The 230,686-nt window shown below is 45.7% G+C and carries 208 protein-coding genes and 4 pseudogenes (1 of these 212 cut by a window edge); 142 read left to right on the top strand and 70 right to left on the bottom strand.

Features of this window, described 5'->3' with window-relative positions:
- Positions 1 to 1,238: 1,238 nt before the first annotated feature.
- The 16 genes from IX91_RS15165 to IX91_RS15240 all read left to right on the top strand — a co-directional run bounded on the left by IX91_RS15165 (position 1,239) and on the right by IX91_RS15240 (position 19,754).
- Positions 1,239 to 2,456, top strand: coding sequence for a ParA family protein (locus IX91_RS15165; protein ID WP_004746316.1), 1,218 nt, complete (start codon positions 1,239 to 1,241; stop codon positions 2,454 to 2,456).
- A 7-nt stretch (positions 2,457 to 2,463) separates the two neighbouring features.
- A complete protein-coding gene (locus IX91_RS15170) occupies positions 2,464 to 3,435 on the top strand; it encodes a ParB/RepB/Spo0J family partition protein (RefSeq protein ID WP_004746317.1) in 972 nt (323 codons plus the stop codon).
- Between the two features lie 88 nt (positions 3,436 to 3,523).
- Complete coding sequence (locus IX91_RS15175; protein ID WP_004746319.1) at positions 3,524 to 5,521, top strand: tRNA(Met) cytidine acetyltransferase TmcA; 1,998 nt, start codon at positions 3,524 to 3,526, stop codon at positions 5,519 to 5,521.
- A 359-nt stretch (positions 5,522 to 5,880) separates the two neighbouring features.
- Positions 5,881 to 6,165, top strand: a complete 285-nt coding sequence (locus IX91_RS15180) for an STAS domain-containing protein (protein WP_004746321.1) — start codon at positions 5,881 to 5,883, stop codon at positions 6,163 to 6,165.
- Between the two features lie 2 nt (positions 6,166 to 6,167).
- Positions 6,168 to 6,527: a response regulator gene (locus IX91_RS15185; RefSeq protein WP_004746322.1), complete on the top strand. Its 360-nt coding sequence runs from the start codon at positions 6,168 to 6,170 to the stop codon at positions 6,525 to 6,527.
- Positions 6,528 to 6,569: 42 nt separating this feature from the next.
- Positions 6,570 to 8,654, top strand: coding sequence for a chemotaxis protein CheA (locus IX91_RS15190; RefSeq protein ID WP_004746324.1), 2,085 nt, complete (start codon positions 6,570 to 6,572; stop codon positions 8,652 to 8,654).
- Between the two features lie 9 nt (positions 8,655 to 8,663).
- Entirely contained in the window at positions 8,664 to 9,224 is a 561-nt protein-coding gene (locus IX91_RS15195; protein WP_004746326.1) for a chemotaxis protein CheW, read from the top strand.
- Positions 9,224 to 9,694, top strand: coding sequence for a chemotaxis protein CheW (locus IX91_RS15200; RefSeq protein WP_004746327.1), 471 nt, complete (start codon positions 9,224 to 9,226; stop codon positions 9,692 to 9,694). The genes IX91_RS15195 and IX91_RS15200 overlap by 1 nt, the downstream gene beginning before the upstream one ends.
- A gap of 70 nt (positions 9,695 to 9,764) precedes the next feature.
- A complete protein-coding gene (gene aer2, locus IX91_RS15205) occupies positions 9,765 to 12,164 on the top strand; it encodes an aerotaxis transducer Aer2 (protein WP_004746328.1) in 2,400 nt (799 codons plus the stop codon).
- Positions 12,149 to 13,006 carry a CheR family methyltransferase gene (locus IX91_RS15210; RefSeq protein ID WP_004746330.1) on the top strand — a complete coding sequence of 286 codons (858 nt, stop codon included), beginning with the start codon at positions 12,149 to 12,151 and terminating at the stop codon, positions 13,004 to 13,006. The genes aer2 and IX91_RS15210 overlap by 16 nt, the downstream gene beginning before the upstream one ends.
- A 9-nt stretch (positions 13,007 to 13,015) precedes the next feature.
- The gene (locus IX91_RS15215) at positions 13,016 to 13,663 is read left to right on the top strand and encodes a chemotaxis protein CheD (RefSeq protein WP_004746331.1); all 648 of its coding nucleotides are present in this window, start codon (positions 13,016 to 13,018) and stop codon (positions 13,661 to 13,663) included.
- The gene (locus IX91_RS15220) at positions 13,663 to 14,703 is read left to right on the top strand and encodes a protein-glutamate methylesterase/protein-glutamine glutaminase (protein WP_004746333.1); all 1,041 of its coding nucleotides are present in this window, start codon (positions 13,663 to 13,665) and stop codon (positions 14,701 to 14,703) included. The genes IX91_RS15215 and IX91_RS15220 overlap by 1 nt, the downstream gene beginning before the upstream one ends.
- 30 nt (positions 14,704 to 14,733) lie before the next feature.
- Positions 14,734 to 15,897: a methyl-accepting chemotaxis protein gene (locus IX91_RS15225; RefSeq protein WP_004746335.1), complete on the top strand. Its 1,164-nt coding sequence runs from the start codon at positions 14,734 to 14,736 to the stop codon at positions 15,895 to 15,897.
- 42 nt (positions 15,898 to 15,939) lie between these two features.
- Positions 15,940 to 16,239 (top strand): STAS domain-containing protein, encoded by a 300-nt coding sequence (locus tag IX91_RS15230; RefSeq protein WP_004746336.1) that lies wholly within the window; start codon positions 15,940 to 15,942, stop codon positions 16,237 to 16,239.
- A 17-nt stretch (positions 16,240 to 16,256) separates the two neighbouring features.
- The gene (locus IX91_RS15235) at positions 16,257 to 17,954 is read left to right on the top strand and encodes an ATP-binding SpoIIE family protein phosphatase (protein ID WP_004746337.1); all 1,698 of its coding nucleotides are present in this window, start codon (positions 16,257 to 16,259) and stop codon (positions 17,952 to 17,954) included.
- 120 nt (positions 17,955 to 18,074) lie between these two features.
- A complete protein-coding gene (locus IX91_RS15240; RefSeq protein WP_004746338.1) occupies positions 18,075 to 19,754 on the top strand; it encodes a DUF342 domain-containing protein in 1,680 nt (559 codons plus the stop codon).
- On the opposite strand, the gene IX91_RS15245 is transcribed toward IX91_RS15240, so the two are convergent.
- The 6 genes from IX91_RS15245 to IX91_RS15270 form a co-directional block, all read right to left on the bottom strand.
- Positions 19,755 to 20,030, bottom strand: a complete 276-nt coding sequence (locus IX91_RS15245; protein WP_004746340.1) for a nitrogenase-stabilizing/protective protein NifW — start codon at positions 20,028 to 20,030, stop codon at positions 19,755 to 19,757.
- Positions 20,031 to 20,035: 5 nt separating this feature from the next.
- On the bottom strand, positions 20,036 to 20,647 hold the full coding sequence (locus IX91_RS15250; protein WP_004746342.1) for a 3'-5' exonuclease: 612 nt from the start codon (positions 20,645 to 20,647) through the stop codon (positions 20,036 to 20,038).
- A gap of 150 nt (positions 20,648 to 20,797) precedes the next feature.
- The gene (locus IX91_RS15255) at positions 20,798 to 21,697 is read right to left on the bottom strand and encodes a homocysteine S-methyltransferase family protein (protein WP_038197470.1); all 900 of its coding nucleotides are present in this window, start codon (positions 21,695 to 21,697) and stop codon (positions 20,798 to 20,800) included.
- Between the two features lie 132 nt (positions 21,698 to 21,829).
- Positions 21,830 to 22,984, bottom strand: a complete 1,155-nt coding sequence (locus IX91_RS15260) for a winged helix-turn-helix domain-containing protein (protein WP_004746345.1) — start codon at positions 22,982 to 22,984, stop codon at positions 21,830 to 21,832.
- A complete protein-coding gene (locus IX91_RS15265) occupies positions 22,981 to 24,186 on the bottom strand; it encodes a multidrug effflux MFS transporter (RefSeq protein ID WP_004746348.1) in 1,206 nt (401 codons plus the stop codon). The genes IX91_RS15260 and IX91_RS15265 overlap by 4 nt, the downstream gene beginning before the upstream one ends.
- Positions 24,186 to 24,827 carry a recombinase family protein gene (locus IX91_RS15270; RefSeq protein WP_174329867.1) on the bottom strand — a complete coding sequence of 214 codons (642 nt, stop codon included), beginning with the start codon at positions 24,825 to 24,827 and terminating at the stop codon, positions 24,186 to 24,188. Before IX91_RS15270 ends, IX91_RS15265 begins: the two co-directional genes overlap by 1 nt.
- A 260-nt stretch (positions 24,828 to 25,087) precedes the next feature.
- On the opposite strand from IX91_RS15270, the gene IX91_RS15275 reads away from it, so the two are divergent.
- The 7 genes from IX91_RS15275 to IX91_RS15305 are packed head-to-tail and all read left to right on the top strand — an operon-like array spanning position 25,088 to position 30,776.
- Positions 25,088 to 25,690, top strand: coding sequence for a DedA family protein (locus IX91_RS15275; RefSeq protein WP_004746352.1), 603 nt, complete (start codon positions 25,088 to 25,090; stop codon positions 25,688 to 25,690).
- Entirely contained in the window at positions 25,674 to 26,804 is a 1,131-nt protein-coding gene (locus IX91_RS15280; protein WP_004746354.1) for a hypothetical protein, read from the top strand. The genes IX91_RS15275 and IX91_RS15280 overlap by 17 nt, the downstream gene beginning before the upstream one ends.
- 35 nt (positions 26,805 to 26,839) lie before the next feature.
- Positions 26,840 to 27,376 carry a protein kinase family protein gene (locus tag IX91_RS15285; protein ID WP_171381186.1) on the top strand — a complete coding sequence of 179 codons (537 nt, stop codon included), beginning with the start codon at positions 26,840 to 26,842 and terminating at the stop codon, positions 27,374 to 27,376.
- Between the two features lie 2 nt (positions 27,377 to 27,378).
- The gene (locus tag IX91_RS15290) at positions 27,379 to 28,125 is read left to right on the top strand and encodes an NRDE family protein (RefSeq protein WP_004746357.1); all 747 of its coding nucleotides are present in this window, start codon (positions 27,379 to 27,381) and stop codon (positions 28,123 to 28,125) included.
- On the top strand, positions 28,122 to 28,559 hold the full coding sequence (locus tag IX91_RS15295) for a YHS domain-containing (seleno)protein (protein WP_004746359.1): 438 nt from the start codon (positions 28,122 to 28,124) through the stop codon (positions 28,557 to 28,559). Before IX91_RS15290 ends, IX91_RS15295 begins: the two co-directional genes overlap by 4 nt.
- Before the next feature lie 11 nt (positions 28,560 to 28,570).
- On the top strand, positions 28,571 to 29,023 hold the full coding sequence (locus IX91_RS15300; protein ID WP_004746360.1) for a hypothetical protein: 453 nt from the start codon (positions 28,571 to 28,573) through the stop codon (positions 29,021 to 29,023).
- A gap of 1 nt (position 29,024) precedes the next feature.
- Positions 29,025 to 30,776 (top strand): lysophospholipid acyltransferase family protein, encoded by a 1,752-nt coding sequence (locus IX91_RS15305; protein WP_004746361.1) that lies wholly within the window; start codon positions 29,025 to 29,027, stop codon positions 30,774 to 30,776.
- On the opposite strand, the gene IX91_RS15310 is transcribed toward IX91_RS15305, so the two are convergent.
- Both IX91_RS15310 and IX91_RS15315 read right to left on the bottom strand, forming a co-directional pair.
- Complete coding sequence (locus tag IX91_RS15310; RefSeq protein WP_004746363.1) at positions 30,749 to 32,560, bottom strand: sensor domain-containing diguanylate cyclase; 1,812 nt, start codon at positions 32,558 to 32,560, stop codon at positions 30,749 to 30,751. The two genes, IX91_RS15305 and IX91_RS15310, sit on opposite strands and share 28 nt — an antisense overlap.
- A complete protein-coding gene (locus IX91_RS15315) occupies positions 32,557 to 33,708 on the bottom strand; it encodes a substrate-binding protein (RefSeq protein ID WP_004746364.1) in 1,152 nt (383 codons plus the stop codon). Before IX91_RS15315 ends, IX91_RS15310 begins: the two co-directional genes overlap by 4 nt.
- A gap of 323 nt (positions 33,709 to 34,031) precedes the next feature.
- On the opposite strand from IX91_RS15315, the gene IX91_RS15320 reads away from it, so the two are divergent.
- Together IX91_RS15320 and IX91_RS15325 are read left to right on the top strand one after the other, a co-directional pair.
- Positions 34,032 to 35,207 (top strand): lytic polysaccharide monooxygenase, encoded by a 1,176-nt coding sequence (locus IX91_RS15320; protein ID WP_004746366.1) that lies wholly within the window; start codon positions 34,032 to 34,034, stop codon positions 35,205 to 35,207.
- Positions 35,208 to 35,369: 162 nt separating this feature from the next.
- Positions 35,370 to 35,984 carry a TetR/AcrR family transcriptional regulator gene (locus IX91_RS15325; protein WP_004746367.1) on the top strand — a complete coding sequence of 205 codons (615 nt, stop codon included), beginning with the start codon at positions 35,370 to 35,372 and terminating at the stop codon, positions 35,982 to 35,984.
- 4 nt (positions 35,985 to 35,988) lie between these two features.
- Here the strand turns inward: IX91_RS15325 and IX91_RS15330 are convergent, their stop codons facing one another.
- Positions 35,989 to 36,684, bottom strand: coding sequence for a hypothetical protein (locus tag IX91_RS15330; protein WP_236642936.1), 696 nt, complete (start codon positions 36,682 to 36,684; stop codon positions 35,989 to 35,991).
- A gap of 33 nt (positions 36,685 to 36,717) precedes the next feature.
- Positions 36,718 to 36,948, bottom strand: a complete 231-nt coding sequence (locus IX91_RS15335; RefSeq protein ID WP_004746370.1) for a hypothetical protein — start codon at positions 36,946 to 36,948, stop codon at positions 36,718 to 36,720.
- 258 nt (positions 36,949 to 37,206) lie between these two features.
- Here IX91_RS15335 and IX91_RS15340 point away from each other — a divergent pair, with 258 nt between their 5' ends.
- On the top strand, positions 37,207 to 38,913 hold the full coding sequence (locus IX91_RS15340; RefSeq protein WP_004746371.1) for a S8 family peptidase: 1,707 nt from the start codon (positions 37,207 to 37,209) through the stop codon (positions 38,911 to 38,913).
- Positions 38,914 to 38,965: 52 nt separating this feature from the next.
- Here the strand turns inward: IX91_RS15340 and IX91_RS15345 are convergent, their stop codons facing one another.
- The 4 genes from IX91_RS15345 to IX91_RS15360 form a co-directional block, all read right to left on the bottom strand.
- The gene (locus IX91_RS15345; RefSeq protein ID WP_004746372.1) at positions 38,966 to 40,132 is read right to left on the bottom strand and encodes a MalY/PatB family protein; all 1,167 of its coding nucleotides are present in this window, start codon (positions 40,130 to 40,132) and stop codon (positions 38,966 to 38,968) included.
- 12 nt (positions 40,133 to 40,144) lie between these two features.
- Positions 40,145 to 41,620, bottom strand: a complete 1,476-nt coding sequence (nhaC, locus tag IX91_RS15350; protein WP_004746374.1) for a Na+/H+ antiporter NhaC — start codon at positions 41,618 to 41,620, stop codon at positions 40,145 to 40,147.
- A 137-nt stretch (positions 41,621 to 41,757) separates the two neighbouring features.
- Complete coding sequence (locus IX91_RS15355; protein WP_004749351.1) at positions 41,758 to 42,768, bottom strand: LacI family DNA-binding transcriptional regulator; 1,011 nt, start codon at positions 42,766 to 42,768, stop codon at positions 41,758 to 41,760.
- Positions 42,769 to 42,978: 210 nt separating this feature from the next.
- A complete protein-coding gene (locus IX91_RS15360) occupies positions 42,979 to 43,671 on the bottom strand; it encodes an MOSC domain-containing protein (RefSeq protein ID WP_004746377.1) in 693 nt (230 codons plus the stop codon).
- 88 nt (positions 43,672 to 43,759) lie between these two features.
- Here IX91_RS15360 and IX91_RS15365 point away from each other — a divergent pair, with 88 nt between their 5' ends.
- On the top strand, positions 43,760 to 44,566 hold the full coding sequence (locus IX91_RS15365; protein WP_004746378.1) for an AraC family transcriptional regulator: 807 nt from the start codon (positions 43,760 to 43,762) through the stop codon (positions 44,564 to 44,566).
- Here the strand turns inward: IX91_RS15365 and IX91_RS15370 are convergent.
- Positions 44,563 to 45,045 (bottom strand): Lrp/AsnC family transcriptional regulator, encoded by a 483-nt coding sequence (locus tag IX91_RS15370; protein ID WP_004749350.1) that lies wholly within the window; start codon positions 45,043 to 45,045, stop codon positions 44,563 to 44,565. The two genes, IX91_RS15365 and IX91_RS15370, sit on opposite strands and share 4 nt — an antisense overlap.
- 121 nt (positions 45,046 to 45,166) lie before the next feature.
- On the opposite strand from IX91_RS15370, the gene IX91_RS15375 reads away from it, so the two are divergent.
- Positions 45,167 to 45,769, top strand: a complete 603-nt coding sequence (locus tag IX91_RS15375; protein ID WP_004746380.1) for a LysE family translocator — start codon at positions 45,167 to 45,169, stop codon at positions 45,767 to 45,769.
- A 109-nt stretch (positions 45,770 to 45,878) separates the two neighbouring features.
- Here the strand turns inward: IX91_RS15375 and IX91_RS26995 are convergent, their stop codons facing one another.
- Complete coding sequence (locus IX91_RS26995) at positions 45,879 to 46,598, bottom strand: helix-turn-helix transcriptional regulator (protein ID WP_038197467.1); 720 nt, start codon at positions 46,596 to 46,598, stop codon at positions 45,879 to 45,881.
- Positions 46,599 to 46,780: 182 nt separating this feature from the next.
- Here IX91_RS26995 and IX91_RS15385 point away from each other — a divergent pair, with 182 nt between their 5' ends.
- From IX91_RS15385 to IX91_RS15425, 10 genes are all read left to right on the top strand, one after another.
- On the top strand, positions 46,781 to 47,728 hold the full coding sequence (locus IX91_RS15385) for an alpha/beta fold hydrolase (protein ID WP_004746383.1): 948 nt from the start codon (positions 46,781 to 46,783) through the stop codon (positions 47,726 to 47,728).
- A 143-nt stretch (positions 47,729 to 47,871) separates the two neighbouring features.
- Complete coding sequence (locus tag IX91_RS15390) at positions 47,872 to 48,759, top strand: S41 family peptidase (protein ID WP_004749348.1); 888 nt, start codon at positions 47,872 to 47,874, stop codon at positions 48,757 to 48,759.
- A 198-nt stretch (positions 48,760 to 48,957) separates the two neighbouring features.
- A complete protein-coding gene (locus tag IX91_RS15395; RefSeq protein WP_004746386.1) occupies positions 48,958 to 49,785 on the top strand; it encodes an AraC family transcriptional regulator in 828 nt (275 codons plus the stop codon).
- A 33-nt stretch (positions 49,786 to 49,818) separates the two neighbouring features.
- Positions 49,819 to 50,427 (top strand): LysE family translocator, encoded by a 609-nt coding sequence (locus IX91_RS15400; RefSeq protein WP_004746388.1) that lies wholly within the window; start codon positions 49,819 to 49,821, stop codon positions 50,425 to 50,427.
- Between the two features lie 617 nt (positions 50,428 to 51,044).
- Entirely contained in the window at positions 51,045 to 51,590 is a 546-nt protein-coding gene (gene ectA / locus IX91_RS15405) for a diaminobutyrate acetyltransferase (protein WP_038197480.1), read from the top strand.
- A gap of 11 nt (positions 51,591 to 51,601) precedes the next feature.
- Positions 51,602 to 52,870, top strand: coding sequence for a diaminobutyrate--2-oxoglutarate transaminase (ectB, locus tag IX91_RS15410; protein WP_004746391.1), 1,269 nt, complete (start codon positions 51,602 to 51,604; stop codon positions 52,868 to 52,870).
- Between the two features lie 13 nt (positions 52,871 to 52,883).
- Entirely contained in the window at positions 52,884 to 53,270 is a 387-nt protein-coding gene (locus IX91_RS15415; RefSeq protein ID WP_004746393.1) for an ectoine synthase, read from the top strand.
- A gap of 71 nt (positions 53,271 to 53,341) precedes the next feature.
- Positions 53,342 to 54,769, top strand: a complete 1,428-nt coding sequence (locus tag IX91_RS15420; protein WP_004746396.1) for an aspartate kinase — start codon at positions 53,342 to 53,344, stop codon at positions 54,767 to 54,769.
- 126 nt (positions 54,770 to 54,895) lie between these two features.
- On the top strand, positions 54,896 to 54,988 hold the full coding sequence (locus IX91_RS25890; RefSeq protein WP_081469106.1) for an AraC family transcriptional regulator: 93 nt from the start codon (positions 54,896 to 54,898) through the stop codon (positions 54,986 to 54,988).
- Between the two features lie 167 nt (positions 54,989 to 55,155).
- Positions 55,156 to 55,914, top strand: coding sequence for an isocitrate lyase/PEP mutase family protein (locus IX91_RS15425; RefSeq protein ID WP_004746397.1), 759 nt, complete (start codon positions 55,156 to 55,158; stop codon positions 55,912 to 55,914).
- 192 nt (positions 55,915 to 56,106) lie between these two features.
- Here the strand turns inward: IX91_RS15425 and dpaL are convergent, their stop codons facing one another.
- Positions 56,107 to 57,270, bottom strand: a complete 1,164-nt coding sequence (gene dpaL, locus IX91_RS15430; protein WP_004746399.1) for a diaminopropionate ammonia-lyase — start codon at positions 57,268 to 57,270, stop codon at positions 56,107 to 56,109.
- 70 nt (positions 57,271 to 57,340) lie between these two features.
- Complete coding sequence (locus tag IX91_RS15435) at positions 57,341 to 57,727, bottom strand: RidA family protein (RefSeq protein WP_004746400.1); 387 nt, start codon at positions 57,725 to 57,727, stop codon at positions 57,341 to 57,343.
- Positions 57,728 to 58,116: 389 nt separating this feature from the next.
- On the opposite strand from IX91_RS15435, the gene IX91_RS15440 reads away from it, so the two are divergent.
- The 4 genes from IX91_RS15440 to IX91_RS15455 all read left to right on the top strand — a co-directional run bounded on the left by IX91_RS15440 (position 58,117) and on the right by IX91_RS15455 (position 62,044).
- Positions 58,117 to 59,283, top strand: coding sequence for a M24 family metallopeptidase (locus IX91_RS15440; RefSeq protein ID WP_004746402.1), 1,167 nt, complete (start codon positions 58,117 to 58,119; stop codon positions 59,281 to 59,283).
- Between the two features lie 62 nt (positions 59,284 to 59,345).
- On the top strand, positions 59,346 to 60,116 hold the full coding sequence (locus IX91_RS15445) for a maleate cis-trans isomerase family protein (protein WP_004746404.1): 771 nt from the start codon (positions 59,346 to 59,348) through the stop codon (positions 60,114 to 60,116).
- Positions 60,117 to 60,125: 9 nt separating this feature from the next.
- The gene (locus IX91_RS15450; protein WP_004746407.1) at positions 60,126 to 61,085 is read left to right on the top strand and encodes a DMT family transporter; all 960 of its coding nucleotides are present in this window, start codon (positions 60,126 to 60,128) and stop codon (positions 61,083 to 61,085) included.
- Positions 61,086 to 61,087: 2 nt separating this feature from the next.
- Positions 61,088 to 62,044 carry a DMT family transporter gene (locus IX91_RS15455; RefSeq protein WP_004746409.1) on the top strand — a complete coding sequence of 319 codons (957 nt, stop codon included), beginning with the start codon at positions 61,088 to 61,090 and terminating at the stop codon, positions 62,042 to 62,044.
- 52 nt (positions 62,045 to 62,096) lie between these two features.
- On the opposite strand, the gene IX91_RS15460 is transcribed toward IX91_RS15455, so the two are convergent.
- A complete protein-coding gene (locus tag IX91_RS15460; RefSeq protein ID WP_004746410.1) occupies positions 62,097 to 62,774 on the bottom strand; it encodes a helix-turn-helix transcriptional regulator in 678 nt (225 codons plus the stop codon).
- 329 nt (positions 62,775 to 63,103) lie between these two features.
- Here IX91_RS15460 and IX91_RS15465 point away from each other — a divergent pair, with 329 nt between their 5' ends.
- The 3 genes from IX91_RS15465 to IX91_RS15475 all read left to right on the top strand — a co-directional run bounded on the left by IX91_RS15465 (position 63,104) and on the right by IX91_RS15475 (position 66,539).
- Positions 63,104 to 64,270 (top strand): M24 family metallopeptidase, encoded by a 1,167-nt coding sequence (locus IX91_RS15465; RefSeq protein WP_004746411.1) that lies wholly within the window; start codon positions 63,104 to 63,106, stop codon positions 64,268 to 64,270.
- Between the two features lie 75 nt (positions 64,271 to 64,345).
- The gene (locus IX91_RS15470) at positions 64,346 to 65,323 is read left to right on the top strand and encodes a DMT family transporter (RefSeq protein ID WP_004746413.1); all 978 of its coding nucleotides are present in this window, start codon (positions 64,346 to 64,348) and stop codon (positions 65,321 to 65,323) included.
- A 64-nt stretch (positions 65,324 to 65,387) separates the two neighbouring features.
- A complete protein-coding gene (locus tag IX91_RS15475) occupies positions 65,388 to 66,539 on the top strand; it encodes a M20 aminoacylase family protein (protein WP_004746414.1) in 1,152 nt (383 codons plus the stop codon).
- A 315-nt stretch (positions 66,540 to 66,854) separates the two neighbouring features.
- Here IX91_RS15475 and IX91_RS15480 read toward each other — a convergent pair whose 3' ends face one another.
- Complete coding sequence (locus tag IX91_RS15480) at positions 66,855 to 67,754, bottom strand: LysR family transcriptional regulator (RefSeq protein ID WP_038197682.1); 900 nt, start codon at positions 67,752 to 67,754, stop codon at positions 66,855 to 66,857.
- A 102-nt stretch (positions 67,755 to 67,856) separates the two neighbouring features.
- Here IX91_RS15480 and IX91_RS15485 point away from each other — a divergent pair, with 102 nt between their 5' ends.
- From IX91_RS15485 to IX91_RS15495, 3 genes are read left to right on the top strand one after another with little or no spacing between them, the layout of a single operon-like run.
- Positions 67,857 to 68,723, top strand: a complete 867-nt coding sequence (locus IX91_RS15485; RefSeq protein WP_004746417.1) for an MBL fold metallo-hydrolase — start codon at positions 67,857 to 67,859, stop codon at positions 68,721 to 68,723.
- Between the two features lie 10 nt (positions 68,724 to 68,733).
- Positions 68,734 to 69,408, top strand: a complete 675-nt coding sequence (gene grxB, locus IX91_RS15490) for a glutaredoxin 2 (RefSeq protein ID WP_236642938.1) — start codon at positions 68,734 to 68,736, stop codon at positions 69,406 to 69,408.
- An 11-nt stretch (positions 69,409 to 69,419) separates the two neighbouring features.
- Positions 69,420 to 70,601, top strand: coding sequence for a multidrug effflux MFS transporter (locus tag IX91_RS15495; protein ID WP_004746420.1), 1,182 nt, complete (start codon positions 69,420 to 69,422; stop codon positions 70,599 to 70,601).
- A 380-nt stretch (positions 70,602 to 70,981) separates the two neighbouring features.
- On the opposite strand, the gene IX91_RS15500 is transcribed toward IX91_RS15495, so the two are convergent.
- Both IX91_RS15500 and IX91_RS15505 read right to left on the bottom strand, forming a co-directional pair.
- Positions 70,982 to 72,079: a YdcF family protein gene (locus tag IX91_RS15500; RefSeq protein WP_004746421.1), complete on the bottom strand. Its 1,098-nt coding sequence runs from the start codon at positions 72,077 to 72,079 to the stop codon at positions 70,982 to 70,984.
- 239 nt (positions 72,080 to 72,318) lie between these two features.
- Positions 72,319 to 73,218, bottom strand: coding sequence for an AraC family transcriptional regulator (locus IX91_RS15505; RefSeq protein ID WP_004746422.1), 900 nt, complete (start codon positions 73,216 to 73,218; stop codon positions 72,319 to 72,321).
- A gap of 145 nt (positions 73,219 to 73,363) precedes the next feature.
- On the opposite strand from IX91_RS15505, the gene IX91_RS15510 reads away from it, so the two are divergent.
- Entirely contained in the window at positions 73,364 to 74,215 is an 852-nt protein-coding gene (locus IX91_RS15510; protein ID WP_004746423.1) for a helix-turn-helix domain-containing protein, read from the top strand.
- A gap of 95 nt (positions 74,216 to 74,310) precedes the next feature.
- Positions 74,311 to 74,919, top strand: a complete 609-nt coding sequence (locus IX91_RS15515) for a GNAT family N-acetyltransferase (RefSeq protein WP_004749546.1) — start codon at positions 74,311 to 74,313, stop codon at positions 74,917 to 74,919.
- Between the two features lie 71 nt (positions 74,920 to 74,990).
- Here IX91_RS15515 and IX91_RS15520 read toward each other — a convergent pair whose 3' ends face one another.
- The 7 genes from IX91_RS15520 to IX91_RS15550 form a co-directional block, all read right to left on the bottom strand.
- The gene (locus tag IX91_RS15520; RefSeq protein WP_004746427.1) at positions 74,991 to 75,257 is read right to left on the bottom strand and encodes a DUF2999 family protein; all 267 of its coding nucleotides are present in this window, start codon (positions 75,255 to 75,257) and stop codon (positions 74,991 to 74,993) included.
- Between the two features lie 104 nt (positions 75,258 to 75,361).
- Positions 75,362 to 76,471 (bottom strand): lipocalin-like domain-containing protein, encoded by a 1,110-nt coding sequence (locus IX91_RS15525; RefSeq protein ID WP_004746429.1) that lies wholly within the window; start codon positions 76,469 to 76,471, stop codon positions 75,362 to 75,364.
- Positions 76,471 to 78,999, bottom strand: a complete 2,529-nt coding sequence (locus IX91_RS15530) for an ABC transporter permease (protein WP_004746431.1) — start codon at positions 78,997 to 78,999, stop codon at positions 76,471 to 76,473. The genes IX91_RS15525 and IX91_RS15530 overlap by 1 nt, the downstream gene beginning before the upstream one ends.
- 4 nt (positions 79,000 to 79,003) lie before the next feature.
- A complete protein-coding gene (locus IX91_RS15535) occupies positions 79,004 to 79,723 on the bottom strand; it encodes an ABC transporter ATP-binding protein (protein WP_004746433.1) in 720 nt (239 codons plus the stop codon).
- Between the two features lie 20 nt (positions 79,724 to 79,743).
- Positions 79,744 to 80,181 carry a GNAT family N-acetyltransferase gene (locus tag IX91_RS15540; RefSeq protein WP_004746436.1) on the bottom strand — a complete coding sequence of 146 codons (438 nt, stop codon included), beginning with the start codon at positions 80,179 to 80,181 and terminating at the stop codon, positions 79,744 to 79,746.
- Between the two features lie 141 nt (positions 80,182 to 80,322).
- Positions 80,323 to 80,568, bottom strand: coding sequence for a DUF3297 family protein (locus tag IX91_RS15545; protein WP_004746437.1), 246 nt, complete (start codon positions 80,566 to 80,568; stop codon positions 80,323 to 80,325).
- A gap of 107 nt (positions 80,569 to 80,675) precedes the next feature.
- Entirely contained in the window at positions 80,676 to 82,667 is a 1,992-nt protein-coding gene (locus IX91_RS15550) for a peptidase U32 family protein (protein WP_004746439.1), read from the bottom strand.
- Positions 82,668 to 82,869: 202 nt separating this feature from the next.
- Here IX91_RS15550 and IX91_RS15555 point away from each other — a divergent pair, with 202 nt between their 5' ends.
- The 3 genes from IX91_RS15555 to IX91_RS15565 are packed head-to-tail and all read left to right on the top strand — an operon-like array spanning position 82,870 to position 84,937.
- Entirely contained in the window at positions 82,870 to 83,241 is a 372-nt protein-coding gene (locus IX91_RS15555; protein WP_004746441.1) for a GntR family transcriptional regulator, read from the top strand.
- Positions 83,238 to 84,107 (top strand): ABC transporter ATP-binding protein, encoded by an 870-nt coding sequence (locus IX91_RS15560; protein ID WP_004746443.1) that lies wholly within the window; start codon positions 83,238 to 83,240, stop codon positions 84,105 to 84,107. Before IX91_RS15555 ends, IX91_RS15560 begins: the two co-directional genes overlap by 4 nt.
- Positions 84,107 to 84,937 carry a hypothetical protein gene (locus IX91_RS15565; RefSeq protein WP_004746444.1) on the top strand — a complete coding sequence of 277 codons (831 nt, stop codon included), beginning with the start codon at positions 84,107 to 84,109 and terminating at the stop codon, positions 84,935 to 84,937. Before IX91_RS15560 ends, IX91_RS15565 begins: the two co-directional genes overlap by 1 nt.
- A gap of 75 nt (positions 84,938 to 85,012) precedes the next feature.
- Here IX91_RS15565 and IX91_RS15570 read toward each other — a convergent pair whose 3' ends face one another.
- Positions 85,013 to 85,876: a MurR/RpiR family transcriptional regulator gene (locus tag IX91_RS15570; protein WP_004746447.1), complete on the bottom strand. Its 864-nt coding sequence runs from the start codon at positions 85,874 to 85,876 to the stop codon at positions 85,013 to 85,015.
- A 97-nt stretch (positions 85,877 to 85,973) separates the two neighbouring features.
- The gene (locus tag IX91_RS15575; protein ID WP_004746448.1) at positions 85,974 to 87,245 is read right to left on the bottom strand and encodes an amino acid deaminase; all 1,272 of its coding nucleotides are present in this window, start codon (positions 87,243 to 87,245) and stop codon (positions 85,974 to 85,976) included.
- Between the two features lie 179 nt (positions 87,246 to 87,424).
- Here IX91_RS15575 and IX91_RS15580 point away from each other — a divergent pair, with 179 nt between their 5' ends.
- The 8 genes and pseudogenes from IX91_RS15580 (at position 87,425) to IX91_RS15615 (ending at position 96,697) form a co-directional block, all read left to right on the top strand.
- Positions 87,425 to 88,864 carry an N-acyl-D-amino-acid deacylase family protein gene (locus tag IX91_RS15580; protein WP_004746450.1) on the top strand — a complete coding sequence of 480 codons (1,440 nt, stop codon included), beginning with the start codon at positions 87,425 to 87,427 and terminating at the stop codon, positions 88,862 to 88,864.
- Positions 88,865 to 88,922: 58 nt separating this feature from the next.
- Complete coding sequence (locus IX91_RS15585) at positions 88,923 to 89,315, top strand: RidA family protein (protein WP_004746453.1); 393 nt, start codon at positions 88,923 to 88,925, stop codon at positions 89,313 to 89,315.
- 224 nt (positions 89,316 to 89,539) lie between these two features.
- Positions 89,540 to 91,054 (top strand): sodium:solute symporter family protein, encoded by a 1,515-nt coding sequence (locus IX91_RS15590; protein WP_004746455.1) that lies wholly within the window; start codon positions 89,540 to 89,542, stop codon positions 91,052 to 91,054.
- Positions 91,055 to 91,123: 69 nt separating this feature from the next.
- Positions 91,124 to 92,086: a sugar kinase gene (locus IX91_RS15595; RefSeq protein WP_004746457.1), complete on the top strand. Its 963-nt coding sequence runs from the start codon at positions 91,124 to 91,126 to the stop codon at positions 92,084 to 92,086.
- 14 nt (positions 92,087 to 92,100) lie between these two features.
- Positions 92,101 to 92,745 (top strand): bifunctional 4-hydroxy-2-oxoglutarate aldolase/2-dehydro-3-deoxy-phosphogluconate aldolase, encoded by a 645-nt coding sequence (locus IX91_RS15600; protein WP_004746459.1) that lies wholly within the window; start codon positions 92,101 to 92,103, stop codon positions 92,743 to 92,745.
- Positions 92,746 to 92,780: 35 nt separating this feature from the next.
- A complete protein-coding gene (locus tag IX91_RS15605; RefSeq protein ID WP_004746460.1) occupies positions 92,781 to 95,231 on the top strand; it encodes a beta-N-acetylhexosaminidase in 2,451 nt (816 codons plus the stop codon).
- A gap of 64 nt (positions 95,232 to 95,295) precedes the next feature.
- Entirely contained in the window at positions 95,296 to 96,327 is a 1,032-nt protein-coding gene (locus IX91_RS15610) for a lactonase family protein (protein ID WP_004746462.1), read from the top strand.
- A 7-nt stretch (positions 96,328 to 96,334) separates the two neighbouring features.
- A pseudogene (locus IX91_RS15615) lies at positions 96,335 to 96,697 on the top strand (RidA family protein).
- Positions 96,698 to 96,766: 69 nt separating this feature from the next.
- Here the strand turns inward: IX91_RS15615 and IX91_RS26665 are convergent.
- The 3 genes from IX91_RS26665 to def (IX91_RS15625) all read right to left on the bottom strand — a co-directional run bounded on the left by IX91_RS26665 (position 96,767) and on the right by def (IX91_RS15625) (position 99,402).
- A complete protein-coding gene (locus tag IX91_RS26665) occupies positions 96,767 to 96,919 on the bottom strand; it encodes a hypothetical protein (RefSeq protein WP_004746464.1) in 153 nt (50 codons plus the stop codon).
- Between the two features lie 142 nt (positions 96,920 to 97,061).
- Complete coding sequence (locus tag IX91_RS15620; protein ID WP_004746465.1) at positions 97,062 to 98,654, bottom strand: bacteriohemerythrin; 1,593 nt, start codon at positions 98,652 to 98,654, stop codon at positions 97,062 to 97,064.
- A gap of 235 nt (positions 98,655 to 98,889) precedes the next feature.
- Entirely contained in the window at positions 98,890 to 99,402 is a 513-nt protein-coding gene (def, locus tag IX91_RS15625; protein WP_004746466.1) for a peptide deformylase, read from the bottom strand.
- Positions 99,403 to 99,630: 228 nt separating this feature from the next.
- Here def (IX91_RS15625) and IX91_RS15630 point away from each other — a divergent pair, with 228 nt between their 5' ends.
- The 7 genes from IX91_RS15630 (at position 99,631) to phnE (IX91_RS15660) (ending at position 108,123) form a co-directional block, all read left to right on the top strand.
- Positions 99,631 to 101,574, top strand: coding sequence for an ATP-binding protein (locus IX91_RS15630; RefSeq protein ID WP_236642996.1), 1,944 nt, complete (start codon positions 99,631 to 99,633; stop codon positions 101,572 to 101,574).
- Entirely contained in the window at positions 101,571 to 102,923 is a 1,353-nt protein-coding gene (locus IX91_RS15635; protein ID WP_004746469.1) for a sigma-54-dependent transcriptional regulator, read from the top strand. Before IX91_RS15630 ends, IX91_RS15635 begins: the two co-directional genes overlap by 4 nt.
- A 211-nt stretch (positions 102,924 to 103,134) precedes the next feature.
- The gene (locus IX91_RS15640; RefSeq protein ID WP_004746471.1) at positions 103,135 to 104,346 is read left to right on the top strand and encodes a glycerophosphodiester phosphodiesterase family protein; all 1,212 of its coding nucleotides are present in this window, start codon (positions 103,135 to 103,137) and stop codon (positions 104,344 to 104,346) included.
- A 253-nt stretch (positions 104,347 to 104,599) separates the two neighbouring features.
- Positions 104,600 to 105,640, top strand: a complete 1,041-nt coding sequence (gene phnD, locus IX91_RS15645; protein WP_004746472.1) for a phosphate/phosphite/phosphonate ABC transporter substrate-binding protein — start codon at positions 104,600 to 104,602, stop codon at positions 105,638 to 105,640.
- Between the two features lie 106 nt (positions 105,641 to 105,746).
- Positions 105,747 to 106,532, top strand: coding sequence for a phosphonate ABC transporter ATP-binding protein (phnC, locus tag IX91_RS15650; RefSeq protein ID WP_004746473.1), 786 nt, complete (start codon positions 105,747 to 105,749; stop codon positions 106,530 to 106,532).
- A complete protein-coding gene (gene phnE / locus IX91_RS15655; RefSeq protein ID WP_004746475.1) occupies positions 106,520 to 107,320 on the top strand; it encodes a phosphonate ABC transporter, permease protein PhnE in 801 nt (266 codons plus the stop codon). Before phnC ends, phnE (IX91_RS15655) begins: the two co-directional genes overlap by 13 nt.
- Positions 107,320 to 108,123, top strand: a complete 804-nt coding sequence (phnE, locus tag IX91_RS15660; protein WP_004746477.1) for a phosphonate ABC transporter, permease protein PhnE — start codon at positions 107,320 to 107,322, stop codon at positions 108,121 to 108,123. The genes phnE (IX91_RS15655) and phnE (IX91_RS15660) overlap by 1 nt, the downstream gene beginning before the upstream one ends.
- A gap of 49 nt (positions 108,124 to 108,172) precedes the next feature.
- Here the strand turns inward: phnE (IX91_RS15660) and IX91_RS15665 are convergent, their stop codons facing one another.
- Both IX91_RS15665 and IX91_RS26670 read right to left on the bottom strand, forming a co-directional pair.
- Positions 108,173 to 108,706, bottom strand: coding sequence for a hypothetical protein (locus IX91_RS15665; protein ID WP_004746478.1), 534 nt, complete (start codon positions 108,704 to 108,706; stop codon positions 108,173 to 108,175).
- 19 nt (positions 108,707 to 108,725) lie between these two features.
- On the bottom strand, positions 108,726 to 108,899 hold the full coding sequence (locus tag IX91_RS26670) for a hypothetical protein (protein WP_004746480.1): 174 nt from the start codon (positions 108,897 to 108,899) through the stop codon (positions 108,726 to 108,728).
- A 169-nt stretch (positions 108,900 to 109,068) separates the two neighbouring features.
- Between IX91_RS26670 and IX91_RS15670 the strand changes: the two genes are divergently transcribed.
- Together IX91_RS15670 and IX91_RS15675 are read left to right on the top strand one after the other, a co-directional pair.
- Positions 109,069 to 109,257 (top strand): hypothetical protein, encoded by a 189-nt coding sequence (locus IX91_RS15670; protein ID WP_004746482.1) that lies wholly within the window; start codon positions 109,069 to 109,071, stop codon positions 109,255 to 109,257.
- A gap of 179 nt (positions 109,258 to 109,436) precedes the next feature.
- Entirely contained in the window at positions 109,437 to 109,631 is a 195-nt protein-coding gene (locus IX91_RS15675) for a hypothetical protein (protein WP_004746483.1), read from the top strand.
- Between the two features lie 30 nt (positions 109,632 to 109,661).
- Here IX91_RS15675 and IX91_RS15680 read toward each other — a convergent pair whose 3' ends face one another.
- Positions 109,662 to 110,447, bottom strand: coding sequence for an HAD-IIB family hydrolase (locus tag IX91_RS15680; RefSeq protein WP_004746485.1), 786 nt, complete (start codon positions 110,445 to 110,447; stop codon positions 109,662 to 109,664).
- Between the two features lie 220 nt (positions 110,448 to 110,667).
- On the opposite strand from IX91_RS15680, the gene IX91_RS15685 reads away from it, so the two are divergent.
- Together IX91_RS15685 and yidZ are read left to right on the top strand one after the other, a co-directional pair.
- Positions 110,668 to 111,861, top strand: coding sequence for an MFS transporter (locus IX91_RS15685; RefSeq protein WP_004746486.1), 1,194 nt, complete (start codon positions 110,668 to 110,670; stop codon positions 111,859 to 111,861).
- Complete coding sequence (yidZ, locus tag IX91_RS15690) at positions 111,836 to 112,789, top strand: HTH-type transcriptional regulator YidZ (RefSeq protein ID WP_004746488.1); 954 nt, start codon at positions 111,836 to 111,838, stop codon at positions 112,787 to 112,789. The genes IX91_RS15685 and yidZ overlap by 26 nt, the downstream gene beginning before the upstream one ends.
- A gap of 10 nt (positions 112,790 to 112,799) precedes the next feature.
- Here yidZ and IX91_RS15695 read toward each other — a convergent pair whose 3' ends face one another.
- Positions 112,800 to 113,714: a LysR family transcriptional regulator gene (locus tag IX91_RS15695; protein WP_004746490.1), complete on the bottom strand. Its 915-nt coding sequence runs from the start codon at positions 113,712 to 113,714 to the stop codon at positions 112,800 to 112,802.
- 156 nt (positions 113,715 to 113,870) lie between these two features.
- On the opposite strand from IX91_RS15695, the gene IX91_RS15700 reads away from it, so the two are divergent.
- Both IX91_RS15700 and IX91_RS15705 read left to right on the top strand, forming a co-directional pair.
- Positions 113,871 to 114,563 carry a short chain dehydrogenase gene (locus tag IX91_RS15700; protein WP_004746491.1) on the top strand — a complete coding sequence of 231 codons (693 nt, stop codon included), beginning with the start codon at positions 113,871 to 113,873 and terminating at the stop codon, positions 114,561 to 114,563.
- A 69-nt stretch (positions 114,564 to 114,632) separates the two neighbouring features.
- On the top strand, positions 114,633 to 114,950 hold the full coding sequence (locus IX91_RS15705) for a cupin domain-containing protein (RefSeq protein WP_004746493.1): 318 nt from the start codon (positions 114,633 to 114,635) through the stop codon (positions 114,948 to 114,950).
- On the opposite strand, the gene IX91_RS15710 is transcribed toward IX91_RS15705, so the two are convergent.
- A complete protein-coding gene (locus tag IX91_RS15710; protein WP_236642998.1) occupies positions 114,947 to 115,549 on the bottom strand; it encodes an HD domain-containing protein in 603 nt (200 codons plus the stop codon). The genes IX91_RS15705 and IX91_RS15710 overlap by 4 nt on opposite strands.
- 284 nt (positions 115,550 to 115,833) lie before the next feature.
- Here IX91_RS15710 and IX91_RS15715 point away from each other — a divergent pair, with 284 nt between their 5' ends.
- The 4 genes from IX91_RS15715 (at position 115,834) to IX91_RS15730 (ending at position 118,446) form a co-directional block, all read left to right on the top strand.
- Positions 115,834 to 116,649: a DMT family transporter gene (locus IX91_RS15715; RefSeq protein ID WP_004749559.1), complete on the top strand. Its 816-nt coding sequence runs from the start codon at positions 115,834 to 115,836 to the stop codon at positions 116,647 to 116,649.
- 74 nt (positions 116,650 to 116,723) lie between these two features.
- Positions 116,724 to 116,945 (top strand): DUF6500 family protein, encoded by a 222-nt coding sequence (locus IX91_RS15720; RefSeq protein ID WP_004746574.1) that lies wholly within the window; start codon positions 116,724 to 116,726, stop codon positions 116,943 to 116,945.
- An 86-nt stretch (positions 116,946 to 117,031) separates the two neighbouring features.
- Complete coding sequence (locus IX91_RS15725) at positions 117,032 to 117,766, top strand: RNA methyltransferase (RefSeq protein WP_004746576.1); 735 nt, start codon at positions 117,032 to 117,034, stop codon at positions 117,764 to 117,766.
- A 248-nt stretch (positions 117,767 to 118,014) separates the two neighbouring features.
- Positions 118,015 to 118,446 carry a GNAT family N-acetyltransferase gene (locus tag IX91_RS15730; protein WP_004746577.1) on the top strand — a complete coding sequence of 144 codons (432 nt, stop codon included), beginning with the start codon at positions 118,015 to 118,017 and terminating at the stop codon, positions 118,444 to 118,446.
- Positions 118,447 to 118,940: 494 nt separating this feature from the next.
- On the opposite strand, the gene IX91_RS15735 is transcribed toward IX91_RS15730, so the two are convergent.
- Genes IX91_RS15735 through IX91_RS15755 form a run of 5 tightly spaced genes read right to left on the bottom strand, consistent with a single transcriptional unit; the run spans position 118,941 to position 133,735 of the window.
- Positions 118,941 to 119,765, bottom strand: coding sequence for a class I SAM-dependent methyltransferase (locus IX91_RS15735; RefSeq protein WP_004746578.1), 825 nt, complete (start codon positions 119,763 to 119,765; stop codon positions 118,941 to 118,943).
- Positions 119,766 to 119,776: 11 nt separating this feature from the next.
- On the bottom strand, positions 119,777 to 120,289 hold the full coding sequence (gene def, locus IX91_RS15740) for a peptide deformylase (RefSeq protein WP_004746580.1): 513 nt from the start codon (positions 120,287 to 120,289) through the stop codon (positions 119,777 to 119,779).
- 17 nt (positions 120,290 to 120,306) lie between these two features.
- Entirely contained in the window at positions 120,307 to 126,462 is a 6,156-nt protein-coding gene (locus IX91_RS15745) for a non-ribosomal peptide synthetase (protein WP_004746582.1), read from the bottom strand.
- Positions 126,449 to 131,998, bottom strand: coding sequence for a type I polyketide synthase (locus tag IX91_RS15750; RefSeq protein ID WP_004746584.1), 5,550 nt, complete (start codon positions 131,996 to 131,998; stop codon positions 126,449 to 126,451). Before IX91_RS15750 ends, IX91_RS15745 begins: the two co-directional genes overlap by 14 nt.
- A 60-nt stretch (positions 131,999 to 132,058) precedes the next feature.
- Positions 132,059 to 133,735, bottom strand: a complete 1,677-nt coding sequence (locus IX91_RS15755; protein WP_004746586.1) for a non-ribosomal peptide synthetase — start codon at positions 133,733 to 133,735, stop codon at positions 132,059 to 132,061.
- Between the two features lie 380 nt (positions 133,736 to 134,115).
- On the opposite strand from IX91_RS15755, the gene IX91_RS15760 reads away from it, so the two are divergent.
- Positions 134,116 to 134,862: a 4'-phosphopantetheinyl transferase family protein gene (locus IX91_RS15760; protein WP_158217698.1), complete on the top strand. Its 747-nt coding sequence runs from the start codon at positions 134,116 to 134,118 to the stop codon at positions 134,860 to 134,862.
- Positions 134,863 to 135,537: 675 nt separating this feature from the next.
- Here IX91_RS15760 and IX91_RS15765 read toward each other — a convergent pair.
- Entirely contained in the window at positions 135,538 to 136,503 is a 966-nt protein-coding gene (locus IX91_RS15765; RefSeq protein ID WP_004746590.1) for an alpha/beta hydrolase, read from the bottom strand.
- A gap of 147 nt (positions 136,504 to 136,650) precedes the next feature.
- On the opposite strand from IX91_RS15765, the gene IX91_RS15770 reads away from it, so the two are divergent.
- Positions 136,651 to 137,565, top strand: a complete 915-nt coding sequence (locus IX91_RS15770) for a LysR family transcriptional regulator (protein WP_004746591.1) — start codon at positions 136,651 to 136,653, stop codon at positions 137,563 to 137,565.
- Positions 137,566 to 137,611: 46 nt separating this feature from the next.
- Here the strand turns inward: IX91_RS15770 and IX91_RS15775 are convergent, their stop codons facing one another.
- Both IX91_RS15775 and IX91_RS15780 read right to left on the bottom strand, forming a co-directional pair.
- On the bottom strand, positions 137,612 to 140,743 hold the full coding sequence (locus IX91_RS15775) for an efflux RND transporter permease subunit (protein ID WP_004746592.1): 3,132 nt from the start codon (positions 140,741 to 140,743) through the stop codon (positions 137,612 to 137,614).
- A 5-nt stretch (positions 140,744 to 140,748) separates the two neighbouring features.
- Positions 140,749 to 141,834 (bottom strand): efflux RND transporter periplasmic adaptor subunit, encoded by a 1,086-nt coding sequence (locus IX91_RS15780; RefSeq protein WP_004746595.1) that lies wholly within the window; start codon positions 141,832 to 141,834, stop codon positions 140,749 to 140,751.
- Between the two features lie 235 nt (positions 141,835 to 142,069).
- On the opposite strand from IX91_RS15780, the gene IX91_RS15785 reads away from it, so the two are divergent.
- The 4 genes from IX91_RS15785 (at position 142,070) to IX91_RS15800 (ending at position 146,530) form a co-directional block, all read left to right on the top strand.
- The gene (locus IX91_RS15785) at positions 142,070 to 143,218 is read left to right on the top strand and encodes a carbohydrate porin (RefSeq protein ID WP_004746596.1); all 1,149 of its coding nucleotides are present in this window, start codon (positions 142,070 to 142,072) and stop codon (positions 143,216 to 143,218) included.
- A 49-nt stretch (positions 143,219 to 143,267) separates the two neighbouring features.
- Positions 143,268 to 144,575, top strand: coding sequence for a serine hydrolase domain-containing protein (locus tag IX91_RS15790; protein WP_004749568.1), 1,308 nt, complete (start codon positions 143,268 to 143,270; stop codon positions 144,573 to 144,575).
- 116 nt (positions 144,576 to 144,691) lie between these two features.
- Positions 144,692 to 145,582: a LysR family transcriptional regulator gene (locus tag IX91_RS15795; protein WP_004746600.1), complete on the top strand. Its 891-nt coding sequence runs from the start codon at positions 144,692 to 144,694 to the stop codon at positions 145,580 to 145,582.
- 189 nt (positions 145,583 to 145,771) lie between these two features.
- A complete protein-coding gene (locus tag IX91_RS15800; protein WP_004746602.1) occupies positions 145,772 to 146,530 on the top strand; it encodes a hypothetical protein in 759 nt (252 codons plus the stop codon).
- Positions 146,531 to 146,533: 3 nt separating this feature from the next.
- Here the strand turns inward: IX91_RS15800 and IX91_RS15805 are convergent, their stop codons facing one another.
- Entirely contained in the window at positions 146,534 to 147,433 is a 900-nt protein-coding gene (locus IX91_RS15805) for a LysR family transcriptional regulator (RefSeq protein WP_004746603.1), read from the bottom strand.
- Between the two features lie 112 nt (positions 147,434 to 147,545).
- Between IX91_RS15805 and IX91_RS15810 the strand changes: the two genes are divergently transcribed.
- Positions 147,546 to 148,856, top strand: a complete 1,311-nt coding sequence (locus IX91_RS15810) for a serine hydrolase domain-containing protein (RefSeq protein WP_004746604.1) — start codon at positions 147,546 to 147,548, stop codon at positions 148,854 to 148,856.
- 187 nt (positions 148,857 to 149,043) lie between these two features.
- Positions 149,044 to 149,289, top strand: coding sequence for a hypothetical protein (locus IX91_RS26410; RefSeq protein ID WP_144441810.1), 246 nt, complete (start codon positions 149,044 to 149,046; stop codon positions 149,287 to 149,289).
- Here IX91_RS26410 and fdxA read toward each other — a convergent pair.
- Positions 149,278 to 149,601: a ferredoxin FdxA gene (gene fdxA / locus IX91_RS15815; protein WP_004746605.1), complete on the bottom strand. Its 324-nt coding sequence runs from the start codon at positions 149,599 to 149,601 to the stop codon at positions 149,278 to 149,280. The two genes, IX91_RS26410 and fdxA, sit on opposite strands and share 12 nt — an antisense overlap.
- Before the next feature lie 181 nt (positions 149,602 to 149,782).
- Here fdxA and IX91_RS15820 point away from each other — a divergent pair, with 181 nt between their 5' ends.
- A complete protein-coding gene (locus IX91_RS15820) occupies positions 149,783 to 151,399 on the top strand; it encodes an NAD(P)/FAD-dependent oxidoreductase (protein WP_004746607.1) in 1,617 nt (538 codons plus the stop codon).
- A 154-nt stretch (positions 151,400 to 151,553) separates the two neighbouring features.
- Here IX91_RS15820 and IX91_RS15825 read toward each other — a convergent pair whose 3' ends face one another.
- Positions 151,554 to 151,895, bottom strand: a complete 342-nt coding sequence (locus IX91_RS15825; protein WP_004749571.1) for a hypothetical protein — start codon at positions 151,893 to 151,895, stop codon at positions 151,554 to 151,556.
- Positions 151,896 to 152,059: 164 nt separating this feature from the next.
- On the opposite strand from IX91_RS15825, the gene IX91_RS15830 reads away from it, so the two are divergent.
- From IX91_RS15830 to IX91_RS15850, 5 genes are all read left to right on the top strand, one after another.
- Positions 152,060 to 152,587 (top strand): DUF2975 domain-containing protein, encoded by a 528-nt coding sequence (locus IX91_RS15830; protein WP_004744138.1) that lies wholly within the window; start codon positions 152,060 to 152,062, stop codon positions 152,585 to 152,587.
- A gap of 10 nt (positions 152,588 to 152,597) precedes the next feature.
- Complete coding sequence (locus IX91_RS15835) at positions 152,598 to 152,816, top strand: helix-turn-helix domain-containing protein (protein ID WP_004744137.1); 219 nt, start codon at positions 152,598 to 152,600, stop codon at positions 152,814 to 152,816.
- Between the two features lie 172 nt (positions 152,817 to 152,988).
- Positions 152,989 to 153,444, top strand: a complete 456-nt coding sequence (locus IX91_RS15840) for a BLUF domain-containing protein (protein ID WP_004744136.1) — start codon at positions 152,989 to 152,991, stop codon at positions 153,442 to 153,444.
- Between the two features lie 155 nt (positions 153,445 to 153,599).
- On the top strand, positions 153,600 to 154,394 hold the full coding sequence (locus IX91_RS15845) for an MBL fold metallo-hydrolase (protein ID WP_004744135.1): 795 nt from the start codon (positions 153,600 to 153,602) through the stop codon (positions 154,392 to 154,394).
- Positions 154,395 to 154,509: 115 nt separating this feature from the next.
- The gene (locus IX91_RS15850) at positions 154,510 to 155,214 is read left to right on the top strand and encodes a substrate-binding periplasmic protein (RefSeq protein ID WP_236642940.1); all 705 of its coding nucleotides are present in this window, start codon (positions 154,510 to 154,512) and stop codon (positions 155,212 to 155,214) included.
- Between the two features lie 33 nt (positions 155,215 to 155,247).
- On the opposite strand, the gene IX91_RS15855 is transcribed toward IX91_RS15850, so the two are convergent.
- A complete protein-coding gene (locus IX91_RS15855; protein ID WP_004744133.1) occupies positions 155,248 to 156,975 on the bottom strand; it encodes an ABC-F family ATP-binding cassette domain-containing protein in 1,728 nt (575 codons plus the stop codon).
- A 452-nt stretch (positions 156,976 to 157,427) separates the two neighbouring features.
- Here IX91_RS15855 and IX91_RS15860 point away from each other — a divergent pair, with 452 nt between their 5' ends.
- Positions 157,428 to 158,513: a protein kinase family protein gene (locus IX91_RS15860; RefSeq protein ID WP_004744132.1), complete on the top strand. Its 1,086-nt coding sequence runs from the start codon at positions 157,428 to 157,430 to the stop codon at positions 158,511 to 158,513.
- Between the two features lie 26 nt (positions 158,514 to 158,539).
- Here IX91_RS15860 and IX91_RS15865 read toward each other — a convergent pair whose 3' ends face one another.
- On the bottom strand, positions 158,540 to 158,884 hold the full coding sequence (locus IX91_RS15865; RefSeq protein ID WP_038197698.1) for a rhodanese-like domain-containing protein: 345 nt from the start codon (positions 158,882 to 158,884) through the stop codon (positions 158,540 to 158,542).
- A gap of 275 nt (positions 158,885 to 159,159) precedes the next feature.
- On the opposite strand from IX91_RS15865, the gene IX91_RS15870 reads away from it, so the two are divergent.
- A complete protein-coding gene (locus IX91_RS15870; RefSeq protein ID WP_004744130.1) occupies positions 159,160 to 159,903 on the top strand; it encodes an oligogalacturonate-specific porin KdgM family protein in 744 nt (247 codons plus the stop codon).
- A gap of 157 nt (positions 159,904 to 160,060) precedes the next feature.
- The gene (locus IX91_RS15875; protein WP_004744129.1) at positions 160,061 to 160,906 is read left to right on the top strand and encodes a DMT family transporter; all 846 of its coding nucleotides are present in this window, start codon (positions 160,061 to 160,063) and stop codon (positions 160,904 to 160,906) included.
- Here the strand turns inward: IX91_RS15875 and IX91_RS15880 are convergent.
- Positions 160,903 to 161,550, bottom strand: a complete 648-nt coding sequence (locus IX91_RS15880; RefSeq protein WP_004744128.1) for a MurR/RpiR family transcriptional regulator — start codon at positions 161,548 to 161,550, stop codon at positions 160,903 to 160,905. The two genes, IX91_RS15875 and IX91_RS15880, sit on opposite strands and share 4 nt — an antisense overlap.
- 176 nt (positions 161,551 to 161,726) lie before the next feature.
- Here IX91_RS15880 and IX91_RS15885 point away from each other — a divergent pair, with 176 nt between their 5' ends.
- From IX91_RS15885 to manA, 5 genes are read left to right on the top strand one after another with little or no spacing between them, the layout of a single operon-like run.
- Positions 161,727 to 163,130 (top strand): PTS fructose transporter subunit IIC, encoded by a 1,404-nt coding sequence (locus IX91_RS15885; RefSeq protein ID WP_004744127.1) that lies wholly within the window; start codon positions 161,727 to 161,729, stop codon positions 163,128 to 163,130.
- A gap of 60 nt (positions 163,131 to 163,190) precedes the next feature.
- Entirely contained in the window at positions 163,191 to 165,812 is a 2,622-nt protein-coding gene (locus tag IX91_RS15890) for a glycoside hydrolase family 38 N-terminal domain-containing protein (protein ID WP_004744126.1), read from the top strand.
- An 11-nt stretch (positions 165,813 to 165,823) separates the two neighbouring features.
- The gene (locus IX91_RS15895; protein ID WP_004744125.1) at positions 165,824 to 167,527 is read left to right on the top strand and encodes an alpha-amylase family glycosyl hydrolase; all 1,704 of its coding nucleotides are present in this window, start codon (positions 165,824 to 165,826) and stop codon (positions 167,525 to 167,527) included.
- A gap of 12 nt (positions 167,528 to 167,539) precedes the next feature.
- The gene (locus IX91_RS15900; protein WP_004744124.1) at positions 167,540 to 168,148 is read left to right on the top strand and encodes a fructose PTS transporter subunit IIA; all 609 of its coding nucleotides are present in this window, start codon (positions 167,540 to 167,542) and stop codon (positions 168,146 to 168,148) included.
- Positions 168,149 to 168,157: 9 nt separating this feature from the next.
- On the top strand, positions 168,158 to 169,345 hold the full coding sequence (manA, locus tag IX91_RS15905; RefSeq protein ID WP_004744123.1) for a mannose-6-phosphate isomerase, class I: 1,188 nt from the start codon (positions 168,158 to 168,160) through the stop codon (positions 169,343 to 169,345).
- 50 nt (positions 169,346 to 169,395) lie between these two features.
- Here manA and IX91_RS15910 read toward each other — a convergent pair whose 3' ends face one another.
- Together IX91_RS15910 and IX91_RS15915 are read right to left on the bottom strand one after the other, a co-directional pair.
- The gene (locus tag IX91_RS15910; RefSeq protein ID WP_004744122.1) at positions 169,396 to 169,890 is read right to left on the bottom strand and encodes a peptidylprolyl isomerase; all 495 of its coding nucleotides are present in this window, start codon (positions 169,888 to 169,890) and stop codon (positions 169,396 to 169,398) included.
- A gap of 112 nt (positions 169,891 to 170,002) precedes the next feature.
- The gene (locus IX91_RS15915; RefSeq protein WP_004744121.1) at positions 170,003 to 170,878 is read right to left on the bottom strand and encodes a LysR family transcriptional regulator; all 876 of its coding nucleotides are present in this window, start codon (positions 170,876 to 170,878) and stop codon (positions 170,003 to 170,005) included.
- Between the two features lie 155 nt (positions 170,879 to 171,033).
- Here IX91_RS15915 and IX91_RS15920 point away from each other — a divergent pair, with 155 nt between their 5' ends.
- The 6 genes from IX91_RS15920 (at position 171,034) to IX91_RS15945 (ending at position 178,285) form a co-directional block, all read left to right on the top strand.
- Positions 171,034 to 171,432, top strand: a complete 399-nt coding sequence (locus IX91_RS15920; protein ID WP_004744120.1) for a RidA family protein — start codon at positions 171,034 to 171,036, stop codon at positions 171,430 to 171,432.
- 58 nt (positions 171,433 to 171,490) lie between these two features.
- Entirely contained in the window at positions 171,491 to 172,951 is a 1,461-nt protein-coding gene (locus IX91_RS15925; protein WP_004744119.1) for an aldehyde dehydrogenase family protein, read from the top strand.
- A 70-nt stretch (positions 172,952 to 173,021) separates the two neighbouring features.
- Positions 173,022 to 174,017: a membrane dipeptidase gene (locus IX91_RS15930; RefSeq protein ID WP_004744118.1), complete on the top strand. Its 996-nt coding sequence runs from the start codon at positions 173,022 to 173,024 to the stop codon at positions 174,015 to 174,017.
- 103 nt (positions 174,018 to 174,120) lie between these two features.
- Positions 174,121 to 175,725 (top strand): BCCT family transporter, encoded by a 1,605-nt coding sequence (locus IX91_RS15935; protein WP_004744117.1) that lies wholly within the window; start codon positions 174,121 to 174,123, stop codon positions 175,723 to 175,725.
- Between the two features lie 95 nt (positions 175,726 to 175,820).
- Positions 175,821 to 177,557, top strand: a complete 1,737-nt coding sequence (locus IX91_RS15940; protein WP_004744116.1) for a hypothetical protein — start codon at positions 175,821 to 175,823, stop codon at positions 177,555 to 177,557.
- On the top strand, positions 177,554 to 178,285 hold the full coding sequence (locus tag IX91_RS15945; RefSeq protein WP_004744115.1) for a DUF3726 domain-containing protein: 732 nt from the start codon (positions 177,554 to 177,556) through the stop codon (positions 178,283 to 178,285). Before IX91_RS15940 ends, IX91_RS15945 begins: the two co-directional genes overlap by 4 nt.
- Before the next feature lie 46 nt (positions 178,286 to 178,331).
- Here the strand turns inward: IX91_RS15945 and IX91_RS15950 are convergent, their stop codons facing one another.
- Positions 178,332 to 178,943: a LysE family translocator gene (locus tag IX91_RS15950; protein WP_004744114.1), complete on the bottom strand. Its 612-nt coding sequence runs from the start codon at positions 178,941 to 178,943 to the stop codon at positions 178,332 to 178,334.
- A gap of 101 nt (positions 178,944 to 179,044) precedes the next feature.
- Here IX91_RS15950 and IX91_RS15955 point away from each other — a divergent pair, with 101 nt between their 5' ends.
- Positions 179,045 to 179,905, top strand: a complete 861-nt coding sequence (locus tag IX91_RS15955) for a LysR family transcriptional regulator (protein WP_004744113.1) — start codon at positions 179,045 to 179,047, stop codon at positions 179,903 to 179,905.
- 49 nt (positions 179,906 to 179,954) lie between these two features.
- Here IX91_RS15955 and IX91_RS15960 read toward each other — a convergent pair whose 3' ends face one another.
- Entirely contained in the window at positions 179,955 to 180,983 is a 1,029-nt protein-coding gene (locus tag IX91_RS15960; protein ID WP_004744112.1) for a LacI family DNA-binding transcriptional regulator, read from the bottom strand.
- Between the two features lie 249 nt (positions 180,984 to 181,232).
- On the opposite strand from IX91_RS15960, the gene IX91_RS15965 reads away from it, so the two are divergent.
- Genes IX91_RS15965 through IX91_RS15975 form a run of 3 tightly spaced genes read left to right on the top strand, consistent with a single transcriptional unit; the run spans position 181,233 to position 183,286 of the window.
- Positions 181,233 to 181,676, top strand: a complete 444-nt coding sequence (locus IX91_RS15965; RefSeq protein ID WP_004744111.1) for a PTS sugar transporter subunit IIA — start codon at positions 181,233 to 181,235, stop codon at positions 181,674 to 181,676.
- A 56-nt stretch (positions 181,677 to 181,732) separates the two neighbouring features.
- The gene (locus IX91_RS15970; RefSeq protein ID WP_004744110.1) at positions 181,733 to 182,020 is read left to right on the top strand and encodes a PTS sugar transporter subunit IIB; all 288 of its coding nucleotides are present in this window, start codon (positions 181,733 to 181,735) and stop codon (positions 182,018 to 182,020) included.
- 9 nt (positions 182,021 to 182,029) lie between these two features.
- Positions 182,030 to 183,286 carry a PTS ascorbate transporter subunit IIC gene (locus IX91_RS15975; RefSeq protein ID WP_004744109.1) on the top strand — a complete coding sequence of 419 codons (1,257 nt, stop codon included), beginning with the start codon at positions 182,030 to 182,032 and terminating at the stop codon, positions 183,284 to 183,286.
- A 54-nt stretch (positions 183,287 to 183,340) separates the two neighbouring features.
- Here the strand turns inward: IX91_RS15975 and IX91_RS15980 are convergent, their stop codons facing one another.
- Positions 183,341 to 183,679, bottom strand: coding sequence for a hypothetical protein (locus tag IX91_RS15980; protein WP_038197699.1), 339 nt, complete (start codon positions 183,677 to 183,679; stop codon positions 183,341 to 183,343).
- Positions 183,680 to 183,953: 274 nt separating this feature from the next.
- On the opposite strand from IX91_RS15980, the gene IX91_RS15985 reads away from it, so the two are divergent.
- Together IX91_RS15985 and IX91_RS15990 are read left to right on the top strand one after the other, a co-directional pair.
- Positions 183,954 to 184,433 carry a PaaI family thioesterase gene (locus IX91_RS15985; RefSeq protein WP_004744107.1) on the top strand — a complete coding sequence of 160 codons (480 nt, stop codon included), beginning with the start codon at positions 183,954 to 183,956 and terminating at the stop codon, positions 184,431 to 184,433.
- Positions 184,434 to 184,596: 163 nt separating this feature from the next.
- Positions 184,597 to 185,238 carry a sugar O-acetyltransferase gene (locus tag IX91_RS15990; protein WP_004744106.1) on the top strand — a complete coding sequence of 214 codons (642 nt, stop codon included), beginning with the start codon at positions 184,597 to 184,599 and terminating at the stop codon, positions 185,236 to 185,238.
- A 12-nt stretch (positions 185,239 to 185,250) separates the two neighbouring features.
- On the opposite strand, the gene IX91_RS15995 is transcribed toward IX91_RS15990, so the two are convergent.
- Complete coding sequence (locus tag IX91_RS15995) at positions 185,251 to 186,126, bottom strand: LysR family transcriptional regulator (RefSeq protein WP_004744105.1); 876 nt, start codon at positions 186,124 to 186,126, stop codon at positions 185,251 to 185,253.
- Positions 186,127 to 186,283: 157 nt separating this feature from the next.
- On the opposite strand from IX91_RS15995, the gene IX91_RS16000 reads away from it, so the two are divergent.
- The 5 genes from IX91_RS16000 to IX91_RS16020 all read left to right on the top strand — a co-directional run bounded on the left by IX91_RS16000 (position 186,284) and on the right by IX91_RS16020 (position 190,985).
- Positions 186,284 to 187,558 carry a serine hydrolase domain-containing protein gene (locus tag IX91_RS16000; RefSeq protein WP_004744104.1) on the top strand — a complete coding sequence of 425 codons (1,275 nt, stop codon included), beginning with the start codon at positions 186,284 to 186,286 and terminating at the stop codon, positions 187,556 to 187,558.
- Positions 187,559 to 187,790: 232 nt separating this feature from the next.
- Positions 187,791 to 188,486 (top strand): VC0807 family protein, encoded by a 696-nt coding sequence (locus IX91_RS16005; protein ID WP_004744103.1) that lies wholly within the window; start codon positions 187,791 to 187,793, stop codon positions 188,484 to 188,486.
- A gap of 249 nt (positions 188,487 to 188,735) precedes the next feature.
- A complete protein-coding gene (locus tag IX91_RS16010; protein WP_004744102.1) occupies positions 188,736 to 189,656 on the top strand; it encodes a patatin-like phospholipase family protein in 921 nt (306 codons plus the stop codon).
- A 12-nt stretch (positions 189,657 to 189,668) separates the two neighbouring features.
- Entirely contained in the window at positions 189,669 to 190,136 is a 468-nt protein-coding gene (locus IX91_RS16015) for a hypothetical protein (protein WP_004744101.1), read from the top strand.
- A 48-nt stretch (positions 190,137 to 190,184) separates the two neighbouring features.
- On the top strand, positions 190,185 to 190,985 hold the full coding sequence (locus tag IX91_RS16020; RefSeq protein ID WP_004744100.1) for a hypothetical protein: 801 nt from the start codon (positions 190,185 to 190,187) through the stop codon (positions 190,983 to 190,985).
- A gap of 41 nt (positions 190,986 to 191,026) precedes the next feature.
- On the opposite strand, the gene IX91_RS16025 is transcribed toward IX91_RS16020, so the two are convergent.
- From IX91_RS16025 to uraH, 6 genes and pseudogenes are all read right to left on the bottom strand, one after another.
- Positions 191,027 to 191,686, bottom strand: coding sequence for a glutathione S-transferase N-terminal domain-containing protein (locus IX91_RS16025; protein ID WP_004744099.1), 660 nt, complete (start codon positions 191,684 to 191,686; stop codon positions 191,027 to 191,029).
- Between the two features lie 9 nt (positions 191,687 to 191,695).
- Positions 191,696 to 192,922: a YbfB/YjiJ family MFS transporter gene (locus IX91_RS16030; RefSeq protein ID WP_174329849.1), complete on the bottom strand. Its 1,227-nt coding sequence runs from the start codon at positions 192,920 to 192,922 to the stop codon at positions 191,696 to 191,698.
- Between the two features lie 393 nt (positions 192,923 to 193,315).
- Positions 193,316 to 194,677: an 8-oxoguanine deaminase gene (locus IX91_RS16035; protein ID WP_004744097.1), complete on the bottom strand. Its 1,362-nt coding sequence runs from the start codon at positions 194,675 to 194,677 to the stop codon at positions 193,316 to 193,318.
- A 163-nt stretch (positions 194,678 to 194,840) separates the two neighbouring features.
- Positions 194,841 to 196,247 (bottom strand): nucleobase:cation symporter-2 family protein, encoded by a 1,407-nt coding sequence (locus IX91_RS16040; RefSeq protein WP_004744096.1) that lies wholly within the window; start codon positions 196,245 to 196,247, stop codon positions 194,841 to 194,843.
- Positions 196,248 to 196,405: 158 nt separating this feature from the next.
- Positions 196,406 to 197,748 (bottom strand): annotated as a pseudogene (locus IX91_RS16045) (NCS2 family permease).
- A gap of 136 nt (positions 197,749 to 197,884) precedes the next feature.
- Positions 197,885 to 198,238, bottom strand: coding sequence for a hydroxyisourate hydrolase (gene uraH, locus IX91_RS16050; RefSeq protein WP_038197691.1), 354 nt, complete (start codon positions 198,236 to 198,238; stop codon positions 197,885 to 197,887).
- A gap of 352 nt (positions 198,239 to 198,590) precedes the next feature.
- On the opposite strand from uraH, the gene puuE reads away from it, so the two are divergent.
- The 7 genes and pseudogenes from puuE to IX91_RS16080 all read left to right on the top strand — a co-directional run bounded on the left by puuE (position 198,591) and on the right by IX91_RS16080 (position 205,090).
- The gene (puuE, locus tag IX91_RS16055) at positions 198,591 to 199,514 is read left to right on the top strand and encodes an allantoinase PuuE (RefSeq protein ID WP_004744093.1); all 924 of its coding nucleotides are present in this window, start codon (positions 198,591 to 198,593) and stop codon (positions 199,512 to 199,514) included.
- Position 199,515: 1 nt separating this feature from the next.
- Complete coding sequence (gene uraD, locus IX91_RS16060) at positions 199,516 to 200,031, top strand: 2-oxo-4-hydroxy-4-carboxy-5-ureidoimidazoline decarboxylase (protein WP_004744092.1); 516 nt, start codon at positions 199,516 to 199,518, stop codon at positions 200,029 to 200,031.
- 121 nt (positions 200,032 to 200,152) lie between these two features.
- On the top strand, positions 200,153 to 201,139 hold the full coding sequence (gene alc, locus IX91_RS16065; protein WP_004744091.1) for an allantoicase: 987 nt from the start codon (positions 200,153 to 200,155) through the stop codon (positions 201,137 to 201,139).
- A 14-nt stretch (positions 201,140 to 201,153) separates the two neighbouring features.
- Positions 201,154 to 201,717, top strand: a complete 564-nt coding sequence (locus IX91_RS16070) for an ureidoglycolate lyase (RefSeq protein ID WP_004744090.1) — start codon at positions 201,154 to 201,156, stop codon at positions 201,715 to 201,717.
- An 11-nt stretch (positions 201,718 to 201,728) separates the two neighbouring features.
- A pseudogene (locus IX91_RS16075) lies at positions 201,729 to 202,671 on the top strand (urate hydroxylase PuuD); the annotation flags it as partial.
- Positions 202,672 to 202,760: 89 nt separating this feature from the next.
- Positions 202,761 to 203,030, top strand: a pseudogene (locus IX91_RS27035) (urate hydroxylase PuuD); the annotation flags it as partial.
- A gap of 140 nt (positions 203,031 to 203,170) precedes the next feature.
- The gene (locus IX91_RS16080) at positions 203,171 to 205,090 is read left to right on the top strand and encodes a methyl-accepting chemotaxis protein (RefSeq protein WP_004744088.1); all 1,920 of its coding nucleotides are present in this window, start codon (positions 203,171 to 203,173) and stop codon (positions 205,088 to 205,090) included.
- A 69-nt stretch (positions 205,091 to 205,159) separates the two neighbouring features.
- Here IX91_RS16080 and IX91_RS16085 read toward each other — a convergent pair whose 3' ends face one another.
- Positions 205,160 to 206,326: a hypothetical protein gene (locus tag IX91_RS16085; RefSeq protein ID WP_004744087.1), complete on the bottom strand. Its 1,167-nt coding sequence runs from the start codon at positions 206,324 to 206,326 to the stop codon at positions 205,160 to 205,162.
- A gap of 196 nt (positions 206,327 to 206,522) precedes the next feature.
- Positions 206,523 to 208,106 carry a S8 family peptidase gene (locus IX91_RS16090; protein WP_004749585.1) on the bottom strand — a complete coding sequence of 528 codons (1,584 nt, stop codon included), beginning with the start codon at positions 208,104 to 208,106 and terminating at the stop codon, positions 206,523 to 206,525.
- 584 nt (positions 208,107 to 208,690) lie between these two features.
- On the opposite strand from IX91_RS16090, the gene urtA reads away from it, so the two are divergent.
- The 18 genes from urtA to IX91_RS16180 all read left to right on the top strand — a co-directional run bounded on the left by urtA (position 208,691) and on the right by IX91_RS16180 (position 226,261).
- Positions 208,691 to 209,974, top strand: a complete 1,284-nt coding sequence (urtA, locus tag IX91_RS16095; RefSeq protein ID WP_004744086.1) for an urea ABC transporter substrate-binding protein — start codon at positions 208,691 to 208,693, stop codon at positions 209,972 to 209,974.
- A gap of 99 nt (positions 209,975 to 210,073) precedes the next feature.
- Positions 210,074 to 211,699, top strand: a complete 1,626-nt coding sequence (urtB, locus tag IX91_RS16100) for an urea ABC transporter permease subunit UrtB (RefSeq protein ID WP_004744085.1) — start codon at positions 210,074 to 210,076, stop codon at positions 211,697 to 211,699.
- Between the two features lie 9 nt (positions 211,700 to 211,708).
- Positions 211,709 to 212,902, top strand: coding sequence for an urea ABC transporter permease subunit UrtC (gene urtC / locus IX91_RS16105; protein WP_004744084.1), 1,194 nt, complete (start codon positions 211,709 to 211,711; stop codon positions 212,900 to 212,902).
- A complete protein-coding gene (gene urtD / locus IX91_RS16110) occupies positions 212,899 to 213,750 on the top strand; it encodes an urea ABC transporter ATP-binding protein UrtD (RefSeq protein WP_004744083.1) in 852 nt (283 codons plus the stop codon). The genes urtC and urtD overlap by 4 nt, the downstream gene beginning before the upstream one ends.
- Position 213,751: 1 nt before the next feature.
- Positions 213,752 to 214,447, top strand: coding sequence for an urea ABC transporter ATP-binding subunit UrtE (gene urtE / locus IX91_RS16115; RefSeq protein ID WP_004744082.1), 696 nt, complete (start codon positions 213,752 to 213,754; stop codon positions 214,445 to 214,447).
- On the top strand, positions 214,444 to 215,352 hold the full coding sequence (locus tag IX91_RS16120; RefSeq protein WP_004744081.1) for an urease accessory protein UreD: 909 nt from the start codon (positions 214,444 to 214,446) through the stop codon (positions 215,350 to 215,352). Before urtE ends, IX91_RS16120 begins: the two co-directional genes overlap by 4 nt.
- A 57-nt stretch (positions 215,353 to 215,409) precedes the next feature.
- A complete protein-coding gene (ureA, locus tag IX91_RS16125; RefSeq protein ID WP_004744080.1) occupies positions 215,410 to 215,712 on the top strand; it encodes an urease subunit gamma in 303 nt (100 codons plus the stop codon).
- Positions 215,713 to 215,720: 8 nt separating this feature from the next.
- On the top strand, positions 215,721 to 216,062 hold the full coding sequence (locus IX91_RS16130; RefSeq protein ID WP_004744079.1) for an urease subunit beta: 342 nt from the start codon (positions 215,721 to 215,723) through the stop codon (positions 216,060 to 216,062).
- Between the two features lie 22 nt (positions 216,063 to 216,084).
- Positions 216,085 to 217,788, top strand: coding sequence for an urease subunit alpha (ureC, locus tag IX91_RS16135; RefSeq protein WP_004744078.1), 1,704 nt, complete (start codon positions 216,085 to 216,087; stop codon positions 217,786 to 217,788).
- Positions 217,789 to 217,856: 68 nt separating this feature from the next.
- Complete coding sequence (gene ureE / locus IX91_RS16140) at positions 217,857 to 218,309, top strand: urease accessory protein UreE (protein WP_004744077.1); 453 nt, start codon at positions 217,857 to 217,859, stop codon at positions 218,307 to 218,309.
- 39 nt (positions 218,310 to 218,348) lie between these two features.
- On the top strand, positions 218,349 to 218,912 hold the full coding sequence (locus IX91_RS16145; RefSeq protein WP_004744076.1) for a HupE/UreJ family protein: 564 nt from the start codon (positions 218,349 to 218,351) through the stop codon (positions 218,910 to 218,912).
- Between the two features lie 10 nt (positions 218,913 to 218,922).
- Positions 218,923 to 219,612, top strand: coding sequence for an urease accessory protein UreF (locus IX91_RS16150; RefSeq protein WP_004744075.1), 690 nt, complete (start codon positions 218,923 to 218,925; stop codon positions 219,610 to 219,612).
- Positions 219,613 to 219,647: 35 nt separating this feature from the next.
- Entirely contained in the window at positions 219,648 to 220,271 is a 624-nt protein-coding gene (gene ureG / locus IX91_RS16155) for an urease accessory protein UreG (protein ID WP_004744074.1), read from the top strand.
- Between the two features lie 145 nt (positions 220,272 to 220,416).
- Positions 220,417 to 220,890, top strand: coding sequence for a hypothetical protein (locus IX91_RS16160; RefSeq protein ID WP_004744072.1), 474 nt, complete (start codon positions 220,417 to 220,419; stop codon positions 220,888 to 220,890).
- A 267-nt stretch (positions 220,891 to 221,157) separates the two neighbouring features.
- Positions 221,158 to 221,658 carry a hypothetical protein gene (locus tag IX91_RS16165; RefSeq protein WP_004744071.1) on the top strand — a complete coding sequence of 167 codons (501 nt, stop codon included), beginning with the start codon at positions 221,158 to 221,160 and terminating at the stop codon, positions 221,656 to 221,658.
- Between the two features lie 4 nt (positions 221,659 to 221,662).
- Complete coding sequence (locus IX91_RS16170) at positions 221,663 to 223,774, top strand: ATP-binding protein (protein WP_004744070.1); 2,112 nt, start codon at positions 221,663 to 221,665, stop codon at positions 223,772 to 223,774.
- A 201-nt stretch (positions 223,775 to 223,975) separates the two neighbouring features.
- Positions 223,976 to 225,511: a methyl-accepting chemotaxis protein gene (locus tag IX91_RS16175; protein WP_004749591.1), complete on the top strand. Its 1,536-nt coding sequence runs from the start codon at positions 223,976 to 223,978 to the stop codon at positions 225,509 to 225,511.
- A gap of 21 nt (positions 225,512 to 225,532) precedes the next feature.
- Entirely contained in the window at positions 225,533 to 226,261 is a 729-nt protein-coding gene (locus IX91_RS16180; RefSeq protein WP_004743677.1) for a transporter substrate-binding domain-containing protein, read from the top strand.
- 70 nt (positions 226,262 to 226,331) lie between these two features.
- Here IX91_RS16180 and guaD read toward each other — a convergent pair whose 3' ends face one another.
- The 3 genes from guaD to xdhB all read right to left on the bottom strand — a co-directional run.
- Positions 226,332 to 227,669: a guanine deaminase gene (gene guaD / locus IX91_RS16185; protein ID WP_004743678.1), complete on the bottom strand. Its 1,338-nt coding sequence runs from the start codon at positions 227,667 to 227,669 to the stop codon at positions 226,332 to 226,334.
- 41 nt (positions 227,670 to 227,710) lie between these two features.
- Positions 227,711 to 228,562 (bottom strand): xanthine dehydrogenase accessory protein XdhC, encoded by an 852-nt coding sequence (xdhC, locus tag IX91_RS16190; protein ID WP_004743679.1) that lies wholly within the window; start codon positions 228,560 to 228,562, stop codon positions 227,711 to 227,713.
- Positions 228,563 to 228,731: 169 nt separating this feature from the next.
- Positions 228,732 to 230,686, bottom strand: the 3' portion of a protein-coding gene (gene xdhB, locus IX91_RS16195; RefSeq protein WP_004749593.1) for a xanthine dehydrogenase molybdopterin binding subunit. 430 nt of this gene lie beyond the right edge of the window; only the last 1,955 of its 2,385 coding nucleotides appear in the window; its start codon lies beyond the right edge, outside the window — the gene reads right to left on this strand; its stop codon occupies positions 228,732 to 228,734.

The following is a 230,686-nucleotide window of genomic DNA, read 5'->3' on the forward strand; positions in this document are numbered from 1 at the left end:
TATTAGATCCGTGTCACACTAGCCGTAATATCGCTATAGTTCCGAAAGAATAAAGAAAAAAAGATCATAAATAAAGAAAAAATTATTGCTTTTAAATAACTGATCTTTTTGATTAATCTGATCTTAATTGATTATATGATCTATTGATCCGAGCGTTACCAGGCTTGTAAGTGCATGTAGATAAAAGGATTTTTTTTTAACGCTTGGAAAGCATGATCATGAAAACCCCGAAAGCATGATCAATAAGTCTTTGAAAGCATGATCAAATATTACTAGAACGATGATCATCATTGATTCGAATCTATGATCAACGTGTCTATGAAAGCATGATCATCAGCCCTACACACTTTATCCACAAGACGAAGGATAACTGTTTGGGATGGACGGTGAAAGCTTGTCTTTTTCCTGTTCTCGTTTGCGAAAGAATGATCAAGGAAGAGGATGTAATTGCGGATATTGATTACTCTCTGAACAATATCTTTAGTTGAACGACAAGTTGCCTATTTTGTTGTGCCTTATTCGCTAGTCTTTATTGTTCCGAAAGCATGATCAAGTAAATGACATCGTTCCTGCATTGATTAAGCTGTCATTCAACAATTCGTTCTCTTAATGCCTTATCGGCTCTTATCTCTTAGTCCATCTGCATTCGTCCGTAATTCGATGGTATTTTTTCATGCTTCCGGTAGATAGTGTTACTTGATCATTGTTCCGATCTTTGATCATTTGTTTAGGATCTAGAATCCCTTTGTTTCTGAGCTGAAAATTCCTTGATCATCGTTCCCTAAACATCAAAACTTGCCGAAAGCATGATCACCATGCCTTCCTTGATCATTGTTCCAATAAAGTTCTAGCGCGGTGTATTTCTAGCATGAACGAGTTTGGCTACTTGGTTGGAGGCTTTTTCATTTTGCTGCGCGACTTAAGTCAAAATTGCACCAACCGTAAAATAGAGCTAATTCTTAATCGTTCCGGAGAGGTAGCTGATTAGATGCATTTACTATTATTTTTACATTGTAAATAAGTGATGCTGTAACACTTTTATTGTTGTCAGACTTTAAGGTTGTTATAAAGAACTTTTTAACAATGATTTGACCTGTTTTTGCTCTTTGACTTTAAAATACATGTCGTATTTCTATTTAATGTGATTAATATCTATAATTGCATGTTCACCTTTTTATTGTGTGTTGTGCAAAGTGCTGTACAATAATCATCAGGTCACTACTAACGGAATTTGGCAAATGAAACGAGAACATACGATTGAGAGTCTCATTCAGCTAGCAGAAAAAACAGCTCAGGTTCAAGCTGATCGTATCGAAATAGTTTTGGAAGAACGCAGCGATGAGCATTTTCCTCCAATGTCGAAAGCGTTGATGGAAACGCGTTCAGGCTTAACTCGACGTAAATTGGATGATGCAATTAGCAAGCTTGAAGAGTCTGGCCACCAATTCACTAAGAATAATGCCAACCATTATTCAATCTCTTTGCAAGAAGCGCATATGTTGATGGATGCGGCGGGCATCCCTAAGTTTCATGAACGTAAGAAGAATGGTGACAATAAGCCATGGATCATCAACGTACAAAACCAAAAGGGTGGTACAGGTAAGTCGATGACAGCGGTACACCTTGCGGCTTGCTTAGCGCTGAATTTAGATAAGCGTTACCGTATTTGTCTTATCGATTTAGATCCTCAAGGGTCACTACGTCTATTCTTAAACCCACAAATTAGTCTGACCGACCACGACAACATCTATTCAGCCGTTGATATCATGTTGGATAATGTGCCAGAAGGGGTGGAAGTCGATAACGAGTTCCTACATAAAAATGTCCTGCTGCCCACACAGTATCCAAACTTAAAGACGGTTTCTGCTTTCCCTGAAGATGCGATGTTTAACGCTGAAGCGTGGCAACACTTATCGCAGAATCAGTCTTTGGATATCGTGAAGCTGCTGAAGGAAAAACTGATCGATCAGATTGCTGACGACTTCGATGTCATCATGATTGATACTGGCCCACACGTCGATCCACTGGTATGGAACGCTATGTACGCCTCAAACGCGCTACTGATTCCGTGTGCTGCGAAGCGTTTGGACTGGGCATCAACGGTTAACTTCTTCCAGCATTTGCCAACCGTTTACGAAATGTTCCCAGAAGATTGGCAGGGTCTTGAGTTTGTTCGTCTAATGCCGACTATGTTTGAAGATGACAACAAAAAGCAGGTCGCAGTATTAACCGAAATGAATTATTTATTAGGTGACCAAGTAACGATGGCGACTATTCCTCGTAGCCGCGCTTTTGAAACATGTGCTGATACCTACAGCACGGTATTTGACTTGACGACAGGCGACTTTGAAGGGGGTAAGAAAACCCTAGCGACTGCGCAAGATGCGGTGCAAAAAAGTGCATTAGAACTTGAACGAGTTCTGCATAGTCATTGGTCATCATTAAATCAGGGGTAATTAGAAAATGGCAATTAAAACTTCAGATTTAAACGCGAGATTATTTGGCAAGGCGAATAAGCGTCATGTCACTACACCGCAAGAAGCGCAACAAGCGGCGAAAGAACAAGCTCAGGTGATTGAACTTGCCGTTGCTGGTGAAGAGAAAGTTCAATTCGAATTAGTGCGTATTCCTGCTGAAAAAATAGGTGAGTCAACGGTTGTATTTGCAGAAAACGCTCGTGAGCAGTCGTTCTTAAACGAACATGCGTTATCAGATGTGTTGGTTACGTTAAAAGAGCGTGGTCAGCAATATCCAGCAGTCGGTCGTCGACGTGAAGATGGCAAGATTGAAGTCCTCGATGGTAGTCGCCGTCGCATGTCTTGTATTCTTGCAGACAAAGAGTTCATGATTTATGTCGGAGAGAATATTAGCACTGAACACGCTAAGTTCTTGTCTGACGTCGCGAACGCTCATAAACCTTTGTCTTTGTATGAGAAAGGTCGCGAGATGCTAGCTAAACTGGAAAGTGGGGAAGCTGAAGACCAAAAAGCTTTAGCCAAGATGTTCCAGTGCAGTGAAGCACTAGTGAGTGGCGCACTCAAAGCTGCTGATCTTCCGCTTGAACTTCTACAAGCTTACCCAAATGTGGCTGAGCTAGGCCGCCCAACAATCGTTAAACTGCATAAGCAATTTAATGCTTTGGAGTCAGATAAGCAGAGCAAACTTCTCAATAAGTGCAGCTCAGATGAAGGTTTTGTTTGGCAGCGTACTCAATCTCAAGGGGTGGCTCGAATCACTAAAGAAGTGACAGAAACCATCGAAGCTTGGATTGAAGAGCTATCACCAACTAAGAAATCCGCCGTGGCTAAAACAGAGTTAGTGAAGGGTCGCGCTAGCTATACCCGCAAAGGGAGCAACTTGACGTTAAACTTGAAAAAGGTTGATGACGCTTTGATGCAAGAGTTACTAGACCTAGTTGCGAAGAAGCTACACTAAGTCATCACACTCATTTATTAAGCCGCTATTTGCGGCTTTTTTTATGCCATAATATCGCTAATTCCAATCTTATCGCGCTTATGAGTTCATGACTGCAATCAAAGACTATTTTTCCAATTTACTCGCGTTATCCGCTAAGTCTAATCATCGTTATGGTGTCGTCTTACAAGGTAGTGAACATTGGCAGATGCAATGCCTCGATACGCTCTTTTCTTTGGTTGCGAGTAAGAATGTTTTCTTCCTAGGAGGTGACAGTAAACATGAAGTTGAAAAGCATGTCAGTTACAAGAAAGGCCAACAACTCTTAGGGCAGGAATGCCTATTGTTGTGCTGTGATTTCCGAGATGGGTTTGACGCCAATAGTTTCACTGCCGCAACAGGCTGTGTAAGAGGCGGCGGACTGGTGATTATTCTACCAGAGCAAGTTAGCAATCCAACGCTCGCTCACAGATGGCTAGATAACGCTTTTCACAATCTCATTTTGGTTGAAGAGGGCAGCGAGCTATCAATACCTCAGTGCGGTGGAAATCAAGCGCATGATAAGTTCAAGCAGCAAAACCAAGCCATTGAGAAGATCCTCAAAGTCGTTGAAGGGCATCGTAAGCGTCCTCTTGTGATGACTGCCGATCGTGGTAGAGGAAAAAGCAGTGCGTTGGGTATTGCTGCCGCGAAACTCATGCAAGAACGGTCTATCCATATTGTGGTGACTGCGCCGAGTTTAGCGACCGTTCAGCCAGTTTTTGAGCATGCCCAAAGGCTACTATCTCAAGCTACTGCGGATAAAGGTCGGCTTCAATTTCAGCAATCAGTGCTAGAGTTTGTCGCCCCCGATGAATTGCTTCGCAGCCAGCAAGCGTGTGATTGTTTGTTTGTCGATGAAGCATCTGCTATCCCAATCCCGATGTTGAAAACCATGGTTGAGCAGCATCATCGCGCTGTCTTTTCTACCACGATTCATGGTTATGAAGGATGTGGCCGAGGCTTTACGGTTAAGTTCCAAACTTGGCTCAAGCAACAGCGCCCAGGCGCACAGTTTTTCCATCTAGATGCGCCAATCCGCTGGAGTGTGGGAGATCCGCTTGAGCAGTGGCTTTTTGATGCGTTCTTATTAGATGCTGATTTGTCCGATGTGAAACAGCAAGCTTCGTTGAATCAACTTATTCAGCTCGATAAGCAGATGCTCGTCGATCAGCCTTCGATTCTTAGAAGGTGTTTTGCTTTGTTGGTGAATGCTCATTATCAGACCTCACCCAATGACTTAATGTTGTTGCTAGAAGATGATGCGATACAGTTGCACGCGATATTGGATGATGACCAATGCCTTGGTTGCATGCTCACCGTCGAGGAAGGGAAATTGACCCCAGAACTTGTTGAGCAAGTTCAATTAGGTAAGCGTCGTCCCCGTGGGCAACTAGTTCCTAGTCTATTAGCCAATCAACTGGGCATGACTGAGGCCGCTCTGCAGTCGAGCCAAAGAATCATGCGTATCGCTGTTCACCCTAGTATGCAGAGAGCAGGCATCGGCAAGGCAATGATCAAGCAACTTATCCAGAGTGGAGGTTACGATTTTTATTCCACCAGCTTTGGTGCTACTGCGGAATTGGTCGATTTTTGGCGTAGCTGTGGGTTTACTTCGGCTAAGCTAGGCAGTCAAAGAGAGCAGGCGAGTGGTACATATTCACTCGTCATGGTGAATGGTGGTCTAGATTGGCGTCATCAAATAGAGGATTACTTTGACCTCTCTTTTCAATATGCCGTGAGTGAAACTTACCGTGAACTTGAGATTGAACTTGTCCGTAGTTTACTCACAAAAGATAATGCTTCCGTTGAAAAGCCTAACTTGAATAGCCTAGTAAAACATTATTGTCACGGCGGAGCGAGCTTCGATAGCGTCGTGCCACTACTTGATTCATGGTGGAAGAGCTCTCCTCATATCCTCGGTAACATGAGTGACTTGTTCATTCGAAAAGTGGTTCAGCGAAGAGACTGGCAATGGTGTGCAAAGGAGTTTGGTTTTGCGGGGAGTAAGCAAATCGAACAAGAGTTTAGAGCCCAACTTCTCTCTTCAATCACTAGTGGCAACTAGGTTAGTGGTTTCGTCTCTCCAATTTACACTGTAAAAGGGTATCGCCTTCGCAACTAGAGTTGAGAATTTACAGTGTAAACAACGACTTTTTTACACTGTAAATTGAAATCATGCTTCACAAAGTTCCTCAAAATTGATTCATCTATCGAAAAAAGTCATATTTTTTTGAAACGATGCAACTTAATGTAATTATCTAAAAAGTATAGATAAACTCCGATAGCTTTAATTCTATCAACAAAGACTCATCCATATTCCGTATATAAGCAACTTGCGAATTAATGATTCCTTCCTACACTCATTCTTAAGCAACATGCTTAATATCGGCTAGGAATAATAACAAAGTAGTTAAGGTTGAAAACATGGAATGTTTGTTACCTGAGTCATTAGATATCTCTATGGTACTCGACTCCGCGACCCAATACAAAACTTGGCTTGCTCAAGACAATCAACTCAATGTAGATGCGTCACATGTCAGCCGCGTTGATGCTGCTGGTATTCAGGCGTTGGCGTCATTATTCCTCTCTGCCAAATCCAATCAGATAGACATTCAACTAGTACAACCTACTCCGTCACTGATCGAAGGTATTAGTACACTTGGACTGGATGATCAGTTTGATATGAACACTGAAGTTGGAGAACTGTAAATATGACTAAAATTCTAGCTGTGGATGATTCCGTCTCAATTCGTCAGATGGTGAGTCACACTTTGCGCGATGCAGGGTATGACGTTGAAACCGCCAACGATGGGAGAGATGCGTTAAGCAAGGTGACAACATCCAAATTTGATGTGGTGATATCCGATGTCAACATGCCAAATATGGGAGGCTTCGAGTTAGTGAAGGCACTGCGTGAAAAGCCGCAATACAAATTTATCCCGATTTTGATGCTGACGACCGAAACCAGTACAGATAAAAAACAACAAGGTAAGTCAGCGGGAGCAACTGGTTGGTTAGTGAAACCGTTTAACCCAGATACGCTACTAAAAACACTAAAACGCGTCATCTAAACGGTTTTTTCTCACAGTAACGTCAATTGGTGAGGCTACAATATGGCTTTAGATATGGAACAGCTGCGCAAGATGTTTTACGAGGAGTGTCGTGAAAATCTTGAAGTGCTGGAAGATGTATTACTTAACTTAGATCCGACTCAGGTAGAAGAAGAGTCAATCAACACCATATTTCGCGCTGCCCATTCAATCAAGGGTGGGGCAGGGACGTTTAATCTACTTGATATCAGCGAGTTTACCCATAACGTCGAAGCCTATCTCGATTTGGTGCGCAACAATGAGCGTTCACTTTCCGCTGAAACGATCGACCTACTGCTTAAAAGTGGTGACTGTATTCACAGCATGCTCGAAGGTCACGAGTTGGGTAACGAAGTTAACGTCGCGCTAAAAGAAGAAGTCGGACTTAAATTAGCCAAGTTACTCGGTGAAGCTCCAACAGATACCGCAGATGTTCATCCGGAACAGAATCAAGAAGCTAGTGACACGAATTCTAACCAACCTTGGAAGATCACCTTCTCTCCTCATCCTGAAATGTTTTTCAGTGGTAATGACCCATTACGTATTCTGCGCGAGCTGAAAGATCTTGATGAGTCTTGCCAGATTATTGCGGATACAACAAAGCTACCTGAAATCGATGACATTGAAGCTGAACTCTGTTTCCTCTCTTGGACAGCAGAGCTAGATAGCGGCGTCGAAGAGGCGCAAATTCAAGAAGTGTTTGAGTGGGTAGAAGATGAGTGTGATCTAACGATTGAAAAAGCGCCTGCTCCGCAAGCGGAAGAACCGTCCGCAGATATTGTTGAAAATGCTGCAGAGCAAACTCAAGCAGAGAGCGTAGAAAATCCTGCTTCGAAAGTTGCGAATACAGCAAAAAGCAAAGAACCAAACAAATCGACTAAGGTGGCTAAATCAGATTCTAATGTGAGTTCTATTCGCGTCGATATCGATAAAGTCGATAGCTTGATCAACTTAGTCGGTGAGCTCGTGATTACACAATCCATGCTGACAGAAATAGGCAACGACTTCACGATTGAAAAGCTAGAGAAGCTCAAGACTGGCTTAGATCAGCTACTGCAAAACAGCAAAGACCTGCAGGAAAATGTCCTTAATATCCGCATGTTACCGATGAGCTTTGCGTTCAGTCGTTTTCCTCGTCTTGTCCGTGACTTATCGAGCCGACTGGATAAACAGGTCGATTTGCAAATAAAAGGTGAGCAGACCGAGTTGGACAAAACGGTTCTAGAGCGCATTGTTGACCCTTTAGTTCACTTAGTCAGAAATGGTATCGATCACGGAATCGAGCAGCCTCAGCAGCGTCTAGATGCAGGTAAAAGCGAAATGGGAACCATTGGGCTTAATGCTTATCACCAAGGTGGCTCGATAGTTATCGAAATCAAGGATGATGGTGCGGGGCTCAACTGTGACAAGCTATGGAACAAAGCTTTAGAAAAAGGCGTACTTGCCGCCGAATCTCGCCGCGAAGAGTATTCCGATAAACAGATCATGAACCTGATCTTTGCCCCTGGTTTTTCAACCGCTGAAGAAGTCTCAGATATCTCTGGTCGCGGTGTAGGTATGGATGTCGTGCGCCGAAATATCGAAGAGCTTGGCGGACATATTGAAGTGGAATCTGCGCTGGGTGAAGGAAGCTGCTTTACCATTAGCTTGCCTTTAACCCTTGCTATTCTCGACGGACAGCTAGTACGAGTGGGTGGGGAAGTGTATGTGATCCCACTCCTTACGATTGTTGAGTCAATTCAAATTGATCCTAATTGTATCAAGCTCGCCTCTGGAGGAATCGAACTTTATCGCCTCCGTGAAGAAAACATTCCAATTCTTCGTCTTCAAGATGAGCTCGAAATGGGCAATAGCGAAGGTTTAGAGCAGCGTATTCTCTGTTTTGTTGAAGCCGCTGGTAATCGAGTCGGTCTATTGCTTGATGAACTGCTGGATCAGCAACAAGTGGTCATTAAGAGCTTGGAGTCCAATTACAGCAAAGTCGCGGGTATCTCGGGTGCGACCATTTTAGGGGATGGCTCGGTATCGCTTATTCTCGATATTCAGGGACTGATCACCAACTTCTTGAAAAAAGCCTCTGAAACCACTCACAAAGGCGTGGCTGCCTAAGGAGCGAGCATGGAAGCAGTGACCAGCGAAGTAACCAATATTCATGATATGTCAGATGCCGCTAAGCAGAATATTGAAGCTCAGGCGGAAACATTGTTAGACAACGTCAGTGGAGAAGTTAGCGAAAGCGCCGACTTTCTCAGCTTTAAACTCGCTCACGAGTTGTATGGCGTAGAAATCAAAGATGTGGAAGAGATTCGAGTCTGGGAGCGCCCAACCCCAATACCAAGAGCACCTCAATATGTGCGTGGGGTTATTAACTTGCGTGGAATGATTGTCCCTGTGGTGGATCTCAGGTTGAGGTTCGCTGTCGGATCTAATGATTATCGTCCGACAACCGTTGTTATTGTACTCCGCTACAGCGATGAAGATCAGGAGCGCTTGATGGGGCTTGTGGTCGACGGGGTGAGTGATGTAGTTAGTCGTGGCGACAACGATCTCTACCCTGCGGTTGGAGAGTCTAAAGTCACACCTTACTTGCAAGGTCTGATCAATGTGGGTGACCACGTTATGTCACTACTCGATACTGAAGAGCTACTCAATATCGACCGAATTCTGAGGGCTGAATAATGATTATGACAGAAGAGTTTCTCAGCTTTGTATTGGAAGACGAAGAGTATGGTGTGCCTATTTTGGATGTACGAGAAGTTCGCGGATGGAATGCCGTTCGTGAAGTTCCGAATTCTCCAGAATACATGAAAGGCGTGCTAGAGATTCGAGGCGAATACGTGCCTATCGTCGATCTCAGAATGCGCTTTGGCTTGTCTCCGGCAAAGATAAGTTCGACGACGGTTGTCATCGTGCTAAATGATTCACATAAACACCCGCTTGGCATCATTGTCGACGGCGTGTCAGAAGTTTACCCGTTAACAGAAGAACAAATAAAACCGTCACCCCATGTTTCCACCAGCGTCGATCATAGCTACGTGCGCGGTATTGCATCGGTGACTAACGGGCATTTAATACTTATTCACTTGGAGGCTCTATTTGATGTTGTCGAGCTTCCTGTACCCAACCAAGAGGAAGAGAGTTGGGCCTAATACCAAGATGAATGTGGTCTATTCGTTTCGGTAAAACACGTCAGAAGAAGCAACCAGTGAGGGAAAACTCATGGCATTTTGGAATCGGAAAACAGCGCCTGCTGCTCAATTTGAAGCACCTACGCAGGACACACTAACTGAAGAATTTGAACCTGAGCACGAACAAGGTGTCACCAAGGAACAGCTGTTCTCTGCATTAAATGCAGCGCAAACGGCTTTGATGATGATTGACCGTGATTTCAATATCACCTATCTCAATCAAAAATCAGTCGATCTGCTAAAAACTCATGAAGCTTTGTTTCAATCCATCTGGCCCAATTTTCGTGCTACGGAAGAATTTTTATTAGGCTACTGCATTGACTTGTTCCATTCGAATCCAAGTCATCAGCGCCAGATGTTGTCTAACCCATCCAATCTGCCTTATACCACCAACATTCAAGTGAAAGACGTTCTGATTGAGCTTAACGTCGGCGCGATTATCGATGCTCAAGGCAACTATGTCGGTAACACTCTTGAATGGTCTGACGTAACAGAGAGCGTGAAACAAAACAATGAGATCTCTCGCCTACAAGCTGCTGTAAACCAAGCTCAGACAGCAATGGTTATGATTGATAGAGACTTTCAAATTACCTATGCGAACCAAGAGACTATCACTCTGTTTAAGAAACACGAAGCGACAATGCGAACCGTCTGGTCTGGCTTTACGGCGAGTGAAGAATGGTTAATGGGGCGTTGTATTGATGAGTTTCATAGAAACCCTGCTCACCAGCGTCAACTTCTCGCTGATCCAAGCAACTTACCATACAGCACAGACATCACCATAGCGGATATAAAAATTGAGCTAAACGTTGCCGCTATCCATGATGCTCAAGGGAATTATATTGGCAATACTCTTGAGTGGCGTGATGTGACGGAAGAACGTGCTCAAGAAGAAGAGATTGGTCGCTTAGCCTCTGCTGTTTCTGGAATGACAACGAATCTAATGATGGCAAATAAGGACGGTATCATCACTTATCTTAATCCTGCCTTACAGACCCTACTGAGTAGTCGTGAGAGAGATCTCAAAGAGGCACTCCCAGGTTTTGATGCCAGTAATCTCGTTGGTAGGAACATTGATGTTTTCCACAAGAATCCTGCTAATCAACGTAGCATTATCAATAATCCAGACAGACTTCCTTTCTCATCAAATATAGCTGTAGGCGGGTTGGAGTTTAATCTTACCTGTATCGCAATGCGTGATGGTGAAGGTAACTATATTGGACCCGCGCTCCAGTGGGTCGATATTACCGAGCAGCAAGATGGTCAGCGCCAAGTCGAATCACTGATTCAGAAAGCCATTGCAGGTGAATTAAATGAGCGTATTGATACCAGTGTCTATAACGGTTTTATGAAAGAACTTGGTGATGGAATCAATAACTTGCTCGATACCATGGTGACACCTATTGGGCAATGTATCGATGTGATGAGTCAAGTCGCTGATGGCAATCTTAATACCACTATGCCGGAAGATAATACCGGTGAATTTGCCCGACTCTCCAATGCGGTGAACACCTCAATCCTCAACTTAAGGAACATGGTTGACAAGATTACTCAATCTTCTGCTCGAGTTGCGACAGCATCTACAGAGATTGCTGAAGGTAATAATGACCTTAGCCAACGTGTAGAAGCTCAAGCTTCCAACTTAGAAGAGACTGCGGCAAGTATGGAGCAGATGACGGCAACTGTGCGTCAAAATGCGGACAATGCGAAGGGCGCTAACGAGCTGTCTGATGATGCAGCGAAAAAAGCTGGTAAGGGGGGCGAAGTCGTTGGACAGGCAGTTTCTGCTATGGCTGAGATTAATACCGCCAGTAAGAAGATTGCTGACATCATTGGCGTTATCGATGAGATTGCTTTCCAAACCAACTTACTCGCACTAAACGCCGCGGTAGAGGCTGCGCGAGCGGGTGAACAAGGTAGAGGCTTCGCGGTGGTTGCGGGTGAAGTTCGTAACTTAGCACAGCGTAGTGCGGCGGCGGCGAAAGAGATTAAAGGCTTGATCAAAGACAGTGTTGAGAAAGTCGATGAAGGCTCTCGTTTAGTCGACGAATCAGGAGAAACGCTCAACGAAATCGTCGAAGCGGTGCAAAAAGTGACAGAGCTTATCGCACAAATTGCCTCTTCTAGTCTTGAGCAATCTACGGGTATTGATGAGATTAATCGCTCTATCACCACTATGGATGAGATGACTCAGCAAAATGCTTCTTTGGTTGAAGAAACCTCAGCGGCGAGTCAGTCACTTAAAGATGAAGGTAAAGAGCTACTCCACCTAATGAACTTCTTTGCCACTGACAATAATGTCACCACATTTGAATCAAAGCCCAAAGGTAAGGGGGCTCGCGATACCAATATCCGTGAGATTCGAACACCGAAAGTGGCGAACTCAAGCTTCAAGCTTGAAGAGGATGGAGACGAATGGGAAGAGTTCTAGCTCAAACTGAGAGTGCGATGCCAGACAACGAAGAGTTCGAACTGACTGCAAAAGACTTCAAGTTTATTCAGTGGTTCATGCACAAGAACGTGGGCATCTTCTTCTCAGATCGAAAAAGAACCATGGTGTATGGAAGGGTTAGCCGTCAGCTTAGGCGGCTAGGCCTCAAGCGTTTTAGTGAGTATCGCCAAGTTATAGAACAAGACCCGCAAGAGCAGGTTAACTTTATCAACTGTTTAACCACCAATAAAACGCAGTTTTTCCGCGAGTATCACCACTTTGAGTTTATCGAAAAAGTCTTAATGAAAGAGTGGCGTCAACAAGGGGTTAAAAGACTTAAAGTTTGGTCTGCTGGGTGCTCTACAGGGGAAGAGCCCTATAGCTTAATTTCATCCTTACATTGGGCGAACGCGCTATCCCAATTTGATGACGTCAGCCTTACTGCCACGGATCTCGACACCAAAGTTTTGGCGCATGCAAAACAGGGTATTTATAGCGATGAGGCCATCGCAAGCATACCCAAAAAATATCTTAAACCCTGTTTTGTGCGGGGGGTAGGGCAGTATCAAGGTAGTCTTAAGTGCAAAGCTGGCCTACAAAAAAGAATCAATTTTCATCGGTTGAACTTACTTGAAAAGTGGAACTTTGAGGATAAGTTTGACCTCATCTCATGTCGCAATGTGATGATTTATTTTGATAGGCAAACCCAAGAAAAGTTAATTAAACGCTTTCATCAGCAGTTAAAACCCGATGGGGTACTGTTTTTAGGTCATTCAGAGGGTGTGCCTGCGAGCTTAGATATCTTTCATCATCTAGGACATACCATTTACGTAAAAAAGTAGGCACTGACAATGAACTGGGCAAGAACTGAAACACCCAAGTACGAAAACAGTCACTTTAATCGCTTCTACCATCCTTCTAAAGAAAAGCACATTGTGAAGGTGTTTCCTGGCGGGGTTTATTGCAGCAGTAAGACCGATGAAATTATTGCCACTGGGTTAGGTTCTTGTATAGCGGCTTGTGTCTGGGATTTAGAAGCCGCGGTTGGAGGAATGAACCACTTCTTACTGCCTTTCGACAATAAGTCGCAGTTAAAAACGTGGAAGCCAGAAGAGGTCGTGTCTACTGCCTCTCGCTACGGCAGCTACGCAATGGAAATGTTGATCAACGCACTAATCGAAAGAGGAGCAAGACGTAGCAACTTACAGGTCAAGCTGTTTGGCGGTGCCCAAATGTTAGGACGTAACAGCATGGTCGGGGAAAAGAATATCGCTTTTATTTTGAGTTATGTTGAGCAGGAGGGATTGAATGTTGTCGCGCAAGACTTAGGAGGGTTAGAGCCTCGAAAAGTGTTGTTTGATCCTATCAGCGGAAAAGCTTGGCTTAAACGTATTCCATTTACCGAAGTACATAACCTGCAACACCAAGAAGAAAAATATGCCAGTCAGTTGGATAAAGAGAGTCATCGCCCACATGACGATGACGTGGAGCTGTTCTAATGAAAAAAATAAAAGTCTTGATTGTCGATGATTCCCCAGTGTTTAGAGCATTACTATCACAGCTTATTAACTCAGACCCAGAGCTACAGGTTGTTGCTATGGCAGAAGATCCATTTCAAGCGCGAGATCTGATTAAGCAGCACAATCCTGATGTTATTACTCTAGATATTGAGATGCCAAAAATGAATGGGGTTCAGTTTCTAAAGAATCTTATGCGTCTGCGCCCGATGCCTGTTGTCATGATATCGACACTCACTCAGCATGGGGCTGAGGCGACGTTAGCGGCTTTAGAGCTTGGCGCGGTTGATTATTTTCCTAAGCCTTCTGTCGAAAGTACCGCTGAGATGGTTAACTACAAGCAACTGGTTAACGAAAAGATAAAAATGGCTGCTGGGGCTAATGTGACTGGTAATAGTTCTGTGGTTGAAACTGAAGTATTAACCACGCCCAAGAGCCATAGTAAAGTTGAAGTGATAGCGATTGGTGCTTCAACTGGCGGAACGGAAGCCGTGAAGCAGGTGCTATCGGCATTGCCCGCAGGACTCCCCCCTATCATCATTACTCAACATATTAGCGCTATGTTCTCGACCTCTTTTGCTGCGCGGCTTAACGAGCATAGCAAGATTAATGTTAAAGAATTAAGTGCGAATAGAGCACCCTTGGTCAATGGTTGCGCTTATCTTGCTCCTGGTGATAAACACCTCGTCGTTGTACGTCGTGGTAATCATCTTTATTGCCAATTGGATGACCGACCCGCGGTGAATCGGCACAAACCTTCGGTGGACGTTATGTTTGATGCGGTTGCAGAAACCGTTGGCAAAAATGCAATCGGCGTCATTCTTACGGGGATGGGCAAAGATGGCGCGCAAGGAATGCTTCGCATGAAGCAAGCGGGTGGCAAGACTATCGCTCAAGATGAAGCCTCTTCGGTTGTTTGGGGAATGCCGCGTGTTGCAGTCGAGATGAATGCTGCTCTATCTGTGCTCGACCTGAAGCAAGTTCCCAAACAGATATGTCATTTCTTGTCTCCTGATGCTTAGTTAGGTGACATACAACCTCAAGGAAGACCGATGAAAGCTAAAATAAGTAATATAAAAACTCGATACTTCATCGCAATTGGGTCTCAAATAGTGCTTTTGTCTATTGCTATGAGTATGTCTACCTCGATAGCACATGTAGCGTTGACCGTACTTGCTGCGGCGATTCCATGGTTTGTGTTGCCTAAGCGATCGACAGGCGAAACACCTTCTGCAAAGGCGAGTGCTAACCCCCCCTCGTCTAACAGCACGCCTCCTAGTGAAATTTCACCAATGCTGAATTTGATTTCTCAGCAACTCATCAACCCGCTCGATCACCAGCGAAGTGTTGTCGATGAATCAGTAGAGACGCTAAACGAAAGCTACTTTGAACTGCAGAAGCTTGCGGAAGGACAGAACCAAATCACCACGGAATTGGTTGATAACTTACTGGGCAATCGCAACCAAGATAGCGATATCAGTCAAGTACTACCTAAGACTGAAGCGATTATTCGTCAATTTGTCGATACCTTAGTCAATGTTTCCGAAAAAAGTATCTCGGCTGTGCACAGCATCCATGATATGTCGGACAAACTAGATTCGGTATTTAAATTGCTTGCTCAGGTTAGAGGGCTATCCGAACAGACGAACCTTTTGGCACTTAATGCGGCGATTGAGGCGGCTCGCGCTGGTGAAGCGGGGCGCGGATTTGCGGTCGTCGCACAAGAGGTGCGCAATCTTTCACATAAAGCGAAAGAGCTCAACGATGAAATCGAGGCTGAAATCAATGTAGCGCAACAAACAGTGCAAGAAGCGAATAAGACGGTGGGTGAGATGGCTTCAATTGATATGACCGAAGCGATTGAATCAAAGGAGAAGGTCGACGAAATGCTGCGTGGCGTCCAACAAGTGAATACTTCAGTAGAGCAAGAAGTGCAGAAGATACGTTCAAGTGGTGATCTATTACATACCCAAGTTGATAATGGCATTCGAGCGCTACAATTTGCAGACATCATAGTGCAGCAAGGTGACTACGCTAAGCAGTCCGTCGCCTATCTTCAAGAGTTCATTGGCCTATGCGAACAATGGACTCGTCAAGACATCGAACAGCATGATTTTGCCGAGGCAGTCGCGGCGCTGCAATCTCAAATTGAAAGTAGGGGCGCACCTGCTGCATCACAAGAAAGCATTGAAGAAGGGGAAGTGGAGCTTTTCTAACCATTTACATACGTTCACTAGATAAGGTCAAAGGGGAAGAGAATGTCAGTAGAAACAGTGATTGATTCCGCAACCAAGCATGTCACCATTTTGATTGAAGGTGCGTTTGGATTTAATTTGGTTCAAGAATTTCGTCGTTGTTATAACGACCGCCAAGAGTTTCGTTTCACAATTGATCTGAGAAAAGTTGATTATATTGATAGTGCGGGCCTCGGTATGTTGCTCAATATGCACAACTACCTGGGTCAAGAGGATGGCATGATTCGGATAACCAATACCTTGCCACAGGTGAGAAAGATTTTAACCATATCTCGCTTTGATAAGAAATTTGCCATTGAGTAAAAACTCGGGGGTTAGCTATGCATGTAATGATCGTCGATGATCACGCGACCAATCGAGAGCTATGCCGATTCATGCTCAATCATCTAGCTGAAACTGTCTCTACGTTTGAAAATGGCGAAGGGGTGGTGGAGGCAATGAAAGAGATGGACAGTTTGCCTGATGTTATTCTGCTAGATGTGATGATGCCAATCAAAGATGGTTTCACTACAGCGGAAGAAATTAAGCATGCGTTTTCGGATGTTCATATTCCGATTATATTTCTCACGGTACTCGATGATCATGTCTCGTTTGAACGATGTTTAACCGTCGGAGATGACTTTATTCTTAAGCCGGTTGAGCGCAGTGTTTTGATCGCCAAAGTTCAAGCTCATTGCCGTATCGTAAGGATGCACAATGAAGTGAAAGAGCAGCGAGATGAACTGAGCCAGTTCCGTGAGCAAGTCAGCTATGACTATGCGATTGCTGAGTCTATCTTCTCGAACCTAATGCATGAGATGAGCTCACAGGTTAAAAACATCTATGGCATTAATTATTTATCCACCCCTTCAACGGTATTTAATGGTGATTTGATCGTCGTTGCTAACCGTCCCCATGGCGGTGTGTATGTCATGATTGCTGATGCCACGGGTCATGGATTACCAGCAGCGATTTCAGCGATACCCGCAACCAGAGCCTTCTTTTCTATGGCAGCCAAAGGGCTCTCACTGGGTGAAATTGCACGAGAGATTAACGATGTATTGGTTCGTTTTCTGCCGATGGGGATGATGTTGGCAGCTAGCATCTTTGAAGTTCGTGCAAACGGGTTTGAAGTGTCTTGGTGGGGAGGCGGATTACCTGATGGCTACTTAATCGATAATGATGGCACAATTGTCAGAAGATTGACCTCTACCCATATGCCACTCGGGGTATTACAAACCCACGAATTTGAAGCTGATTTGCTTCACTTCAAACTGGAGCCTGACCAACAAATCATTTGCTACACAGATGGCGTTATCGAAGCGACCAATGAGTCTGGAGAGCAGTTTGGTCAAGAACGCCTAGAAGCCACATTTACCTGTGAGCAGTCGGTGATCCCTGTTCTCTACGAATCTGTACGTCAGTTTGCCGATAAGTCTGTGGGTGATGATTTATCGATACTGACTATGAAATTTCCTATTTTAAATGGTAATAATCAAGACGTTCCTACTGATCCTATTCAATACAACAAAATTCCTTGTAACTCCAAGCTTCGCCTAGATGGCAGTGTGCTACGCCAAGTGACTGTCATGACCGAGGTACGTAAATTTTTAGCGGGGATTTTAACCAGTGGTGCTCATTTAGACTTAGTGTGTTCTGTTCTCTCTGAGTTGTTTGCCAATGCTATCGACCACGGTTTACTCAAGCTTGATTCCTCGATCAAAGAGCAGCCGGATGGCTTCTTTCTGTTCTATCAAATGAAAGAAGAAAAAATAAAACAAATTGATGACGATACTTGGATTGAGCTCGGAGTGAACTATGATCCGAAGCAACAAAAAGTAACGTTTGAACTTGAGCACAACGGCGAGGGATTCGATTACGAGAAGGCCCATAACTCGTCAGGTCAGAACCTGACGCACGGTCGAGGCATTATTCTTGCTTCTGAATTATGTGATTCGTTAGAGTATTCCAAACAAGGCTGTCGTGTTACAGCTGTGTACTCTTTAGGTGCTGCTCATCACTTTCCGAGCTCTAGCTAACGTTATTTACAGTGTAAAAACGCCTTCTAGTGATGTACGCCTTAAATTGTCACACTCTTGATACAGTTGGAGGAATAACTTCTATACACTCAAGTAAGGAAGTACATAAGGCAGAATGGCATGTGGAACAAGTTTGTCGCTTTTTCTGAAGACAAGGAACAGGTAGTCGCGAAGTTATCACCAGATATCACGGTGGATAATAACTTCGACACCAGAGGGTTAAATGAAGCACTAGCAGCGATTGGTGCAGATGAGTACAAGCTGCTTGAAGATGAAGTTGCACGATTTATTAATCTCGCTAAAGAGATGAAGAGTGAAGCTTATGTCGGTATTTCGATTGCTGAAGTGCAAGATGCGACAGTCGAAGTCGTACTTTCAGAGCATGACATGTTGGCGAGTATGGTTGTGGTTGGTGCCTACAAAGGCAAGCCACTTCGTGGGCCGCAAATTGTTCAAGCTCTTGCACAGGCGCATGTCACCAAAGGAATTAACAAACTAGCACTAAAAAAAGTTCTGGTGATGAGTCATCAGTTAAAAGCGGGAGAAACCTTCACTCAAGCGGTTGCTAAAGGTAAAAACCCCGTCCAAGGCGTCGATGCTAAGTTTCTTCCTCTTGTCAAAGATCCAACCAAACAAGTTCTTGCCCCAAAAGCCTCTGATGAAGATGGTAAAGTGGATATGCTTAATCTAGGCGAAACCATTACCGTTTCTGCAAACGATCCTCTAATGAAAAGAGTTCCTGCAACAAAAGGTAAGCCAGGGATCACCGTCCAAGGGAAAGTTATTCCTCCTAAACCGGGCAACGACTCTGTACTTAAAGCGGGTAAAGGAACCAAAGTATCACCTGATAATCCCAATCTATTGGTCGCAGAAGTTTCCGGTATGCCTGTGTTAAAGGAAAAGAGCGTTGATGTGGAAGACGCGCTGTGTTTGCCAACAATCGGTGTTTCTACTGGGCACGTGAAGTTTAAAGGCAATGTGGTTGTGTTTGGCAACATTGAGTCCGATATGGTTGTTCGTACCACAGGCTCACTGACTGTCGGCGGTTTTATCGAGTCTGCTGATGTTCAGGCTCAAGGCGACATAGAGGTGGCGAAAGGTATTATTGGCCACAACGTATCTGAGGATGAGAAGAAAAGCTGTGTGGTGAAATCGGGTGGTTCAATTACAGCCAATTATGCGCAGTTTAGCGAATTGCAAGCGGCCACTGATATTCACCTTGCCGTACACTGTATGAATAATGAAGTACGATGCGGACACAATTTAGTAGTATGTGACGCGAATGAAAGACAAGGAACACTTAGCGGTGGTAGCGCAAAAGTCGGCGACAAAGTAACTTGTGTAAATCTTGGGGTTGAGGGTGACACCGCCACTCATGTACATGCCTTTGCTCGCTTCCAGATGTTTAAGGATAAGCAAGCTAAGTTGAAAGAGCAATACACCCAAGCGCAAGAAGCAACCATGGATATGGTTCGTAAGGAGTTGGAGTTAAAGAAAACTCCTAAATCAGAGCGTACTCCAGAACAGGAAGAGAAACTCGAAGCGGACAAGAGCGATGCCAATGCTCACCTAGAAAAAGTCAAACATGCTCGCGACACCCATGAGCAGGAGTTAGAAGTTGCATTAGAAGACTCTATCATTGAAGTGAAAGGCAAGGTCTATACTCACGTAACGGTTCAATTTGGCGAAGAGAAAGTTACGACCAAGCGAGTTCATGGGCCGAGTATATTTAACTTCAATCAGTTTGAAATTAAGTTCTCCTCTATGCTAGAGGAAGAAGATGTAGGGCAAGATGTTTAGTTACCTTCTCTGACACGAAGTACACCCGCGACATGCCGAGCGGGTGTGCTTATCTAAACGGCTCCGTTGCACCTTACAATAGGCATTTTTAAGCGCTCGTCTACCCGCAAACCAATCCTCAGGTTTTTCTAGAATTAAGTAGCCGTTAAACCGCTTGACTAGCACAGTTCGATACTCGTCAATGAACTTACTGTCGTAACCTATTTCAAAGTAATCTAACGCTTGCTCAATAGACGTGAAGCTAGCAATTTTCTTCTGCAGTTCGTTTTGACTCATACTTATTACGTATACTGACTCAGTAGCTTTCCAACCGCATGTTTACTGGTTTTGCTGATTTTCTGCATCAGTTCAAACGAAGGTTGGTGAATACCTTGTTGTTCCATTTCATCAATCATCATTAGCCACAATTTTGCTGTCATTTGCGAGTCGGCTAAAGCGCGGTGAAACACGCCATCATTGTCAATATTTTTGAAACGCACTAAGTCACCCAGTTTATGGCTTGGTGCTTCCTGATTCAGTCTACGAGAAACCAATAGCGAACAAGCAAAGTGACCTTGGTAGGAAAGACCGATACGCTCTAGTTCTCCGTCCAAAAAACGTTTATCGAACGAAGCATTATGAGCAACTAGGTTGTCGTCAGCGATAAAGTCACAGAACTCTGCCATCACCTCTTCACAGCTTGGCGCACCTGCCAACATATTGTTGTTAATACCTGTGTAACCCTCAATAAAGGAGCTGACTCGAAAGCCCGGATTCATCAGTTGCTGAAAGGTATCCACTACCTCGCCGTTAACGAGTTTTACTGCACCAATTTCAATGGCGCGATCGCCCATATTTGGCGATAAGCCAGTGGTCTCAAAATCGAGCACAATAACGGAATTTGCTGATGACATAAAAGGCTCCAAAGGGTAAATATGCGGTGCGTAAATAAGCGAGAGTTTAGCTAAAACAGCGTGTTGATGAAGACGCTTCAGCGGCGAGCCTGATTATAAGTTTCTTAAACCTGTCGGTAAAGATTCCGCTTACCGCTAATTTGGTCGGAACTAAGACTTGAGTGTGCTTTGCCATTCACTGAGCGTTTTTATGTGCTCAGGGCCTATTCCGCAGCAGCCTCCGATGATCGTCGCGCCACTCTCAAACCACGCCTTACTGTATTCAAGATAATCTTGTGGCGTTAGATCTCTCATCGCTTGAATGGTGTCATTGGCTTCATGTTCATTACCGATTGGGGTGAAGTTGTTGGCGTAGACGCCAATCTCGATTGAGCACCCAAGCTCATCAAGAACTTGTTTCGCTTCGGTCACCGCGTTAGCCATGACCTCGGGAACTGAACAATTAAAAAAGACGCCGTCGCCACCTGCTTCACAAACGCGTGTTGTTGCCTCTCGCGCCGATTGACCAGAGCGCAATTGAGCAGGCTCACTAGTGGTATCCGCAAGAGTAAAAGCGTAATAGCTCGCTTTATCTGTCTGAGATAGAACCGATATAATAGCGTTGAGTTCTTCCAAACTTGAGATGGTTTCCGCTAGCCAGATATCTACGTATTTATCTTGTGCCTGATAGAGTAGGTTAAAGATCTGCTTTGCCTCTGCTGGACGAAACAAATCAGGTCGGTAGCTGCCAAAGGCGGGTGGTAGAGCGCCCGCTACTTGTACGGCATGTGAGGCTTTGTCTGCTGATAGTCTGGCTATTTTGGCTGCTTTTGCAGCGAGATTCGCTCCTTCAGCGTTGAACCGCTCTTGCCCGAGATGAAACGGAACACAGGCGTAACTGTTAGTGGTAATGATTTGAGCGCCAGCATCAATGAAGCTGGTGTGGGCAAGCTCTACGTATTGCGGTGATTCAATCAGAGCCTGAGCGCTCCACAGAGGTTGAGAAAAAGGCGCGCCCATTCGCTTGAGCTCGCGTCCCATTCCTCCATCTAAAATAGTCAGTCTTTTCATTATGTCGATATTTGTTTCTATGACTCTTCGCTGATAGTTAACCATCTTGGTTTAGATATCAATGACCAAATTCATCGACAATAAGTCTGGCATATTGGTTAGGGGAACTAGTGTTTCTTTGTCACAATGATTCTAACGGTTTTCAGACAGCTTCAAGATGGCAAAATGTTCACAGTGATTGAACGTGGCAAATGCTTGAAGCTCTTCGTCTAATGCGGTTAAAAATGCCGCTTTATCCTTTATTGAAGGCTCGGTGAACAGGTGAAGTACGTTTAGCACAGACTTATTCTTATCAACCTTGCAGTCTGCCCGCGCGACTAATTTGCCATCCCATAAAATCGGTAAACAGAAATATCCAAATTGCCTTTTAGCTTGGGGGACGTAGCATTCAATCAGATAGTCAAAGTTGAATACAGTATTGGCACGTTTTCTTTGAATAAGCAGATTATCAAACGGAGAGAGTATCTTTGCCCGTTTTCGATTGATGCGTTTGTCGAGCAACTGAAGTGCTTCGCTTTCTACCACATACTCGCCTTCACCTATTTTTATCTGCTCAATTTCGCCACTCTCTATTAAATCATGTAGCGCTTGTTTCACATGCTGTTTGACGTCTTTAAGCTGGTAGGTCATCTCCGCGAGAGTACCAAAGCTGTGTGCTTTGAGGTAACTCATGACAAGAAATCGCGCGTGTTCTTGAGGCGTTGGCATGGAAGTATCGACGCTAGTGGGTAACACGCGTGAAGTTAAGTCATAGACTTTGTGAAACCCTCTTCGCTCAGCAATCATTAGATCGCCCTGCATGTATAGGTTTTCTAAGGCTTGCTTAGTCGGCTTGGTATGCCACCCATCCGTTTTATGGGCTTTTGACTCAAAGTCTTTTGCCATCAGTGGGCCTTCGGACTCGATGCGCTTAAGAACATCGCTCATCAATTGACGGTCATTGCAGTACCAGTGTTTTTGCTGACCGGATTTGATCGCCGCCTTTCGCGGTAAACTGTAGCGAAAGTTGCTCATAGGTAGATAAGCGGCGGCGTGAGACCAGTATTCAAAGACTTTGCGGTCAGCGACAAGCTGATCAAGGTGCTTGGGTTGATAGCTTGGGTTACGACTCCAAAGTGTATGGTGATGGGCTCTTTGAACAACGGAAATCGTATCTATCTGCACATACCCTAGTTGCTCGAAAGCGTTGAGTGTTTTGCTGTAAGCACTGCCTTTTGACTTTCCTACGGGAAGCCCTTGGGCGATGAGGGCAAGCTTTTGTGCTTGAGATAGAGAGAGTGACTTCATGTTGTGATGCTTTTTCCTTGTTGCTCCATGGACTGCACCGCATTAAAGCCGCGCAAGATATTCCCTAGGGTAATCACCGCAAAAATCACGATAACAATCGATAAATGCCATGCCTGACTTAAACCAAATTGAACCAGCGCCATACTGACAATCGAAGAAACGATCATTTGCCCACCCCCAGACATTGCCGCTGCTGCTCCTGCCTGTTTTTTGTATGGTTGCATGACCATAGCTTGGGCACAAGGGAGCGCAATCCCGTTTCCGAGAATCATTAGCAATTGGCCGATCATCAGATACAGAGGCTCAAGCGGACAAACGAAAAACCACAGTGCAGAGCTTAAATGCAGTATCGGCGTAAAAAGCAGTAATTTTCTGCTGCCAATCATAGGTCTGACACGGTTGCAGATACTGGTACCGGTAATCATCCCCAGTGCGGGAATGATCGCCCATAGTGCGTATGCGTCTGATGTCATGCCGATCTGGTCTTGCATGATAAAAGGCATGATGGAGACAGTGGTAATCATCAAACTAAAGTTAAGCCAACCTATGCTGGCAAAGCTCATGAAATAGCGCGATGTTAGTAACTGTTTATATTGCTGTACCATCTGTTTTGGTGACGGAATCTTGTTGGTCGCTGAGAGCGTTTCATCAAATCTGAAAGCGAGTAGTCCCCAGGCTATAGCGACATAACCAAGTAAAGAAACGAACACCATCGACCAGCCAAAGTGGTAGTTAATGAACCCACCGATAACAGGCGCAACCAATGGAGTAATGGAAGCGGCCATGGCGATGTAGGATAGGGCGACAGGTAACTGGGCACCACTGTATCTGTCTCTAGTTGATGCTCTAGCGAGTACTGCGCAGCAGCCCGTACCTAACCCTTGCAGAAAGCGCCCTAATATCATGCCATTGAAGGAATCTTTCAACACAATGATCACCATCAGACCTGAAAGGGCGATCAGTAATCCGGTAAGCAGTACTTTTTTACGCCCCAGAGCATCGGAAATTGGACCGTAGATAAATTGTGAGGGACCAAAGCCTAGTAAGTACACACTGACTAGAAGCTGTGCTTGATCGAGCGAGATAGAAAAGTCTTTCGCGATCCATGGCAGCGATGGGAAAACCAACCCCATGCTGAGCTGACCAATACTGATGATTAAACACGCCAGTAAGATGGTTCGAAATTGAATGGGTTTACTCATTACACCTCACCAGATGGATCGCCATGATGACCGCGACGACGTAAACAACCTTCTTGGTCGAGTTTATTGAGTTTGGCTTTGACCCGTTTGACGGTGGATAGGCTAACATCGCAGGCAGTGGCGACACTTTGCATCGTCTCACCTTCAAGAAGCAAAGACTTGATCTGCTGATGCTTGTGTTTGTCGGCAGGTCGACCACGAAACTTCTCTTTCCAGCGCTCGGGATCTCCCTTTAACTCTTCTCGACCTAACTCAGCAGCAAATAGCCGGTGTTGGATTTGAACTTTCGCGTAACCAGACAGCAAACTGAGCATTGATTGAGTGTGAGTGCAGCCGCTTTGCAGAGTTAATGGTTCGCACAGGGTTTTGATGGTTAGCCCTTTATCAAGCAGTGCTTCTAGCGTGTTTCTGGCCTGAGAAAAGTCGCGACCAAAAACCGTTAACCACCAGATGTATAGGGTGTCGCCGGGCTTGACCTTTTCAAGTAACAGCTTGAAACCAGGGCGCTCCAATGGCGGTACATTACCACGGACTTTATCTTCAATGTGTTCACTCTCTGCAGCAGCACTTTGAAGTAATTCTAGGTGTTCAGTATAGGCTCGGTTTTTGGGAGAAAAACGCGTGTAGATGTAAGTGGTCATAGTCAGCTTATCATGGTTCATTTGATGTAATGGCTCATAATGTAGTGTGGTTCATATTTACAGTCAACACCAAATGAACCAATCCTTAAAATTTGCCCCTGAGTGAAATTTTTCTGCGGACTATCCTATCTTTATCAATGTAGCGTATGAAATGGGTGCGAATCATAAACTTACTAACCCAATCGTTGCTGCAGAAAATAACACTCAGTTAACACGCCAGTTGCGTGTTGTTTTTAGGTAAGGGCAGTTCGGGGCGAGTTATGACAGAGTTAGCGGTGACAATAGAAGCTTGGCTGTTTCAAGACAATGTCTCTGTGACGATGCTATTTATTGGCATCGTTTTACTCTCTTACCTATTAGAAGACCTAGCGATAGTGACCGCAGCGACCTTAGCGGTTGAGCACTTGATGCCAACCTCTGTTGCCCTGATGGCGATATTTGTCGGTATCAGCACCGGTGATCTTGGCCTTTACTTGATGGGCAAGGCGGCGCAAAAAGTGCGTTTTCTTCGGTATCGTTTGTTCCGTTATCAGCGAGCAAGGAGTATGCAGCGTAAGCTTCATCAACAAGCGTTTATGACCTTGTTTATCGTGCGTTTTATTCCTGGTCTCAGAACGATTGGTTTCACATTGAGTGGTTTTCTAGATGTGCCAAAAATCAAATTCTTTATTGCAGTCTTGACGGCGACGGGCCTGTGGACAGCGTTGGTTTTTGGCTCCTTCTTCCAACTTGGCAACGCGCAATGGCTTCAAGATAGTCAAGTGAGCTGGCTACTTATTCCACTGGGTTTGTGCCTGATGTTGCTGCTAAACAAACTGATTACTAAAACACTTTTAAGGGATGCGTATGACACAGCTCGCTAACGTTGAAATGATTCCACAGGGAATGGTCAATGCGGGTATGCCCGTACTCCAAGAGCCTAAACGAGTAATTTCTCCGTTTGAATTCTTGCCTGCTTGGTTTTTCTACACACCCGTTGTGCTGCAAAGTGCGGCGTTGAGTGTCGTCCATCGAGATTGGGCACTGCCATTGATCGCCAATCCAGCCATCAAATTGAGTGGCATGGTCGGGGAGTCAAAGCACGACATTTTCACTTCTGCGGGTAAACAAACCAAAGAATGGATTCTTCCATTTATCACTTTGACTAAATCTGAGCAACGTACTCAAGACTTACTCCGTGATGCTAAAAGCCAACTTGAGAAAGCAGAGTTGACGTACCCGTTAGTGGCAAAGCCTGATCTGGGTTGCCGTGGGGTTGGAGTGAAACTTATTCATTCGGACGAGCAACTGCAAAATTATATTGAAACCTTTCCTGTTTCTGGTCGTTTCTTATTGCAAGAGAAGTCGCAGTACAGTGCGGAAGCTGGCGTGTTCTATGTCCGGCAGCCTGGAGAGTCGCGCGGGAAAATCATCTCTATCACTTTGAAGTATTCCCCAAGGGTGGTTGGAGATGGTCATTCTTCCCTGAAAGAGCTAATCGAAAAGTGTCCAAGAGCAGGCAAACTTCAGCATCTTTATCTTCCTCGTCATAGTGAACATCTCGATCTGGTGGTTGCAGATAAAGACGAGTTTCAATTGGCATTTGCAGGTAGCCATTCTCGCGGTGCTATTTTCCGCGATGGTAACCATTTCATTACACAAGCGCTGGAAGAGAAGTTAGATCAGATTCTCGGCGACTTTGAAGGCTTCCACTATGGTCGTCTCGATATCAAGTTCCAAGACATCCAAACCCTAATGAATGGTGAGTGTTTCGATATCTTGGAAATCAATGGGGCGAGCAGCGAAGCTGCGCATATTTGGGATAGCGATACACCGCTAAGCGATATCTTTACTACGCTTTTAAAACAGTATCGTTTGCTTTACCAGATTGGCTCTAAGCATAAAAAACAAGGCTACAAAACCCCGACATTGGGTGCATTACTGCAAGCTTGGCGGGAAGAGAAACTCTTAACTCAGCTTTATCCAATGACCGATTAACCGCCGCGCTTAGGAAGAAAAACATGAAAAATGTAATGACACGCTTAGCGACAAATGCTCAGACGCGCCCTTCCCAAGCAGTGGTGGGGTGCATTGAAACACTCAATCAAGGTTACGAGTTTTTAGAAACGCTCAGTCAGGAAGATTATGTCTTTATTGCTCAACCGCATGTGAGTAGTTCGATAGGTGAGCACTTTCGTCACTGGCTTGATTTGTTTCACGCCATCAAGCTTGATCCGCTCAAAATCGACTACAACGTTCGCCGCCGCGGGCACGCGGTAGAAAGAAGCTTAGACGTCGCCAAGCAGGAAATCAGAGAGCTGGTCGAGTGGCTGTTTGAATTACCGTCCAATGAACTTCACCAAGCCGTCAGCGTTGAAACGGAAGTCATGTTGTCGCAAACCCATGTCGAGGAAGTCTCTTCAACATTCGTTCGTGAGCTGACGTTCGCTGCGCTACATGCTACCCATCATTTTGCGATGGCTAAAGTCGTTGCCTCTTTGCGTGGTGTCGACTCTGACAGCCATTTTGGCGTCGCGCCCACAACGGCAACTTACCAGAGGGCTCAATAGGTATGTGTACATTATCTTGGGTTTATCATGGCAATAATCACTATGAAGTTTACTTTAATCGAGATGAGCAACGTTCTCGCCTGCCTGCACTTGAGCCACAAAGTGTTCTGATTGACGGTGTTCATTGTCTGATGCCGATTGATCCTGTTGGTGGTGGCAGTTGGATTTCAACCAATGAACATGGTGTCACCGTCTGCCTGCTCAACTTTTATCAAGGCATGACGCCAAATGGAGAGTTAACCAGTCGAGGTCTTATCATAAAACGTCTAGCGAGCAGTTGTTCGAGTCAGACTGTCGATAGCCGCCTGTTGGATATGGATTTAAGCTCGTTTGCCCCTTTTACCGTCGTCTCTTTTGACACCAGACGCACCGCCAATGAAACCGTACTTTGGACTTGGGATGGCGAGCAACTAAGACGTTCTCATGCTTTTGCCCCAATTGTGTCTGCAGCGATGCACTTTGAAGAGGCGCGTCAGTATCGCCTCAAACTGTTTAATGAGTTGATCACTACCATGCCTGATCAAGAAGTGGGTCGTCTGTTTCATCAAACCTACGACGCAAACTATCCGCATCTTTCACCATTAATGGAAAGAAATGATGCACGCACTGTAAGTTTTACCTCGGTTGTCGTGTCTTCTTCTAAACAAGAAATGAATTACCAATCTATCGACAATCATCGCAATGTTGATTTTCGCACTAGCCTAAGTTGCCTTAAAAACGACATTGTCGAACAAGGAGTTTTCAAATGAAAAAGTTATTCGCGCTGCTGATCATGTTATTCAGTTTTCCTACCTTTGCTGCGGATGAGATTTATACCGGAATTTTTAGTAACAAAGCCGTCAGTGGTTATGACACCGTGGCCTATTTTACCCAAGGTAAGCCAGTGAAAGGAGATAGCAAATGGCAAACCGAATATAAAGGCGCTGACTGGTATTTCTCTTCACAAGAAAATCTCGACAAATTCAAAGCAGACCCAGATGCATACGCACCGCAATACGGTGGTTATTGTGCATGGGCGATTTCAGCCAAGAATGACTTTGCTTCATCCGATCCGAAGCAGTGGGCAATCGTTGATGGCAAGCTTTACCTTAACTATGACGCAGAAGTTAAAAGCTGGTGGGACGATGACCGCGCGGGTCACATCTCTACAGCTGATAAAAACTGGCCGACATTAATCCAATAAGGACCGATCCCATGAAATTTGCGCCACTAAAGCATATACCTTCTGCATTTATCGCCTTTGTATTTATTCAATCGCTATTCTTTAAGTTTTCTGGCTCTTACGAAACCGAGCATATTTTCGGCACTTTAGGTGAGTGGTCAGGAATTGAATGGTTTGGGGTCTATGGCGGTTACATGATTGGTTTTGCTGAGCTCATCGCTTCTATCTTGCTCTTCACTCGATTACATGGTGTTGGAGCTGCCATGAGCGCGGGCATTATGACCGGTGCGATCTTCTTCCATCTGTTTACTCCGTTAGGTGTGGTTATGCCAGAGTTTAATGCGATGGGCGAAGTGGTGGGCAGTGACGGAGGTTTACTGTTTGGTATGGCGTGTATCGTGTGGAGTTGCGGTGTCTTCCTGTTTATTCGCGACGTCAAAACACAAGGTACATTCACTCACAGCCTGTTAGTGAAAGGAGCTTAGTATGATTGATAGTCCTTTTCGATTACCGCGTAAAACACCATTTGGTATTGGAGAATCCGTCTTAGAATGGGCGACAGGGCTTGCTACGCTCGACTCGTTGTACAAACAAGATGCGCTACCTGAAGACAGTTTTGAGTTTATGCATGAAGCCTTGGCTCGAATTGGTACCCAGTACCAGGTTGATCATGGCAGCCTTGAAAACATCCCAAAGGAAGGCTCGGTTCTAATCGTTGCCAATCACCCATTTGGTGGTATCGAAGGGATTATTCTCGCTTCTTTGATTTCTAAAGTACGCAAAGATGTCAAAGTGCTGGCGAACGAGCTGCTCAAGCGCATACCTGAGCTTGATGAATTGTTTATTGGAGTTGATGTATTTGGTGGTGAAAAGGCCAAGCGAACCAATCGACAAGCGATCAAAGAGGCCAATCATCACTTAAAAGAAGGTGGAGTTCTGATTATTTTTCCTGCTGGTGAAGTCTCCTCGTGGCAAGCCAGTGAGAACAAGATCACCGACAAAGCGTGGAGTAAATCAGTTGCTAAGTTTGTTAAGCATGCTGAGGCGACCACTGTTCCGCTATTCATCAATGGAATGAATAGCAAACTGTTTTATCAGGCAGGACGAATTCATCCATTACTCAGGACGGCGATGTTAGGTCGAGAGCTACTCAATAAATCGGGAGAAACCATCTCTGTCTCAGTGGGTAATCCTATTCCTTACAGTGAGATTAAAGACTTCGATAACGAAGAGGATATTACTCAGTACTTTCGATTAAACACCTATCTGATGGGGAGTATGGGCAACGAGCAAGCGCCAACCCTAGAGGATGAGAACGCTGAACCTATCATTGCTCCTGTGTCTGTAGATTCATTGGAAAGCGAATTGCTCGCACTCGAGTCTTATAAGCTGCTAGAGCAGGGGGATTTCGAGGTTTACTGCGCGCCAACTCCAAGCATGCCGAGTATGATGCGCGAGATTGGCCGAGTTCGGGAAGAGAGTTTTAGGGAAGTCGGGGAAGGCAGTGGACGCAGCTGCGATATTGACCAGTTTGACCAGCATTATTATCAGCTCTTTGTCTGGAATAAGGCCAACCGTGATCTAGTCGGCGCTTACCGTTTGGGTTTAGTTGATGAGTTGCTTGCCAAAGGTGGTATTGATGCTCTCTACTCGACTAGCTTGTTTAAATATGATGAGGCTTTCGTTGAGAGTTTAGGTCAGTCTATAGAGTTGGGGCGCTCCGTGGTCGCAAAGCAGTATCAAAGGAACATGCACTCTCTCCTTCTGCTGTGGAAAGGCATTGCTCGTTTTGTTCAACGTAACCCTAAGTACACCCATTTGTTTGGCCCAGTCAGTATCAGCAATGACTACAGCCCAGTCGCACGCCAGTTAATTGCATCTGTCATGTCCGTTCATTATTACGATGATGAAAAAGCTAAGCTAGTCGCACCGACAACGCCACTAGAAAAAAGTGGTCAGGAATTCTGGCGCCCAGATATGCTTAGTTCTTTGTCCAAGTTACCTCTGTTGTCTAAAGTGTTAAGTCGTTTAGAGCAGGGGATGGGGTTGCCTGTTTTGCTTAGACAGTATCTGGGTATGAATGGCAAACTGGTCTGTTTTAATGTTGACCCTGCATTCAATTTTGCCCTAGATGGTTTGATTGTGGTTGATTTGACCACAGTCCCTGCGCGAACCTTAGGTAAATACATGGGCAAAGAGCAAGCTCAGGCTTATTTGGATTCGCATTTGCCCTCATAAACCACTTGATTACGCCCTTGTTTTTTTGCGCGATAGAGATACTTATCCGCATTCGCAAGGGCTTTTGAAAAGCTTCCTCCTTGCCAAACGCTAACACCGATACTTATCGTAAGCGGTTGATGTGAAGAAGGCTCTGGAAGAGAGTCACCCAAGAAGACTTCAATCGATTTTCGAATTCTCTCGGCAATTTGTATCCCTTTCTCAAGTTTTGTCTCAGGAAGTATCACGGTAAATTCTTCCCCTCCCATTCGACCAAAAATATCACTATGACGAATATCTTGTTTGATTAACGCAGTCACGTTGCGCAGTACATTATCTCCGACTGCATGGCCAAACTGGTCATTAACCATTTTAAAGTGATCTAAATCGAGCATAAAAACGATGGTTGTATGGTGATGAAGTGCCTCTATATCTCTGACTGCGTCCATCAGTGCCCTTCGGTTAAAGATCCCTGTCAGAGGGTCATATTGAGCAAGTTTGGTTAACTGCTGCTCTTTGTGGCGAATGGTTTGGGTCATCTTCTCAAAGGCGTTGAGCAGTTCACCGATTTCATCTTTTCGCGTGGTTCGCTCTATTTTGGGGTTCCCGCCTGTAGAAAGAAGGCGTATTTGCTTACGTAAGGTAATGATTGGTTTAGCCACATACCGGGAAACAAACAAAAATAGCAGTATGAAGAGCGTGATTGAAACAGCGATATAGATATCTACTTCTTTTCTTATCATTTGACTGACTCGATTGATTTCGTCTTGGTCGACAAAAAGAACCACACTAATGCCTGTCTTATGTGAATGACTCGTGTCTAGTAATAGTGAGGAGGCAATACTGGGATTAATATCAACGGTTTGATTGGTCAGAATGCCACCAAGATCTTCTCTCATCACCGGCACAGTATTTTGGTTGAGTTTGTACTCTGTGAGCTTGCTTTGTTCTAGATACCGGTAGCCAGTGATTATGTGTTCATCTTTATTGCGAATTAGAGCGATATCTACCGCATGCAGTCCTTGTTTTAGAAAATTCTGTTTTACGGCAAACAGTTGATCTTCCAGTATAGTTCGATCAAGAACAACGGTGTAAAATCCGATGAGATTGTGCTGGCAATCCAGTAGAGGACGAGAGAAAAAATAGGTTGAGGTATTATAGATCAAGCCGAGTTTCGCAACGGTCGTATCGTCTACCATGGTCACTACCGCTTTTGGTAAGTGCTTCATCTGGCGTAGCTTAATCAGTTCTTGGGTTAATTTTCGGCTCGCAATAGAGTTTTCTTCCCCCCGATTCTTAAGTTCTGAAAGTGCAGAGACCAGTTGTTTTAGCTGCTTTTCACGTTTTGGTGCTGCCAACTTCCAATCTGCAGCAGAGCGCATCAGAAGTGATAAATGATTACTGTCGAGTAGCGACGCGCCATTTAAGTTCTTGCGCAGTACATAGCGGTTACTAGGGTTGGCGGAAAGAGTGAACTGATTGGCGTGGCCGTTGATATCTGAAACAAAAAGTGCAGAGAAACCAGCAGAATAGCTCAGTGCACTGGCGACAGAAATAGGTGAAGTAGAAACTTCAATCTGATGGCATTGCTGGAGTTGCGCGCTTATATCATCAAACTCGCCAAGCCGTCTTTCGGCGAAATAGCCAATATCGACGGCAACTTGGGCTGTTGCCAGTCGACTGGTTTGGTTTATGTGCTCTAGCATTAAGTTTTTGCGAGCAACGAAGTAGCCGTGGCCAAACAGGAAGATGCAGGCTATCAACGGGATAAACAGTAAAAAGATCTTATATCTCAGTCGGCTCATTGCACTCCTACTCGTTGATCCGGTGGAGAGATAACGCCAAACTGCTTGACTACTTTTAGCGTGCCTTGTTGGTATTGTCCAAGATACATGGGTAAGTCAAAATGATTGTCTTTTCGAAGATGTATTTTTTCTGCACCTGAATAGCGAGTCAGACCGTGTAAGTTATTCATTACCTGCTGATGGGTTGCAAGGTCGGATTTTTCTATTGCCGCCTTAAGTAGGTAGATTAAGTCGTAGTGGGCTTTGGATGAGTATGTGATTATCTCATCTTCACCATGAAAGTGCCGATACTGCTTAGTGAATTTTTTGGTGAAATCAGTTTGCAGGTCACTGAAAAAGTGTAAGGGAGTATAGAAGCCTTCTAAGAGCTCTGCATCTACAGCGTCGAGATAGGTTTCGTCTGCGGCGAAAGCAACGACTTCTATTGGGCGACTAAAAGGATAGCGGCGAAACTGCTTAATAAACTCGAATCCATCCGTGCCAGGTAGAATAAGCATCAATATATCACTTTCAGAGGCTTCCAACCTTTCTAGAACAGGGCGGTAGTCAGTGACGCCAAACGCGGTAAACTCTACACCGGAAATCTCGCCTCCATTAGCGTCGACAGCTTGTTTGATGCGTTGTGACATCTTATGAGGCCAGATATAGTCATAACCAAAGATAAAGTACTTTCGTTGATTCTTAGCGATGAAATAGGGAATAACAGGATCGATGTAATGTTCTGGAATCGTGCTATAGCAAATTAGGTAGTTATCATAGTGTCCCCCTTCGTAGTCGATACCGTAAAGCATGGGGATTTGGTATTTGCTGGCAATTTCACTCATCGCATATCGCGATGAACTGCTTATGGGACCGAGCAAAGCATGGACGTTGTGTTGTTGAATTAGCTCACGGGTGTAGGCAACGGTTTTCGCCGGATCGGTCTGATTATCTCGGACAATCAGTTCTATCTGACGGTTATTGACGCCTCCTCTTGCATTGATTTGCTCTACCGCGAGCTGAGCCCCTTTCCGCGCTTTATCTCCATAGCCACTGAAAGTTCCGGTAAGGGGTAACACGACACCAACTTTGATTGGAGTGATGGGCTCGGTGCAGCCGAGTAAGGAAAAGAGCCCAACTATCGCGAATACTCTGATGAAATGCGGCATGTATTACTGTCCTTAGTAAATGATTGAACATGCGTACTGGCTTTATCCTTAATAATAATACAGTTATAGCGATTAGAGAGTAAAAAGGCGGCTTTAACTCCAATATCGGCGCAGTGTTCTAAAGTGCCGAGAGTTTGAAGTGACTCGAAAGAGTGAACTGGCTCTTTAGTCAGGCGACAAAAATCTTGGAAAGCAGGCGAAAGTCTAACAATTCATCACGTCAATCTAACCTGTTACTTCGATTCATCCTGCTAGCTTTGATGGACAAACAAAGCGATTACTCTTTGTTTGAGCAGTCAGTTAGCGAATAAAAAGGATGAAAAATGAAGATGAATCTAACCCTACCTCTAATGAGTTTAAGTGCATTAGCCGTATTGAGCTCGATGAATGTGAGTGCTCATGGCTGGGCGGAGTTCCCTAGTGCGCGCCAAAATACATGCTATGAAGATGGTGGTTTTTGGACTGATGAAATACCCAATCAAGCGTGTCAGGCCGCTTATGACCAATCGGGGGCTTATCCATTTGTGCAGCGCAGTGAAGTGGCCGCGAATGTGGCCAACTATCGAGACATGGCTCATGTCAAAGCCATAGTGCCTGACGGTGAGCTGTGTTCTGCTGGCGATTCGGCCAAGAAAGGGCTTAATGCTGTGTCTCCTCATTGGCAGCGTACTAACGTCGCATTGGATGCCAACAATCAAATAGATTTTGTATTCTACGGCCAAGCGCCCCACAACCCTTCTTATTGGGAGTTCTACTTAACCAAGCCAAGTTATGACCCTTCACTACCTTTAACGTGGGATGATCTTGAGTTAATTGATACCGCAGGCGATATTGCAGTCGATGCGCAAAAGCGATACCGAATGAAAGTCACTTTCCCGGCAGAACGCTCTGGCGACGCGATCCTATACACTCGATGGCAACGTATCGATGTGGCAGGTGAGGGCTTTTACAACTGTAGTGATATTACCTTGCGAGGTAGCGGAACCAACCCACCAACCGATCCTACTGACCCAACGGATCCGAACAACAATCTGACGGCATTGGGCTACTTTGTGCCACAAGGGTTTGGTCCGGTAGAATCTGGCGACACGATCAGATTCCGTACATTTGATGCCACTGGGGCAGAGATTGTCGATGTATCTTTAGTTATTAGCGCCAACAATACCACGACTTGGGCGGCTGAAATTGCAGATCAGTTTAACTCTCAGCAAACGGGTGATTGGTATGTGGGGATTTGGCATGCAGAAATGAACCACTATATGTTTGATACCAATAATATCTACGCCAACCAAGTCTTAGCGCCCAACAATACTTTCAGTTATGCCCTTTCGCTCATCAAAGCAGATACACCTCCTGTCGAACCTACAAACCTTTGGGATAGAGATAAGGTCTACGACACGGGAGATGTTGTGACTCATAATGGTAGAGAGTGGACAGCGCAATGGTGGACAAAAGGTGAAGAGCCTGGAACCACGGGAGAGTGGGGCGTATGGCGATAATTTACATTGTAAATCTATACTAGGCACACGAAGAAGTGGCGACCAATCGGTCGTCACTTCTTCGTTATGACTGTGATGTAGGCTACGTGGAGCTGTTTCTCGTCTTGCCTTAAATAACATATTGTTTACACTGATTTCGATGTGAACGTATAAGGGTATCGAATGAGTCGTATTAGGCAGAAAAATCAGCAGCTAATTATTGAAGTAGCCAGTGAACAGTTTGCTACCCATGGTTATGCGGCGACAAAAATTGTCGATATCGCTAAAGCGGCTGATATTCCTAAGGCGAACGTCTTTTACTACTTCAGCTCCAAAGATAAGCTCTATTACGCGGTACTAAAGACAGTAACCCAGCCATTGCTTGAGGCATCACGACCGATTGAAGAACTGACAGACCCAGTTCAAGCCTTAACCGAGTATATCGAAGCGAAACTTCGTATTTCTCGCGACCATCCTTATGCATCAAAGGTATTCGCCAATGAAGTGATGTCAGGGGCTAAGGCACTACCAGAAGATATTGGTCAAGAGCTGTTTAAGCAGTCACAAATGATCATCGATAAGTTTTCAACCTGGTCACTGCAGGGGTTGATGGATGATGTTCCAGCGCATCACTTGATGTTTACCATCTGGGCCGCCACTCAAACCTATGCCGACTTTGGCTGGCAAATCTGCAATGTCATGAAAAAAGAGCAGCTAGATAACGACGATTATCATCAAGCCGCTCAGTTCATCACTCAGCTTATTATCAACGGCTGCGGTGTTAAAACTAACAGCTGAACGGTTAAGCGAAACGTCCCCACACTGTTAAAGGTGTTAAAATCTCAAAGCCAAGTGGTTCAAGTCGCTGTACTTCTTGTTCATCTCCATAGCCGACAATATATTGATTAGGGTAAAGCATTTGCAAATGCCCAATAAGAGCGGAGAATAACGCCGGCTCACCCCATAAATTGTAGATGCCGAGCGTGTGTGTATCGTTGAAACTCGTAATACCCGCGACCTGCCCATTTGACTCAGCAGTGAAGAACCTGGTGGCCTCAGAATCTAGCATGCTGCTAGGGTAAATAGGAGTATAGTTTTCTTCGCCACGAGAGCGAGTTTCCCATTCAGCCAACCCTTCAGCGCTCGTCGCTTCTGAGATTTGGACACTATCGCTTTGTCGAAGCGGCGGCAGAGCTTTCTTAATATACCAATTTGCATCAAATAACTTAGTAAACCCTAATGGTTCGAGGCTTAACGCGGCAAAGCAATCTTTGACAAAGTAGCTGCCTTGTACGGGAATGACTTCTTCCAATAGCGCTTGTGTAGCGGACGTATTGAGTGTGACTAGATTGGGGAAAAAGGTCGGCATTGGGTCTTTCGAACACCAGTAATTCGCTTCAAGTTTTGTTTCCACTTGGTGTATTTCTGCTACACGCTGGCACCAGTTTTGATTATTTGTAATAGCTCTAAGAGTGGCTTGTTCCATTCTGTTTTTCACGATATTCCCTGTATTTGTTGATAATCTTAGTGGTTAGCGGTACTTGTTTAGGTGTTTAGATTTGGCTGATTTTTCATTACCACGTTTATAGTTACCCGTTTCTCTCGCCATCAGCTGTTGCTGTTGTTGATGGTTCATTTCAGCAGCCCGCGCTGTAAAGTGAATTGCACTTTTTCCTCGCAGTGTCGTCACCAAGCTCCCATCACGGTAGATCTGAACGCAGTTCTCTGTTGAGTGGTAGGTAAAGCCTAGATGTGTTTCCATACGAATTAATCCCTAATTTCTATAAAATCCAATCAATCCTTATTGTCTAATATATTGATTACAAAGAGTTTTCAACACAAAAGGCGGTAAGGGTAAGTGTTGAATATGTTAATAGAATGTGGCTCAAACTTTGACAGAAAAATAACACTCACAATGAGATCTTAAACTCAATTAATTACTTTCGTGAATGATATTCATAGTGTTGCATTTTATCTTTTGCTCGCTTTTTAAGCATACAAAAATATAGGATGTAACATAATGAAAAACGGATATAAACTTTCCGCCCTTGCTGTTGCTATTTTGGCTTCAGCGTCGGTTTCAGCAAACGTCAGTGCTGACCCAACTCCAGTCAACTCTCCTTTCATCACAGATGTTAAAGGCAATATCGTTGAAGATTATTCGGCGAAGCCCGCTGAACCTGAGTTTTTCTCAATGCGCATGTTTAGTACACCTGCTGAAGATCGTGGTGATTGGTTCAATATGTCGGCTAATTACTCAAGTATTCAAGGTGTAGGCTCAGACATTGTTTATGATTTCATGCTGCCACCACTTAAGCCTCAGCCTATTATTGTTGCGGTGCTAGATTCAGGTGTCGACATTGACCACGAAGATCTAAAAAACAAACTTTGGACCAACGAAGATGAGATCCCAGGTAATGGCATCGATGATGACGGTAACGGCTACATTGATGATGTGCATGGTTGGAACTTCTTGGGTAACTCGCTAGGAATTAACGTTGATCAAGATACGTTAGAAGTGACCCGTGAGTACAAAAAGTACTTAGAACTTAAAGAGGGTAACCACTGGATTCCGCCAAAGAAACGCAAATACTATCAAGGTGTTGAGGCTGACTACCTAGAGAATGTTGAGTATTACACCACGGCTCTAGAACAAGTGACAGCAGCGACTGAACAAGCTAATGGCTACAAAGCGCAAATCTTAGCCTTGGTTGAGCACAAAGATTTTACTGTTGATGGTCTACAAGTTCTGCTTTCTCACTCTAACGCTGATGTGGTTGCAGCGGCTCAAGGATTACTTGGCGTGTTTGATTCTTGGTATTCATTTGAGTATCTAGAGTCACGTACAAGCCGTTATAAGGAATCTTTGGACTATCACTATAACCTAGACTTTGATACCCGTAGAGACATCGTTATGGACGATATCACTAACCCTTGGGAAAAAGGTTACGGCAACAATGATGTAAAAGGTCCAGTGGGCGCTCATGGTACACATGTCGCGGGTATCATTGCCGCTGAGCGTAATAATGGCTTAGGGATTGAAGGTATTGCAGATCACGCACAGATCATGGCAGTGCGTATGGTACCTAATGGCGATGAGCGTGATAAAGATATCGCAAACGCAGTCCGCTACGCAGTAGATAACGGTGCAAAGATCATCAATATGAGTTTTGGTAAGAGCTACTCGCCACGTAAACATATTGTTGACCACGCTTTCCGCTACGCAGCACGCAAAGGGGTGCTTATTGTTCACTCAGCGGGTAACAGCAAAACGGACAACGATATCAAGCCAAGCTTCCCGAACCGTTTCGCTAAGCACAAATGGTCTCGTCCAATCTCTACTTGGATGGATGTTGGTGCATCGGCGAAATACGCAGATGATTCTATGGTCGCAAGCTTTAGTAACTTTGGTCAGGAAACGGTAGATGTGTTCGCTCCTGGCTATCGCGTTCTATCGTCTACACCTGACAATAACTACGCTGCGTATAGTGGTACCAGTATGGCTGCGCCTGTGGTTTCGGGTGTTGCTGCCTTGGTATGGTCTCATTACCCTGAGCTATCAGCAAAAGAGCTTAAAGCGCTGTTGATGAGCAAATCACGTACGTATCCAGAGTTATTAGTGAAGAAGCCATCGTCTCCAGAAGATTTAGTACCATTTAGTACGCTATCTATCTCTGGCGGTATTGTTGATGCTGAAGCGATTTTCGCTGAGCTAGCAAGTCGATAGTACGATATTTGGATGTAAAAGAGGTCGCGTGATGCGACCTCTTTTTTTGCAACTAAGCCAGTGCTTGCTTCAAGCGTTGCATTGCTTGTTCTAAAGTGCTTGCCGGGCAGCCGAGGTTAAGTCTGACGAAACCGCCACCTTCTTTGCCAAACGCAGTCCCCATACTTGGGACAAGCCCTGCTGCGACAAACTTTTGCTCTAACTCGGCGTCAGTCAGGTTGAGAGCACGGCAATCTAGCCAAGCCAAATACCCGGCTTGCGGTGCAGTAAACTTCACTTTAGGCAGTTCCGCTTGCAAAAACTGCTCAAGCTTAACGATGTTTGCGCGAAGATAGTCTTTTAACTCGGTTAACCAACCAGAACACTCTTGATAAGCAACAGTCGCAGCACTCATAGAGAGACTGTTGAACACGTCCATGCCATGCGCATCTAGCCGACGAATAAACTGAGTTCGAAGTGACTCATCTGGAATCATAAAGTTAGAGATTCGCAGTGAAGACAAACCAAACGTCTTACTTGCAGCGGTTGCCACAATCAGGCGTTTAGTGAGCGCTGGTGGCAAGCGTAAAGCAGAGCAATACTGCGCATCACCAACCACTAAGTCGCCCCATATTTCATCGCTTAGAAGCCACACTTGGTACCGCTCACACAGCTTGGCAACCTTTGTGATTTCGCTTTCAGACCAAACTCGCCCTGTTGGGTTGTGTGGGTTACACAAGATCATCGCTTTTGCACCATTGGCGAAACAGGTTTCAAGATGGTCAAAGTCGAGTTGATATTCGCCTTTAGTTTCTGCCAATGGGTTTTCAACGACAACACGATCGTTGAGCTCAATGATCTTACGGAAAGAACCATAGCCCGGACTCTGCATCACAATGACGTCACCTTTTTCGGTGAGCATTTGCAGTGCCATTGCGAGCCCAGGAAGTACGCCGTGTACTGTGGTAATCCAATCGCGTTGAATATGAGTATCATGTTGGTTTAGATACCAATTGATGGTTGCTTGGTAATACGCATCATCGCGTTCCGCGTAACCAAAGATCCCATGCTCAACACGTTGGTGTAGTGCGTCCAACACCACTTGTGGCGCCTTAAAATCGTAATCAGACACCCACATTGGGAGTAAATCCGTTCCAGTTAATCCCAGCTTTTGCTGCATAAAGTCCCATTTAACAGAGCCACTTTCCTTGCGGTTCAGAATTTGGTCGAAAGCGTTCATCAATGATTTACCTTATTTTGTTTCTACTGCTGGTGTATTTGAATGCTCGTCAGCAATCTGTTGCGTGTCTAGCTGTGGCTTTGCTTTTGCGATACCAAAGCCAGTGAAGCCGTAAATCAGAGCAAAGATCACGCCGGTGTAACATTGAATCGCCCATGGTAGGTAATCTAATGTCGCCACGCCTAATGTACCTGCCATGTAGATACCAGCGGCAGTCCAAGGGACTAACGGTTCAATGATGGTGCCAGCATCTTCGATCGTGCGAGACAAGTTCTTGGTGTCTAAGCCCATCTTGCGGTAAGCGTTTTGAAACAATTCACCCGGAATCAACAGCGCCAGTTTGCCGTCAGAAGTGGTGAAAACCACAGTGATGGTTGCCACAACAGTCGAAGCAATCAGCTGACCTGTAGTGTGAATTGCATGCAGGAACTTACCTAGCACTACGTTTAGTGCACCTGTCAGGCTCAAGATACCCGCGAAGGCAAAGGCGCAGAACACCAATAGAATTGTGCTCATCATCGAGAACAGACCACCGCGGTTAAGCAGCTTCGCGATATCAGGAACCAAGCCATTTACGCTGTGACCGTTAGCCTCAAACATCGCTAGGTTGAAGCCATCAACGTAAGCTTGGAAGCCTTGGTTTAGGCTAAAGTCTTGGAAAACCATACCTAAAACTATTGCGATAGCTGAAGCGCCAAGCATCAATGGCAGAACTGGCTTTTTCGTTAACGCGCCCCACAGGATCATGACTGGTGGAATAAGAAGTAGGATGTTGAAGTTGTAGAGATTATCTAAACCCGAGATGATTTGAACGACTTTCTCTGGTTCGTGAATGTTGGAAATATCAGCACTTTGACCAGCGAAGAAGAACACCACAGATGCAATTACAAATCCCGGAAGAGTGGTGTAAAGCATATGTTGAATGTGCTCGTACAAGGTAGTGCCAGAAACGATAGGTGCAAAGTTGGTTGAATCTGATAGTGGTGAGATTTTATCACCAAAATAGGCACCAGATACGACAGCACCAGCCGCGGCTGCGAGTGAGACGTCTAGTCCTGCTGCAACGCCCATTAGTGCGACGCCAACCGTACCCGCAGAGCCCCAAGACGTCCCCGTACACACGGAAACGACACTAGTGACAAAGAAAGCGGCAATAAGAATGTATTCAGGACTGATGACTTTAAGTCCCCAGTACACCATGTAAGGGATTGTGCCGCTGACCATCCAGCTACCAATAAGGCCGCCAACGGAGACCAAAATCAAAATGACAGGCATCGCTTTTGCCAGTTTTTCTACGATGGCATTGATAATGTCATCCCAGATGTAACCAATTTTCCACGCGATAAGACCAGTAAAGGCAGCTGAAATCAGCAAAAGAACTTCAATGCGAAGTCCGAGTATTCCGTATCCGACAACCAGAAGTGCAAACATCACCGCGATAGGGGCGAGTGCGATTCCGAACGACGGCAGAGGCTTAGAATTTGTCATGTTATTTATCCTCAGGATCGATGTAGGGTTTGTTCGCAGTGGATAGTAACGGTCATATAATAGGCAAAATGAGAGCGGTGTGTTGTTTTCATGTAAGCGCATACATGAGGTGCGCGAATGTAAGATTCATCACAGTTTTATCCGATCTTTTGTATTGCATTGACGGTTTGGCGGTTAACTAAGCTCGCTTCGAATTGATGCTGATTCGGTGGAGAATAGCCGCTTTTACTTAAATTTAGCGCCAGTTTCGCTGCATATGTTGACATTTTATCAATTGGGTTATGCATAGTGGTTAATCGTGGGTAGAGGTATCGCGCTAGCAGTACATCATCAAAACCAACAATGGAAATGTCTTCCGGGACCGACAGTCCTTGCTCATGCAAACTCGCCATTAAGCCAGCAGCCATCACATCGTTAAATGTCACCACGGCAGTAACGCCCGGGCATGATTGGAGAAGCTGACGCCCCGCCTCTTCACCACCAGATTCACTGAAGTTTTGGTTGATGACCCAGCCTGTTGGAATGGCTAAGTTAGCTGCATTCATCGCATCTCGATAGCCTTCAAGGCGATCGGTGCGGTCTTCAATCGGCAGGTCACTGGTGACACATGCAATTTTGCGGTGACCTTGCTGAATCAAATATTCGACTGATTTCCGTGCGCCTGCTCGATTGTCCACCCAGACAGAACGATTGGAGATTTGTGCAATAGTGCGGTTGAGCAATACCATTGCCGGAAGGTGAGCGGCGTATTGCATTAGCGTAGCGTCATCGAGCATCTTGGAGTGGACGACCATAGCTTCACAACCTTGGCTGATGAGAAAGTCGAGCCCCTCTTTTTCTCGCTGAGCATTGTGCCCACCACTGACAACGACCAACTGGCAGCCATTAGCTCGTGCAACTTCTTCAACGCTTTTGGCGATTAGGGCAAAGAAAGGGTCGGCCAAATTTCCGGTAAGTAAGCCTAAAGTGTTGTTGCTGCGCTTTGCCAATGCAGTGGCGCGTGCATCTCTTCGGTAGTTGAGCTGTTTAATGGCACGCTCGACTCGCTCTTGCGTCACTGGCTCGACATAACTGGTTCGATTGATGACGCGTGAGACGGTTGCTGTCGAAACACCAGCTAGGCCCGCGACCTCTTTCATGGTTGCCACTCATTTTCTCCAAGGTGGGTATAAAGGGAGTCGAAACGGGGCAGAGTGTAGCGATTATTTATTGTTGATTATGTTAGTAAGCTCAAAGGATAGAACTTTAGAAAAATGCGCAGGTGGCTTGTTTCAGTAATTCAACAACATAGAAAAACAATAAAGCCACGTACCTAATAAATTGATAAATGTGGCTAGCTGATTGGTTTTTTGTTGGGCTTAGCCTGCGGTTGGCCCGACGAGTCTTTGCTGCCAGTCTTCGAGTATGCCTGTGTCTAAACGGCGTTGAATCAAAGCTCCCCATGATTCAACTAAGGGTAAGGTAGACATCTCTTGTAGAAGTGTCGGCTCTAAGCAACCTTCAAAAACGGCACCCATGACACGCGCTAGTGACCAATCTGGATAAGGTCTCTCACACAGAGTAATTTCGTCTCCTGCGCCAATGTCACCTTCTTCTAAGACACGGAAGTACCACCCGGTTCTTAGCGTATCTTGAACTCTTTTCGCCATATCATGTTGATCGAGTCGGACATTGAGCTTCCAACACGGCATGCGTCCTTGCGACACTTCGAGCAGAGTTGAACCAATACGTATTTTATCTTTAAGGCAGATGTTGGCTTCTGTCACACCGGATGAACTTAGGTTTTCGCCAAAAGCGCCCACGGACTGCAAAATGGCTTTATCACCGAGATCTTTTTGCCAAAGTGGGTAGTGCTCGCTTGGGTATATGTGAAGGGCTTTTTGAATGCCACCATGAAAGCGCGGATCGCCTTGTTCATCGTTGGTAAAGCCAACTTCATTGGCGTGTTGTCGTTCTGTGTGAACCTGTTTGTTGATGGCACTTTGTGCGCCATGCGCGAAGGGCTTTGTTGTTCCTGTCAGAACCGCGTTTACAACACCGAGCTTTTTCATGCTTCCTCTCACACTCTCTTCAATCAATCTACTTGGCATGATAGCCTAGCTCTGTAGTGACGGAATAGGGATGTAAAGACAGTTAACCATGCCAACTCGCCAAATAGAGTCTAACTCAGGGGTGGCCACGTCCAATGAGATGATGGTTGCAAACCCTCATTTACCCGCTTTAGTGAAAACGATAGATATGCCGAAAGGCTATATTGACCATCTGCACCAACATACTTGGCACCAGATTATTTTTCCGTTAAAGGGCTTGCTACAAACTCAAACAGAGCAGTACCAGCACCTTGTGCCTCATACATCGGTTTTGTTTGTCCCTGCGGGTGTCCAGCATGAGTCCATCGCCTTAAGTCATACTACTTTTATTGGTATCTATCTCAATCCTGCGTTTGGTGTGCCTTACGAGTCTGATGTGCGCACAATTTCTCTTACGCCATTTCTCAATGAGCTATTGCAAGAGATTCGTCGCCAGTGTGAGCGTCATGTAGAGGATGATGAGTTAGCGCGTTTGTTAGCTGTGCTGCATGACCAAGTATTGCGAGATAACGTACAGACTTATCAGCTACTGTTGCCCAAAGATCGGCGCTTAAAGCTTATCTTCGAACAACTTACAGAAGCGCCTGCATCGGCAATCTCACTCAAAGAGTGGGGAGAGAAAGTTGGCGCCTCGGAGCGAACATTATCGCGCTTGTTTGCCAAGGAGTTTAATACCTCATTTCAGTTATGGCGTCAGCAGACCCGCTTAATATATTCGCTCTCATTGCTGGATGAAACGCTTTCGATTCAAACCATCGCCGATCGCGTCGGGTATCAAAATGACTCCTCATATATCAAAGCTTTTAAGGCGTATTTTGATGTAACTCCTCAACAGTTTCGTCATCAAACCCGTTAATCTAAAGGCAGTTGGAAGGTACTCTTGATCTCTTTTACCGACACATTTGATTGAATAGCGCTGACCCCTTTGACGCGTCTGATCGAGCTGATTCGTTCAAAGTACTCATCAAGATCTTTCGCGACCACTTGCACAATGTAATCTGCTCCGCCAGCAATACAATGACACATGAGTATCCAATCGGATTCTGCGACATAATCTTCAAATGGTTGGGTATTTTCGACCTCATGACTGCCTAAGGTCACCAGTGTAAAACCCGAAACCTGAAAGCCGAGTTTCTTACGATTCAATCGAGCAGCATACCCCTCGATATAGCCCTCTTCCTCCATTTTTTTCCAGCGTCTCCAGCAAGGTGTTTCGCTTAGGTTCACTGTCTCTGCCAATTTGGAGTTACTCATTCTGCCATCTTTCTGTATATGTTCTAAGATGGATAAATCTGTACTATCTAGCTCAAAATTGGTGGATTCTTTCTTTTTCATATCTTTAATGGAAATAGTCTGCCTTAATTTGCTTTAATGTTAACCCAAATAGCAATTTTATTCCTGAGCGAATCGTTAGACTGGATCTCATATTGAAATTATCACTTTATGGGAGAGAGCAATGAGTGCTCAACTGATGACAGCTTTCATGTTGTTTGCAATATCGATTTCATTGACGCCAGGGGCGGGAAATATTGCTTTAGTAGGGCTGTCGAGCCGCTATGGCATTGGGGCAACGCTACCGTTTATTCTCGGCAACGCGGTCGGTGTGGTAGCGATTTTGGGTGGTGCGAGTATTGGCTTGGTGAGCTTGTTTACTCTTTACCCCGATCTTTACAATGTCTTGAAATGGCTAGGGGCGGGTTACTTGCTCTACATGGCTTGGGGCATTGCCAACATGGAGATGGACGGTAACTCAAGTATCAAGAAATCTGGTTTTATGTCCGGTATTTTGGTTCAAATACTTAACCCTAAAAGCTGGGTCTCTTCCTTGACCGTGTTCTCCCAGTTCATTTCCCCAACCAGTGATTACCTAACTCAAGTGGTGATTATTATTAGCGTGATGGTGTTTACAGGTGTCATTGGTATGCTGCTATGGGCGTATTTTGGTTCGATGCTTAATCGCTTTATCCAATCTCCACAGAAAATGGCCTGGATAAATCGAGGCTTTGGTGCCAGTTTAGTACTTGTCGTGATGTTTATGGTCAGTCAGCCGAGCCTATAATTAAGCTTAGCCGTACTTACTTGCCTAGGTATGTTGGCGTTGAGCTGGCTGTCTTTTGCTAGCACGCGCTTTTGGTTAGGCAAGCAACTAAACATCAACTGGGTAAAAGTCAGCGAGCTAGATTACGCACGGGAGAAACGTGATCTTCGAACGGCACTTGACGCCGAAGAAATGTTGTACCTTCAACGAGCTCAGGGGTGCTGATCCGATCCATTCGAAAATGACGAAAGTCTTTACGTGTCGGATCCCAGGCAACCAAATACCATAGCGGTGGTAAAATCAGCATGGCTTGTGGCTCAACATATCGTTGGGTTATGGTTCCTTTAGCGTCACGGTATTGAAAACGCAGGTGCAGCCGTTGTAGAAAAGCTTGCTCGAATGCGGGAAGCAGTTCGGAATCCATCGTTCCCATATCAGATATGTCAACCTGCGGAGCAAGCTTTCCGATATACAAGCAACCTAGAAAACGTCGCAGATCGCGTACTTGGTCTGAGGGGAGTGCTTTCTCTATCTTCGCAAGCCCTATGTCCGCGAGACCAGAGAAAGGTAGGTTTCCGGCCGCGCGCATTGATTCAACGCTGATGAGAAGTGCAAAAACTTCAGAAACTGACAAGCGCACGGTGGTTTGAATTGATCGTGAATCAAGTTGTAAACCACCTCCGCGACCTGGTTCAGAATGGATGACAACACCCTCATCACGAAGTGCGCTAATATCACGCAATATTGTCCGCCTAGATGCGCCAACCTCTTGAGCAAGGTCAGCCACGGTGGAAGTACCGTTGCGGCGAAGGCTACGTATTATCGATTCTTGTCGTAGGCGAATATTCATTTCTAAAGTTTACCATTCTATGGTGCCAGTATTTGGCACCATTAACATATACAGTTTCTCTGTCCTCGTCAGCAACAAGGTTTCGAGGCTGCCACGCACACTCGTAAATGCTTGTGGACTAAAGCGTCACCCTAGGTAGGAGGCGTAGTCTGACGATTCCATCCAGATAAAGGAGAAATGTATTGTTTAATCCAACCGATTTTCCCAAGCCCACTTTTGTTTCAGTCAATGACGTGAAACTTGAAGTCTTCGAAGCAGGCTCGCAAAATGCTGGAAACCCCATTGTACTTTGTCATGGTTGGCCGGAGAATGCCTTTTCTTGGCGTTATCAGATACCAGCTCTCGTAGAAGCGGGATACCATGTCATCGTTCCAAACCAGCGCGGGTACGGCAATTCGTCCTGTCCGACAGAAGTCACTGCTTATGATATAGAGCATTTGTCGGGTGACTTGATCGAGCTTCTTGATCACTACGGATACAAAGACGCCACTTTCGTCGGTCATGATTGGGGAGCGATGGTGGTTTGGGGGCTGGCTTTATTGCATCCAAATCGTGTCAACAAAGTCATAAACCTAAGCTTGCCTTATCAGGAACGCGGAGAGACTCCTTGGATCGAATTCATGGAACAAGTACTCGGCAGTGACTACTATTTTGTCCATTTCAATCGGCAGCCAGGTGTTGCAGACGCGGTATTGGATGAGAACACGTCTCGATTTCTGCGTAATCTGTATAGGAAAAATGAGCCTCCAAGAGAACCAGAGCCGGGCATGGCGATGATCAATCTCGCGAGGCGCGATATAGCGCTCGGGGAGCCGTTAATGAGCGACACTGAGCTGGCGGTTTTCGAATCCGCTTTTAAATCAACAGGCTTCACTAGCAGTATAAATTGGTACAGAAACCTTGACCGTAATTGGCATTTATTAGCAGACGCAAATCCCATCATTCAAGTGCCGACGCTCATGATCTATGGTGACCGAGATGTGCTCCCTAAGTCCGAAAGGCTAACTGTGTTTGTTCCTAACGTAGACGTAGTTAACCTAGATTGCGGCCATTGGATTCAGCAAGAAAAGCCGCAAGAAACCAACCAAGCAATTTTAAGATGGTTGCACCAACAAAGTAGTGCCACTTAGCTCTAAGCCTGAGTCATTGCTTTAAATCTTCCACACTGAGCTATCTGATATGGCTCAGTGATTGTCCATTCTAAAGTACAGATTAAACTGTTGATCCAGTTTTATTGATACTCTGGTGTCCCAATAGTTTTAGAGGAAGCTAAATGAACGATACTGAAAAGCAAGAAATTGTTGATTCGCTTGGTCGCTTGCTTGAAGAGCACTATGTTTTACCCATGGTAGGTAAAGAGTTGAATTTGATGCTTCAGCAAAACTATTATCGAGGCAGGTATCATGATGAGGCGTTGATTGAGGACTTTATAGAACAGTTAACGCAGGACGTATTTGCTTTATGCAAAGATAAGCATTTCAAAATTATAACTAATGATTCTATTGTTCCTCCCGAACAGCGATTTAGGAGTAGCAACTTTGGCTTTGAAAGACTGGTTTTCATTACGAGCGAAGTAGCTTATTTAAAGCTATCTCGTTTTTGCGCTCCTTCTTTTGCTTCTCAAATTGCTCATGAAACTATGAGTAAAATGGCAGGCATAGAGCACCTTATTATCGATGTTCGAAATAACGGTGGAGGGCATCCTGATATGGTTAAGCTAATCACGTCATATTTTTTTGATAGCAATAAATCTATTTTATTAAATACCATTCGTTGGCGAGATGACCCCTGCTTGGAAGAGTTTTGGACTGATACAGATACTAGTAGCTACCCAGAGCTCAACTTATATGTGTTAACAAGCAACGAGACCCTTTCTGCTGCTGAAGAGTTCTGTTACAACCTTCAATGCTTAGAGCGAGCCCTGCTGATTGGTGAAACAACAGGCGGTGCAGCCCACCCTTGTCGGTTGTTCGACCTTACCCTAGGCCTATCAGTTGCAATTCCTGTAGGTGAAGCAATTAGCCCTATTTCCAATCGAAACTGGGAGCAATGCGGAGTGATACCTGATATTGCCGTAAATGCGGACGATGCACTGAAGGTAGTGTTGGAGAAACTAGGTTTAAAAGAAAACGCGGATATAGGCTTGCTTAACGAGAGTTGAGAAATGGGACACTAACGGATGGGAGCGGTAGCTCCACATAACATAGGTTCGAAGGGCACGTGGTAGATTCCTAGCCGTTCTCTGTCACTCGCTTTGGTTCACTGATGGCAGTTGAGCAATTTTGTTCAAGTTTTTTATTGATGACTTGAATATATTGGCCTAGGAATTATGGGAAAGGACTCAAGAAAAGGAGGGAGCGTGGGTAAAGATAATCACTTTAAATATACAAGCAGTTCTCAGCAGGATGAGGTTTCTATGCTGTGTGCGGTGATGAGTGATTTTACCTACGCAAAGCATGCGCACGAGGAGTACTCAATCGGCTTAACGCTTCAAGGCCGACAAGACTTTTTCTGTCGCAGCGCTTTTTATAAAAGCACTCCCGGCAGTGTGATGCTTTTTAATCCGGAAGACATACATGATGGTCACTCAGGTGTAGAGCAAAACTTGGAATACGTGATGCTCTACATTCATCCTAATGAGCTGCATCCTCTGTTTCAGGCTCTAGGCCATAAAAAGAACACGACACTCAGGTTAAACCAAACCTTATTTGATGACTCACTTTTAAGGTGTCAGGTTTATGCCATGTCGCAGCGGTTACAAGGAGAGTCTTACTCGAAGATTGAGCATGAAGCGGGCCTGTTTCAGTTAGCACAATCTTTAACTCGCCTGCATGGAAGCCTTGAACTTCCGGTTCACAAGACGCGAGCAGACAGGCTTTTGCTTAGAGCGAAAGAGTATATTTTGGCGAACCTTGCTTATGATATCTCCATTGATGACATCGCAGAGGTAGCCAACATGTCGAAGTTCCACTTCATCCGCGCCTTTCGCGAGCACTTTTGCATAACTCCACATCAGTACGTTTTGAATTGTCGCATCAACTATGCGCGCAGACAGTTATTGGCAGGACACAGCGCAACGATTGCAGCTGTAGCCTCTGGCTTTGCAGATGCAAGTCACCTTAACCGTAACTTTAAACGCGTATTTGGCATGACACCAAAACAGTTTCAGCTTCAGTGGAGCCGATAAGCTAAGCGGCTCACTGTGTTTTTGGAGTGCTAAATGTCAGAAATCTTCGCCTACGCGATCGGGGTGATGTATACCCCTGGCCCAGTGAACCTTTTGGGGTTACATAGTGGCTTGAACAGAAACACACGTTCTCACCTTGGATTCTTTATTGGCGTCGGAATGGCGATGTTCATTTTGTTCGTCATGCTGGGATTTATTGGGTTAAAGGTGATTAATCCTCAGGTTCTCCCCTTCATTAGCTTGGCGGGTTGCCTGTATATATTACATATCGCGTGGAAGGTTGCGGGCGCGAATGTCGAACTCTCTCAAGATACCAGCGATTCGAATTCGCTGAGTTTTCGCGATGGCTTGTTCATGCAGCTACTCAACCCTAAGGCATTAGTTGCGACCTTGCCTGTATCAACGATTCAGTTTCCAAGTGTTGGTATTACGGGTGGTGCGATTGTGTTGTGGTCTTTAGTGTTAGCTATTTTGGCTTTTGGCGCACCGACAAGCTACTCACTGGCTGGGTTGGTGTTAGGCAAGCGAATTTCTAATCCGAATTACTTTAAAGTGTTCAATCTTCTGATGGCGACGCTGCTTGTCTATGTTTCGCTGACCATAGGCTATGAGCATGTGGTTACACCGCTTTTGGCTTTGTAAGTAAATAGGCTCTCAGGAATCGCCGAACGGGCTTTCCTGAGAGCAATACCGACTCAAAACTCCAATTTTTCAACGGCAGGATTTAAGTTATCGCCATGTTGTAGCGGTCTAAAGCCGCCACTTCCTCCTTTCTCTCAGCTCTTACAACAGCCTATAAAACAGAGCGTTAAGGTATAAAAACACCAAATTGGATGTTATCAATAATGGTCATTCATGACATGGATTGTTAGTGTTCAAAATACTATTCAATTAATTTTCAAACGAACCGATTCTAGTGATATCTAGGTATCATTCCACTCTCTGTGATTTAATCTGGCTTAGTTGTTGTTAAGTTGATGATTTGTAGGTGTTTATTTGGTTGTTCGCTTGGCGTCTCTATCTTGTCGGCCAGATGGTGAGGAAGACTTACCAAATCTCTCCTTGTGATTTGTTACGAAAAACGTTTTAACACAAAACATTAGTCTTCAAATATAATTGCATTTTGATTAATACGGTAAAAATTGTGCTTTACGTCATGTTTTTAAGCTTTTTGTGAGGGTTAATTTGCTTTTTAGGTCACTTTTGGCGTGATAATAAGAGGTATATTTGTTTAGAGTACAAAGTAAATGCACATTCCTATGATCGTATCAGCACCTTGGGTGGCTTACCCAGAAATCGCTGAGGAGTCCACGCAGCATGGCTCATTCAGTGAACCTAGCGCAGAAGATGGCGATGACATTTTTAATCTTATTGCCCAGTGTCCACCACTAGATACCAACTCCTCTTATTGCAATTTTTTGCAATCTACTCATTTTCGCCAAACCTGTCTCTTAGCTCGCTACGAAGGAGAGATCTCCGGCTTTATTTCTGGTTATCGCAAGCCAGAAGAACCGAGTACGCTTTTTGTTTGGCAGGTCGCAGTTGCTCCCAATTACCGAGGGAAAGGACTTGCATATCAAATGCTTCAAGCTCTTTTGGCTAAAGATTCTCTGCAAGGAATTGATGCGATTGAAACGACGATTACCCGTGAAAACGGGGCATCTTGGGCGCTATTCAAAAAGCTCGACGCGCAAAATGGTCAACAAGGCAGCGTTTCAACATTTCTCGATCAAACGACACATTTCAAGGGTAAGCACGATACGGAGTATTTGTATCGTATCCCACTCACATCACAGGATAGATAAACGGTCTAATCATGGATATTTTTGACAAGCAAGAATCGCAAGTACGCTCTTACTGCAACAGCTTCCCGGTTGTTTTCACGAAAGCAAAAGGGTGTTGGCTAGAGACGGAATCCGGTGACAAGTACCTTGATTTTCTTGCTGGGGCGGGGTCACTCAATTACGGTCATAACAACCCGATATTTAAGCAAGCACTGCTCAATTACATCGAAGCTGATGGTATTACGCATGGACTCGACATGCATTCTGGTGCCAAGGCGGAATTCCTCAACGCGTTGCAGAGCCATGTACTAGAACCAAGAGGTCTCAACTACAAAGTTCAGTTTACCGGGCCTACAGGCACCAACGCCGTTGAAGCGGCACTTAAGTTAGCCAGAAAAGCCAAAGGGCGCAGCTCTATCGTCGCCTTCACCAATGGCTTTCATGGCTGTACATCTGGTGCCTTAGCGGCAACAGGCAATCAGCACCATCGACAAGGCGCAGGGGTGAGTTTAAACAATGTCACTCGTATACCTTTTGAAGGATATGCGGGCATTGATGGGCTGACACTATTTGAAACAATGTTAAATGACAACTCAGCTGGGGTAGATAAACCTGCGGCTGTGCTTGTTGAAACTGTACAGGGCGAAGGTGGGCTCAATGTTGCTTCAAACGCGTGGTTGCAACGCCTAAGCAAAATCTGCAAACAGAACGATGTTTTAGTGATTGTCGATGATATTCAAGCCGGATGTGGGCGTACGGGTACGTTCTTTAGCTTTGAACCTGCAGGTATTAAGCCTGATATGGTGACCTTATCTAAATCAATTGGCGGATACGGTTTACCTATGGCAATCGTGTTACTCAAGCCTGAACTCGATATTTGGAAACCTGGCGAACATAACGGTACCTTTCGTGGCAACAACCACGCTTTTGTTACTGCCACTCAAGCAATAGAAATGTACTGGGCTGACAATAAACCATTCGAACAGCACATTGCGAGTTGTTCCGCCATAGTTTCTGAAGTGATTGTCTCTATTTTAAACCGCCATCCAAGCATGTTCGTTAAACAAAAAGGGCGAGGGATGATGATCGGCATCGAGTGTTGCAACGGACAATTGGCTGGCGAGATTGCGAAAGTGTGCTTTGACAATGGCTTAATTATTGAGACCGCTGGACCAGATGACGAAGTGTTGAAGTTTTTCGCACCACTTACGATTACTGAATCTGAGTTAGAAAAAGGCTTGGACATATTTAAACAGGCCGTCGAAGTCGTTATCCAACAACAGTTTAAGAAAGCATCGTAAATAGGAAGAAAAAATGATTGTTCGCACTTTAGAAGAATGCCGCGATAGCGAGCGTAGAGTTGCCTCAGAAACTTGGGAAAGCGTTCGTATGCTACTTAAAGATGACAACATGGGGTTTTCATTTCATATCACCACCATTTTTGAGAATACAGAAACGCATATCCACTACCAAAATCATTTGGAATCCGTCTACTGCATGAGTGGTGAAGGGGAGATAGAAGTCGTCGGTGGCAAAACCTACCCTATCAAGCCGGGGACGCTCTACATCCTAGATCAGCATGATGAGCACTATCTCCGCGCCTACCAAGGGAAAGAGATGGTGATGGCTTGTGTATTTAATCCACCGATCACGGGTAAAGAAACCCATGATGAGAACGGTGTTTACCCGCTTATAGACTGATTGCCACAATGGCTAGTCACTAGGGCTAGCCTTTCTTTCACCACGACCCCTAGCAACCAAAAGGCCCTATCATGACTTATACCGTAGAGAAAATCGGCGGTACTTCAATGACAGCATTTGATGCTGTACTAGACAACATATTGATCAAAAAAAGAAATGAAGAAACTTACAACCGAGTATTTGTGGTTTCCGCTTACAGTGGAATCACTGACGCTTTGCTTGAATGCAAAAAAACCAGTAAGCCGGGTGTGTATCAGTTAGTCGCTCAGAGAGATGAGAGTTGGCAGCAGGCGCTAGATTACGTAGAACAAAGAATGTTACTCCTAAACGAGAATATCTTTGCTGATCCAATGAACCGCCTTCGTGCAGACAAGTTTATTCGCTCTCGAATTTCAGAAGCGAAAGTCTGTATCTCTAATATCATGGAAACTTGTCAATATGGTCAGTTTTCGCTGCGACACTACCTACCGCAAGTTAGAGAGTTTCTTTCCTCTATCGGTGAAGCGCATAGTGCGTATAACACTGCTCTCAAACTCAAAAACATCGGTATCAATGCAAGATTTGTTGATTTGTCAGGCTGGGACACACAGATTCCTAGCAGCTTAGATGATTGCATTCTAAAAGCGTTTGCAGATATCGATACAAGCAAAGAGTTGCCAATAGTCACCGGATACGCGTCTTGCAAAGAAGGGCTAATGTCCACTTATGATCGCGGCTATAGTGAAATGACTTTTAGTCGTATCGCTTCATTAACCAATGCTGATTTGGCGATCATTCATAAAGAGTACCACCTAAGCTCGGCTGATCCTCGCGTTGTTGGCGCTGATAAAGTTCTGCCTTTGGGAGAGACCAACTATGACGTAGCTGATCAACTTGCCAATTTGGGTATGGAAGCGATTCACCCTAATGCAGCGGCAGGCCTACGTGAAAGTGGTATTGAGTTGCAGATCAAAAACACCTTTGAACCGCAGCACTCAGGGACACTAATCTCTGGGGCTTTTCGACCAACGATGGACAAGGTCGAAATCATTGCTGGTAAAGAGAAAGTCTTTGCCTTACATCTTTTCGATCAAACTATGGTCGGTTGTGTAGACAATGTCAGCTACGACTTAATGCAAATCATCACAGACGCACGCGTGACATTGGTGGGTAAAGAGATGAATGCTAACTCAATGACACATTACCTCACCGGCAGCAGCGATGCATTGAACAAAGTGCTGTATAAAACAGAGAAGCGATTCCCTAACGCAAACATAAAAGGCCGAATGGTTGCCCTCATTTCTGCAATAGGATCTCAATTTGATACTAACCAAGCGCTGGCAAAAGGTGTGTTAGCGTTAATGGAGCAAAGTATTACTCCCATTGCCGTTCATTCATCGATGAGAAATGTGAATGTGCAGTTTGTTGTTGATGATCATGAGTATCAGCCTTCGATATGCGCACTGCATGAGGTGTTTTTTAATCAAAAAACGAGTTCATTACATAGCTTAGCAGTGTGAATGCTCGCCTCGTTCAGTCGTTGCAAGAGTATGCCACATCTATTCGCCATCACGTTATGAATCCATCCATGACCGTGTGGAGTAGGTTAGGTATGGCGGTAATCGAGCCCCGCAGAGCTTTCTGGGATCGGCTCAGAAAGTGTTTTCCGTAAACACTTCAAAAAGAGCTTCAATGTCTCACCCTCTGAATGGCGGCTGACGTTTCGCGGGGAGGGGTGATAGGGAGGATATTGACTTATTGTATCGAGTGCAGCAGAGCCGAATGAATATAGGCATTATAAATATTTATTGTTCAGTTCCGAAAATGGCACGTCTTATTTATCTTCCGTTGATAGCATCTAATTGAAAGTATTCAATATAAAAAAAAGCAAATTGGAGTATAAGTCATGTTCAAGAATATGCATGAAATGGAAGAACCACTAGTTATTTGTAATGTATGGGATGTACCAAGTGCGAAAATCGCCGAAAGTGTCGGATTTTCTGTTATTGGTACTTCTAGCGCAGCTATTGCTAAGAATCTTGGGAAGGAAGATGGAGAAAATATCCGTTTCGAAGACCTTTTGTCGATTGTTAAAGCCATTGTGAAGTCAACAGAACTGCCGTTAACCGTAGATCTAGAGTCTGGCTACGGAGAGACGCCTGAAGTCATAGCGAAGAATATGATTGAGTTAGTTAAAATTGGTGTTGTTGGAGTCAACATAGAAGATAGTGTCGTGGTAGATGGTGAAAGGAGCTTGTGTGACAGCGCTTTGTTCAGCAAAACTTTAGAAAAAGTTAGAGAATGTATTCGCGAAGCAGGTCTTGAAATTTTTATTAATGTCAGAAGTGATGCATTCCTTCTTCATGTTAAAGAACCTCTTGCAACCAGTCTCGAGAGAATTAATCAATATCAACAGGCAGGCGCTGATGGCATTTTCCTACCATGTATCAATAAAAAAGATGATATCAAATCAGTTGTCGATAGCACCTCACTGCCGATAAATGTAATGTGCCTTCCGGGATTACCTAGTTTTTCAGAACTTAAAAAACTAGGTGTAAAACGCATAAGCATGGGCAATTTTGTACATGAGGCAATGCTTACTTCTCTATCCTCTACCTTGACTTCAATTAAAAGAGAGCAATCTTTTGAGGTACTGTTTATATAGGCCCATATTTGTTTCAGCCAATTCTGGCTGAAACATTTTTGCCCCATTGTCATTCAGAGTTAAGACTCTATTTAAATAAGGAGCGAATGATGTCGATAAGTGAGACACTTTTCGGTTTAGGAAAAGTGTCTAATTTGAGAGGCGCTTCAATGAAGAGATCCTCTTAACGCAAGAGGGCGCCTTTAACGACAGTTATACCGAAAATGCGCCTTCCCACACGATGTGGCGATAACGTTCAGGATTGGTATCACCTTCAGTGCTGAATAGCAGTACAACAGACTCTTTATTGAGACCTACATTACCATTGTGATTCACGATTTCGTTTAAGGCTCCAAGAGTAATCGCACCTGATTCACCGCTGGTGATCGCTTGATCGCCAGCGAGCGGGTTACCATACATTCGCATACCTGTTGCAGAGACATTGTCCTCTACGGCGATAAAGTAGCGGCTGCAATCTCTTAAAATTGGCCATGTAACAGGGTTCGGTTCACCACAAGCTAGACCTGCCATGATAGAACTAAGGTCGCCCGTCACATTAACCATATTTCCAGCTTCGCTGGTACCAGAACGATAGATACAATCAGCGGCTTTTGGCTCTGCGATGATAGTGTCAAACTTAGTTGGACCCAGTCTATCGGCTAAGTAACCTAATACGCCACCGGCCATCGCACCAACACCAGCTTGGAGAATGACATGGCTAGGTGCGTCAAAATCAAGTTGCTTTAGTTGTTCTACCGCTTCGTCGGCCATCGTCATATAGCCTTGCGAAATCCATGTTGGGATCTCTTCATAACCGTCCCAAGCGGTGTCCTGAACTAGCATCCAACCGTTGGCTAAAGCGGTATCATTTGCCAGTCGCACGGTATCGTCGTAGTTCACTTCGGTCACGATACATTCTGCACCCAAGCCACGAATGCGATCGACACTGGCTTGTGGCGAGCCTTTTGGCATATAAACAACCGCCTGTTGCCCCATTTCACGAGCTGCCCACGCGACGCCAGTACCATGGTTGCCCGCTGTCGCGGTTGCAAAGGTCAGTGGTGATTCCAGTTTTGATGAAACGGTTTTGAGGTCGATCTCTGCGATATCGACATTAAGGTGTTTTGCTAACTGACGACCTAGAGCGTATGAGCCGCCAAGCACTTTAAAGGCGTTAAGCCCAAAGCGCTTCGATTCGTCTTTTACCAAAATGGCTTTTACACCAAGCCGGTTTGCTAATGCAGGCAATGAAACGAGTGGTGTTGGCTGGTAGCCGTCGATCTGAGAATGAAAGGCACGGGCTTGCTTGGCTTGCTCAACACTAAAGAGTTCGCTTTTTTTCCCGGAAAAGAATGAGTTTTTAGATAGATTTAGCATAGGACACACTTAATGAATAATGGTGGGAGAAGAAAAGGTCATCGAGAGGGAATGACCTTTTCGTTGCATTTTATTTGATTACGTAAGCGATCGCTTCTACTTCTACAAGCGCGTCTTTTGGCAATCTTGCCGCCTCTACGCACGAGCGTGAAGGTGCGTTTTCAGTACCAAATATGTCCGTGTACACTTCGTTGAATGCAGCAAAGTCTTCCATGTCAGATAGGAAGCAGGTTGTTTTAACCACAGTTTCCATGGAGGCGCCAGCTTCTTCCAGCACTGCTTTTAGGTTTGCAAGTGACATACGAGATTGCTCAGTAATGCCGCCTTCTACAAAAGCCATCGTCTTAGGGTCTAACGGAAGTTGACCAGATGTAAATACTAAATCTTGGAAAACAGTGCCTTGAACATAAGGGCCGATAGCTGCTGGTGCATTGTCAGTATGTACTTTCGTTTTCATTTTTAATCTCTTGCCTCTTTAGTTTCTGACGTCGGAAGTTAACTTTATCAAACTTTACTTCCGAACAGGTAACTTTAGTTAACTTTATTGACGTATGTCATTTGAGAGTGGCTTTTTTATTCAAGATAAAATTAACTCTTGGTAACTATAAAACTACTTATATTCGACTCGGTCAATAGTAAAGTTAACTATATGTCACTTTAATGAGGGTTTGTTCACGATTTTAGGTCAAAAACTCACTTTTTGGTTAACTATGCTTAACCCTGCGTTTTGAGTCACATTATTTAACTTAAATGTCAGTAAACTGCCCTCGTACCGTTCACAAATGTTAACTGTAAGACTTGATTGCTCCACCGCTAAGTCGAATAAGAACAAACAAAGAGGCTCTAATGAACAACTTCCTGAATCGTGGCTTTGACCAATCTGAATTTGAACACCGTACCCAACGCGCTCAAAAAGTCATGCATGACAAAAAGCTGGATGCAATGATTTTTACTACCGAGCCAAACGTTCGTTACTTTACTGGTTTTCATACCCAGTTCTGGCACAGCCCAACTCGCCCGTGGTTCGTTATCGTTCCAGCCGAAGGTAAGCCTATTGCCATCATTCCAGAAATTGGTGCCAGTGGTATGGCGGGGACTTGGATTGACAACATCATTACCTGGCCATCGCCTCGCCCAGAAGATGACGGCATTAGCTTGGTCGCGAGTGCTCTGAATTCATTGCCTTGTCGTCACGGCCGAGTTGGCGCGACGCTGGGTATTGAATCTCACCTACGCATGCCAGTGAACAACTACCTGCAACTGACCACGATGGTGAAGAAAGACTTTGTTGATGTGTCTCTAGAGATGCATGAGCTTCGTCAAATTAAGTCTCAAGCGGAAATTGAAAAGACACGTGAAATCTGCCGCATCACCAATGTTGGCTTTAAGAAAGTTCCGCAATACGCCAAAGCCGGTATGACGGAGCGAGAGATCTGTAAACAGTTCCGTATCGACATGTTGTTAGAAGGCGCTGATGAGTGCCCATACATTATTGCGGGCTCAGGTCCTGATGGTTACGACAGCATCATTATGGGGCCAACAGACCGCATTATTGAACCGGGTGATGTGTTGATCATCGATACCGGTGCCGTTCGCGATGGTTACTTCTCAGACTTTGACCGTAACTGGGCGTTCGGGCATGCGAGTGAGCAGACGAAAGCGGCATACCGAGCGACTTATGAAGCGACGACAAAAGGTTTTGAAGCCGCGAAGCCAGGCGCGACAACGACTGATATCTACAATGCGATGTGGAAAGTGCTAGAAGCGAATGGGGCACTGGGTAATGACGTAGGTCGTTTGGGTCATGGTTTAGGTATGGAGCTGACTGAGCGTCCATCAAACACAGCAACAGACAATACGGTCTTGAAGCCAGGCATGGTGATGACGTTAGAGCCAGGCATGGTTTACGCACCGGGTAAATCTATGGTTCACGAAGAAAACATCGTCATTACCGAAGATGGTGCACAGTGGCTATCTGAGCGTGCGGAACCTGAGCTGATCATTATCGAGTAATCCCCCCAAAGCGCTTCTCTGTCTGCCTGATATTCAGAGAAGCACCTAGACGAGAAAACATTATGGAAACCTTACAAGAGTTTAAAGATTGGGAAATTACCCTGCCGCATACACAAGCCCCTCGGGTTGATCGTGTGCATATCGGGTTAGTTCAACTGAGCACTGATCATTCGCTAGAAATGGATTGGGCAAAGTTATTGGGAACGCAGGCGGGCGTTTTTAGTTCTCGTGTTTATTACAGCAGTGAAATGACACCGGAAGCGTTGGATCAAATTGCCACGGGTATCAGTGAAGCATCGGATCTGATAGCCACGGGGTTGCCAATGGATGTGATGGCCTTTGGCTGTACCTCGGCATCCATCATTATTGGGGAAGAAAAGGTTGGACACTTGCTCACGAAAAATCGTGGAGATATTCCCGCAACGAACCCATGGACAGCCGCTCAAGCTGCGTTTCGGCACTTAGGCGCACGCAAGATCGCTGTATTTTCTCCTTATCCAACAGAGGTGAACTTCCCTCTCTACAGCCAATTGACCGCGGCTGGGTTTGAGGTGTGCATATTAGGCTCATTGGGGATCGAGAAGGATACCGACATTACCAAAATCTCCAAAGCATCCATGTTGGAGGCGTTAGAAACTATCTTGCCGGAGTCGGGCGCAGACCTTGTGTTTATGTCCTGCACCAACCTTCGCGTTCTCGATCATATCCAAGAAATTGAAGACAAGTTCAACATCCCGGTTGTTTGTAGCAACTCGGCTATGTTTTGGCATGCCATGCACCTAGTCGGTAAGAAAGCTCAATGTCTAGGTTACGGAAAATTATTAAATCTATAGGAAAGAATAATGAGTAATACAGTAAAAGGTTGGATCGCAGCCATATTTATCGGTTTGTTGTGGGGCATTCCTTGGATTGTTGGAACACCGATCTTAGAAGTTATGGATGCTCAAGTGTTAGTTTGGGTTCGTTATACCGTTGCTTTCATTACCCTGTTTGTCATTATCAAGGTCAGTAACGCGATTGGTAAGCCACAGAAAAAAGTCGACTTTAAACTTAACTGGGAAAATCGCCATGATATCTTTTGGGCTGCTTCTTGTGGGATTATTGGTCAGGGCGCATTTAGTTTCCTGTCGTTTCTGTCTTTGGACTATATCACTGCATCTGAAAATGGCGTTATACAGGGATTGATCCCAATCATCATTCTTTGCGTGGGTTTCTTGCGTCACGGTGAACGATTTACTGTATTGCAAATTGTCGCGGCGGTTGGTGCGTTTGCAGGCGTAGCGATTTTGGTGATGGATCCATCGGTTGAAGGCAGTGGATTTAATATTGGTCACTTAATCTGCTTTGGTAGTGCAGCGAGTTTCTCTACGATGGCTTATGCACGCGCTAAGCTTGCAGAGAAATATGGCTCAGTTGCGACGATGTACCATCAGTTTGTGTTTGCAGCGATTGGCTTCGGTATCTACTTGCTCTTTGTTGGCGCAGACTTCTCTTCTGCTCTAGGCATATTCTCCTCTCCATTACGTATTCTTTGCATCACTATTTTGGGTGTTGGTATTTCTGGAATCAGTTACCTGATTTACATCTATGCAATGGAAAGAGTCGGTGTCGACGGCACGGGTATGGCGCTGAACTTAATGCCATTGTCTTCGTTCGTACTTGCGGTATTCGCTCTTGGTGAAGCGGTGACGCCAATGCGGTTGCTAGCCATTGCGGTCGTTATCGGCTCCATGATGATGTTTATGAAATTTGCTCACAAAAAAGAGCCAGAAGTTGAAGCACAACTGGCCGAGAGCAACTAACCATGACAAACACTGCTAAGGGATGGATTGCGGCGATTTCAGTTGCGTTGTTGTGGGGGACCGAGGGCTCTTTAGCAACCTTGCCTCTCAGCGTCATTGATGCGAAGGTCCTGGTATGGCTGCGCTATGTGATTGCATTCGCTGTATTATTTATCGTCTTGGCAGTGTCTCTTTTCTTTGGACCGTCTCGAACCAAACCAAGGCAAGTTTTTCGGTTTAGTTGGAAAAATCGTAGAGACGTTTTGAAACTATTTTTATGTGGTGCCGTTGGGCAAGGATTATTTAGTTTTTTCTCTTTTCTTTCCCTTGATTACATTACTATTTCTGAAAATGGAGTCATTCAAGGGTTAGTCCCCATTGCCATTTTATTGATGGGCACGCTGTTTTATGGTGAGCGGTTTACCTTCACTCAGATAGGGGCTGCGCTTATTGCTCTTGTTGGGGTGGCGTTATTGGTCTTTTCTCCCTCAAGTTCGCAACAAGGATTGAGTATTGGTCATTTCATTTGCTTGTTGAGCGTGGTGAGCTTTGCTTCGGTGACTCACCTGCGGGCACAACTGGCTCATCAGTACGGTGGGGCCCAGACCATGTTTTATCAATTCGGTTTTGCTGCTCTGGGGTTCTTCTTTTACCTACTCTTCGACGGTGTCAATTTCAGCAATATCCAATTACTACTCCATTCCTCTGGTGCATTGCGATGCGTCCTTGTATTAGGGACTTGTGTATCAGGGCTGGGTTATCTGGTGTACATCTATGGGATTGAGCGGGTAGGCGTTGATGGAAGTAGCATGGCTTTAAACTTAATTCCAATGTCGGCTTTTTTAATTGGGACCTTTGTGTTTGGTGAGCAGCTAACTGTGCTTCGAGTCGTCGCTATGGGGCTCATCATCGGAGGTATGGTCATCTTTGTCCGGCCGACACCCAATAAACAACAGGTGGTTATTAGCGTGAATAATTAAAAAGGAGCCTCACTGAATGTGAGGCTCCTTTTTATCGAGCAGAAAGCCTTTACTAAGCTTTGAACTCACGAATGTACTTATAGATTGCATGGCGGGTAATACCTAAGCGTTCAGATGTGAGCCCTGTAGCTTCTTTTAGTTCGAAAATACCGTTATCAAATAGGATCTTAGTGATCGTCTTGTTTTTGCTTTTTAAATTAATCGAAGCGTCATTTTTTACTTCTTCAATGGCATGTTCCAGCGCTTGCTCAATAACATCAGTAGCCGAAGAGCTAAAGTTTTCATGTACTCCAACATGAGGGAGTGAAACATCAGGCATTAGAGTTTTGATAATTTCGGGGAAAGGATGTGACAAGTTCATATTGATACAGAACAGCCCAATGGGTTTTCTATTTTCCCCGGCAAGCACGCATGTTGTTGACTTTAAGAGTGAGCCATCTTTACCGTTAGTAAAGTAGCTTTTTGGGGTGACTTCTCCTGTCTTTTCGAATGCGCTAAGCATACGTAATCCCATATCTGTGATTGGCGATCCTACTTCACGACCCGTGTGATGCCCGTTGACAATTTTCACCACAGACTTTTCAAAGCTTTCAAACGAGTGAATGACGACTTCGCAGTGCGGACCGATAAAGTCTGCAATGGTTTCCGCTAGTCGAAAATTGGACTCAAGATATTGTCGATCAACCTCAGTGAATTCGACGTTAAAAGACTTATAAGCTGATGCGTTCATTATAGACCACTACTGTTAACTTTAACTTGAGAGTTATTGTCCCTTGATGTTGACTTGAAATCAACCTACACACTCGCTAAATGTAACCGAATTCATTGTGCTTTAAACTGTAACGTGCTTATTGGTTCACTAAAGGGAACTAAAGTTGACGAAAATCAAATTTAAAAGCGATATTTAACCCAAATAGTAAACAATAGTTAACCCTATGGTGTGGGTCACATTATTTAACTGAAATATCAGTAAACTGCCCTCGTACCGTTCACAAATATTAACTATAAGACTTAATTGCTCCACCGCTAAGTCGAATAAGAACAAACAAAGAGGCTCTAATGAACAACTTCCTGAATCGTGGCTTTTACCAATCTGAATTTGAACACCGTACCCAACGCGCTCAAAAAGTCATGCATGACAAAAAGCTGGATGCAATGATTTTTACTACCGAGCCAAACGTTCGTTACTTTACTGGTTTTCATACCCAGTTCTGGCACAGCCCAACTCGCCCGTGGTTCGTTATCGTTCCAGCCGAAGGTAAGCCTATTGCCATCATTCCAGAAATTGGTGCCAGTGGTATGGCGGGGACTTGGATTGACAACATCATTACCTGGCCATCGCCTCGCCCAGAAGATGACGGCATTAGCTTGGTTGCAAGTGCTCTAAACTCATTGCCTTGCCGTCACGGCCGAGTGGGCGCGACGCTGGGTATCGAGTCTCACCTACGTATGCCAGTGAACAACTACCTGCAACTGACCACGATGGTGAAGAAAGATTTTGTTGATGTGTCTCTAGAGATGCATGAGCTTCGTCAAATTAAGTCTCAAGCGGAAATTGAGAAAACTCGAGAAATCTGTCGCATCACCAATGTTGGCTTTAAGAAAGTTCCGCAATACGCCAAAGCAGGTATGACGGAGCGTGAGATCTGTAAACAGTTCCGTATCGACATGTTGTTAGAAGGCGCGGATGAGTGCCCATACATTATTGCGGGCTCAGGTCCTGATGGTTACGACAGCATCATTATGGGTCCAACAGACCGCATTATTGAACCGGGCGATGTGTTGATCATTGATACCGGTGCCGTTCGCGATGGTTACTTCTCAGACTTTGACCGTAACTGGGCGTTCGGACATGCGAGTGAGCAGACAAAAGCGGCATACCGAGCAACTTATGAAGCAACGACAAAAGGTTTTGAAGCCGCGAAGCCAGGTGCGACAACGACGGATATCTACAACGCGATGTGGAAAGTGCTAGAAGCGAATGGGGCACTGGGTAATGACGTAGGTCGTCTGGGTCATGGTTTAGGCATGGAGCTGACTGAGCGCCCATCAAACACCGCAACAGACAATACGGTGTTGAAGCCAGGCATGGTGATGACGCTAGAGCCAGGCATGGTTTACGCACCGGGTAAATCTATGGTTCACGAAGAAAACATCGTCATTACCGAAGATGGCGCGGAGTGGCTATCTGAGCGTGCGGAACCTGAACTGATCATCATCGACTAAATACCCAATTATAACGACAAGCCAACGCACGGGGCTCGTGACGTTGGCGATAACGTGAAACGAAAAGGACTCAAAATGAACACAACAAATAAAGACACATTTTTAGGGTGGGTTGCTGCGATAGCGGTAGCGTGCATTTGGGGCGTGACTGGCGTGGTTTCTAAGCCTCTATCCATGGCGGTCGATCCAATGACTTTGGTATTTTTCCGATATGTCACAGCGGTTATCGGCTTATCTATTATTTTCTTTTTTACGTCGCGCAGTAAGAGCTTAAGTGTGGACTTGGGGTCGTCACTGAAAATTGACAAAAAAGATATCGGTCGAATTGCACTATGCGGCATTGTAGGGCAAGGGGTGTTTTCACTGTTTAACTTTCTGTCATTGGCTCACATTGGTGCGACAGAGAACGGTGTTATTCAGGGTATGCAGCCATTCGCTACCGTCTTCTTTGGCATGATGTTCATGAACTTCCGCATGAACAAAGTTCAGTGGGGTGCATTCATCGCATCGGCAGTCTGTATTTACGCGATGAGCGTGGGGCCGACGAATACGATTGAAGGTGGAACGCCGTTACTAGGCTATGCATATGTTACTTGTTCGATGCTTGCGCTTGCTTGGACAGCTCACCTTCGTGCGAGCCTAGCAGACAAATATGGCTCAGTGGTTTCTATGCTGTACCAATATATTTCAGTAGCGGTGATGGGCATCTTCGTAGTATTTGCTATGGGTCTAGATCTGTCTCAAATTTACATCATCTTCTCTAGCCCATTACTGATTGCTCTATTGATTTTCCTTGGTACGGGCATTTCAGGGGGTAGCTACCTTATCCAGCTTTACTCTTTCAAACGCATTGGTGTTGAAAAATCCACTATGGCTCTGAACCTAATGCCTCTTGTTGGCTACCTTGTCGCGGTACTTACACTGGGTGAACAAATGGCGATGGGCAAAACCATTATCGTTTCGTTAATTGTTGTTGCACTTTACGTCTTCACAAAATACGAGACAAAAGAAGAGCCGAAAGCAGAACAAAACCTTAAAGCACAAGAAGCTTAAACCGAATTATAACTATTAATATGGGAAGCTATCTGGTTAGGTAGCTTCTTCTTTGGAGAAAGATATGACCGTAGAAAAATCCGCAATTGAATGGCGTAGACACCTTCACCAATACCCAGAATTTGGCACAGAAGAGTTCAAAACGTCCGAGTTTGTAGCGAACAAATTGGAAGAGTTTGGGCTTGAAGTTCACCGTGGGATCGGTGGCACAGGTGTGGTGGGTATTCTCCGTCAAGGTACCGGTGAGCGCAGTATTGGTCTTAGAGCCGATATGGATGCTTTAAGAATTAAAGAAGAGAACACGTTTTGTCATGCGTCAAAACATGAAGGTGCCATGCACGCTTGTGGACATGATGGCCACACAGCCATGTTGCTAGGCGCGGCATGTGAATTGGCTCAAAGCCGAAATTTTGATGGTACCGTGTACTTCATTTTCCAACCGGATGAGGAACGTGGTACTGGCGCGAAAGCGATGATTGCTGATGGTCTGTTTACTCGTTGGAATATGGATGCGATATATGCGATGCATAATTTGCCTGGTATCCCTGCTGGTCAGTTTGTGACTCGCCCAAGCTCGGTGATGGCGAGTGAAAGCAGCTTCGAGATCACAATCAACGCAACGGGTGGTCACGCAGCGCTGCCGCACATGGGGACGGATCCTATCGTGGTGGGGGCGCAAGTGGTGACTGCTTTGCAGACCATTGTTTCCCGTAATTTAAGCGCCATTAACGAGACTGCTGTTATCTCCGTGACGAACTTCGAGACCAATGGCACCGTGAATGTGATTCCATCACAAGTAACGATCACCGGCGATACGCGAAGCTTTACCGATGAAGCATTGCACAAGATCGAGAAGGGAATTGAGCGCGTCGTCGCTGGCCAATGCATGTCAGCGGGCGTTGATTACCAATATCACTTTAACAATAGTTTTCTTTCCACAATTAATACGGCAGAAGAAACGCAACACGCGATTGCGGCAGCAGAAGCAGTCGTGGGGTCGGACAATGTTATTGGCAACTGCGAACCATTTACGATCAGTGAAGACTTTTCGTTCATGTTGCGTGAGGTAAAAGGGTGTTACATCCTAGTCGGTAACGGTGTTGGCGAGTGCGGTGGAACTGCGCTACATAACCCAAACTACGACTTCAATGACGATATTTTGGGTACGGGGATGCGTTATTGGCAAACGTTGGTAGAACAGCAATTAGTTAAGTAATCACTGCTGGGGAGGAAAGGCATCGACAAAACCTCTGATATGTCGGTGCCCCAATGTTTGTGAGTTTCGTTAGTTCCGGAGCTGCCTTCGTGAACATATATACGTAAGCATTGTTGTTGAACTAACTATGGTTCCAGTGGATTTGAGCTGTGTTATCAAACATTACCGATTTACCATATTTTTAGTAATTCACTGCTAGTTAATCTTCAAACTCACGCAAATGATTTCTGTCCCAAAATTAGTTAGATCAAGTACTCTACAAAGTTTAGGTGTGCGTATTTTCCCTACCATATCTAATCCGATTTTAAGATTTGCTTAAGAAGCAATGATATGGATAAAGTTCGCTTTTAGGTACTCCAAGAACAGCGATAACCGATAAGGCACATGCTTACGTGTCGGATACATTCCGTAGATATTGACGATTGGAAATTCTGCAACGTTTTCTATTTTGATTAAGTCGCCACTCTTCACGTGTGAGTTTACAAAGATGCTGGGTACCATGGAAATGCCCATACCATCTAGGGTCGCTTGAAGCAGAGTGTTGGTATCTGAAATGACAGCAACCCACGGCTGTCGATGCGAAACGCTTTTACCGTCAACGGTTAGCATCCAGTAGTCACCATCTCTTGAGCTTCCCATATGTAGGCAGTCATGGTTTTTTAGATCGATGTAATCAGAAGGCATACTATGCGCATCGATGTAGACTGGAGCCGCATACAAGCCAAACTCTGACTCTCCAAGCTTGGTTGCGATGTAAGATGAATCTTGCAATTCGAATGCGAATCGGATACTGAGATCGATCTCTTCTTCAATCAGATTTGATTTACTGTTAGATAACGCGAGATCAAAGCGAATCCCCGAATATTTTGTTCGAAACTCTTTAATAGCTTTCATTAGAAATGGGCCCATTGCATCAGGTGCGGATAGGCGAATAAGACCTTCAGGGTTATTCTGATGGGCGGTTGTTAGTGAGTCTTCCAATTGCTCTATCTGGCTCAATACAGTTTGCGCACCTTCATAGTAAGCTTTTCCGCCTGGGGTAAGGTGCATGCTGCGTGTGGTGCGATTTAAAAGGACAAACCCTAAAGATTCTTCCATCGCGGCAATGTGCCTGCCGACAATCGCAGGAGTAATACCTAACGCTTTAGCCGCTTTAGAAAAGCTGCCTCTATCGACAACCGTACAAAACAACTGCATATTCCGATACTTGTCCATTTGATACCTATAGTATTAAGTAAAGTTACTTTTGGTTGTATTGTTCTATTTACTAATCTTAATTATCTTTAATTTCATCTTCAATGATGAAAGGAAAGAACAATGTCTATTACTTCAAAACTAACTACTTTAACTCTTACGCTAGGCATGGTTGCTGGGGCTAGTGCAGCCGATGGGTTTGACCCATCGAAGCCAGTATTAAAAGAACTAAAGAATGGTATCTATCAGTACTCCCAGTTTTTTTATAACAGCCTGGTTGTTGTTACAGACGAAGGCGTGATTATTACTGACCCTTCAGGCGATGCTCGTTCTGCACAAATGATGAAAGAAATCCGTAAAGTGACAGACAAGCCAGTCAAAAAAGTTATTTACTCCCATGATCATTTTGACCACTCTCGTGGCGGCAATATCTTCAAGCAACAAGGCGCAGAATTTATCGCTCAAGAAAATTGCTCAGACCTTCTTTCTCGTGATTTAGAAGATAAGGTGGCTTATCCAACGACTACCTACAAAGATGACATGACGGTTTCGTTAGGGGGAAAAAGCGTCGACTTACATTACTACGGTAAGAATGATGGTAATTGCATGAGTATTGTTCATATGCCTGAAGACAAAGTATTAGTTGCAGTAGATTGGCACTTGCCGCAATACCTAGTGAGTTCTGGGCGTTTAATCGAGCAGGACTATGTTGCTACATTGAACACGATAAAGCGTGTTCGTAAAGAGCTAGAATTTGACACCATCATAAATGGTCACATCCCTGTCGATTCACCAGAACTGCTAGAAGAGAGTGAAGAGTTTGCTCAGGCTCTATTCGATGCGGTTTGGAAAGGGCTGCAAGATGGCAAATCAGTCGATGAACTAAAAGAGTCGATAAAACTACCGAAATTCAGCCATTGGAATGGTTATGAGGAACATTTGCCTGCTCATGTTGAGCGTATGGCCTACTCAATTTGGCATGGTAATTAATAGGGGGCTAATGATGAAACTGCATGTATTCGATAGCTGCCCATTTTGTGTTCGTGTTAAGACCGTTGTCGGGCTTAAAAATATTGATTGTGAAATTAGCCCGATGACTTTGGGGCAATTGCCAGAATCGTTAGCGGGAAAATTAGAGAGGTTGACTGTCCCTGTGCTTGAACAGTGGAAGCATGATGGTGAGCAGACGGTGATGGTCGAGAGCCTCGACATTATCCGCTACTTGGATCAACAAGATGAACCAATGTTCACGAGCTACGAAGTATCAGAAGCATTGAGCAACCTTCTAAAGCGGCTTTACCCTGTATCTGCGCAGCTTTTGTATCCTCGCATGCCACGGCTTAATCTCCCTGAGCTGTCTACGCCAGGTGCTCTCAGTATGTTTGTTGAATCGCGTAAAGACGCATTAAACCAATCTATTGAGCAAGCCTTGCAAAAGACCGAAGAGTACCTTCCTGAGCTTAAGCGGCTTTTGGAAGAGCTGGAATTATTGCTCGATATAGATGCTCTCGTCTCTGGTGAGCGTAAATTAAACATTGACGACATTGCCGCATTTTCCGAGCTGCGAAACTACACAATGGTCGCTGAACTAGAAATGAGTGAACGCATGAAGAGCTTTGTTTGTTTCATCGCATCATGCTCTGGCATGTCGTTATATCCACCAATCAGTCAGTAAAGGAGTTCAAGATGGCAGGTAACAAGTTTTTCCAACTGCTGGTTATTTTTTCACTCATACCTTTGGGGCCACTGGCTATTGATGTCTACTTGCCATCTTTTCCACAGATGATCGAGGCTTTCGCTGTCACTGATAGCGAAATAAGACAGACTATTTCGATTTACGTTCTGGCTTTGGGTGTGAGTCAACTAGTTGCGGGCCCAGTATCTGATCGCAAGGGGCGTAAGTTCTCTGCCATGCTTGGGCTGTTCATGTATGCAGCAGGTAGCTTGTTGGTTGTGGCATCTTCCTCTCTAGAAATGCTATACGCAGCGCGAGCTCTGCAAGGAGTAGGTGCTTCATTCACTATGATCACCGCCATGGCTTGGGTTCGAGACAACTACGAAGGTGACGTTGCGGGTAAGTGGTTAAGCTATATGGGCGGTGTAACCAGTGCAGTACCAACCATTGCTCCGCTCATTGGTAGTGGGGTAGCTCTCTTGTGGGGGTGGACAGGTGGCTTCTACCTCATGGCTGGTTTAGCTTCCTCGCTGTTTATTATGTCTGCTATAGCACTTCAGCCTAAGAAGAGTGTTACGACCACGGTTGATGTAAACGACACGCAGGCGCTTAAATGTAACGTGCGCGATATTTTAAGCAATCGTACTTTTTTGGTGTATTCACTGACTAACATGCTCAGCTTCGGTGCGCTGTTGACTTACATTTCGGTGGCTCCAATTGTTGCAATCAGTGAAGGCGGGTTTTCTCAAGTGCAGTTCTCTCTTATCTTCGGTTTGATAGGAGGCGTTCAAATACTTGCTAGCCTTATTGCACCTAGATTGATGAAGTCGTTTGGCCGGAGGAACACTGTGCGATTTGGTGCCACTGTTATCACTGTCGGAGGAATGGGTTTGTTGCTTGTTAGCTCTAATGCTACTTATCTGTTCTTTGCTTTATCGGCATTGGGAGCAGCAGGCTTCAGCCTCTTATCTGGCTCTGCTACATCTCTTGCGCTTGAGCCCTTTAAGTATTGTGCTGGCTTGGCAACATCTATTGATGGTTTTTTCAGAATGATTGGAGGAGCATTGCTTGTCGCTGTATCGGGACTTTTAGGGTTCAGTAGTATCTCTACACTGGCCATGGTCATGCTGTTGTCATTGCTGCCAGTTTTGTTAGTCACGGTAGATAACCGAACCACACATAGAACTAGCTAAAGATTAAATTAGCACCTAAATTCATCGCTTTGAAATTGATGAACATAAAATAATCAGGTGCTAGATGCCCAAGTCACATAACCACCACAAATGTGGTGGCTGTGTGATTTGGGATACATGTAATAGATAAATGACCGTAGCAATTCAATATGTAGCTTTGCAATACCTCACCTAATCCGTTGAATGCTAATTTAGCAAAACCACTGACCAACAAATGTCCCGAGACGTGCTACAGATGGTGGGCGTAACACGTCTTTCTAAAAATAACTCTAGTACTTAAAGTCATTTTGGCCTTCACCTCAAAAGGAACTAACGTTTTTCACCGAACCCTGATCCAAAAATTAAGAAGGTCGCATCATGCGACCTTCTTGTTCTTTGTCTTAGCGAGACTCTAACGGGTATGAGCGGTAGCTCCACATGCCGTAGGTTCGAAGGGCATCACGGTAGATTCCTAGTAGCTCACTGTCACTTGCCTTGGTGAGTTCTTTTAGAGGCCTGTCAGGGTAGCTGACCGTATCGAATGTGATGCCTTGTGGGCCTGTTTGCCAACTTGCAATCTCAAACAATGTCTGACCACGACGAACATGGCTTGCAGAGCTAATGATGGTTGCATGTTGGATGTTATGGCGGGCTAGGGCATAGCTGCTAAATAGCGCGTTGCCAACGGTGCTGGTGGCGTAGTTTTCTTCAATGATTCTGTCTTTGCTGATGCCTTTCTCGATCAACCAGTCAGCCATCAACTTGCCTTCGGTCTTGTGGTTCTTTGGTACGCCACCCGTTAGCACGATAAGCGCATCTGGGTTCGCTTTTGCCATTGCCAAAGTGGTTTCAAGACGCTCAACTAAGATCTGGTGCATTGAACCATCTGGGTTTAGTGCGTAACCCAGAGTAACAATCGCTCCCTTATCTTCTAACTTACCTTGCGCTGCTTTCTCTTTTAGTGGCGTCTCTAGTACGCGATCCACTGTCGAGAAAATTCGCTTCATGTCAGCCGCTTTGCCTGCATTGAGTTTCGATAAAGCATCCATGTGTTTGCTTGACTCAGCTTGGTTGCCTTTGAAACGTTGCCATACCGCAAGGTAGGCATGTAGATCCACATCATCCGGTGCCACCGTCAGTGCTTGCTCAAATAGCTCAATCGCACGATCAACATTCTTGTTATAAATCTGAGCATTAGCCGCTGAGATAAGAAGATCAGTACGGTATGGTTCCAGTTCGTATGCCTCTAGTAAGCGATCGGTAACAATCTCCATATTGCTTGGCATTTTCGCAGTGAACCCAGCATGCGAGATTCGAGCGGGGGATTTAAAAGCTGTCACGGCATCGCTCAGAAGCTGATCAACCACCTGTCTTTTCGTGACGAGTTGGGCGTAATCTGCTGAGGCTTGTACGGTAGAGTCGTTAGCGGCAAGAGAGTATGGCGCAGCAGTTAAAGCGATAACGCTACCTAGAGCGAGGGCAATGATATTCTTCTTCATTAGGAGATCCTAGTGTTGTTATGTGTCGATCTAAGTCGACGGATTTTTTGCAGTGTAAAATTACCTCTCAGATAGTCTGTGAATTGGTTCTCACTTTAAATGAAACACTCAGCATATGGTTGTGGATTGCGAACTAAGATCACGAACTGGATATTTAACCTATTGATATAAATGATAATTATGTCGTTAATACATAAGTGACGGGGGAGAAAAAGCCTGCTTACTCGCAGGCTTTATGGTTACTTAATCGCAGTACAAAAGCTGACGTCAGCATGCTGGGTTTGTGGGTCGTAGCTGTGGTAGAGCTCGAAGCAAGGTCTGTCATCGTTTTCTAGCCCTGTTTCGATCACTTTACTCATCAAATCATCCCAAGCGAGCGCATATTGGCTGTGCTGGGTGATGTTTTGGCGCATCACTGCGTACTCGCCACCGGGAAAGTCTTGCAGTTCTATGCCATTTATTACGTCTGTCTCTTCAGGTACCATCAAACAGATATCGGTACGACATTTATCGCTTGGAGTCACTTCAGGGTTGTCGTGATAGATGAAGATACAAGTATTCTCTGCTAACCCTTTCATGCCAGCCCATTGGTAGAGTCGACCACTGGCTTCTTGATAACCTTCGCCGTAAGGGCCTGTTACTCGGACATAAGCCAGTTTTGTCGCTGTAAAGTTTTGCGTTTCCATTTTGTTGCTCCACGTTGTTAGTTCAGATCCAGTATATGAATCGCTAGGTTTGCCTGCGTTTCCATTCTTGCGCAGCGTGTGTCCAATCTTGCTGTTTCGCGATAATTCAGAAAATTGCTGGTAGTTTTCGCAATCACGAAATGCGCTCGGCGTTACCCCATAATGTTGCTGAAACGCTTTAGCTAGGCTCTGTGAAGAGGCAAAACCATACTCCAATGCGATGTTTAGCACGGGTTGTTTTGATTTAAACAAATCGTCGGCTGCTGACTGCAATCGCAAACGTCTGACAAAATCAGCGAGGGTTTCTCCTTGCACGGCTTTAAAGGTGCGATGGAAGTGATATGGCGATAGGTTCGCTAGGGCTGCGACTTCTGGCAAATTGAGGGGTTGGTTGAAGTTCTTTTCCAGATAGCGAATCACTGGAATCAGCCTCTTTTGATAATCAACGCGCATTACTGAGCTCACCCTTGCTTTTAAATGACTGTATAAGCGTACAGTAAATTAGCTCGATTTAAAAATGGAGTTTTGATAAATGCGTAGCGCACAGTGACGAATTGAGTCACACTTATTGCCCATTTCCCGGTAAGCAAGGACAATCATGATCGCTTGGAAGCAGCACTTAGCCGGCTACGAGTGGCTTGTTCACCAAGTCTGGTACTTGGAGGTTGGACATGGTGAAGTGATTGATCCTAAACCTCATCTTATTCCCAACCCGCGCGCTCATTTGCTGTTCACTCTCAAGCATCAAACCTACAGCTACGACAACGGTGAAACCTTACTTTATGGTAAAGGTAGTCACCTACTGACTGCGAATGAAAATCTCCTTCTCTTAGAGGATGAGGCTCCGATCAAACGTATCGGTATTACTTTTCGACCTGAAGGGCTCTATGCCCTCCAATCTGCTTTTCACGATGATGCCCAAGTCAATGCGGTTAACCAGTGTCAGTGGTTTGATTGGCTGAGCCCTTTATTTGATGAGGATTTTCAACAAGCACTATGGCAACAAGATTCACCAGAAGCGTTGTTAGATTCGATAAAACGTCACTTAGACTTTTTAAGGATTGAACCCTGTCGAGCCAAACCGTTTTTGGTATCGCAGAAGGCCATCGCGGTGATGGACGCGCAAGCTCTGAGTTCATCGGAACTCGCCATAGATATGGAAGAGATTGCCGCGCAGTGCGCGTGTTCTCGAAGAACGTTAGAACGCAGTTTCAAGCAGGTGGTTGGTCTGAGCGTTAAGCAGTATCAGCAAATGGCCCGTCTTGAGCAGATGATTTTGGCACTCTACAAACAACAAGAGGCGATCGATTGGGTGAGTTTTTCGCAGCAATTTGGCTTTAGTGATCAGTCACACTTGATACGCACACTCAAGCAGCAGCTTAGAAAAACGCCGAACAAGTATTTGCAAAAACGCGATCTGACGATAGATATCTACGGTGACTTCGAATAGGAACTTGCGGCGACCAAGACAAGCAAGTTGTCGCAAAAGTCCAATTATTCTCTGGTTGGTTCCTCTAAGATAGTTGCCAGATAACGAGGTAACACATGTCATATCAAAAACTAAAACAAGGCCAAACCATTCCATTTAATGAGTCGTTGAATATTCAACTGATTCAAGCGTCTGATCTGCAAGATATTATCGAGATGCTGAATGACGATAAGGTCAACAAGTACCTGTTCTTCGCCCCGGCTGACGATAGCCTATATGAAGGTTTCTTTGGCCCAATCATTGAGAACACAGCTCAAGCGATCAAAGATGACGTTTGGCCAGAGAGTCCGACGTTTGTCATTCGTGATCAGCAAGGTAAATACATGGGGATGTGTGCAGTGACGTCGGTAATGTTCCTAACGGGTAATTATGAAGTCGGTTATCAGCTGCCGACTTGCGCATGGGGCAAAGGCATTGCGACTCGCGCGTGCCAAATGATGGCGGAGATTGGGTTTACCGAGCTTAAGGCGCATAAAGTCAGTGCAGATTGCTACTCATCGAATGTGGGTTCATACAAAACGTTAGAGAAATGCGGCTTTAGCCAAGAAGGACGTCAGACAGACTATTACAAGCTAGAGGAAGGCTTGGAAGACAAGCTTTACTACGGTATGACAGCAGAGCAATTCGCCTCTTTCAATCGTTTAGTGATCAAGCGACGCGTTTAAACAGCAAACGAAAAGGCCGCTATGCCCAAGATCGGGTTAGCGGCCTTTTCTATATTAATAGACCCTAGGTCTTAGTTGCCTTGATTTTGGCTTTGAAGCTTCTCTTTTGCTTCTTCAACTTTTGAGAAATCTAAACCCAACTCATCGACGGCTTCTTTGATTAGCGCAGGGTTTTGCATCACTTGCGCCATCAGCATTTGTAGCTTGTCTTGTGGCAGACCTAGTTGGCTGATCGTTGCCATCGCTGCAAGAGGGTTTTGCGTCAGAGTTTGGAAGATTTCGTTGATCTGTTCATCGCTGATGTTGTTCTCTTTCAGCAGTGCAATAATCGGGTTCATCATGTTTCCTTTTCAATCTATTGATGACTTTGCGCAGCAGTTTATCACTTGGATAGCGCGGATTGAACTAGCGCAAATCCAAATAGCTGAAACTGGATTGCGGCTTAATAACCCGTTAACTCCATATACCCCCTACCAGAGTGAGTGCCCTCGATACCAACTGGGCCTTCCCAATAGGGGACTGAAAGGGGCATTTTAGCGTTGGGGTTGAGCGCTGAAACCACAAGCTCGATTTGCTGACTCGGAATAGCCACTTGCCACTCGGTTGGGTAATTACGCCCTTGGATTTCAGTTTGTTTGGTCGCGTTCAATTGAATCTCATTGGGTGAAATGGCGATGCCCGAACCGTCTTGTCGCATCAGTCTGGCGCTAGAGTAACTGGCTTTTCCGGTATTGGAATCTCGCAACTGGAATACTACCAAGCTGGTTTCGTCGCTGAGCCTTAAGGCAAACCAATCCCAACCTTGTTGCGAGTCGAGCAAGAACTGCGAGCTCCACTCTCTGTCTATCCAGCCTTTACCCGTTACTTGATGAGTGTTGCCATCAATAATGACTTGGCCAGAAACATCAATAAACGGCTGGCTATAGTAATACGAAGCTACCTGACCATCGGCACTTTTGGTGCTGTAACCTTGCTCGCCCTGTTTTTGATAAGGTGCACCGCTAGTGAGTGTCAAAGAGTAGCCAAACTGCTCCGAACTGGCATTGAGTGTGGCGGGGAAGAGGTCATTGGTTGAAGAGCGCCACTGCCAATCGTCGAGATAAACCCGAAATGGCGATGCATCGACGCCTGCGAGTGAAGCTTGATCGCGTGACCATTTCTCATCGGCATAATGCTTGTCTGGCGTAGTTACTGCGCTATGCGCCATATAAATTTGTTGGCTCTGCCATACGTTTTTTTGCGCTTTGTTTTCCCCATCTTCTGGCGCGGCAGCGAAGCGAAATTGTGTCCATTGAACACCGAGTGGAGTGCCATTTTCATCGATTAAATTCGCCGTTAAATACCACCATTCATGACGAAAACTAGGGTGTGATTGATGATCGGCAGGGAAGGTGAGTTCAACGCCCTTTACTACAGGCGTGAATGGCTTGGTTTCAGGTTGAGAGCCTTCACTACCCAATAGCATCGCCATATTTTGCTGCTGAGGCTTTCCACAGCCAAGCAGCAACAGGCTACCCAATAGCAAAGAGAGGTTGCGTGCTAATTGATTCATTACAACACCTCGCTTTGCAAACTAGACACGACAGGCTTGCCGACCAAGCGCCACAGTGGAATCAGGGTCGCAACTACCGCGACTAAGATAGTGATTGCTGAAATGCTTAGGGCATCACTCCAACTCCACAGGTAACTTAAGCTCCAACCAAAGGCGCGCATGGTAACGATGTCCGTCAGCACATAACCGACCATAGCGCCGAGTGGTAGAGCGATAATCAAAGTAAAGCTGACCAAAGCGACGATTTGCCCGATGACCATGGTCATTAGTTTGCGGCGACTGACGCCAAGCGCGTAAAGCCTCGCAATGGCGGCTTTGCGCGCGTCGAGCAACATAAAACAAGCGCTAAATAAACCAATCACCGCGACCATTAGAGTCACGCCATTGAGGGCGCGCGTAATGGCGAAGGTCTGCGAGAAAATATCGAGCGCGATGGATTTGATTTGCGCCTGATTATAAAGCTGACTTGGGTGCAGGTTCAATTGCTTTCGCAGTTGGTCATAGACGAGATCTGGGTCGCTAGAGACTTTGACGCCAAGGCTGGTGGGCAAGTTGGTAAAGCCGCTTTCATGCCATAACTTTGGTGCCAATAAGACTTCACCATTGGGTGAACCGTAATCATGGAATATCGCCCCGACACGTAGAGTTTTGTTTGGAATTGCATCGAGCTCAAGTTCGCTATCGAGTGACAAGCCGAGTTTGACCGCAGTCGGCTCACTGATGGCGACCAACTCACCTTGGTAAAAGCGTTGCCAGAAGTTATCAAGGTGAGACTTGAACACCATGGTTTGCTCTAAGGTATCCTTGTCTTTGGTGCCGAGTAAAGTGGGCAAGCCTTGTAGGTTATCGTCGACATAGTATTGCTTGTAGACCGTCTCAACTCCGTCAAATCGCTCTAATGCGCGTTCCACATTGGCTATCTCTCCCTGTGCGGGACTAACGTAAATGTCGGCATGAAGCCTCTGTTCGAGCCACTGCTTTAGTGTCGATTCAAAGCTACCAACTAAGGTGTTCATTCCTATATTGGCTGTGACCGCAAGCAGCAGTGCCATCATGGCGAGAGAAAGCGGAGAAATGAGCTCGCGCAGTTCAGCGAACAGGTATTGGATCAAACCGGAACGGGAACGCCTTTCACATTCGTTGGCTAGTACGCTGAGTGTTTTAGGCAGATACAGAGGAATCGATACGACAAGTACGCCGAGCCAAGCCATTGTAAAACGGTGATGCTCACTCAACCATAATCCAGCGAGCGCAGCAACAGTCAACACAATACCAATCATGAACAGTTGGTTTTCGTTAGACGTTTCTGGGGCTTGATAAAAACCGCCTTGAGAAGAGAGCGGCTGGTTCACTCGCTGTTTAAAGTGCTGCCAACAAGCTAATAGTGTTGCCGCGAGGGTTAGCAGCAGCGCTTGTGCCCACCATTGCCACTGCCAAGTGCCGGGAAGCAGTGTTGCTCCGTAAAGTTGTTCAAGTGTGAGCGCAACGGTTGGGTGCAGCCAATGACTAAGTTGCATACCTAATACAAAACCGAGTGAAGCGCCGAGGGTAACCAGAATGGTCAGTTCAATCAGCAGTGCCGTGAACACCAGGTTTTGCCCAACCCCCGCTTGTTGGACTTGGACTAACAGCCGATTACGTTTGAGTAAGCTGTACTTCACGCCGTTATAAGCGATAAATAGACCAACCAGAAATGCCAATAGGCTCATCGCGGTAAGGTTGAGGTGGAAGCTATCAGTGAGTGAACCAAGATCAGTGCTTTGATTGTTGGCGATCCATTGTCCTTGCTCGTCGATGAGGTGTTGCCATTTTGCTTGTGCGTTATTACCTGTATTAAAGCCTGCGTCGAAAACAGCAATGTAACTGAGCTGTCCTTGTTTGTTGAGCAACTGCTGGGCAAAGCCAATATCCATCAACATTCGGCTGCCTAATTGCCACTCATCGGGTAATACGACGACACGGGTCGGAACTTCATCCAGAGTCAGTGTTTCTACTTCGCCTAAGTTCTGGTGCTGCGACAAGCTCATCATCACTATAGGTTCGCCAGCTAAAAGCTCAGGGAGCGGCAAAGCACTGTCGAATAGAGAAACGTTTTGCTCGCTGTCTGATGATTGTTGGTTGTGGGTTGAATAGCGAGAGCGTGATGAGATAGCAGCAATCAATTCGCTACCTTGTACTGACCAGCGACGACCTTGCTGGTCTCGAACTCGCCCTTCAATTACAGGTAATGCTGCACTGAGTCCGTTTTGTCTGAGACTGAAGTAAAGCGATTCAGGCAAATAGTTTTGCCCCGCTGCTGGAATTATCAGGTTTTTCGCTTGAGCACTCAGTTGCTCGGTGGATTCCGCATAGCTGCGCTTAGCATTGAGGTTGATTGCTTGTACGGCAACAAACAAGGTTACCGCGAGCACGATACCAATCAGAATTGCAGCTGCTTGCAGGGGAGCTTGGCGATAATGCGCCGCAAACAGATTCAATGTGAGTCGAGTGTGTGTGAGTCTGATACGCGAGAACCTAACCTGAGTCATGGTGTTACCCTCGGTCGCTTTGCTCTTGCAAAGTAGGGAGGGGGGGCTGCAAATCACCATTGCGTAATTGACCGTTTTCTAGCCGCAAACGAGTCTGCATAAACTCAGCGCAATCGGGGCTGTGGGTCACTAAGAGCACTGCAGTATTGCCGTGGGTGGTGATTTCACTCAGTAGCTTCATCACCTCCAATCCTGCTTTTTGGTCGAGATTTCCTGTCGGTTCATCGGCAAGTAGAAGTTTAGGTTTATGAGCCAAAGCGCGAGCGATGGCGACTCTTTGTTGCTGGCCGCCAGAAAGGGCAGAAACGTGTCTATCAAGAAGCTGATTGATGCCCAATGTCTCGATGAGATAATCGCACCAATCGTTCCATTTTTGTTGGTTTAGATGCAGAGGAAAGGCAATGTTTTGTTTTACGTTGAGTGGTGTTAACAGGTTGAATTGTTGAAAGATGACACCGAGCTTTTGATGGCGGAACTGGCTCCATTGCGGGTCTTTCCAAGCTGCTGTGTTATCGCCATCTAACCACAATTCACCATCGGAAAGCGGCTCAAAACCAGCAATGACATTGAGTAGGGTACTTTTGCCGCTACCACTTGCGCCCGTCAACGCCACACTTGCACCTGCCGCTAAAGTGAAATCGACGCCTTCCAATACGCGATGGGTTTCTTTGCCATCGACGAAACTTTTGTTGGCGCGTTTTAGTGACACTAACGGCAAATCCATGCGCGGCTCCTTGCTACTTTTTAGGCCTTGAGTTCTAAGTTGTACTCGTATTCCGTTTCCGAGATCTTTTTAAATCCAAGACGTTGGTACAACTGATAAGCAGGATTGGTTTTTATCACACTTAAACCAACTCGTGATTGGCTAGCTTGAGCTTTTTCGATCAGGTTTTTTACTAGTCTGCTGCCAATACTCGCGTTTTGGTAACCCGGATGAATCTGAATTTGGATGAGATACCAGAGGTTTTGATCGGCTTGGTATTCAGCTTTAAACAAACCAATAGGCACTTGATCTAAGGTAATGATTTGAGCACAGTCGAACTTGTACTGAATGCGATTCAAATAGTCGTCGAGGCTAATTGGCATGCCGACTTGTTCAAGGTAGTCATGCATTGTGGCATTGCGTAGGTCGACTAAAAAATCTATGTCTGATTCGAGTGCAGGTCTTAGGGAAATGTTCATCTTTCGTCCGTGAGATGTGAAGGCTTCATATGCAATGAAGCATGACACTTATTCAAGGTCGAGACAAATCGTTCTATTAAGCTTCAGATTAAAAACAAAAAAACCACCTGAAGCGGTGGTTTAGTTTACAGTCTTATGCGATTAAACGTAGTACGCTTCAACTTCGCCTTTTAGTTGGATAAGCATTGGGTTACCAAAGCGGTCTTTCGCTTTTGGAGATGCGATTTTTACCCAACCTTCGCTAACGCAGTACTCTTCAACGTCTGTGCGCTCTTGACCTTTAAAACGAATACCGATTTGGTGATCGAAGCACTCTTTTACAAAGAAAGGGCTACGTGGGTTACCTGATAGGCGATCTGGTAGAGCTGGTTTAGCTGTATCTGTCATGTTTTTCGACCTTGAAGTCCGTAAAAAAAGTGCGCCATTGTAATTCACAGATTGCTATGGGTTCAAGACATCTAATGACAGTTATCACAAACGATCTAAGTTTGAATCTACAACCCCTTCAAATACTGGGCATTGGCCGTTGGCTGAATCATGCTGTTTATGGCTTGAATATTCTTTTCGTTATGCTGATCCAGTAGCGCTAAAAAGGCATCAATCAATTCTGGTTTACTGGCTGTCACTTGTGTTTCGGTTTGAATATCGCGCAGATCGATCAACACATCAGTGAACAGTTGCGGTAAATCTTGCAATACTTGCAGATTCAATACGTTGTGTTCACTGTAGATTGAGTTGTGGCTGCCCTTTTGTTTTTGCACTACGTACGGGTTGTCTTTGAGATTAATGATAGATGTACGCTTGTCACAACGCTTCAAACAACCTTTATTGACTTTGATCTTGCGGCAGCCTTCGGTCTGTTGGAACAAACATTGGCGGCTCGTCAGCAGTGTATTTGGGTGGTAGATGCTGTAAAAGCTGCGCATGTTTTGCGGACGTTTAATATGGCGCATCTGCTTCATGTTCAACTCGTTGGAGACAAATGCGCCGCTTGCGGCAAACTCTTGTTGTAAACATTTGAATGAGTAAGAGTTGACCGTGTTCATCAGCGGGCCCGCGATCCAACCCAATCCAAGCTCTTGAGCTAAAATGCCTACTCCGGAGTTGTTAGTGATCGAGAGCGCTGGCTTTACTGCCTCTAACAGTGTGCGTGCAGCTTGGTAATCGTCACCAATCAAAATTGCAGGAAACCAAGGTTTTAACTGCGGATTTGCTTGGAACAGCTCGATCATTGCGTTCAGTTCAGCCGCCAGTCCCATCGGCAGCTGAAAATAGACGTCTACGTCAGTGTATTTGAGCAGTGCGACGTCTTGTGGTGATGAGAACAATACCGATAACCTTGGCGTTCCTTGACGCATTTCTGGCTGAGGTAGCAGGGGCAAAGTAGGTACATCAATCGCCCCTTTTAGGCTGCTAGCAGAAGCTTGTGTTGTAGTGACGTCAAAGTCTTGGGTCTTTTCAGCGACTTTCTCGATGATTGCTGTTTTGTCGTCGTAGAGCTTTTTCTTCACTACTTTTACATCGTCGGCGGATTCACATTTGTAGATTTTCGAAAAGTGTTTCACCGCATGGTCGCGGGGGTTGTCGATGTACATCGCTTTACCGAAGTCACCTTGCAAGAATGCATTGGAGAAATCACGGTTGAAGACGGTGTACAGTTCCGTGGTGTCATTCGACAGTTCCACGCCATCGCACAAGCGGTCAATCTGCTTACGCCAGTTGTCGACCACGGTGTAAACGTAGTGAGATTTCTTGATGCGGCCTTCCACTTTCAACGAATACACGCCGGCATCCGCAAGCGCTGCCAAATCGCCAAAGGCCGAGTTGTCTTTCATATTGAGTGGGTAGCTATTACCGGTTTTGGTGGTTTGGTACTCTTCACGACAAGGTTGACTGCATCGACCACGGTTGCCTGAAGCGCCATTACGCGCAGAGCTGATGTAGCAAATCCCAGAGAATCCGATGCAGTAAGAGCCGTGGACAAACACTTCCATCATTACATCATGCTCACGACCAAACTGAGCCAGCTGTTTAATCTCGCTGATGTTCAGCTCGCGCGATAGATTGACGCGACTTGCCGTCAATCGATTGAGAAACAATATTTGCCCCTCGTTATGGGTATTGAGCTGAGTTGATGCGTGTACATCTAAATCAGGAAAATAGTTGTTGAGAATGTAGGCCAAACCAAGGTCTTGTACGATCACGCCATCAATCGCCGTGGTGTTCAATTGACTAAGCAAGCGCACAATGGCTGGAATTTCGCTTTCTAGAATCAACACGTTGAGAGTCAGGAAGATCTTACAGTTGTGCTGATGCGCAAGCTGCAATACGCCATTCAAGTTATCTAAGGTGAGGTTAGTGGCTCGGTTACGCGCATTGAAACGGTCTAAACCACAATAGATAGCATCCGCCCCAGCGGCAATGGCTGCCTTAATCGAATCTAAATCTCCGCCCGGTGCTAATAACTCAAATTGATCGCGTGTCACTACTTATCTCTTACTCAATAAAATAGGAGCGGTATTTTACGGGGATAAAAAGTGTGATCTAGCGCTGATTAAGGCTTTGTTAATCTGCATCAATTAATTTGTCTTCTAAGGCGAGATTTCAATTAATGGTTGCAATCACTGCGAATTGCTTTAGTGTTATACCTATGTATAACACTAAAGCGCAATTGATAAGGCAAGCTTCATGACAGATTGGAACGAAACGCAGCCTATCTTTCGTCAACTAGCGGATCGAATTACAGAGCAAATCCTGCAAGGCATTTGGAACGAAGGAGAGGCATTACCTTCGGTTCGAGCCGTAGCAGGAGATTTGAAAATCAACCACATCACTGTGATGAAAGGTTATCAGCTACTGGTGGATGAAGGTCTCGTAGAAAAAAAACGCGGTCAGGGAATGTTCGTGGCACAAGGCGCACTGAGTCAGTTAAAAGCGTCGCAAAAACAGGATTTTATTCAGCAGCAGATCCCGTCAATCGCGGTGAAACTGCAGCAGCTAGACATTCCACTTCAAGAATTTATTGAGCAGTTAACACTGCACGTTGAGGGCAAACAATGAGCGTATTAATTGAAGCTCGGCAGGTAACCAAGCACTACTCAGGTCGAGCCAAAGAGCAAGGCGAAGCGATTAAAAACATTAGTTTTGAACTCAAAGCGGGACAAGTCCTCGGTTTGCTTGGTCACAATGGTGCAGGTAAATCGACCTTGATTAAAAGCCTGCTCGGTGCTCACGACTATCAGGGTGATATTCAAGTACTGGGGCTTGAGCCTATCTCACAGCGCGCCAAAGTGATGGAGCACCTGTCTTATATTTCAGATGTGAACGTGCTGCCTGACTGGATGACGGTAAGACAAATTCTTCGTTACACCGCCGGTGTTCACCCAAGTTTCGATGTGAACAAAGCGCGTGCTGTACTTGAGAAAACCGACATCAAGCTTAATAGCAAAATCAAATCGCTCTCAAAAGGCATGAAGGTACAGCTACATCTTGCGATTGTGATTTCGACTGACACCAAAGTATTGATTCTCGATGAGCCTACCCTCGGCTTGGATCTTGTTTACAGAGATACCTTTTATCGACATCTTCTTGAATGGTTTCATGATGGAGAGCGTGCCCTGATTATTGCCAGCCATGAGGTGTCTGAGATTGAACACCTGCTAACCGATGTGTTGATCCTTAAGCATGGTCAAGCAGTGTTGCAATCGTCAATGGAAAACATTGCCGAAGATTACGTGATCGTTGAAACCACCGATGAACAACGCGCACAAATGGAAGCATTGAAGCCGCTTTCTAGTGAGCGAGCTCTTGGCAGTACGCGTTGGCTGATTCGTTCTGAACAAGCGCAACAACTCGATAGCGTAGACAAAATTTACAATGTAAAACTGGCAGATCTGTTCTTAGCTCTACAGAAGGAGGCTGCGTAATGAATCCTTATTTTTATATGCTAGAGAAAGAGTGGCTAGAACATAAAGTGATCACACGTATTCCTTTAGTGCTGCTCGTGTGTGGTGTGCTGCTGCTACTCTCGATCTTGATGAATTCGACCATTCAAAGCAATGTCACTTACGAGCTAACGTATGATGTGAATGGCTTCGAATCTGGTTATGAATTAGGTAAGCAGTTAAGTGGCTTGGCGTTTGGCTTCACTGGCTTTTTGTCGATGTTATTGACCAGCCTTTATTTCCCGAAGACATTACGTAAAGAGCGCCAAGAGGGCAGTGTGATGTTTTGGCGTAGCATGCCTGTCTCTGACATGACGACACATTTAGTGAAGCTTGGTTTTGGTTTGCTGGTGACACCTATCATTTGTTCAATGTTGGTTGTGTCTGCTGACTTCCTAATGTGGGTGATTAATCTTGTCATGTCGGAGAAATTCCCACTGTTCTTCACTGGTGAGTCAATCTTTTACGTCTTTACCCATTGGTTTGAGTTTATTGGTCGCATGTGGTTAGTGGGCTTGGCGCTACTGCCGCTCGCAACTTTGGCTATGGCCATTTCTCAGAAGGTTAATTCGCCTCTGTTAGTCATGGTGATTGGTTTTTACGTGATTAAACTGCTCTCGACAAACCTGCTAGGGACGTACGCTGTGAGCCATTTCTTACAGGCTGTAACGACCTTGCCATTTGATCTTCTTATTGAGGGCAATCCACTTGTTGCCTTTGCTAATGTTGGCACTGTTAACTTGGTTGTCTACTTTGCATTGGGCGCGTTGGGCTTGCTGGCAAGCTTAAGATTAAGTCGCTCTGTCGACTAGAACGCTTTGATGGTTTGAAAATAACAAAGGCGCTAACGGTTGGTTAGCGCCTTTTTTGTTTGCGGTGGATTGCTATTAGTCTCCGAGCGGCTGACGGTCTAAGCCACCTCGATATGAGTCTAATGCCAACTTAAGCCGTCTTAGTTTGTCTCTTGAACGTCGCTTATGGTTGACGGCAAGCGCCATCGAAAGGACATCAACCAAGGCTAACATTGCGTAACGAGACGCAGAAGGTTTGTAGATAAAATCGGTCTCTTGGTGCTCAATCGGCAGTGTGAGATCGGCAATGTCAGAGAGCGGCGTTGAGCTCGGTGTGATGGCGATGATCTTTACCCCGTATTGCTTTGCCAGCTCTGCAGTTTCGATGATGGTCGGCGTGTATCCCGTTGCGGATAACATCACCAATACGTCATTACTGTCTGCGGTAGAAGCAATCATACGTGCAAGCAAACCGTCGTTATAAGCAACCACAGGGTAGCCTAAACGGAATAGGCGATGCTGCATCTCTTGCGAGGCAATGGTTGAGCCTCCACCCATACCGATAGAGATGACTTGTCTTGCATTGTGTAGCCAACCCACAGCAGTATCGATATCGGCTTCGTTGATCAAATTGCGGTTGATATCTAACGACTGCTTGATGGATTCGTAGATGCCCTGATAACCACTTTGATCTGGCGGCTCAAGAATAAAACGTTGACCAACTGTTAGGGTTTGCGCCAGCTTGATTTTCATATCACGAACGTTTTTACAGCCAACGGCTTTAGCAAAGCGAGTGATCGTAGCCTCACTGACTTCAGCGCTTTCAGCAAGTTCAGTGATACTCGCATTCGCTGCAGTCTGAATATCGTCCATGATCAGTTTGGCGACTTTCTTCTCGGCGTCGCGCAGAGCGCTAAAACGCTCAGTGATTTGCGAAATAATATCGACGTCTAAACTCAAGATGTTTTCCTATTCTAGCAATGGAGACCAATGGGGTGGCCTCCATATCAATGCGTTGCAGTATACCTGATTCATTCAAGCGTAAAAGTTCAGCGGTTTAGAAACGTGTTTCTACCCAGTGAGTCACATTGTATTCATCGTCGCACACGGCGATGGCACGCCATTTATCGAAAGTCAGGCAAGGGTGTGAGGTTGAGAAAGCGACAACGTCGCCAACATCGAGTGGGCAATCAGGATCTATCTCCATAAACGCATGTTGATCCATCACTGCAGTGGTGACTGCATTAGAGACGGAAATGGCTTCCCCGTCGCGGTATGCACGCTCTGGGATGGGTAAACCGGCATCAAAAGCGACGTCTCTTTTTCCTAGGCCAACCACGAGTTTACCCGGCTCAGGTTTTGAGATGACGTGTGCCCACACTTCAAGAGAGGACTGTAAATCACCACCTAAATCACACGCTGCCCCTTGGTTTTTCTCTGCTCTCGCCATGACTTTGTTTTGAGCGTCTAGATAGATCCCCGTGTCATGGATGGCGTAGCAACCTGGGCGAATAATGGCATCTAGATCGTCGAGGTTGGCAAAACACTCAGAAACTACGTCGTACCAAGCTGAACCTGCACCCGTCACAATTGGCTTACCTGAGATGAGTTGACCGCGAGCCAGTTTACGGCCAAGCGTTACGATCTGATTGAGAAAATCACGAATGGCTTGTTCTGCATTGTCACCATGGATGACCCCTTCGTAAGCTTCAATACCAGTCAATAACAGGTGAGATTGATCGGCAATGCGCTGAGCAAGCTCGGCAACTTGCTGCTCAGTTCGACAGCCGCAGCGTCCACCTTCAACACCGAATTCAATCAAGACATTGAGTTTGACGTCACGGCTCGCAAAGAACTGCCCAAGTGCTTCAACGTTACGCTGTGAATCAACGCAAACAAATACATCAACACTATGCTGCTCAATCAGATTGGCCACGATAGCCATATTGGCTTTGCCGACCAATTGATTAGCGATAATGATGTTACTTGCCCCTGCTAACGCCGCAACTTCAGCTTGAGCGGCTGTGGCGACAGTCATTCCCCATGCGCCTTGGTCAAGTTGCTGACGAAATAACGCGGGTGTCATGCTGGTTTTGCCATGCGGGCATAACTTGACGTTGTGGGTTGCGGCGAAGCGCTGCATCCAGTCGAGGTTATTGTTGATTCTAGATTGTTGAATAACGGCAGCGGGCAGACTGATTTCTTCGTTGATCAAGCTGTAGGTTTGCTGGCTATCACTCTGATATGGCTGAGACTTCTCACCCCACCCAGGGATGTTGATAGTATTATTATGATAGTTTGTATCACACTTTTTCTCGAATTCTTTCATCGCAAGTTCACTTCTAACATGATTTAAGTTGTTGATTACTAATGTTTGTTGCTATCTAGACTAATTTATATGTTAGAAACTATCAAACAAATTCGGTTTTTATGTGTGTTTTGTCACTGATTTAAATACGGGAATTATTAGTATGTACACATGCAAACGAGAGACGAAGAGAGTGAACCATGTTGTTCGATACCATAATCAAAAGTGTAGAAGTCTTTGACGGTACCGGCGCTCCAGCATATACCGCTGATGTCGCAATTCGTCACAATCGTGTAGAGCAAATTGGTGAATTATCTGAAGCGACGGCTAGCAAGGTGATTGATGGACAAGGCTTGGCACTCGCACCGGGTTTTATTGATGTTCACACTCACGATGATACCAATGTGATTCGTTATCCCGAGTGTCTTCCAAAGATCAGTCAAGGTGTGACGACTGTGATTGTCGGTAACTGTGGCATTAGTGCCAGCCCGACTACCTTAGCCGGTGACCCACCTGATCCAATGAACCTACTCGGTAAGCAAGAAGATTTTAAATACCCAACGTTCGCTAGCTACGCGCAAGCTGTGCAGCAAGCAAATCCTGCAGTCAATGTAGCGGCATTAGTCGGTCACACCACTTTGCGTAATAACGTGATGGATGACTTGCAACGCACCGCGACCGATGAAGAAATCGCTCAAATGCGCAGTACGCTTGACCAAGCGATGGCAGAAGGTGCGCTTGGTTTGAGCTCTGGTCTTGCCTATGCGAGCGCGAAACAAGCGACAGCGGACGAGGTCATGCGCTTAGCACAGGTGCTCGGTCAACACGGCGGCATTTATACCACCCACATGCGTACAGAATTTGAAGAGATCATCTCCGCAATGGAAGAAGCGTTTGAAACCGGTCAGTTCGCTAAAGTGCCTGTTGTTATCTCGCATCTTAAGTGTGCTGGTGCTGGCAATTGGGGACGAACAAAAGAAGTGCTTAATGTGATGGATGAAGCGGCGAAACACCAAGATGTGTCTTGTGACTGTTACCCGTACTCCGCAAGTTCATCAACACTCGACCTAAAACAAGTGACCGACGAGATCGATATCTTTATTACTTGGTCGGAAGCTGCTCCTGAACATGCAGGCAAAATGCTCAAAGACATTGCCGCAGAAATGAATCTGCCTTTAATGGAAGCGGCAAAAGCGATTCAACCCGCTGGCGCGGTTTACCACTGCATGGATGAAAACGACGTTAAACGCGTTTTGAAATACAAACTGACCATGGTGGGCTCCGACGGATTACCCAATGACCCGCATCCACATCCACGTTTGTGGGGCACTTTTCCGAAAGTGCTTGGGCACTACTGTCGTGAAGAGAAACTGTTTTCATTAGCAGAAGCCATTCACAAAATGACGGGCATGTCAGCCAAGCGATATAACTTAAAAGATCGCGGCGAAATAAAAGTCGGGGCTTACGCAGATTTAGTTTTATTTAACCCAAATACAATAAAAGATACCGCAACCTTTGAAAATCCTATTTCAATGGCAAAAGGTGTTGAATCTGTATTTGTTAATGGTGAGTTGTCTTATTTATCTGGCGATGTAACCAAAAATAGAAGTGGCGTATTTATTTATAGAAATGACGCCTAAAAATTAAAATTAATTTATTTATTATCAATTTAATAAAGTACTTATACTGGAGAATATTATGTCTATTAAGCGTTACGGTGTAGAAGGTGGAACAGGCACTGGTGGTCAACACCTTCCATTTGCACGAGCGACTGAAGCAGGCGGTTTCCTATACGTTTCTGGTCAAACACCAATGACCGACGGTGAAGTGGTAGAAGGTGGTATTGTTGACCAGTCTCGCCTAGCGATTCAAAACTGTGTCGATATCATGACTGAAGCAGGCTACACACTAGAAGATGTGGTTCATGTAAAGGTTGTTTTAACGGACTCTCGTTATTTCCAATCATTCAATAAGGTGTTCAATGAATTCTTTGGCGAGCACCCGCCAGCACGTATCTGCATGGTGTGTGATTTGGTCGTTGACGTGAAGGTAGAAGTCGACGTGACTTGCTACCGCGAAGATCGTCGATAGACTTCACAAATAATAATTAAGAGTGCCGGAATAATTTCGTTCCCTGTTAATATTGTTTCGGTGCTCTCATTCCTACAAATATAATTCTTAATTGCACAGCAATATAAATATTAATTAAATATAAGTAGATTTTATATTTAATTGTTGTCTTAAATAGACGAGATAATACAGCTGCAGGAATTATATTAATCTGAAAGATGGATTTTGACATTGAGAGGTGTCCAATGAATAGTACACTTTTTCTTACTGGCTTCGGCGCATATGTAGTATTTCTGATCTGGCTTGGATGGTTTGTTTCGCGCAACCAAAAGTCGGGGGAAGATTTTCTATTAGGTGGCCGTGGCTTACCTCTGTTTCTTGTATTAGGTACAACCGTCGCGACTATGGTCGGAACGGGCTCAAGTATGGGCGCGGTTGGTTTTGGTTATGCTAATGGCTGGGCTGGTGCGCTTTATGGCATTGGCGGTGCCATTGGTATCTTGCTTCTTGCGCTATGGTTTGCTCCGGTTCGTAAACTGAACTTTATGACCATGAGTGAAGAGCTTGCTTACTATGTGGGTGCAAATCGCATCGTTAAAAACGTGGTTGGCTTGCTTATCTTTATCGCTTCTATTGGCTGGTTAGGCGCGCATATTCTTGGCGGTGGTATGTACCTCGCGTGGATCGCTGATATCGACCTCAATTTAGCGAAAATCATCATTGCTGCGGCGTTTACTATCTATGTTGTGATCGGTGGTTACACTGCGGTTGTCTGGACGGATACGATTCAAGCAATCATTCTATTTGTTGGCTTCATTCTGATGGCGGTTCTATCGGTTCAACATATCGGTGGTATGGACAACCTATACGCAGCTATGGACCCAGCCGCAACGAGCTTCCTAGCGATTGAAAAACTAGGCATCATTCCGGCGGTATCTTTAGCGGTTGTGATTGGTGTTGGTGTACTTGCGACGCCTTCATTCCGCCAACGTATCTACTCTGGTAAGGATGTATCTACAATTCGCCGTTCGTTCATTGGCTCGGGCGTACTGTATCTATTCTTCTCAATCATCCCTGCAATCATTGGTATGGCGGCACATGCGATTGACCCAACACTAGATAACCCTAACTTCTCGTTCCCATACATTGCTGCAACCGTATTGCCAGTAGGTATTGGCATGATTGTTCTGATTGCGGGTCTGTCAGCAACCATGTCGAGTGCTAGCTCTGATGCGATTGCGGGTGTGTCGATTCTACTGCGTGATGTTTACGTTATGTTCACAGGTCGTGTGCCAAACAAAGAGTCCATGCTTAACTACTCTCGTCTAGCGCTAGTTGTGGTTATCGGCTTTGCTCTGCTATTTGCTCTGACTTCAAACGACATCATTGGCTACATCACTAAGATGATCTCTACCGTCATGTCAGGCATGTTCGTGTGCGGAATGCTAGGTCGCTTCTGGAAGCGTTACAACTGGCAAGGTGCTATCGCGACACTTGCTGGTGCTTCAGTGGCTTCATTCACTGTTATGCTCAACGCGGATTACACAGCCTTCTGGGGCAACCCAGTGATTCCATCTTGTCTGTTCGCACTGGCAGCGGGTGTCGTAGTGAGCCTATGTACTCCTGCAAACCAAGTCAGCCCTGAAATGGCAAGAGCAATCCTTGACGATGAGCGTGCTCTGATGGAAATGGAATTGTCTGACTCAGGCGTCCTAGAAGAAGACAAATCTTCACAGCGTCCTGCCACTCAAACTAGCTAGCTTTCTCCACAACTTTGGCTCTGCCTAGCAGAGCCACTGTTTTTTTACTTTTCAAGATTAAGGTGTGTTATGTCGGCATCTTCTAATTTTAACATTGCTTTTTTTGGCGAGTGCATGGTCGAAATCAGTGGGTCTCCACTGAATAAAAAATTCGGCGGTGACACACTCAATACGGCGCTTTACCTGTCTCGTTTAACTCAAGATCAAAATGTTTTTGTGCACTATGCGATGGGGCTTGGTCACGATGAATTGTCTCAGAGTATGTTGGAAAACTGGCATCATGAAGGCATTCAAACTGAGTTGGTCGAACGCATTGAGAACAAACTGCCCGGCCTATACATGGTTGAAACGGATGAGACTGGTGAGCGTCACTTCCACTATTGGCGCAGTGATGCCGCAGCCAAGTTTTACTTTAATAGCGAAAGCCAATCCAAACTTGAAGCTGCACTGGCCGATAAGGTCTTAGACGCGGTGTACCTAAGCGGTATCAGCCTTGCCATTCTAGACGACGATTCACGTCAACGCTTACTTGATGCCGTTTGTACCTTCTCACTTCAAGGTGGAAAGGTGATATTCGATAACAACTACCGCCCGCAACTTTGGTCAATCGAGCAAGCGCAGCATTGGTATGCAAAGCTTCTACCTTGCGTCGATATTGCTTTGATTACAGAAGATGATGACCACATCGTCTGGGGCAGTGAAGAGTCGGTGCAAGCGAGATGTCTGCGCCTTGGCTGCAAAGAAGTGGTGATTAAGCGTGGTTGCGAGCCTTGTAAAATCATCACCACTAGCGATCAAGGCATAGAAGAGCGTTATGTTGCGGCAAGTAAAGTGAACAAGGTCGTCGACACGTGCGCCGCAGGGGATTCGTTCGCCGCAGGTTATCTTGCTGCTCGCCTAACCGGAAAAAGTGCCAGTGCCTCAGCGCTATTAGGCCATCAATTAGCTTCAACCGTTATTCAATACTCAGGCGCGATTATTCCTGTCAGCGCGATGAGTGAACTTATTATTGGGTCACAAGACCAGAAATAGAATCGGAAACTATTATGTCTATACAAGCTACATCTCAAGAAATCATCAACAAGCTACAGCAGTTCAAAGTTGTACCTGTTATCCAAATCAACAAGGTTGAACATGCAGTCCCTCTAGCCAAAGTTCTGGTTGAAAATGGCCTACCCGTCGCTGAAGTGACCTTCCGTACTGAGGCGGCAGCAGACGCAATCCGTGCAATGCGCGAAGCGTATCCTGAAATGTGCATTGGCGCGGGAACAGTACTGACGTCAGAGCAAATTGATCTAGCGAAAGAAGCCGGAAGTGAATTCGTGGTTGCTCCTGGCCTTAATCCAAACACAGTTCGTCGCTGCCAAGAGATAGGCATGCCTGTTGTTCCTGGAGTCAATAACCCAAGCCAAGTCGAGCAAGCACTAGAGCTTGGCTTAACCTTCCTAAAATTCTTCCCTGCGGAAGCATCTGGCGGCATTAGCATGGTCAAGTCTCTACTTGCTCCATACGTTGATGTGTCATTCATGCCAACTGGTGGCATCGGTAAACACAATATCAATGACTATCTAGCGATTGACCGAGTGATTTGCTGTGGTGGTACTTGGATGGTGGCTCCAACACTGATTGAGAACGAACAATGGGATGAGATCGCGAAGCTTGTCCAAGAAGCGGTTGCGCATGTTGCGTAATTGAATCGAACATTAGTAAATTTGGGATGACACGGATGAACAAAGCAACGTTAGCACTACTTATTTCTGGCTTAATGGCGGGGCAAACAGCGATGGCAATGGCTCCTAATACTGATCTTAATCTTATGCCTTACCCTCAGGAAGTCGAACTGGGGAAAGGGCAAATTGCGCTCGACAAAGATTTTAGTATCTATGTAAAAGGTTATGACTCTGAGCGTGTGCAATTCAATGTAAAACGCACGATGGAAAGGCTTTATCGTCAAACCGGTTTACCTATGCTTCATTGGCAAGCCGAGTCCGAGAAAGATGCAACCTTGGTGATTGATATTAGCAAGGCACCAAAAAGCCAAGTACAAGACATCGAGAGTGATGAGTCTTACCAATTGGATGCTAAGAATGGCCAAATTGTTATCCGCTCTGAGCGTCCATATGGTGCGCTACATGGCTTAGAAACTTTCCTCCAGCTAGTGACAACAGATGCCAAAGGTTATCATGTGCCAGAAGTGTCGATTGAAGATGAGCCACGCTTTAAATGGCGTGGTGTTTCATACGATACGTCACGTCACTTTATTGAGTTCGACGTGATTTTACGTCAGCTTGATGCGATGGCATCGGCGAAGATGAACGTCTTCCACTGGCACATTTGGGATGACCAAGCGATTCGTATTCAGCTAGATAACTACACTAAACTCTGGTCTGAAACGGCAGACGGTGACTACTACACCAAAGACGAGATTCGTTATGTGGTGAACTACGCGCGTAATCTTGGCATTCGTGTTATTCCTGAAATCTCTTTACCAGGGCATGCTTCAGCGGTTGCTCATGCTTATCCAGAATTGATGTCTGGTGTCGGCGAGCAAGCTTACCCTCAGCAGCGTGGATGGGGCGTGTTTGAGCCGCTGATGGACCCAACCAACCCAGAACTGTACACCATGCTTGAAAGTGTCTTTGATGAGGTGGTGGAGCTGTTCCCTGATGAGTACTTCCACATTGGTGGCGACGAGCCGAACTACAAGCAGTGGAAAGAAAACCCGAACATTCAGAAGTTTATTGCTGACAATAACCTAGATGGTGAACGTGGCCTGCAATCTTATCTCAACACGAAAGTAGAAAAGATGCTTGAGCAGCGCGGCAAGAAAATGTCTGGTTGGGATGAGATCTGGCATAAAGATTTGCCGACTTCAATTGTTATCCAAAGTTGGCGTGGGCACGACAGTATTGGTCGTGCTGCAAAAGAAGGTTATCAAGGGGTGCTTTCAACGGGCTATTATCTAGACCAGCCGCAACCGACAAGCTACCACTACCGCAATGACCCAATGCCAATGGGTATTACCGTTGACGATAAACTGCATAGTGGTGAGCGATTCGCAACTTACGACTGGGTTAAACCGCGCAATAAGGGCGGCCCACGTAAAGGTAATCTGACTATCATCGAAGCAAAAGATGGTACGTACCGGGCGTTTACCGATTACAATGGCAAGTCTCGCCAAGAAGTTCATATTCTTGAATATGTTCCGGGCAAAATGTTCCGCGGTCATTTCGATAACTTTATGTCCTACACCGAGTTCAACTATGAGTTTGCTGGTGGCAAGCTTAAGCCAAGTAGTTATCAGCTTATCGGTAACGTTCGCTGGCCTGCGACAGGTGTGCTAGTGGCAGGAAGTTCAATCAAGGGTTCTGTCATTCCTCAGCCAAACGGCGGCTACCCTGCTGAACTAACCAAAGATGAACAGAAACTCATCTTGGGTGGTGAAATCACCATTTGGGGTGAAAACCTTGACTCAATGACCATCGAGCAGCGTTTATGGCCGCGTAGCTACGCGATTGCTGAGCGTTTGTGGTCTAGCCAAGAGCTTACCGATGAGCGCAGCATGTATCGTCGTATGAGTGTGATGGACACGTGGTCTGAAGTCTCCGTTGGTTTACGTCATCACGCTGACGCCAACATGATGCTTAAGCGCCTCGCAAATGGTGCGGATGTGATGCCTCTGCAAACACTCTCTAAGTACATTGAACCTGCACAGTATTACGCGCGTCACTGGGAGAAATGGATATCAACGCCGAACAAAGGCGATCTTTACAACCAATATGAACGCTTAAATCGCTTTGCTGATGCGCTACCGGTAGAAAGCTTGGCGGTATATCAGATGAATGATTTGGTTGAGGCGTTTGTGAAGGGTGATAAAGCCGCTCTGGATACACTGCAGGGACATTATCAAGCGGTGAAATTTGCAGCAACTCAGGCTAAGCCTATTCTTGCAGCGAACGTCGCGTCAGTTGATACGGTTGCAGTGGCAGAGGCAAGTGTGCGAGTAGCAGACTTAGCCTTAACGTTAATTGAAACGGCTAAGCAAGGTAACCAAGTTCGCGCAGCGGATGCGGCAGAGTATCAAGCATTGATTGATCAAAATGCCATCATCATTGATGAAACGATTGTCGCCATTGTTAAACCAACTGAGAGCTTACTTAAAACTCTGAGTAAATAATGGTTAAACCATTTGCCGCTAGCGCACGCTAGCGGCAAACTCCTTTTTATTTGGAAGTATTACAATGCAAGTAAGCGGTCACTTACGGTTTTTCATCGGAACCTACACGGATTCCCCGAGTCAGAGCCAAGGCATTGCTCAAGTCAGCTTAAATCCACAGACTGGTGAACTGACTCTCCTCGACGATTTCTACCCTCTACGTAATCCTTCTTACCTCAAGCAAACCCGCCAAGCCCTATATAGTTTTTCAGAAGTTGCTCAGCAAGACGGCGCACAACTTGTCTGTATGCAAAGGGGCATCAATCACGCGCTGCCCATTTTAGGCGACTATCCTTGTCACTTAGACGTTTGTGAGAATAACCAATACCTAGCCGTTGCCAACTATGGCTCTGGTGATGTCAACGTGTTTGCTCTTGGTGATGATGGTGTACCAAGAGAGCTAGTGACGACGCTGTTTGAAGAGGGTAAAGGCCCCAATCTTGATAGACAAGCGTCCCCGCATGCGCACCAAGTCGTGTTTCAGCGCACGGAAAAAGCGTTGGTAAACGTGGATCTAGGCAGCGATGCCATCCGCTTCTATCACATTGAGCAAAACCAATTTCTCTTGCAACAAACGCTACCATTAACGCCAGGATCTGGGCCTCGCCATTTGGTGTTCAATGGCGCTGAAGATAAGGCTTATGTTGTGTGTGAGTTGAGTGAAACCTTGGTTGTGTTGACCAAGACAGACACTGGCTGGCAAGTGTCACAGCAGTCAGACTTAATCCCAAATGGGGAGAAAGGAGAAGCTGCGTCCGCGATTAAGTTGTCGCAAGACGAGAGGTTTATTTATGTGTCATGTCGACAGCAGAACGTGTTGAGCTGCTTTGATGTTTCGCAACCTACAGCGCAATGGCTTGGCTTAACCGATTGTGGCGGTGATTTTCCGCGTGATTTTACAATTAGCGCTTGTGGCGAGTGGGTCGTAGTCGCCAATCAGCATTCCAATAACCTTACTAGCTTTCGTCGTGATTTGCAGACGGGAGCATTAGTCGCAACAGGATACCAGTGCCAAGTTGGCGCACCTGTCTGCGTAATTGAACAAAATAACGATTGAGAACAGTATGACAATTCACCGTATTAACCCTACAAAACGTTGGTCAGATGTAACGGTATTTAATGGCATTGCTCACTTTGTCGAAGTGGCTGAAACGGATACCTCCGCAGATATTAAAGGGCAAGTACAGCAGATTTTTGATCAAGCTGAGTAGATGCTAGCTAGCGTCGATAGCGATAAAACGCGTATTTTGTCGGTCACTATCTACGTGACTGACTTTGCTAACTTCGATTCTTTGAATGAAGTGTGGGATAACTGGTTTGCGGAAGGCACAGCACCAAGTCGCGCTTGCGTTAAAGTCGAACTTGCAGATCCTAACCTATTGGTTGAAATGGCATTTGTCGCGGCTGCGGGGGAAAAGTATCAGTAGTATTTGCTGAGCAGAAACGTAAAAGGTAGCGAAATCGCTACCTTTTTTGATCGTGTACTTGCTGCGTGATTACGCTTTTTGCAGATCGCGAGCTGGGTAAGTCAGTGTCATACCATCTACCGTTACTCGAACGTAGAAGCCGCCGCTGCTTAGACCAACAACCACCATCTTACCGAAATCAACGCCTTTTGTTGCGACAACAACATCATCAATTGCAAACATGGAAACACCTTGAAGTTAATGGATAGAATTAATCTCTCGGCGCGGATTTAAACAGCAATTGCTCCTGACAACTAATCAGGTTTTTTGTCGTCACAATCAAATAAACTACTTGTAGTGTGAGCTTACAATTTGACTACGCTTATTAGTTTAAATTGTTGTTTTTAAATGAGTCTACGTAAGCTTTATCTTCCTTCATAATATGGTTTTTAAGCCAGTTTTTGAGAAATGTCATTAACTCATCGCCGATGTCTTCCCCCCTTTCTACGCGACTTTGAAATTCCAAGACCTCTTTTACCAACTGTTGATGCGCCTCCACATGATGACTGGTTTGCTCGTAGCCGATTTGTTCGAACAAAATTTCTTCATAGGCAAAGTGGTTAGCCGTGTAGTCAATCAAACCCTGAACCACTCGCTTGATCGAAGACAGGCCATAATTATGTTTAAGCAGGTAATAGAGCTCGTTTATGAGATGCAGTAGGGCGCGATGTTGGCGATTAATCTCGTCTAAACCAATATCGAGCTGAGCGTTCCATTCCATCAGTTTTTCGCGCTTAGCTTCATCGGCTTCTATTTGATTTGCGTCGGTAGCAAAGCGATGGAGTAAGGAGTCAATCTCCCCAGACAAATTACGTACTGTAATACTGGCTATCAAGGTTTCCTGAGTAGACCGAACATTGTTATCGGACTCCGAAGCAATAAGCGCTAGGCTATCTTGCAAGCTTTGAGTTTGACCTAGTTGCTGCTCTGATGATTGAGCTATATGTTGGCCGTAAGTACGTACTTCATCGATCTGTAGATTAAGCTCTTTGAATGTGTGCTCTGCCGTAGAGGCTATTTCTAATGAGCGTTGCATGCTTGATTTGTTTTCTTGCATGGTTTCCAACACGTCATCAGTCTTGGCTTGAAGATTGGTTATCTTATTGCGAATCTCTTCTGTTGCTTCTTGAGTTCTTTTTGACAGAGAGCGGACTTCATCGGCGACGACGGCAAACCCGCGGCCTTGTTCACCTGCTCGGGCGCTCTCTATCGCTGCATTAAGCGCAAGCAAGTTAGTTTGTTCTGCGATACCACTAATGGTCTCCATCACTTGGCTAATTTGCGCGGTTTCTTCCATTAGTGACTGAAAATGTTCATTTGAATTATCAATATGCTGATTGGCGTTATCGAGCGCTTCTTCCAATGCGACCATATCCCGAGAGCCTTGGTCTGCTTTAGATTTGGCTTGATTAGCCAATGTGGCGGTTGATTCACAGTAGCTAGAAACATTCTGCGTGATTTCAGAGAGCTGGCTGATGATCTCTTTGGCGTTATCGACATCTTGTTTTTGCCCGAGCGCCCCCGTTTTGGAGAGGCTCGAATCTTCTTGTACGGTAGCTGCTACTTCGACTAAACGAGCCGTTGATTTGCGAAGTGCGTGTACAGTTCGAGATATGTCTTCACCTATTCGGTTGAAGATGCGTAATAACGGTGTATTGAGGGAATCTCTAGTATCAATCCTTACCGTAAGGTCGCCTTCTGAAAGATGGACAGCGGCTTGCTTAAGTTGGGTTAATAAACCCGCCATAGAAGTAATCGTGGAAACAACCACCAAGTGATACAGCAGCAAGAGTGCGAGCCACAACCATGATTGTTCAATGACGAGCTCAACAGCAATGGGAAGAATAAGCAAGGTTAGCAGCAGTGACCACTGCATCGAAGAGAGTCTATTTAGGCTAGAAAATAATGATCTGAACATACGCCAACTCCTTGGCCGGAAATCTGTTGCTCACTTCATTAAATTTAGGCGATAGTTACGGAATGACCTACCGAAATCAGACATTAAATTGATTAAAATTAAGTCTAAAGGGCTAGATGTTTATGCTCGAACTCAGTTATTGGTGTTGTTGGAGAGAATGAGTAATACCAAACGCAAAATGCCCAACAGATGGTATGTCTGTTGGGTGAATTAAGGCCACTATCAATAAACAGCGCTATGATGCTTTGGCTTGAGTTTTAACGTACTTCTTTACTTTCTTCATTGCCATTTGGCGTTTCAGGGGGGAAAGGTAGTCGATAAATAGATTACCAGAGAGGTGGTCTATTTCGTGCTGCATTACAATGGCTAAGAACTCATCACTTTCAACTGTGATCGGATTTCCCTCTCGATCCAGCGCAGACACAACCACCGAAGTAAAACGTTCAACTTCAGCGTAGTAATCTGGCACAGACAGGCATCCCTCTTGACCAAAGGCTTTGTTTTCACCACTGACGACTTCCGGGTTAACTAGGATTAGTGGCTCATCTCTGTTATCTGAAAGGTCAATGATCACCACTGCTTCTTTACGACCTACCTGTGTAGAAGCCAAACCAATCCCGTTGTCAGTCGCATACAGGGTTTCGAGCATATCGTCGATCAGACTTTGTATTGACGCAATGTCCGTGACTTTCTCAGCGGTTATCTTGAGGCGCGGATCTGGGGCAGTGAGAATATCTAATACAGCCATTTATCTTTAAATCCTAACAATTTGTTTAGGCTATCAATTTTAACCAAAAGAGCCGAGTGTAGTGAGTCTTAGATTGAAGAAAGTTAATGTTTCTCACTGTCTATTCCACAAATCTGATACAGATAGCTTTATTAATAAAATGTAGTGATGTTTTATATGCTTTGTTAATGGTGTTTGTGCTCTAAAAGAGCCAGGCATTTAGCTAGTAGGAATATCTTTGTGAATCAGATGCTTGGTAGAGACTCTTCGGTTTCTGATACCGAACCCATGACGAAAAAAACGCATCGCGCCAAGTTTAAGTGGCGGGGCATTGAAGTGCGACTGGGTCTCGCGTTGGCAATGCTATCGATGACGACGTTACTGCTCGCCCTTTTTAGTTCGACCACTTATGACAAGTTAGAAAGCGCGTTGCTTGAGCTCAAGGAAAAAGAGATCCCTGCCCTTGAGCAGGCGGCTAGGCTAAACGATATGGTGCGTTTGGTGATCACGGATTCGTCTCAACTGGTCGCAGCCGATTCGAACCTGGAAAGGCGCAATGCCATGGTGCGTATTGAAGACAGCATAGAAGAGATGAACCAAGTTCTTGCCCATTTCCCTGAGTACCATGCTTATTTTAAAGACTTGATTATGCAGGTGAGTAACAGCCTGAGTTTACTCTATCAAAGCGGTGAAGAATCGCGGCAGCTCAACAAAGAGTTACGCAACCTGCTGGAAGGTTTTTATCCCCTCTTACAGCAAGTGAGTGAAGAGCTTGATAGCTTACCTGCGGAGCAAAAGTCTCGTCTGCAGTACAGCCAGTTGAAGGCGTTGTTGTTCTATCAATTAGGTTTGGTTGAGAAGCTTTATAACGATGGCAGCTTCAACGAGTTGGATTACACAACCTATCGTCTAGAGCAGTTAGGACAAGATTGGTTTAGCTTGTGGCTCGAAAGTGGCCTTGCTGAATCTTTGCCTGCGCTCGATGAAAAGCTCTCGGTTATCTACACTCTTGCCTCTCGTTCAAGCCGTTTAGTTCAGCTCAAGAATCAAGCGTTGGAGCACTACTATCAGCAGGAATTCTTACTTGAAAACAGCCGTAAATACCTGCATCAACTTTCCGTTCAAATAGAGCGAAATACGTCAAACGTTAACTTAGAAATTGATTCGTCGATTGCCCATGTGCAAGCTTCGTTAGCTTCAAACCGCACCTTCTCGCTTACTCTCTCGGTGTTTAGTCTATTTGCCGCAGCGGGGATTGCGTGGTTCTACGTGCGTAAGAATATTTTGGAGCGCCTGCTTAACCTGAGAGACGATATGTTTGCCATCTCAATAGGGCACTTGGATACTCAAATCGAGCTAAAAGGGCAGGATGAAATAACCCAAATGGCGAAGTCTCTGCAGGTGTTCCAAGCTACCGCAAAAGTAGTGAAAAAAACCAATCAAAAACTGGAAGCCGAAGTCGAAGAGCGCAGGCTGGCAGAAGAGAAACTTCGCGTCACTCAAGATGAGTTGGTTCAAGCAGGCAAGCTTGCTGCACTGGGGCAATTGAGTGTTGGAATTACTCATGAAATAAACCAACCTTTAACCGCGATCAGCAGTCATACTCGCAGCGCGCAAAAGTGGCTAGAGCAAGCGCGTTCAGATAAAGCCACCCAGAATCTGCATAAAATTGAAACTCTGCTAGGCAAGGTCGCGGCACTAACGCGGCACTTGAAAGCTTTTTCGCGTAAGAGCGATGGCAAAGTGACCTCGGTAGCGGTGATGCCCGTCGTCAACGATGCGATAGAACTCTTTGCCAATAAGCAGATACCGATAGTGCTCGACTGTAATCTCTCTTCTTGTGAGAGTGTTCGAGCAAATCCGATCCGCTTAGAGCAAGTGTTAGTTAACTTAATCAGCAATGCGATTGATGCCGTAGAACAAACCCCTGAGCCGCTTATTTTGGTGTCTGTCTCTAGAGTGGGAGAAGAGGTCACGATTGCGGTTAAAGACAATGGCAAAGGCATACTCGCTGACGATATTCCTCATATTTTCGACCCATTTTATACCCGTAAAGAGGTGGGCAAGGGCTTAGGATTAGGGCTCTCTATCGCTTTTAACATCATCAAAGATTTTGGTGGTTCAATTCGGGTTAACTCACAGCCGCAACAGGGCAGTGAGTTTGTTGTTTATTTAGAAGGCGCAAGATCATGACGATGGAAAAGCAAATCACCCTCATTGACGATGAATTGGATGTCGTAGAGGCAGTCAGTGAGATGCTAGAGCTTGAAGGCTTTAACGTAACCAGTTTTACCGATCCGAAAGCGGGTTTGAAGTCGTTATCTCCGGACAGTAAGCAAGTTGTTCTATGCGATGTACGTATGCCGCAATTAGACGGGCTATCCATGCTAGATGCAATTCAAAGTCGTTCGCCTGCGTGTGAAATCATCTTGATGAGTGGTCATGGTGATATTCCGATGGCGATAGAAGCGATGAAGCTTGGTGCATTCGACTTTATTGAAAAGCCGCTACAAAGTGACGAGCTGATAGACAAACTCAACCTCGCTTCAACGCAGGTGCAGAACGCCCCTGATACGCTGTCGGATACGCCAGAGCTACCGATTGAAAATGTCGTGATTGGGGTTTCAAGTCAAATGGAGATGGTACGAAGCCAAGTGTTGGCTTTGGCTCGAACTGGGGTAGATACTATCATCAATGGGGAAACTGGTACGGGTAAAGAGGTGATTGCTAGAGCCCTGCATCGTTACTCGAAACGCCGTGATAAGCCGTTTGTTGCCATTAACTGTGGCGGTATGACGGAAAGCATCATTGAGAGTGAGTTGTTTGGGCATGAGGCAGGCTCTTTTACCAGTGCGAATAAAAAGCGTATCGGGAAAATTGAACAGGCAAACGGTGGCACTCTATTTCTTGATGAGATTGAAAGCATGCCAATTGCGGTTCAGATTAAGTTGCTCAGAGTGATACAAGAGCGAGTCATTGAACGTGTTGGCGGTAATACACTGATTCCGGTTGATATTGTTGTGGTTGCAGCAAGCAAAGCTGATTTATCGGAGCTGAGTCAGCGCGGTGAGTTTAGGGCCGATCTGTTTTATCGACTCAATATCGCCAGTCTAAATTTACCGCCATTACGCCAGCGCAAAGAAGACATTCAGTCTCTGTTTAGGCACTTTGTGGTTCAAGCCAGTCAAAAATACAAGACGCGGCCATCGACCCTCTACGCTGAGCAAATACAACAGCTGTGCCGTCATGACTGGCCCGGAAATGTGCGTGAGCTGAGAAACGTCGCAGATCGATTTGTATTGGGCATTGTGGGCGAAGGGTTTGATTTGCAGGCACCGTCAACTCAAGGTAGTGAAGCCTTTGCGTTTGAGCAGCAAATGGAGCAGTACGAGCGCAATGTACTTACAGAAGCGCTCATCGAAATGGCAGGCAATATTAATGAGGTCTCGCTACGGCTAAATCTACCGCGCAAAACCTTATATCGAAAGATGAAAAAACATCAATTAGACAAAGAGAGCTTTAAGGCGAATCGCGCCAACTGAGCGATAGACACAAATGACTCAATATAACGGAGTGATAGTGTGGCTGAAGTTATATTATTGAAATTTAAGGTTAAAATATTTGGCATAGAGAGTGCTATAGAGTAACCACTCTGATTTAAACTCGCGGAAATAAATCTGTAAAACGGATGTAAACCGTTTTTGTCAGAGTCGATTAAAAATCAATAAAACAATTTGCTGCAAGGAGAAACCGATGAAGCAAATCTTAACCAGTGGTATCACTCTATTGTTAGGTGTTAGCTCAATTGCCATGGCGGGCAACGAACCAGCACAGGTCGGCCCACGCCCTCTCTATCTCGTTAGTGATATGGAAGAGAGCCCTCTAAAAACTAAGCTTGAAAGCTGTAGTGACGGCCCATTTTATCGTAGCGACTTTTCGATTGGTCACCGCGGCGCAGCAATGCAGTTTCCTGAGCATACCAAAGAGTCGTACCTAGCTGCGATTGCGATGGGAGCGGGTGTACTTGAATGTGATGTGACCTTTACCAAAGATAAACAACTGGTATGTCGCCATTCACAAAGTGATCTCCACACTACAACCGATGTTCTTGCTCACCCAGAACTTGCTAAGAAATGTTCGGTGCCGTTTAAACCAGCTAATCCTGAGACTGGCGAGGATGCACAAGTAGAGTGTCGTACTTCAGATTTTACTTTGGCTGAGTTTAGAACCTTGAAAGGTAAAATGGATGGCGCAAACCCGAAAGCCACTACCATCGAAGAGTACATGAATGGGACGCCTGGCTGGCGTACAGATCTGTACTCACAAACGGGTACTTTGATGACCCATGCTGAAAGTGCAGCGTTGTTCAAAAAGCATGGTGTGAAGGTGACGCCAGAGCTGAAGTCAGCCAAAGTTGAAATGCCTTATCAGGGCTTCAGCCAAGAGAATTATGCGCAGAAGCTAATTGATGAGCTGAAAGCGGCAGGGTTTACAGCCAAAGATGCTTATGTTCAGTCATTCAACCTAGATGACGTGAAATACTGGATTAAAAACGAACCTGAGTTTGGTAAACAAGCCGTTTACCTTGACGATCGCGTATACAATCTAGAAGGCTTTACTGCGACGCTAGAGAACATGAAAGCGCTATCTAAAGATGGTGTTCAGATCATTGCTCCACCTCTTTATGCACTGATTCAGTTAGATGATAAGAATGCGATTGTTGCATCAGAATACGCGAAGCTAGCCAAACAAGCCGATCTCGATATTATCGCTTGGACATTAGAGCGTTCTGGCCCACTTGCGCAAGGTGGCGGCTGGTATTACCAAAGCGTGACTGAGCAAATTAAGCAAGATGGCGACATGATGAAAGTGTTGGATGTGTTGGCCAAAGATGTAGGCGTATTAGGCGTATTCAGTGATTGGCCATCAACGGTCACTTACTACGCAAACTGTATGGATATCTAATCTGCGATACAGCCTAAGTTAGCAAGATATTTGATTAAAAATGAAGGGCTTTCGAGCCCTTTTTTTAATTGTAAATTTCATGGGACAAAAATGACCCAAATGGCGCAGCTTGCGCAAGACACATTTGACCCAAATTAAAAAATGCTAGATGTGCTTTTAATTAAGTGGTTGAAAGTAAAAATAAAAATAGATGGCACGTCCCCTGCAATAGTAAAGGTGAACATCAACAATAACGTGAATGTAAGGTTCTAATATGAAAAACAGTGTAAAAGGATTGTTAATCGCTGGCTCTTTGCTGCTTCCATCTATGGCGATGGCAAGTGAGTGTGCTAACCGTGGGGTACTGGATGAAAGATATTGTGATGAAAACCAAGATCTAGTGGCTGACTCACCAAAAGACTCGAACGAGTGGATCGACCCAAGCACTTTGGTTTTTACCTACACACCAGTAGAAGACCCAGCGCTGTATAAAGATGCGTTTGCCGATTTCCAAGCACACCTAAGCAAAATCACTGGCAAAAAGGTCATTTACTACACTGTTCACTCTAACTCAGCTCAGGTCGAAGCCATGCGCTCTGGTCGCTTGCATGTCGCGGGTTTCTCAACGGGCCCTACAGGCTACGCAGTAAACCTAGCGGGCTACGTGCCAATTGCGGTAAAAGGTGACGAAGCCGGTTTTCAAGGCTACAACCTAGTGACTATCGTTCGTAAAGACAGTGGTATCAACGAAATGGCGGACTTGAAAGGCAAACGAGTTGCCCATACATCGGCCTCTTCAAACTCTGGCAACCTAGCGCCACGTGCTTTGTTCCCAGCACAAGGTTTAGTGCCAGATGAAGACTACAAAGTGCTTTACTCAGGTAAACACGATCAATCTATTCTAGGCGTATACAATGGCGACTACGATGCAGCGCCAGTTGCGTCAGATGTGTATGACCGTATGGTTGCGGCCGGTCGTGTTGATGACTCTGAACTTAAAATCATCTACCGCAGTCCACGCTTCCCAACATCTGCATTTGGCTACGCTTACAACCTAAAACCTGAACTGGTAGAGAAAATTAACGAAGCTTTCTTTAGCTACCGTTTCACTCCTGAAATGAGCGCAGCATTTAAAGGCGCAGACCGTTTCTCACCAATTACCTACCGAGAGGATTGGTCAGTTATCCGCGATATCGCTCATGCAACAGGCACGGCTTACACTAAAACCGGTCTGAAAAAACTGGCTGAGAAAGATGCAGCCAAGCGCGCTAAGAAAAAAGCAGCAGAGCTAGCAAAGCAAGCCACCAACCAATAAACAGTAGTTTCTAATTCTCTAACAACGTCAAAAAGTACGGTGCCTAGGGCACGGGCATCGTACACCCTAAATTTGGGCTCAAAATAAGAAAACAAGGAATAGTAGTATGGCCGTAGCAAGCTGTGACGCATCAAAATACGACGGAATAAAGATCAACAATCTCTTTCATGAGTACGTGGCAGGTAAGCCAATCCTTAAAGGCATCGACATCGATATCGATCAGCCGGGCATCATTGCCATCATAGGCCCATCGGGTACAGGTAAAAGTACCTTATTGCGTTGCATCAACCGCTTAAACGACCCGACCAGCGGTGAAATCTTGTTTGAAGGTGAAGACCTGACAAAACTGCAGGGGCAAGCATTGCGTAAACAGCGTCGTCACATCGGGATGGTTTTTCAAGAGTACAACTTGGTTGAGAGATTAACGGTAATTGAAAATGTGCTCAGTGGACGTTTAGGCTACATGTCTTCATGGAACGCTTGGCGTAGAAATTACTCGAAAGAGGATCTACAAAAAGCGTTTGAGCTTCTTGAGTTCGTTGGCTTGCAAGACTTTGCCAATCAGCGTGCCGATAGCCTTTCTGGCGGTCAGCGTCAACGTGTCGGTATTGCGCGTGCCGTGATGCAAGACCCATACATCCTCTTAGCCGATGAGCCAACCTCATCTCTCGACCCTAAAACTGCGGTCGAGATTATGGAGCTGATGGAGACGTTTGCCAAAGATAAGCAAATCCCTGTTCTGGTGAATATTCATGATGTGAACTTAGCGAAACGTTTTGCCAATCGCATCATTGGCATGTGTAACGGAAAAGTGCATTACGATGGCAGCCCAGAAGGTATTAGCGAAGAAGATCTGAAGATCATCTATGGAGGTGAGTCATGGCTAGATTAAGCGCTTCACCTTCTTCGGTAAACGTGGAGAACCCCTTTAAAGCCTCATGGGCGAGTCGAGTCGGCGTGGTTGCTGTGGTTGCTTATCTGTTTTACAGCTTCTCGACTCTGAACCTTAGCTTTGAGCGATTGATTATCGGTTTTGGTGAAAGTGAGCGCTTGCTATCTCGCATGTTTCCACCCGATTTCTCTCGTTCGAATCTGCTACTTAGTGGTTTAGCAGAGAGTTTACAGATAGCGATAATCTCTAGTTTTTTTGGCATCGTTATCTCTTTGTTTCTCGGTCTTTTGGCGGCGAGAAACATGATGCCATCGATTGTCTCAACACCCGTTCGTGGCTTTATCGCGCTGTGCCGTTCATTCCACCCGGTCATTATTGCCATCTTATTCGTTAAGGCCGTGGGCTTTGGCGCGTTAGCGGGGATTCTGACCTTGGTGTTTGCTTCGATTGGTTTTATCGCCAAGCTTTTTGCTGAAGCCATTGAAGAGATCTCGTTTAAACAGGTTGAAGCCATTCGAGCAACAGGGGCCAGCTTTGCGAGTGTGATTTTGTTTGCAGTAATGCCACAGGTATTTACGCGTTTTATCGGCTTTGCTAGTTATCAACTTGACTCAAATCTACGTAACTCCACCATGGTGGGCATTGTTGGCGCAGGCGGTTTAGGTGGCACTCTTTTCTCTGCCTTCCAACGTTTTGATTACGACTTTGTTGCCGCCATTCTTATCACCATTATTGCCTTGATTCTTGTAGGTGAGTTCTTATCTAATGTAGTAAGGAGAATCTTCTAATGACAACTGCTTCAATTGATAGAGAGTGGCAGCGTTTTACGTTCAACGAACGTTTGGCAAGGTTCGCCGCCTACTTGTGTTTTGTATCAGCGATAGTTTGGTCTTGGCAGACCGTAGAAATCATTCCAGAGTTTCTCTACGACGCACCAGCGCAGTTTGGTGACATGTTTAGCCGCATGGTTCCGTTGGATTACGGTTTTTACCCTGAAATGATTCATGCAGCCCTGATTGAGACCCTGCATATTGCAACTCTTGGAACGCTTTTCACTTTGATTCTCGCTATTCCATTAGCCTTGCTAAACGCACCTAACATTACGCCAAGCAAAACGTTAAACTGGATTGCACAGTTCTTCTTGGTTTCTTCGCGTTCGGTTAACTCACTGGTATGGGCATTGCTGTTTATCGCTTTGTTTGGTCCAGGCGTATTAGCAGGAATCATGGCGATTGCCGTTCGCAGTGTGGGCTTTGTCGGTAAACTTCTCGCAGAGGCGATTGCTGAAGCGAATATGGGAACAATCGAAGCCTTAAAAGCGACGGGTGCCTCTTGGATGAGTATTCTGCTAAAAGGCTACTGGCCTCAAGTTATGCCGGCTTTTTACTCGATTGTCTTATTCCGTTGGGATATCAATGTTCGCGAGTCTGCCGTATTAGGCCTAGTAGGCGCTGGTGGTATCGGCGTAGTGCTTAACGACGCGCAAAACCTGTTCGAGTGGCAAAAAGTGTCGATGGTCCTAGTGAGTATCTTCGCTGTTGTTATTCTCGCTGAAGCGCTGGTCGTGCATGTGCGTAAGAAGTTAATTTAATTGGTTTTACGCCGATTGAAAAAGGCAGGGGGGAAACCCTGTCTTTTTGTCATCTGGCACTTTTAGTGTTTGAAAGCAGCTCGTTTAGCAAAGTATTGAGCTCGTGATGATACTGACCACCTAACATAGAGATGGGTACTCTAATCTTACCTTGGGCGTGAGTTAGGAAGACGACTCTACTGCTTCCCCCTTCGTTGGCATAGCTTTTTTCTTTTGCCTCTGTGACCGATGAAAGCTGACATTGTTTGGCTTTGCCTAAAATATGGCTAACCATCAGTCTTTGATCATTAAACATCAGTTGATAGCTTAAATGTTGAAGGGCAATAACGATCATTAGGCTCGTTAGAATCAGCATAAATAGAGCCATGTAGAGAGAAGCTGGTGGGTCAATGACAAGTTGGGTAAATAGAATAAGAGCAATCAGCATAGTGAACCAAGAAATGACCGCCCCAAAAAAAGATATTTGGACATCTTTCATATCAGGGTAGCGCTTTCTCGTGCTCTCCTTGTGGCTCTTCAATACAGCAAAAAAGGCAAACATCAACAGGGGTATTGAAGCTCGAATGTATTCAATATCTTCCATAAGTATTTCAGTGTGACGGCTATTTGCTGTCTAGTATACTTTCAATTCTTGGAGTATCGAGCTCTTCATAACGTAATTCATGTTCGTATTTTTGCTTTTCGTGCATCGCTTCAATTAGCTCACGATCTAACTTAGCAAAGTAGAGATCTTCTTCCGCTTTACCTCGCAAGCGAAGTTTTTCTGTAAAGTCCATAGTAGCCACCTCATCAGATTGACCATCTAATTTAAGTATAGATAGCGAGGCCAGTCGTTGAGGTGATCCTTGTCGAAAGAGTTGTTAAAATGTGACTAGATTTACAAATAATAAAAGGGTCATTTATCAACTAAACTTAAGGAGTAATTGATGTCGTTTGGAGGTAGCTATGGACGTTCTAGTTCAGTTTGATAGGACCGGAAGCTATCAAGATAATCCGTGGGATCTGCCAGTTTCATACCAAAAAGGAGAGATCCACTCAGTGACTCCTCTTGCTGCGATTGTGTTGATTGATAGGCGCGAAGCTCATCTCTATTTTCATGAGCGAGATAAGCGGTTCTCCAGTTCTGAGAAATAATGCTTTAGCGGTAAGTTAAGTCCAAGCAATAGTAGAGGAAATTGCTGTTGTTGCACTTGGGCTTAAGGTTTTGCTCGTCTTGAAACTACTCGCTGGTACTGTTTAAAAAAACTCATTACTAATAAAAATCTCAATTACGAACTAAACTTAAGGGATGCTCGATGTGTTAGGAGGTAAGCATGGAGTTTCTTGTCCAGTTCGACGAAGAGGGTTTGTACCAAAACAACCCATGGGACATCCCAGTTCCCTATATGAAAGGGGAAGTGCGTGCACTTAATCCTCTTCTTGCTATGGTAATGATTGAAAGGAATCAAGCCCACCTGTACACCAACCTTAAAGATAAGCGACTGCCTATATCTGAAGGGGAAGAGTGAACTAACCTTAATTGAGACGTAGTAGCTACCCTACTGCGTCTCTTTTTGTGCCAGTAGCTGTTTTGCAAACTCGGCAAATCCATAACCACCCGGCTGAGTCATGACCAGAGAGGGTTTGTGTGTCAGCTTATGCCAATAGTGCTGGATGTTTTTCACTCCAACAGTCAAGGGCAAGGTTTCAAACATTTGTTGGTCATTAAGCGAATCACCGACATAGCAGCACTTGGTCAAAACATCTTGCTCAGTTAACCCTTTCGATTTTAAATACTCGAATGCACTGTTACGTTTTGAATGATTGCCGTACCAAGCGTTGATATGGATTGAACTCGCTGTCGCATGCGCGCCTAATTCGTGAATACGGGCGACTATCTGCTCTACGATATTAGCGCTTAGTGGCTCTCGATTTTGGCCGATATCAATCGCGACTTCACACAGGCGATAGGCTTGGTCTAGGGTCAAGTTTACTTGTGGGTAATCTGCGAGAATATCTTCTACTTGCTGCTTTAGCTGGCTTTGTTGTTCACGCATCTTTTGCAGCGGTTCAGAACTGGTAAGAGAAATGCCTTTGGTGCTTTTTTCCAAAGTAAAAGCCCCATTCTCACCCAGTACTGCATCGACAGGCCAAAGCTGAGCAATATGATCGCACCAACCTGCACATGCTCCAGTCACCGCGACAACTTTAATCCCCTGTTGCTGTAACTCTGAAAGCGCAATCAGTGTTTCCGGTGGCAGTTTGCCTTGCCACGTCAATGTGTCATCGACATCCGTCAAAACCCATTCGATAGACTTCCATTCCTTTGAAAGTAAGTTTTCCATATTGATTATCTAATGCTGTTTAAAGAACTGTTTATCTTATGAAAATTAACTCTGTATTTCAGTGAAGTTGCTTAGGTTAATGAGTAACCGATGAGAGATAAGATAATCCGTTTTTACCGATGTCGTAATTGGAAATGCTTGTTGTCATAATGGCAACGCGCCAAACGGTGGAGTATCGAATATTATCCTCGCAAACGATTACTATATAAGTGAGGTAGCTATGTCCCGATTCCTTTTATGCGCATTTTCCTTTGTGCTTCTTTATCCTACGGCCATTGACCTCTATCTTGTTGGATTACCTCAAATCGCCGCCGATCTAGCCGCAACGCAGTCACAGCTTCATATGGCGTTTTCTATTTACTTGTCAGGTATGGCAATGACGATGCTGTTTGTTGGTCGCCTTGCTGACCGATTCGGACGTAAGCCTGTTGCTATTGTTGGTGCCATTGTTTTTGCTATTTCTTCCTGGCTCGGTGGCGCATCTCAAACCAGTGATGCTTTCCTGATGATGCGCTTTTTCCAAGGCGTTGGGGCAGGGTGTTGTTACGTGGTGGCCTTCGCTATTTTGCGCGACACGCTAGACGATCAAAAGCGCGCTAAAGTGCTTTCTATGTTGAACGGCATCACCTGCATGATCCCTGTTTTAGCACCTGTCATTGGACATTTGATCATGCTGAAATTTCCTTGGCCTGTCCTGTTTAGTGCGATGGCGGCAATGGGTGTTTTAGTCTGCTTGATTGCGACGTTTGTGTTGAAAGAAACCTTGTCAAAACAGTCAAATGACCTTGCTCACAGCGAAGAGTCAGGCTCTAACGAAACGCTGTGGGACCGTTATTTTCTCTCTAGGGTTTTGTTTACCTCTCTTGGTGTGACGGCAATTCTTACTTATGTAAATACCTCTCCAATGATTGTCATGGAGACACTGAACTTCAGCCGCGGTGAATACTCTACGGCAATGGCACTCTTGGCGATGGTGGGCATGTCGACTTCATTTTCAGCCCCCATTGCCCTGTCTTACTTTAAGCAAGGAACCTTGTTGCTAGGCTCACAAATCATTACTTTGACGTCGGCTATCGTCATCCTCGCGGCTCACTTGAATGGCGATAGCTCGACGCTTTACATGCTAGGCTTTGGATTGGTTAGTATGGGGTTCTCTATGGGATTTGGCGTCGCGATGAGTCAAGCACTTAGCCCTTTTTCCAACAAAGCCGGTTTAGCCAGTTCGGTACTGGGTATTTCGCAAGTGTGTTGCTCCGCCCTGTATATCTGGTTTATGGCATGGGTTGGTGTATCTGCAGTAAATATGTTGCTAATTGCATTGGTTGCTGGTGGCGTTATCGGTATCGCTTTAATACTATTAGGGACAAATCAACAACGTAGCGATCTTCATGAAGAAATCACTTGCACGCCTTGATCTGAATTTACTGCTCACTCTGCAATTGTTGCTACAAGAGCAGAGTGTGACCAAAACGGCAAAGAAGCTCAATGTCACGCCTTCAACGGTAAGTAAGGCATTGGGCAAGCTGCGTGATTGGTTTGATGATCCATTGTTCGTCAATACTCCGCAAGGTTTGAGACCAACACCACTGGCGAGTAGCATGGAAGAGAGCCTGTCTGACTGGCTACTTATTGGCAGCCAAATCGTCTCAAGGCGTGGTGATGAAGCACCAACAGGCGTGCGTTTTAATCTTGGGGTAGAGTCTCCGTTATCTTTGATCATGGTTGATGAATTGACTCAGCGCATTCATCAAACTTACCCAGACTCCAAGATAAAATTTACCAACTGGGATTATGACTCTCTAGAAGCTATTGCCCGTGGTGATGTCGATATTGGTTTTACGGGGAGAGAGAGCCACCCTCGTTCAAAAGAGTCTCTTGAACTACTGCCTTACTACATCAATTTTGAAGTGCTATTTACTGACTTACCCTTAGTTTATCTACGTAAAGATCACCCAGCGCTTGAGCAGGAGTGGAACTTGGAGACGTTTCTCAGCTACCCACACATCAACGTGACGTGGGAGAAAAGTGAGAGTTGGGCTTTGGACGAAATACTGATAGAACTAGGGTTGAGCCGTAACGTCAACTTAACCATGTCGGGGTTTGAGCAGGCACTGTTTGTAGCTGAAAAAGCCGGCCATGAGATGATTACCACCGCCCCAAAATATTGTCAGAAATATTGCCAGCAACTCCACCCTGATCTGGTTGCCATGCCGATTCCATTAGATGATGAGCAGCAACAGAAACTTAAGATCCCATTCACTATGATCTGGCATAAGCGGAACAACCGTAATCCAAAGATAAAGTGGCTGCGAAATACATTGAAATCACTTTACGCTTACTAACATCCCAACATCAGTCTTTTAAGTTGGCGACAATGAAATCAACGCAGTTTTTTACTTTAGGAATTTGATACTTTGCTTGTGGATAGAGCACAAAGATATCTAGCTGATTGCTTTTTAAGCTTGATATCGGCGTTGTTATTGGAACCTCGATGAGTTCGTTCGTAGCAAGGTACTGCTGTGCCCACCAAGCCGGATAAAGTGCTAATCCATCTCCTGCTAATGCCGAAGAGATGAGAGCTTCACCACTGTTAGAGGTTAGGACTGGCTGAACATTCACTTCAACCCACATCTCATTGTCGCATACCCACCAAGAAAGCAACCCTTTAGGAGCACGGTATTGCAGCGTAGGGCATTGCTCAAGATCATTGACCGACAAGATGTCTCTACCAAACTGCTGCTGTAAACGCGCCACTAAATCTGGCTTACCAATCAGTTTGAAGCTCGAGCTAGTAAGATGTTTAGCTACGACTCTTTCTTCTGGTATGTGGCCTGCACGAATAGCGATATCAAAATTCTCTTTGGTAAATGAAATCGGATTATCTGAATACTGAACATCTAACACGATTGAAGGGTACTGTTGTCTAAACTGTTGTAGTACGGGCCACAGCACTTTTTCTCCGTAAGCGGTAGTCGCACTAATACGCAGCTTACCCTCCATCTCTCCATAGCGTTGCGAGATTAGCTCGTCTGCTTCATCGAGCTTTTTCAGCACTTCCACAATCGACTCATAGTAAATACTGCCAAGCTCAGTCGTGGCGACATTGCGAGTTGAGCGTTTTACGAGCTCGACGCCGAGTTCATATTCCAGATCTTTGACTCGCCTTGATATAGACGAAGGAGGGACACCAAACTCCTCTGCGGCTAAGCTAAAGCTGCTTAACTCTGAGACACGTTTGAAATAACGTAAAGCACGTATTTTGTCCATAATGGGCCTTTTTTTGGCATCATAAACGTAAAAATTTAACCTATATTTGCTTTTTTGACAAAAATGATTTGCAGGGAGGCTTCTGTTTAAGAGGGTGTTTTGAGATTAATCTTGTTTTATCGCAATCACAGAAGCATGAAACAAATGGAGATAAGTATGAAGATTGTTGTTATTGGCGCAACAGGTACGATTGGTTCGGCACTAGTTCAGTTGCTTGAACAGCACCAGCCTGATTCTGAAGTTGTTACTATTGGCCGAGGTAATCGACCGAATCATAGCCTAGATTACATTGCTGATTTTGAAGATATGGCGACACTAAAATCAGTGTTTGAACAAATAGGTTATGTCGATGCGATCGTGAATTTCGCGGGTACTGCTTCTATCGGCTCTATTTTTGGTAGTAAGGCAATGGATAAAGACGCATTTAATGTGGGTCTTCAATCTAAGTTACTTGGACAAATAGAGTTAGCCCAGACAGGCCTCGAATACCTAAACCCACGCGGCAGCATTGTGTTAACCAGTGGTGAAACCAGTTCCGTTCCGCTAAAAGGGATGACGGCAGCGAGTATGGTCAACGCGGCTGTGGATGCATTTGTGCGAGGTGCTGCTATAGAGCTAACCGATGGGAAGCGTATTAACAGTATCAGCCCAGGTATGATCAAACAGACACTTGAACAGATCCCAGGTATTAGCACTGAAGGCGGTATTGATGTAGAGGACGTTGCACATGCCTATCTAAATGCGGTTCAAGATGAAACACTGAATGGGCAGTCAATCGTCGTCACTACTAAAGATAATGTAACCGCGCTAAAAACCTTTGAGGCTGTGCTAGCGAATATGGCGAGTTGATAAGGAAGCCTTATTGCGACTGAGGTATATTGAACGTCGCAGTAAGCTATCAACACGAGTACTTAAACTATGAATAACCTATTCGCGCAATTGCCATCAACTTTAGATGAGGAGCAATTTGAAGATATCGTTAAGGGTAAGGATGTACGTATTGAACGAATCCTCTCTCATGGTCAAAGCTCACCGGAGTCTGGTTGGTATGATCAAGATGAGAGCGAGTGGGTGATAGTTCTGTCTGGGTTTGGTGTGATTGAGTTTGAAGATGGTCGTATCGTTAAGCTTGAGCAGGGCGATCATGTCAATATCCCTGCACACTGCAAACATAAAGTGAAGCAGACCGCTCAAGACGAGATAACGGTCTGGCTAGCGGTTTTCTACAAAGGCTAAATTTCACTCGCGAGTTGGGCTAAATACGTGCGCATGTACTGAGTTCTGATTCTTGCCTCGGTTTTAGCCGCGTCAGTGTTCATCATCTGCTCAAGTTTAAACAGCTTGTTGTAGAAGTGATCGACGGTGTAGTTTTTATCATCATACTCTCGATTCTCACAAAATGGATCGTCTGAACTGTATAAGCTTGCGCCAAAGTTAGTACTTACTTGTAGGCAGCGAGCAATCCCTACCGCTCCCAAGGCATCAAGGCGATCTGCATCTTGTACAATTTGCGCTTCTAGTGTTTGCGGTGTGATATTTGCGCTGTAACTGTGTGCGACAATCGCATGATGAATGGCATCTAAATATTGAGCTGGGTAGCGGATGGAAGTAAGGAATTCGATTGCTTTGTCGGCTGCGACCACAGAGCTCTTACTGCGCTCGGGATGGTTCTTAGCGAAGGTGAAACAATCATGCAGATAAGCGGCGGGTAGCACCACCTCTAGCTTCGCATTTTCTTGCGCACATAGGTTGCGCGCAGTTTTGACGACTCGTTTAACGTGATTGATGTCGTGCGCGGGATCTTGAATCATCTCTTTTTCAATAAACTCAAACATGGCTTGAGTGTACTTTTCTACAGTTTCCAAGCGAGCTCCTACAATAACGGTTTGATTTCTAAAGCTTAACATAGTGATTGTCCCATACTGTCATTTCAATGTTCGAGCTTCTTGACCCGTCTATTGGTGCCACCTTTAAGCTAGATTCTTCGCGGTTAATTTCGAGGCATTGAATCTTGCATACTCTCCAAAAATTCAGAGGCAATACCCAGCCATTTATTCGCAGGCTAGACCAATTACCTCCAGTGTGGAAAGGGATTCCTTTAGCGTTATGTTCAACAGCAATGTTTACTCTGGTCGGTGTTATTGTTCGAGTGCTAAGCGATACCATTGACGTGTTTCAAATACTGTTTTTCCGACAACTGGTGTTTATTACCTTGTTGATGCCAGCCATGGTTCGTAGCGTAGACATTTTGCTTAAACCTAAACGAGTTAAGCTTCACGCGTTACGTATTCTAGGAGCGTTTATTGCTCTTTACTTTGGATTTGTCACCGTAAGTAATATTCCTTTAGCCGACGCCACCGCAATTGGCTTTACTCAAGTCCTGTTTGTTGCGTGTATCTCTAGGCTTTGTTTGTCAGAGTGCATTACTGCTACGCGCTTATTCACCATCATTGCGGGGTTTATCGGTGTGATGATGGTGGTTCAGCCACAGTTCCAACAAGGTTCTCTGCAATATACCGGAGCAGGCTTACTGGCTGCAATGGGGGCTGCTGTAGCTGTTATCTGCGTGCGAAAAGTGTCACAAGAAGAGCCGAGAATTACGCTACTTGGTTATCAGGCGCTGTTTGTAGGAGTGATGGCTTTGTTACCAAGCATAGCAGCTTGGCAGTGGCCGAGTTGGTCAGAGTTAGGTCTACTGCTATGTGTTGGTGTGCTTTCATCTGTGGCGCAGTGGATTGGTGTAACGGCGTATAAATATGGGGAAGCAAACGTTATTGCCAATGTCGAGTATGGAAAGATCATTTACTCTGTAGCTCTTGGGTACGGGTTGTTTAGCGAAGTTCCCAATGAGCTTGCGATACTTGGCTTACTCGTGATTGTTGCTAGCGCCGCTTTGCCGATTGTGTATCATCACTTAAAGCAGCCCAAGCTGTAGGTGGTGGTTGAAAGATTAGATATGACGATCACTAACAGATAAAATACGGCGTTTAAGTGATTTGTGAGAAAGAAATGCGTCAGTTTTTACAAGATAAAATCATTGCTGTTTGCCAGAAGAAGATTGCCCAGAAGGGAGAAGGCGTAGGCGTGTCATTTTATGCCTTTTTTGCCAACAAGAATGACGACCCAGAGCTGTTAATGGAAGCGGCCACATGGTGGATACAAACTCATAAGCTGGACCATTTCGAGAAAGCGACCAAAATCATCGCATTGGTACAATCTGAATCTGAGTAATCTTGGTTGACCTCTTTAGCTCAACAAGGCTTTACTCTATAATTGCCGCGCTTTTATCTGGGTTAGCCCATCATTGTGGAAAAATTATGATTTCAAAAAACCAACTTAAACTACTTCGAGCTCTTGGCCAAAAGAAGCAGCGTAAAGCGCATGGTCTGTTTTTGGTGCAAGGAGAGAAGAACGTTCTTGAGTTGGCGAATAGCGCGCTAACGGTAAAGCAGGTGTTCGCTACACCTGAGTTTCTTGCTGATTATCACACTGAGCTAAGTGGATTCGAGTGCATCGAAGCATCACTTGATGAGCTAACGAAAGCGAGCACTTTAGTCAGTAACAATGCGGCGATTGCGGTTGTTGAAATCCCAACTGTCGAGACACCAAAAGCGCAAGGCTTGATGATTGCGCTAGATGGCGTGTCTGATCCAGGTAACCTAGGGACTATTATTCGTGTTGCAGACTGGTACGGTATTAAACACATAGTCGCAAGTACAGATTGTGCTGACCCATACAACCCAAAAACCATCAGTGCCACGATGGGCAGCTTTGGTCGTGTGACGGTTAGCCAGCTTGACCTGCCAAGCTACCTAGAGCAATCAAACCTACCTGTCTATGGTGCTTTCCTCGAAGGTGAAAGCGTGCACAAAACAGAGTTTGCTGCAGAAGGGATTTTATTGATGGGCAGCGAATCTCACGGCATTCGCGAGCAAGCCGCTAAGTTTGTTACCGATAAGATTACCATTCCTGCTTTTGGTGGTGCGGAGTCACTTAACGTAGCGATGGCAACAGGCATCATTATAGATAACTTGCGTCGCCAGCACGGCTAAGCGCAGGATTGCTTCACTTTGCTAGAAAACTAAAGTTGCCTGCTTATTCAAAGTGAGTCAACTTTAGTTCTCCAGTTCTCCAGTTCTCCAGTTCTCCAGTTCTCCAGTTCTCCAGTTCTCCGTGACTAAGGAAGGAGTAGGGAATCTCCTTCAGCACCCGTACACCAAACTAGACGCCATACTTTCTCTTCAGCTAGAATCGCTCTTGCGGCTGCACATAAATTTCAGTCAACTTAAGAGACAATACAATGATTGTAGAAAATGTGCTTCCTGAGTATTACGCAGAAATGCTTGATGTTTGGGAAAACTCAGTCCGAGCAACTCATGATTTCATAACAGAAGACGATATTGAGTTTTTTAAACCCATTATCATTGAGCAGGCATTCCCTGCCGTTACGTTAAGATGTGTAAAAAATGAAAGTGGTTCAATTCTCGGGTTCGTGGGGATTCACGAATCAAAGATTGAAATGCTGTTCATCTTAAACGAGGCAAGAGGGCAAGGCATTGGGGCTGTGCTATTGCAACATGCAATAGAGCAGTTAGGCGCGACGAAAGTCGATGTAAACGAGCAGAACCCACAAGCGGTAGGCTTTTACGAGCATATGGGTTTTAAGGTCGTTTCACGCTCGCCCGTTGATGATATGGGGAAACCTTTTCCAATTCTGCATATGACACTCTAAAGTTCGGTTTGTCGTAATTCAGCTTATTAAAAAGCAATGTTTGTTAGAAGAAACGCCCAAAGCTAATAACTTTGGGCGTTTCCGTATGCGGTAGAAAGTAGTCTCTGTCAGTTTTTAACTTAAGGTTTGAGTCAATTGAATTGGTGGAGTTAACTTATTTATGCCCCATTATTAGTTTCGCTCAACAAGCTCGTGTTCGTAAACAGCGGTAATTTACCCAAACTGAGCTTATGTTAGGATTACTATAGTTATGCAGCATTTGTGAATTTCTTTGTTGAGTGTGGTGAAGTTGCTTCAGGATAAAAACATCTTAGCCCCACTACTCTGAACGTTAATTAGATGGAACGCCCCACACCAACGCTAAAAATAGTGATGTAGAGGAACATTTCAAGATGCTGTTATTTAGTTATTGATATATATCGGAAAGACTATCTTACATCCTCCCCCGTCGCCAGTGGTGAGAGGGGAGGGGGACGCAGATTGCAATACTGAAATTAGTAAGGCATCAAAGCGGTTTCGATCAAAAAGAAGTGCTGTGTCAGTTCGCCTTTCTCCAATTCGTGACAGATTTTGCGGGCTGGGAGAAAACCATTATTCTCAAGTAGATCATCAAGGCGATCTAAACAGTAGCCCCAAAAGAGTCCTTCAAACACTTGAATCTGAGTATTGTCGTCGATGATTAGGTTTCTGTCGATCAACTTGCCTTCATCTTCATGCCATATTCTGCGACAGAGTTGATAGTGTGGGTTATCACTCAACAATCCGCCCTCGTGCATATATGTCCAGGTTCCGTCGCCGGCCACCAAGCTTTTCATGAACTCAAGATCCATTAGCTCAATCACCAGTTTACCCTCGGGCTTTAGGTTGCTTTTGAGTTGCGCAAGTAAGCCGTCCAGATCCTTAAGATTATTGGCAATACCAAACAGCATCAGCACCAAGTCAAACTGGGTATCCAGTTTGAACTGGTTGAGGTCCGCGACCTGATAGTGTTCGTGATGACTGGCTTGCTGTTGCGCATAGTGAATGGCTGCTGGCGAAATATCGAATCCCGTACAGTGCACCTGTCGGTTGGCAAGCTTCGAGGTATACAGACCCGGACCACAGGCAAGATCCAATACCTTATCGCCGGGCGTTAGGTAGCGCTGGTAGAGAAAATCAACCTGACGCGCGATCTCGTCGAGTTTACGGCTGGCAAATTCACTGTTTTGATCCAAATGCTCCTTGAGCATACGCTCGCTAAAGGCCGGGTTACCAAAGTCCATCAGCAAGTGAGGGCACTCTTCTTGGCGGAGGAAGTCGTTCAATAACTGCTTATTCATAGTGAGTACTCTTAAGCCGCCGAGACTTTAGCCCGTTGGAATTTCTTGATCTTCTTCATCGCCATCTTGCGTTTGAGCGGAGACAGATAGTCGATGAAGATTTTGCCATGTAAGTGGTCGATTTCGTGTTGCATGACAATCGCCAGATAGTCATCGTCTTCGATGGTAAATGCTTCTCCCTGGCGATTTAATGCTTGCACTTTGACTCGCTGGTGGCGTTGTACCTTGGCATACACACCAGGGACGGACAGGCAGCCTTCTTCACTGTCGATCAGTCCCTCATGCTCGATGATTTGAGGATTAATCATGATCAGTGGCTGATCACGATTTTCTGAGATATCAATAATAAGCACAGCTTCACTGTGGCCAATTTGAGCGGCCGCAAGTCCAATGCCATTGTCGGTATCGTAAAGGGTGTCTAACATATCGTCGATCAATGTTTGCACGGTGCTGACGTCGTCAACGATCTGATAGGTCACACGAAGTCTGTCATCTGGCACTTCGATAATAGGTCTGATAGCCATTGTTGTTTTCCTTTTATTTATTCTTGAATAACCAACGATTGTTGCGTGAGTAATGGTTCACTGATTGTCGAACTTACCCCTTGTATCATGTCGACAAACGCGGTGAATAAACGTTGTAGCATGGAGTAAGAATATAGGTCCTGAGCACATTCCACGACGACAGAGCCGCGGCCATTGTTGATGAAAACCGTAAATACGGTATCGAATCGGCAGTAACGGTTGTCGAGCTCTAACGACTGCCCTGTTGGTAATGGGGCGCTGTCCTGACCATGAAATGCGAATACGTTCTGGACCAGAGGCGCGTAATTGTAGCATCGACGTATACCGGAAACATATGAAATTGTTTGATTAACAGGTCGATGCGCCAGAAACGCACGATTAGTGTTAATTCGCTCGCGGAGGTCGTTAACGTCGGTGTTGGTCTGTGAAATTGACACGCGAGTCGGGATCACATCGACAAAATAGCCGATAGTGTCGAACAAACCGACATCCACCCTAGGCGAGTACGGGAAGCCGATGACGATATCAGCGCGTTCTGCCACCCGCGCTGCCGCGGTTTGATATAGGGCGAATGCGGTTTCAAATAGGGTGCCCTGCGCTGCATTGGCCAGTTGTGTGAGCTGACATAACACCGCGGGCGTTATATCAAATTGTTGGCGAAAGCCGAGATTACTGGGTAGATCACTGCGGTCGTTAGAGGTGAATTTAAGGATACCTTCGTAGCCTTCAAACTGCTTGGTCCAAAATGCCTTGAGTGATTCGTCGTGTTCGGATGGGGTCGCTGTCGTAACAGCGTCGCTATAATCCAAGAAGTCGTACGGTGATGGGTGAATATCCTGTTGGTGGTAGGCATCAATCAACGCCTTGAACATAAACTGCATGCTCGCGTCATCGGCGATGATGTGGTGGATGTTGATAAAGACAACAGACTGTTGTGTTTCGGCGATGGACATAAGGTCGAAACGGATCAGAGGACCTAGCTGAAGATCAAAGGGGGTTTCAGCCAGGGTTTGGCACAGTGCGATTGCGTCGCCTAACGTCTCAACAGGATGGACAGTGAGCTCCATCTCCTGTGGTTCCTGCACAGTCATATGCAGGTTATCTTGCTGATCGAAGGTAAACACGGCATTTAACACACGGCTATGACGCATCAGGGTGTTTAGCGCCTGTTGTAATGGCAGAGCGTGCAGCGGCTTATCGAACAACCGAGCTTGTGGAATGTTGTACAAGGCTTTGTGAACGGCGAACTCGTGCGAAAAATACAGGTTTAGTTGTGCTGGGGTCACAGGATACATTGTCCTTTGAGAGTGACTCAGTGCAAGCGATGATCCATGCTCCTCTTGTGTCAGCGCTGAGTTCTCACTTAGCCATAACGCCAGTTCAGCCACGGTTTGATGACGCAAAAAGTCGACAAAACCAATGTTATGTCCGGTCAGGGCACTCAATCGATGCAGTACTTTAGGTACCAATAGTGAATGGCCGCCAATATCAAAAAAGCGTGCGGTGACACAGAACTGGTCATCATGAATAAACTCAGTCCAACAACGGTGGATCTGGGCTTCCAGATCATTGCGGGGGAGAATCGACGCTTCATTCGTATCGAATTCATATTGGCTGAGGGCCCGTTGGTCCACCTTACCGTTGACGGTCAGAGGCAGGTGCTCGACAAAAACCAGTCCAGATGGCACTTGAAAGGGTTCAAGCGTGTTGCGCAGGTAGCTCATCACGGTACTGCGCATATCAGCGACATTGACGTCAGTGTCGTTGGGGACCAGATACGCAACAATGTGTTTATCCGGTGTTTCAACCACACCAACGTGGGCATTTTTGACCAGAGGGTGAGCCAACAGAACGTGGTTGATGCCAGACAATTCAACACGATGGCCACGGATTTTGACCAAATGATCGCGTCGACCTATATATTCGATGTCACCTTGCGGGTTGTACCGAGCCAGATCGCCACTCAGATACAAATAGCGACAACCGTCCAGCGAGTAGAACGGATTGAGGCGATACTTTTCCTGATTGAGTTCCGGTCGATTGTGGTAATTGGGCTTGAGCCAGGGGGCCCCAATGGCGATTTCGCCTACCTGACCGCATTGACTGGCATCAAGCTCAGCCCCGATTAGATAGACGTGTGTATCATTGATGGGCTGCCCGATTGGGACGCTGTGATGATGATCGCGTAGTGACAGGATATCAAACCAGGTTGCAAAGGTGGTCGTCTCGGTAGGGCCATAGCCATTGACGAACTGAGTAAGATGGCAATGGGGACTGGCGAGGAACGCTCGTACCGTATTGAGGTTAAGCGCATCCCCCCCAATCAACAGTCCCGTTAGATGTCTCAAGGTTTGCGGACGAGTAGTGGCAATATCGTTGAACAGCGAGACCGTTAGCCAAGCCGTGTTGATGCCTTGAAGCGCCAACTGACGCGATAGTTTAGGGTAGTCGAGCAAGGTTTCTTTATCAACGACCGCACAACTCAGCCCATTGACCAAAGGGACAAATATTTCCAGCAGTGAGGCATCAAACGCCGGAGATGAGGCGACAAGAAAACGCGTCTGTTGCGACAACTGAAGAAAATTCGGCGCTTGGGTGAGTCGCAAGATTGACTCAAGACAGATCTCGACGCCTTTTGGCGTCCCCGTTGAGCCTGAGGTATACAGCAAGCAGGCTTCGTTTTCGCTGGCGCTGGATGGCGCTGAGCTGTAGTTGGTGAAGTGGAGAGGGCTTGCACCTATTGTCGTCAAGAGCACGTCTGACTGCCCTGTTGAACTAAGCCCTATGCTGCCACGTAACCTCGCATCATCAATGATGAATTGAAGCCTTTTCTGAGGGTAACGACGATCAAGCGGAACAAACGAACAGCCGTTTAGCAGTAGAGCGAAGATGGTCACAATATACTCATAGCTAAGCTCAAGCTGAACGCCGACACGCTGCCCGTTGGTGATGCCAGCGTGAGTTAAGGCCAATCTCAACTGCTGTACGTCTTCACTCAACTGACGATAGTGGTAGTGGGTCTCATGGGTCACGACAGCAATTTGTTGGTCAAGGGATGCCCAGACATTCTCCAGCCTTTCCAATACCGGCTCAGGACGATAAGCAGGCCCCTTTTTAGGTGCGTGTTCGCCAAGCGAATGAGGTTGATTCACTTTGAGGTTGACTGATTTGATAAGCCTTTGAGTGAAGAGGGTGCAGATGCTGTCTACATATTCTGGGTAAAGCAGGTGTGGGTTAAACTCAAATTCGATCTCGATGTGCCGATTGACGACAAAGCAATGCGCAAACAGATCGAAACGCGCACTGACGGTCGGCAAAGGGAAAAACTGACTGTCACAGTGAGCGAGTGTTAACCCTCGGTCGTGCCCGGTGTTTTGCAGGGCAATCCCAACTTGTAAGCGATCCAGATTGATTGAGGGCTGTTGCAGGTTCAGATGCTGTTGGATTTCATCAAGATAGGCTCCGGCATGACTCAGACAGTGCTGTAATGTCTGGTGGGCGGAGAGGGCATCGCTGTCACGCTGGTAGCGAAAAGGAATGGTATTGACGAACATACCTATGGTGTCAGCAAAGCCTTCTCGATTGGCGGTGGGAATGGCTAAAACCACCTCTTCCAACGCAGAAAACTGACACAGGGCTTGCCCAAAGTGATGGGTTAACAGACTGAACAGGCTAATTTTTTCTTCTTTAGCCTGAGTGATTAACTTTTCACTCAGCTCGCTTGGGAGTGAGACACGATGTGGCGGAATAGAAGACGACTGCGCGTCCGCCTGTGGCAAAGGTCGGGCGGCTTTGGGCAGCACGTCTGGTAAGCGACAATCAAAAAGGTGCTGGCGCCAAAAAGCCAGATCGGCTTCCAGCGCGGACGGACAGCGCTGGTTAGCCATGGTTAGACAATACGCTTGATAGTCGTGCTGAACGGTGTCACTGAGGGGGTAACCCTTATGCAGACAATCATAATGATCACTGATGGCCTGGAGCAGCAGTTGGACCGACCAACCATCTAAAATCAGATGGTTCGAGAACAGCAGTAAGATGTGCTGGCCGGGGCCAGTGGTCAATAAACGCACACGCAGCATCGGCGCTTGGTGCAGATCGAATGGCGTGGCGACTTCTTGCTCGAACGTGGTCCGCCAGTCTGAGTGACTCAGGGCCTGAAAATCCAGTGCATGCTGAACCGGTTCCAATTGAACTTCACCGTTGCTCTCGACAAACCGACAATTAAAGATGCCGTGCTGACTGACGGTATGCTGGCAGGCTGATTTGAAACGCTGATGATCGATGTCACCGCTCAGGGCATAGCCCAAGGCGATGACATTGTCTAATGGGCGCAACTGTTCAACGTACCAGAGACGGCGCTGAGCGGGGGAAATCGGCCATGTTTTCTCTAGGGCAAATGAAGTTGGCGAAGTCGCGGAGCGGTGGACGTCTAGTCTCTCAATCTGCGCCGAAAGGGCTTGAATACTAGGGTTGTCCAAAACCTGTTTGACGGTCAGTTTGATATTGAACTCTTCGTTCAACGCGTTGAGCAATTGGTAGATCTGTAATGAGTTACCGCCTAGCTCAAAGAAACTGCGTGTGGTCGGGATGTCTGAGTCATGGGTGTCGAGCACACTCTGATACAAGGCGTGCACCTTCTCACCAACGGTACCTGTTGGCGCTGGTGGGGTTGAACGGTAAGAAGCGCATTGACGGATTTGGTCTTCAATAGCCTCAATATCAAGTTTGCCGTTTCGTGTCAGAGGGATCGCGCTCAATAAGACAAGTCGCTCAGGGATCATGTAGGCGGGGAGGACTTCGGCAACGTTTTGGCGTAACTGACGCTCTTGCTCGATGCTGTTGTCTGCGACTTCGATGTAGGCGACTAATCTTTCATTCAGTGTCGTCTTATCACAGCGTACATAGCACTGCTGAACCACCGCCTGCTGATGAAAGGCCTCTTCGACCTGAGTGAGGTTGACGCGCAGACCACGGATTTTGACTTCGTGATCCTTGCGGCTGACGAATTCTAAGTTTCCACACGGTAGTCTGCGCACCAGATCCCCGGTGCGGTAGTGTCGTTCGCCGTTATAAATAAAAAATTTACGTTCTGTTTCATGCGGGCAGGTGTAGCCTCGCGCTAAGCCCAGTCCACGGGTGATCAATTCGCCAACCCGCTCGCCGATGACGGGTTGGTTCTGGTCATCGATGATGTCCACTTCTGTCCCCGTGATAGCGCGGCCGATAGGCACACTGGTGTGACTATCGTTGAGCCCGAAAATATCAAAGGTGGTGGTGAAGGTCGTGTTTTCGGTCGGGCCATAGCCATTGAGGAAGGTGTCTAGCTGACAGTGGTCGCTGCGGAGAAACTTGCGCACCAGCTCAAGATTGAGCGCGTCGCCGCCAATCATTAGCGTCTTTAGTGTCGATAACGCTTGTGGATGGCGCGTGACAAGGGTGTTAAACAGCGCCACTGTCAACCACAGGGTACTGACATTACCGATGTTGATTTGGTGCTCGAACTGTTCAAAATCGAGCACATCTTGTTTCGCTATCACATAGATTTGCGCGCCATTAAGCAAGGGCAGCCAAATCTCAAGTGTCGATGCATCAAAGCCAATCGACGAACAGTGGGCGATGACATCCTGAGTCTGACACGTGATGTGGTCACTATTGCTGACCAGACGAAGTACGCCCGTGTGCTCGATTTCTACCCCTTTCGGTCGCCCCGTTGACCCGGACGTATACATGATATAAGCCAGCGGTGCCGAGACGGGCTCAATTTCGGGTGCGGTTGCCGTGTTGTGGTGGCGTAAATCGTCATAAATATAGACAGGCACAGTGGTTTGGTTGAGTGGGCGATCACTGATGATACAGGTCGCGTGGCTATCCTGAGCGATAAACGTCAGTTGTGACTCAGAGAAACTATCGTCCACTGGCAGATAGGGGCGCCCTGTTTTTAGGATCGCTAGCATGCTTACCACCGCAGCAACGCTGCGGTGCATAGAAACCACCACAGGAGCAGAACCATGAGGGTGATGCTTGAGGATCGCATTGGCGACCTGGTTGGCGGCGGCATCCAACTCGCCATAGCTGAGTTGCTGATGGTGATCTGCGATGGCGATATCGTGGTAATGGCGTTGAACGACGTCAGCGAACTGGTGATGAATAAGATGCCTGTCACGACTGTACATGGTGGTCCCCAAAGAAATTAACGAGTTCTAAGTATTCGATTAAGTGCTGGATAAATTGCTCAGGTTGCGGGAAGTTGAGCCCTTCAGCCTGCAATAACGCGTGCGTGTTATCGACGACGACATTGCCATAATCTGGAGCAATGACATCGTCATCCGAAGTGTCGCTGAGGTAATAGGACAGGATTGGGTACAAGGCGTTATTGTGATCGGCATTGCGGGTCGCTTGTTGCCGCCATTCAGCCAGAGAGACACCCTCTATTTGGTATCCTCGCGTTGCCAGGTGGCTAAACAGGTCATTCATTTGGGCCACGTAAGGGGTGGGCAAGTTGTAGACCTTGTTTTGATTGGTCAGACAGATGGTAACAATCAGTTGTGACATGAAATCGACCGGGGTGATGTTAATTTCATTGTCGATGGCGGGGTAGCAGCCGAGCTGCAGACAGCCTTTCACATACAGCCAGATATGATCGTTGTCGGCATTGAAAGTCCCATGTAATGAATGGCCAACAAGGCTTGAAGGACGGACGACATTGACTGAAAAGCCGCGCGCCATAGCTTGCTCTAGCAAGACTTCCGTTGCCCATTTGGAGCGCGCGTACCCATTAAGGTGCTTAGCGGGTTGGATTGCCCGAGTTGGCAACGACTCGACATAGTGGTTGTGACGGTTGAGCTCTGACACACAGGCTAGGGTCGACACAAAGTGAATGTGTTTCTGGCGACACTGGGCGGCGAGCTCAAGGACGGAGAGCATGCTTAAGGTGTTGCTGGCTTTGAGTGTCGCATAGTCGAGGATGTGGTTGACATGAGCGGCGTTGTGCAACACATCGGTGATTTCCTGACTGAGTTGCTCGTAGCAGGAAGGCTCCAATCCTAACTTTGGTTCCGCGACGTTACCGCACACTACGCGCAGTTTTGTTGTGTCGGTGTCAGGGGCAAAGCGCTCCAACTGAGCGAGCATACGTTGTATCGCGTGAGCGTTATCTTTTGCTCGGACTAACGCCACCACGTGAGCAACATCATGTTGGTGTAACAGTTGGGCGACTAAGTTAATGCCGAGTAGGCCCGTGGCTCCTGTCACCAGAAAGACGCGTTCGTCGGTCTCGGCTGGAGCCGACACTGGCCACAGATCGGCGCGAAGACCTAAGTCATCGTATTGCTCGGATTCGGACTCGTGGTGACGCCCACAGATCAAGTCCGCCAGATGATCTATGGTCGGAGCGTCAATGAACTCACTGAGAGAAACATTAAAGTCGAGGGTTTGTTTAACGCGTTTTGCCAACTGGGTGAAGACCAATGAATCCCCGCCGCACTCGAAGAAATGGCTAGAGCCTGTCACATCAGTGCTGTCTAAGAGCTCCTCAAACAGAGAGGTCAGAGTGTTTACCACGGCGCCGCGATCTCGGCTGACGGAGGACGAAGCGGCCAACAGGTCAATGGTGTGACTTAAGGTCGGCTCATTCATAAAGGCATGAAGCGGCAGCGTCATTGAGAGTTGAGAGCGGATTTCGGCGACAAGCGTAGAGAAGACAATCGACTCTCCGCCCATATCAAAGAAATTGCGATTGGGGTCAATGTGGTCGACACCAAGCAGGTGGCAAAAAATCTCGGTGACCTTGCGCTCGATCGTTTCCCTCGATAGTGCTTTAGTTGTGTCGTCGCGGTTAGCCACTGCATGAGTTACCCATTCTGAGAGGCGAGGATAAATATCATGGGTTGAGGCGACGCAATGTGATAGAGAAAGATGATCGAACACCCAGGAGAACGCGTTATCACAGTCCTGATGATTGATGGCTAATGCTTTGATGTCCGGCGATAGTGTTGGGTCATTCTGAAGATCCCAACCATCCCAGGAGATACTCATCCAACGCGTTGATTGGTGCGAGCGAGTGAATACAAAGTCGTTCATAAACTGGTTGGCGTAGGCATAAACACCAAGATTAAAGCCGCCTAATTGGGTGGAAATTGAGGACATTAACAGGCAAAAGTCTGGCTGATGCTTATCACACAGCGACGCCAGAGCCAGAGTTCCGTCGACTTTGGCCTGATAGTGTTGAGCGATCATTGGCGTGGGGCTGGAGAACACAGGTTTGAGGCCCTCCAGTGCGGTGTAGGCAGCACAGTGAATAACACCACGCAGCGGTCCAAGCTGATCATTGAACTCGTCCACTTTGCTCATAAGAGCGGGCCCGTCTGCGACGTCAACACTGGCATAATGGACGCGAGATGAGTCGAGCAGCGCTGAGAGTGCCTGACGGTTCTCTAGTTGGCTCGTCAGTGCTTGAGGCAGATCAGAGAGTAAGGTGACGACCTGCGAGCCAGGCTTACGTCCGGTGAGTACGACCTCTAGCTGAGTGTGTTCGATAAGGTACTGGGCCCAGCTTAAGCCTATTTTGCCCAACCCTCCGGTGATCATCACATAGCCGTTGTGTTGCCAGACGTACGGTTCGGAACTGGCCTGAACGGGAACCAACGTCTTGTGCCAGACATACTGTTCGTCGACATAAACCGATGATGCATGTTGTGTGAAAGCGTCTAGATCGGTGGTGAGGATCCGCTCGTCGTCGGGTTGATGACCGATGAGACGCACGGTGAGGTGTGGCGCTTCTTGCGCAATGACCGTCGTTAAACTGCTGAGTGCGCGTTGGTAACACTCGGACAACTCGTGACTCATCGTTGGATGGGTTACTTGCACGAGGATATAGCAAGTCTTACTGTCATCGGCCGTCAAGCGTTCCAGTTGCTCAAGAAAGGCAGATAACTGCGACGGAGTGATGCTCTCTCTGGGGTGAAAGCCACGATAGATCAGCTGGCCTTCACGTTGGTACCAACCTGAGTAGTGTGCGACAGGAGACATGGAGTCTGCAGAGTGCGTTGGCCTAGGATGGCATAGCCAACTGTCTTGATAAAACCATTGGTCCACTGCGCGTTTAAGTCCAGTGCCTGACGACACGGGGGCTGGGGGCTGATAAAACTCAGTCTGGTTAAAGCCAGGCCCTGGCAGGTTGCACTTCTGCCATGTCAAAGGTGGGAGGGAAGCCCAGGCTATATTCCCGCCAAGAGACCAGAATTGGCCAAGGAAATCGGTTAAAGCAGGGGCGTCGAGTTGGTCGGGCACCTGGAGCAGCACAGTCGACAGTTCCGCTTTGTACGCGATGAACATATTGTTCATCGAAGTGCTGACGCCAATATCGGTCAATACACAGCGCGATGTATTTAACGCGCGTAAGATGCCGGTCATCTGGACGGGCTGAAGCAGTTGCTCAATCCAGTATTCTGGGTTGGCGACGCGGCGAAAGGCGACTTTTTTCCCCTTTAAGTTCGAGTAGAGGTGACCTTTCACTGAATGATAGGTGATCGAAGTCAGTACTTCCCGCAACGGAGCCACGGCGCGGGAAAGCATCGGGTTGTGAAAGGCTTTATTGGTCTGGAGGATTTTGCAGCGAATCGCGTCTTTGTGCAGCGTGGCTGCTAATTGATGGACGGCTTGGGTTTCACCGGCTATGACCGTCATGTGTTCGCCATTGCACGCAGCAATGGTCAGCGTGCCTGATAAATACTGACGGGCACGGGCTTCACCGGCAAAGATCGCGATCATTGCTCCCTCGTCACACGCTTGGATATGAGACGCGCGGCAGGCAATTAAACGCACCGCGTCCTCCAGTGACCAAAGTCCTGCAATCGCAGCAGCTATCCACTCGCCAAGGCTGTGGCCAATGTAAGACTGGAACGAAACCCCTTGTTGTTTCAGAGTCTGAGCCAGAGCGTATTGGATGGAAAACAGGATCGGTTGAGCGTATAGGGTCATCCGAGACTGCAGATCGGGATCATAGTCAGGATCCAATGCGACGCGTTTGAGATCCGCTGGCATACCCGGCTCGCGCTCAAATAACGCGATGCACTGATCAAAGAGTTCGCGAAAGCGCGTGCAGTGTTCGTACCTATTCAGTGCCGCTCCTTGAATAGCGCTGCCCTGACCTTCCACCACCAGAACCGACTCAGGGTGGGAGATTGCGTGTACGATCTCCCGCCGTGGCGTTCTCAATGACTGGATCAGTTGTGCCACGGAATCGGCGACATGATAGCGACGGTATGGTTCGTCGAGACGACACTGTCTTTGGGTGCCTGTAATATCGGCGAGCGCCGCCTCAGGATGGCGTTCGAGCCAGTCGGCCAGCTGCTGTTCCTGGGTGGTCAGTGTATTGTTGTGACGGCTGCTCATTGGCACGATATAGCGCTCAGACTGAAGTGGGGACTGGGGTTGGCGTGTGTCTGGTGAGGCTGACAGGATCAGGTGACAGTTGGTGCCCCCCATGCCAAATGAACTGACGGCTGCGCTTTGTTGGTGAACTGGGTACGGCGCGTTAGCTGTCGGGACATAGAAGGGTTTCTCGTCCATGTGGAGTTCTGGGTTGTAGGCTTCGAGGTATGGCGAACCGAGCATCAGATTGTGTTTCAGGGACAGAGCCACTTTGATTAATCCTGCAACACCTGCGGCGGTGTCGGTATGGCCAATATTCCATTTGACACTACCTAATGCGTACTGCGTATCTGGTGTGGCTGACGGATAACGACTGGCCAAGGCTTCGAGTTCAATCGGGTCACCGAGAGTCGTTGCCGTTCCATGACATTCGATAAACGCGATGTCAGAGGGGGTTAACCCACTGGATGACAGGGCGCGTTCAATCACTTCGACCTGACCGTCGATACTTGGCGCGGTGTAACCCACCTTGCGCGTACCGTCGTTATTGGTGGCTCCTCCTTTGATCAGTGCGTAAATGGGGTCATTATCGCGTAGGGCATCAGACAAGCGCTTTAAGACCACCACGCCGACACCGCTGGCAGGCACGGTTCCGTCACTGTCAGCGGAGAAAGGCAGACAGCGACCTTGCTTCGACAGCACGCTGCCTTCCATGTACTCATACCCTTGCCCATGCGGAGTATTGATGCTGGCTCCGCCCGCTAAAGCGAGATCACTTTCTCCGGCTATAAGGCTTTGACAAGCCTGATGGACCGCCACTAACGATGATGAGCACGCCGTAGAAATGGTATAGGCGGGGCCCTGTAGATTGAGTTGGTAGGCGATTTGGGTTGCGACACAATGATGGCTGTTGCCTAAGGCCAGTGAGTATTGCAAGTGATTGTCTTTCTGATAGGGAGAGTTGGCCAGGCAATGGGTGTAATACTGATTGGCGCCCACACTGAGGAAAGACCCAATACGATTGTTGGCCTGGTGTTCAACCACATTGGCATCGGCCAGTGCCAGAACGCTGTGTTCTAGCAGTTTGCGATGTTGCGGATCCATTAATTTGGCATCGCGAGGCGACATATTGAAGTAAGCCGCGTCAAAATGGTAAGGGCGATCCAGTATCCCTTCTGCTGCGACTCGGTCTGCGTTGACCGCGCCGCTCGGCAGATCGGTGGCGATGTGATGATTCACCAGCAATTGCCAGTAATGATCTTTGTCCTCAGCCCCAGGAAAAGCGCAAGAAATGCCGACAATTGCGACATCGGTGACGTTGTTAGTATTTGAAATCATAATTATAAAAGTTGTCGTAGTAGATGGGCGCTGCAGGCCTTTGACCTACAGCGCATGTAATTACTGTTCAATCAGGCTATCGATCAATTCGGCTTGTTCAGAGACGGTCGTGTGGGCGAAGAGGTCACTCACCTTCACTTTGAGGCTGAATTGCTTATTCAGCTCGCGCTGCAGCTTCAGCAGCAGCACCGAATTTCCGCCACATTCAAAGTACCTGTCGTCCAAATCTATCGCAGGGTTACCGAGTAGCTTGCGCCAGATGGTAAGGATAAGATCAGCGCTGTCCTCACTGGATTGTGTGTAACACTGACGTTCATTGAGATGATGATGCAGTGCCGGGACGTCAATCTTGCCATGCGGAGTGAGAGGAAACTGCGCCACTTTCACGATGTGAGTTGGGCACATGTACGCAGGAAGGATAGCGTTTAAACGGTGTCGTATCGCGAGTTCATCGAGCTGGGTTTGGCAATAAAACGTCGCTAACTCACCGTTCAATTGTGTGGTGACAGACTGCACTTGATTGTCACAAGATTGGATAGCGCGATCAATTTCGTTGAGATTAACGCGGTAGCCATTGTGCTTGACCGTATTGCCAATCCGGTGAGAGTAGACCAATTGTGCGTCAGCGTTCCACATCGCCATATCCGCGGTTTTGAAATAGCGAGTCCCGTCAATCACCTTAAAGCTTTGCTGAGTAAGGGGGTCATCGTGTAGATAGCCTTCCGAGACGCAGGGGCCGCCAATGTAGATTTCCCCGATCTGATTTGGGGTTGTGATTGCCTGGCCATGCTGGTCGACGAGCAAAAGGGTACTGTTTGATAGTGGATTGCCTAATGGGAGAGTAGCTTCCCATTGCTGGCAATGATAAGACACGTTCCACACTGAGGTTTCAGATGGCCCATAGCAGTGTACCAACTCAAAGTCATAGTCAGGAAAGTCATGTTTGATCGCATTCGACTTCAATTCCTCACCACCAAAGTAAAGTCGACGGATCGTCGGTTGGTGGATGAAGTGATTCAAGACCCCGAGATTGACAAGTGCCGTTGTGACAAAGGCCATTGTGATTTGATGCCGTTCAATCGCTTGTTTGAGTGCCGGGGCATTGAGCAGCGTTTTTTCTGGCAACAAGCACAGGGTGCCTCCATTGAGCAACATGACCCAGAGTTCAAACTGAAAGGCATCGAAGGCGATCGATGATAACTGTGGCATACAGTCAGTCGCAACGATATCACTGTGGGTATCGATAAAGCTCAAGATATTGGTGTGGCTGAGTTTGACGCCTTTGGGCTCACCTGTCGAACCGGAAGTGAAAATCACGTTCATGATCGGGCTAGGGTCAATGTGCGCTGGCACTGTGTGAAGAGGCTCAAGGAGCAGTAATGAATAGTCGAGAGTCAAGTCGACTGCCAGATCGAGGGGTTGGCGGGTAATGACAGCGCGAGATTGTGATTTATCAAGAATATATTGCTTACGCTGTTGAGGATAGGCAGTGTCTAAGCAGACATAGGTGCCGCCTGCCTTCAGTACACCCAATATCGAGACAACCAATTCAATGGAAGATGGAAAGTGGAGCACAACAAGCTGGCCGGAGAGCCCTTGACTTACCAACGACTGAGCAACCAAGGTGGCACGATGATTCAGTTGTTGGTAGGTCAATTGTTCCTGTTCACTGTTCAGCGCTACCTTATTGGGCTGAGCGGCGACGATTTGGTTAAATCTGTTGATCACTGATGACATGTTAGATCCTAGCTACTGGTTTTATTCATCATCAATTCCTTAAGTTATCTGAGCTGACGACGTTGATTGAAGTTAATTATCGGTAATTAATGTATCCGGTACGTGCTCTATAGTGTTGGGAGGCGAATCTTAGGACTCGCTGTTTACTATTTTTATATTATTGAAATTATTAATAATTATTGAGGTTGTTCTCCTCCCGAACAGTGCTCGCGCATCATCCATGCCCATAACAAAACCGTCAACGTTGCATATCAACTGGTTTGATATGGATCTCATTTTGGACGAGGGGTTAACTATTTGTCTCATCCATGAAAAAACATGGCTTGATGGCCATCGTATTGAGCAGTATGGTCGGGCTTTTATGTTCGAATTGGTGAGCTATGTATCGTGATTTTCTGAACTGTTTGGATTCTGTACCCGCGCCGAAAGCGGGAATCTCGCACATTGAACGCTATATCGCTCAGAGTGGGCGGGCGGTGTTGTCTCAATGTCATTTTGCTCTCCCTGAATGCGACCCTGAATTAGCGGCGACGCTCAATATTACTATCCCCCTATCCGTACAACGAAGCGTAGCAAAGCGCCAGGCAGAGTTTATTGCTGGAAGGTATATGGCCAGTTTAAGTATGTCGGTCTTGTCAGTGGTTGAGCAGAAGGTCTTGATTGGTTCTCATCGAGAGCCACTGTGGCCACAAGACATGACTGGGGCCATATCCCATACCGGCGCTCGTGCTGTGGCGCTGGTTGCAGAGCAGGCGGTTCACCCTTTTGTCGGTATCGATGTCGAACATTGGCTAGATGCGGTTACGGCAGCTGAGATAGAGTCGCAAATCTGTCAGGGGCGTGAATTGATGCTTTTGATCGAGCAAGGGTTGAAGCGTGAGGAAGCAACCTCGCTGATTTTTTCGGCCAAAGAGAGCTTGTTCAAAGCGACGTTTCCTTTAATAGGTCGGTATTTTGGGTTTGAAAGCGCCTGTGTCGTCGAGTTTGATAGGACCGACCAAACACTCGTTCTGGCGCTTGAGCCGTCTCTTGCACGGCACTGCTTAGGACAAAACTTATTTCGATGCGAGTGTTTTTTACAGGCGTCAACGGTGACAACTGTTATCTTAAGTTCTTCTCGTAGATAGTAGCTTTAGCGTTAACACATTATTTTCAATATCTATATATTGCCTGGGGTTTATCATCGATATCATATGTGCAGCCTAGCACGCTGACTGCTGCGCTGTTGGCAGTACACACCGAATGCAGAAGAAATTAAGCTTGTGCTAGAACAAGCTTAATTTCTAGCTGACGGTTGCTATAAGTACTTACAAATGCAAAGTTTAACCTTACTGTTTGAATACCTATGCATAACTTGTCCAATGTAAAACCAGATTGTGGCATCTTTTGATTAATAAAAGTTATCACAAAGGAATAAACTAGGTCTCTCATCTAACCAATAAATGTCCAAAACCTTGTTAGTGTTGGTGGTGATAAGACAAAGGGTGAAGCTCTGCTAATGAGGGAGTGACGAGGTGTTTGCCCTAGAATGCTGAAACCCCCATATATTGATATTGCCTTTTGATGTTCTAGACTGTTGAAATTTTACGACAAAATCATGAAGAGGCAATATCATGTCTGTTCTACCTCTACAGTGATCTGGTGCTGCTAGGTTGAAACAAAGAGATGCACGAGAAAGTGGCGGAAGCGGTGTACCGAGAATCCATTAAGTAGAGGAATGAATATCCTTAAAATTAAAAAATGATGACCTTCCATGCAAAAAAACAATCAGTAAAAGGCCATCATGAATTAAAGGAGATGGCTTACAAGTTTTTGTTAAGGAATGTAATCATACGTTCCAATAGGGGCTGTCTTGAAACATCACTCCCAAGCGTTATCGCTCCTGCCGGGTAAAAATGCCCGAATCCTGGAACCCAATGGCTCTCGATTTCAATACCTAGCTTCTCAAATGCAGGAATGTTGTGTTGCGCCATTTGGATCAGCGGGTCTAGATCATATTGACCCATGCTCAGCATAGCTGGAGGTAAGTTTTCATTATTCATGCTCGCTTTATCGACATCGAATCCAAGCCCCATAGAAGAGTTTGCAATAACCGCTTTTACTGGCGCATTCATACCATATGCAACATTAAAGCTTGTCATAGCGCCGGCAGAGAATCCGCCAATAGCGATTCGATTTGGGTCAATATTGTAGTCATCAGCATTGTCTTGTAGGTGTGCGATTGCCTTATAAAGGTCTTCAGCAGCAGAAATAATCGTATTTCTTAACACTGGAGAATCGTAAGCTAATGGCTCTAATCCATTCAATTCTCGTATCATATTATGTCGTTGATGTAGGTCCTTTAACTGAAATTGCTCTTCAATCAGGATATCGTCAGAGTAACCGATATTTGAAGGAACTGGCTCTTCACCAGATAATCGATAGTCGATCGCAACGCAGGTATAACCCACTTCGGCAAAATGCCTGCAATAGTCTCGCATTGTTGTCGTTTGTGCTCCGGCGATAGAGTAAACATCATTTCGCCCTCCGCGAATAAAGTTACCACCAAATGTCATTACTACCACTGGGTTCTCTTCAGCTAGAGGCGTTTTAGGCTGTACAACATCCATGAGTAGGTCTCTTTCGGTTATTTGACCATCTATTGTGACCTTTCCTTTTGCGTAAGGCACGTCCAGTTGTGCAGTGAAATGCTCTCCCTTCAAGTCTGCTGCTGCGACAGTAGAAAACAATACTGTGGTGAGTAGTGTATTGATTGAAATTTTATTCATGGATTAACCCTCGTTTTGGTTTAGGGCTATATTGCGATGAATAATTAAATCGAACAATATGATGGCCATGATAACAGCTATCGAATATTTCGATTTAAATGTGTATGCTAGTTTCATGAGAAATAAATGTCGTGGATTGTGTGTGGTATGCCGATTCCTTTTGAAAAGTTAGCGAAGTTAGATTTGAAGATGTTACGCACATTACTCATTCTGATTAAAACTAAAAATGTATCTCACACAGCAGAGCAACTCGATCTTCAACAGAGCACGGTTAGTTACCAGCTGGGGAAGTTGAGAGAATTTTTGGATGATCCTTTGTTGATTCGTTCAGGGCGTGGACTCGAACCAACAACGTTTGCTAGACAAATAGAACCAACATTAACGGCTCAACTTGATGCTATGGAAAACTTGTTGTTTGGACGAGTATTTGATGAAAAGAGTGCTGTCGGCACAATCAAGATGGCCTGTCATCGCAATGGCTCTCAAGACTTTATGAGTAAACTTTTGCACGCTGTGAGCATGAGGTTACCAAATATCCACCTTGAGATAATTGATTGGAATGATTCAGTAGTCAGCGACTTAAAAGAGTCGAAATTAGATTTTGCTATTGGCTTTGTTCCTGAAAATTGTTCACAAATTCAATCCGTTCCTTTAGTTGAAGTCACTTACCAAATTGTCATGTGTGCCAATCACTCTAAAGCGGCGATAGGGTTGCAAGAGGGAGAGATCTTTAACTATCCCCATGTTGTATTGAATACAAACGATAATGTTGAACGGTGGATAGAGTATTTAAGAGGAAAACAGGGCAAGCAACGTCAGGTGGTGTTTTCTGCTTCATCAATGGAGTTTGCTACTATGGCCCTATCTGAGACAGATCGTATTCTGTTTTCTGCTAATACCAATGATGATTTCTTCAGTCAGTACGCCGTAGTTTCGAAGCCCGTTTCCTATATACCACGTCAAACATTTTGCCTACTATTCCATGAAAGAGTAAACACCGATCCGTTAAGATCGGTGTTTAAGCAGATTGTTGAAGACGCTGGAAATCAGGTATTTTCCTAGTCCTTGTCAATCAACGGGCCTATGGAAGCCGTGTTTAAATCCCACTCTACTTGTCTGGCGAAGTGGCAGGGGTTTTAAATTTTTCCCGTAGGCGCTGGAATACAGCGTAGAAGCCCGGTGTCATTATTGAGCCCATACATAGCACCATAACCATGCCCCCTAATAGTGCGAGTCCGGTGGTATTTTGTGAAACCGCACCAGCACCTTGCGCAAAAACTAATGGCAAGATTCCGAGGATGAACGACCATGAGGTCATATTCACCGCTCTAAAGCGCATTTTTCCACCCTGTATTGCTGCATCTTCAATACTGAGCCCTTCCACTTCGCGTTTAATCTTTGAGAACTCAACCATTAAAATTGCGTTTTTTGCCGCCAAAGAGATTAATAGGATTAATCCTATTTGCCCATAGATAGAGAAGGCTTGCCCACCGATAAGCAATGCAGCAAAACTTCCGAGTGCTGCCGTTGGCGCAACGATTATGATGGCTGCTGGTAGTGCCCAAGACTCATATTGTGCAACAAGAAATAGATAAATGAATACCAGCGCTAGCAGTAATGCAATTTGCGCTGTATTACCCGATAGTTTTTCCTGATACGCCATACTTGTCCATTCGTAGTCGTAACCGAGTTCGAGTACTTCGTTTGCCACGCGTTCCATTGCCGCTATCGCTTCGCCTGAAGAGAAACCTTCTGCCGGGCTCAATTGTATGCGAGCGGCAATAAGCATGTTGTAGCTTGTGACCAAATCAGGCTCTAGCCATGGCTCAATCGTTGCTACCGCAGATAGCGGCACCTGTTGTCCATTAGCAGACGGTACGTGAATGCGCAAAACATCCTCTACATCATTTCTCTGTAACCCTTCAGCTTGAACAAATACACGATAGCTTCGTCCATTCAATGCAAAATCATTAACATAGGCTGAAGCGAGATGCGTTGCTAATGCGTCATTGATTCCTGAGATAGATGCGCCTAACTCACGTGCTTTTTGACGATCAATGTCAACATTATAGTGAGGCACATTAGCTCGATAAGTTGTCATCGCATTGCTTATTTCTGGTGCTTGGTTCGCAGCTGCGACTAATGCGTAGGTCATTTGTGCAAGTTCTTGTGCGCTACGACCTGCAGTGTCTTGCAGCATGAATTCCATCGCATCACCAACGCCTAACCCTGGGATGGGTGGTAATCCCATTGCGATACTTATTGCTCCATCGAGTTGATAAAGCTGTTGGTTTAGTCGCTGAACAACAGCAGCTTGCGAATGGTCACCATCTAACTGTAATCGGTCATCCCAATGTTTTAAGTTGATGAACATCGTTGCAGCGTTCGATGCAACACCGCCGGTCAAGGCATTGAAGCCAATAGCCGCCGCATAATCATCAATGGCAGGGTCGTTATTGAGGATCTCTTGTGCTTGAGACAATAAATTATGTGTACGCTCTTTAGATGCATTGTCTGGTAAGAATATGGCAAGTGCGAGCACACCTTTGTCTTCTGCGGGTACAAAAGCCGTTGGTAATTTATCATTCATCGCAACAATGGCTGCTATGCCTAACCCAAATGTCACACTCAAAACTAGTGTTTTTCTTACCAATACAGTGACAATTTTTCCATAGCCAACCGTAACTTTTTCAAAGAGTCGATTAAATGCAATAAACCATTTAGCATGCTGTGTATTCCGTTTCATTACCATCGCACATATCGCCGGTGATAAAGTTAAAGCGTTTACCGCAGAAAGCACGAGAGCGATACATATCGTGATCGAGAATTGAGCAAACATGAGCCCTGTGATGCCTGGCAGCAGTGCGACAGGAATAAATACCGCTAACATAACCAGTGTGGACGCAATGATGGGGCCAGTAACTTCTTTCATGGCTTGAATTGTTGCATCACTAGCGGAGAAATGGGCGTTTTCTTCTAGTAAACGCTCAACATTTTCAACCACTAATATTGCATTATCGACCACAATACCTATCGCTAATACTAACCCGAACAGAGTAACAGTATTAATACTGAAACCACCGATCTGCATGAATGCAAAAGTTCCGATTAGAGATACAGGAATCGCTACAACTGGCGCAAGCGTGGCTCGAATATTTCCTAAAAATAGATAGGTTACTGCGACAACTAAGCCAACAGCCACAAATAGGGTTTCAACAATACTCTTAATCGATGCGTCAACCGCCAATGTTGTGTCATACGGAATCGCTACTTTCATTCCGTGTGGCATTAATGGTTCAATTTCATCTAGCACTGCTTTAAGATCAGCACCTGTTTCCAGCGCATTGGCATCTGGATTGGCTTGTGTTGTAACTAAGGCAGCTTCAGATCCAAGATAGGTGGCGTAAGCATCATAAAATTGGCTGCCTATCTCTATTCGGGCGACATCACCAAGAAAGACGTGGTTGCCGTCAGGGAGAGTTCGAATCATGATATCGGAGAATTCTTCAGTACTCGATAAACGGCCTTGTGTGATCAAGTTAAATTGAAGCGCGGTATTTTCTCGACTTGGACCTTGGCCAATACGACCAGCAGGAATAACTGTATTTTGCTCCGTAATTGCAGACTTAACTTCTGCAGTTGTAACCCCAAGTGATGTCATTTTGTCAATATCAAGCCAAATCCGCATACCATAAGTAGCGCCAATCAGGTTAGTGGTGGCCAGTCCTGGGATACGTGCGATTCGCTCCATAAAGTTTGCTTCAACCCAGCTATTCAACTCTAGCTCCGACATGCTTTGATCTTCGGAATAGAAAGCAATAGCGATGAGATCGTCAGGGGTTGCTTTACGGATATTGATGCCTCTGGCTCGAACGTCAAACGGTAGCATGTTTTCCGCAGCGGCTACACGATTCGACACGTTAACCATTGCCATATCCGAATCAGTGGCATTATCAAATGTGATGTTTAAAAAGTAACGACCGTCATTAGTTGATCTAGACTGCATGTAGACCATACCATCTACGCCATTGATCTCTTGTTCAATAGGCGTTCCAATGACTTCTTTTACTGTTTGTGCACTAGCGCCTGGCATAGTTGCGACAACTCGAACTTGTGGTGGAGTGACACTTGGGTACTCTGCGATTGGCATTGTCTTGATTGCAATTAAACCAATCAGTGTTAGAAAGATTGAAATAACAAAAGCAAATTTGGGTCTAAGTATAAAAAATTTACTGAGCATACCGTTTACTCCTCAAAGGTCACTGGGCTTCCAGGCCTAATTCGTTGCTGCCCACCGATAATGACAGGCGTATTCTCGTACAAACCCTCAGTAATAAAGACCTCTTGCCCTAGGCGTGCCGCTATGGTCACTTCCTGCTTTGTAGCAACGCCTTGGGAAACGGTAAGTACGTATTGACTTTCTTTATCTTGAAATACGGATTTGTGGGGAATGACGACACCTTCGAGTGGTTGCGATGGGCTAATCCCTACTCTGACAAACTGATTTGGGATTAAGGTACCGCTGATGTTGTCAAACTGAGCAGCAATATTAACAGTACCGCTGTTTGCGTTTACTTTGTTGTCAATAAAACTGATATTACCTTTAAGATCGAGAACATAACCGTCTACTTTTAGGGAGTAATCGGATCCTTTACCTGCACGGATTTTGTGCTGTGTAAGCTCATTCTCATTGAGTGAAAATGAAGCTTCTATCGGAGTAACTTGTACAATATCGGTTAGCGGCCCAAAGTCCGGCCCAACCATGTCACCAATTGAAAAGTTAGAGCGACCAATCTGGCCTGAATAAGGTGCTTTTACCTTTGTGTTTTCAAGGTTGTCATTCTGCACTATTAGATTGGCCTTGGCTGCTTGAACCTTTGATTTGGCCGCTTTAAAATCGGCTTCTACGCGATCGAAGTTAGCCTGTGAAATACCACCAGAATTAAGCAGTGACTCTTGTCTGTCGTGAGTAATTTTAATTAAATCTAATGATGCTTCCGCTTCTTCTAACCCTGCAACAGCGGCCTGTACAGCAGCTTCATAAGTAGTTGGGTCAATTTCAAATAATATGTCTCCCTCTTCAACAATCGCTCCATCTGAAAAGTTTTTTCGTAGTAAAAAGCCGGTCGTCCTTGGCGTTAAGCTAGCTGATTCAATTGCTTGTATTCGTGCATTAAAGAAAGTGGTGGGAGCGTGTAGATGAGACTGAGCACGTTCAATGGTTACAGCTGTAGGAGCTGGCTGTGTTTCATTGAGTTGTGATTCAGTGCTGTTTTCTACACAGCCGGTTAAGAAAAGTATTAGCATTGCTAACAACAAAGGACGTTTCATTCTGACTCTCCAGAGCGTATCTGCACATCGTTTTAGGTTGCCGATTGATTCATTACGGCTTCGTTCGACAATTCAGGGAGAGAGTAAACAATAAAGTCTAGGGCGCTAAGTTACTTATGAGGAGGGATCCCTCACACTATTAAAACTTTTACCTGATGGGCTTAACCCTTCATAAGTGACTTAAGTGGAGGAAGCAGTTTATGTCATCTTCTTCAATGCTTTGAAGGGGGGCACCATGAAACAGGCGAAATTGACAGTTACAATAGCGTTGTTAGTGAGTTCATACTCGGTATTAGCTGAACACGCTTTTGACTTCGACATGGAATATACAGGTATTTACCAAGGACTGGCATCAGGTACACCGACAAAAACAGCAGACTTTTTTCATCGTCTTGATATGAAAGCAAGCGTAGACTTCGAAAAGCTTTCAATGTGGGAAAATGGAAAACTCAGCGCACAACTACAGGCTCACAATGGTGGACACAATACTTTTGGTATTAATGGTTCACCTTACTTTTCACCAAACAGTGCTGCTTTTTTAAGTGAAGATTTGTTTTTATCGTCGCTTTATTATTCACATCAGTTCAGCCAAGGCGCATTTTTACTAGGTAAAATTGATGCATTTGAGTTGCTTAAGGATGGCGAATTTTATGGAGGTGCAGGACGTTATGGATTTATGAATCTAGCATTTTCTGCTCCGCCAAGTGGTGTTGTGCCACCCGCATTTATAGGTTTAGTCGCGAATTGGCAAACAACCCCTGTTAATTGGACAGCAATGATCTATGACCCACGCAATCGCTACACAAGTGATCACTTTAGTGAAATCTTCCAAGATGGGATTAATTTGTCGTTAACAGCCTCTAAAGATCTCAAAATACTAGACAGAAACAGTAATGTGTCATTGACAGCAACTTATAGTACAGAAGAAGGGAAGGACTTAGACAATCTTGTTGATCCTACAGCTTATGCGTCGGGAAAATATAATTTACGAGCACAAGTTTCACACAACATCTATGAAGATGCCGCCAATCCTGCCAATGCGTGGGGCGTTTACATACGAGCCGCTGTTGCAGATGGCAACCCAAACTTACTCAGTGGTACCTTTTCTGGAGGCATTGGAGGCAGTGCGCTTATACCGCACCGGGTAAATGACCAATGGGGCGTGGGATACTTCTTACACAACATCTCAAACTCCGCTCAAGATTCAATTAATGGTCAGATAGGTGAGTTTGAAATAAGGAATGAGCAAGGTGTTGAGGCGTTCTATAGCTACGCAGTTACACCAAGTATTCATATCACTGGTGATATGCAATATTTGCAAGCGATGGATAGCAGTGAAAAACACGCATTAATTTTTGGACTAAGAACTAACATAAAGTTTTAACAGTACAGAACAAAATTTTTCTAAACTAATTTAACAAAATAGGTGTGATATGAAATCTTTAAAAACGGCTCTAAAGGTTTTACCCGTTATATTTTCAAGTGCTGTATTGTCGAGTACCCAGGTTAGTGTTCCTGAGCATCTAACGCCAGTTTGGACATTGGGCAATGGCCTTTCTGCAGAGCAAACTTTTGAATATAGGAATGCGTACAACTTCATGGCAATGCAGGACGCTGGTGATGTCGGCTTATATGCTGCGGCTCATATAAGTGAGTTTTTACCAACTACGGTTGTGTCTCGCGGCGGGCAGGTCTCGGAACTACCGACTAGTATAATACCGGACATAGCGAAGGTTAGAGCTACTACAGCATTGGGTGACTTAAGCGTTGAAGAAATGCTTAAAGACGAGCGTTCACGAATGCGAGCAATGCTTGTGATTCATAAAGGCGAGATCGTATATGAGCAATACCCTGGGCTTAGACAAGAAGATAATCATCTTTGGGCATCAGCAACAAAAACAATAGTGAGTTTATTGGCCAGCCAACTGGTTGAAGAGGGGAAGCTCGATTTAACGAAGTCTGCAAGCGAGTATCTAAATCCTTTAGATGGAACAGTATGGGATGACGTTAAGATCGAAGATATTTTAAACCAGCATTCAGGATTGGATATTAATGAACGATCTGTTGGTGTCCCGGGTCACCCAATCACTGATTTTTATCGTATTGCGACTGGAGATGATTCTTTACCAGAGGGGTCTGCGTTTCTGGGTCAAGTAATAAGAGCAGAAAAACTTAGAGAACCAGGAACAATGTTTGAGTACTCGTCTATCAATACATTTGTGCTTGGGGAAATAATTGAAACGATCACTCAAACCCCACTGCAAGATCTGATTAGTGATAGAGTTTGGAAAAAAGCGGGTATGGAAGGAGATGCGTTACTTGGACTCTCAATGTCGGGAGAACCAGCAGCCTTTGGCATTTTTGCTTCACGGCTGAGCGACCTTGGACGTTATGCAATGCTTTATACCCCAAGCTGGAATAAAGTAGCAAACGAGCAAATTGTGCCTGACCGTTATTTTGAATCGGTATACAAAGCATCAAATACGGAAACTTTTATCGGTGTTGACTATATGGGGCAGCGCATGGTGAATAATTTCGGAACAGACTGTATCGGTGCAGCATATCAGTGGGATGCCGTTTTTTGCGATGGTGATTTATACAAGTCGGGACGTACAGGACAGGCGATTTATGTTTCACCAGAAACCGACACTGTCGTTGTCTGGTTCTCTTCTAGCTACAAGAACAAAATTTGGTTAGAGGGGTACGCGAGAGAAATTGTTCAGCAAGTATTTCGTAAATAACCCGTTATAAACCGTGTATTGAGTCGTGTTTTACGGCTCAATACCACTTTGATCAGATTTTTTTGATAACCTATATCTAGTAGCCAAATGTACATAATATTAGACTAGGGTAGATCATGTTTACTAAAGATCAGATCATCAGCTTCTGTGCCGTTTTTGACAACGGTTCATTTAGCGCTGGAGCTCGTGCTCTTAAGCGAGATAGAACAACTATCCGTGAGCATGTCATTATTCTAGAGGATAATATTGGTACGGCGCTGTTTACCATTGAAGGGCGTTCAGCCATTCCTACTGCGATGGCCCAAAAACTTTATTCCCGAGCTCGAGCAATTGTGCGGCAAATAGAAGAATTTGAAAGCGCTGCCCTCGGTACTTTTGATAAGGACATCTTAACGGTCAATATTTACCATGACGCTATGATTCCTGCTTCGATGCTAGCGGGGATAGAAGAGATGACAAATAAAGCTTATCCTCATCTGCAATTCAATTGGTTGCATCGTAATCGTTCAGAAGCGATGAAGGATTTGGTTTCTGGAGAAGCACACATTGCGTTAATGCCTGTCAAAAACTATATCCATCCAGAAAAGGAAGTGAATTACATCAACCTAGGCCGCATCCCATTGTATGTCTACACTAACCCTAACCACCCATTGACCAAACTTGATTCCGTTAAAGTCTCCGATCTACAACAATATAAGCAGTATATTAACGAAAATCACTATGAAGCGTCGCTTAAAGGGATGGTGGTATCACCTGCCTATCACTTGGTAAGTAATAACGAGATAATCGCAAGCTTTTTGAAAAATCATGGCTGGGCAATTCTATCAGAAGCATTTGCAAAACGTTATTGTGATAATGATGAACTAGTAAAACTCAAGCAATTCGATATCGTAAACGGGTTTGGCTTTAATGCGTGCATATTCTATTCGTCATCAATGGAATTTGATTCAACAATTTCAGGTGTAATGGCTATCATCTCTCAATATGCTAAAAAGTACCTAGATTAACCGCACTTGGGAGATTCATTATTTCCCCTCTCTACTCGCCTTAGGCCAAATATCCATTACAATGCGTTCCTTCAGTCATTTGATGGGGAAAGCCCTGTATATGTGACTGAATGTGGTGAAAGTAACCTTGTTATCATTCTTTTAGGGAAAAAAACATAAGGATGAAAGAATTAGCAATGGTGAAAACATATGAAAAAATACACATTAGGTGCCACGTTATTATCAATAATGACCTTTCCTAGTTTCGCAGACGAAGCAATTGACCCCTCTGATCTAACGAATGTATACACTCAAGCTGCGATATTTGTAAGCTCTGACGCGGACATTCGCTTAACGACAATGTTCACAGGCGCGTGGAATGAATCAATAAGCTATGCAGGCTTTGTGGAAGGGAATTTTGGAAATACAGATGCCGATAAAGGCAATCAATTTGGAACCGACTATCTAGGAGGACGTGCACAATATTTTCAGGTTCATGAATTTAATAATACCATTATGCCAAAAGTGGGATTCTCGACAGATTTAATCCACTTAAAGCATTCTGGACTTGATGATACAGGCTTGCTTTCTGTTGGTGCCATTGGCTTGATCAACCCTGCATATACCCCAGGAATGATGGTATTTCCGAATGCAGCATATACAACAGGTGAAGTTTTTGGAGAGTCAGCAGATGGTTACATGTTGAATTTATTCGGTACCGTACCAGTTGGTAACAGCGGAGCTTTTATTCAATTTTGGCCTGAGTATTTTAGCGTGAGTGGTGATGAGGTTGAAATGACGTCTAAATCATTTAACTTCCTGCTTAATGCGCCAACTAGCACGGATAGAAGGCAGTGGTTTATTTCTAAGTTGCAGTATAATACCACCGACGTCACATTACCTGGTGGTCATCAACTGGAAGGTGACCCTGAACTAAAAGCTGAAGTCGGTATAAAATGGTACTTCTAGACATTATGCGAGGCGGCTGAGAGCAAAATCTTTCGCACATTCCTTCGCAATTTCAATGATACGGCGTCTTGTTCTATCCATTTCAGAGTTTAACGGGTAGAACAAGACCAACTCCTGCCTCAAGTCGCCTAACGCTTCATTAATTTCGATTTTTCTTAGCTTGCCAGACTCTACATAAGGCTGCGCGTTAGCGATGCTCAATAGTGTCCAACCCTTTTTCTGTATTTTGTGCAACAACATATCGTTGTTTGATATCAGGTGCTTCCGGTTGCTGATATTAGCGTATCTCATTTCATTCAAAACCGAGTTTTCGGTCAATATAAAGTCTTCAGTCGTAAGCTCATTCAAGTCAATTACATGATTGGATATGGATGAGTTTGTAGATGTGTAAAGTCCATAACGATAGGTACCTAAGTTGATTAGACCGACTTTAGTGTTGGGAAATATTTTTCCAACGGTTGGCATAATTGCAAAAGTTGCATCGCCAGACTCTATCTCGTCTAAGCTCGTTTTTCGGTCTCTTTGTAACCAGTTAACGGAAATATCTGGGAATTCATCTCCAATAGCGTCATCAATATCAGACAGTAAACATAAAGGCACAAGATCGTCATGGTGTAACGTAACTGTGGTGATTTGAGTTGAAAATGTGGATAGCGCTACATTGTAAAACTCTTTAGATTGTCGAGTTAAGTTCTCAGCTCTAGGGAACAAATGGTGTGCTTGCTCTGTAGGTACTAATGATTTTCCTTCAGTTTCAAACAGTTCGAAGCCCAAAATATCTTCTAATGCCTTCACTCTTTCGCGAACCGTTGCACGCGTTTTATTTGTTGCTCTTGCGGCTTTGCTGTAGCTATTCAATTCATAAACGGTCTTAAAACATGAAAGTTGTTCTAACGTAATCATCACTGTTCACTATGTTTATGGATGGAAATTCCATCCATTATGGATTCGTACGTATCATATTTCAAACGTAAAATTGGCCCTAAAGTAAGTTAGATCAACTAGGAACCAAAATATGAAACTGAAATCGATAGCTGCTTTAATCTCATTAACCTCGTTTTCGGCAATTGCTAGTGACAATGCCAATGCTATGTACTCACCTATGACAGAAGCGCATGAGCAAGTGACATTGAGTAATTGGATGCATTCAGATTACAACCATTGGGCTTTTCAAAACATGGGAATTCACCCTACATTAATAGTGCCACGAGATGGCAACATATCAGTGATACCGTCAGCACTAGACGGTTCAATTGCTGACCTAAAGTTCTCTTCGGGAAACCAAACATATACTGTTGATGAGGCGATGATAAATGACCGCACAGATGGGTATATTGTCATAAAAGATGGGCATATTGTGCATGAAGACTATTTTGGTACATTTGGACCAAAAGATCATCACATGTGGGCATCCAGCTCTAAGTCATTAATGGGCCAGGCCATTGGTATTTTGGTTGAGCAAGGTAAAATAGATCCGAATAAGAATGTTGATGAATACTTAGAGGAATTAAAGGGCAGTCATTTTGGAAACCAAACGGTACGTACGGTTCTGAACATGACATCAGCATTGGACTACAGTGAAGACTACGCAAATATCACTCCTGGTACGATGCATTTTGAGTATTTTCGCCGTCTAGGTTTAGTGCCTGCTTATGACTTAATGGCTATCGATCCAACACAAGATGATACACCGAGAGGCGTTTTAGAGTTTGCTCCTCACTTTACCCAAAATCCGGAACTGGCTGTTAACTATAAATATGAATACCACTCTCCAAATGTCGATGTTATCGGTTGGCTAATAGCTAGAGTTTCTGGGCAACCACTTCAAGATTTCATCGCTGAAAACATATGGTCTAAGTTGGGTGTTGAACACGATGCAACGTTTATGGCTGATATGACATTCACTCCGATTGCAACTGGTGGTATCTCCACCACCTTGAGAGACTTTGCTAGAGTTGGAATGGCAATTGCTAATGATGGTTTTTATAACGACCACCAGATATTTTCAAAAGCTTGGATTGAAGACACCTTCAATCTAACTGACGACGAAAAAGCGCATATGGATCGTAGTGTTTATAAAGAGAAAGGTTCTGGCGTATACGATGAGTGGTTAGAAGGTTATAAGAATTACCTTTGGGTACATGACAGCAAAAAGGGAATTGCGACTTTTAGAGGGGTTTACGGACAACACCTTTATATAAACCAAGACCAAAATCTCGTGATTGCTACGTTTTCGTCAGCTGAATCCGCCTCAAACGCTGCGAGGCAGACTAACCAGCCAAGGCTAGCTGCTTTTGAAGCGATCGCGAACCATTATGCGAAGTGATACCACGGGCTATATAACTCAGTTAACAACAGGACATTTCTACTTTGCTGAGAACAGGACATTTTAAAGTGGGATTGACAGGTGTAGTGGATAAGGGAATATGGCTAGCATACGTAGTCTGGTTGTATGGATGCGATGCATAAAGTAATCCAAAAAATCAGAATGCCCTATAGGTCGTAACTCACAATTGTTCAAAAACAAGTTAGAGATCCCAACTCACTCGTTCCTTATTCCTGCGGATATCCCAGAAAAACAAAGGGTTGACACAAAATGCCAACCCTTCAAAATTCTCGCTTTCTCGCTTTCTCGCTTTCTCGCTTTCTCGCTTTCTCGCTTTCTCGCTTTCTCGCTTTCTCGCTTTCTCGCTTTCTCGCTTTCTCGCTTTCTCGCTTTCTCGCTTTCTCGCTTTCTCGCTTTCTCGCTACTTCTCTAGCATACCTAGCTTGTCTGGCACGCCGTTCCATTTTTCGGCTTCATCCATGGCGGGTTTCACTTCGGTTTGTACTGGCCAAAGCTCGGCAAGTTCGGCATTGAGCTCAATGAAGAGGGTTTGATCGTCTGGCACTTCATCTTCTTGGAAGATCGCGTGCGCATCACATTCATCAACACACAGACCACAATCAATGCATTCGATTGGATTGATGACCATAAAGTTTGGGCCTTCATGAAACGCATCTGCCGGACATACAGCGACACAGTCAGTGTATTTACATTGGATACAGTTATCAGTTACGACAAACGCCATGATGAATGCTCTTGTATAAGTCAAAATTGAGGAAAGGGGATAATACTCATCCCAAGCCAAAATTCAATATGTTTGATTTAGTATGACAGACAATTCAATTTCTCGTAAAATGCGCGCCATTGTGAGCTGACCGTTCGTCAAACGGTTCTGGCTAAGACACCTATCTATACGAGACATCAACATGATACGTTTAAATGAAATTAAACTTCCTCTTGATCATGAGGAAGAGGCGCTGACTGCTGCCATTACCAAGAAGCTTGGCATCTCTGAAGACCAAGTCATCTCTTACAATGTATTTAGACGTGGCTACGATGCTCGTAAAAAAGCCAACATTCTATTGATCTACACGCTAGACGTGGTGGTTGAAAATGAAACTGCACTACTTGAGCAGTTCGTTAGTGATCCGCACGTAAAAGAAACGCCAGACATGGAGTACAAATTCGTTGCCAAAGCGCCTGAGAACGTGACGGAACGTCCTGTGGTTATCGGCTTTGGTCCATGTGGTTTGTTCGCGGCATTGATTCTTGCGCAAGCGGGCTTTAAACCTATCGTTGTTGAGCGCGGTAAAGAGGTTCGTGAGCGTACAAAAGATACCTTCGGCTTCTGGCGTAAGCGAACTCTAAACACGGAATCAAACGTTCAGTTTGGTGAGGGTGGTGCAGGTACGTTCTCTGACGGTAAGCTTTATAGCCAAGTAAAAGATCCAAACTTCTACGGTCGTAAAGTAATCACTGAGTTTGTTGCAGCAGGCGCTCCAGAAGAGATCATGTACGTAAGTAAGCCTCACATTGGTACCTTTAAGCTGGTAACGATGATCGAGAAGATGCGTGCGAAAATTATCGAACTGGGTGGTGAAATCCGCTTTAGCACTCGCGTCGATGATATCCACATGGATGGCGAGCAAATCACGGGTCTAACCCTATCGAACGGTGAAGAGATCAAATCTCGCTACGTTGTTCTAGCCGTAGGTCACAGTGCGCGTGATACATTCGAAATGCTGCACGATCGCGGCGTGTACATGGAAGCGAAGCCGTTCTCGGTTGGTTTCCGTATTGAGCACAAGCAGTCGATGATCGACGAAGCACGTTTTGGTAAAAATGCCGGTAACCCAATCTTAGGTGCCGCTGACTACAAACTGGTTCATCATTGTAAGAATGGTCGTACTGTATACAGTTTCTGTATGTGTCCGGGTGGTACAGTCGTCGCCGCTACGTCTGAAGAAGGTCGCGTTGTGACTAATGGTATGAGCCAATACTCGCGTTCAGAGCGTAACGCGAACAGTGCAATCGTTGTGGGTATCGACCCTGAACGTGATTACCCAGGTGATCCACTAGCAGGTGTCCGTTTCCAACGTGAGCTTGAGTCAGGTGCTTACGTACTTGGTGGTGAAAACTACGATGCGCCAGCACAGAAGATTGGTGACTTCCTTAAAGGTCGCGATCCGAGTGAGATTGGCGACGTTCAGCCGTCATTCACTCCGGGTATCCACCTAACGGATATCTCTAAAGCGCTACCAGATTTTGCCATTGAAGCGATCCGTGAAGCAATTCCAGCGTTTGATAAGAAGATCAAAGGCTTTGCGTCTGATGACGGTTTATTGACTGGTGTTGAAACTCGTACATCTTCTCCAGTTTGTATCAAGCGTGGCAAAGACTTCCAGAGCATCAACCTTAAAGGCTTCTACCCAGCAGGTGAAGGGGCTGGTTATGCAGGTGGTATCCTTTCTGCGGGCATTGACGGTATCAAGGTGGCTGAAGCTCTTTCTAAGGCAATGGTTGCTGACCTAGAAAACGCGTAATCTCACTAATCAAATATCTAGGCTCTTCTGTTATGGCAGAAGGGCCTTTTTTATCTCTATAAGGTGGTGGGAGTATTCAATTCGTCTGGCTCACCAAGGTGATTACGAGTTCCAATTTGAGTTGAAAGGGGCCGCTGAGTTTGAACATTAAACTCTAATCAATCTCCCATTTAAATCCAGCACTGATTTCTCCGTTCTCATTTGATTGAACGTGAGTTTCGATTCCTTTGCTAGGGAATTGGGTAATGTAACATTTTACATCACTGCTTTTTTGCTTCGGATTTTTTGCGTCAAAAGAGTCTTGGGTTCTCTCTGTACATTCATCTCCTGAAAATTGAGTTTGTATCGGTGTCGTATCTTCATCGTAAGGGGAAGGCTGCCACTGGACTGGAGCAGAGATAGTATGGTTCTGAGGTAATTCATCAAGGAATGTACCCGCATAGGCGCTGGTGGTAGTAGCGGATAGTAAGAAAGCTAGCAACAAATGTTTGGTCATAAAAAGGTGCCTGTCTATAAAATCTTTAGCGAAGTTACTTTTATAAATTAGAGCCAAAATAAAATTTAAGCAATAAAAAATTATCGTTTTACGATAATTTTTTATTGCTAAGTAGGTTTTATTTGCCTAAGATATACTCAAGTTAAGTTCACTTAGGTCCTCTCATGACACAACAATCTATCAGCAAATTTAGTCGAAATTTATTGGTGCTATTTTGGTTCTCTCTTGTTTTTACCGCCGTGTTAAATACGGTATTTTGGTTTTCTGCAACGTTATGGGATGCTGAATGGTTTAAGGCTGGCTTTCCCGTTGAGGTGACATTGCCTTTAAGTTTGACTCGGTCATTGATTGGTTTTTTGCCAAGTATGCTGACAACGTTTTTGACAATGGCTCTACTGTGGCAGTTGATAGTCCTCTTTCGTTTGTATGAAAAAGGTCAGATCTTTGAACGTCAAAATACACTGTGTTACAAAAAGATCAGTTACTTATTGATGGCAACGCCTTTCGTTCAACTTATTATGGGCATACTTCTTAGCTTCGCATTGTCGTACAATGACGGAAATTGGAACGTATCGTTTGAAGTGAATGACGCTGACATCACAATGTTTGTTATTGGATTGGTGGTTCGTGTTATTGCAGTAGTAATGGAAAGAGCAGCAGAGCTTCAAGAAGAAAGTGAGCTGACAATTTAAGTGAAAGTTTATGGCGATTGTAATCAACCTAGATGTAATGCTAGCTAAACGGAAAATGCGCTCCAATGAGTTGGCGAAACTAGTTGGTATTACCGAGCAGAACCTATCAGTGCTTAAAAATGGCCGTGCCAAAGCGGTCAAATTGTCTACTTTAGAAGCAATCTGCAAGCACCTGGATTGCCAGCCAGGCGATTTGCTCGAATATACGCCTACTGAGAGCGATACCTAACTGATGTAGCCAATTGATGATGACCTTAAAAAGCCAGTGTTAATCTCTGGCTTTTTTACGTTTGATATCTTTTCTCGCTTTAATATCTTTAATTTGCATTAGTTTAGTGATCATTTTGTAAGTTAGTGTGCTGGCGACTAAGCTTTGTCTATATGCACATTGAGGTATATCAATGGATCTGATTAAACTTATCTATGTGAGCACAGTTAGCAAGGAGTTTGAGCTGACATCTTTTGAAGACATAATGAACAGTGCTCAGGGAAATAATGGTGAACATGAAGTCACTGGGATTTTGTATTTCAATCAACATTATTTTATACAGTATTTGGAAGGCAGCGAGGAGAATGTGGAGTCTACCTATCGCCGTATCCAGAAAGATAAGCGTCATTGTAATGTCACGCTGTTAGATAAAAGTTCAATCGAAAATAGGCAGTTTAGCGGTTGGTCTATGGCTTATTTGCTTCAATCAGAGATTCTAAAAACGCTCAACTTCTATTTTATGGATTCACCTGAATTCAACCCATATAGACTTGATGCACAATCTGCAAACGAGTTAATTACTGAGTTAAGAAGTCACCTGCCACTCGCTTATTTGCACAGCGATGCCTTATCGAAAACTTATCGTTAAACCAAGTATTTGCTTGCTCTACGAACATAATATTACGATTGCATTGTTTATTTTAGTCGTACTTTTTTCCTTCATGATCCTGACAAAGGTCTAAACTGAGTACTATTCGCTGTTCTATTTTTCCTATTGAATCCGACCCCTCTCAAGGAGGCAAAATGGCATCTCAGAACATCCAACATTTTTTTCATCCTGACTCTGGCACCATAAGCTATGTGGTGGCTGATCAGGATACAAAAGAAGCGATTATCATTGATCCTGTTGCCAATTATGATGTGAAAAATGACGAGATTAGCTATGAGTCCGCGCAAGAGATTATTGATCATATTCAACTTAATCAGCTGCACATAGTAGCTATTTTGGAAACGCATATTCACGCGGATCATTTGTCGGGTTCGTTTTATTTGAGTAAGGAACTTCAGGCTCCGATTTATGTTTCGGAAGGGGTCAAGGAGGTTTATGCGCAGTGGAAGGACGAACTGTGTCTCAGTGAGCTTTATCACTTTGAACATTATCTATTGGAAAATGAAGAGATGGATTTTGGCAATTCTCACTTAGAGGTCATTGCGACACCCGGACACACCCAATCTGACTTAACCTTTAAGATAGGTGATGCACTGTTTGTTGGTGACTCATTGTTTTTTAATGGTACGGGTCGGGCTGACTTTCCTGGTGGCAGCGCTGAGAAAATGTTTGAGTCGATACGTAAGTTGTATGAATTGAAGGACAGTACAGAAGTGTACCTTTGTCATGATTACCCAGATAAGGCAGAAAACCTCCATTATAAAACCACGATAGGTGATGAAAAGCATGACAACATCTTGGTTGATGAGAATACCTCATGCCAACAATTTGTTGATAAAAGGGAGGGACGAGATCATCAACTCACGCCCCCAAAGCTTCTTAAGCCAGCGTTAGAGTTTAACCTTACCGCGTTGCATTCTCTTCACTAAGCGTTGTGTTATAAAAGGCGGAGAGAACCGAGGTTAGGTGCCGAGAAGCGGTGACTCTAACTCGAAATATGATTGAGAGGGACTAACCATGATTGTCCGGTTTATCACAATATGTATGTTGTTTGTCTTTTCAGCTCAAGCGCAGGTTCCTTCACGCATATTATGGACGATACAGGATGAATGGCCGCCATATGTTATCGACTCTGCAGAAGTGAAAGGTTTGGCCTATGAGATTATTTCGGAAGCCTTTGCTGAACAAGGCTACACCATTAAAAATACCATTAAACCATGGAGCCGAGCTTTAAGGGAGGTAACGACTCAGCGCTATGATATTGCGCTGACCGTTTGGAAGAGTAGCGAGAGACTCGAGTATCTTGATTTCAGTGATGCCTATCTGACCAATTCACTCATCTTTGTATCGCTAAAAGAAAACTCATTCAGTTATACAGGTCTAGAAAGTTTAAAAGAGAAACGGATTGGAGTATTGCGAGGCTATGCCTATGATGATGACTTCTTGAAATCGAATGCTTTTGATCGGATGGACTCTGATAGTTTAGCCACCAACGTGAGAAAGTTAAAAGCTGGCCGGATCGATGCGTTAGTGGCCGATAAGTTCTTTTTCTTATGGTATTTAAAAAACAATGAGTTAGAGATTAATGACTTCGCTTTGATCGACAAACCATTAGCAGAAAACCCGTTATATATTGCTATCAGTCGTGATCATCCAAACAAAGAGAGTATTCTATCGGCTTTTAATGCCGGGCTGAAGTCACTGCAACAGTCGGGAAGAATTGCCGATCTGATTAAAAAGTACGAATAAATTAGGGCACCTGATGGTGCCCCAATTTCTAGACTATAGTCGACTGTTTATTTGTGCTATCTCCTCACACCAATCTTGCTGCAGGTTGGGCTTTTGATGCTTGGGTTTACGCTGAAGATCTTCTTCAAGTAACGTTTCTAGCTCTATCAAGCGCTCTAGTAGTTGCTCTTCGCCAGTTAGCTTTCCGTCTAAGAGGTTCAACTCCTGTTGATTATCTGATGCTTGAACAGCCAAAGCGGTGTCAGGATGTTCGGCTATCTGTTGGTACACCTCTTCAGCGCTTAGGTACTCGGTTAATGTACCATTGTTGATTAACCAAAAATGATTGCAGCTTTGCTCGATGAGACTACGGTCGTGGCTGACAATGAGTGCCGCACCATTAAACTCATTCAAAGTCGCAATCAGTTCTTCTTTGCCTTCTATATCCAAGTGGTTGGTTGGCTCATCAAGAAACAACAGATGGTACTTCGCGAGGGTTAGGCCGATAAACAATAAGCGCGCACGCTCACCGCCACTGAGTGAGGCCACATCTTGGTTGTGCCGTGCATACTCAAAGCCTGCACCAATCAGTGAACGCTTAGCTATTTCACTACTCACGGATGAAAAGGCCTGTAAGGCGTCGCTTATAGTGTCAGTGTCTTTCAGCTGCTTGAGAGACTGGTCGTAGTATCCTAAGCGACACCTGTCATGAAAGGTGACAGCCTGTGAGCTCAATGGGTTTATCTCGGCGAGATAATGTTGGTAAAGTTGGTTAAGCAGGGTTGATTTACCGCAGCCATTACTTCCTAAAACCGCAATCCGGTCGCCACTTTTTACGCGCATTTCTACCATTTCAAATAGATGGAAACAGCTATCTGGTGGTGTAACGCTAAACTCGCCGGTTTCAAGCAGTCGGTTGGCAGGCAGAGCTTCACCTTGCAATACAAGTTGCCAAGGCGTGCCTTCTGTCAACTCTGTTTGAGCTTCCTCTAAGCGCTCTTTTCTCGCAAACATGGTCTTTGCTTTACGGGCGAGATCTTCGTTGTCATAAACCTTACCCCAGATCGCGAGCCGTTTGGCACTTTTCTCTATTCGGTCTATCTCTTTTTGCTCATTGGCATGTCGAGCTTGGTCTTGCTGATCTTTCTCATACAGTGCGGCCCTTGCTTGAGTGCAAGGTAGGGCAAAATGATGAAGAGATTGATCTCGCATGACCCAAGTCGTATTTGTCACTCGATCTAGCAGGGTTTGGTCGTGTGAAACCAACACAAAAGAGCCTTTCCAATTGGAGAGAAACTGCTCTAGCCAAAGTAACGAAGGTAAGTCTAAGTGGTTACTGGGCTCATCGAGAAGCAGTAAGTCTGGCTGATTGATAATGGCTCTCGCGATAAGCAATCGCATCTGCTGACCACCACTGCAATTGGCGACAGGCATATCTTGCTCAGAGTGAGAAAAACCAAGCTCGGCCAACACCAGTTCAGCGCGCCAGTCGTCATCCACACTTAACATTTCAGCTAAGGCTTCACGGATACTTTGACTATAAAGGTGCTCAGGAACATGTTGCTCTACATAGCTCATAAGGCAATGGGTTGCTTTGGCTATGTGACCTTCTGTCGGTTCATATTGACCATTGAGTAGCTTCAATAGAGAGCTTTTGCCACAGCCGTTATGACCAATGAGTCCGATTTTATCACCACGATTAAGGGTGAAGGTTAGTGCTGTAAACAGCGGGTTTGAGGTGTAGGAAAGAGTTAGTGATTGTGCAGTTAAATAAGTACTCATAATTTTCTCAAGAATTTGGGGCGCAAAAGGCCGTTGTCTGTGCTGACAATAATTCTTCGAGCTTGAGGGAAAGTACTCGGGGACGTTATTCGTCTATAGTTGATATTTCGCTCAAGTCGAGATTATCGCAGCGCGATATCTAAAACTCTTGAGCGAGCCTTCATGCCATAAAAGCGTGGGTTGATTGAACACCACAAAGACATAAATTCCTCCTTAAGTTAGTTGTAAAAGTGTTGCCACTTTCGGTTATTCGTTGATGAGCATTTTAGCGCCATTGTCACCAATGTACAGAAAACTATCAGGGTTCAAGATAGCTTCGTGATAACAATCATAGGCTTATACTTTTGGCTTACGCCTTGTCTCTCAACCCTGAATTTATAAATTTGGGAGGATTTACATCATGTTGCTGTTGATAAAATCACCAAATACACATGCCAGACAAGGAGTCCTCCGTGAATCAACGGCAGTTACAACAGCAAGAGTTTGACCTAAGTGAACACAACCTAATTGTCGGTTGCGCTAAACAATGTCCTATTTCTCCCGAGTTATTGGCAGCCACCACTGCTGACTCTGATTACGTTGTCGATACATTTCAAAGTGGACTAACCGCAGAAGTGTTTCGCGTTCGATTTGATGGTAAGGATTACACCCTGAAGAAAAAGAGGCCAGAGGCGAAAGTGAAAAACCTCGATGGTCAGTACTCCTTCCTTAACGAAGTCCAACGTCGTTTCGATATTCAGCAGCAAAAAGACGATACGAGTACTTCGCAGGATTTCGAGTGCATAGTTTCTACGGTTTATGCTGATTATCGCTTAGGCATTATTTTGTCTGATTGGATTGAAGGAGCACCCATTCAACAGGTAACGAGTTCAATGCTCTCACAGCTATTTTCCACGTTATCTGCTTGCGAAAAGATAGGTCTATTTGAATGGGATTTATGTGGTGGAAACCTGCTTGTTGATGAACAGCATAAATTATGGCTATTCGACTTTGGTTATATGTATCCGTTCAATCCTATTAAAGAACTCAACAGCAATGGGCTAGAAGCACCTATGTTCAACTTCTGTGAGCGATTCGAGACTCGATTCCTATCTGGTTGGTTATTGGAAAATGAATACTCTCATCGTGAATCGTTAGCCATCTATAAGAACGTAAAGCATGAGGCACTGAACATTCTAATTCAGCAGCTCAATGGGTTAAAAAGTAGCGCGGCTGACTCGGTGGTGATAGCTGAAAAAGAGGCGCTGGTTAAGCGATATCAGCAGGCCCTAGAGAGCGAAGACAATCTAAACGCGCTGTTTCGCTTGGAAATGTTTCGCTCGCATGTACTCGATATTGAGGATGATCTTGATGGTCAAAGCTGTACACCGACCACCATTAAGCGAGTGGATTTAGTACTGTCGATGATCCGCGAGCACTACAATGAGCTCAAGCAGCAAGGTGGATTTTTCTATCACAATGAAGGGAAAACCCAGCAGGAGCTTATTGAATCATACAATCACAAGCGAGAATTGGTGAAACGGTATCAAATTACGTAGGAAGTTATTGTTCAAGGCAGAGCTTGTCAGTTTTGACTCTCTAGCATCTCTATCAAGCCGCCAGCGTTATGTAACTTGGTAAAGCCTTTCGCTTTTAGATACTGATAAGCCTTCCCTGAACGATTGCCACTACGACAATACAGTACTATTTGAGTATCTTTATCAATATCGGCAAAGTGAATGTTTAGCGCTGAGAGCGGATAGTTCACAGCTTGTGGTAAATGCCCGTCTGCGAACTCTGGTGGCGTTCTGACATCAACAATCATTGCGCCTTGTTCTATCCATTGCCAGCCTATCTCTGCCCGCTCAGAGGCGAAAGCTGGAAGGCTTAGCGCAGCCAGTAATGTAAAAAGTAGTGTTAGGCGCTTCATGGTGGTTCCTTTTTGCTGTAACTCACTCAGCATATCTGATTGCTCTCTTTTCGCCGCGAGATATGTCACAACACCTACTCTTTGCCCGTTTCGTAGCGATTTTCCTGTCACATTTTCTTACGTGTCCCTTTGAATAGAAACAACCTAGAAACATCTGCTGTGACTTGGGGCTCAATAGAATCTTGATACAGCGAATGTATCACCATACCTTTTACCGAGTTTATTCGTAGCCCTATATTTGGCGTCGCTGACAGCACATTTTTAAAGGTCTACGAATGAAACTCCAAACCCTAATTTGCGCAGCTTTGCTTGCAGGTGCATCGACTTCTGCTATCGCTGGAGAAACCAAACTTGATGTTCGTTTTGGTTACAATACGACGTCAGAAAATCGTGATAGCCGCGTGAAGTTTATGCACACCTTCGACAACGGTTTTTACTTTAGTGCAGAAGCAGCTCAGCTACATAACGACGCTTATTTTGGCAGCAATGATGCTAACAACCCAGACAAGAACGGTTTGCAAGCGGCGGCTCAAGAGTTTGAAGCGTCTTACAAGTTTAATCTTAATGATGATTGGTATTGGTCTCCGGGTCTTGTGACAGTCACAACTTCAGACTGGACGGAATATCGGCCTTACTTAAAGCTAGGAACCACGTTTGACAACGGGGTGTCGATGACAGGTCGCTACCGCTACAACTGGTCAAATGAGGCTAATGGTAAGCAGTATCTGGATGGCAGTGGCACAACACGCGGTGCATCAAATCAGTTTGATTTGTGGATCTCTAAAAACATTGGTGATTGGGGTCTAATGTATAACCCTCGCTACCGTGTTCAAGACGGTGTTGATCAGGGTACGGGCCGAGACGATTACTGGGAGCACACCATCATGGTTAACTACAAAGTCGATGAAACTTGGACGCCATACATGGAGTTGGTGTCGGTAGACGAGACATATGTGGATAGCAATGGTAATCGCGAAAATGACTACGCGGTGCGTTTTGGCGTTGTAATGAACCTGTAGTGTAGTTTTTAGTTCTCTATCTGTCCTTTGCCAGTCATTTCATTGACTGGCTTTTTTATGCCTGATTCTTTATAGCTAATCCGTCTTAACCAGAATGATTAAAGCTATTACAAGCGCTTGATTACCCACTACACTCTTCTAGCTAAAAGGGAGAGTCATGCACACTATTTCACTACTTGTCGTCGCGCTAATTGCCTTCGCCGCTAACTCATTTTTTTGTCGCCTAGCATTGGCGAATCACGCTATTGATCCGGGTTCTTTCACTTGGCTACGATTGGTCTCCGGAGCGGTAACACTGCTGCTTATTCAAAGTTGGCGTGGTCAAATGAGCTATTGCTTCTTTACTGAGAAACACAGCTGGTGGTCAGGCATCTCTCTTTTTGGTTATGCAGTTTGCTTTTCGTATGCTTACACCCAGCTTAGTACGGGGACCGGCGCTTTGATTCTGTTTGGTATGGTGCAGCTGACTTTAGTGGTGTTTCACGTTGTTTCTGGCAATCGCTTAAGTGCGAAAGAGATGCTAGGTATTGGGGTAGCTCTATCTGGCTTTACTGTTTTAATGCTACCGTCGGCAGAGGCTCCGAGTTTGAGTGCCGCTGCTCTAATGCTTGTTTCTGGGGTCTGTTGGGGTATTTTCACTCTGTTAGGGCGTCAAAATAGCGTTGCTTCAGTGTCTATTACCCAAGGGTTTATGCTCGCAAGTGTGCTTGCTTTTGCCGCTAGCCCACTACTTGTCTCGATCGAAACTATCACGGCTGATGGCGTTTTGTGGGCGCTACTGTCGGGCGTCTTTGCTTCCGGTTTTGGCTACATCTTGTGGTATCAAGTTGTAAAGCATATCTCAGTTCTTCAGGCGTCTGTCTCTCAGTTAGCGGTGCCTGTGATTGCCTTTGCCGCAGGAAGCATAGGGCTAGGTGAGCCAATAAAGCTAACTGCTGCTATCTCATCATTACTGGTTTTGGGTGGGATTGCCTTTATCTTCACTGCCCGAGCAAACAATTAACCCGCTAACAGCTCTCGTCCGATCAAATCGACTAGCTCTAAGATATGGATTTGAGATTCGCGATGATATGGTGAGATGCCATCGACCTGTTCTTCCAAGTCGAGGTTGATACCTGCTATGCCTGCCAATGTTGAGCCTAAATGACTAATTGCAAAGACCTTTAATCCTTTGCGTTTTGCATTGTGGGCCATATCGACCACAGCTTGAGTCTCTCCTGATTTACTAATTAGGATGACTGTGCCTGACTCCGCGCGAGCCAACTGGTGAATATCAGTAATCACTAGATGAGGAATGTTAGCGAGGGAAAGAAAACGCGACAAATACGAAACGCTCACAATCGACGCCCCACGAGAGTATAGATAGACCACCGGAGAGTGAATCAGCGACTGAGCTATCTTGTCGACTCGCTGTGCTTGGTCATCTCCCTGAGTTGTTGGTGCGACATCTTTATTCAGATCGTCAGCGAGTTTATATCTGAGCTCAGTGTAGCTCGCATAGCCCATCTTTTTACACACCCGATTTACCGATGTTGTTGTGGTCAAGGCCTTGTTGGCTATCGTCTTGGCTGAGACTGAATCTAGCTCTTTGGCGTGGCTGATCAGGTACTCATATATGACTCGTTCGATCCCTTTAAAGGTATTCATCGCTTACACTAAGACTTAATAACAGAATGGTTATTATTAGGCGTTAAAATGCGGGAAATTACCTTGATAGTTATCACAAAAGTATCGTCATACATGGGTTGTACGAGGAAACTGTACCTTGATACATCACCGCTAAATATACTTGCCGCAGTTGATAAGTATAACGGTGAACAACCATGAGTAAGAAAAAGCTCGTTGCAGTGACCGCTTGCCCTACCGGCATTGCACACACCTTTATGGCGGCTAAAAAAATCAAAGCCTGGGCTGAAAAGCAAGGCTATGAAGTGAAGGTCGAAACGCAGGGAAGTGATGGTGTTAAAAACAAACTCACTGCTCATGATATTGCAACCGCAGACGGCGTTGTTCTGGCGGTTGATGTACCTATTATGGACATGGAGCGTTTTGATAACGCTAATCCACTTCAGGTTCGCACTCAAGAGCTGATTAAACGTGTCGATGATTTGTTACCAACGGTATTTTTGCGCGGCAAAGAGAAATCTGATGGGGGTGTAGAAGTGCATGATGAAAAGCGCTCTGCCTACCAAGTCGCTATCGGTCATATCATGACGGGTATCAGCTACATGTTGCCAGTCGTAGTGCTGGGTGGCCTGCTGATGGCGGTGGCGAAAATCACTGGTGAGTTCATTGATATCTCAGGTACACCTATCCAAACCCTAGATAAACTTGGTTTCATGACCATCAAGTTTATGTACCCAATCTTTGCAGGTTACCTTGCGTATTCGATTGCTGGCAAACCAGCATTGATTCCTGCTTTTATTGGCGGCTTGATGACCGATGAGCCTTACAAGCGATTCTTTGATTTAGAAGGCTGGGCGCCATCTGGCTTCTTCGGTGCGATTGCGATTGGTTTCCTTGTGGGTTATCTGGTTCGCTACCTTAACGATGTGATTAAGGTGAAAACTGAACTGACCACACTCAAGACCATGCTACTTGTCCCGGCGGTGACGGGTGTCGTGATGGTGCTTACTATGGAGTATGCGATTAACCCATTCTTTGGCGCTGTAAACCTTGCGATGATTGACCTGTTTACTCAAGCCGGTGATGCAGGGCGCGGTATCTACTCAATGGTGATTGCAGCAGGTACAGCCTTTGACTTAGGTGGTCCAATCAACAAAGCAGCAGGTTCAGTTGCGCTTGGTTTAAACGGCATGGGTGAAGGGTTTGACCTGATTGCTCGTGAGTTGGGTATCGTTATTCCACCAATCGGTGTGGGCATCGCGGCGCTGCTGGATGGCAAGTTCCGCAAACCAGTTTTCTCAAGTGAAGAGCGCACGGTCGGTAAAACTTCTCTGATGCTGGGCCTAATCGGTATCTCAGAAGGTGCGATTCCATTTATTCTGAAAAATCCGAAGATGATTCCAATCATGATTCTGGGTTCAATTATCGGTACGCAACTGGCTGTCGTTCTCAACGTATGGCAAAGCCTACCATTACCAGCCGTTTGGGGATGGTTCCTATCTTCAGACCCAATCAGCTACACCATTTCTGTTATCGCGGGTTCTATGTTTATCGCTATAGCTCTACTGCTGTGCACTAAACCAGACCACGCAAAAGCCTAAACACGTCTAGCGGGGAGGCTTGCCTCCCCAAACTATCAAGAATTTATCGAGAGTTTCCCCATGGCAAAAGTACATGTCATTCCTCACACTCACTGGGATCGTGAGTGGTATTTTACTCAGCAAGACAGTGACGTTCTGGCGACTTATAACTTCACCAAAGTAATTGAAACTTTGGAGAATCAACCAAGCTACAGCTGCTACCACCTAGATGGTCAATCTGCGATTGTTGAAGATTATCTCAAAGTGCTGCCGTACATGCGTGAGCGTATGGCTAAATTGGTGAGCGATAAAAAACTCTTTATCGGCCCTTGGTACACTCAGACCGATACCTACAATGTAGCAGGTGAGTCGATTATCCGTAACCTGAAGTACGGCATGCATATCGCAGAAGAACTCGGTCACAGCATGAAGGTTGGTTACCTACCGGACACCTTTGGTCACAACGCACAAATGCCAACACTGTTCAAGGGAATGGGGATCGATAACATCGTATTTTGGCGTGGTATTGATTACGACCAACACGTAGAAAAATCGCACTTCTTCTGGAAGTCGCAAGGTGATGATTCCATCTATGCATACAACCTAGTTCATGGTTACGGCGCAGCGAAAAACATTGTTCCTGATGCAGAACATCTGGATAAGAAAATCTTCCCGATGATTGACAAGATTAAGTCGCTGTCAGGTCTCGATGAAGTGCTGATTCCATCCGGTGGCGATCAGGTCAACATTGACCCGAACTTACCGGAAACTTTGCAAGCAGCCAGCGAACGTTCGCCTGTTGGCGATATCTACACTATCTCATCGATGGAAAGCTTTGTTGATTTTCTTCGCCGCAACAGCAGTGAATTTGAGACTTACCAAGGTGAATTCAAAGCGCCGCGATACACTCGTATCCATAAGACGATTGGCTCTGTGCGCTATGACATTAAAAAACTTAACTTCGAGATTGAGCAGTTCTTACTCAAGAAGCTTGAAGTTGTGATTGCGATTGCCAAGGCGCAAGGCATTACTGTTCACACTGAGCTGGTGGATATGGCTTGGAAGAAGATCCTTGAATGTCACGCCCATGACAGTATGGGTGGGTGTAATAGCGATGCCACCAACGCAGACATCATGCACCGACTAAAGCAAGCCGAAGAGATCTGTCACGGTTTATACAACCTAGTGGTGAAAGAGATTGCTAGCAACGCATGTGATGACAATGAAGTGATGCTCTTTAACGGCCAAATCACACCATTTAGCGGCGTCGCTAAAGTCACTGCTTTTTCTAAGCACCCATCTATTGCCTTGTCAGATGGCAAATCCCTGTTTGCGACCGAAATTCTAGCGCGTGAGACCTTAGATGGTGGCAAAGTCATTGAAGTGACCAAAGATGGTGAGAAAGAAGTCGCCGTTCCACCATATTACCGCTTTGAATTGAACGTGAAGGTGTCCAACCTTCCTGCGATGGGCTATCAAGTGTTCCAAGTGGTTGAGTCAGAGTCAGCCATGCTTACGCAGAGCAGTGACGTTCAAATGATTGAAAATGCGGCGTTAACTGTCACGCTGAAAGATGGCGAACTGAGCTTAGCCAGCAAAGCAACAGGTCGCGTGATTGAGCAGTTGCTGCGTTTTGAAGAGCAGGCTGATGATGGTGACTCTTACGACTTCTCGCCTTTAGAAGAAGACGAACCACGTTACCTCAATGAGTTAACTTGGCTATCAAGCCAAGTCGGAGAGACTGAGCAGACGATGACGCTGCTGGCAACAATGCCTGTGCCTTCAGATTTAGAGTCGCGTCAAGCAGGCAACGAGCTGGTTCAAGCCAGTTTTGAAATTACATTGACACTAGATGCCAACGACGAGCAGCTAAAAGTCTCAATTCACACTGTAAATCAGGCGTGTGACCACCGTGTTCGTGTACTGATTAACTCCGATGTACAAAGCCAGGAATCCGTCGCCACTCAGCCATTTGCCGTGATGGCGCGTCCAATTGCACCGAGTGTTGAAGGCTGGCAAGCACGCTTCCGTGAGTGTCCGATTGATATTGAAACCACAGATGGTGCAGTTGCGATTGAGCAAGCAGGTAAAGCGGTGGTGGTTAATGGTCGCGGCCTGAAAGAGTTCCAAGTATTGCCTGGTGAAAAGAGTGATGTGATTGCGCTGACGCTGTTTAAAGCGACGGGCAAGCTAGGTAAAGATGATCTGTTGTGGCGTCCGGGGCGTGCTTCCGGCATCAACAATACCGTGGTGTATACGCCAGATGCTCAGCTGCAAAAATCGATGAGCTTTGCTTTCTCGATTGCGATGCCGACAGATGCTAGCCATCAAACGCTGCGAGCCCTAGAAAGCCAATATCTCGATATGCCGTTTAGCTACCAGAAGCAGTCACTTAACAGCTTTGAAAATCGTCTCGAACGTTTCCAAGTTCGCTTTGATGCGCGTTCAGCGGCTAAGTCATTCAGCCTGTTTGAAGTGAATCAGGCGCTGACGCTTTCAAGTATTGGTCACTCCTTCTATCAAGATAATGCCGTTATTGTGCGCCTATTTAATGCCACAGAGGATGTGCAGCAACTTGATACCACGGCATTTGCCCATTTTGCTGAGGTGGAGCGTGTGAACTACCGCGAGCAGAGCGTGGAACAAGAGTGGTCAGTCAAACCGAACAACTCAATCGACCTACGCATTGGCTTTAAAATCTAGTGGAGCAGAGTATGAACAACGAGAAAATTTACCAAAAAGTCGCTTTGCTCTACGGTGATGAGCAAGCGGAAAGCGTCACCCAAGAGATCGATGCTCTGGTTGAAAAGTGGCAAGGTAAAGCACCGCAGTACGCCAACTGGGTCGATGAGACGACATCTTATCTCATCACTTACGGCGACAGCGTACAAGAGCAAGGCCAGCCAACTTTAGCGACGATGAAAACCTTTGCTGATAAGTATCTGAAAGGCGCATTGAGCAACATTCATATCTTGCCAATGTTCCCATACACCTCAGATGATGGTTTTAGTGTGGTTGATTATCGCAAAGTCGATCCTAACTTAGGCGACTGGAGTGAGCTTAACGCATTAGCTGAAAACTTCGACTTGATGTATGACTGCGTGATTAATCACATCTCTAAAAGCAGTGACTGGTTTCAGCGCTTTTTAGCCGGAGATGAAGCTTATCAAGATTACTTTATTGAGTCTGACCCAAGTCTAGATTATTCGAGTGTTACGCGCCCCCGCGCATTACCGCTCCTAACACCGTTTACCAAGGCTTCGGGTGAGACAACTCATGTGTGGACCACCTTCTCAGAAGACCAGATCGACATTAACTTTAAGAGCCCACAAGTACTGCTCGAAAGCATAGATATTTTGCTGATGTACGCAGCAAACGGTGGTCGTTCGATTCGCTTAGATGCGATTGGTTTCATCTGGAAAGTGCTGAACTCAACCTGTATTCACTTAGAGCAAGCTCACGAGATCATTAAGCTGTGGCGCATTGTGCTCGACGAGGTGATGCCGGGTTCTCTGCTGATCACCGAAACCAATGTACCGCACAAAGAGAACATCTCTTATTTTGGTCAAGGCGATGAAGCGCACATGGTGTATCAGTTCCCACTGCCACCATTAACCTTGCACGCGTTCTTAAGCCAAGATAGCCAAGTATTAACAACTTGGTCTAAAGGTTTAACGGTAGAGGCGATGGAGTCTCTCAATGCGGGACGCAAAACAACCTACTTCAACTTCCTTGCTAGCCACGATGGGATTGGCGTGCGACCAACAGAAGGGATTTTGAGCGATGACGATCGTCTAATGATGTGTCAGCACGTCGAACGCAAAGGTGGGCGAGTTAACTACAAGAATAACGGTGACGGTACTCAATCGCCTTACGAACTGAATATTAACTACCTGAGTGCGGTGACGGAGCCTAACGATGGTGATGAGTTGAAAGCGAGCAAGTTTCTAGCTGCGCAATCTATTTTACTATCGTTTATCGGTGTCCCAGCGGTTTACTATCACAGCTTACTTGGCAGTGAAAACGATGTACAAGGCATGTTGGATTCGGGCATTAATCGCCGCATTAACCGTGAGAAGTTTAATTTTGCTCAGCTAGAAACTGAGCTGGCTGAAGAGGGCTCGTTACGTCAACGTGTTTACAGTGAAATGACGCGTCTTCTCCAACTGCGCAAACAGCAAAAAGCCTTCTCACCAAGCTCATCTCAGCAAGTGCTAGAGCTAGGTCATGGGCTGTTTGGACTTAAACGCGGTGAAGGGGAAAGTGCGATTCAATTTGTGGTCAACCTATCGGAGCAAGCTGTGGAAGTGTCGCTAGAAGCAGGCGGTTTAGATCTGATTTCACAGCGTGAGTTCGATGCGCAATTTACACTTAAACCATATCAATTTGTTTGGCTGACTCAGCCGCAAGCCCAGTAGTAGGAGTTTATGATGAAACTAGCTAACTTAACGTCTGAAAATCTAATCATGCTCGATGCTACCTTTGATGGGCGCTTCGCGGCGATCAATGCCTTGGTCGACAAAATTGATCAAGCGGGCAAGCTAACCGACCGTGACCAGTTCCTTGAAGCCGTGCTTAAACGCGAAGACGAAGGCCCTACGGCACTTGGTGAATACTTAGCGGTGCCACATGGTAAGTCGCCAGCAGTAAAAGAGCCGGTGTTTGCGTGTGCGTTTGTTAAAGATGAGATGCAGTGGAAAGGTCTCGATGGCGATGAGCCAGTGACTATGATTTTCCTATTGGCGATTCCGCCAGCAGAAGCGGGTTCTACCCATATGGAAGTGCTGACTACATTGACTTCTTCATTGGTGGATGATGATTTTCGTGACCAATTGCAAGCAGCGAACTCTTCGCAACAAGTGATGGCGTTGTTTGGTGCAGAGCAAGAGCCAGAGAATCATGCAGAGCAGCCAGTTGAGTCAGCTCAAGATGAGCCAAATTCAACCGAAGAGTTGGCGCAAGATCTTAGCCGCTTTGCTTATCCGTTGGTGCTTGGGGCGGGTGTGCTGATTTCAGCATTTCTCTTCCTATTACTTTAATGGTGCGTTATGTCTGTTTTTAAACTGGATAACGTTATTCAAAACTACGCGTGGGGCAGTAAAGAGTCGATTTCTAAAATGTTTGGAATCGATAACTCGGATTGCCAACCACAAGCGGAGATTTGGATGGGCGCACACCCAAACGGATGCTCGCGTGTCGCCGCAACGGGAGAGCTGCTTTCCGATGTGATCGCCCAAGACAGCAAAAGTATATTTGGCGATTACACTGCGATGCGTTTTGGTGAGCTGCCATATCTGTTTAAGGTGCTAGCGGCAGAAACGCCGTTGTCGATTCAGGTTCATCCAAGTAAACACAAAGCAGAAGCAGGATTTGCACGGGAAAATGAGCAGGGGATTGCACTTAACGCTGCCCATCGTAACTACAAAGATCCGAACCACAAGCCTGAGCTGGTGTATGCGCTAACCTTCTACAAGGCGATGAATGGATTTCGGCCTATCAATCAGATCATCGACTTGTTCCAACAAGCGGGTATTGCAAGCTTAGATGCTGAGGTGAGTGCGCTTGAGGCGAAACCAAACAGCGATGGCTTACGTGAGTTTTTCACTGCCATTATGTCTTTGGATGAGCAGAGAAAAATCAGCGCATTGGAACAGCTTGATCAAGCATTGATACGTGGCCCTAAAACCGCCTTAATGCGTGAAGTGTTTGAGTATGTAGCAGAGTTTAACAAGCACTATCCGGGTGATATTGGTTTACTTTCTCCGTTGTTTCTTAACACGATTGAGTTAGCGCCAGGTGAGGCTATGTTCCTTCATGCCGAAACGCCGCACGCTTATGTACAAGGCACTGGGCTAGAGATCATGGCCAACTCGGACAATGTGCTGCGTGCAGGCTTAACGCCTAAGCATATTGATGTGAATGAGTTGATTGATAACACCTTGTGTATCTCGACCAATCCGGAGCAAATTAAGCTGGCACCTCTCTACAAAGAAGGAAAGCTCAGTTACCCCATTCCAGTAGATGACTTTGGCTTTGACATCTTAACTGCCAACGACGCTATTAAGCATCAATACCTTCGCAGCGCTGAGATTTTGTTCTGTGTTGAGGGGGAGGTTCAGGTCGAAGTGAATCAGCAAGCGTTGCGACTAAAACCGGGAGAATCAGTGTTCATCAGCAATGGTTCAGGTATGTACAGTTACCAAGGTAATGGCACTCTAGCACGTGCCTATAACTAAGGTTAAAGAGCCAAAATAAAAATCCCCAAGTTTCTAGCTTGGGGAATCTTTTACTCGGCGATGGTCACTTTGTTAATCTTAATCGTATCTAAAGGCACGTCATCGTGGCCTTTCTTACTGCCAGTCATGGCTTTACCTATGTTGTTCACCACGTCCATCCCTGCGCTCACTTTACCAAACACGGCATAGCCCCAGCCTTGGTTGGTTTTCGCGGTATGATCAAGAAAGTCATTGTCGTCTAGGTTGATAAAGAACTGGGCCGTAGCAGAATGCGGGGCATCAGTGCGAGCAAAAGCGATGGTACCGGTTTTGTTTTTTAGGCCGCGGTTCGCCTCGTTAGCGATAGGTGCATGGGTCTCTTTCTCGGTCATGTCTTCAATATGACCACCACCTTGAATCATAAAACCGTCAATCACACGGTGAAAAATCGTGCCTTCATAAAACCCTTCTTGGCAGTAACGTAAAAAGTTTTTTGAACTGACAGGGGCTTTTTCCATGTTCAATTCAATTTCGATATCGCCATAAGTGGTTGATAAAATGATCATTGCTATTACTCATTGGGAAAGAAAACCCAGCAATTATAGCAAGTTTTACATTGAGCATGAGCGATAACTTTTCTCTGCTTTATTAGGTCAACAGCACCTGGTGACGACTAACTTAATAGTTAAGGTACTCAATACACAAATCATGGAAGGCTTTGGCTTGTGGCGAAATGGTTCGGTCGCTGAGGGTAAAGATACCGATTTGTCTTTCCAGTGGCGGGTCGATTAACGGAATCCACACCAAGCGGGTTTCATTGGTTGGAAAGGCGAGTTTAGGCAGAGTTGTTACACCTATCCCAAGTTCCAACACAGAAAATAGTGAGGTGATGTTTTCTACCGAATAGAGTGCTTGTTGGCTCAAAGCTCGCGCTGGGGTTGGATCAAGTAGGGTACAGGTTCCGTTGCGAATGAAAGGCTGCTCCAGTAGGGTTTGCCATGCGATGCCTTCTGGCTGTTGAGCGATAGGGTTATCGTGTAAACAGACCACGCCAATCGGGTCAGACAGTAGTGGGGTAAAGTTAATCCCGCCTTCATCAAGGTGGGAAGGATTACCTAGCGCCAGATCTACTTCACCAGATAACAGGCGCTCTTCTACCCCAGCCGCGTTGTCGTCAATGAGGCTCACTTCCACATTCGGGTACTGCTCGCAAAATGCACCTAACACACTTGGAATTAGCTTCGCCGCCACAGAGGGGACACTGGCAATTCTTACTCGACCTTGCTGGCCCGCTGCCGCTGCGCGTAAGTCATTGTCGAGCGCAGTATATATATTGAGAAATTGAATAATCTTAGGCAAACATATTTCACCAAATGGTGTTAATTTGGCCTTGTTTCCCGTTTCAAAAAGATTTTGTCCGAGTATCTTTTCTAGTTCTTTTATTGACGTAGATAATGCTGCCTGAGAGCGATTAGCGCGGTGTGATGCGGCTCGGAAACCACCTTCTTCTACCACCATCACAAAATGCATTAATTGTTGAAGCTTAATACTCATCTGACCACCTTTCAAATCCCTTTAATTCTCTGATGTTGTCAAAAGTGATAAATAAAACTTATCAAATGTAAAAAATTTACCGTTAGATTTATCAGGTGTCAATGTGCATGATTTAACTATCTTGAAACAAAGTTGTTACATAGGTTGAAAGGCACGTGAATACACAAACGAAAAAACACCCAGTAAAAACCGCTCTGTTTGCTTCTAAGGCTCCCCTTGAATGGGCGATTGTTAACAACGGAACTTTATACACGGCGCAGATCCCTATCGATGACACCGGTGCGGTGGTCGAGGGCGGCATTGAGGCACAAACTCGACAGACATTTAACAATCTCGTTCATACCCTAGAGTGCGCAGGTGAGTCGCTTGATTCGGTGCTGCAGGTCCTTATCTACGTGACCGATCGCGAATACCTAAAAACCGTTAATCAAGTATACGCAGAGTATTTTGAAGCGCCTTACCCAAATCGTGCTGCCATGGTGGTAGCGGGCTTAGCTCGCGAAGAAATGCTAGTGGAGTTTGTGGTTTACGCGTCGGCAAGTCAGCCAGAGTAACCCTCCAATAACTGAAATTGATTGATCTCATCAGTCAAACTAGAACAAGGAAAGAGCAATGACTTTTATTAACAATGTTCAAGCAGAAAAGGCCCTTTATATTGGCGGCGAATGGCAAGCAGGCGTCGATACCGTAGCAAACATTAACCCGTCAGACATTAGTGAAAATCTGGGCAATTTTGCTCAAGCGAGTCAGGCTCAGGTAGAGCAAGCGATTCAAGTCGCTAAGCAAGCGCAACCAGAGTGGGAAAAGACGCCAATGGAGCGCAAGCAAGCGGTGCTACAAGCGATTGGTGATGAGTTGATTGAGCGCTGCGATGAGCTAGGTCAACTGCTTTCACGTGAAGAAGGTAAACCCTTTGCTGAAGGACGCGGAGAAATCTACCGCGCAGGTCAGTTCTTTCAATATTTTGCGGCGGAAGTGCTGCGCCAAATTGGTGATAACGCTGCCTCCGTCCGTCCAGGCGTCTCCGTTGAAGTCACTCGCGAAGCGGTTGGCGTTATCGCCATTATCTCTCCATGGAACTTCCCGACCGCAACGGCGGCGTGGAAGATTGCGCCGGCACTCGCGTTCGGTAACAGCGTGGTTTGGAAGCCTGCCAATCTAACACCAGCAAGTGCTGTGGCGCTGACAGAAATTATTCATCGTCAAGGTCTGCCAGCAGGCACGTTCAACCTAGTACTCGGCAGTGGCTCACAGGTGGGTAATACCTTAATTAATTCGAAAGAGGTCAATGGGGTGAGCTTTACCGGCTCTGTCGATACGGGACGTAAGGTTGCTGCCGCAACGGCACCAAACTTTGTACGCTGCCAGCTTGAAATGGGTAGTAAAAATGCCTTGGTGGTTGCCGATGATGCAGACATTCAAATTGCAGTAGAAGCGACCATTGCCGGCTCTTTCTCTGGTGCCGGACAGAAATGTACCGCTTCATCTCGTCTAGTGGTTATGGATGGGATTCATGATGCCTACGTTGAAGCGCTAATCAAACGTATGAGTGAGCTGAAAGTGGGTCATGCTCTGGATGAAGGTATCTTCATGGGGCCAGTTGTTGACGGTAATCAGCTTGAAGCAAACTTCGAGTGGATTGAAAACGCGCGTCAAAGTGGTGCTGAGCTGGCCTTTGGTGGCGAGCGCCTTAACTTAGCGCACGACGGTTACTACATGTCGCCAACCTTATTCCTCAACACCCAAAACAGTTGGGAAGTGAACCAAGAGGAAGTGTTTGCACCGATGGCGAGTGTGATTCGAGTAGCTGACCTTGATGAAGCCATCGCCGTTACCAACGATACCCGTTTTGGTTTGACGGGCGGCATTATAACGCAAAGCCTGCGTACTAGCGCCATCTTCAAGCAGCAAGCGCAGACCGGTTGTGTAATGGTGAACCTACCGACTGCAGGCACCGACTACCACGTACCGTTTGGTGGCCGCAAAGAGTCTAGCTTTGGCCCGCGTGAACAAGGTCAATATGCGAAAGAATTCTACACCGTGGTGAAAACCGCTTACCAACGCCCTTATTAGGCTCTGACCATGGGAGGCAGAGCGTTATCTGCTTCCCAATTAAAGGCGATTCAACGTTTAAGGAGTGGTTATGTACCAACAACGGATTGTGATAGATGGATTGCAATACTGCAATTGGGATCGTGAGTATTTCCAAACCCTTAAGGCGAGTGGTATCACTGCTGTTCATGCCACTATCGTCTATCACGAAAATGCACGTGAGACCCTAACTCGCTTTGCCGAATGGAACCTTCGCTTCGAGCAAAACGCAGACCTCATCATGCCAATTTATTCCATGGAAGATGTGGAAAAGGCGAAACAGCAGGGCAAAGTCGGCGTCTTCTTCGGCGCTCAGAATTGCTCGCCTATTGATGACGAAATTGGTCTGATTGAAGTGATGCGTCGCCAAGGTTTGCTCATCATGCAACTGACTTATAACAACCAGAGCTTATTGGCGACAGGTTGTTATGAGCAGAATGACTCAGGCGTTACTCGCTTTGGCAAACAAGCGATCGAAGAGATGAATCGTGTAGGCATGATTGTCGATATGTCTCACAGTGCAGAGCGCTCAACGTTAGAAGCCATCGACCTCTCTTCAAGACCAATCTGCATTAGCCACGCTAACCCGACGTTCGCTCATGATGCATTGCGGAACAAATCCAACACCGTGCTCAAAGCACTAACACAACGTGGCGGCTTACTTGGTTTTAGTTTGTACCCTTTCCATTTGCCAAATGGCAGCCAGTGCACGTTGGATGATTTTTGTCAAATGGTGGCGAAGACGGCTGACCTATTTGGCGTCGACCACTTGGGCATTGGCAGTGATTTGTGTCTTAACCAACCACAGCAAGTTCTGGAGTGGATGCGCAATGGCCGCTGGTCGAAAGCGATGGATTATGGCGAAGGCTCGGCCAGTAACTCGGGCTGGCCAGATGCGCTGCCTTGGTTTAGTGGCAGTAAGGGGATGGAGAACATCTACAACGGATTAATGCGCCATGGATTCAGTGAATCTGAGGCGGGACAAATACTGGGTGATAACTGGTTTAATTTCCTTAAACAAGGACTCGAGCCTATTTCAGAGCAGTAACCCAAACAAGGAACAGCCTGCCAACACTACAATAATAAGGCAGGTGTTAATTTAACTTTTGCTGCCAGTCGTCGGCTGCCGCAAAACAGTCTGGAGTCAGAGTATGTCTGATTTAACCAATAGCATGAAAGCGAACCCTATGAACGTGTCATCGGGTAAGCCACAAGCAAAACACAACACTACGCCTGCCACCGAAAACTCACCGGATAAGTTGGGTTTGAGTAACCCTGCCTTTTGGTACAGTGGCGGTTTTATCGCACTTTTCGTTGCACTCGCGCTTTATGATGGTGAGCTGCTATCAAATCTAGTCAATGCTGGCTTTGCGTGGTCTGTGCAGGTCTTTGGACCATACTGGCAAATACTGCTTCTTCTCACCTTTCTTATTGGTCTTGGTCTCGCTGCAGGGCGAACAGGCAAGGTGATTCTTGGTGGTTCGGCCAAACCGGAGATGGATGGTTTTCGCTGGATGGCGATCATCTTCTGTACTCTGCTTGCTGGTGGTGGCGTATTCTGGGCAGCGGCAGAGCCTATCGCTCATTACGTGAGCCCACCGCCATTGTATGGCGCGCAGGATAACCCGCAGCAAGGTGCGGTCAATGCACTATCGCAATCCTTCATGCACTGGGGATTCCTCGCGTGGGCAATTGTTGGCAGCTTAACGTCAATCGTTGTCATGCACCTGCATTACGACAAAGGCCTACCGCTTAAGCCACGCATTTTGCTTTACCCAGTGATTGGTGAGCGTGCCCTTAAAGGCCATACCGGTGCACTGATTGATGCGTGTTGTATTATCGCTGTGGCGGCTGGCACCATTGGACCGATTGGCTTCCTCGGCCTACAGGTTAGCTACGCGTTAAATGCGCTATTTGATATTCCTGATGGTTTTACTACGCAACTTATTATCATTCTGTTTGCGATTGCTCTGTATACCCTATCTGCGTTGAGTGGTCTTAATCGAGGCATGCAAATGCTCAGCCGCTACAACGTGATTCTAGCGATTGCCCTAATGATCTACATCCTACTGTTTGGGCCAACAGACTTTATCTTTAATGGTTACATTCAAGGTGTCGGTAGCATGCTGGATAACTTCATCCCAATGGCGACCTATCGCGGAGATGAAGGTTGGTTGAGTTGGTGGACGGTGTTCTTCTGGGGCTGGTTCCTAGGCTATGGTCCAATGATGGCGATCTTCATTGCTCGAATCTCACGTGGACGCAGCATTCGCCAGATCATTTCGACAATTAGCATCATTGCGCCACTCACAACCTGTTTCTGGTTCACCATTGTTGGTGGTTCAGGTCTGGCGTTTGAAATTGCAGAACCGGGCAGTGTGAGTAAAGCGTTTGAAGGCTTCAACTTACCGGGTGCACTGCTTGCCGTTACGCAGCAACTGCCTCTACCAATGCTTGTCTCGATTTTGTTCCTCATCTTGACCACGATTTTCATTGTTACGACAGGTGACTCGATGACTTACACCATCAGTGTCGTGATCAGTGGTGAAACGGAGCCTAACGCTATCGTTCGTACCTTCTGGGGCGTTGCGATGGGGGTCACTGCGTTGATACTCATCTCACTGGGCTCCGGAGGTATTTCAGCACTGCAATCTTTCATTGTTATCACGGCCGTGCCGGTTTCTCTGATACTGCTGCCTTCGTTATGGAATGCACCTCAGATCGCAATGAAGATGGCCAAGGAGCAAGGGCTTTAATTTATTAATCCAATACCGATGAGTTTGCGTAGGCTGTACCCTACGCCCGCGCAAACTCCTATTATTCTTACAATAAAAAATAGGTGGTGAGCAAAATGGATGCACATCGTTCTAATTACACTGAAACCCAGCTGCGCAATGCGGCCCTCGTCATGGCTCCGGAAAGGCTAGGCGCTATGCACCAAAATCGAATCAGCTTTGTGCGAAGTTTGATTCGTAAAATGGCAACACAAAACTGGCGCGTAACCAAGCATGAGTGGCAGTTATGTCCCCAGGGTTATGGCCATGTCATTTACCAACTGGCGACTCCGACCCAAACTTATCACTTAGTCGTCTTTTGCGATGAGATTGCCGACGAAGAGCGTAATGATCGCGTCATTGCAGAAAAGTGGGATGTCACATTCGCTTTGGTTGATGGTGATGTCGATGTTGAACTGTTAGAGCAGCTACGTGCTAATGTTCCTCTGCAAGAAGCGGGACGAAACCCGAACAAGGTGCTTGTGTTGGCACGTGCAAACAAGAGCGTGCGAGTATTTGAGCATATTGTCGGCGCTTTAGCCAAAGGTCAGCAGCCACAGCCCGACGAGTTGGCAGAGGTTGGTTACATACTTCGTACTACAGCGGTGTATGGCAATGGTAAATTTGGCATTGCTGATTTTAAGCTGCTTGAAACGAACCCTGATTTTAATCAGTCCTTTAGCGCGCAAATGTGTGCCGTGTACATGCTGCGTGAGTTTAGCCTAGATTGGGTGCATTATCTTGCAGAGCAGAAAGGTGGCGACAAGGCTATCTTGCTACACAAAGGCTTGCAGCGCTATTTAGGAGTGGGCAACGCAACGGGCTTAGGCATGGCGCCTTATCTAATCAATCATCCGTGTATCGTTGATCAGTGGATGACGTCAAGAGAGCGCGCGATTGGGCAAGTATTGGCGTTGCCGTGTGACAGCCAGATGCATGATCAATTGCGAGATTTATTGGTTAAGGCCAAGTGCCATTTAGAACAAGTCATCACCATTAACGAACAGCAAGATAGTTTAAATCAACTGGCTATCACCGACATTGCCCAGCTTATAGAGCATCTGCCGCAAGTTATCGCGGCGCATTCGCACTGGGGTGATGTTGTTAAGCAGACTGAAAGCATGAGTTTGGAAGCCCAAGAAATCCTTACCTCTTGTCTGCTTGAGATCTATCCGAGTGTGGTTGATCAGTTTGAAAACCAAATGAACACCAGCGAAGCACTATCGATTCCAAGTGGTAAAACCGTCCAACGGCTGCGCCAGTTACTCAGCGACAAATACAAGTGGGCTGTCGAAGCAGACTACTCACTGGCAGAAAACAAATACTGGTTCTGGTATCGCTCTCAAGACAAAGAAGAACCAAGACTCGGTGTCCGCGGTGAAGAAGCGGGTGAAGATCGTGAATTGCCACTCGATATTGGTCGTCAGGCCAATCAGTTGTTCCATGCGCTTGATGACTACTCTGCTGAAACGAGCGTGGCGGAGTTTCTGCTCCAGTGCCCTCAATATCGTGCTATCACCCGACGGGTCTGGACTTTAGGTAATCGCGTTATGGGAGACATCCAGATGAACGTATTACGTCAAGATGCGCTACCAATGCACCTGCTACGCTGCAAGCTGGCAATATTCGGTGCAACCAAATTTGACCCTCGCTCTGATCGCTGGGTACGAGTGACCTTCTTCCAAGGAGCGCCATTGTTAGATGAAATCTGTGACCCAGAATATAGTGACACATGGATTTTTCCGACCATGCCAAGTAGCCAAGAGATTGCCAGCACAGAGCCACAAAAGATCAATGGAGGATTGGTATCATGATCGTTTCACACAATGAATTAGTTGCCGCAGTGAATAAGGCATTTTTAGGTATGCGTCGTCATTGTGGTGAAGCGGATGTCATCGCCAATATGGTGGCGGATCTGCAAATGGTGGGGCTTAGTGGCGTGAGGCATTTTAACAATGCCAGTCAGTTTCTCAGCCTAGATTCAGATTGTGCGGTATCGATCTCCAATCAAAGCGAATCGAGTTTCGAGGTTGATTTTCATAACAGCAGTATCGCATGTCAGTTGCCTGCGGTACTCGATTTTGCCTTAGAGAAAATGGTGGATAACAAAACCATCTCAATTACGCTAAAGCAGTGCCACAATCGCTGGTTAGCCTACAGTGAGCTGGTTCGTTTGGCCGCAAAAGGAATCGCCTGTCGTGCGCAATGGGTCAATGGTAGCAGCCCTCAACGTGCCTTGTATGTACTGAACCGTGGTTGCATCGCACCTGAGGTGTATTTTTCCGAAAGCCTTGTAAATGGTGACGATGACGTACATTCAATGCTGATTGAGCTATCGGTTAGCGACTTTGATGTTAACCAAAGTGCGAAAGGTTACTCTATCCATGTTGATAGTGCAGAGTTAAGCCGCGCTCAGCAAGCATCATGGCAAGAAGGTATCTTCGTTGAAGATGCTGAGTGGGAGATGCTCAAACAAGCGGCCACGGTGTTCTTGGTTGAAAACAGTGCCCGTTCAGTTCAAGGAGCAGGCGAGTTAGCCTAGCGTCTGATCGAAATAGACAAAGGGCTGTCATCGCCAGCCCTTACGGTTAATCATTAAATCCTAGTGCTAGTCCGAATAGTAATAGCCCTGCGCCACACAATTGATTAAGTCGATGCTTGGCTTTACTCAGTATGGTTTGCAGCTTGTTAGAGGAGAAGAGTAGTGCGACTAGTACAAACCACAGGCCGTGTAGAAGCATCATATAGCCACCATAGATAAGGGCATTGTTGTTACTTGATGCGTCATTGGTCATTACCTGACTGAAAATACTCAAGAAAAACAGCATGGTTTTAGGATTAAGCACATTGCAAAGAAAACCTTCACATAGATAGCGCCAAGCGGACTTGGTTGCACTCGGCTCGATTGCATTAGACGGTGCTGAGGAGCGCGCCAAAAGGCCCCTTAATCCTAAGTAAATTAAGTATCCTGCACCTAGATATCGAACCAGATTAAACAACCATTCATTTTGTGAGATTAGGTAACTAATGCCGAGCATCGAGTAAGCAATATGAACACCGATGGCAAAACTGATTCCCAGTGCACTCATGACTCCCGCTTTACGGCCATGATTAAGACTGTTTCTAAGTACCAGAACAAAATCAGCTCCCGGGCTAATCACGATTAAGATGCCCAATAGCGCTAAACTTACTAACTCCATATTTATTCCCAGTTTGATTGGATTGTGGCTGGCATTGTAGGCAAAATCAGTTGTGGCTATAATCGAAATGAATTCTAGTTTTATGTGAGAAAAATTCACTAATGAGGCATCTTAAATCCTTTCATGTTTTTCATGTTGCAGCGCAGTGCTCTAATTACAGCGAGGCTGCAGAGCAACTCAACATTACGCACGGTGCAGTGAGCAAACAGATTAAAGTGCTGGAAAACTACCTCGACCAGACTTTATTTGTGAAGCAAGGAAGAAATGTCCGCTTGAGTCAGCAAGGTGAGCTGCTGAAAACCTACACAGAGCAGGCTTTTCAAGCGCTTGAAACGGGTGTGGCTAAGTTAGAAACACACAATCAAAACGTACTAGAAGTCTCTTGTGAGCCGACACTAACCATGCGTTGGTTAATGCCTAGATTGTCTACGTTTAACGACGACTTCGCTACGGATGTGCGCTTATCAACCGCAGGTGGAGCGATAAATCTGGAGCGATCTGGACTATCCATGGCGATACGACGAGATGACTTTGCTATACCCCATGACTATCAGCAAACTCCTTTAATTGAAGAGTGGGTTGGACCTGTGATGTCACCTGAGTACTGGCAACAAGTAGAACAGGATCTGAGCGCCATGAAACTGCTGCACAGTCAGACACGTCCATTAGCTTGGGAAAATTGGTGTAATGAGCTAAACAAACCGGAACTGCTAGCCAATGAGCAACAGAGTTTTGCTCATTTTTACTTCTCACTTCAAGCCAGTGTTGATGGGTTAGGGGCAACGATAGGCTCTTACCCCTTGGTTGTTGATGACTTGCAACGTGGTAACCTCATCGCCCCGTTTGGTTTTGTACCATCGGGGCATAGCTACACCTTACTCAGCAAAAATCAGCCAGCCACAAAATTGGAAGAGCAGTTTCGACTATGGCTACTGGAATCCTTTAAACAATGTAAACCTTAGGTCGTTGAACCGCTTATAAAGTCCGATATTGACTGAACAAACTACCTAATTAGTTGATCGCAGTACTAGCCCTGCGCGTTAGCTTAAAGCCGATATCTGTTACGGCTTCGACTCGGTCGCCTTTGATCTGGTGAAGTAGTTTTTCCGCTGCTTTGGTTCCCATTCGCTCGTAGTCGACTTCTGCACAAGTTAGGCTCGGGTAGGCGTGCTCTGCCATTGAAGATCCCTCTAAACAGATGATCGCAATATCGGTTGGAACTTTGAGCACTCTGCGGTGACATTCGAATAAAGCGCCGATGGCAATCTCTTCATGGCTACATACCAATGCATTGAGAGTGGAGTCGCGCAGCAATAGCTTAGCCAAACCTTCGGCTCCAAGTTGAGAAGAAGGGGCTTCGTGCGTGGTTAGAAAGTGATCCGGTGTTAGATAGTTTTCTATCATCGCGCTTTGCCAACCATGGAGTTTGCGCTGAAGGGTTGAATGCTCACCACGTGCACCAATAAAGCCAACATTATTAAAGCCTTGCTCGATAATATGCTTGGTACAGGACTTCCCGATGTCGAAATGATCGACACCAATATTCAGATATTGTGCGGTAGAGGTAAGCTCGGCTATCTCAAGTACTGGCGTATTTGCTGCTTCTAACAACTGGTGGGTGCGCTTGCTGTGTTCTCCACCAAACAGTACGACGCCTGCAGGGCGACTTTCGAGAAAGGTTGAAAGCAGTTTTTCTTCTTGATCTACTGAGTAGTCACTGTAGCCGAGAATCAGTTGGTAGCCCGCTTTGTTTAGGGTTTGTTGGAAGCTAGGTAGAAACAAGGCACAAGACTTATCGATCAATGAAGGCAGGATCAAAGCAATTGAATAGCTCTCAGCTGAGGCCAATGCGCCCGCCGCTTTATTGGGAATATAACCTAGCTCATCAACGACTTGTTGAATCTTTTCTCGCAGTTTATCAGACACCAAATCTGGCGTTCTTAATGCTCGCGAAACGGTCATTGAACCGACACCGGCCTTTTTAGCTACGTCGGCAAGCGTGACTTTTCCAGTGCTTCTGCGTTTTCGCGGTTCGCTCATTTTTTATTTTCGTTTTTTATCTATTAATTCGCCGCGACATCTTATCACAGCCCTTGGGTTGAAATGATATTAGCGCATTAGATGGTGATCACAAGCATATGAAACCGCATTAAGATTAATAAATGGTAGCGCTATCACAGTTTATGATAGCGCTACCAGATAGCGCTATCATTTGTGATCATTGTCCGGTTTTTCCACAAGGATCATCGTTAGAGTAGCGCCATCAAAACAACAAATCGGAAAGATCCAATGCTAAGTGAACTGATTACCTCTGATGTGATTCGAGTCCATGCTGAAGCTAGCGACTGGAAAGACGCTGTTCAAAAATCGTGTCAGGCATTGCTTGATAATGGCGCTGTTGAGCCAAGCTACGTAGAGGCGATTTTTCGCTCGCATCAAGAGCTAGGTCCTTACTATGTCGTTGGCCCTGGTATGGCGATGCCGCATGCAAGACCAGAAGATGGCGTTAATCGTTTATCACTTGCGATCACTGTGATTCAAAACGGCGTTAACTTTGACTCTGAAGGTAATGACCCTGTGAAGATGTTAGTGACGCTAGCGGCAACGGATAGCGATAGCCATGTCGGTGCTATTTCAAAACTGGCTGAGCTGTTTATGAATGAAGAGCATGTAGAGCAAATCTGCAACGCTCAATCTGTCGATGACGTTTTAGCCGTCATCAAGAATTACTAAAACATCACTCCTGACTATCACCCCTATAGATATCAAGAATAAAAAGGTACTGAATTATGAAAATTATGGTTGTTTGTGGACACGGTCTTGGCACGAGCCTAATGATGGAAATGAGCATCAAGGGCATCGTCAAAGAGCTTGAGATTAATGCAGCGGTTGATCACATTGATTTAGGCAGTGCAAAAGGCACAGATTGTGACATCTTTATTGGTACGAACGATATTACTGACCAACTGAAAGCACTCGATGTTGAACCGAAGATCGTCAGCCTAGATAACATGGTTGATAAAGTAGCAATGAAAGAGCGTTTATCTGCGGCTTTACAAGAACTTGGCGCACTATAGGGGGCCATTATGGAATTCTTTAGTTTCTTAATGAACGATGTCCTATCAGAACCTGCTGTTCTGGTCGGTCTTATCGCTCTTATCGGCCTAATTGCTCAGAAAAAGCCGGTGACTGAATGCATTAAAGGCACAGTAAAAACCATTCTCGGTTTTATCATCTTAGGCGCTGGTGCTGGCTTAGTTGTTACCTCTCTAGGTGACTTTGCGACTATCTTCCAGCAAGCGTTTGGTATTACGGGTGTGGTACCAAACAACGAAGCGATTGTATCGATTGCTCAAGAAGCATTTGGTAAAGAAATGGCGATGATCATGTTCTTTGCGATGCTGGTGAACATTTTGATCGCTCGTCTAACACCATGGAAATTTATCTTCCTGACAGGTCACCACACGTTATTTATGTCGATGATGGTGGCGGCGATCCTCTCTTCAAGCGGAATGAGTGGTGTACCTCTTATTGCATTAGGTTCTTTGGTTGTTGGCTCAGTGATGGTGTTTTTCCCAGCTATCGCGCACCGTTACATGAAGCAAGTGACAGGTTCTGATGATGTGGCGATTGGTCACTTCTCGACACTCTCCTACGTGCTAGCAGGCTTTATTGGCAGCAAGTTTGGTAATAAAGAGCACTCGACAGAAGAGATGAACGTACCAAAGAGCTTGTTGTTCTTACGTGATACGCCAGTCGCTATCTCTTTCACTATGGGCATCATCTTTATGGTGACCTGTATCTTCGCTGGTGGTGATTTTGTTCGCGAAGTGAGTGGTGGTAAACACTGGTTTATGTTTGCGCTGATGCAGTCGATTACGTTTGCTGGTGGAGTTTACGTTATCTTGCAAGGTGTTCGTATGGTTATCGCTGAAATCGTTCCGGCATTTAAAGGTATTTCAGACAAGCTTGTGCCAAACGCTAAACCGGCGCTCGATTGTCCTGTGGTATTCCCATACGCGCCAAATGCTGTACTGGTTGGTTTCTTATCTAGTTTTGCTGCGGGTTTGCTAGGTATGTTCCTACTTTACGTGATGGGCTTAACTGTGATTATTCCGGGTGTGGTACCGCACTTCTTCGTCGGTGCAGCAGCGGGTGTATTTGGTAACGCAACAGGTGGTCGCCGTGGTGCAATCTTAGGTGCTTTTGCTCAAGGTCTACTGATTACCTTCCTACCAGTATTCCTAATGCCAGTGTTGGGCGACCTAGGTTTTGCTAACACAACATTCAGTGACGCAGACTTTGGTGCAGTCGGTATCCTGCTTGGCTTGATTGTTCGTTAATATCAATCACTAGATACGTAAAAGCCTCCAACTGGAGGCTTTTTTGTTACAAACTTAAAAGTACAGCGACGCCGTTAAACAGATAGTTAACGCGATCGTCGCGTACCAAAAGTATTGTGAGCGATTGTCTGCAACGTGAACTCTGATGTAGTTAATCTCTTCGTTCGCTAGAGTGACAAACTCGTTGTAGTTGATGACTAACTCACTGCTTGATGCCTTGAGGTCTTGCTCTAGTTTGCTAAAAGCTGTATCGACAAACTTCTTTGCTTCTTCTATCGGTGCCGTAGGTGTGATTAGGTTGTTCCAAATCGCCATTCGTGACTGGTATTCATCTTCACTCACGCAGTTCAAAACTCGTAGATCATATTCACGTTTGTGACGCTCTTTCCCCATCTTCGCAGGGTCTATAGTTTTTAGTCGTTCCACGATAGCTTCTCCAAAAAGGTTATGCAGTAAATTGTGTTGGGCAGCTGTTATCTGCGGATGCGGGCATAGTAGGTAGGAGCGAAATTGATATCAAACGAGTGATTTTATCTAGACGACAAAAACTTTTGAGGATTGAGATATAGAATCCTGCTTTCCATTATTTCGCGAGCAAACTCGACTATAACTATAAGATAACTATTAACTTATTCACGGAACGTGAACTCTTGAATAGGAGCGAGACATGCCACAAACCGTTGCGATACAAGATCAGATCCCAAATAACCACTGCTATGGATGCGGAGCAGAGAACCCACTGGGTTTGCAGATCAAGAGCTATTGGCAATCAGAAAATGAGGCAAGTTGCGACTTTGTTCCTCAAAAACACCATTGCGCCGGACCAACTCATTTTCTCAATGGCGGCATAATTTCAACCATCATTGATTGTCATTGTGTCTGTATGGCTATCGCTAAGGGGTATCAACTGAATGGACAGGAAGTCGGGCAAGGGGAGCCTGTTTGGTTTGCCACGGGCAACTTAAACATCTCGTTCTTTAAACCTGTCGTAATGGATTCTACGGTGACTTTGAAAGCGAAAATTGTTGAAGCATTCGAAAAGAAGATAGTGCTTGAATGTGAACTTATCTCGCAAGGCAGCGTTTGTTGCCGAGCAGAGGTGATTGCGGTCAAGGTGCCGAATGAGTGGTTTCTGGCTGAGAAATAAGCTAAGTGACTTCCTTGTGAAAATCTCAAGTACTGCAGTGTTTTATGTGACGAATCCGAGAGAGTAAAAGAGAGTTCTCGTGGCAAGATGAGACCCATCGAAACGCTATTTTTTTTAATTCCTGACGCGATAGCATTGAATCCTCAGCCTAGAGAAGACCATCATGTCACTAGAAAAAATCCAACAACAGATGCACAACGGCGAAGTTTACTTTTCACATGAACAAGTACTGGTGGATGAGCAAACGCAATGTTTGGAGCGTCTTTATGACTACAACCAAACTCGCCCATCAGAAGTCGAAAAACGCAAACAGATCCTACAAGACTTCTTCGCTGAGATGGGAGAGAACTGCTATATAGAGCCGCCACTTCGCGCAAACTGGGGAAGGCATACCCATTTGGGTAAGCAGGTTTATGCCAATTTCAATCTGACTTTAGTAGATGACACCACTATCCGCATTGGTGATTACGTGATGATAGCGCCAAACGTTACGATTACGACCGCAGGTCATCCTATTGAACCCTCTCTAAGGAAAAAAGTGGGGCAGTTCAATATGCCAGTCACTATAGGTAACAACGTCTGGATTGGTGCAAACTCTGTCGTCTTACCGGGTATCACGATCGGTGAGAACAGTGTGATTGGCGCGGGAAGTGTTGTGACCAAAGATATCCCTGCCAACGTTGTTGCAGTTGGCAATCCATGCAAAGTGATGCATGAAATTGGTGAGCACGATAAAGAGTATTACTACAAGCAGCGCAAATTTAGTCCTGAAGTGAGTGCGATGATCGAAGAGTTCACGGGGTAAACCACCAGCTTTTTATTCAAGCATCTTAATCAGCTGTTCACGAATGGGATCGTAAACCTTTTCGGTTGACCACAAAAGCTCGACAGACCAAGCTAGGTGGAAATCATCCTCTACATCGAAGGAAATGATTTCTCCTGATTTAATGTCAGCATCAACCATTGAAAGGGGTAAGTTACTCCATCCAGCTCCATGTCGAGCTAGCTCCCTAGCTATAAAGAAGCTGTCTGAGTTTATAACGTTGTGGCTGTATACTTGACTCTCTACACCTAGGTTACGCAGTGGTGTCATCACTACTTGAGTCATGCTGCGTATCGTACTTGGTGAGAGTGGCTTACCTTGTTGGTAGCCGAATTGTTCTAAGTAAGCTTGGGTTGCGACACGTGTTAGCGGAAACTCCAAATAGCGAAAGCCGTTTATCTCTGCGGGTAAAGAAAACGTTGCCAGAGCAAAAGCCATATCTGCTTCACCATTAACAAGGGCTGTACGCACGGATTCAGTATCGCCTGTTTTGATCGTGACTTTCACAGAGGGCATAGCACGAATCAATTGGCTAATGGACTCTAACATGCCTAATTCTATTACTGAGGTGTCTATCACAATAACAGTGTTCCCTGTGTGACCTTGGAAAATACTGCTTACTTTAGTATCAAATAAATTTGCTTCGGTAAGAAAGGCTTTTGCATGGTCGTAGAGTGCTTTAGCTTGTTCAGTAGATTCAAGGTATCGGCTATGTCTCACAAACAAATCAAATCCTAAGTAATCTTCTAATGCACTGATTTTTCTACTGAATGTTGAAGCGTGTTGAGAGGATTTACTGGCCGCTTTAGCAAAGCTTCCCTGCTCATATACGTCAACGAATGCCGCTAAATACTCAAGGTTAAGGTTCATATCTCCTCCCATAATAGATTTGAGCATGCGTTTTTTGCACGCTTAGCAATTATGTCATGAAACTAAATTGGATTAAATTCCTTCTCAGACCTTACAGATTTTATGTCAAGCAATGTGCTTTAGGATGGTTCTTAACGCACTGACTCGGAGATTCATTATGAAACTTAAAGTACTTTCTCTTGCCGTCCTACTAAGCAGCTCTTTTATGGCGAATGCCGCGACGTTCAACAAACCTGATGCAGCATTCCTTGAAGGTGCAGCAGCGTCTGGTATGCCAGTTGAACTTTGGGACAGCGCAGAATACGCAGCGTCTTCTTTCCCAAATGCTTACAAATTTACACCGTCTTATCAGATCGAGCGCTCAGGTCTAGCTCCAGAACAGTTCAAGACTGACAAGTCTCTAGACTTCAACAAAATCATGGTTCCTGCAATTGATGGTGAGATGTCTCTAAACGATTTCTTACGTGATCGTGTAAAGAACCACTCAATGGTTGTGCTTAAAGGTGACCACATGCTTCACGAGCACTACTGGAACAACATGGATGAGCACTCAACTCACCTAGATATGTCTGTAACTAAGTCTTTCACTGCAATGCTAGCGGGTATCGCAGCGGCTGAAGGCAAATTAGACATGAGCAAGCAAGTAACTGATTACCTGCCTGAGCTTAAAGGTACAGCATGGGACGGTGCAACAGTTCAAGAAACTGCTGACATGCGTACTTCTGTAATCCAAGAGGTCCAAAAGCACAAATCTTGGGATACTCGCATGACTGACGCTCAAGGTTGGAACGGTGACTTCTCAGCAACTTACCCGAACGGTATCAAAGACTACTTCCCAATGGTTAAAGAAGTATCTGCGCCAATGGGTTCTAAGTACTCTTACCAATGCATCAATACTGAAGTGCTAGGTAAAGTAGTAGAAGCAGCAACTGGCGAGAAACTGGCTGACCTTCTAGAAAAGCAGATCTGGGGTAAAGTTGGCATGGCTGAAAACGCGCACTACCAAGCTGACTTCGCAGGTAATCCGGTAGCTTCTGGCGGTCTCAATGCAGCAACTAAAGACCTTGCACGTGTTGGCCGCATGCTAATGAACGGCGGTAAGAACTACAAAGGCGAGCAAGTGGTTCCAGCTGGGTTCATCAACGAAATCCTGGAAGGTAATGATGAAGTACGTGCTGCATGGCTGAAAGGTAAAGAGTCTGCTTTAGCTGAAGGCTGGTACAAAGATCAGTTCCGCTCTCTAAACATCAATGGTCGCCAGATTATGGCTATGGTGGGTATTCATGGTCAGGTCGTCGCGATGGATCACAAAACAGGTACTGTTGTAGCAATGAACGGTGGTTATCCTCAAACGGAAACACCACGCATGGTTATCGCTATCTTCTACAAAGCGTTGCCTGCAATCTTTGCAGCCGCTGACGAAGTAAAATAACGGTTGTGACAAATCACCAATGTTACTGATTAAATCTGGCTTCGTTTCAACGAAGCCAGATTTTAGTTGGCCTCATCAGGCTATACTGACATAGAGAGCGTTAAATTCTTTCTTCATTAATTTCATAAGTCGTTACACAACTCGACGTTTTAACGCTTTACATCTTAAGCTAAGCGTTGAACACTTCTCCCCGAAACTAAAATGAAGTGACAGAGTAGAGTCAGTAACAATTATGAGTAACACCACGACGAAAAAGTCGAATCCCCTATTCGAAATCCTGTTTAACGTATTTATACCTTCATTCATTCTAATGAAGTTCAGCGGCGAAGAGCATCTAGGCACTGTAATGGCATTGGTTGTCGCACTCGCTTTTCCTATTGTGTATGGCGGTATGGATCTTATCCGCAATAAGAAGTTCAACTTCATCGCTGCTTTGGGCTTTGTGAGTGTTTTACTGACAGGTGGTATTGGCCTGTTAGAGCTTGATACGCGTTGGTTAGCACTGAAAGAAGCACTAATCCCTGGTCTTATTGGCTTGGCTGTTTTGGGGTCAACATTTACCCGTTACCCATTTATGCAGAAGATGATCCTTAACGATACCGTGTTAAATCTAGCTTTGATCACTGAACGTTTAAAAGAGAATGGCAAGACGGATGCATTCGAGCGTTGCTTAATGTCGTCAAACTACCTATTCGCGAGTACTTTCGCGTTCTCTTCTGCGATGAACTATTTTCTCGCAACTTGGATTGTGACCAGCCCTGCAGGCACGCCAGAGTTTAATGAAGAGCTTGGTAAGCTCACTCTTTATAGTTATCCAATTATCGCGATTCCTAGCATGCTGATGATGTTTGGTATCTTCTACTACGTATGGCGTCAAATCCGCGCGATGACCTCATTGGAAACTGAGCAAATTTTTCATACGAAGTAGAAACAGCTTAAGAACATCAAGGGACGGAAACGTCCCTTTTTTTGTGTAATTCCACAGTTAAATCATCACGCCTGTTTCACCCGATTCCACTTTTTCTGCTCTTCGTTATATCGCTAGTACCCTCCCTTTTTCAGTTCTTAGAATTAATACTCGACCAAATAGAGATTTGTGATCCCTGCCAAATGCATATGCATTTATAGCATCTATGTTTATATCGAAATTTATAAACTCGATGAAAAGGAGATCAAAATGAGACGAGTTTTATCGATTGATGGTGGCGGCATTCGAGGGATCATTCCCGCATTGGTTCTTGCTAAATTGGAACAAGAAACAGGTAAACCATGCTGCCAACTCTTTGATTTAATGTGCGGTACTTCAACCGGTGGCATTTTGTCTATGGGTTTAAGTATCAATGTACCTGGGACTAATGAACCTTATAGTGCTACCGAGCTAGTAAAGATTTATCGCGAGCGTGGCTCAGATATCTTCCCGCGCAGTCGCTGGAAAGGTGTGACATCTGTAGGTGGCTTAACTGATGAAAAGTATCCTTCAGATGGCATTGAATCTGTACTGTTAGAGTATTTTCGCTCAGAGCCGTTAGAGAGTGCCCAAACTAAGGTTATGGTTACTAGCTATGACATTGAAGAGCGTGAACCTTTCTTTCTAAAAAGCTGGAACTCAAATACTCAGCAAGTACCGATGCGCCTAGCAGCAAGAGCAACGAGTGCGGCACCAACCTATTTTGAACCCGCTTTGGTTAAGGTTAACAACAAGCGAAGAGCATTAGTTGATGGCGGCGTGTTTATTAACAATCCTGCCGTTTCAGCCTATGTAGAGGCAAAAAAACTTTTCCCAGATGATGATATCAAGTTGCTCTCTTTAGGGACCGGAGAGTTAGTTCGAGAAATTCCGTTCAACCAAGCCAAGGATTGGGGCAAAGTCGGCTGGGCATTACCTGTCATGAGCTGCATGTTCGATGGTGTGTCTGATGCCGCAGATCATCAATTGAAGGTATTGCTAGGCCAAGACTACTTACGTTTACAAACTATCTTAGCGGATGCTGATGACGATATGGACAACGTAAGCAAGAGCAATATCAGTGCGTTAAGTCGTTTAGCAGAGCAACTTATCGATCAACAAGTCAATACACTTTTAGAGTTTTTGTCATAGCAGGAGGCGAATATGAATACGATCAAAGATTTAACTAAGGACGAGTTCAGAGACTTACTGGATGACTACTTTGCACCACCAGAAAAACGCATGAAACTCACAGCCGATGAAGCAAAAACACTTGCTCAGAAGCTCAATGCTGAAATTAATGTTCCTTTAGTGAGTGAGACTAGAGAGGAGAAAATATTGCTCAAGGTGGTGATCAAAGTAGACACCTTTTTATACGACAACTTGCCTAACGAGTTTTATGACTTAGTGAGAAGCCTAGATCAAGGCATTGACGATCAAGAAGCAGAGAGGCTAGTGAAACGTTTGACTTCGCTAGCGAATGACAAAATTGATATTCCGTACATTCCAGAAGCGGGGGAATATGTTGCAATCAAATTTGTCATCGGTGTCATTGTTAACTCTGCTCGCAAACATTGGGATTTCTTCAAGGCGAGCGAAGCTATGGAGTCTGACAAGATATTGCCAGCTTAGAAACCGGATAAGTGCACTTAGTGTTTAACCACTGTAGGAGACAAGATTATGCCAGCGACATCCGATTCAAGAGCCTACAAGCAACTCATTCAGGATCGTTACACACCTGATAAAATACGCATTCTTGCCGAAGGTGATTCTTGGTTTAATTACCCAAGACGCTATTTTATCTTCGGTAAAGATGCCAATGTTATTGACCATTTAGCAGATCGGAACAACTTGCTGATTTACAACACGTCGTCAAATGGAGATGAGGCAATTGATATGATTTCCGGCGATGAAAAGTTATCTTTGTTAAAGCGCCTCTCGCATAATGAGTTTGATCTATTGCTGTTTTCAGGCGGTGGGAATGACATTGTCGGTCGGTATGACTTTGGGTTCTTTATTAGAGATAAGCAGCCCGGCATGGATTGGCAACAATGCATACTCGAACATCGCGTAGAAATGAAGCTCAAGCAAATCGAAAATGCTTATCGAGTACTGTGCGAGCTAACGATGGAGTACTCAAAAAATCCAGATATTAAGATTGTCACGCATACCTATGATTTTGTTCAGCCTAATCCTACGGGCTTTGAACTGTTCGATATCATTCCAGTAGGTAAGTCTTGGGTCTACCCGTACCTAAAAGCCAAAAAGATAACCGATGCGAATGACCAAGAAAATATCATTAATCACCTGTTAACGCGATTTAAACAGCGGTTAATTGAGGTCGCTAATGACTATGAAATTCTGACGGTAGTTGATACCCAAGGTTTGCTCAATAGCGATCAATGGCGCAATGAAATCCACCCAACGTCTGAAGGCTTTGGAGTCGTCGCAGATCATATTTATCATCAGGCAATTGCTTAATACGTATAGAAAATCAAGGGGCGCTCATCGCCCCTTGACTTTTACAACTGTCGCCAAGAAGATTCTAACGCTGAGTAATCAGGTTTTTCTGATAGCCTTTCAATACTGACTAGTTTAAGAAGCTGGTTAAATGGCGAGGTATTTAAGAACTCGTCAATATGCGTGACGACGGCATCGTCATACAAAGCGCGATGACGAAATTGGATATATTCCAAACCAATATGTAGATACAGTGTTGCTAAGTTTGGATCCAGATAGACCTCTTTACCTTTACCTGACTCATCCATTTCTTTGTTTAGATTCGTTAGTGCCAAAATAATGCCTTCTTGCCCACGTCTGATCAACTCATTGTCTTGATCAGTAAAGCGAGGTAACACTGCGGTTCTAAAGGCGATTTCCATCAGAGTTTTCGCCGTTCCAAGGAGCTTAACTTGGTCAACATCGTTGAGCTTAACGTTCTTCAGTCCAGTTGGTTGATTGGTCTCAATTAAATACTGACTAACGCATATACTCTCTGTCAGGGAGTTCCCGCAATCTAGCTCTAGAGCGGGAATTAAACAAAACGGATTCACACTTTTTAAATTGCTTGGAGAGCTCCAAGGATCGACCCAAACCATTGAAAGAGAAGGGACATTCGACAACAAAGCTGTCGCCACAACCACACGTGAAAATGGTGAAGTATCATTTAGGTAGAGTTGCATAGAGAGTCCTTATTTCATTGAGTTATTCGCTGATTGCGTTTGTTCCGCGCAGTGTGTTGATGTCGATAAAATGCATACAAGTGAAAGTACTAGCGCATTGGCACTGAGAGCAAATAGGGTGTTGTAAGACGCTAAGTGGCTAAGAAAGTAGGCCATCAGAAAACCACCCACGCCTTGTGAAATAGCAAAAGCTAACGTCATTCCACTCCAAGCTTTGGTATGTAGCTCATAGCCCACGCATTCGAGCGTATAGGTGGACACAAGGGTGACTATCCCAGGGGTAAAAATGCCGACCAAGAGGGAAGAGATAAACAACAAGAATGGATGGGCGCTGAGTAAAGGAATAGCGACGCCTGCTGCTTTAAAGCTGAATGCGATACATAGAGAACGCTTGAGCCCAAACTTATCTCCTAAGCTACCTGTGATGAGTGGCCCCATAGCTGCACCCACGCCAAAGGTTGCCCAAAAGAACCCACCACTGGTGAATGACATGCCGAGTTCTCTAACAAGGTAATCGACCCAAAATAAAGTGTGTGGCAGATAACCAATTGCACATAAGCTGTAGGCGAGTGATATGAGGATGACATTTTTAACCTGAGGCTGAGAAAGCTGAGAAAATGACGCCTGAACGTAAGCTGCATTGGTAGGGGGGATGCGGGTGTCCCACGCGTTCCAAGTTAAAATGGTGGTGACGAGTGCTACGGCGCCCATCCCTACCCAAGCAGAAATCAAATCATATGAGATAAGTGCTGGCAGCAGTGTACCTGAAAGCATTGCTCCGATACCGATCCCAGAAAACACAACGCCGCTGACTCTGGCTTTGACGTCGGAACTGAATTGGCGAACAATCACTGGCGGAGCCGCAACCATGAGTAATGCGCCAGTGACACCAGCCAAGGTACGCCAAATATAAAACCAAGACAGGGGGGCGTCTTGCCACGCGCAAGCAAGGTAGCTAAAAGTGCTGATTAACATTGCGCTACGAATGAGCAGGCCAGAGCTGAAATAGCGAAGTAAAAGATTGGCCGCAGGCGCTCCTGCAATATACCCGATAAGTGTTGCTACGCCTAAATAAGAAGCATCACTTTCGCTAAACCAACCGCTTTGAATCAAGGCGGGCATCAGAGCTATGTAGGCAAAACGACCTATCCCATTGCCAATGAGTGTCGCGCCCAATCCCGCCATACTCGCTCGACTAACGATCTGTTTATTCCATAGCTGTATTGATGTGGTCATATCCGTGATTGCGAGGGGCTTTGCAACGAAACTCCCACGCATCGAGTGAGCGATTGCAAAAACCTGTTGTTCTCTACCTTGAGTTGTTTGTTTTTTGATACTGGCATTGAGTGCAAGTTGTTGCAATGGGGCTTTAGTCGCAGTTTCTAGTGCTAGTTAACCGAGTGGTGAACGCTTTTTAAGGATTGGGTGTTTGAATTTGCATAGCTAACAAGCGTGTACTCAAAGGTAGGTTCAATAAGCTCATGTTTCAATTGTAGGGGTAAGCCTGCCAGTTGCTCTCGCATGGCTTAATTATCTGATTTGAATTAGTGGGATATGGATCGATTACAGGCCATTAAAAACGCCAACCTAAGCTAATTTGAACTTAGGCTGGCGATGATTTGGCGTGTGCTATTCACCTAAAGCTTTACGCGCTAGCCTAGATGCGGCCGCTTTATGGCGTTCCATCAATTGATGGATATCGACGCCAATCACTTCACTGTTCATCACTCGCCAGTGACCTGCAACCATTACGCGGTCGGCTTGTTGAGCGCCACACAATAGCAGTGCTGCAAGAGGGTCATGACTGCCAGAGAAACGGATATCATCGAGCTTGAACATCGCAATATCGGCCTGTTTGCCCACGCTAAGCTCACCAATATCATTACGCCCCATCGCTTGAGCTGAGCCTTTAGTCGCCCAACGCAGCGCATCAAAATGGGATACGTTTGCCGAGCCATACTGTAGGCGCTGTAAGTACATCGCCATACGCACTTCGGCAATCATGTTTGAGCCATCGTTTGAGGCCGAGCCATCAACGCCTAGGCCGACTTTAACACCTGCGGCTTCTAGGTCATTGTTTTTACAAATCCCTGAAGCAAGCATCATGTTTGATGTTGGGCAGTGGCTAATACCCACCCCTGCTTGACCAAGTCTGCGGATCTCTTCGCTATTGAAATGGATACCATGGGCAAGCCAAGTTCTGTCATTTAGCCAGCCAACATCTTCGAGATAATCGACCGGGCGCATGCCAAATTGTTCGACACAGAAATCTTCCTCATCCAGCGTTTCACACAAATGGGTGTGCATCATGACATTCTCTTGCTTGGCGATGTGGGCGGTTTCTTTCATCAAATCTGTGGTGACGGAGAAGGGGGAGCATGGCGCGAGCGCGATTTGGGTCATTGCCCCTTCTTGTTGCTGGTGGTACTGGCGAATCAAACGGTAGCTATCATCGACAATTGCTTGCTCGGTTTGAATGGTATGCTGTGGCGGTAAGCCGCCGTCTTCTTCACCTAAACTCATTGAGCCACGAGTAAAGATGGCTCTGACACCAAGCTTTTGCGCCGCTTCGACCTGCAAGTCTATCGCGTGTTCTAATCCGTTTGGCAGTAAGTAGTGATGGTCAGACGCGGTGGTACAACCCGACAGCATCAACTCAACTAAGGCAAGCTCGGTCGCAACGCTCATCATCTCTTCATCTAGATTTGCCCAGACGGGATACAGGCTTTTGAGCCAATGAAACAGTTCTTTGTTTAACGCGTCAGGGTAAGCGCGCGTTAAGGTTTGATAAAAATGGTGGTGGGCGTTAACGAGCCCAGGTGTGACGACATGCCGAGAGGCATCAACCACATAATCAATTGAGTGGGACGGCGTCCCATGCTTTGGGATAAGTTCGACAACTTTGTTTCCCTGAACCACGAGACCACCTTGGGCGTCTTGCGTGTTTCCGGTATAAATTGCCAGTGGATTCTTAATCCAGATGGTTTCCATTCATAATAGTCCTTAGCCATCTCAGCCATTTCAGGGGAGAGGGTCTTAAACGTTTTAGTTACAGTTAAGCTAGCAAGTACTAGCGGTGTTATTGTTGTTAAGCTCAGGTTGATGTCGTGAGCTTAGGTCTCCTTTTGATGCCTTTGTTCTGATTAAAGTGAGTTTATTCTGTAGTCTTTGCTTCAAGTTTACTTTCTACCACTTGTGGTGCTTCATCATCAGACTTTCGGATGATCTTTTCTTCAACTTGAACCTTACTCTCTGTCAGTGCTTCACGAACTTCTTTGTTGGATGACTTAGGAAGAAGTTGATGGAGAAGAACCGTTGCTATGGTGCCCGTGGTAATGCCAGAGTGCAGGAAGTTAGCAATATCGTGCGGTAAGTGCTGAAGTAAACGAGGTTCAAAAGTCACGGCTAAACCTGATGCCAAACCGACACAGATAACCAAAGCGTTGCGTTTGGTGTCTGCGGCCATAATCAGCATGCGAATACCAGCGTAGGCAATCATGCCAAACATAACAAAGCCAACACCGCCAAGAACTGGTTTAGGAATGGTTACCGCGACGGCTGCAAGTTTAGGGAACAAGCCGCCTAAAATCAGCAGGCCACCTGTTGCTGCAACAACATATCGACTCGCTACACCAGTAATGCCCACTATCCCTACGTTTTGGCTGAAAGAAGCCAGTGGCATAGCGGTTAAAATCGAAGAAAGCGTACTGCCTAAGCCATCACCAAGCAGACCGCGTTGCAGATCTTTGCCCGAGATTTGTTTATTACAGTTGTTTGCTAGTGCCATAAAGTCACCCGTTGCTTCAGCAATGACGACAATATAAACCAAGCTCATGCTCACAATGGCGCTGGCTTGAAAGCTTAAACCGTATTTAAGAGGCTCTGGTCCACCAACCCAAGCGGCAGAGGTAATATCATCAAGGTTTACCATGCCTAGGGAGAGCGCGACGATGTAACCGCCCGCTAGACCAATAACAATGGCAGATGCGGCAACTGCGCCTTTACAGTAAACCGAGACTGCAACCACGATACCCAGTGAAACGATGGCTAAGAAAAGCTTTGGTAGAGTTGCAAAGTTTTCACTCGCAGCGGGCGCATCACCCACCCAGTTCATCGCAACGGGCAATATGGTTAAGCCGATTAGGGTGACAACAACGCCACTCACTACCGTTGGGAATAGCTTGCGGACTTTGTCCATATAAAAGCTAGCCGCAATCACCACTAAAGAGCCAACTAAAGCCGAGCCCATAATGCTAGCGACACCACCTTCGCGGCCAATGGCAATCGCCACACCTAAGAAAGCAAAACTAGAGCCCATGACAACAGGTAAACGAATACCGATAGGTCCGACACCAATACATTGCGCCATGGTGACGATGCCCGAAGCGAGTAGGGCGGCATTGATTAGCGAGACAATCTCTTCGTTGGGCAGTCCGATGGATGCGCCAACAATGAGCGGGACAGCCACAATACCACCAATGGATGCCAGCATGTGTTGCAAAGCGAGCAGCAAGGTAATGCCGTGTGGCGGTTTTTGGTTGAGTGTATACAGAAGTTTCATTGGTTATACCTCAGAGAGAATCCATTTTTCTCTCGTAGATTGGACAATTGACTTCTACAAACTACGTAGGGTCACGAATTTTTCGTATAGGAAGCTAGCCCGAACCCATGCTCAGGCTAGTTTTCACAAGGATAATTAGGGTCAGCAGACCCTAGGAATTAGATGTAGATAAGCTTAGCGACGAAGACGACAGTCAGGATGTACATTGAGATAGAGACATCTTTAGTTTTTCCTGTCGCGACTTTCAGCACTGTGTAAGTGATAAAGCCAAGAGCAATACCGTTTGCAATTGAGAAAGTCAGCGGCATCATCAGGGCAGTAATCGCTGCCGGAGCACCATTGGTAAAATCTTTCCAATCGACATGCTGCATACTGCTCATCATCACGAATGCGACGTAGATTAGCGCACCTGCCGTGGCGTAAGCTGGAATCATACCTGCCAAAGGTGAAAGGAAAATAGCCGCTAGGAATAGGGCAGCTACTACAATGGCTGACAGACCTGTACGAGCACCTGCTGCTACACCCGCCGCACTCTCTACGTAACTAGTTACAGGCGGACAACCGACACAAGCACCTGCGACACTAGAAATAGAATCGGCTTTTAACGCCTTGCTAAGCCCTTCGATTTTACCTGTTTCTTTGTTTACAAGATGCGCACGTTCAGCAACACCCATCAGTGTGCCTGCAGTGTCGAACATGTTAACGAACAAGAAGGCCAAGATGACGCTAACCATTGAGATGTTAAACGCTCCAGAGATGTCCATTGCCAAGAAGGTAGGGGCAATACTTGGCGGCGCTGCAAAGAAGCCGTTGTATTGAACGAGACCTAACATCATACCAACAACAGTGACGCTCAAAATCCCGATCAGTACCGCACCGAAAACTTTACGCTCACTGAGTACTGCGATGATTAAGAAAGCGATAGCCGCAAGCATGGCATCAGGTTTAGTGAAGTCGCCAAGTGAAACCAAAGTGGCTGGGTTCTCTACCACAATACCCGCGGTTTTAAGCCCGATAAGACCTAAGAAAAGGCCGACACCTGCGGTCATTGAGAAGCGTAAACTTTCTGGAATACTTTCAATGATCCATTGGCGTATTTTGTAGAAGCTCATCCCGACAAATAGGATACCTGAGAGGAATACCGCACCAAGCGCGACTTCCCAGCTGTAGCCCATTTCACTAACCACAGTGAAAGAGAAGAAGGCGTTAAGGCCCATGCCCGGCGCCAAACCGACAGGCCAGTTGGCAAAAAGTCCCATTAACAGACAGCCAATCGCTGCACCAATACAGGTTGCAACGAAGACTGCGCCAGAATCCATCCCTGAAGCCGCCATGATTTGAGGGTTAACGAAAATGATGTATGCCATAGTGGCAAAAGTGGTAATCCCCCGATCATTTCGTTTTTAACACTGGTTCCATGTGCTTTCAGTTTGAAAAAGCGCTCTAGCAAGCCACCCGATTGGCTTTCGTTATTCAGCACTTCTGCTTTGCTTTCATTCATGTCAGCAAGTCCTTTTGTTTTGATGTTTCTGAAATTGAATACCGCTTTCTGCATTTTGATGGTGTTTTTGCAGACTCCAATTCTCCCGATTGATATGTATGACGTTGTTAGGGTTATCTATTGCTGATTACTTTGGTTAGCTTCCACGATAGGTAGAGAAGCTGTACGGCGAAACAAGCAAAGGCACGTGGTAATGTGCACCTGTTTCTCCTAGACCAAAGCGAATCACAACGTCATCTAGGAATGGGATTTCACCAAGGTCGACATCTTGGTTCTTGTAGTAATCGGCAACATGGAATACCAGTTGATATTTGCCTGTCACAAACTCATCGCCTTCTAGCACTGGTTCATCAGTTCGACCATCAAAGTTGGTGGTGACCGTTTTAATCTTGGTCAGGCTGCCCTCTTCAACACGGAACAGCTCAACTTGAATATTTGCACCGGGAACGCCGTGCATTGTATCCAATACGTGTGTAGTTAATTTGCCCATAATTGTTATTCGCGCCCAGCGCTCTCCTTAGCGATTATTGATTTTAAATTGTATACAAAGTTGTTTTAAATTTACTTCTGTTACCTATATATGTACACAAAATATTCGGATAGTAAAGCTTGATGTTATAATTTTGTTACTAGTAAAAGTGAACAAAAATCAGTTTTGTGAGATCGAGCTAGATACCCATTTAAGCCTAAGTGTACATAACTTATTGATAAAATGGCTTTTGTTTACGTAAATTAACTTTAACAACAAAATCTTTACATTAAGATAATTTATTGTATACAATGAATGTATGAAGTTTAAGAAGGCATAAAGACAAAGTGTCTTGTATTTAAGGAGAGCCTGAATGGATAAGGATTATTCACGAGACCTGATTGGCTATGGGGCGAATCCTCCTCACCCTAAATGGCCAGGTGGTGCTCGTATCGCCGTGTCGTTTGTGTTGAATTACGAAGAAGGTGGTGAACGTTGCCTTCTACATGGGGATGATGAGTCCGAAGCCTTTCTGTCAGAGATTCCAGCCGCGCAGCCAATTAAAGGCGAGCGACACATCAGCATGGAATCTATCTATGAGTATGGTAGCCGCGCAGGTGTGTGGCGTGTGTTAAAGCTATTTGATGAGTACGAGATTCCATTGACCGTATTCGCAGTGGCGATGGCGATTGAACGTCATCCAGATGTCGCAGAAGCTATGGTTCAAGCGGGACACGAGATTTGTAGTCACGGCTATCGCTGGATTGATTACCAATACATGGATGAGTCGCAAGAGCGCGACCATATGATGAAAGCGATTGAAATCATCAAAGAGATCACCGGTGAAAGACCGCTTGGTTGGTATACAGGTCGTACAGGGCCAAATACCCGCAAGTTAGTTGCAGAAGAAGGTGGTTTCTTATACGACTCAGATGCGTATGACGATGACTTGCCTTATTGGCATACCGAGGCAGGTCAACCTCAGTTAGTGATTCCTTACACACTGGATGTTAACGACATGCGCTTTGCCACTGTACAAGGATTTAACTCGGGTGAACAGTTCTACCAATACCTAAAGGACACATTCGATACTTTATACGCTGAAGGTGCGGCAGCCCCTAAGATGATGTCAGTTGGTCTACATTGTCGTCTGATTGGTAGACCGGGTCGTATTGCATCGTTAAAGCGCTTCCTAGATTACGTTAAACAACATGACGATGTGTGGTTATGTCGCCGTGTTGATATCGCTCGTCATTGGCACGAGCATCATCCATACACACCAAAAGAGGGAAAATAACATGACTGAATTTCGTTTTTGCAAACCATCTCAAATGGAACGTACGGAATTTGTCTCCCACTTTGGCGACGTGTATGAGCATAGCCCATGGGTAGCAGAAACCGTCTACGATCAAGGGTTATCAGATCAGGATAACTTTGTTTCAAATCTGCATTTAAGAATGGCTGAAACGCTTTTAGACGCAGAGAAAGCAAAACAACTTGCACTTATAAATGCTCACCCAGATTTAGCGGGGCGAGCAGCAATTAACGGCGAACTTACTGCCGCATCGACTGCGGAACAAGCTGGCGCAGGCATTGATCAGTGCTCAGCGGAAGAGTTCGAGAAATTCACTACGTACAACGACAGTTACAAAAGCCGCTTCAACTTTCCCTTCATCATGGCAGTGAAAGGGGCCAATCGTTACCAAATTCTTGAATCCTTCGAGAAGCGATTAGGCAATGATAGTGACACTGAGTTTGCTACTGCGATACAGGAAATCAACAAGATCGCACTGTTTCGCCTACGAGATATGTAAGTCACGGAGATGGCGACTGTTTCGTTCTGATATCGATTGATATCTGCCCGACAAAGGGCATAGAGCTCTAGATGAGCATACTCACTTAACCTATTTTTGAATAATTGGAAGGATAAAGGACATGTCCTTAGATATTGAACAATACATTAACCTTGCTGACGATAAACTTGGCGCAGAAGCTATCTACGCTACCGATGATTTCTTTGCCGATAAGAGCCGACTTTTACGCCGTGAAGCACCAGAATGGAAAGACGATCTTTACGATGATAACGGCAAATGGATGGATGGCTGGGAAAGCCGTCGTAAGCGTGGTGAAGGCTACGATTACTGTGTCATCCGCCTAGGTCTTGCGGGCACGATTGCGGGTGTTGATATTGATACGTCTTTCTTCACGGGTAACTTCCCGCCGTCGGCTTCGATTGATGCCTGTTATTCCCCAGACGGTGATCCAACCGACGCAACCGAGTGGCAAGAGATTCTACCTTCAATGGGTTTGCAAGGCGATCATCATCATCTTGAACAGATCGAAAGTGACGAAGTGTTTACTCACTTACGTCTCAACATTTATCCAGATGGTGGTGTTGCACGTTTACGCGTTTATGGTCGACCTAGCGTTGATTGGGATCGCATCGATAGCCAACAGAAAGTCGACCTCGCTGCGGTTGAAAATGGCGGTCGCGCTTTGGCATGTAGTGATGAGCACTACGGCAACAAGTCTAACATTCTTGGCCCTGGTCGCGGTGAGAACATGGGTGATGGTTGGGAAACAGCCCGTCGTCGTACTCCGGGTAATGATTGGGTGATTGTCGCGCTTGGACATGCAGGCAACATTGACCGAGTGGTTGTCGATACAGCTCACTTTAAAGGTAACTTCCCAGATAGCTGCTCAATTCAAGCTGCGTATGTTAAAGGCGGAACGGATGATCAAGTTGCGACTCAGAGTCTCTTCTGGCGTGAACTATTACCTGCGCAAAAGCTCAAGGCACATGACATTCACGAGTTCAACTCAGAGGTAAATGATCTTGGCGCTGTGACTCATGTTCGCCTCAATATTTTCCCTGATGGTGGTATCAGCCGTTTACGTTTGTTTGGCACTAAAGCGAAATAAGCGAGGGAAGCAATATGAGCAATGGAATTCGCCGTTTAACCATCGAACCTTTGACCAAGCAAGCATTTGCTGAGTTTGGGGATGTGATTGAAGTAGACAATAGCGACTACTTTATGATCAACAATGGCTCGACTCGTCGTTATCACAAGCTAGCGAGCACCGATGTACAAGAGCAAGGTGGTGAAGCCATCATCAGTATCTTTCAAGCTATGCCGCTTAGCTATCCGTTAACGATAAAAATGTTAGAACGTCATCCTTTGGGATCGCAAGCTTTCGTTCCGTTGCTTGGTCAACCGTATCTTATTGTTGTTGCGCCAAAAGGGGATCAACCAAGTCTGAAGTCATGCCGCGCATTCTTGAGCAATGGACGTCAAGGTGTTAACTACCACAAAGGCGTTTGGCATCACCCAGTGTTAGCCCTAACTGACCAAGACCAGTTTCTTATCGTCGACCGAGGCGGTGAAGGGCATAACTGCGATGAAGTCTACTTCGAGAACGACTTAGTCTCACTGCATTTGGACGATCTACCGAGCAACAACAAGCTGGAAGAAAAACAGCGCATGGAACAAGCGCTGTAAAGGAGTAAATTATGGATCCACATATCACGGAGTGGTTGAATCTAGCGATTCGCTGGGTTCACATGATAGTTGGCATCGCATGGATTGGTGCTTCATTCTACTTTGTTTGGTTGGAGAACAACCTAAACCGGGTTAACCCAAAAACGGGCCTTTCTGGTGACCTTTGGGCGATTCACGGCGGTGGTATCTACCACCTAGAAAAATACAAACTTGCACCACCAGAAATGCCTGAGCATTTGCATTGGTTTAAATGGGAAGCGTACTTCACTTGGATCACCGGTGTGCTGCTATTGGCTGTGGTTTACTACCTAAACGCTGAGATCTATTTGATTGCACCAGGCTCGGGCTTATCACCAACGACGGCAATTGCCATTGGTGTCGGTGCTTTGGTTGCTGGCTGGTTTATCTATGACTTGTTGTGTGATTCACCACTAGGTAAAACACCAATGCTATTAGGCGCGGTTCTATTCGTACTCTTAGTTGGCGCGGCTTATGGTCTAGCTCAAGTCTTCAGTGGTCGCGGCGCTTATATTCACGTTGGTGCAATCATCGGTACGATTATGGTCGGTAACGTGTTCCGCGTTATCATGCCTGCACAGCGCAACTTAGTGAGTGCTATTGAAGAAAACCGCGAGCCAGATCCTGCGCTACCAGCGAAAGGCTTACTGCGTTCTCGTCACAATAACTACCTAACCTTGCCAGTGCTGTTCATTATGATCAGTAACCACTTCCCGAGCACCTATGGCTCGGAGTACAACTGGGCAATACTCGCAGGTTTGGCGATCTTCAGTATCTTAGTGCGCCATTACTTCAATACTCGTCATGGTAGCCAGAAATTCGCTTGGACGGTTCCTGTAGCTGCATTAGGTATGGTGACACTTGCGTTTGTCACCTCACCGTATGCTAAGAAAGCGGCAGCACCAGTGGCTAAAGCGCCTGTTGCGGTTGAAGCGACTGCGCAGCCGGAAGCAAGCTCTACAGACACTGTGGCTGCAACATCAGAGAGCCCTGATCAAACAGGTGCGTCGGCATCGGAATCAGCGGCGCCTAGCGGTGTGAGTTTTGCAGCAATCAACAAGGTTATTCAAGAGCGCTGCTCGGTATGTCACTCAGCAACGCCAACCCATGCTGCCTTTGCCGCTGCGCCAGCCGGAGTGATCTTAGATACACCTCAAGAGATTCAAGCCAATGGTCCACGTATAGCGCAAACCGTAAATACTAAATACATGCCATTAGGTAATTTGACCCAAATGACAGATGACGAACGTGTTCTGGTTGGCAATTGGGTAGAACAAGGGTCAGTAATCAACTAACCCAATTTATCTCGCTTATCGGATTGCAAGCCCGATAAGCGTGATTCATGCAAACGTGGTATTTCCCGCTATTTATCTCAAGTGAGATCCCCCGGCCCCTGTTCCGGGGTTTTTTATACCGCTAAAAGGAGTTACAAGTGATGGCAACTGCATTAAGTATTCGACACAAGACTATCTTGGCTACGGTGATGGCAGTGATTCTTGTCATAGTGGTGCTAATTAGCATTACCGTCAGTCAGGGGCAGAAGATTATCCTCGACAAAACTTATTCACAGCAGATGCCAGCGGCGTTGGGAGAGGTCAGTAACCAAATTCAACTGGAGTTAGAAAAGCCGTTGGTTGTTGCTGAAGTGATGTCTCAGCTACAACCACTTACGGATTTTGACGGTCAAGATAGTGGACAAATCAGTGCACAACTCGCCTCGATCAAGCAGCAGTTTAATGCCTTAACCGCCTTTTTCGTTACCACTGTCGATGACAGCTACTATTTGCCAAGTGGAAAGCTCAAATCTATGTCGAGTTCATCAGCGGATGACCAATGGTTTTATGGTTTTCTCAATGGCGATAAGCAAGTCGAGCTGTCGATTGATATCGATGATGCTACAGGCATCGCAACGGTTTTTGTTAACCATGTTGTGATGAGTCAAGGCCGCCGCGTTGGAGTGACGGGGATTGGTCTATCGCTCGAAAATTTAGGCAATACTGTTGCTAACTACTCTCTAGGCGATTCAGGTCGACTAATGTTGGTCGACAAGAGCGGTGAGGTGAAGGTGCACCCTAGTACGCAGCAAGTTGGAAAGCAGTTGGCTGATATTGGTCTTGGTGCATTGACGCCTGAGCTGCAAACTTTAGCTGGAACAGCGCCTGTTATACATGAATCAAAGCTTGAACAAACATCGACGATCGTTGGTTTGATGGCTCTGCCACAACTTGATTGGGTGTTGATTTCTGTTCAACCGACGGCTGAAGTGCTCACCGAGATCAACCATTTCATTGAAACGATGATTTGGGTCGGCGGATCTGTAGCACTGCTGTTCATCATTATCAGCGCATATATGACGAATATCTTGCTTAAACCACTCTCAACCACAGCACAACTACTGCTTGAAATTGGTGGTGGCGGCGGCGATCTAACTCAACGATTGGATGAAAGTCGCCGTGATGAAGTCGGTAACATTGCCAAGGGGTACAATCAATTTGTCGCCTATATGGGCAACGTTTTACAAGAAATAGAAAGAGCGCGTAAAGAACTGGTTGCAACCATCAATCTGATTGATCAACAAGCTAACGAAATGAGACAGCAGATCCATGGTCAAGAACATAATATTGATCAGGTAGCAACCGCGGTTCATGAGATGAGCGCTAGCTCTGAAGAGATTGCTAATAACGCTAACCATACTTCAGACAACGTCCATAAAACCACTTTAGAGGTGAAAAACGGACTCAGCTCAGTGAGCAAAACATACGCACGCACTGAAGCTATGAGCCAGCAGCTAGAGCAGAGCAATCAAAGTATCGGAAAGCTATCTAATGATATCAATGCCATTGATACAGTACTGGATGTCATCAGTGGTGTATCAGAGCAAACTAATCTACTGGCATTAAACGCTGCTATCGAAGCGGCACGAGCAGGTGAACAAGGCCGTGGCTTTGCTGTTGTTGCCGACGAAGTAAGAACATTAGCCTCTCGAACCCATGAGTCCGCCAGTGAAATTCGTACCATCATAGAAAACTTACAGGGGCTTAGTAACACAGTCGTTAGTGAAGTTAGCCAGAGCCACAAAATTGGTAGTGAGTGTCTTACTGCAGCTAAAGAGTCTGAACACCACCTTGCCTCTATCAGCAATATTGTTGAGGAGATCAATCAACTCAGTGCACAGACTGCCACCGCAACAGGCCAACAGTCTCAGGTCATCAATGAGATTGCACCGCACGTTGAAAGAATTGCCGATGTAGCAAAAAGCAATACTGAGATGGTCACGCAAACATCACAACACTGCGTTAGTTTGAAGAGAAATGCAGAATCTTTAAGTCAATTGGTGGCTAAGTTTAAGTTTTAATAGTTTTGTAGAACGTAACTAGCGCTTGTCTTTTGACAAGCGCTAGTTTTTATTAGCTTGGCTGACTATCTATTGGATACTTGTAGTTACTCGGTAGGATTCCAATTCCGAACGTGTCATATAATGTGCACCCTCAGCAGGTGCTGATTTCAAAGTAAACAGATAAAAGTCGATACCTTTATCTCCGAGCGTACGCTGAAAATAAGTCGCCTGGGCTCGATGAGATTCATTGGTATATGGTATATTAGTTGCCTCGACGGTTTTTCCAGTCTTCTCGTCGTCTTCAGACCATGAATGAACACCTACTTGTTTGTTTTTTTCTGCTGGAATATTTGGATCATTTAACTCTAACGTACGTGTTTTACCTGCCGTAAATAGATCTGTGCCACCTGAGAAAACGCTACCTGTTTTGCTGACTTTGGTATGTAGCCCTTTATCTTGGATGAGTAGACCAGTGTACATATTGATGTCGTCATCACTAGAACCATCAATAGGTGTATCAAAGACCAACGTGATTTCTTTGCCTAATACAGGTGCAATCAATAATTTTTCAAGCTGAGTATAGGTAGTTACACCGAGATCAGTTGAGTCAATCCCTGCTCCGAAATCGCGATAAGGGTTAGATGTGGTGATGGAAGCTACAGAGCCGTTCATAGCCAAGTTAAGCTGAGTTGAGCCTATGACCTGCAAATATTGGTGCAATTCAAGAGTAAAATCTTTTGTATTGGTTGTAATGGCTTTTGCTTGTGGTGATTGTTTAGTATACAGCCCAGAATAATAGATCATGTCGCCATTAACATTTACTTGCTTTGACGAGCAATCAAATTCGTAGTAATCCCCACCTGTTGTATAAATTCGACATATGTCGTTGGTTTGAGGTTTCCTAGGAACCTGTAATACGATATCAGAGCCGCTCTTTTTACCCTTCATTAGTAAAAAAATGATTTTATTCTTTTTATTATCTTCTCTTACAGTCGCGAAACTAGGCGAGTAAGTTTCTCCATTGAATGTGAGGGATGAGCTTTGGATAACCTCATTACGCTCTACTAGAAGTTCATCTTTTTTAGCCTTATTAAAGACATAGTTGGCTTTAGGTTTGTTAGATTGTTGCATCACAGAGTTAGGCTTAACGTTGCTGTTGCTGTTGCTGTTGCTGTTGCTACTATTGCAACCAAATAGAGTTGCGACAATAAGTGAGCAAACAATAGTTTGCAGTTTAGGTTTGCTAATATTCATAAGCGATTCTTTTTTTTTGCTGAGTTATTCTGTTTGCTTATGTTACTTGTTTGATATTTGGGTGTACGTATGAGTATGTAGAGGTTTTGTATTTGTCTGTAGGTAAATGTCAATTACTGAAAGTGAATTGATCTGACAAAAAAGCTAGTCAGATTGCCTAACTAGCCTTATAAGTAAATGTGACTTTTTGGATAAACTAGTGGTTAGGCACTACGCTAACACCACTGAAACTGCTGTATCCGTTGAGCATAATGTAATAACGACCACTTTGGGTGTTAGAGACAGTACAAGTTTCATTGTTACCGTAACGGTATGGTCGGCAATCCCAAGAGCTAGTGGTAGGCTTAGCACCATAGCGGAGGAACAAGTCTGCATCACCGCTACCACCACTTGTTGTGACAGTAAGGGTTTGACCTGCAGCTACATCAATATAGAAATGCTTCTGGTCACCACGAGAGCCGCTAATTCCAGATACAGGGACTCCATTTTTGAGTTCGCCGTCAGGATTTGGAGTTGTACAGTCAGGCTCACAGCCACCATCTGTTTGGCTATAAAGCAGTTTATTCACTGTACCGCGTGTGTCGCTCACTTTATCGACACTTGCTCGCTCGCTAATCAGAGCTGCCACTTGTGCTGGAGAGAGAGAACTGTTTTCTTGAAGGTATAAGGCTGCAACACCGGCGACATGTGGCGTTGCCATAGACGTGCCACTGATTGTACGGTAGCCGCCATCATACCAAGCAGACTTAATGCTCGATCCCGGAGCAAATACATCAACACAGCTGCCCCAGTTAGAGAAGCTAGAGCGGCTATCATTACTTGTGGTTGAGCCAACAGTTACACCGCTAGGTTCACGTGCAGGAGACGAATTACAAGCGTCAGCATTAGAGTTACCAGCCGCTAGCATAAAGCTAATACCTGATTGAACAGCGTTAGCAACAGCTCTATCGAGCGCGGTAGACACGCCGCCACCTAAGCTCATGTTGGCGACTGAAGGGCCCGATGCGTTGGCTGCAACCCAGTCAACACCACCAATTACCCCGGAAGTTGAACCTGAACCGCTACAACTCAATACACGGACACCGACAATATTGACGTTCTTCGCCACGCCATACTGTGTACCGCCGATGGTACCAGCAACGTGGGTTCCGTGCCCATTACAGTCCGTCGCATCACTGTCATTGTCGACAAAGTCGTAGCCTGATGTCGCGCGACCACCAAACTCTGCGTGCGTTGTCGTTACCCCGGTATCTATGACGTAAGCCGTGACACCGGAACCATCGTAGTTATAGTTGTAACTATTATTCAGTGGCAGACTACGTTGATCAATCCTATCTAGCCCCCAAATGGCGTTGCTTTGATTGGCATTCGTTGAAATCACAGGATCGATAGAGATCACTCGATCTTGTTCGATAAAATCAACCTGTGCGTCTGAGCGAAGTGCGTTGAGCTGTTGTGGTGACAGGGTGGCAACAAATCCGCTGATTGAGCGGTCGAACACTTTACTGATTTGCAAAACGTGCTCGTTCTCTAAGCTGGTAACGGCTTGTTGCGTAAATTGTTGCATCGCTTGTGGGTTGTCATTGCTGAGCGATAAAGGTTGCTTTAACACGACAATATATTGGTTCTGTATTCCTTTGTTTTCTGATGCCATCAACAGCGGGGCAAGTATTTCACTTTCTGGCTGGCTAACCTGGACCTCTATTTGTTCTGCTATGGCAGTGCTAGAGATCACTGAAAGTGAAGAGGCGATACAACAACTTAATAGTTTCTTAAACATTTAACTTTCCTTTGAATGGTATAAGAGATTGTTGAACATGGCCTACTACAAACAACAAGCATGTTTTGTCGATTCTTATGTCTATAACGGAACCCGTCGGCACTCCTCAAAAATATCCCTATGTGCAACTGTGTTCACTTTAAATTTGGTTGGCGTTATAAATTTGAGTGCCATTTACTAGATTTTTGAAATTGATAGTAAGCTAAGTTCATATTGGTTGGCTGAATGTCAAAGGTCGGCATTATTATGCTGCTGTTTATTGAAATAGTGCTATATACCTCTACTTAGTGATAGATATGTAGATTTATCACTGGATGGGCTTGTGTGGGCGGTTAACGGATTTCGTTGAGGAAGATGATTTTTCGAGTCATCTCTCCAAATTGGTGAAATTGAATATGTAATTGCACTAGTATGCAGCGATACGCTGTCTCTTAGTTGCACCAAAATAACAAAGCGAAATTTTAATCTTATAATTATCAATGGCTTGTCTGTTTTTGGTGTGAGCGGGTAAATTGGCATCGATTTTGGATTTGTTTCCTTAGGAAAAAAGAATTGAATAACAATTCACTATAAGGAGATATCCAATGAACACGAAGTTCAAACTCAAGCTTGCAGCAGTAGGTACCGCATTAGCCTGTATGTCAGGAGTGGTGAGCGCCGCCGACACCATTAAAGTCGGAGTATTGCACTCGCTTTCAGGCACCATGGCGATCAGTGAAACCACATTGAAGGACACGGTTCTGATGCTGGTGGAAGAGCAAAATAAAAAAGGTGGCCTACTAGGTAAAAAGCTTGAGGCGGTAGTGGTCGACCCTGCTTCAAACTGGCCGCTGTTTGCAGAAAAAGCTCGCGAGTTGATTGAAAAAGAGCAAGTCGATGTGGTGTTCGGTGGCTGGACATCCGTATCGCGCAAATCTATGTTGCCGGTATTCGAAGAACTCAACAGCCTACTTTTCTACCCTGTTCAGTATGAAGGTGAAGAGTCGTCGAAGAATGTGTTCTACACTGGTGCTGCGCCAAACCAACAAGCGATTCCAGCGGTTGACTACCTAATGAATGAACTTGATGTTGAGCGCTGGGTACTGGCCGGCACTGACTATGTATATCCACGTACTACCAATAAAATCTTAGAGTCTTACCTCAAGAGTAAAGGGGTGAGCGAAAAAGACATCATGATCAACTACACGCCATTCGGTCATTCAGACTGGCAGTCGATTGTTTCTGACATTAAGAAGTTTGGCGCTGAAGGCAAAAAGACCGCTGTGGTTTCGACCATTAATGGCGATGCCAACGTCCCTTTCTATAAAGAGCTTGGCGCTCAAGGTATCTCTTCAGAAGATATCCCAGTTGTGGCTTTCTCCGTTGGGGAAGAAGAGCTGTCTGGCATGGACACCTCTCCGCTTGTCGGCCACTTAGCGGCATGGAACTACTTCATGAGCGTCGATACGGAGAAAAACGATGAGTTCGTCGAAACGTGGCAGAAGTTTATCGCCAGCGAAAAGCGTGTGACTAACGATCCTATGGAAGCGCACTACATCGGCTTTAACATGTGGGCGCAAGCGGTCACCAATGCAGGAACGACAGATCCTGAAGCCGTGCAAGATGCATTGATTGGCGTGTCTGTACCAAACTTGTCAGGCGGTTACTCAACTATGTTGCCTAACCACCATATCACTAAGCCTGTGTTAATCGGTGAAATCCAAGATGATGGTCAGTTCGATATTGTTTGGGAAACGACGGGCCTTGTAGCAGGTGATGCTTGGTCAGAGTATCTCCCTGAGTCGGCGAAACTCTTCTCTAGCTGGTCGAAGCCGTTTTCTTGCGGTGCGTTTAACGTTGAAACTAAGAAGTGTTCAGGGACCAATTAAGACTCAACCCCCCCACTAAATAACCTGAAAAGTTTGGCGCTGCATGTGGTAACGCAGCGCATTTTTATTGCCATAAATTCTAACGCAAGGATGCATATCATGACGACCGTATTTCGGATGCTCTGTGTGCTCGTTTCTGTGCTTATTGGATTAACGACAGCATCGGCCGAGAACGTTAAGCCACTGACTCAAGATTCTTTTTTCCAGACGTTGACTGGAAAGAACACACACGAAAAACAGCAAGCGGCTAGCTGGCTTGCCTCAAACTATTCTCATGACACAGCCAAGCCCATTCTAGAGGCGTGGCTGAATGGACAGCTCTACTACCTTAAAGATCGCAAACACGCTCAGCATCAGCAGCTATTCATTATCGAGAGTGCTCAAACGGGGGCGCAGGCGAGACAGGCTTGGAATAACGATCCTCTGATCATTGAAAACAAGCGCAAGTTTAAAAAAATAAAAGTGAACAATAAACTTCGTGCTTACCTTCGTATTGAAATAGCATCACTTGGTCTTAACAGCGAAGATCCAGAGGTTCGCAAGCAGTCAATCAAAGCGCTGACAGGTAATCCTGAAGCAATAGATAAGCTCAGCGCATTACAACAAAGCGAAACCAACGCAGAGATCGTTGCTATGTTGGCGTTCGCTATTGCGATTGACGCGGCGCTTGACCCCAAGGCCTCCAATCGCATTGACGCTGTTGAGTCTATCTCTCAATCCAATCAACCCATTGTTCTTAAGACTCTTAACACGATTTTGGCGCAAGAGACCGATCCACAACTCATAGCGGCCGCAGAGCGTGGTTTACTAGATTACCAGCAAAGCCAGCGACTCTACGCAGGTGTCGAGACGTTGTTTTTTGGACTAAGTCTTGGCTCCGTATTGGTGCTGGCGGGAATCGGCCTAGCGATTACCTTTGGGGTCATGGGCGTGATCAACATGGCGCATGGTGAGTTGATTATGCTTGGTGCTTATACTACCTACGTGATGCAGCAACTGCTTCCGGCTCATACCGGTGTGGCGCTGATCTTGTCGATTCCTATGGCATTCCTGGTGTCAGGATTGGTTGGTATCTTGATTGAACGTAGCGTGATTCGCCATCTATATGGGCGACCTCTTGAAACGTTATTGGCAACCTTCGGTATCAGTTTGATTCTTCAGCAAGCAGTTCGCTCTATTTTCTCTCCGTTAAACCGCTCGGTAAGTACGCCTGATTGGATGGCGGGGGCGCTGGAAATCAACCCCATGCTGTCACTGACTTACAACCGCCTCTACATCATCTTGTTCTGTGCCATGGTGTTTGTTGCATTAGTGATGATATTGAAGAAAACCCCCCTCGGATTACAGGTTCGCGCTGTATCGCAAAACCGCCCGATGGCAAGAGCTATGGGGATTCGTTCTGAGCGTGTCGATGCAATGACATTTGGTTTAGGTGCGGGTGTGGCAGGTGTGGCAGGCGTAGCGCTGTCTCAGTTGACCAACGTTGGGCCAAATATGGGCCAAGCCTACATTATCGATTCCTTTATGGTGGTGGTGTTTGGTGGCGTAGGCAACCTTTGGGGAACGCTGGTCGCAGGTTTAGGTTTGGGACTGTTTAACAAGATCTTAGAGCCATGGGCCGGAGCGGTGCTGGCTAAGATCCTGGTGCTGGTGTTTATCATCTTATTTATTCAGAAGCGACCAAGAGGATTGTTCCCTCAACGTGGTCGCGCGGCTGAGAGTTAAGGAGGCGTTATGACCAATCAAACACACACGAAACCCTCACGCTCTTTTATCCTTTCTGCACTGCAAGGCGATAAGGGCGGTCAGATGACAATATTGGTCATCTTGGCAGCGGTGATCTTAATTCCGGCGGCGAATATGATGTTGCCCGCTTCGCACCCGCTTCACGTCGAAACCTTTACGATTTCATTGCTGGGTAAGTATCTTAGCTATGCGATGTTAGCGCTCGCCGTCGATCTAGTATGGGGCTATTTGGGTATTCTCAGTTTAGGCCATGGCGCTTTCTTTGCGCTTGGCGGCTTCGCGATGGGTATGTATTTAATGCGTCAGATCGGCGATCGCGGTGTCTATGGTAATCCTATCCTGCCTGATTTTATGGTGTTCCTAAACTGGCAAGAACTGCCTTGGTTTTGGCATGGCTTCGACCAATTCTGGTTTGCGGCTCTGATGGTGGTGCTAGTACCCGGTGCAATGGCGTATGTATTCGGCTTTTTAGCGTTTCGCTCTCGGGTCTCTGGGGTCTATCTCTCCATCATTACTCAAGCTCTCACCTATGCGCTTATGTTGGCGTTTTTCCGCAATGAAATGGGCTTTGGCGGCAACAATGGCTTAACCGATTTTAAAGACATTCTGGGCTTTAGCTTGCAGCAAGACAGCACTCGAATCGCACTGTTTATTGCGACTGGTATTGCCCTTATCGTCAGCTATTTGGTCTGTCGCAGCGTCGTAGCGAGCCGTCTTGGTCGCGTATCGGTTGCGATTCGTGACTCTGAATCGCGCACACGCTTTATGGGTTACGACGTCGATGGTATCAAACTGTGGGTGTTCGTTCTTTCTGCGGTGATCGCCGGGATTGCTGGGGCGCTGTACGTGCCGCAAGTTGGCATTATTAACCCTGGTGAATTTGCTCCGCTCAATTCGATAGAGGTGGTGGTTTGGGTCGCACTTGGCGGTCGTGCGACCTTGTTTGGTGCGATTGTTGGCGCCTTGGTGATCAACTATGCCAAAAGCTGGTTCACGGTGGAGTTTCCAGAAGTCTGGCTGTTTGCCCTCGGAGGCTTGTTCGTACTTTCAACGCTCTACTTCCCGAAAGGCTTAATCGGCTTTATCAGTGATAAGTGGCATTTAGTCGTCAATCGAAACCGCGGGCATGACTCCGCTGAGTCGAACACTGACGAAGAGAAAAGCAAGGAGATCTTGGTATGACTGAGTTAAAGCGCACCGAGCAATTTAAGCAATCACTCGCTGAAGTTACGCGTCGAGATCAAGTGTTCTCGTTTCTTAAGCCGGACGTCCACCCACTGATTGATACCAGACACAACATCTTGCTCTATGTGGAAGGGGTGAATAAAACCTTTGATGGGTTTAAAGCGATTAATGATCTCAATCTGTACATCCGTGAAGGAGAACTCAGATGCATTATTGGCCCAAATGGAGCCGGGAAAACCACCATGATGGACATCATTACGGGTAAGACGAAACCGGATACTGGTGAGGTTTGGCTCGGCTCGAACCTCAACTTACTTAATATGAATGAAGCCGAGATCGCCAATGCTGGAATTGGCCGTAAGTTTCAAAAGCCGACAGTGATCGAGTGTTTAACAGTGTGGGAGAACCTCGAACTGGCGATGTCGGGCGTGCGTTCCGTGTGGGGCTCGTATGTGGCGAAGATGACAGGAGAGCAAAAAGATAAGCTCGAATCGGTACTGAGATTAATTCATCTGCATGACCACCAAACGCTGCTGGCAGGCAACCTTTCTCACGGCCAAAAACAGTGGTTAGAGATAGGAATGCTGTTGATGCAAAACCCTAAGCTGCTGCTTATTGATGAGCCTGTGGCTGGCATGACCCACCAAGAGATGGATCGTACATCTGAGCTACTTAACTCACTAGCTGGTAAACACTCTGTGGTGGTCGTTGAGCATGATATGGACTTTGTCCGCTCTATTGCTAGCCATGTCACTGTGCTTCATCAGGGGCATGTGTTGGCAGAAGGCACCATGGATGAGGTTCAAGTGCACCAGCAAGTCAAACAGGTTTATTTGGGGGAATAACATGCTATCAATTTCTGGATTGAACCAGTTTTACGGTGAGAGCCACACACTTTGGGACTTGGAGATGGAGATCCCCAAAGGAAAATGTACTGTGTTAATGGGGCGTAATGGTGTAGGTAAGACGACCTTATTGCAATGCATTATGGGGTTGGTCAAAACTGAGAGTGGCGACATCGCCCTTGAAGGTGACTCTATCATCAAAAAAGAAGCCGAAGCTCGGCCCAGAATGGGGATCGGCTATGTTCCACAAGGTCGTCAAATCTTTCCAATGTTAACTGTGGAAGAAAACTTGCAAGTAGGTTTACCTATCCGAGCAAGAGGAGACCGTCACATCCCCGAATTTATCTTCGAGCTATTCCCTGCGTTGAAGGAAATGTTGCATCGCAGAGGGGGCGATTTATCGGGTGGGCAGCAGCAACAACTGGCTATAGGTCGGGCGCTGGTAATCAACCCTAGCTTGCTGATTTTGGATGAACCGACGGAAGGGATTCAGCCCAATATTGTGCAAGAAATTGGCGATATTATTCGCATGTTGAATGAGAAATTTGGACTTACGGTGTTACTGGTTGAGCAAAAACTGCCGTTCGCCCGTAAGGTCGGTGATCAGTTTTGCATCTTGGATAGAGGGCGCACTGTCGCCCAAGGGGACATGGAAGAGCTGGATGATAGATTGATAAAGGAGTATCTCACCGTATGATTTGTGAACCTGCCGTTGCGTTTGATTTAGGTGATAATAATCAGACGCTTAAAAAGAACATCGAGTCTGATGTAGAGAAAGGCTGGAAGGCCATGTTATCGCTTTTGTTTAAAGATAGAGGGGATAAAACCGTCATCAAAGACCGTCAACAGAAGGGGCCTTTGGCTATTCAGCGCCCTTTGTATCCTGAAGGGAAAACGTGCCATACCTATTTATTGCATCCACCCGGCGGTGTGGTCGGTGGCGACACTCTGCAAATAAGCACTCGCGTGGAACAGGGGGCTCATGCTCTGGTCACCACACCGGGTGCGACTAAGTTTTATCGCTCTGAAAAACGCTACGCTCATCAGAAACAGATATTGCATGTTGAAGGTGGTGGTTTACTCGAATGGTTACCGCAAGAAAACATCTTCTTTCCTGACGCCCATGCTCGCCTTGATACCGAGATTCATCTTGATCATGATGCCCTATTTGTGGGCTGGGAAATGCACTGTTTTGGGCGCCCTGCACTAAATGAGGGATTTTCCTCCGGACATTTAGTTGGAAAAACAGAGGTTTACCGAGACGGAAGAAAAATTTTGACCGAGGGGTTAAATATTTTTGGTGGCGATAAGTCCATGATTGAAAAGGGCTTGCTCAATTTCTCTCTCGCGGGAACGCTGTATATTTCTGTCGAAAATGAGGATTTTTTTCAACTGGTACAGAGCTTGCTCTCTAACATACAGCAAGAAGTCGGCACAGAGGACTTAGTGATTGCTGCGACACAGATAGAAGAATTGGTTGTCGTGAGAGCACTGGGTCGATGGAGTGAGGTGATCTTGGAGAGCTTTCAGAGAGTTTGGCAACAAGCGCGTCAATACTGGACTGGTGAAACTCCCCAGCCCCCAAGAATTTGGGCAACCTAAACTCCATGTTTCTCTTTGCTCCTTCTCCATCATGTTAAGGGAATGGCAAGGAAACCAATGGAATTATCACCAAGAGAAAAAGACAAACTGTTGATCTTCTACGCTGGCATGCTAGCGCAGCAACGAAAAGAGCGAGGGTTAAAGCTTAACTATCCAGAGTCTGTAGCGTTTATCAGTAGTGCCATTCTTGAAGGTGCTCGCGAAGGCAAAACGGTGTCTGAGCTTATGGACTTTGGACGAACACTTCTTACTGTTGATGACGTTATGGAGGGCGTACCTTCCATGATTCCTGATGTACAAGTCGAAGCCACCTTTCCTGATGGGACCAAATTGGTCACCGTTCATGAGCCAATCGTCTAGGAGATCATATGTCAGCATCAACAAGCCAATATTCTGGTTTTATTCCCGGTCAAATTGAATCCGCCCCTGGCGAGATTGAACTCAATGTTGGCCGCGCAACCATCAAGGTCAAAGTGGAAAATATTGGCGATCGACCAGTACAAATTGGCTCGCATTATCACTTTTTTGAGGTCAATGATTCACTGCGTTTTGAGCGTGAAGCGTGTAAAGGGTTCCGTCTCAATATCCCTGCTGGCACTGCGACACGCTTTGAACCTGGCCAGTCTCGCACGGTTGAGTTGGTTGAGTTTGCAGGTAAGCGAGAGATATACGGATTCCAAGGTAAGGTCATGGGCAAACTCGCCCAATAACGAACAAAAACAAGGATAGGTAATGGCAAGCATTTCTCGTCAGGCATATGCCGAAATGTTTGGGCCAACAGTGGGCGATCGCGTGCGTCTCGCAGACACCGAACTGTGGCTTGAAGTAGAAAAGGATTTTACTGTTTACGGCGACGAAGTTAAATTCGGTGGCGGTAAAGTGATTCGTGATGGCATGGGGCAAAGTCAACGCCCAAGCGCCGAAACGCCAGATCTGGTTATCACCAACGCAGTGGTATTGGATTACTGGGGTATCGTTAAGGCAGACGTGGCGGTTAAAAATGGGCGTATTCAAGCCATAGGCAAAGCCGGCAACCCTGATGTGCAGCCAGAAGTGACGATTGTGATTGGACCGGGGACAGAGATCTTAGCAGGGGAAGGATCAATTTTAACCGCGGGCGGTATCGACTCGCACATTCACTTTATTTGTCCGCAGCAAATCGAAGAAGCATTGGCTTCAGGTGTCACCACCATGATTGGTGGTGGTACTGGCCCCAATACAGGCACTAACGCGACAACTTGTACCCCCGGCCCGTGGAATATGCATCGTATGCTTGAAGCGTTAGATGAATTTCCAATGAACTTTGGCCTACTCGGGAAAGGTAACGCTAGCCAGCCAGAAGCGCTAAGAGAGCAGGTAGCGGCGGGCGCGGTGGGACTGAAGCTGCATGAAGATTGGGGCACGACGCCAGCATCGATTGACACCTGTTTGTCGGTCGCTGATGAGATGGATGTTCAGGTCGCGATTCATACCGATACGCTGAATGAGTCAGGATTTGTTGAATCGACTTTAGGTGCGATTGGTGATCGCGTGATTCATACCTATCACACCGAAGGAGCAGGCGGGGGGCACGCACCAGATATTATTCGTGCTGCGGGTGAATCCAATGTTCTGCCATCGTCGACCAATCCAACGCGTCCTTACACCGTCAATACCGTTGATGAGCACCTCGATATGTTGATGGTGTGTCACCATTTGTCGCCTTCTATTGCTGAAGACGTGGCGTTTGCCGAGTCTCGAATTCGCCGCGAAACCATCGCCGCCGAAGACATTCTGCACGATCTCGGTGCCTTCTCTATGATTGCCTCAGACTCTCAAGCAATGGGGCGTGTGGGCGAAGTGATTACTCGCACTTGGCAAACAGCGCACAAAATGAAAGTGCAGCGCGGCAGCTTGAAAGAAGACTCTTCCTACAGCGACAACTTTCGACTCAAACGCTACATCGCTAAGTACACGATTAATCCGGCAATTACTCACGGTATGGCGCATGAAATCGGCTCAATTGAAGTGGGTAAGCTTGCCGACCTTGTGCTGTGGAAGCCCGCTTTCTTTGGTGTTAAGCCGAGCGTCATTCTAAAAGGGGGCATGATAGCCATGGCGCCGATGGGCGATCCTAATGCTTCGATACCAACCCCTCAGCCTGTCCATTATCGCAGCATGTTTGGTAGCTACGGCAAGGCATCGCAAAACACTTCGATGCTGTTTGTCTCCCAAGCGGCTGAGCAAGCAGGCATCGCGAGTGAGCTTGGTCTTGGTAGCCAAATCGGGGTTGTCAGCCATTGTCGTGATATCAGTAAAGCCGACATGAAGCTTAACGACTGGCAGCCGAATATCGAAGTGGACTCACAAACCTACCAAGTTCGAGCTGATGGTGAGCTGTTGGTGTGTGAACCTGCTGACGTGTTACCCATGGCACAAAAGTACTTCTTGTTTTAACGCAGCAACGAAATAGCCAACCAGTAAACGAACGATTGAATGAGAAAACGAACTGATAAGGAGATGAGATGATCGAACTTACCGAAATCAGCAAAGAAATTTGTACTAAACCTAATGCGTTTCTGAGCTTGCCAATAGATAGCCGAATTAAGAGCCGACTTAAAGTTGAGCTAGATGATGGTCGTGAAGCAGGCTTGTTTCTGCCGCGTGGACACATTTTGCGTGGCGGTGAACAACTTAAAAGCCAATGCGGCATGATCGTCGAAATCAAAGCCGCGCCGGAAAAGGTCTCTACGGTTTATTGCAGCGATTTGCATCTACTGACGCGAGTGGCGTATCACCTTGGCAATCGACATGTACCGCTGCAAGTGGAATTTGGCTGGGTCCGATACCAGCACGACCATGTATTAGACGAAATGGTCCAAGGCTTGGGTGCAAAAGTTACCACAGAAGACGCGTCATTCGAGCCAGAAAGTGGCGCTTATGGTGGCCGCTCTGGTGGGCATCATCACCATCACTAATCACACCCAAATTAAAGCAATAACAACAAGGAAGTTATCATGAAAAAAACACAACAATTCGCTGCATTCACTTGTCTGGCTCTTCTTTCATCTTCAGTGATGGCGCACCCCGGTCACGAAACTGGGTCATTCTCAGCAGGCTTAACTCACCCGGTAACCGGTTTCGATCACCTGATTATGTTGGTTGCGTTTGGTATTTTAGTCGCATGTGTACAGACGTCAGCCGTGCGTAAAATGGGATTAGTACTCAGCGCGCTTGCCTCACTGTTAATTGGTCTTGCTGCTGGGCAGGTGTTTGGCGGCTTTAATGGCGTCGAGCTTGCGATAGGGGCTTCGCTGTTTGTCGTGAGCGGCGCAATCTGGCAAGCCTTCCACGCTTCAAAAGATATGCTGCGTTTGGCGCTGACTTTATGTGTTGGTTTAGTGTTTTTCCACGGTTATGCGCACGGTGTTGAAGCGCAAGGCGCAATCTCTTCATTTGCCGCGGGCATGACCGTCAGCGCAGCGGCGCTTATGGTTCTTGGCTTGCAGTTTGGTCGCGCACTTTCAAGCCCTTGGCTTTCTGTTGGTGTTGCTTCAGTTAGCGCCCTCGTCATCCTGTAAACCTTAGCCTATGTCTTATCAAAAAAGGCCAAACGATCTGGCGTTGTATCGCCTGTTTCAATTGATAAGCCCCTCTCTACCCATCGGTGGCTTTACTTATTCGCAAGGTTTGGAGTGGGCGGTTGAGGCGCAGTGGGTATCGGATCGTGTTTCAATGCAAGATTGGCTCGATAACATGCTGATGAACAGTGTCGCGACACTCGAGCTGCCAATCCTTGAACGCTACTCCCAAGCGCTGATTAACAATAACCAACAACAGTTAGCTGCGCTGAGTGACTTGCTCTACAGCAGCAGAGAGACCAAAGAACTGAGAGCCGAAGAGAAGCAGCGTGGGCAAGCGCTGTATACCTTACTCAAGCAACTCGATATCTATCATGACAGTTTTGATTATGCCGATAGCGAGCCAAATCAGCTGCTCGGGCTGTGCGTAGCCGCGCAGCATTGGGATATAGAAATAGAGCAACTCAAACAAGGCTACTTATGGAGCTGGGCTGAGAATCTGATTATGGCAGGGGTCAAGCTTGTGCCTTTAGGTCAAACAGACGGGCAACGTGCTTTGATTCAACTCAGTGAGCGGTTTCCTAAAGCGTTAGATAGAGCCAGAACGATTGAAGATTGGATGATCGGCAGCTTTACGCCATCAATATCAATTGCCAGCAGTTTGCATGAAACTCAGTACACACGGCTATTTCGTTCTTAGCGAAGTAGCAAGCAAAGAATTAGAAGGACTTAATAATGGAAAGTTACAAACAACCTTTACGCGTCGGTATTGGCGGACCCGTAGGATCGGGTAAAACAGCATTGCTTGAAGTGTTGTGCAAAGCGATCAGAGACAAACTCAATATCGCGGTCGTAACCAATGATATTTATACTCAAGAAGATGCCAAAATCCTTACCCGTGCTGAAGCGTTAGAGCCGGATCGTATTATCGGTGTTGAAACTGGAGGCTGCCCGCATACTGCGATTCGTGAAGATGCCTCAATGAACTTAGCGGCGGTTGAAGAGCTGGCAAAACGTCATAAAAACCTTGATGTAGTGTTTGTAGAAAGCGGTGGAGATAACCTCAGTGCGACCTTTAGCCCGGAGTTAGCGGATTTGACCATCTACGTGATTGATGTGGCAGAAGGGGAAAAGATCCCGCGTAAAGGTGGTCCAGGTATCACTCGTTCAGACTTGCTGATTATTAATAAGATCGATCTAGCACCATACGTTGGAGCGTCACTGGAAGTGATGGAGCAAGATACCCAGCGGATGCGTCCAACTAAACCTTTTGTGTTCACCAATCTAAAGGAGAGCAAAGGGCTAGATACCATCATCGATTTTATCGTCACTCAAGGTATGTTAACTCTGAAAGGCTAAACTTCTCGCTTGGGGAAAAGGCACCGTGTTTGGTGCCTTTTTTGATCTTGGTGTAATTCAACTTATTGGTTTTACCAGTTATTTTCGGTTTGTAGTTATTATTTTATAAATATATGGTTAACAAATATTAACTGGAGAGAAAATTATGCCTATTAATGGAATATGTCACGACTTTGCTTTTACTCGCTGTTTCCCTGTCGAGAGCAAAGACAGAACACCTAGCGCGAAAGAGAGTGTCGACCTTTGGCGCATCCTGCGCACTAAGATGGAGCTTATTCATCCAGACAATATCGAAACTCTAAAACCTGGCGTCTTAACGGTAACTAATGCAACAGGGCATCCGACATACACCCCGCACTCTTATTACGTCGGCGAAGGTAACGTTCTATACAGCACTAATGACCCCTTCTTTGACAAAGTAGAGAAGAGCAAAGTGGATGTCAGCACTCAGCATGGAGTGGGGGCGATCACCTATTCTCTTGCAACGCTTAAGGCAGCGCTGAATAACGTTACAGATGGTCCAAACGGTGCGAGCGCGAGAATTGGTACCGATAATCGAGATTTGCAGTTCTATTGGTGTTCAACCGCCGTTGCGCGTCTCGGCTGGTGGTCTAAATAATTGGAAGCGCCCTCAACCACGAGCAGTAACAAGTGTTGAGGGCGGTTTGGACTCACTATCACTGCTCGTCTTGTTCCATCGTTTCGCCTAAATGCCATGTTAAGCCTCTGACGTGAGTAACGTCGCGAGCTACGCAGAAAGCAAATCGTCATCGATTCAATGACATACCTTAGTTGATTTCCATCCCTCTACAGATTCTTGTCTATACTGATTTGATAGACCTAGATTACAGCGCGATTACTCAACTACGTGATTTCAGAGGCGACTATGCGAACAACTCTAATTATGAGTGTGATGAGCACTTTATTGTTTTTTAGCCATTCTGTGTTGGCGATCTCGCCTCCCGCGGAAGAGCCGATCCTTTGGGTATCGGGCAATATAAGCCAATCAAATTCCCCGCAGGGGGTTGAGCTTGATGAAGCGATGATCTTTGGTTTAGAGCAAGGGACTATTCATACCAGTAACCATGTTGTCGCTGAAGTGGTCGAATATAAGGGCCCCACATTAGCTAGCTTACTCGAGTATGTGGGGGCTAAGGGTAAGCAGGTACAAGTAATCGCGTGGGATGATTATGTTGTCACTATCTCGCTAGAGGACATTAAGAAGTATGGCATTCTACTCGCAACGCATGAGGCAGGGGTTAGAATGACCATTGATGACAAAGGTCCTTTGTTTGTTGTATTGCCTTTCACCGAGCACGCTGAAATTAGAAACGACTTTTACTATAGCCTGTCAGTGTGGCAGGTGAGAGAGATTGTTGTGGAATAGAGCAATGAGTTCCCGTCTTTTACCAAAGGGGCGCACCTTCATAGCCATTATTGCGAGTGTTAGCATTGTGCTGCTGATAATGGCTACCTATTTCTTCTACTCGTTAAGTGAAATTAGAAAAATATCCCCTCAACCCTATGTCACAATAGTCAATAACAATATTTCGGCAAAAGCCAAACTGTTGTTACTGAAGGCTGAAATACTCAACTTCTCGATTCAACAAGATCCTCGTTCGTTGGCGCGACTAAAAATGCAAGCGAGAGTGCATAAAGCCAGCATCCTACAAGATCTGAAAGCACAGCGGACGCGAAATATACATGCTCAGTACGGCGACTTGGATGAGTTAGCCGAATTGGAAAAGAGAATTAGTCGACTCGCGACGCAAATATCTGATCTTACTCTCAAAAACGAAGAGGAGTTAGCGGACTCCTTGAGCGCGGTGGAAAAAACGTACTTTGATCTCAATAAGTACCTTTCTAGTTTCGTCGCTGAAGTACAAAGGAATCAACTCGAGTTCACACAGGACAAAGAAAATCTTTATGACCGCCAGTATTTGTACATGGTAGTGATCATTGCCTGCTCCATTATTCTGGTCGGTGTGATTTCTTATATGTATCTGCACCAAATTAAACTCAGTCAAGACTTGACCGAGCGTGGAGACAAACTGGAAGAGGCAAAAAAACTCGCAGAGCAACATGCTACAGCCAAAGCTCGCTTCCTTGCCAATATGTCTCATGAAATGAGGACGCCATTAAACGCTATTATCGGTTTGAGCCATAAAGAGTACTACGAGGCTACCGATGAGCAAACGCGTAACTTTCTGTCGATGATTAATAGCTCAGGGCAACACCTACTTAAGCTGATTAACAGTGTGCTCGATCTCAGCAAAATTGAGCAAGGAAAGATGAAGCTGCAAACAGAAGCGTTCTATTGCAGTGAGTTAATTGAGCTGTCTAAAACCATTTTTGTCGATATGAGTAAAATCGATGTTGAGATCTTTTTTTCTACAGAACTGAATAAAGACTACAAGCTCATTGCAGATAAAACCAAGTTGCTGCAGTTAATCAATAACCTAAGTTACAACGCGCTTAAGTTTACTGAGCAGGGTTATGTCGATGTGCGCCTTTCATTGGAGCGCTCAGAACCGGAGAGCTTCTTAAGGCTCAAAGTGTCAGACACTGGTATTGGTATGTCACGAGAACAACTTGATAAAGTGTTTGAGGAATTTACGCAAGCCGATGACTCAATCACAAGAAAATATGGTGGCACTGGCTTAGGGCTGTCTATCTGCCAGTCATTGGTTAATCTGATGAGTGGGAGGATAGAGGTTAAGAGTGAACTGAATAAAGGCACTGAGTTTAGCGTTGTAATACCAGTTCAGGTAGAGGGAGAGAAAACAATTGGTTGTGCGATGAATCTTGAAAGGCGAATAAGGGTGGTTAGCGCTGACCTACACGCCAAGGAGCTAATCAGTGACGAACTTAAGCGTTTTGATTTGTTCGATAAATCTGGCGATATCGCGGTTTACTACCATAGTGGTGAAAACAGAGTAGAGGACAATTTTCCTGAGGTTCATTCTGAAGAGCAAATGAGCGTTGTGATTGCGGATTTACATGCTTCAGTCCCCCTTTCAGAAAAGCAGGTAAAGCTGACTAAACCTTATGATATTTTCAGTCTGCTTAGTGCCTTAGGCAATCATAACCGGAATCTAGATCAATCAGAGGTGTCGCTGAATCGGAGTTCTGGTTTATCTGCTTTGATCGTGGAAGATATGCGAGTGAATCAAATTGTCGCGCAGAAAATGTTGAGGACATTACAAGTTGAGACCACCACGGCAAACAATGGACAAGAGTGCCTAGATATTATTAAACAGCGCCATTTCGATATCATCTTCATGGATATTCAAATGCCAATCATGGATGGCATAGAAGCGTTAAAGAGAATCCGTCAAGATGATTTAGCGCCCGATACTGCAATTGTTGCACTGACAGCCAATACCTTCGACAAAGATGTACTGCACTACTTAGAGCTAGGGTTTAATGATGTTGTGCCTAAGCCTGTACGTATGGAATTAGTGCAGCGAATTCTGGATAAATACTCGCCCGCGACCATTTAGGTTTAACTAAGATCACTGCCCATAGATTTTAACGATAATTGTTAGGTATGTTGATGACAGTCTCTTGGTATTTATTCTTTGCTGTAATGGCAGCTATACACCCTGAAAATTGTGATTAATGTCTAATTAATCTCTTTGTTTGATAATTGATTAATCAGTTACTACTTTTTTATTAACTGTCAAAAAATTTAGGGGGCAGTTTTGAAAAAGTTAAAAGTCGTATTTTTAGTACAGGTCATTATAGCGCTGACCTTAGTGTTACTAGTATCGGCATTCATTAAGTATCAAGGTTTTAAAGACAACTTATTAGTTGAACTACAGCATTCCGTCGAGAACACGACTCAGCGGATGATGATCAGTTTGCCCAAAGCCGTGTGGGACTTTGACTTAGACTCCGCAAAAGTCTCTATTTCGGCGGAACTGAATTTACCTGAAATCTCCGCTGTACAGCTTATTGATAATGAAGGCAGTGATCTTTTGTTTCTCACACATCAACTTGCTGGTGAAGAGTATGAAACGGTTGAGGTGACGGACAAGTCGTTGTTTACCGAAGATAACAGCATGAGTGCTGCACTGACCTTTGTCGAATATGGAGAAGAAAACCCAGTAGGTAAGGTTGTTGTCTATTTTGATACCCATGCTCTCGATACTAAGCTTGCTGATTCGCTTAAAACCAACATTATCGAGCTGATTGTACTCGACATAATTCTATCGATAGTGATCGTAGTTGCACTGTCTATGACGGTGATTCGCCCCATATCTGAATTGACAGAAGTGGTTAAAGATCTCGCTTCTGGAGATGGAGATCTAACCAACAAGCTTGCGCCAGCAAAATATCGAGAATTTGCAGACATCACTGAAGGCATTAATAGTTTTACTGAGTCGCTTAGGGTGATTGTTCAAGATGTAAATCAGTCCTCTGATGCGCTTAAAGACAAAGCGCAAGCGAATGGTGCTACGGCGAAGTCCAATGCTGAAAAACTTGAAATGCAAAAACATCAGTTGACCACTGTAGCGGCAGCTGCAACAGAGTTAAATCAATCGGTCTCTACTGTTGCGGATACGGCTTCCGAAACAGCCCAACAAGCACATACGGCTACCTCACTTGCTTCAAATGTTAATGATGCAATCGAGAGCTCAGCCAACGACATCATCAACATGCGTGAAGAGATGAACCATGTAAATGCTGAGATGCACATCTTGATTGAGGAAGGAGAAAAAATCACCACGGTTCTTAATGTGATTAATGATATTTCAGAGCAAACCAATTTACTTGCTCTGAATGCTGCGATTGAGGCTGCGAGGGCGGGTGAGCAAGGGCGAGGTTTTGCTGTGGTTGCAGATGAGGTGCGAAATCTTGCTGTAAAAACCAGTGAATCGACAGAGCAAATTCAAAAAAACATTGCAGCATTAGGTGCTGCGACCAAGTCGGTTGAAGATGAGCTGACTCGAATAGCGTCTTTGCTTGAGCAAACGGCCTCGAGAGTGAGTGAATCGCAAAGCTCAGTCAGTGAAGTACAAAGCTTAATAACCGTTATTTCAGATAGAAGTGGGCAAATCTCTCAGGCTACCGACGAACAACGGATGGCTGTGGAAGAAATCAGCCAAGCGATTGTGGAAGCATCAGAGGCTACCAATGATGTTTCCTCTGGCGCAACTAAGAATGCACAAAGGACTGAAGAAGTACTGGGTTTGAGTCAAAGTATTGCCAATCATATGGCTAAGTTCCGTACCTAGGATATAAACAGAGGACATGTTATGAGAAATCTCATTTTAATAGTGGTGAGTTCACTATTTTCTTTTGCTTTAAATGCAGCGGTGATTACTGCCGCACAAGATCCATGGGCGCCGTTTGTTCAAAAAGACAAAGCGAATCCCGGTGTATCCGTTGAGATTATTACTGAAGCTTTTAAATCGCAGGGGCATACCGTTGATTTCAAAATTATGCCTTGGACACGCGCACTCAATGAAGTGAAAGGTGGTAGGGTTGATGTGTTAGTCGCGACTTGGTTTACCAATGAACGTACCTCTTTCTTGAAGTACAGTGAGCCATACTTAGAAAACTCGCTCAAGTTTATTATGCGCAAAGGGGAAGGGTTCGAATACAACGGACTTGATAGCTTGTCGGGTAAAACAGTGGGTATTATCCGTAACTACGGTTATGGTGATGAATTTTTAGCGGCCAATAACTTTAAAAAGCCAGAGGCGAATGACTTGGTCGCTAATGCTAAGAAGCTGATGGCAAAAAGGATTGATCTGACGTTGGAAGATGAGCTTGTGGCGAAGTCTACCTTGTCTGGAGCTGGAATGAATTTGGCCGATTTTGAGTTCACTAATAATGCGTTGTCAGTTAACCCGTTGCATGTTACCGCAGGGCTAGCGAATCCCAACCATGCTGAATACATTGAAGCGTTTAATAAAGGGCTGGCCGAAATTAAGGCCAATGGTACCTTTGACAAGATATTAGCCAAATACGGAATTAAGTAGAGGTGTTAGGCTGATAATTTAAAACGCTCCCATCAATCGGGAGCGTTTTGATATTACCTGTTATGGGAACTTAGCTAGCGAACTTCTTTCCATCTATCTTACCTTTAGCATCATACGCTTTCTCGCCGTAGATAAAGGTCTCGCACACGGTTCTATCATCACCTAAGCTCATTAGAACAAACAACTTCTCTTCAAGGGTTGTCGCTTGATTCATCCGGAAACGCATTAATTGAGTTGCATGTAGGTCGAGTACGACAAAGTCGGCTTCTTTACCCACTTCAAGGTTGCCTATCTTGTCCTCCAAATGGAGTGAACGAGCACCACCTAGTGTTGCAAGGAAGAGAGACTTAAGGGGATGCAGCTTCTCTTGTTGAAGCTGCATTATCTTATACGCTTCACTCATGGTCTGAAGAATCGAGAAGCTGGTTCCGGCTCCGACATCCGTGCCCATCCCGACTCTTACGCCATGCTCTTCTAGCTTTGGTAGTTTAAACAGGCCCGAACCTAAGAACAGGTTAGACGTAGGGCAAAAAGCGATGGCTGATTCAGTATCGGCTAGACGCTGGCACTCACAATCAGACAGGTGGATACCATGAGCGAATACCGAGCGTTTATGTAGTAAACCATAGTGGTCATAGACATCGAGATAAGAATCTCGCTCAGGGAATAGGTCCAGTACCCATTCGATCTCTTTCTTGTTCTCTGAAAGATGAGTGTGCATATACACATCGGGGTACTCTTCGAGCAGCTTACCCACAGTGGCTAACTGTTCAGGTGTGCTAGTGGGAGCAAATCGAGGAGTAACAGCATAAAGCAGACGCCCGCGGTTGTGCCATCTTTCAATCAGTTCTTTTGATGCTTCATATCCAGATTCGGGCGTATCGGTTAGGTAGTCAGGCGCGTTTCTATCCATCAATACCTTGCCTGCAATCATGCGTAGGTTACGACGTTCCGCTTCACCAAAAAATACGTCTACTGACTCTTTGTGTACCGTGCCGAATACGAGGGCTGTAGTAGTCCCGTTGCTTGCCAGTTCATCAAAAAACAACTTAGCGACTTTGAGTGCGTAAATTGGATTCTTAAAACGGCGCTCTTCTGGGAAAGTGTAGTTTTCTAGCCAGTCGAGCAGTTGTTCACCGTATGAAGCGATCATACCCGTTTGCGGGTAGTGAATATGGGTATCGATAAACCCAGAGGTAATCAGCTTGTCTTCGTATTCGACTATATTGAGATCTTTGGGTTGGCGGGCGAGCACTTCCTCGGTTTCGCCAATATCCACAATATGCCCATCTTCGACAACTATGATACCGTCATCAAAGAATTGATATGAATTGTCCAGTCCGACATCTTTCGGATCCGCGATACTGTGCAAAATTGCTGCACGATAAGCGTTGCGTTGCGTTGTCATTTTTACTTCCTTTTTAAACCCAAATTAAACGGCTGATTGGGTTAGGCGATTTTCTCTTCCAGTGGCGAATCGCTCATATGATTACTTTTACTGTGTGCCGTAGGGCGCTTTTCTTCAAGTGGAATGCCCTGATAGTGTGCGATTAGTTCACCTGCAACTGATACCGCGATTTCTGCTGGATGCTTGCCATTCACCATGCTGACACCAATAGGGCAAATCATAGTGTTGATCTGTGCATCACTGTACCCGCGCTGGGCTAAGCGCATATCAAACTTCTTGCGTTTAGTCAGGGAGCCAATCATGCCGAAATAGACGCTGTCGTCTCGGTCAATAATGGCTCTAGCGAGATCAAAATCGAGTTGATGATTGTGAGTCATGACTAAGTAGTAACTGTTTGGTGGCAAGTCTCGTACCTCTGAGACCGGATCATCGGTCACTAACTTAGTCACATTACGTGGCAGTTCTTCAGGGAAAACATCATCACGCTCATCAATCCAGGTCACTCGGAAGGGAAGAGTCGAGACGATATGTAAAAGGGCTTTGGCAACATGACCTGCTCCAAACACAACCAGATGCTTTTGCGCGGTGCCAATAGGTTCAAAGCTCAGTGTTGCCATTCCGCCACAACACTGGCCTAGACGGGCACCTAAATTAAAGCGTTCTACTTTGAGTGAGCGTTCACCTGCGATCAGCATCTCACGAGCCATTTTGGTCGCGACATGCTCAAGGTGACCACCGCCTATAGTGGCAATCAACCTGTCACGGGTGACCAGCATTTTGGTGCCTGCATCCCTTGGCACAGAGCCACGGTCTTCCAATACGGTCACCATCACGCACGGTTCGCTGTTTTTCTCTAGTTGTGCCAGTTCATGAATCCAATTGTCCTTAAACATACGTCTCTCCTTGAACTATTTATCTTGTCGTCATTCTCGGCAACAAGGACTCTGTAACCATTGTCATCCTCAAGAGCGAGGAACGAGAGAGTTGGGGATCTCTTATAGATAGTGCTGATTTTAAGAGATTCCCTACTCCTTCCTTCGTCAGTCTATGGAATGACGCCTACTAGGCTTGTTCAGCTTTCTCAGATGCCGTTTGTGGCTGACTCACTTTCGCAATCGCCATCAAGACACGTTCTGGTGTTGCGGGTGTATCCAACTTAGGAATCGCTCCCTCGACGGCGACAGAAGCAATTGCATCTTTCAATGCACTCCAGACCGACATACCCAACATGAACGGCGGCTCACCGACGGCTTTTGAATTAAATACCGTATCTTCTGGGTTTGCTCGGTTCTCCAATAAGTGAGTATGGAACTCGATTGGCATATCAGCGATCGCTGGGATCTTGTAGCTTGCAGGGCCATTGGTCATTAAGCGGCCTTGTTCATTCCAGATTAACTCTTCGGTGGTTAACCAACCGACACCTTGCAGGAAGCCACCTTCAATCTGACCGATATCAATAGCAGGGTTTAGCGAAGCACCTACATCATGCAGAATGTCTGCGCGTAGGATCTTGTACTCACCCGTTAAGGTATCAACGATCACTTCTGAGCAAGAGGCTCCGTAAGCAAAGTAGTAGAATGGGCGACCGCGAGCTTTTTCATGATCGTAGTAGATCTTCGGAGTACGGTAGAAGCCTGTGCTCGATAGCGATACTTGGTTGAAGTAGGCCAATTGAACAAAGGATTCGAAGGTCATGATTTCATCACGGATCATGATCATGCCGTTTTTGAATACCACCTCTTCTGGCGTTACCTTAAAGTGACTAGAAGCGAAATCAATCAAGCGCTGCTTAATGGTTAGTGCGGCGTTTTGCGCGGCTTTACCATTGAGGTCGGCGCCCGATGAGGCTGCTGTTGGCGATGTGTTCGGTACTTTGTCGGTATTGGTAGCGGTGATTTGGATACGTTCAACATCAACTTGGAACTCCTGTGCAACAATTTGTGCCACTTTGATATTCAAGCCTTGTCCCATCTCTGTACCACCGTGATTCAAATGAATACTGCCATCGGTGTAGATGTGAATGAGCGCGCCAGCCTGATTGAGGAAAGTCGCCGTGAATGAAATACCAAATTTCACTGGAGTGATCGCTAAGCCTTTTTTCAAGATAGGGCTCTGCTTGTTGAACTCGGCAATCGCTTTGCGGCGAGCGTGGTAGTCACTGCTTTGCTCTAGCTGCTCTGTGATCTCTGGTAAGAAGTTATCTTCAACCTTTTGGTAGTAATGAGTGACGTCTCGTCCTTCACCACCGTAGTAGTTGGCTTTACGTACTTCGAGCGGATCTTTGCCTAAGTAGCGGGCAATTTCGTCCATGATGTGTTCAATGGTCATCATACCTTGTGGGCCGCCAAAACCACGATAGGCAGTATTTGAGGCAGTATTGGTTTTACAGCGATGACCTGTGACCGTTGCATCACCTAGGTAGTAGGCGTTGTCTGAGTGGAACATTGCGCGGTCGACGATTGAGCTTGATAGATCTGGTGAGTAGCCACAGTTACCTGAAACGATGATCTCTGACCCTTGAATGACGCCATCATCATCAAAACCAATCTTGTATTGGTTGTAGAATGGGTGACGCTTGCCCGTCATGGTCATATCTTCTGCGCGTGGTAGGCGCATCTTAGTCGGGCGTTTGGTTAGATGAGCAATCACGGCCGCCATACATGCTGGCGCTGCAGCTTGGGTTTCTTTACCACCAAAACCACCACCCATACGGCGCATGTCAATCACGACTTTATGCATAGGGACGCCAAGAACTTCAGCAACTAGCTTTTGTACTTCTGTCGGGTTTTGCGTTGAGGTGTATACGATCATACCGTCATCTTCGGTCGGCATAACGCTACTAACCTGAGTTTCAAGGTAGAAATGCTCTTGACCGCCAATCTCTAGATCACCTTCAATGATGTGTTTAGCATTGGCAAGTGCTGCTGCCGAATCGCCACGTTTTTGCAGGTGGCTTTCAGTCACAAATAGCTCTTTTTCTAGTGCTTCTTTGACATCCAGAACCGGTGGCAGTGCTT

Source organism: Vibrio tubiashii ATCC 19109, from assembly GCF_000772105.1.
Classification (GTDB): domain Bacteria; phylum Pseudomonadota; class Gammaproteobacteria; order Enterobacterales; family Vibrionaceae; genus Vibrio; species Vibrio tubiashii.

Excerpts from the sequence above, each read along its gene's own strand:
- IX91_RS15165 (WP_004746316.1), top strand. The coding sequence starts at position 1,239 with ATGAAACGAGAACATACGATTGAGAGTCTCATTCAGCTAGCAGAAAAA.
- IX91_RS15170 (WP_004746317.1), top strand. The coding sequence starts at position 2,464 with ATGGCAATTAAAACTTCAGATTTAAACGCGAGATTATTTGGCAAGGCG.
- IX91_RS15175 (WP_004746319.1), top strand. The coding sequence starts at position 3,524 with ATGACTGCAATCAAAGACTATTTTTCCAATTTACTCGCGTTATCCGCT.
- IX91_RS15180 (WP_004746321.1), top strand. The coding sequence starts at position 5,881 with ATGGAATGTTTGTTACCTGAGTCATTAGATATCTCTATGGTACTCGAC.
- IX91_RS15185 (WP_004746322.1), top strand. The coding sequence starts at position 6,168 with ATGACTAAAATTCTAGCTGTGGATGATTCCGTCTCAATTCGTCAGATG.
- IX91_RS15190 (WP_004746324.1), top strand. The coding sequence starts at position 6,570 with ATGGCTTTAGATATGGAACAGCTGCGCAAGATGTTTTACGAGGAGTGT.
- IX91_RS15195 (WP_004746326.1), top strand. The coding sequence starts at position 8,664 with ATGGAAGCAGTGACCAGCGAAGTAACCAATATTCATGATATGTCAGAT.
- IX91_RS15200 (WP_004746327.1), top strand. The coding sequence starts at position 9,224 with ATGATTATGACAGAAGAGTTTCTCAGCTTTGTATTGGAAGACGAAGAG.
- aer2 (WP_004746328.1), top strand. The coding sequence starts at position 9,765 with ATGGCATTTTGGAATCGGAAAACAGCGCCTGCTGCTCAATTTGAAGCA.
- IX91_RS15210 (WP_004746330.1), top strand. The coding sequence starts at position 12,149 with ATGGGAAGAGTTCTAGCTCAAACTGAGAGTGCGATGCCAGACAACGAA.
- IX91_RS15215 (WP_004746331.1), top strand. The coding sequence starts at position 13,016 with ATGAACTGGGCAAGAACTGAAACACCCAAGTACGAAAACAGTCACTTT.
- IX91_RS15220 (WP_004746333.1), top strand. The coding sequence starts at position 13,663 with ATGAAAAAAATAAAAGTCTTGATTGTCGATGATTCCCCAGTGTTTAGA.
- IX91_RS15225 (WP_004746335.1), top strand. The coding sequence starts at position 14,734 with ATGAAAGCTAAAATAAGTAATATAAAAACTCGATACTTCATCGCAATT.
- IX91_RS15230 (WP_004746336.1), top strand. The coding sequence starts at position 15,940 with ATGTCAGTAGAAACAGTGATTGATTCCGCAACCAAGCATGTCACCATT.
- IX91_RS15235 (WP_004746337.1), top strand. The coding sequence starts at position 16,257 with ATGCATGTAATGATCGTCGATGATCACGCGACCAATCGAGAGCTATGC.
- IX91_RS15240 (WP_004746338.1), top strand. The coding sequence starts at position 18,075 with ATGTGGAACAAGTTTGTCGCTTTTTCTGAAGACAAGGAACAGGTAGTC.
- IX91_RS15245 (WP_004746340.1), bottom strand. The coding sequence starts at position 20,030 with ATGAGTCAAAACGAACTGCAGAAGAAAATTGCTAGCTTCACGTCTATT.
- IX91_RS15250 (WP_004746342.1), bottom strand. The coding sequence starts at position 20,647 with ATGTCATCAGCAAATTCCGTTATTGTGCTCGATTTTGAGACCACTGGC.
- IX91_RS15255 (WP_038197470.1), bottom strand. The coding sequence starts at position 21,697 with ATGAAAAGACTGACTATTTTAGATGGAGGAATGGGACGCGAGCTCAAG.
- IX91_RS15260 (WP_004746345.1), bottom strand. The coding sequence starts at position 22,984 with ATGAAGTCACTCTCTCTATCTCAAGCACAAAAGCTTGCCCTCATCGCC.
- IX91_RS15265 (WP_004746348.1), bottom strand. The coding sequence starts at position 24,186 with ATGAGTAAACCCATTCAATTTCGAACCATCTTACTGGCGTGTTTAATC.
- IX91_RS15270 (WP_174329867.1), bottom strand. The coding sequence starts at position 24,827 with ATGACCACTTACATCTACACGCGTTTTTCTCCCAAAAACCGAGCCTAT.
- IX91_RS15275 (WP_004746352.1), top strand. The coding sequence starts at position 25,088 with ATGACAGAGTTAGCGGTGACAATAGAAGCTTGGCTGTTTCAAGACAAT.
- IX91_RS15280 (WP_004746354.1), top strand. The coding sequence starts at position 25,674 with ATGACACAGCTCGCTAACGTTGAAATGATTCCACAGGGAATGGTCAAT.
- IX91_RS15285 (WP_171381186.1), top strand. The coding sequence starts at position 26,840 with ATGACACGCTTAGCGACAAATGCTCAGACGCGCCCTTCCCAAGCAGTG.
- IX91_RS15290 (WP_004746357.1), top strand. The coding sequence starts at position 27,379 with ATGTGTACATTATCTTGGGTTTATCATGGCAATAATCACTATGAAGTT.
- IX91_RS15295 (WP_004746359.1), top strand. The coding sequence starts at position 28,122 with ATGAAAAAGTTATTCGCGCTGCTGATCATGTTATTCAGTTTTCCTACC.
- IX91_RS15300 (WP_004746360.1), top strand. The coding sequence starts at position 28,571 with ATGAAATTTGCGCCACTAAAGCATATACCTTCTGCATTTATCGCCTTT.
- IX91_RS15305 (WP_004746361.1), top strand. The coding sequence starts at position 29,025 with ATGATTGATAGTCCTTTTCGATTACCGCGTAAAACACCATTTGGTATT.
- IX91_RS15310 (WP_004746363.1), bottom strand. The coding sequence starts at position 32,560 with ATGAGCCGACTGAGATATAAGATCTTTTTACTGTTTATCCCGTTGATA.
- IX91_RS15315 (WP_004746364.1), bottom strand. The coding sequence starts at position 33,708 with ATGCCGCATTTCATCAGAGTATTCGCGATAGTTGGGCTCTTTTCCTTA.
- IX91_RS15320 (WP_004746366.1), top strand. The coding sequence starts at position 34,032 with ATGAAGATGAATCTAACCCTACCTCTAATGAGTTTAAGTGCATTAGCC.
- IX91_RS15325 (WP_004746367.1), top strand. The coding sequence starts at position 35,370 with ATGAGTCGTATTAGGCAGAAAAATCAGCAGCTAATTATTGAAGTAGCC.
- IX91_RS15335 (WP_004746370.1), bottom strand. The coding sequence starts at position 36,948 with ATGGAAACACATCTAGGCTTTACCTACCACTCAACAGAGAACTGCGTT.
- IX91_RS15340 (WP_004746371.1), top strand. The coding sequence starts at position 37,207 with ATGAAAAACGGATATAAACTTTCCGCCCTTGCTGTTGCTATTTTGGCT.
- IX91_RS15345 (WP_004746372.1), bottom strand. The coding sequence starts at position 40,132 with ATGAACGCTTTCGACCAAATTCTGAACCGCAAGGAAAGTGGCTCTGTT.
- nhaC (WP_004746374.1), bottom strand. The coding sequence starts at position 41,620 with ATGACAAATTCTAAGCCTCTGCCGTCGTTCGGAATCGCACTCGCCCCT.
- IX91_RS15360 (WP_004746377.1), bottom strand. The coding sequence starts at position 43,671 with ATGAAAAAGCTCGGTGTTGTAAACGCGGTTCTGACAGGAACAACAAAG.
- IX91_RS15365 (WP_004746378.1), top strand. The coding sequence starts at position 43,760 with ATGCCAACTCGCCAAATAGAGTCTAACTCAGGGGTGGCCACGTCCAAT.
- IX91_RS15370 (WP_004749350.1), bottom strand. The coding sequence starts at position 45,045 with ATGAAAAAGAAAGAATCCACCAATTTTGAGCTAGATAGTACAGATTTA.
- IX91_RS15375 (WP_004746380.1), top strand. The coding sequence starts at position 45,167 with ATGAGTGCTCAACTGATGACAGCTTTCATGTTGTTTGCAATATCGATT.
- IX91_RS26995 (WP_038197467.1), bottom strand. The coding sequence starts at position 46,598 with ATGAATATTCGCCTACGACAAGAATCGATAATACGTAGCCTTCGCCGC.
- IX91_RS15390 (WP_004749348.1), top strand. The coding sequence starts at position 47,872 with ATGAACGATACTGAAAAGCAAGAAATTGTTGATTCGCTTGGTCGCTTG.
- IX91_RS15400 (WP_004746388.1), top strand. The coding sequence starts at position 49,819 with ATGTCAGAAATCTTCGCCTACGCGATCGGGGTGATGTATACCCCTGGC.
- ectA (WP_038197480.1), top strand. The coding sequence starts at position 51,045 with ATGATCGTATCAGCACCTTGGGTGGCTTACCCAGAAATCGCTGAGGAG.
- ectB (WP_004746391.1), top strand. The coding sequence starts at position 51,602 with ATGGATATTTTTGACAAGCAAGAATCGCAAGTACGCTCTTACTGCAAC.
- IX91_RS15415 (WP_004746393.1), top strand. The coding sequence starts at position 52,884 with ATGATTGTTCGCACTTTAGAAGAATGCCGCGATAGCGAGCGTAGAGTT.
- IX91_RS15420 (WP_004746396.1), top strand. The coding sequence starts at position 53,342 with ATGACTTATACCGTAGAGAAAATCGGCGGTACTTCAATGACAGCATTT.
- IX91_RS15425 (WP_004746397.1), top strand. The coding sequence starts at position 55,156 with ATGTTCAAGAATATGCATGAAATGGAAGAACCACTAGTTATTTGTAAT.
- dpaL (WP_004746399.1), bottom strand. The coding sequence starts at position 57,270 with ATGCTAAATCTATCTAAAAACTCATTCTTTTCCGGGAAAAAAAGCGAA.
- IX91_RS15435 (WP_004746400.1), bottom strand. The coding sequence starts at position 57,727 with ATGAAAACGAAAGTACATACTGACAATGCACCAGCAGCTATCGGCCCT.
- IX91_RS15440 (WP_004746402.1), top strand. The coding sequence starts at position 58,117 with ATGAACAACTTCCTGAATCGTGGCTTTGACCAATCTGAATTTGAACAC.
- IX91_RS15445 (WP_004746404.1), top strand. The coding sequence starts at position 59,346 with ATGGAAACCTTACAAGAGTTTAAAGATTGGGAAATTACCCTGCCGCAT.
- IX91_RS15450 (WP_004746407.1), top strand. The coding sequence starts at position 60,126 with ATGAGTAATACAGTAAAAGGTTGGATCGCAGCCATATTTATCGGTTTG.
- IX91_RS15455 (WP_004746409.1), top strand. The coding sequence starts at position 61,088 with ATGACAAACACTGCTAAGGGATGGATTGCGGCGATTTCAGTTGCGTTG.
- IX91_RS15460 (WP_004746410.1), bottom strand. The coding sequence starts at position 62,774 with ATGAACGCATCAGCTTATAAGTCTTTTAACGTCGAATTCACTGAGGTT.
- IX91_RS15465 (WP_004746411.1), top strand. The coding sequence starts at position 63,104 with ATGAACAACTTCCTGAATCGTGGCTTTTACCAATCTGAATTTGAACAC.
- IX91_RS15470 (WP_004746413.1), top strand. The coding sequence starts at position 64,346 with ATGAACACAACAAATAAAGACACATTTTTAGGGTGGGTTGCTGCGATA.
- IX91_RS15475 (WP_004746414.1), top strand. The coding sequence starts at position 65,388 with ATGACCGTAGAAAAATCCGCAATTGAATGGCGTAGACACCTTCACCAA.
- IX91_RS15480 (WP_038197682.1), bottom strand. The coding sequence starts at position 67,754 with ATGGACAAGTATCGGAATATGCAGTTGTTTTGTACGGTTGTCGATAGA.
- IX91_RS15485 (WP_004746417.1), top strand. The coding sequence starts at position 67,857 with ATGTCTATTACTTCAAAACTAACTACTTTAACTCTTACGCTAGGCATG.
- grxB (WP_236642938.1), top strand. The coding sequence starts at position 68,734 with ATGATGAAACTGCATGTATTCGATAGCTGCCCATTTTGTGTTCGTGTT.
- IX91_RS15495 (WP_004746420.1), top strand. The coding sequence starts at position 69,420 with ATGGCAGGTAACAAGTTTTTCCAACTGCTGGTTATTTTTTCACTCATA.
- IX91_RS15500 (WP_004746421.1), bottom strand. The coding sequence starts at position 72,079 with ATGAAGAAGAATATCATTGCCCTCGCTCTAGGTAGCGTTATCGCTTTA.
- IX91_RS15505 (WP_004746422.1), bottom strand. The coding sequence starts at position 73,218 with ATGCGCGTTGATTATCAAAAGAGGCTGATTCCAGTGATTCGCTATCTG.
- IX91_RS15510 (WP_004746423.1), top strand. The coding sequence starts at position 73,364 with ATGATCGCTTGGAAGCAGCACTTAGCCGGCTACGAGTGGCTTGTTCAC.
- IX91_RS15515 (WP_004749546.1), top strand. The coding sequence starts at position 74,311 with ATGTCATATCAAAAACTAAAACAAGGCCAAACCATTCCATTTAATGAG.
- IX91_RS15520 (WP_004746427.1), bottom strand. The coding sequence starts at position 75,257 with ATGAACCCGATTATTGCACTGCTGAAAGAGAACAACATCAGCGATGAA.
- IX91_RS15525 (WP_004746429.1), bottom strand. The coding sequence starts at position 76,471 with ATGAATCAATTAGCACGCAACCTCTCTTTGCTATTGGGTAGCCTGTTG.
- IX91_RS15530 (WP_004746431.1), bottom strand. The coding sequence starts at position 78,999 with ATGACTCAGGTTAGGTTCTCGCGTATCAGACTCACACACACTCGACTC.
- IX91_RS15535 (WP_004746433.1), bottom strand. The coding sequence starts at position 79,723 with ATGGATTTGCCGTTAGTGTCACTAAAACGCGCCAACAAAAGTTTCGTC.
- IX91_RS15540 (WP_004746436.1), bottom strand. The coding sequence starts at position 80,181 with ATGAACATTTCCCTAAGACCTGCACTCGAATCAGACATAGATTTTTTA.
- IX91_RS15545 (WP_004746437.1), bottom strand. The coding sequence starts at position 80,568 with ATGACAGATACAGCTAAACCAGCTCTACCAGATCGCCTATCAGGTAAC.
- IX91_RS15555 (WP_004746441.1), top strand. The coding sequence starts at position 82,870 with ATGACAGATTGGAACGAAACGCAGCCTATCTTTCGTCAACTAGCGGAT.
- IX91_RS15560 (WP_004746443.1), top strand. The coding sequence starts at position 83,238 with ATGAGCGTATTAATTGAAGCTCGGCAGGTAACCAAGCACTACTCAGGT.
- IX91_RS15565 (WP_004746444.1), top strand. The coding sequence starts at position 84,107 with ATGAATCCTTATTTTTATATGCTAGAGAAAGAGTGGCTAGAACATAAA.
- IX91_RS15575 (WP_004746448.1), bottom strand. The coding sequence starts at position 87,245 with ATGAAAGAATTCGAGAAAAAGTGTGATACAAACTATCATAATAATACT.
- IX91_RS15580 (WP_004746450.1), top strand. The coding sequence starts at position 87,425 with ATGTTGTTCGATACCATAATCAAAAGTGTAGAAGTCTTTGACGGTACC.
- IX91_RS15585 (WP_004746453.1), top strand. The coding sequence starts at position 88,923 with ATGTCTATTAAGCGTTACGGTGTAGAAGGTGGAACAGGCACTGGTGGT.
- IX91_RS15590 (WP_004746455.1), top strand. The coding sequence starts at position 89,540 with ATGAATAGTACACTTTTTCTTACTGGCTTCGGCGCATATGTAGTATTT.
- IX91_RS15595 (WP_004746457.1), top strand. The coding sequence starts at position 91,124 with ATGTCGGCATCTTCTAATTTTAACATTGCTTTTTTTGGCGAGTGCATG.
- IX91_RS15600 (WP_004746459.1), top strand. The coding sequence starts at position 92,101 with ATGTCTATACAAGCTACATCTCAAGAAATCATCAACAAGCTACAGCAG.
- IX91_RS15605 (WP_004746460.1), top strand. The coding sequence starts at position 92,781 with ATGAACAAAGCAACGTTAGCACTACTTATTTCTGGCTTAATGGCGGGG.
- IX91_RS15610 (WP_004746462.1), top strand. The coding sequence starts at position 95,296 with ATGCAAGTAAGCGGTCACTTACGGTTTTTCATCGGAACCTACACGGAT.
- IX91_RS26665 (WP_004746464.1), bottom strand. The coding sequence starts at position 96,919 with ATGTTTGCAATTGATGATGTTGTTGTCGCAACAAAAGGCGTTGATTTC.
- IX91_RS15620 (WP_004746465.1), bottom strand. The coding sequence starts at position 98,654 with ATGTTCAGATCATTATTTTCTAGCCTAAATAGACTCTCTTCGATGCAG.
- def (WP_004746466.1), bottom strand. The coding sequence starts at position 99,402 with ATGGCTGTATTAGATATTCTCACTGCCCCAGATCCGCGCCTCAAGATA.
- IX91_RS15630 (WP_236642996.1), top strand. The coding sequence starts at position 99,631 with ATGCTTGGTAGAGACTCTTCGGTTTCTGATACCGAACCCATGACGAAA.
- IX91_RS15635 (WP_004746469.1), top strand. The coding sequence starts at position 101,571 with ATGACGATGGAAAAGCAAATCACCCTCATTGACGATGAATTGGATGTC.
- IX91_RS15640 (WP_004746471.1), top strand. The coding sequence starts at position 103,135 with ATGAAGCAAATCTTAACCAGTGGTATCACTCTATTGTTAGGTGTTAGC.
- phnD (WP_004746472.1), top strand. The coding sequence starts at position 104,600 with ATGAAAAACAGTGTAAAAGGATTGTTAATCGCTGGCTCTTTGCTGCTT.
- phnC (WP_004746473.1), top strand. The coding sequence starts at position 105,747 with ATGGCCGTAGCAAGCTGTGACGCATCAAAATACGACGGAATAAAGATC.
- phnE (WP_004746475.1), top strand. The coding sequence starts at position 106,520 with ATGGCTAGATTAAGCGCTTCACCTTCTTCGGTAAACGTGGAGAACCCC.
- phnE (WP_004746477.1), top strand. The coding sequence starts at position 107,320 with ATGACAACTGCTTCAATTGATAGAGAGTGGCAGCGTTTTACGTTCAAC.
- IX91_RS15665 (WP_004746478.1), bottom strand. The coding sequence starts at position 108,706 with ATGGAAGATATTGAATACATTCGAGCTTCAATACCCCTGTTGATGTTT.
- IX91_RS26670 (WP_004746480.1), bottom strand. The coding sequence starts at position 108,899 with ATGGACTTTACAGAAAAACTTCGCTTGCGAGGTAAAGCGGAAGAAGAT.
- IX91_RS15670 (WP_004746482.1), top strand. The coding sequence starts at position 109,069 with ATGGACGTTCTAGTTCAGTTTGATAGGACCGGAAGCTATCAAGATAAT.
- IX91_RS15675 (WP_004746483.1), top strand. The coding sequence starts at position 109,437 with ATGGAGTTTCTTGTCCAGTTCGACGAAGAGGGTTTGTACCAAAACAAC.
- IX91_RS15680 (WP_004746485.1), bottom strand. The coding sequence starts at position 110,447 with ATGGAAAACTTACTTTCAAAGGAATGGAAGTCTATCGAATGGGTTTTG.
- IX91_RS15685 (WP_004746486.1), top strand. The coding sequence starts at position 110,668 with ATGTCCCGATTCCTTTTATGCGCATTTTCCTTTGTGCTTCTTTATCCT.
- yidZ (WP_004746488.1), top strand. The coding sequence starts at position 111,836 with ATGAAGAAATCACTTGCACGCCTTGATCTGAATTTACTGCTCACTCTG.
- IX91_RS15695 (WP_004746490.1), bottom strand. The coding sequence starts at position 113,714 with ATGGACAAAATACGTGCTTTACGTTATTTCAAACGTGTCTCAGAGTTA.
- IX91_RS15700 (WP_004746491.1), top strand. The coding sequence starts at position 113,871 with ATGAAGATTGTTGTTATTGGCGCAACAGGTACGATTGGTTCGGCACTA.
- IX91_RS15705 (WP_004746493.1), top strand. The coding sequence starts at position 114,633 with ATGAATAACCTATTCGCGCAATTGCCATCAACTTTAGATGAGGAGCAA.
- IX91_RS15710 (WP_236642998.1), bottom strand. The coding sequence starts at position 115,549 with ATGTTTGAGTTTATTGAAAAAGAGATGATTCAAGATCCCGCGCACGAC.
- IX91_RS15715 (WP_004749559.1), top strand. The coding sequence starts at position 115,834 with ATGTTTACTCTGGTCGGTGTTATTGTTCGAGTGCTAAGCGATACCATT.
- IX91_RS15720 (WP_004746574.1), top strand. The coding sequence starts at position 116,724 with ATGCGTCAGTTTTTACAAGATAAAATCATTGCTGTTTGCCAGAAGAAG.
- IX91_RS15725 (WP_004746576.1), top strand. The coding sequence starts at position 117,032 with ATGATTTCAAAAAACCAACTTAAACTACTTCGAGCTCTTGGCCAAAAG.
- IX91_RS15730 (WP_004746577.1), top strand. The coding sequence starts at position 118,015 with ATGATTGTAGAAAATGTGCTTCCTGAGTATTACGCAGAAATGCTTGAT.
- IX91_RS15735 (WP_004746578.1), bottom strand. The coding sequence starts at position 119,765 with ATGAATAAGCAGTTATTGAACGACTTCCTCCGCCAAGAAGAGTGCCCT.
- def (WP_004746580.1), bottom strand. The coding sequence starts at position 120,289 with ATGGCTATCAGACCTATTATCGAAGTGCCAGATGACAGACTTCGTGTG.
- IX91_RS15745 (WP_004746582.1), bottom strand. The coding sequence starts at position 126,462 with ATGTACAGTCGTGACAGGCATCTTATTCATCACCAGTTCGCTGACGTC.
- IX91_RS15750 (WP_004746584.1), bottom strand. The coding sequence starts at position 131,998 with ATGATTTCAAATACTAACAACGTCACCGATGTCGCAATTGTCGGCATT.
- IX91_RS15755 (WP_004746586.1), bottom strand. The coding sequence starts at position 133,735 with ATGTCATCAGTGATCAACAGATTTAACCAAATCGTCGCCGCTCAGCCC.
- IX91_RS15760 (WP_158217698.1), top strand. The coding sequence starts at position 134,116 with ATGTATCGTGATTTTCTGAACTGTTTGGATTCTGTACCCGCGCCGAAA.
- IX91_RS15765 (WP_004746590.1), bottom strand. The coding sequence starts at position 136,503 with ATGAATAAAATTTCAATCAATACACTACTCACCACAGTATTGTTTTCT.
- IX91_RS15770 (WP_004746591.1), top strand. The coding sequence starts at position 136,651 with ATGCCGATTCCTTTTGAAAAGTTAGCGAAGTTAGATTTGAAGATGTTA.
- IX91_RS15775 (WP_004746592.1), bottom strand. The coding sequence starts at position 140,743 with ATGCTCAGTAAATTTTTTATACTTAGACCCAAATTTGCTTTTGTTATT.
- IX91_RS15780 (WP_004746595.1), bottom strand. The coding sequence starts at position 141,834 with ATGAAACGTCCTTTGTTGTTAGCAATGCTAATACTTTTCTTAACCGGC.
- IX91_RS15785 (WP_004746596.1), top strand. The coding sequence starts at position 142,070 with ATGAAACAGGCGAAATTGACAGTTACAATAGCGTTGTTAGTGAGTTCA.
- IX91_RS15790 (WP_004749568.1), top strand. The coding sequence starts at position 143,268 with ATGAAATCTTTAAAAACGGCTCTAAAGGTTTTACCCGTTATATTTTCA.
- IX91_RS15795 (WP_004746600.1), top strand. The coding sequence starts at position 144,692 with ATGTTTACTAAAGATCAGATCATCAGCTTCTGTGCCGTTTTTGACAAC.
- IX91_RS15800 (WP_004746602.1), top strand. The coding sequence starts at position 145,772 with ATGAAAAAATACACATTAGGTGCCACGTTATTATCAATAATGACCTTT.
- IX91_RS15805 (WP_004746603.1), bottom strand. The coding sequence starts at position 147,433 with ATGATTACGTTAGAACAACTTTCATGTTTTAAGACCGTTTATGAATTG.
- IX91_RS15810 (WP_004746604.1), top strand. The coding sequence starts at position 147,546 with ATGAAACTGAAATCGATAGCTGCTTTAATCTCATTAACCTCGTTTTCG.
- fdxA (WP_004746605.1), bottom strand. The coding sequence starts at position 149,601 with ATGGCGTTTGTCGTAACTGATAACTGTATCCAATGTAAATACACTGAC.
- IX91_RS15820 (WP_004746607.1), top strand. The coding sequence starts at position 149,783 with ATGATACGTTTAAATGAAATTAAACTTCCTCTTGATCATGAGGAAGAG.
- IX91_RS15825 (WP_004749571.1), bottom strand. The coding sequence starts at position 151,895 with ATGACCAAACATTTGTTGCTAGCTTTCTTACTATCCGCTACTACCACC.
- IX91_RS15830 (WP_004744138.1), top strand. The coding sequence starts at position 152,060 with ATGACACAACAATCTATCAGCAAATTTAGTCGAAATTTATTGGTGCTA.
- IX91_RS15835 (WP_004744137.1), top strand. The coding sequence starts at position 152,598 with ATGGCGATTGTAATCAACCTAGATGTAATGCTAGCTAAACGGAAAATG.
- IX91_RS15840 (WP_004744136.1), top strand. The coding sequence starts at position 152,989 with ATGGATCTGATTAAACTTATCTATGTGAGCACAGTTAGCAAGGAGTTT.
- IX91_RS15845 (WP_004744135.1), top strand. The coding sequence starts at position 153,600 with ATGGCATCTCAGAACATCCAACATTTTTTTCATCCTGACTCTGGCACC.
- IX91_RS15850 (WP_236642940.1), top strand. The coding sequence starts at position 154,510 with ATGTTGTTTGTCTTTTCAGCTCAAGCGCAGGTTCCTTCACGCATATTA.
- IX91_RS15855 (WP_004744133.1), bottom strand. The coding sequence starts at position 156,975 with ATGAGTACTTATTTAACTGCACAATCACTAACTCTTTCCTACACCTCA.
- IX91_RS15865 (WP_038197698.1), bottom strand. The coding sequence starts at position 158,884 with ATGAAGCGCCTAACACTACTTTTTACATTACTGGCTGCGCTAAGCCTT.
- IX91_RS15870 (WP_004744130.1), top strand. The coding sequence starts at position 159,160 with ATGAAACTCCAAACCCTAATTTGCGCAGCTTTGCTTGCAGGTGCATCG.
- IX91_RS15875 (WP_004744129.1), top strand. The coding sequence starts at position 160,061 with ATGCACACTATTTCACTACTTGTCGTCGCGCTAATTGCCTTCGCCGCT.
- IX91_RS15880 (WP_004744128.1), bottom strand. The coding sequence starts at position 161,550 with ATGAATACCTTTAAAGGGATCGAACGAGTCATATATGAGTACCTGATC.
- IX91_RS15885 (WP_004744127.1), top strand. The coding sequence starts at position 161,727 with ATGAGTAAGAAAAAGCTCGTTGCAGTGACCGCTTGCCCTACCGGCATT.
- IX91_RS15890 (WP_004744126.1), top strand. The coding sequence starts at position 163,191 with ATGGCAAAAGTACATGTCATTCCTCACACTCACTGGGATCGTGAGTGG.
- IX91_RS15895 (WP_004744125.1), top strand. The coding sequence starts at position 165,824 with ATGAACAACGAGAAAATTTACCAAAAAGTCGCTTTGCTCTACGGTGAT.
- IX91_RS15900 (WP_004744124.1), top strand. The coding sequence starts at position 167,540 with ATGAAACTAGCTAACTTAACGTCTGAAAATCTAATCATGCTCGATGCT.
- manA (WP_004744123.1), top strand. The coding sequence starts at position 168,158 with ATGTCTGTTTTTAAACTGGATAACGTTATTCAAAACTACGCGTGGGGC.
- IX91_RS15910 (WP_004744122.1), bottom strand. The coding sequence starts at position 169,890 with ATGATCATTTTATCAACCACTTATGGCGATATCGAAATTGAATTGAAC.
- IX91_RS15915 (WP_004744121.1), bottom strand. The coding sequence starts at position 170,878 with ATGAGTATTAAGCTTCAACAATTAATGCATTTTGTGATGGTGGTAGAA.
- IX91_RS15925 (WP_004744119.1), top strand. The coding sequence starts at position 171,491 with ATGACTTTTATTAACAATGTTCAAGCAGAAAAGGCCCTTTATATTGGC.
- IX91_RS15930 (WP_004744118.1), top strand. The coding sequence starts at position 173,022 with ATGTACCAACAACGGATTGTGATAGATGGATTGCAATACTGCAATTGG.
- IX91_RS15935 (WP_004744117.1), top strand. The coding sequence starts at position 174,121 with ATGTCTGATTTAACCAATAGCATGAAAGCGAACCCTATGAACGTGTCA.
- IX91_RS15940 (WP_004744116.1), top strand. The coding sequence starts at position 175,821 with ATGGATGCACATCGTTCTAATTACACTGAAACCCAGCTGCGCAATGCG.
- IX91_RS15945 (WP_004744115.1), top strand. The coding sequence starts at position 177,554 with ATGATCGTTTCACACAATGAATTAGTTGCCGCAGTGAATAAGGCATTT.
- IX91_RS15950 (WP_004744114.1), bottom strand. The coding sequence starts at position 178,943 with ATGGAGTTAGTAAGTTTAGCGCTATTGGGCATCTTAATCGTGATTAGC.
- IX91_RS15955 (WP_004744113.1), top strand. The coding sequence starts at position 179,045 with ATGAGGCATCTTAAATCCTTTCATGTTTTTCATGTTGCAGCGCAGTGC.
- IX91_RS15960 (WP_004744112.1), bottom strand. The coding sequence starts at position 180,983 with ATGAGCGAACCGCGAAAACGCAGAAGCACTGGAAAAGTCACGCTTGCC.
- IX91_RS15965 (WP_004744111.1), top strand. The coding sequence starts at position 181,233 with ATGCTAAGTGAACTGATTACCTCTGATGTGATTCGAGTCCATGCTGAA.
- IX91_RS15970 (WP_004744110.1), top strand. The coding sequence starts at position 181,733 with ATGAAAATTATGGTTGTTTGTGGACACGGTCTTGGCACGAGCCTAATG.
- IX91_RS15975 (WP_004744109.1), top strand. The coding sequence starts at position 182,030 with ATGGAATTCTTTAGTTTCTTAATGAACGATGTCCTATCAGAACCTGCT.
- IX91_RS15980 (WP_038197699.1), bottom strand. The coding sequence starts at position 183,679 with ATGGGGAAAGAGCGTCACAAACGTGAATATGATCTACGAGTTTTGAAC.
- IX91_RS15985 (WP_004744107.1), top strand. The coding sequence starts at position 183,954 with ATGCCACAAACCGTTGCGATACAAGATCAGATCCCAAATAACCACTGC.
- IX91_RS15990 (WP_004744106.1), top strand. The coding sequence starts at position 184,597 with ATGTCACTAGAAAAAATCCAACAACAGATGCACAACGGCGAAGTTTAC.
- IX91_RS15995 (WP_004744105.1), bottom strand. The coding sequence starts at position 186,126 with ATGAACCTTAACCTTGAGTATTTAGCGGCATTCGTTGACGTATATGAG.
- IX91_RS16000 (WP_004744104.1), top strand. The coding sequence starts at position 186,284 with ATGAAACTTAAAGTACTTTCTCTTGCCGTCCTACTAAGCAGCTCTTTT.
- IX91_RS16005 (WP_004744103.1), top strand. The coding sequence starts at position 187,791 with ATGAGTAACACCACGACGAAAAAGTCGAATCCCCTATTCGAAATCCTG.
- IX91_RS16010 (WP_004744102.1), top strand. The coding sequence starts at position 188,736 with ATGAGACGAGTTTTATCGATTGATGGTGGCGGCATTCGAGGGATCATT.
- IX91_RS16015 (WP_004744101.1), top strand. The coding sequence starts at position 189,669 with ATGAATACGATCAAAGATTTAACTAAGGACGAGTTCAGAGACTTACTG.
- IX91_RS16020 (WP_004744100.1), top strand. The coding sequence starts at position 190,185 with ATGCCAGCGACATCCGATTCAAGAGCCTACAAGCAACTCATTCAGGAT.
- IX91_RS16025 (WP_004744099.1), bottom strand. The coding sequence starts at position 191,686 with ATGCAACTCTACCTAAATGATACTTCACCATTTTCACGTGTGGTTGTG.
- IX91_RS16030 (WP_174329849.1), bottom strand. The coding sequence starts at position 192,922 with ATGACCACATCAATACAGCTATGGAATAAACAGATCGTTAGTCGAGCG.
- IX91_RS16035 (WP_004744097.1), bottom strand. The coding sequence starts at position 194,677 with ATGGAAACCATCTGGATTAAGAATCCACTGGCAATTTATACCGGAAAC.
- IX91_RS16040 (WP_004744096.1), bottom strand. The coding sequence starts at position 196,247 with ATGAAACTTCTGTATACACTCAACCAAAAACCGCCACACGGCATTACC.
- uraH (WP_038197691.1), bottom strand. The coding sequence starts at position 198,238 with ATGGGCAAATTAACTACACACGTATTGGATACAATGCACGGCGTTCCC.
- puuE (WP_004744093.1), top strand. The coding sequence starts at position 198,591 with ATGGATAAGGATTATTCACGAGACCTGATTGGCTATGGGGCGAATCCT.
- uraD (WP_004744092.1), top strand. The coding sequence starts at position 199,516 with ATGACTGAATTTCGTTTTTGCAAACCATCTCAAATGGAACGTACGGAA.
- alc (WP_004744091.1), top strand. The coding sequence starts at position 200,153 with ATGTCCTTAGATATTGAACAATACATTAACCTTGCTGACGATAAACTT.
- IX91_RS16070 (WP_004744090.1), top strand. The coding sequence starts at position 201,154 with ATGAGCAATGGAATTCGCCGTTTAACCATCGAACCTTTGACCAAGCAA.
- IX91_RS16080 (WP_004744088.1), top strand. The coding sequence starts at position 203,171 with ATGGCAACTGCATTAAGTATTCGACACAAGACTATCTTGGCTACGGTG.
- IX91_RS16085 (WP_004744087.1), bottom strand. The coding sequence starts at position 206,326 with ATGAATATTAGCAAACCTAAACTGCAAACTATTGTTTGCTCACTTATT.
- IX91_RS16090 (WP_004749585.1), bottom strand. The coding sequence starts at position 208,106 with ATGTTTAAGAAACTATTAAGTTGTTGTATCGCCTCTTCACTTTCAGTG.
- urtA (WP_004744086.1), top strand. The coding sequence starts at position 208,691 with ATGAACACGAAGTTCAAACTCAAGCTTGCAGCAGTAGGTACCGCATTA.
- urtB (WP_004744085.1), top strand. The coding sequence starts at position 210,074 with ATGACGACCGTATTTCGGATGCTCTGTGTGCTCGTTTCTGTGCTTATT.
- urtC (WP_004744084.1), top strand. The coding sequence starts at position 211,709 with ATGACCAATCAAACACACACGAAACCCTCACGCTCTTTTATCCTTTCT.
- urtD (WP_004744083.1), top strand. The coding sequence starts at position 212,899 with ATGACTGAGTTAAAGCGCACCGAGCAATTTAAGCAATCACTCGCTGAA.
- urtE (WP_004744082.1), top strand. The coding sequence starts at position 213,752 with ATGCTATCAATTTCTGGATTGAACCAGTTTTACGGTGAGAGCCACACA.
- IX91_RS16120 (WP_004744081.1), top strand. The coding sequence starts at position 214,444 with ATGATTTGTGAACCTGCCGTTGCGTTTGATTTAGGTGATAATAATCAG.
- ureA (WP_004744080.1), top strand. The coding sequence starts at position 215,410 with ATGGAATTATCACCAAGAGAAAAAGACAAACTGTTGATCTTCTACGCT.
- IX91_RS16130 (WP_004744079.1), top strand. The coding sequence starts at position 215,721 with ATGTCAGCATCAACAAGCCAATATTCTGGTTTTATTCCCGGTCAAATT.
- ureC (WP_004744078.1), top strand. The coding sequence starts at position 216,085 with ATGGCAAGCATTTCTCGTCAGGCATATGCCGAAATGTTTGGGCCAACA.
- ureE (WP_004744077.1), top strand. The coding sequence starts at position 217,857 with ATGATCGAACTTACCGAAATCAGCAAAGAAATTTGTACTAAACCTAAT.
- IX91_RS16145 (WP_004744076.1), top strand. The coding sequence starts at position 218,349 with ATGAAAAAAACACAACAATTCGCTGCATTCACTTGTCTGGCTCTTCTT.
- IX91_RS16150 (WP_004744075.1), top strand. The coding sequence starts at position 218,923 with ATGTCTTATCAAAAAAGGCCAAACGATCTGGCGTTGTATCGCCTGTTT.
- ureG (WP_004744074.1), top strand. The coding sequence starts at position 219,648 with ATGGAAAGTTACAAACAACCTTTACGCGTCGGTATTGGCGGACCCGTA.
- IX91_RS16160 (WP_004744072.1), top strand. The coding sequence starts at position 220,417 with ATGCCTATTAATGGAATATGTCACGACTTTGCTTTTACTCGCTGTTTC.
- IX91_RS16165 (WP_004744071.1), top strand. The coding sequence starts at position 221,158 with ATGCGAACAACTCTAATTATGAGTGTGATGAGCACTTTATTGTTTTTT.
- IX91_RS16170 (WP_004744070.1), top strand. The coding sequence starts at position 221,663 with ATGAGTTCCCGTCTTTTACCAAAGGGGCGCACCTTCATAGCCATTATT.
- IX91_RS16180 (WP_004743677.1), top strand. The coding sequence starts at position 225,533 with ATGAGAAATCTCATTTTAATAGTGGTGAGTTCACTATTTTCTTTTGCT.
- guaD (WP_004743678.1), bottom strand. The coding sequence starts at position 227,669 with ATGACAACGCAACGCAACGCTTATCGTGCAGCAATTTTGCACAGTATC.
- xdhC (WP_004743679.1), bottom strand. The coding sequence starts at position 228,562 with ATGTTTAAGGACAATTGGATTCATGAACTGGCACAACTAGAGAAAAAC.